This window comes from Lysobacter sp. Soil_N_51 (genome assembly GCF_057655755.1).
The window spans coordinates 1-230686 of record NZ_JBDGLR010000006.1; the positions used below are offsets into that span (position 1 = coordinate 1).

Here is a 230686-nt window from a genome sequence, read left to right on the forward strand (position 1 = left end):
GCCATGCAAGAGTAGGTCATCGCCAGGGGCTTTACCCTAAAACGCCGCAACCTTCTGGTTGCGGCGTTTTTCTTTGCCCGGAATAAAGTCACGCCAGGCCCTTGGTTCGACCACGGGTTAATCCGCTGATAATCGATCGGTGCGCCTGGGCTGATAATCAATGCCACCCCGCCATGCGCTCGCGCCGTATGTGCGGTGGCGCGGTCGCGGCTTGTGACCGAAGGAAATCCAGGAGCACGCCGATCCCGCATGGGTCTATCGACTGCAATTTGGCCTCGTTGTGCCGTACCCCAATTTCTGAAACCTGTCATGTCACATATTCCGTGCAGGACCTGAAGCTGTTTTAGATGTGATCCTTAACGATGCAATCAATGCGACAGCTCGATGGCAGAATCCAAACGGTGCTCAATCAGCTGTGCGACGCATTTTCGTTGCGCCACGCTTTGGATCGCCGTGTTTTTTGCAACGCTGCCGCAGCGAGGTCAGATGAAAGCACAAACAGGCATCCTGATTAAGCGATCTGAACCATTCCACATCGTCAACGAATACTACAAGGACAGCTAATGAAAAGACGTCAGTTCATCGCAGCTCCGCTGGCAGTAGCCTCTGCAACCGCGGTCGCGGGATTCGCTACCGCCGCCGATGCAGCTCAGCAGGCCACCACGGAACGGATTTCGGTACTGGACTTCATCCCGCCGGAACTGCACGCCTCTATCTTCGACGAATCCAATACTGTTGATCTCACGTCGTACATCCAGGCCGCGATCGACTCGCGTCCTGGGCGTTCCATAGACATCCGCTTTCCAAGCGGCACTTATCGCTTCAATGGAACCTTGCGCATTTCGCGCAGCCATCTGTGGTTGAGCGGCGATAACGCCACACTTCTCCATGGCGCCGAAAGCGATGCGATCGTGCTGGGCGATGGAACCGTGGCGCATCACCGGATTCAGATCGCTGGCTTCCTGATGGGCAAAACCCAGGTTTGCTATTCCGGCGCGATGATCCGTTCGCGACTGTGCAGCATCGTGACGATCAAGGATTGCTATTTCTACGGAGACGACAAGATCCACGACGTCATGGTGATCGAGCGCGGCTACCAGATCGACATCCACAACGTCGTATCGGAGAAATGCCGGAACAATCACGTCACGCTGAGCGGTTCCGGGCCGGGCGCCGATCGTCAGGTGGATGCGACGATCTATGACAACCGCTTCGATTACGGCGCTTCCGCGCTATCGGCAAACGGTTTCGTCGAGGGAATATTCTTTCGCCGGAATATCTGCCTGCGCCAGCGCAACATCATCGCTAGTCTCAACGGAACTCCCAGTTGGACTATCCCGTCGGTGAAGATCCAGGAAAACGACTTCGACGGTGGCGGTTCCCTCGGCCTGCAGATCAATCGTCTGTCCAATTTCCAGATCAACGATAACTGGTTCTCGAGCCTGCAGGACACCGCATTGCGAATCGACGAAAACGCGGGTGGCGGAACGCTCAGTGACAACCAGTTCTATGCCACTGAAGGCAGGACCGCGATCGAGATCAGTGGGCAAGGCATTGTTATTACCGGCAATACGATCTCAGGCGGACAGCAGGGAATGTATCTGCGCTCCACCAGCGGGAACATCGTATTCACCGGAAATATGGTGACCTATATGAAGGGTTTGGCCATCAACCTCTATGAGAATCCGTCGATGGTGACGATTGTGGGAAACAACTTCGTAAGCAACGCCGCAGCGGTGTCGTCAGGCGGCACTGCATTAAACATCGCCAGTAATCTCATTCGCTGAGGTGCGGCTGGAAAGCAAGAAATCGCCTGAAAATCAGCCGGCTTCTCGTTTTCCGAGGATGACGGATTTTCGGTAAACCCAGCGAGCTAAGAGGCCCGCGTAGCGCCTTAGGGAGCATCACTAGTTGACAGCGAATGCCGATCCGATGGGGTTCGTCGATGCGAATGGGGTGACCCGCATCGCCTATCGCGGCGGCGACAATATGCTGCATGAGTTGTTCTATAGCGGCGGTCAGTGGCTGCATCGCGATCTGTAAGCGCGTGGTTCGAAACGGAGAGCGGGCGCTTCGGCGTATGCCGTAGCGCCCGTGATGCGCAATATCGCGACGCCGCACCGACTTTAGGCGGATGCAACGAACGCGTGGCGCGGTTACACTCGTCCCTGGTCGTGCATCGCGACCCGCGCGGCCCGGCGATTGATCCCGGGCCGACCGATCCGAGATCGCAAGGAGAGGTCCAGATGAAGTTCACCACCATCGGCAAGGTTCAGCACTAAGTCCGATTCCGCGGTCCAGGGCGATGCCCGGGCCGTGTCAGGCAGGTCGTTCGTGCCTGGGGTCTGTCATGGCCCTGGATTGCGCGCGCTCGCCCGCCGCCTCTCTCTCCCGATTCGTTGATCCGGCGCACTGTGCGCCCGTTCGCTCTCGTGCGTCATCGCATGCGCCTTGCCGGCGCGGGCGGATGACGCGCGTCGCGGGAGTTTCCAAGTTCAAACAAGGCTGATCGCCATGATGATTTTTCGTTGGTTCGAATCGTTGATCGACCCGTTCCGGCCCGCGCCGGACACCATGCCGCCGCGTTCGGTGGCGGCGTTCTATTGGCATTTCATCCGCCAGGCGTGGCCGGTGTTCGTGGTCCTGACCGTGGTCGGGTTCTTCGTCGCCATCGTCGAGGTGGTGATGTTCGACTACCTGGGCAAGGTCGTGGATCTGGTCAACACCACGCCGGCCGAGTCGCTGTTCGCCCAGCACGGTGGCGAACTGCTGTGGATGGCGGCGGTAATGCTGATCGCGCGTCCGATCTGCCTGGGATTGCACGACCTGCTGCTCAATCAGGCCGTGCATCCCAGCATGACCAATCTGGTGCGCTGGCAGACGCATCGCTACATGCTCAAGCAGAGCCTGAGCTTTTTCCAGAACGATTTCGCCGGCCGGGTCGCGAACCGGATCATGCAGACCGGTCCGTCGTTGCGCGAATCCACGACCCAGGCGTTCGACGCGATCTGGTACGTGATCGTGTACTCGGCGTCGGCGGTCTATCTGTTCGCCCAGGCCGACGCCTGGCTGGTGGTGCCGTTGCTGGTGTGGATCGTGTTGTTCATCGGTTTGATGCGTTACTTCGTGCCGCGGGTGAAAGAACGTTCGTGGCGGGCATCGGATGCGCGTTCGAAACTGATGGGGCGGATCGTCGACGGTTACAGCAACATCACCACGCTGAAACTGTTCGCGCACTCGCGGCGCGAACAGGAATACGTGGCCGAGGCGATGGTCGAACAGACCCAACGTTCGCGCGACATGACCCGCATGACCACGTTGATGGGTGTGAGCATCAGCGTGCTCAACGGCTTGTTGATCGCCGGCACCTGCGGCCTGTCGCTGTGGCTGTGGCATCGCGGCGCGATCACGGTCGGCGCGATCGCATTGGCGACCGGTCTGGTGATCCGCATCCACAACATGTCGGGTTGGATCATGTGGACGGTGAACGGCATCTTCGAGGACATCGGCACGGTGCAGGACGGCATCGAGACGATTTCGCGGCCGTTGACCGTGACCGATCGCGTCGACGCGCAGCCGTTGCAGGTCGAGCACGGTGGCGTGCGTTTCGAGAACGTGCATTTCCATTACGGCCAGGACAGCGGCCTGATCGCGGATCTGGATCTGGAAGTGAAACCGGGCGAGAAGATCGGCCTGGTCGGGCCGTCGGGCGCGGGCAAGTCGACGCTGATGAACATTCTGCTGCGGCTGTACGATCTGGAAGGCGGACGCATTCTGGTCGACGGGCAGGACATCGCCGGCGTGACTCAGGAAAGCCTGCGTTCGCAGATCGGCGTGGTCACGCAGGACACCTCGCTGTTGCACCGCTCGATCCGCGACAACCTGCTGTACGGTCGGCCGGACGCCAGTGATGCGGAGATGTTCGAGGCCGTGCGCAAGGCGCGCGCGGAGGAGTTCATTCCGCGTCTGGTCGATGGCGAGGGGCGGGTGGGCTATGACGCGCTGGTCGGCGAACGCGGGGTCAAGTTGTCGGGCGGTCAGCGTCAGCGCATCGCGATCGCGCGGGTGCTGTTGAAGAATGCGCCGATTCTGATCCTGGATGAGGCGACCTCGGCGCTGGATTCGGAAGCCGAGGCGGCGATCCAGGAAAGTCTGGAGACGCTGATGGCCGGCAAGACGGTCATCGCGATCGCGCACCGCTTGTCGACCATCGCTCGGATGGATCGATTGGTGGTGATGGATCGCGGTCACATCATCGAGACCGGGACGCATGAGCAACTGATTGCGCGCGATGGGTTGTATGCGCGGTTGTGGAGGCGGCAGACCGGGGGATTCGTGGCGGTGGATGCGTAAGCGTTGGTGTTGAGAAAGACGGGCGGGGCTTCGGCCTCGCCCGTTTTTCTTGGCGAGTTGTGCGATTGCGGTCGTGACGAAGTGGCGATGGCCGGGTTACGTCGTTGGTCTGGGTTCGCGGTCGCGGCTCACGCCGCTCCTACAGGGGGCGAACGTGGCTCGCGCCGTTGATCTAGAACAATGAGCCGGTAGTGCCGCGGCCGCCGGGTTCGCCTTGGTCGCGGCGTTTGCGCACCCAGCCGCCTACGCCGGAAGGTTGATGCGACGCAGTCGCCGGCTTGGGTTTCGGCGTGTTGCGTTCGCGCGCCTGACGATGCGCGGTTTCCGCCATCGCCTTGAACTGGCGTTCGCGCTGCAGCCACAGCTCGTCCATGCTCGGGTCGGCGTGCGTGGGGTCGCCGACGTCGGCTTCGGTGGCTTGATCGGGAATGTGCTGGAACGGAATGCGCATCGGCGCGGCGCCTTGCTCCAGCGCGTGCTGCATGGTGCCGAAGTACAGGCGGTTGTGGCCGTAGCGTTGATTGACCTGGTCGAGCACGCGGGTCAAGGCCTGATTGCGATGGCGATCGGGAAACAGCGACGCGGTGTCGGCGGTGCTCGGTTGCAGATCGGTCAGCGACACGGCCACCGACAACGGCGGGTAGCGTTGCACGTTCCAGCGCCCATCGGCGGCGCGCATCAAGGGTTCGATCGCGTCGGCCATCAGTTGCAACAAGGTCGGGGTGTCGTCGAGCGGCGCGAACGACAGGTCGCGGCTGAAGCGTTGCTCCTTGCCGACGAAACGGATGTGCAGGCTCATGCCGCGCGCCTGGCAATGCTCACCGCGCAGCCGCATCGCGGCCTTGGCGAGCAGTTTGAACATCACCGAACGCATGCCTTGCGCGCTGCGCATCTGCGGGTCGAGCACGTGCGAATGGCCGACCGAGGCGACGGTCTTGCGCTGTCGCGACGGCGGCTCGATGCCGCGCAATTGCGCCCAGAAACGCTCGCCTTCGATGCCGCCCCAGATCGCGCGCAGATGCTCGCGCGGCGCGGCGGTCAGTTTCGCGACCGTATCGATGCCGGCGTCGATCAATCGTTGCAGCATCGACGGGCCGATCCCGCACAAGTCGTGCAATTGCAGGCCATGCAGCGCATGCGGCAGGTCGGAAAGTTCGATCACGGTCAGGCCGTCGACTTTCTGGATGTCGGACGCGGTCTTGGCCAGGAAGGTGTTGGGCGCGATGCCGATCGAACACAGGATCGGGCTGAGCTCGCGATCGATCAGGGTCTGCTTGATCTTGTGCGCGATCGCGATGGCCTGATCGCGCTGGCGTTCGCGGCCGATCAGACGGCAGGCGACTTCGTCGATAGAGAGCGGCTTGCCGTCGATCGGGATGCAGTCTTCGATCGCGGCGATCAGCCGGTGGTGCAGTTCGACGTAACGCGCCGGGCGCGCCTGCACGATCATGATGTCGGGGCAGCGCTCCAGCGCTTCGTGCACCGGCGTGCCGGTCTTGACGCCGACGCGCTTGGCCTCGGGGCTCGCGGCGATGCAGCAGGTGGTCGCCGCCATCACCGGCACCACGCCGACCGGCCGGCCGCGCAACTCCTTGTGATCGAATTGCTCGACCGAGGCGAAGTAGGAGTTGAAGTCGACGAACAGGCAGCGCAGGGTCACGGCGGCGGGCCACGCATGGGGACTCAGTATCGCGCCGCGCGAGCGCGGGCGGGTGAATCGGCGCCTGAACAGAGCCCGGTGCTGAGCCTGGAACCGATCCGCCGAGCCTGCCGGCGGATCGTCGCGTCGACTGAGATCGCTTGTTGCGTCAGTCGCTTACAGCACGATCGGCGGTTCGCCGCCGACGATCACGATGTCGGCCGGGCGGCGCGCGAACAGGCCGACGCTGACCACGCCGGGGATCTGGTTGATCGCCGATTCCATCGTCACCGGGTCGACGATGGCGAGGTTGTGGATGTCGAGGATGTAATTGCCATTGTCGGTGACCACGCCGACGCCGTTGGCGTCCTGGCGCCAGACCGGCTGGCCGCGGGTCATGCCGAGAATTTCGCGCGCGACCAGGCTGCGCGCCATCGGCACGACTTCCACCGGCAACGGGAACTTGCCGAGCACGTCGACGCGCTTGGCCGGATCGACGATGCATACGAACTTGGCGCTGGCCTCGGCGATGATCTTCTCGCGGGTCAGCGCGGCGCCGCCGCCCTTGATCAGGCGCTTGTGCGGATCGCATTCGTCGGCACCGTCCACGTACAACGACAGCGGGCCGGTGGCGTTGAGATCCAGCACTTCGATGCCGAGCGCCTGCAGGCGCGCGCTGCTCTGTTCGGAGCTGGACACCGCGCCCTTGATGCGATGCTTCACCCGGCCCAGGGCCTCGATGAAGAACGCGACGGTGGAACCGGTACCGACACCGACGATCATGCCGTCTTCGATGTAGTCGATGGCTTTTTCGCCGGCCAGGCGTTTGGCTTCAGACATGGGATTTGGGATTCGTGATTCGGGATTAGAAAGAGCGAAAGCAGCCAGCGCGGGATTGGGTGAGAAGGGCGAGGACGCGCTTTCGCGAATCCCGAATCTCCAATCCCGAATCCCGGCTCTACTACTCCATCGCCAACAACAACTTCCACTGCGCCGCCGACACCGGCAGCACCGACAGGCGGTTGCCGCGGCGGGTCAGGGCGAAGTCTTCGCCGAGCTGTTCGGCGCGCGCCTTGATCTCGTCGAGCGAAATCGTGCGCTTGAGTTTGCGTTCGAAGGCGACGTCGACCAGCAGCCAGCGCGGTTCTTCTCGGCTGCTCTTGGGGTCGTGGTAGTCGGACTTGGGATCGAACTGGGTCGGGTCGGGATAGGCTTCGCTGGAAATCCTGGCGATGCCGACGATGCCGGGCACGGCGGTGTTGGAGTGATAGAACAGAACGCCGTCGCCGGTCTTCATGCCGTCGCGCATGTAGTTGCGCGCCTGGTAGTTGCGCACGCCGTTCCACGGCTCGACGCCGACGCGCTGCAGGTCGTCGATGGAGAAGGTGTCCGGTTCGGACTTCATCAGCCAGTAGCGGCGGCGTGCGGTCATGCGGGGCTCTGTGTGGACGTGGAGAGGGATCAGGCGAAGACGGCGGAGCGGCAGTCCAGGGTGTCGGCCTCGGTGCAGACCGCGTCCAGGGCGACGTCCCAGTCGGCGGCGTCGAGGCGATCGACGCGCTGGGTCTCGAACCCGGCGCCGACCAGCCACGGCGGCGCGGCGCGCTGCTGGCGGAATGCGAAGCTGCGATCGTACCAGCCGCCGCCCATGCCGAGCCGGTGGCCGCGGGGGTCGAAGCCAACCAACGGCAGCACGATCAGGCTCAGCTGCTCGGGCAGAAGCAGCGATGTCTCAGCCAATGCAGGCTCTGGAATACCGAATTTATTGGGCACCAGCGCATCGCCCGGACGCCACGGCGCGAATCGCAGCCGCTGGTCTTCGTGCAGCACCGGCAGGCAGTAGATGCAGTTCTTGGGCAGGCGCAATTGCCAGGCGTGCAAGGCGATTTCGCCGTCCATCGCCCAGTAACCGGCCACGTAGCCCTCGCTCGGCGCGAACGGCAGCGCCAGCAGGCGCGCGGCGATGGCCTCGGCGCCGGCGATCCGCGCGGGCGCGCCGAGATTGCGGCGGCGGGCGCGCAGTTCGCGGCGCAGCGTCTTGCGATCGTCGGTCATGGGCGGGTCCTGAGAGGCGGATCGGGGAGGGCCGGGTTTGGCTGAGCTGGGTCGGCGATGCGTGCCGCCGTTCGGCGCCGGTGTTCTGCGTCGACGTTTTGGCTGGTGAGAGCGGCCTGCGCCGATTTTACCGGGATCCGTGCGTGGTCGACGTCGACGGAGCGCGCGGGCCTGTCGCGCGGGCATAAGGAAACGGGCGCGAGTTCACCTGCGGTGATCTCGCGCCCGTTTCGGGAAAAGTAGTCCTCCGCCAATGACGATGCCTGCGAAACGACCTTGAACCCTGGGTTCAAGTGGGAACGCTTGGGGATCTTCGGGCTTCCCGCTACGAGGCGGACTTGCACTCCGGATTCCGGTTGCGTCCCCGGTGTCGTTATTAAGGGACAAGGCGAATGTTTGGCAGGCCGTCGCGCACAGCAGAGGACGTGGGCGGGAGTATAGCGCCTGCGTTCGCGCAGGTCAGTCCGCTCGTCGGCGATGCAGCGTTGCGGTTCATGCGCTTGTGTTGCGCGGATCGGCATGAACGGGGACTTGCGTGATCGCGGTCGCGCGCAGTCGCAACGAGGGGGACGATGCGGTGGCATGCGCGGGTGTGTGTGTTGGTTGCGCGGTGCCGTGTACGCCGAGGTGTGGCGATGTCGTTGCGGCTTGATGATGGTTCTCGGCGATGCGCGGTTTGCGTGCGGGGAACTGGCGGATTCGTCGCGATGGAGCCCTGGATCCCCGCCTTCGCGGGGATGATGGTCTGGGAGTGGCGGGGGTTGTCGGGCCGATCGTTGCGGGCGCGGCCGCAAACTTGGTCTGCAGTCTGCAGTCTGCAGTCCGTGGTCAACAGTCTGCGGTCAACGGTCTGCGGTCAGAAATCGGCGATGCGCCGATGCGCCGTAGGCGCGTCGGCGGATGACCGCGTGCGTTCAGCGAATCGCGGCGTCGAACAGGCTGTCGAGCTTGCGGTGCAATTCGTCGAGGGTGCGCGAGAGTTCGCGGTCGCGGCTGTTGCCGTCGCCGCGCAGTTGCTGCAGTTCGTGGGCGAAATTGAGCGCGGCCAGCACGGCGACGCGGTCGAGCGCGGCCATGCGGTTGCTGCCGCGGATTTCGCGCATCTTGCTGTCGAGCATGCGCGCGGCGGCGAGCAGGTCGTCGCGCTCGTTGGGCTCGCAGCCGACGGTGTATTCGCGGTCGAGCAGGCTGATGCTGACGGCTTCGCTGGTCATGCGCTCAGGCTCATCCGAACGGGTTCATCGAAAGGGGGATCACGTGTGCTGCTCCAGCGACTTGAGTCGCGCGATCATGGCCTCGACGCGGGTGCGCGCCTGCTCGTTCTTGGCCAGCAGGGCCGAGCGTTCGCCGACCAGTTGTTCCTGCTGTTGGCGCAGGCTGCGGTTCTCGTCGCTGAGTTTGCGCACGCGGTCGCCGAGCTCGTCGACGCGGGCAAGCAGCGACTGCAATTCGGCGAGAAGTTCGGCGCGTTCCATCCCGGCACGATGGCAGGCCGGGGCGGGGGCGGTCAAGGTGGGGTGTGGGGTGGGTGGCGCGGTTGCGGTATTTGAAGACTCGCCATCAGGCTGGCGCGGTGATCGCAAAGGACGCGGTCGCGGCTTACGCCGCTCCTACAGGCGGGACATCGGACCGCACGGCGAGACAATTCCCGATTCCCGATTCCCGATTCCCGATTCCCGATTCCCGATTCCCCATTCCCCATTCCCCATTCCCCATTCCCCATTCCCCATTCCCCGGCCTCAAACCGCCGGACGCAGGCTCTCCGGCGGCTGCCATTCCTGGATGAACTTCAGGCAGACGTCGGCCTCGAGCGGGCGGGCCAGCCAGTAGCCCTGGATTTCGTCGCAGCCGTGCGCGCGCAGGAATTCCATCTGCTCTTCCAGTTCCACGCCCTCGGCGACCACGTTCAGACCCAGCGAATGGGCCATGGTGATCACGGTGCTGGTGATCGCTTCGTCGTCGGGGTCGCGGGTCAGGTCGCTGATGAATTCCTTGTCGATCTTGAGCGTGTTGATCGGCAGGCGCTTGAGATAGGCCAGCGAGGAATAACCGGTGCCGAAATCGTCGACCGCCAGCGCCACGCCGAGTTCGCGCAGCGCCTGCATGGTGTTGGAGGTGTGCGCGGCGTTGGACATGACCACGCTCTCGGTCAGCTCCAGTTCCAGCCGCCACGGCGGGATGCCGCTTTCGCTGAGCGCGCGGGCGACCATCTTGGGCAGGTCGCCGCGCAGCAACTGGATCGCCGACACGTTGACCGACACCGAGAGCTGATCGAGCCCCTGCTGGCGCCAATGGCGCAGGCGGTTGCAGGCCTCGCGCATCGCCCATTCGCCGATTTCCAGGATCAGCCCGCTTTCCTCGGCCAGCGGGATGAATTCCGACGGCGGGATGTTGCCGTGCTCCGGGCTGTTCCAGCGCAGCAGCGCTTCCACGCCGTTGATGCGCGCTTCCGGCAGTGACAGGCGCGGCTGATAGACCAGGCGCAGTTCGCCGCGATCGAGCACCTTGCGCAGCGCGGCGGAGATGGTCGCGCGCTGGCGGATCTCCACGTCCATCGCCTCGGTGTAGCGCATGAAGGTGCGCCGGCCGGCGGCCTTGGCCTGATACATCGCGGTGTCGGCGTGCTTGAGCAGGTCGGTCGGCACCTGGGCGTGGTCGGGGTAGACGCTGATGCCGATCGACGGCGAGATCGCCACGTCGTGGCGTTCGTCGAAATCCAGCGGCGCTTCGAACGCCTTGATCAGGCGCCGCGCGACATCCTCGGCCTGTTCGGGCGTGTCGAGGTTTTCCAGCACCACGGTGAATTCGTCGCCGCCCAGGCGGGCGACGGTGTGCTCGGCGCCGACGGTTTCCTGCAGGCGCACCGCGGCGGCGCGCAGGATGCGGTCGCCGGCGGCGTGGCCGAGCGAGTCGTTGATGTCCTTGAACCGGTCAAGATCGAGGAACAGCAACGCGATGCGATGGCCATGGCGGCGCGCGCGCACGATCGCCCGCGACAAGCGCTCCGACAGCAGCGTGCGGTTGGGCAGGCTGGTCAGGGTGTCGTAGTTGGCGAGGTAACGCAGTTCCTGTTCGGCGCGTTTCTGATCGGTGATGTCGGTCAGCACCGCGACGTAGTGGCCGCGCTGGCCGCTGCTGTCGAGCACGATCGAGGCCTGCAGCCAGCACAGGAATTCGTTGCCGTCCTTGCGCTGCTGCCAGATCTCGCCGGACCAGCGGCCGCTGCGCTGCAGTTCGGCGCGCATGTCGGAATAGAACTCCGGGTCGTGCTGGCGGCTGTCGAGCAGGCCGGTGGTCTGGCCGATGACTTCGTTCTCGGGGTAACCGGTCATGCGCGAGAACGCCGGGTTGATCGAGACGAACACGAAGTCGCGGTCGAACACCGCGACCGCTTCGGCCATCGAGCGCAGCACTTCGCTGGAAATGCGCCGTTCGCGTTCGGCGCTGCGGATCGCGGTGACGTCGCGGCCGGTGCCGGCCACGCGCACCGGATGACCTTCGGCGTCGCGCTCGACCACCCGGCCGCGGGCGCGCACCCAGCCCCACTCGCCCTTGGGCGTGCGCATGCGGTGCTCGGACAGGAACAGCGCGGCGTCGCCCTTGAGGTGCTTGCGCAGCAGTTCGGTGACCCGCGACAGGTCGTCGGGATGGATCTCGTGATCGTCGGCGATGTCGGCCTGCACACCGATGTCGGGCGACTGCGGGTTGTGATCGTCGACGCGCATGCGGTGCAGTTCGCGCCGTTGCAGGTCGTAGTCCCAGAATTGTTCGCCCGAGGCCCACAACGCCAGTTTCAGGCGTTCTTCGCGTTCGCGGATCTGGGTGAAATAGCCGCGCTCGCGCTGGCGGGCGACGTGCCAGCGCCAGCCGAAACTCAGCAGCAGGCCCAGCGCGGCCAGGGCCGCGGCGGCGATCGCCAGCGGATGCCGCCACAGCGGCGGATCGACGCTGACCGGGATGCGCAGTTCCTGGGTGTTCCACACCCCGTCGCGGTTGGTCGACTGGGCGCGGAACAGGTAGCGGCCGGGCGGCAGGCGGGTGTAGGTGATGTCCTGGCGCGGGCCGTTGTCGATCCAGTCGCGGTCGAACCCGTCCATGCGGTAGCGATAACGGATGCCGCTGTTGGGGCCGAAATCCAGCGCGCCGATGCGCAGGCGCAGGATGCCGGCGCCGTCGGGCACCTCGAGCTTGGCCGACTGCCACAGCGCGCTGGCGCCGGCGCTGGTGTCCGAGCCGATCCAGGCGCCGAGCAGGCGCACCGGCGGGGTGTAGCGCGAATCGGCGATGCGGGTGGGATCGAACAGGTTCAGCCCGCGCACGCCGCCGAACGCGAGCCGGCCGTCGGCCAGGGTGGCGACCGCGCCGGAATTGAATTCCAGGTCCTGCAGACCGTCGGCCAAGCCGTAGCGGCGCACCAGCGAGGCGCCCGAATCGAAGCGCAGGATGCCGGCGTCGGTGCCCAGCCACAGCCGCCCGGCCGGACGCTCGGCGATGGTGAACACCACCGGTACCGGATGGTCGCCCAGCACCTGGGCGAGCGGGTGTTCGAAACGGATGCGGCCGTCGCCGAATTCGATCACCCGGCTCAGGCCTGCCTGGGTGCCGACCCAGATCGTGCCGTCGGCGGCCTGATGCAGGGCCAGCACCAGATTGCCCGGCAGGCTGTCGGCCTGATCGGTGACATGGCGGTAATGGCGCAGGTAGCCGGTGTCCGGATCGAGCAGGTCCAGGCCGTCGCCGGTGCCGAGCCAGATCCGGCCCTTGCGGTCTTCCAGGATCGCGTTGACGCGCGGATGGCTCAGACCCTTGGGATCGCCTTCGCGGTAGGCGTAACGCACCAGCGCCCCGGAGTCGGGCAGGTAGTGCAGCGCGCCGATGTCTTCGCCGCCGAGCCACAGGCTGCCGTCGCGGGCGAATCGCAGGGTGCGTAAGGCGGCGTCGCGGTAGCCGCGCAGGTCGATGGTCTCGACCCGCTGGATGCCCGGTTCCAGCCGCAACAGACCGGCGCGGGTCGCCAGCCACAGGCGGCCGGGCGTGGGTTTGTGCGGGGAGCGGGCTTCGGCGGCGGTGGTGCCGGGCGCGGCGGCGACGTCGGGTTCGCGCGCGATCGCGCCGATCGGGCCTTGCCGCGCCGCCGCCGGCAACAGGCCGGTCAGGTCCTGGAACCGATCGCCGGACAGGTCGTAGCGGCGCAGGCGCGCGCTGTCGGTGCCGATCCAGATCGCGCCGCTGTCGTCCTGGGCCAGGCTGCGCACGCTGGCGTCGGAGGCCGCGCCGCGGCCGTGGTCGTCGTCCAGGTCGAGCACATAGCTGAAACGGGTGCCGCGCGGATCGGCGACGGCGGCGCCGCGGAACTGGCCGCCGGCCCACAGCAGGCCGCCGTGATCGACCATCAGGGCGTTGATGGTGTCTTCCGGCAAGGTCGCCTCGACCCCGGATTGCGCGTGCACGCGCTGGGTGTGGCCGCTGTCGGGATCGTGCCGGTACAGGCCGTTGCCGTAACCGGAAATCCAGATCCGCCGGTCCGGCGCTTCCACGATCGCGCGCGCGTCGCGCAGCGCCGACAGGGCCTCGTCTTCGACCTTGACCAGGATGCCGGTGCGGCCGTCGAGCCGGTACAGACCATCGGCGCCGCCGGCCCAGAGCCGGCCGCGGCGGTCGATCATCACGCTGCGCAGGGCGATCGCCGCGCCGATCCGTTCGACCTTGCCGCTGGGCAAAATGCGATGCAGGCCGGCGGCGCTGGCCAGCCAGGCGCTGCCGTCGCGGGCCTGGGTCAGCGCCTGCCACGGCGACTGCCGGCTGGCGTTGCCGGGCAGCGCCAGCAGCAGTTCGCGCGTGCCGGTCTGCGGGTCCAGCCGTTCCAGGCCGGCGAGGGTGCCGATCAACAGCGATTCGCGCCACGGCATCAGCGCGACGACTTGACGCCCGGCCTGCGAATCGGGCGCGCCGTAGCGATGGATGCTGCCGCTGGCCAGGTCCAGGCGCGCCAGGTACTCGGAATGGGTGCCGATCCACAACGCGCGCTGGCCGTCGAGCGCGAGCGCGGTGACGTAGCTGTCGGGCAGGCTGGCGGGGTCGCGCGGATCGTGGCGATACGGCAGGTAGCGCTGGCCGTCGTAACGGTGCAGGCCGCCCTGGGTGCCGACCCAGACGAAGCCGTGCACGTCCTGGGTGAAGGCGGTGACCGAGTTCTGGCTGAGCCCTTGTTCGCTGCCCAGGCGCGAGAAATAGAAGTCGCGTGTCGCCGCCTCGGAACGCTGCGGCCACGCCGTCGCCCACAGCAGCAAAGCGGTGAGACCGGCGGTCAGCAGGGCGGCGGGGGATAAGGAACGCACGGACACCGTGGCGCAAGGCACAAGAGCCGCAGTGTAGGCAAGCGGTCGTGGCAGCAACAAGCTCTGAAGCTATCTTTTCCGGCACGTCGAGGGGGCGAGCGGGTTTCGCCGTCGCGGCGCGCTTGCGGTGTGCCGCATCGCCGCCGCCGCGAACGCCACGGATGTCCGCAGGGCGGACTTCCCGCACAGGCCGCAATGCGCCGCGCATTGCTAAACTGCCCCATCCCCCTCGATCCCATGCCTGTGGCCGCGACCGAATTGCCCTTGTTGTCCGATGTCGATGCCGAGAGCCGCAGCCTCTCGCTCGGTGCTTCGCCTTCCGAATTGCACGGTGCGTTGTGCGGCTGGCTCGCCGGTGGCGGCGCGTCGGTCAGCGACTGGCCGGCGCGCGTGCTCGCCGATTCCGGCATCGCGACCCCGGCCGCCGACGGCGCGCTGGATCGCCTGCGCCTGACCAGCGCCGCGCAACTGGCCGATCGCAGCTTCGGCTTCGACCTGCTGCTGCCCGACGCCGACGCCTCGCTGAGCGAGCGCAGCGGCGCCCTGTTCGACTGGTGCCGCGGCTTCCTCGGCGGCTTCGGCCTGGCCGCGGGCGCCGCGCCGAACCTGTCGGAGGAAAGCAGCGAGGCGCTCGGCGATCTCGCCCGCCTGGCCGCGGCCGCGCCGCAGGACGATGGCGACGAGGAGGACGAAGAGGCCTTCACCGAAATCGAGGAATTCGTCCGCATCGTCGCCCTGTTGCTGCACGGCGACGTGGCGATGGCGGCGCAGCACAGGCAGCGGCTGAACTGACATGCACACCGCGCTGACCATGCCGGCCAAGGCCTACGCGCGCCGGCGCAAGCAGCTGATGGACATGGCCGGCGGCGACGCGATCGTGATCGTGCCCTCGGCGCACGAGCTGATCCGCAGCCGCGACACCCATTACCCGTTCCGCCAGGACTCGGACCTGAGTTACCTGACCGGTTTCCCCGAGCCCGACTCGGTGCTGGTGCTGGTGCCGGGCCGCAAGCATGGCGAGACCCTGCTGTTCTGCCGCGAGCGCGACGCCGAGCGCGAGGCTTGGGACGGTCCGCGTTACGGACCGGAAAGCGCGGTCGATGCGTTCGGCTTGGACGATGCGTATCCGATCACCGATCTGGACGACATCCTGCCGGGCCTGCTCGAAGGCCGTACTCGGGTGTACTACCACTTCGGCCGCGACACCGACTTCGATCTCAAGCTGATCGGCTGGGTCAACCGGGTGCGCGAGATGGTCCGCCAGGGCGCGCAGCCGCCGCACGAGTTCCTGGTGCTCGGCCATCTGCTCGACGAACTGCGCTTGTTCAAGGACCGCGACGAACTGCGCTTCATGCAGCGCGCCGCCGACATCAGCGTGCTCGCCCACGAAGCGGCGATGCGCGCGGCGCGGCCGGGCATGCGCGAGTACGAACTGCAGGCCGAGGTCGAGGCGGTATTCCGCCGTTTCGATGCCGAGCCCGCCTACGGCAGCATCGTCGGCGCCGGCAGCAATGCCTGCGTGCTGCATTACCGCGCCAACAACGCCGCCTCGCGCGACGGCGATCTGGTCCTGATCGACGCCGGCGCCGAATACCGCGGCTACGCCGCCGACATCACCCGCACCTTCCCGGTCAACGGCCGTTTCAGCCCGGCGCAGCGCGCGCTGCACGATCTGGTCGGCGCCGCCCAGGCCGCGGCCTTGGCGCAGGCGCGGCCGGGGCTGCCGTACGAAGCCGGGCATCTGGCCGCGGTGGAAACCCTGACCGAAGGTTTGCTGCGGTTGGGCCTGCTCAAGGGCAAGCTCGAACGCAACCTCGCCGACGGCAGCTACCGCCGGTTCTATCGGCACAAGACCGGGCACTGGCTCGGCCTGGACGTTCACGACGTCGGCGAATACCGCATCGACGGCGAATCGCGACTGCTCGAACCGGGCATGGTGTTCACCATCGAACCGGGGCTGTACGTGTCCAGCGACGACACTACGGTCGAACCGAAATGGCGCGGCATCGGTATTCGCACCGAGGACGATGTGGTGATCGGCAAGGACGGTTGCGAGGTGTTGACCGACAAGCTGGCGCGCAGCGCGGATGAGATCGAAGCGTTGATGGGGCAGCGGCGGGCGGCTTGAGGCCTTTGCTTCCCCCCCTTTTGCAAAGGGAGGAACCCTTCGTTGCGAGGGTGTGGTGACTGCAGATGCTGGGCCGATGACTTGCGTCAAAGGCGCAGCGGTGCGAATGCACGAAAGGCCTAAGTAAAAACCCAACTCTGCATCTGATTCAAGGCCACTCGCGTCGCTGGCCTACTCAACGTTTTAGCCCCCACTCTCCGGCCCCATCCGCTCCAACACCAACTCCACAAACCGGCTGAGCTTGGGCAACGGTTGCCGATCGCGCGGATACAGCAGATGCACCGGCCGCGGCGGGGGCAACTCGTGTTCGAACAGCGCGACCAGACGGCCCGCGGCGATGTCCTGCGCCAGCAGCACTTCGGGTTGCAGCACGATGCCGCAACCGGCCAGCGCCGCGCGCCGCAAGGCTTCGCCATGGTTGGATGCGAAGCGTCCGCTCACGCGCAGCGGCTCGGCCGAGAGCGAATCGAAACGCCAGCCGGCGTCGCGATTCCACAGCAGATGACTCAGGCAGCTGTGATCGACCAGTTCGCGCGGATCGGTCGGGGTGCCGCGCGTGCGCAGGTACTCGGGCGAGGCGGCGACGATCATGCGGTAGGGTCGCAGCGGCCGCGCCACCAGATGATCGGAATCGGCGAGCGGGCCGATCCGGATCGCCGCATCGAAGGCTTCGGCGATCACGTCGGACATGCGGTCGGACAGCACCAGATCGACCGAGACCTCGGCATGGCGCTGCAGGAATTCGGCCACCACGTCCGCCACCGCGCTGCCGCCCAGCGTGAACGGCGCGGTCACTCGCAAACGCCCGCGCGGCCGGTCGTCGTCGCGCATGCGCTCGGCGACCGATTCGGCGTGGCGGACCTGATCGAGGATGCGCCGGCAATCGTCGACAAACGCGGCGCCGACTTCGGTCAGGTGTTGCTTGCGCGTGTCCCGCTGAAGCAGGCGCGCGCCCAGGTGCTGTTCCAGTTGCTTGATGTGCTTGCCGACCATCACTGCCGACAGGTTTTCGGCCTGGGCCGCGGCGGCGAAACTGCCGGTCTCGGCCACCGCCACGAACACGGCCATGCTGCGCAGCTTGTCCATGGGCTAACCGCCGGTTAGGGGAGCGCGAAATCCTAGCGCATTCACCGTCGACGCCATGGCGCGCAGACTGGCGTCCTGTCTCCCCATCCGGAATGCCTGTCATGAAGATCCTGCTCGTCGGCGCCAGCGGCACCCTCGGCCGCGCCATCGCCGACACCCTCAAGCATCATGAGATCCTCGCCGCCGGCCGCAGCAGCGCCGACTACCCGGTCGACATCACCGACGACGCCAGCGTCGAGGCCCTGTTCGCGCGCACCGGCAAGCTCGACGCGATCGTGTCGGCGGCCGGCGTGCTGCATTTCGGCCCGCTGGAATCGATGAAGCCGTCGGACTTCGCGATCGGCCTCAACGACAAGCTGCTCGGGCAGGTGCGGTTGGCCTTGCTCGGCCAGCATCATCTCAACGACGGCGGCTCGATCACCTTGACCACCGGCATCGTTTCGGAAGAACCGATCAAGGCCGGCGCCAACGCCAGCGCGGTCAATCGCGCGATCGAGGGCTTCGTCCAGGGCGCCGCGTTCGAACTCAAGCGCGGGCTGCGCATCAATGCGGTCAGCCCGAACGTGCTGAGCGAATCGTGGGCGGATTACGGCCCGTTCTTCCCGGGCTTCGAACCGGTTACCGCGGCGCGCGCGGCATTGGGCTATCAGCGCAGCGTCGAAGGCATCCAGAGCGGACTGGTGTTCAAAGTCTGGTGATGGTGTGCGGCGCGCCGATCACAGATGCCGCGGTACCCGCGCCTGCAACAGCGCCACCAATGCTGGCGCCATGTAGTCGTAGTCGTCGGGAATATCCAGGCAGACCACGCGCTTGCCGCGCAGCTGCGGCCGGAACTTGTGTTGCAGTTTGCTGCGCTGGGCTTTTTCCATCACGAAGATCAGCTGCGCCCATTCGACCAATTCGGCGCCGAGCGGTTGCTCGGCGTCGTGATTGAGCCCGGCGGAGGCGACTTCCAGATCGTCGCGGCCGCCGAACACCTGCTCGGCGGTCGGGCTGCGCAGCTTGTTCTGGCTGCAGACGAACAAGATGCGCTGCATGCGCGGCTCAGGCGCTCGCGGCGAATTCGTCGCGGGTCAGGTTGAGCGGCGCGGCGTCGGTGCAGACCACGTCGTCCTCGATGCGGATGCCGCCGAACGGGCGGAATTGGTCGATGCGGTTCCAGTCGACGCTGTCGGCGTGCTCGCCCTTGCGCAAACCCTCCAGCAGCAAATCGACGAAATACAGCCCCGGCTCAATGGTCACCGCCATGCCCGGTTCCAGCACCCGGGTCAGGCGCAGATACGGATGACCGGCGGGCTTGTCGATGCGGCCGCCGCGATCGGACGCGGCGAAACCGGCGACTTCGTGCACCTGCAGGCCGATGCCGTGGCCGATGCCGTGCGGGAAGAACACCCCGCTCACGCCGGTTTCCACCGCCGCTTCCGCGCTGGTCTTGAGCACGCCGAAATCCTTGAGGATGCCGGCCAGGGCCAGATGCGCGCCGAGGTGGATGCGCTTGTAGTCGGTGCCGGCGCGGACCTGATCGCACATGACCAATTGCGCGGCGTCGACCGCATCGATCAGCGCCTGGAACTCGCTGCCGGCGTCGCTGGCGTAGCTGCGGGTGATGTCGCAGGCATAGCCGTGATGGCTGGCGCCGGCATCGATCAGGAAGCTGCGCGACTGCGCCGGCGCCTCGCGATCGAGTTCCATGTAGTGCAGCACCGCGCCGTTCTGGTTCAGGGCGACGATGTTGCCGTACGGCAGTTCGTTGCTGTCCTGGCGCGCGGCGGCGCAGTAGGCCAGGTGGATGTCGAACTCGCTGCGGCCGGCGCGGAACGCGGCTTCGGCGGCGCGGTGCGCGCGCACGCCCTTGCGGGTCGCTTCGCGCATCATCGCCACTTCGTACGGGGTCTTAGACGCGCGGTGGTATTCGAGATAGTCGATCACCGGCTGCGGGTTGTTCGGCGCGAACTCGCCGAGCGTGCTGAGCGGCTCGCCGAGGATGGCGCAGCGCGCCGGGTCCTTGGGCAGATGGGGAAGCGCTTCCTCGGGCGTGCGGATCACGATCACGTCGAAATGCTCGACCCACCAGCCGCTGGGCGCCTGCGGCACGACATGCCAGTAGTCGAAGGGCTGCAGGTAGATCAGCTTGGGCGTCTGCCCGGGCGTGGCGACCAGCCAGCTGCCCGGATTGCGGGTCAGCGGCACCCAGGCCTTGAACTGCGGGTTCGCCGCGTACGGATAGTCGCGGTCGTCGAACACCTGGTAATGCAGGGTGCCGCTGGGGACGACCAGATGATCGAACCCGCCGCGCGCCAGTGCCTGTTCGGTGCGGCGTTGCAGTTCGGCAAAATGCTGCGCGTATAGCTCGGCGATGGCGCGGGAGGCGGACGGATCGGCGGTGCGGGCGGGGGCGGTCATTGCGGGGCTTCGGCTGGGGAAACGCGGCTATTTTGGAGCAAAAATGGCAGAAATGAGTTCAGAGGAGTGAGGAGTGAGTAAAAGCTGCTCCTACTCACTGCTCACTCCTCTGAACTCGTTCCTGCTCCACCGCTTCACTCGTAACTGGCGCTAGGTGAATCCAGCCACTGGGGGACGCCGACTTCGATCGGCAAGGCGCTTGGGAACCGCGGTTATTTTGGAGCGGAAATGGCAGAAATGAGTTCAGAGGAGTGAGGAGTGAGTAAGAGCCGCTCCTACTCACTGCTCACTCCTCTGAACTCGTTCCTGCTCCACCGCTTCACTCGTAACTCGCGCCTGGCGAATCCAGCCACTGGCGCAAATGCTGCATGCCGTCTTCCGGCATGGCGATGAAGCGAAAGCCGGTCCAGGTCTGGCCCGGGACGCTCGCGCGGTCCTGCCACAGCAGGTGGGCGCCGACTTCGATCGGCGAGGCGTGCTGCGGCGCGTCGCGCAGGTTGAAGCGCAGTTGGTACAGCGCGTCGTCGACCAGCGGCGCGCTGGCGATCAGCATCATCCCGGTCTCGGACAGGTTGCCCAGATGGCCGATCACGGTCTCGGTCATGGTGTCGACCACCTGCACCGTCTCGACGATGCGGCGGCGGCGGGTGCGGCGGTATTCCTCGTTCATGCGCCGGCCTCATCGGCTGCCGGCGCGCGACCGCCGCCGAAGCCGCGCAGCACGTCCAGCGCCGCGTGCCAGGCGCGATCGACCAGGCGGCTGCGCTCCTCGACCACGATCCGCACCTGCCCGCGCGCGAGCATCCGCGCCAGGCTGTCGAGCGATTGCTCACCCACGCGCTGGCCGCGCTGATTGACGAACAAGGCGTTGTCGGTAATCGGGCTGAACCACGACAGGCGCCGGCGTACCGCGTCGCCCTGCTGGTTCTGCACGAATTCGAACCAGGTGCCGAACGGCAACGCGCGGATCTGTTCCCAGCAGGCCTGTTCGCGCTCGTCGCGCGGCGACAGCGATGAGCGCGTGGCCGGCGCGTGGCCTTCTTCGCCCAGGCGCACGCGCGAACGCAGCTTCACCGCCAGTTCGGTGCGTGAGGCGGCTTCGTCGGTCAGCGCCGGGCCGATGGTGAGCTGGCGCGAGATCGCGCCGGCATCGTCGGCGTGGTAGCCGACCAGGGTCAGGGCATGTTCGATATCGGCGTCGAGCCCGCACGGCGCGGTCGCGCCGACGCCGGTCAGGTTGGCGGCGACGATCTGTTCGGTGATCGCGAGCTGGCGCCGCCAAGCGTCGGATTCCTCGCCGTGGCGCAGCAGGGTCAGGGTCAACACGTCGGCCCAGGCCTGGCTCAGCAGGGTCTGGACGAAGCGCGGCAGGCGTTGGTCGACGGTGCTGGCTTCGATCGCCTGATTGGCGCGGCGCTTGGCCAGTTCGAGTTTTTCCTTGCCGCGCGCGGCCTCGACGTGGCGCCGCTCGCTGACTTCGGCCTTGCGCGCCATGCCCTGCAGATGCTCCTGCAGGCGCTGGTTGGCGGTGTCGAAGGCGCCGGGCGCGACCTTGTAATGCTCGATCACATGATCGACCGCCTGGCGCAGCGGCTCGTGCAACTGCGGGTCGACTTCCTCGGTCGGGGTCCAGCGCGCGCCGGCCTCGGCGACGGTGTTGAGCAACTGCCGCGCCGGATGCCCGCTGTGTTCGAGCAGCGAGCGGTCCTGCAGCGCCGCGTGCAGCAACGGCGCCTGCAGGCGGTTAAGCAGGGTCGAGATCATCGCGTCGCCGCGCAGGCGTTGTTCGATCTCGCCGTAGAGCAGATCGAGCAGGTCGAACACGTCGCCGTCGTCGCGCGACAGCGCGGTCGGCCGCTCGCCATCCGCGCCGGCGTTGCTGTCGTTGCGTTCGTTGCGCTCATGCGCCGCCAACAGCGACTGGCGCAGCTCGGCGACCTTGCGCAGCGGTTGCGGGCCGCGCGGCAGTTCGTCCTTGAGTTGATTGAGCGCGTCCAGCAGGTCGGCGGTGTTCAGCGCGGTCGCCGGCGCCGACGGCTGCGCGCGCGGGCGCAGCTTGTCGACCAGTTCGCGGCGTTCGCCGAGCCATTGCTGCAGGGTCGCGAAGTCGACCGCGTCGGCGGACGTGGCGGTGGCGGGCTGGCCCGGCCAGGCGGTGTGCGGACGCGGTTGATCGTTCGCGCGAACGGGTCTGGCGGCGGGTTCGTGGGCCGGTCCGGCGTTCACGCCGGTGCGTGGGCCGGCGTTGAGTTCGCCGCCGGCGCCGCGCGTCGGGTCATTGCGGCGTTCGCCGGCGGGATCGCTGGCGGAGGCACGACGCAGCGGTTCGGCCGCGAGCGCGGCCAGGCCATCGGCGGCCGGGTTCTGCGCGCTCGGACGGGTCCGCAGCGGCACGAACGACAGGCTCGGCAGCACGTTCTCGCGCGCCAGCAGGGCGTTCATCGACTCGACCATCGCCGCGTAGCCCAGCATCACCTGCTGGTCGAACACCCGGTACAGGTCCAGCCGCGATTCCAGGCTGATCTGCAGCGGCTGGCAGGCTTCGGCGAAGCTGCGGATCAGCCGTTGCGGACCGACCGGCAGGCGCTCGCTGTCGAACGCGGGCGCGCCGGCGAGCACGCCGAAGCGCTGGCCGAGCAGCAGCAGGCCCAGCCCGGCGCGCGACTCGTGGCGGCTGGCCACCGCGCGCAGCACGGTGTTTTCGTCGACTTCGCTGTCTTCGACCAACCGAAGCTCGCGAAAATGAGGCGCTGAATTAGTCACTGGACGCGCAGCCCCAGCCGCGCCCTCCCTCAACCGAGTAAGCGCCGTCTCCAGCCCAAGCAAATACCGAGGAATCAAATCCGCCCGCCGCAACCGCACCAGCCGCAGCGTCTCCAGATACCCCGACTGCAGACTGGGATTGCGAGCCTGATCGGCCTGACGAAACAACTGCTGCTCGTACTCGGCGAGCATGCGTTCCAGCAGCGGCGCGATCTCGTCGCTGACCAGCGCATACAACTGCTCGAGCAGCCGGCGCACGCGGCGAGGCAAGGCGGCGGTGGCCAAGGTGGCCCGCGGCGAGGCGTCCAGAGGGTCGAACGTGGCGGACATGGGCTTTGGGTACTGACGACCGCGAGATATAACCACGCCTCCCGGGCCACAAGCCAGCCCGAACCGGTGCGGGCGTAGCATGCAGCCGACAGGAGGCGACCATTGGCACAAACGCACTAGCTGTTGCGTAGCGGCCAATATCGAGTGTGTCGCGATTGCGGTGGTGACGCTGTGAGGTGGCGTCCAGGCCGGCCGAGCCACCGAACTGGCGACCCACCGCGCCGGCCGGCACCGCGCGGCGCGATCATTCGGGCAGGAACAGCGCGACCACGTCGTTGGTGAAACGCCGGCCCAACTCGGTCGGCTGAACCCGGTCGCCGTCGCGCTGCAGCCAGCCGGCGGCGTAGCCGGCCTGCAACTGCGGCTCGATCGCCGCGCGCTCCAGCCCGGTGCAGGATTCGAACGAACTCAGCGAAAAGCCCTCGACCAACCGCAGCAGATTGAGCATGTATTCGAACGGCCGCCGCGCCGGCGCGATCCGGTCGTCGCCGCCGATCGCCGCGGCGCTGCCGGCAGCGGCCAGGTACTGGGTCGGGTGCTTGAGCTTCCAGCGCCGCAGGATGTCCTGTTCGGCGCCCAGGGTGATCTTGCCGTGGGCGCCGGCGCCGATCCCGAGGTAATCGCCGTAGCGCCAGTAATTGAGGTTGTGCTGGCAGCGCCGGCCTTCGCGGGCGTAGGCGCTGACTTCGTACTGGATATAGCCGTGTTCGGCCAGCAACGCCTGGCAGTGCTCCTGGATGTCCCAGGTGCCGTCTTCGTCGGGAATGCCCTGCGGGGGGCGCGCGGCGAACACGGTGTTGGGTTCCAGGGTCAGCTGGTAATGCGAGATGTGCGCCGGGTCGAGCGCGAACGCGCGCTGCAGGTCGTGTTCGGCCATGGCCAGGGTCTGACCGGGCAGGGCGTACATCAGGTCGAGATTGAGGTTGTCGAAGCCGGCGTCCTGGGCCAGCTTCACCGCCGCCTCGGCCTCACCGCTGTCGTGGATGCGGCCCAGGCGCTTGAGGCAGCCGTCGTCGAAGCTCTGGATGCCGAAGCTCAGCCGGTTGACCCCGGCCGCCTGGTACAGCTCGAAACGGCCGTGCTCGGCCGTGCCCGGGTTGGTTTCCAGGGTGATCTCGGCCCCAGGCGCGAAGCGCAGGCGCGCGCTGGCGGCCTGCAGGAAGCGGTCGATGAATTCCGGCGGGAACAGGCTTGGGGTGCCGCCGCCGAAGAACACGCTGTGCACGGTCCGGCCCCAGACCAGCGGCAGGTCGTGTTCCAGGTCGGCGATCAGGGCCTCGACGTAGGCGTCGAACGGCAGCGCGCCGCGGCCTTCGTGCGAATTGAAGTCGCAGTACGGGCATTTGCGCACGCACCAGGGCAGGTGGACGTACAGCGACAGCGGCGGAGTGGTCAGGGCAGGAGTCAACAGCGCGGGCCGGGCGCCAGGGCCCGGTATCGGTCGGAGGGGAACCGATAGCTTACCGGTCGGGCGTCGTGCCGTAGCGGCGGGTCGCCAACAGGGCGCGCAGATTGGCGTCCAGTTGCACGTCCGGCCGGGCCTGGACGACCAGATGCATGATCGTCGCCAGCGGCTCGGCGTGGCCGTCGCCGGACATTTCGCCGTCGAACACGGTCACCGTGTCCCAGGCGCGGTGCGGGGCCGGGGCCAGGCGCAGTTCCAGGGTCGAGGTCAGGCGCATGCGCCCGTCCTTGGCCCGGTGCAGCGACATCGCGACCACTTCGCGCGGTTCGAACACCCGGCTGCGGTGGCCGCTGGTGATGTTGGCGCAGCGGATCGTGCCGCCGACCGCCGGGCGGCCGAGCGCGGCGTCCAGGCTCACCCGCTGGACCGCGGCCAGGGCGACCAGCCCGACCAGGCCGGCCAGCAGCCACAGCGCCAGTTCGATCTCGCTGCCGAAGCTGGGGGCGCCGGCGCGCAGGCCGTCCTGGCGGATCCAGATCGCGATCGGCATTGCCAGCAGGTACAGCACCGCCACCGACAGCACGGTATGGCCGCCGGTGCGGAAGGCGCGGCGCTGCGGGGCATCGGCGCGCAGCATCCGGTTCATGCGGTCAGCTCCGCGAGGCGCTCGCGCAGGATCGCCAGCGCGCGGGCGCGATGGCTGACTTTGTTCTTGATCGCATCGTCGATCTCGCCGGCCGACACGTTGTACTGGGTGTCGAAGAACACCGGCTGATAACCGAAGCCGCGCTCGCCCTGACGTTGGTGGGCGATGCGGCCGTGCCACACGCCTTCAGCGATGATCGGACGCGGATCGCCGGCATGGCGCAGCAGCACGATCACCGCATAGAAATGCGCACCGCGCTGCTCGTCCGGGACGTCCTTGAGCGCGGCCAGCAGTTTGTCGATGTTGCCCTGGGCATCGCCGTGGCGGTGATAGCGCGCCGAGTACAGGCCGGGGGCGCCGCCGAGCGCGTCGACGCAGATGCCCGAGTCGTCGGCCAAGGCCGGCAGGCCGGTGACCTGACAGGCATGACGCGCCTTCAGCAACGCGTTCTCGACGAACGTGCTGCCGGTTTCCTCCACGTCCTCGACCCCCAAGTCGGATTGCGCCACCAGGTCGACGCCGGTGTCGCGCAGCAGGTCGCGCAGCTCCACCAGCTTTCCGGCGTTGCTGCTGGCCAGCACTAATCTCATGCCTTCAATTCCAGCAAATCCCAGCGATTACCGTACAGGTCTTCAAAAACGGCGACCGTGCCGTAGGTCTCGACGCGCGGAGATTCCAGGAAGCGCACCCCGCGTTCGAGCATCGCCGCGTGGTCGCGATGGAAGTCGTCGGTGTGCAGAAAGAAGCCGACCCGGCCGCCGGTCTGGTCGCCGACGCGCGCGCGCTGTTCGTCGTTCGCGGCCTGCGCGAGCAGCAGCGCGGTCTGCGCGCCCTGCGCCGGCGCGACCCGCACCCAGCGCTTGCCGCCGCCCTGGTTGATGTCTTCGAGCAGGCTGAAACCCAGGGATTTTGTGTAGTACGCGATGGCCTCGTCGTAATCGGCGACGACCAGGGTGATGCTGCCGATGCTGCGGTTCATGCGTGTCCTCGTGCGGGGGCGTGGTGTGGCGGGCCGCGATTGCCCGGCGGAATCGACCGGCGAAATCGTTCGCCAAAATAGGCCGCGGCGACGGCCTGTCGGCGGCTGGCGACAATGATCGCGGATGCGCGGTGAAGTTCAGCGCGGGCGGCGAAATTTGAGACTTGGTGCGCGGATGTGTTCACGCGCTGTGTGGGACGGCGTCGTGGCGGGCGCGGTGTCCAGTCGGAACTGGAGGCCATCGCACAAGAAACTCGCGATTGGAGCGGGCTGAAGTGTCTTGGCGACAATCACGGCGCGTGTTGCTGTTCGCTGCGGCTACCGCTCAACGCCCGATCGATCCGACGTAGCCGTCAGCACGCGGCCACGAAACATTCGACATGGACAAGATGCGAGGGGGTTTTTTTGCTCGTCATTCCCGCCTTCGCGGGAATGACGGTAGGAGAGAGCGCGGTCACCGGGCATGACGGCAGAAGCGCGCGCGGCCATTGGACAAGCTTCGAACGCCTTTGCTCGTCATTCCCGCGAACGCGGGAATGACAGAAGGAGAGGACGCGTTCACCGGGCAATGACGACGGAGAAGGCGCGGTCACTGGATGAGCCGTCCCGCGCCTAACCAGCAAAAACTCACCCCGCCAACGCCTCACGCTGCTTGAGCACCAACTCGGCGATCCCCGCCTCGGCCAACGCCAGCAAGCCATCGAGTTCCGAGCGCCGAAACGCATGCCCCTCGGCCGTGCCCTGCAGCTCGATGAAGCCGCCGCCATCGTTCATCACGACATTCATGTCGGTATCGCAGTCGCTGTCCTCGGCATAGTCCAGGTCCAGCACCGGCACGCCGCGGTACACGCCGACCGAGACCGCCGCGACCGCGCCGAAGATCGGGTCGCGGGTGATCTCGCGCCGCGCCTGCAGCCAGCGGATCGCGTCGACCAGGGCCACGTAGGCGCCGGTGATCGCCGCGGTGCGGGTGCCGCCGTCGGCCTGCAGCACGTCGCAGTCCAGGGTGATGGTGCGTTCGCCCAGCGCCTTGCGGTCGACGCAGGCGCGCAGGGCGCGGCCGATCAGACGCTGGATTTCCAGGGTCCGCCCGCCCTGCTTGCCGCGCGCGGCCTCGCGGTCGCTGCGGGTGTGGGTGGCGCGCGGCAGCATGCCGTACTCGGCGGTGACCCAGCCCTCGCCCTTGCCGCGCAGGAAACCGGGCACCTTGTTGTCGACGCTGGCGGTGCACAGCACCCGAGTCTGGCCGAAGCTGACCAGCACCGAGCCTTCGGCGTGAGCGGTGTAGCCGCGCTCGATCCGGACCTCGCGCATCTGCTCCGCGGTGCGGCCGCTGGGGCGGACGAGCGGGCCGGCCGGGGCCTGGGCGGGAGCGGCGTTGGGACCGGTCATGAGGCGGATTTACCGTTTGAGGGCCGGCGAGTTTACCATTCGCTCCCTGTAGGCTCGGGATTTCCGAATGATTCGCAGCATGACCGCCTTCGCCAGCGGCGAACGCGTGACACCCTGGGGCACGCTCGGTTGCGAGCTGCGCTCGGTCAACCACCGCTTCCTCGAACTCGGCGTGCGCCTGGCCGACGAGCTGCGCGTGCTGGAACCGGCGCTGCGCGAGCGCGTGGGTTCGCGGATCAGCCGCGGCAAGATCGACCTGAGTTTGCGCCTGCGCGCGCCCGAAGGCGGCGATGCGCTGCAACTCAATCCGACCCGGCTGCGCGAACTGAGCGATCTGGCGATCGACCTGTCGGCGCGCTTCCCGGCGCTGCGCACCGACTTCACCGACCTGCTGCAATTCCCCGGCGTGCTGCAGGCGCCGAGCACCGACCCGGCCGCGTTGCAAGCCGAAGCGCTGAGCCTGCTCGACAGCGTGCTGGACGAATTCGTCGCCTCGCGCGAACGCGAAGGCGGCAAGCTGGCGACGGTGATCGGCGAACGCATCGACGGCATCGCCCGGATCGCCGCCGACGTGCGCGCGATGATGCCGGCGATCCGCACCGGCCAGCGCGCCAAGCTCGAAGCGCGCCTGGCCGACCTGGCCCAGCCGGCCGACAACGGCCGCGTGGAGCAGGAACTGGTGCTGTGGCTGCAGAAGCTCGACGTCGACGAAGAACTCGACCGGCTCGATTCGCACGTGTCCGAAGCGCGGCGCGTGCTCAAGCTGCGCGAAGCGGTCGGCCGCCGCCTGGACTTCCTGCTGCAGGAATTCAATCGCGAAGCCAACACCCTGGGTTCCAAATCGGTCGACGCGCGCAGCTCGGCGGCGGCGGTGGAGCTCAAGGTGCTGATCGATCAGGTGCGCGAGCAGATTCAGAACATCGAGTGAAGCCGGGATTGGGGATTCGGGATTCGGGATTGGCCAAAGCCAGTGCGAATCGCGGATTTCCCGATCTCGTTGCTTTTCGTTTTTACCAATCCCAAATCCCGAATCTCGAATCCCAGCCCAATGCGCGGAACCCTCTACATCGTCGCCGCCCCCTCCGGGGCCGGAAAATCCAGCATCGTCAACGCGGTGCTCGCGCGCGATCCGAACATCCGCCTGTCGATCTCGTTCACCTCGCGCCAGCCGCGTCCGGGCGAGCGTCACGCCGAGCACTACCACTTCGTCAGCGCGCAGGAATTCGAGGCGATGGTCGAGGCCGGCGACTTCTTCGAATACGCCCGCGTCCACGGCGACTGGAAGGGCTCGGCGCGGCAGTCGGTCGAACCGTTCCTGTCGGCCGGCAAGGACGTGCTGCTGGAAATCGACTGGCAGGGCGCGCGCCAGGTGCGCGCCAAGGTGCCCGACGCGGTCAGCGTGTTCATCCTGCCGCCGTCGCGCGATGCGCTGGAGTCGCGCATGCGTTCGCGCGGGCAGGACAGCGAGCAGGTGATCGGCCAGCGCCTGGCCGCCGCGCGCGAGGAAATGTCGCACTACGGCGAATTCGACTACGTCATCGTCAACGAGATCTTCGACACCGCCGTGGACGAGATGTGCGCGATCTTCCTGGCCAGCCGGCTGCGCCGCGAACCGCAGGTCGCGCGGCATTCGCGCCTGATCACGGCGTTGCTGGCGGATTGATCGACGGCCGGGAATTGGGAATGGGGAATCGAGAATCGGATAAGCCGCGTGGCGAGGTCCGACTGTAGGAGCGGCGCAAGCCGCGACCGCGCCAACTGGCCGGTTGCGCCCCCTCGAGGCCGAATCCGCCCTCCAACCGCCGCTCGAACCCACCCGCGCGGTGCCCAGTCCGGCCTTATCTGATTGATTCACAAGGCCCCGACCAGCAAAACCTTGCTCCAGCCGGGCACAGCGACTAGACTTCCCGGTCCCCATCCGCATTACAAAGACGGCCGCACCGGCCGCAGGAGCCCCATGGCCCGCATCACCGTCGAAGATTGCCTGGAAGTGGTCGATAACCGCTTCGAACTCGTCATGCTGGCCGCCAAGCGCGCCCGCCAGCTGGCCAACGGCGTCGAGCCGCAGCTGGACAACAGCGAAGCCAACGACAAGCCGACCGTGCTGGCGCTGCGCGAAATCGCCGCGCGCCAGGTCAACCCGGAATACATCGACGCGGTCGAGAAGGCCGAGCGCGAGCGCAAGGAACGCGAAGCCCTGGAATGGGCCGCCGCCGAAGTGGTCGCCGACGACGACCTGTCCAAGGGCGACGACTGATCCAACCGGCTCCGCGCCCGCGCGCGGGCGATCCGGTCGAAAAACGGCTCCGCCTCGGCGGGGCCGTTTTCGTTTGTGGCCCGGCGCCGGGTCCGCGCGGGAAGCAGAAGAAGCCCGCTGGGCGCGCCTTTGCGGAGGCGATAAGCCCACTAGGTAGGTACGCTCGCTTGCGCGCGAGCCGGTTTTCGTGCGCGGCGCCTCGGCCCCGAGGCTGCCCGCGCCGCTCGCGGTGATGCTTCAAGACAACCTCGCGAACGGCGTTGGCGCTGACGCCGCCGTCGCGAAGACTTCGGCCGAACGCCGCCAAACGGTCGGCTTCAGCTGACAAACCCGAAGACCGGATCGGGCCGCGACGGCCTAACTAAACCGGTCGCACGCCGCAGCGGAATCGCCCGACAGCCAAGCCCAGCCTGAACCGAACCGCCCGCCAACTGCGCAAGCCGTGACCGTGTGCTTGCGCAGAATCGAGCCGTCGCCACATTCAAAGTACGTAATGCGTTGCGCCATGCGCTCCCGCCCGCGTAAATTTCCGTTATGACCCCTGCCGAGCCCGCGCTGAAAACTTATCCTGCCGCTGCCGAGGACACGGAGCTGCCGGACTACGTGCGCGAGCTCGAGCTCGCCGCGCACTACCTGCCCGAAGCGCAGCGCCATCAGCTGCGCCGCGCCTGGGCGGTCGGCGCGGCCGCGCATGCCGGACAGACCCGCAAGTCCGGCGAGCCTTACATCACCCATCCGGTCGCGGTCGCCAAGGTGCTGGCCGAACAGGGGCTGGACGTCGAGACCCTGGTCGCGGCGATCCTGCACGACACCATCGAAGACACCCCGCTCACCCGCGAATGCCTGGCGACCGAGTTCGGTCCGACCGTGGCCGAACTGGTCGACGGCGTCACCAAGCTCGACAAGCTGCAGTTCCGCGATCGCCAGGAAGCGGCGGCCGAGAGCTTCCGCAAGATGCTGCTGGCGATGGCGCGCGACCTGCGGGTGATCCTGATCAAGCTCGCCGACCGCCTGCACAACATGCGCACCCTCGGCGCGCAGAGCGCCGAAGCGCGCGAACGCATCGCCCGCGAAACGCTGGAAATCTACGCGCCGATCGCCCAGCGCCTGGGCATGAACCTGATCAAGGCCGAGCTGCAGGACCTGGGTTTCCGCGCGCTGCATCCGTGGCGTCACGCCGTGGTCGAAAAGCGCATCCGCACCCAGCCGGTGGTACGGCGCGAGTCATTGGTGCAGATCGAAGCGCATCTGGCCCAGCGGCTGGCGAAGGAGAAGCTTCAACACCGCCTGATCAGCCGGGTGAAATCGCCGTGGAGCATCTACACCAAGATGCATCACGAGCATAAGAGCTTCACCCAGGTCATGGACGTGTTCGGTTTCCGCATCGTGGTCAAGAGCGTGCCGGACTGTTATCACGCGCTCGGCGTCGCCCATTCGGCGTACAAGCCGCTGGATTCGCGCTTCCGCGATTTCATCGCGATCCCGAAGGCCAACGGCTACCAATCGCTGCACACGGTGTTGTTCGGCCCTTACGGTTCGCCGGTGGAAGTGCAGATCCGCACCGAGGACATGGACCTGATCGCCGAACGCGGCATCGCCGCGCATTGGTCGTACAAGCACGGCGGCGAAGGTCCCAACAGCGCGCAATCGCGCGCGCACAGCTGGATCGCCAGTCTGGTCGAATCGCAGCGTTCGACCGGTTCGTCGCTGGAGTTCCTCGAAAACGTCAAGGTCGACCTGTTCCCGGACGAGGTCTACCTGTTCACGCCCAAGGGCGACATCCTGTCGTTGCCGCGCAATTCCACCGCGCTCGATTTCGCTTACGCGGTGCATACCGACGTCGGCAACCGCGCGGTCGCCGCGCGCGTCGACGGCAAGCTGGTGCCGCTGCGGACCAAGCTCGCCAGCGGCCAGCGGGTCGAGATCATCACCGCCAAGTCGTCCACGCCCAAGCCGCAGTGGCTGGAGTTCGTGGTCTCGGGCAAGGCGCGCACCTCGATCCGGCAACAGCTCAAGCAGCTCGAACACGAAGACGCGGTGCAGCTCGGCCATCGCATGCTCGACCGCGCGCTGGAAGTGCTGGAGACCTCGCTCGACCGCACCCCGGCGCAGCGGCTCGACGCGTATCTGGCGGAAAATCGTTATCCGCGCCTGGAAGCGCTGCTGGCCGACATCGCGCTCGGCAATCGCATGCCCAACCAGGTCGCGCTGGCGCTCGCGCGCGAGGCGCCGGGCAAGGTGCGCGGCCGCTCGATCGACCGCCCGCGTCTGCCCGAGGACAAGATCCTGATCACCGGCGCCGAGCGCGGCGTGATCAGTTTCGCCAACTGTTGCCTGCCGTTGCCGGGCGACGACATCATGGGCTACCACACCGCCGGCAAGGGCATCGTGGTGCATCGCCTGGATTGCCCGAACGTCGCCGAATACCGCAAGTCGCCCGATCGCTGGGTCGCGATCGGCTGGGACCGTCAGGTCTCCGGCGACTTCGCCGCCGCGCTGCGGATCGAAGTCGACAACCGTCCCGGTTCGCTGGCCCAGGTCGCGGCCGCGATTGCAGAAGCCGAGTCCAACATCGACCGGGTCGAATATCTCGAACGCGATTCCAACATCGCGATCATGCGCTTCGCGATCGAAGTGCACGACCGCAAGCATCTGGCCGACGTGATGCGGCGGGTGCGCCGCTTGGCGGTGGTGTTGGGTGTGCAGCGGATGTGAGGAGCCGGGATTTGGGATTTGGGATTTGAGATTGGCAAAGGCGCGGCTGACCGGATTGGCCGCTATCGATCCCGGCTTCGGGCTTTTGCCTTACGATTCCCCAATCCCTAATCCCTAATCCCCAATCCCGGCCTCTAAAATGTCCCGCGAAATCATCCAGACCGACCAAGCTCCGGCCGCGATCGGCCCGTACTCGCAAGCCGTGCGCGTCGGCGACACCGTGTATCTGTCCGGCCAGATTCCGCTGGATCCGTCCAGTGGCTTGGTGATCGAAGGCGATATCGAAGCGCAGGCGCATCGCGCGTTCCGCAATCTGCAGGCGGTGTGCGAAGCCGCCGGCGGTTCGCTGGCCGATATCGCGCGGCTGGGCCTGTACCTCACCGATCTGAGCGCGTTCGGCAAGGTCAATGCGGTGATGGGCGAGTATTTCAACGCTCCGTTCCCGGCGCGGTCGACCGTCGAAGTGTCGGCGTTGCCGCGCGGGGTCGCGTTCGAGGTCGATGCGATCATGGTGTTGCGCTGAGTCGACCGACCGCGTCGCAGCTTCACTGCATCGTGTAGGAGCGGCGTGAGCCGCGACCGTGATGTTGCCGATGGCCGCGTCAGCCGGTGCGGGCGCGGCGGTTGAAGCGCGGTTGTCGTCGCGCCGACGTGGCGCGGCGGTGTCGCCGTGATCGGGGTTTCGCGGTCGCGGCTTGCGCCGCAAATACAGTTTGGTACACGGCTGCGCTATCTGCGCTCGCCGGCCATCTCGGTCAGCAGATGCTCGCGCAGCGCGCGCGGCGTCTGCCCGGTCAGACGCTTGAACGCGCGGCGGAAATCGCGCGGGTCCTTGTAGCCGATCGCCGCGCCGACGCTGGCGATGGTCAGGTTGCGCTCGCGCAGCAGGGCGTAGGCGCGGTCGATGCGCAGGCGGTCGTGGATGTCGTGGAAGCTGGTGCCTTCGTTGGTCAACTGACGACGCAGGGTGCGTTCGCTGACGTGCAATTGCGCGGCGATGCCGGCCAGCTTCGGGTCCTGCGGCAGTTGCGCGCGCAGCAGGCGCTCGACCGCGGCGGTGACTTCGCCGGGCACCGCGGTGTCGGGCATCTGCGCTTCGCACAACGCCAGTACCTGACGCGAGGCGATCGGGTTGTGGGTCGGCAGCGGCACCGCCAGCCAGTTCGCGTCCAGCACCAGCCGGTCCTGTGGTTGTTCGAATGCGACCGGGCAATCGAATACGTTGTCGTAGTGCTCGCGATACGCTGGCGCCGGATAACTGAACTCGATCCGCAGCGGCCGCAAGGTATTGCCGACCAGCCCGCGCGCGAGCGCCAGGCAACTGCTGAAGAATTCCTCGGCGACGAAACGGTGGATGCTCGGGTAAGCCAGGGTCATCTGCCCGGCCAGCGCCAGGGTGCCGCTCTCCGAGGCGCTTTCGACGAAACGCATCAGGCTGCCGACCACCGGCGTGAAGCGCAGGCCGATCTGCAGCGCTTCGCCGAACGTCGCCGCGGTGGTCATCGCCAGCCCGAGCAGGCCGAAATTGCCGACGTGCTGATCGCGGCCGAGGTCCAGGCCGATGGTCGGCGGCAACACCTTCAAGGCGCGCTCGACCACCAACGCGGTCGGCCGATCCGGCAGGCGCACGCCGGGGTCGCTGACCTGCGCGCGGCTCAGGCCGGTGCCGGCGAACCAGTCGTCGCTGGGCGCGCCGATCCGGTCCGCGGTCTCGAGCAGACCCCACAGCAGGTTCGGCGACATCAAAGCGATATCGGGCCGGGCCTTGTCCTGATCGGATGACTGACGCATCGCCTCTCACTGTTGATCGCGGGCGTGTCGTGAACTTGACCGCGAATGCCCCCTTAGTGTGCCGCATTCGCCCTCACGCGCGCTCACACCGGCGGCGGAGACTCGACGCTTAGCCGTCACGGGGTCCGTTCTCGCCAACGGCGCGAACCCGCCCCGGTCGCCAACGATCACGGGGATCATCATGAAACAGCCCATTCGCGCGTCCGTCCTCGCCCTGGCCGTGGCCGCGCTGACCGCCGCCTGCGGCCCCGAACAAGCCCAGCACACGCCGACCGCGCAGGTCGCCGCGGGCGATGCGAGTTTCGCCGACACCTTCCGCACCCGCCTGCTCGACGCCAAGGACGGCGATGTGATCGAGGTGCCGGCCGGCCGCTACACCTTCGATCGCAGCCTGACCTTGCGCGTGGACGGCGTGACCATCCGCGGCGCCGGTCCGGACAAGTCGGTGCTGAGTTTCAAGGGCCAGAAGGCCGGCGCCGAAGGCCTACTGGTCAACGCCAGCCGCTTCACCCTGGAAAACATCGCGATCGAGGACAGCAAGGGCGACGGCCTCAAGGTCAACGAAGGCGAGCACATCACCATCCGCAACGTGCGGGTGGAATGGACCGGCGGGCCGAGCACCAAGAACGGCGCCTACGGTCTGTACCCGGTCAAGACCCGCAACGTGCTGATCGAGAATTCGGTGGCGATCGGCGCGTCCGACGCCGGCATCTACGTCGGCCAGTCGCGCGACGTGATCGTGCGCAACAGCCGCGCCGAGTTCAACGTCGCCGGCATCGAGATCGAAAACACCGTCAACGCCGACGTCTACGACAACGTCGCCACCAACAACACCGGCGGCATCCTGGTGTTCAACATGCCGGCGCTGTCGCAGCAGGGCGGCGCGATCCGGGTGTTCAAGAACAAGGTGTTCAAGAACAACACCGCCAACTTCGGCGCCAAGGGCACGCCGGTGGCCAGCGTGCCGGCCGGCAGCGGCATGGTGGTGAATTCCAACGACGACGTGGAAATCTTCGACAACGACATCAGCGACAACGCCACCACCAACATCATCGTCTCCAGCGTCTATTCCACCGGTTACAAGGACGACAAGGCGGCCAAGGATTTCGATCCGTATCCCGAGCGCATCTCGATCTACGGCAATCGTTTGTCCGGCGGCGGCGATTCGCCCGATGGCCTGGATTTGAAGGCGCTCAAGACCGCGATCTACGGGTTGAGCGGACACTTCCCCGATGTGTTGTGGGACGGCTACGCCAACAAGGAACGCAAGGAAGGCCCGCAGATCTGCATTCGCGACGTGTCCGGCGTGGTCAACGCCGACGGCCCAGGCAGCTACAAGAATCCGAGCCAGGACACCAAGCCCTACGAGTGCGACCTGCCGAAGTTGCCGGCGATCGACCTCAAGCGCGGTTGATCGATGCGCCGTACTTGGATGGCTCGTGCTTCGATGAGTAGTGCTCCGATGCGTTACGCGGTCGCCGTGGTGATGTCGTTGCTGGTCGCGGGGTGCGGAAAGCCGAGTGCGGACGTCGCGCCGCAAGCGTCGTCGCAATCAGCGCCGAAGACAGTGAACATCTCGGCGGATTCGCCGTGGCCAGCGGTGCATTTCTTCGCCGACGGCCAGCCGGCCGACCTGGCCGAATGGAATGTGCTGCGGGTCGCCGATGGGCGTCTGCGTCTGAACCGCGACGTGCTGCCGTACGACCTCAATACCGCGCTGTTTTCCGACTACGCGCACAAGCTGCGCACGGTGTGGATGCCGAAGGGCCAGGCGGCGCAGTTCGACGCGCAACGCGAATTCGATTTCCCGGTCGGCACCATCTTCAGCAAGACCTTCTATTACCCGCGCGGCGAAGGCGATGCGGTGTTGCGCAGCGCCGACGACGGCCCGGACCTGGCCGGCGGCGGCCTGCAGCTGAGCAAGGTGCGCTTGATCGAAACCCGGCTGCTGGTGCGGCGGCAGGACGGCTGGATCGCGCTGCCGTACGTGTGGAACGCCGAGCAGACCCAGGCCAAGCTGATGCGCGGCGGCGAACTGGTGTCGCTGCAATTGGTCGCGAGCGACGGCAGCCGCGAAGAAGCGCAATACACCGTGCCCGATCAGAACCAATGCGCGGGTTGCCACGGCACCGACATGAAGAGCAAGGCGCTGCATCCGCTCGGGCCGCGCGCGCGCCATCTCAATCGCGATTTCGCTTACGACGACGGCGTCGCCAATCAGCTCGCGCATTGGACGAAGGTGGGTTATCTGCACGGCGCGCCCGAGCCGGCGTACGCGCCGCGCGATGCGAACTGGCGCGATCCGGACGCGCCGCTGGAGGCGCGCGCGCGCGCCTATCTCGATATCAACTGCGGTCACTGTCACAGCCCGACCGGGCCGGGCAATACCTCGGGCCTGTGGCTCGATGCGGCGACCCAGGAACCGCTGCGACTGGGCCGGTGCAAACTGCCGATCGCGGCCGGCAAGGGCACCGGCGACCGGCGTCACGATATCGTGCCCGGCAAGCCCGACGAATCGATCCTGACTTATCGCATGGTCAGCGACGATCCGTCGGTGATGATGCCGGAACTGGGCCGCAGCGTGGTCCACGCAGAAGGAGTACAACTGATCCGCGATTGGATCGCCGCGCAACAGGGGACGTGCGGTTGATCGCCATCGCGCGGAAAACTCGCGAGGTCTTTTGTGGGAGGGGCTTCAGCCCCGACGCTCTTCGACCCGATCGCTTGTGGCTCCGGGGCAGCTGATAGAAAAGCATCGGGGCTGAAGCCGCTGCCACGAGACTTCGAACATCCGCATGTGGAACACGATTCGAAACATCGTCTGATGGAATACAGACCATAAGAACGCAACCGCCGCACGCGTTCGAACTAACGACAACGAGAGGGGAGCTTGAGATGTCGCTGCGTAAACACCGTTTGGTCACCGCGACCGCCACCGCCATCGCCGCATTGTGCGGCGGCGGACTCGTACTGGCCGCGCCGGCCGCCTTCGCCCAGACCGCCGCGCCGAACCAGGCGTCGGCGCCGAAAGAACTGGACAAGATCACCGTCACCGCGCAGAGCCGCGAGCAGGAACTGCAGGACGTGCCGATCGCGCTGCAGGTGGTGACCGATCAATTGATCGACGATACCGCCGCGCAGGATCTGGGCGACCTCGACAGTTTCGTGCCTGGGTTGGTGGTCGACAGCCAGCAGCCGACCCAGCCCGGGTTCGAACTGCGCGGCATCAGCACCGACGATTTCGGCATCGGCACCGATCCCGCGGTCGGCGTCTACGTCGACGGCGTGTATGCGGGCCGCGGCGGCGGCGTGCTGCTGCCGTTCACCGACGTGGAGCGCATCGAAGTGCTCAAGGGCCCGCAGGGTACCTTGTTCGGCCGCAACACCGCGGCCGGCGCGATCTCGATCATCACCCGCAAGCCCGACGCCAGCGCAACCGAAGTCAGGACCAAGCTGCGCATCGGCAACTACGGCAAGCAATACCTCGAGGGCATGCTCAACCTGCCGACCGGGGACGATTCGGCGTTCCGTTTCAACGCGCTGGTCAATCACGCCGACGGCTGGATTCAGGACGCCGCGACCGGCCGCGATCTCAATCCGGAAAACAACTGGGCCACGCGCGCCGCGTTCAAGACCCGCTTCGGCGAACGCACCAGCGCCCTGATCAGTTGGGATCACGAAAGCCTGGATCAGCTGGGCCAGGCCACCACCGGCATCATCGCGCTGCCGCCGGCGCCGGGCCTGGCGCCGTTGCCGGTGGACGAGTCGGCCTATCTCGACCCGCGCAAGATCCCGACCATGAGCGACGCCGAGGGCAACGAAGAGTCGCGGCGCTTCGATGGCGTGACCCTGATCGTCGATCACGGTTTCGACTGGGGCGGTTTCACCTCGACGACGTCGTGGCGCGATTACGACTCGGTCAACCGGGTCGAGGAAGACGGCACCAATCGCAACTATCTGTACGTCGACTCGACCAACACCGAAAGCAATCGCAGCTATTACCAGGAGTTCAAGTTCAGCGGCAGCACCGACAAGCTGGACTGGATCGCCGGCGCGAGCTATTTCAAGGAAGACGCGCGGCAGACCAGCGAGGTCAATGCGCTGACCGATTCGGTCGACACCATCGTGCATAACCTGGGCTTGGCGCCGACGCCCAACGGCTACCTGTTCGGCTACGTCGATCAGCAACTCGACGCCTTGGGCATCCCGATCCATCTGCTCGGCCATCGCTGGAACGAAACCTTCCGCAACACCCTGGATACCAAGGCCTACGCGGTGTTCGGCGACGTGATCTGGCACGCCACCGACAAGCTCAACCTGACCGTCGGCCTGCGCTACACCCGCGACGAGAAGAACTTCAGCTGGCATAACGACCCGCGTTACGCGCCGGGCCTGGATGCGGCGCTGGATCAACTCGAAAGGCTGGGCTTCTTCGACCTGGCCGGCATCCCGCGCGAGTTCTTCGTGTTCGACATCGCCTTCATCGATCCGCCGGCGATGCTAAACAAGGGCCTGACCAACCGCGACAAGCGCTCGTGGAGCGATTTCAGCCCGCGCTTCGTCGCCGACTACCACATCAACGACGACACCATGGTGTTCGCGTCCCTGGCCAAGGGCTACAAGGCCGGCGGTTTCAACTCGCTGCAGATCGGCAGCAGCTTCGAGAACGAGGACGTGTGGAACTTCGAGACCGGCATCAAGAAGTCGTTCCCGGATCAACGCCTGCAGCTCAACGCGTCGGCGTTCTACTACGTCTACGACAACCGCCAGGCGGTGCGGCTCGACAGCAGCACCAGCATCCCGCGTTTCGTCGTCGATACCTCCGACCTGGAAGCCTATGGCCTGGACTTCGACATGCGCTGGCAGGCGACCGATAACTTCGGCCTGGACTTCAACGCCAGCTTCATCGATTCGACCTACAAGAACTACGTCACCTCCGACGGCATCGACGCCAGCGGCGACCCGACCGGGCTGCCGTACTGGTCGGCCGCGGGCGGCGCGTATTACGTGGTGAACATGGCCGATCACGGCGACCTGCGTTTCTCGCTGCGTCACTCGTATCGCGGCAAGGTGCGGTGCAGCGCCGAGTCGCAGGCGCAGAACCGCTGCGGGGTGAGCCCGGCGCTGGACCTGGGCGAGGCGCAGAACCGCACCGACCTGCGCATCGGCTGGACCTCGCCGCAGGGCCGCTGGGGCCTGGCCGCGTACGGCAACAACCTGTTCGACAACCAGTACATCAACTCGCTGGGCACCTACGGCAAGAACGTGCTCGGCACGGTCGGCGCGCGGGTCAGCGAGCCGCGTACGTTCGGGGTGGAGTTCAGCGCGAAGTATTGAGAGCCGGGATTCGGGATTCGGGATTTGGGATTCGTGGGGGCGGGGCCGTCGCGCCTTGGCTTTTGCGAATCTCGAATCCCTAATCACCAATCCCTTATCCTTATGCAATGCCGAGCCGTAAGGACGGGCCCTCCGTCGATCTCCACACGCAGCCGATGCCCCGCATGCCCGGGGTCGGGCCGCGCGTGGCCGAAAAACTCGCCGCGCGCGGTCTGACTACGCTGCAGGATTTCTGGCTGCAATTGCCGCGGCAGTACGAAGACCGCACCCAGATCACCCCGATCCGGCTGTTGCAGCCCGGGGTCGCGGCTCAGGTCGAAGGCCGGGTCGAAGGGGTCGAACGCGGGTTTCGCTACAAGCCGATGCTGCGGGTCGCGATCGGCGACGATTCGCGCGCGACCGTGGTGCTGCGGTTCTTCCATTTTCGCGCGGCTCAGGTCGCGCAGTTCCAGGTTGGCGCGCGGGTGCGGCTGTACGGCACGCCCAAGCCGGGTCAGCACGGCCTGGAGATCGTCCATCCCAGCTACCGAGTGTTCGACGACGACAGCGACGAGGTCGCGCTGGGCGAACAGCTCGATCCGGTGTATCCGGCGATCGAAGGCATCGGCCCGGCCACCTTGCGCCGTTTGATCGGCTACGCGCTCGATCGGCTGCCCGACGACGGTTCGTTGGAACTGATCCCGCAGGAACTGCGCGAACGCCTGCAATTGCCGACCCTGCGCGAGGCCTTGCTGACCGTGCACCGGCCCGCGGTCGATGCCGATGTCGCGGCGCTGATCGCCGGCCGCCATCCGGCGCAGCGGCGGCTTGCGCTGGAAGAATTGCTAGCCCATCACCTGAGCCTGCGCCGTCAGCGCATCAGCCAGCAGGCGCACAAGGCGCGGCCGCTCAAGCAGATGCCGTTGGCCGAACGCTTGCGCAAATCGCTGCCGTTCAAGCTGACCGGCGCGCAGAAGCGGGTGTTCGACGAGATTCGCGTCGACCTGGCCAAGCCCTCGCCGATGCTGCGCCTGGTCCAGGGCGATGTCGGCAGCGGCAAGACCGTGGTGGCCGCGCTCGCGGCGATGATCGCGGTGCAGCACGGCCGTCAGGCTGCGCTGATGGCGCCGATCGAGCTGCTGGCCGAGCAGCACCTCAACAACCTGCGTCGATGGCTGGAACCGCTGGGCGTGCGGGTGGCGTGGCTGGCCGGCAAGGTCACCGGCCGCGCGCGCAAGGCGGTGCTCGAACAAGTCGCCAGCGGCGAGGCGCAGATGGTGGTCGGCACCCATGCGTTGATGCAGGAAGGCGTGGCCTTCGCTGATCTGGCGCTGGCGATCGTCGACGAGCAGCATCGCTTCGGCGTGCATCAACGGCTGGCGCTGCGCGACAAGGGCGCCGGCGGCGCGGTCGGCAAGGACGCGATCGTGCCGCACCAATTAGTCATGACCGCGACCCCGATCCCGCGTACTCTGGCGATGACCGCGTACGCCGACCTGGACGTGTCGGCGATCGATGAACTGCCGCCGGGCCGCACTCCGGTGCAGACCGTCGCGCTCAGCGAGGAGCGTCGGCCCGAACTGGTGCAACGCATTCGCGGCGCCTGCGCGGAAGGGCGGCAGGCGTATTGGGTCTGCACCTTGATCGACGATTCCGACGAGGTGATTGCGCAGGCCGCGCAGACCACCTTCGAGGAGTTGTCGGTGCAGCTCGCGCCGCTGCGCGTGGGCCTGGTGCATGGGCGCATGAAGCCGAAGGAAAAGCAGGAGACGATGCGTGCGTTCAAGGACGGCGAACTCGATCTGCTGGTGGCGACCACGGTGATCGAAGTCGGCGTCGACGTGCCCAACGCTTCGTTGATGATCATCGAGAACGCCGAGCGCTTGGGCCTGGCGCAGTTGCATCAGCTGCGCGGCCGCGTCGGCCGCGGCAGCGCCGCGTCGAGCTGCGTGCTGCTGTATCGCTCGCCGTTGTCGGGACTGGCGCGGCAGCGCCTGGAAACCATGCGCCAGACCGTGGATGGTTTCGTCATCGCCGAAAAAGACCTGGAATTGCGCGGCCCCGGCGAATTGCTCGGCACCCGCCAGACCGGCCTGGCCGGTTTCCGCGTCGCCGATCTCGCTCGCGATGCCGACCTGTTGCCGCTGGTGCAGGAGCTTGGCGAGAGCATGCTCAAGACTTCGCCGGAACTGGCCGAGCGCATCGTTTCGCGCTGGGTGGGTGGTGCGGTGCGCTACGCATCCGCTTGAGCCTTGAAGATCGTGGCGACGTGGACGATGGGCTTCGCGCCGTCGCAGCGTCCGCGATCCGCTTCGGGTCCAATGGCGGAGCCGCGGTGCTGAAGGACGGCGGCGTCCGCCGCCGGAGCACCGGGCCATCGACAGGAGTCTTGCATGCCCATCGCGTTCGATCAGCCGCCCACCGCCGGCGGCGCCACCGTTCACTCACCCGCGCAGACGCGGTCCATCGCCGATTTCACCTGGAGTCCGGCGACGCGCGCGGCCAACGCGCGGCTGCGGCGCAACGTGCCCGGCCTGTTTTCGACCGTCACCGGCACCGCCGGCGACGATGTGCTGTACGGCAGCCATCAGGCCGACCTCATCGAAGGGCTCGACGGCGCCGACACCTTGTACGGCCTGGGCGGCGACGATGCCTTGTACGGCGGCAGCGGCGACAACGTTCTGCTCGGCGGCAGCGGCGACGACCAGTTGTACGGCGGCGAAGGCAACGATTTCTACTACTTCAACATCGGCGACGGCCAGGATCGGGTCTACAGCGCCGACAGCCTGGGCCAATTCATCGAGGTCGTGCATTTCGGCGCGGGGATCGATCCGGCGCTGGTGACGCTGGCGCGCGTGGGCGCCGATCTGGTCGTGAACTACGGCAACGGCGATGCGGTGACGGTGGTCGGCTTCTTTCCCGGTGGTGAAGACCCGTGGCCGCGCGGCGTCGATGAAATCTGGTTCCACGAAGGCGCGACCTGGGACGTGGCGGAAATTCTCGCGCGCCTGCCGCCGGGGCAGGGCCTCTGATCGAATCGAGCCGATCCGCGCGCGCCCGGATGCCGCGCGCGCGGATCGGACGGTCGTCGCGGCCGACGGCGCTTCGCGACGTCGGTTTCGGTATCGACGGCTCCGACTCACGCGGCCGCTCTCGAGTCGCCGCGTACTGCGTGCCGGCCGTGAAACGGTCCGCTGGCGCCGATTACCACAGCGCCCCGATATTTGGCATAGTGGCCCGCCAGCTGGAGCGCCCCACCCGGATGCCGGGAGCCCTTCAAAACGCAGCTACGCAATGGTTCGGACCGGCTTTCGACCGGCTGCACCCCTTGCTGCAGGCGCTGCATCGCAGCGGCGGCACCCTGGGCGGGGAGATCGCCATCTCCACTGGAACCGGAACGGCCGGACGCATCGGCCGCCGACTGGCGCGCAAATTCGGCATCCCGATCGATCGCCCGCGCCGCAGGTTCCGGGTCGACATCGTCCACGATCAACAGCAGATGCAGTGGCGCCGCCGCTTCGACGACGGCAGCGAACTGATCTCGATTTTCCGGCCGGTAGGCCGTTATCCCGACGGCTATTGGCTGGAGTCCACCGGCCCGGCGCGCATGCGGCTCGGCGTGGATCTCGACGGCGGCGGCTGGCGCTGGCGTCTGCGCGGCGTCGATGTGCGCGGCCTGCGCCTGCCGCTGCTTCTGTTTCCGCATACCGATGCCTATAAGCGCATCGAACCGGGCGGCGAGGGCGAACGCTATCGTTTCGCTGTCGTCTTCTCGCTGTTTCCCTTCGGCGAACTGCTGCGCTACGAAGGCGCGCTGCACGCCATCCCGGCCGTTACGGCCTCCGCGGCCGATCCGGCCGGCGCAGCGGTCGCCGCTGCGCACAGTTCCGCAGAACGAGTGATTCCATGACTGATCGTATTCCCTTGCTTATCGACACCGACCCCGGCGTGGACGACGCGCTGGCCCTGCTGATGGCGTTCAACGATGCGCGCCATGAAGTGGTCGGTCTGACCATCGCCGCCGGCAACGTCGGCTTGAAGCACACCGTCGCCAACGCGCTCAAGCTGTGCGAAGTGGCCGGCGTCGACGTGCCGGTGTTCGCCGGCACCGCCGCGCCGCTGCTGCATCCTTCGCCCGATGCGGGCTATGTGCATGGTCAGGACGGTTTCGGCGATGTCGGTTACGAGCCCGCCAAGCGTCAGGTTGAAGCCGAACATGCGGCGCTGGCGATCCTGCGTTTATCGCATGAGCACGCCGGCAAACTGCTGCTGGTCGCGCTCGGCCCGCTGACCAATGTCGCGCTCGCGCTCAAGCTCGATCCGACCCTGCCGCAACGCATCGCGCGCCTGGTGGTGATGGGCGGCGCGGTCACCTGCCAGGGCAACATCACCCCGGCGGCCGAGTTCAACATCTATTTCGATCCGGAAGCCGCGCACATCGTGTTCGAAGCGTTCGAGCACATCGACCTGGCCGATTGGGAAGCCGTGGTCGCGCACGGCCTGCATCACGATCGCGTGGTCGAGTGGCTCAAGGCCGGTTCGACCCGCGGCCAGTTCTACGAACGCATTTCCGAGAAGACCCGGCTGTGGTCGATCGATCGCCGCGGCGATCACTGGCATGCTGCCGACGCGCTGGCGATGGCGTTCGCGCTGGAACCCGACGGCGCGCTCGACGTGCAGGCGCGGCCGGTTTCGATCGAGTTGGAGGGCACCCACAGCCGCGGCGCGACCATCGTCGATTGGCGGCGTCAGGAAGGGCGGGAGGATCGGGTGGCTATTTTGATGAAGTACGATCAAAAGCGATTCGAACACCTGATCCGGGACGCTCTCGCCGCGTCCCCTGCGTAGTCAGTCGGACTACGACGCAAGGCGCCGAAGCGACCCACTAGGTCGCCAAGGCGCCGCCGTTCGGCGGCGTACACACAGACAGTTTGGATAGCGGATCAAAGGGCGCGAAGCGGCCAGCTTGGGCCGCATCCGCGCGCGCCCTCAGGCAAGCACGGATTTCCCTGAATCGCCCGAAGCCCAGTCGCGCCGGCGAGGCCCGATACCACCCTCGATCAGCCCTCAAGCCCCGCCAAACCCAGACAGGACAGCCTCCAAGCAGTTTTGACTTTTCCTGCCCGCGAGACTTGCGCCACCCGCCAGGTGGCCGCTATACTGCCCGACTTTCCCGCACATACTAAGGTTGAGTGCCATGAAGGCAGGCATCCATCCCGAATACCGCAGTGTCGTCTTTCAGGACGTCACCACCGATTTCCAGATCGTGACCCGTTCGACCCTGTCGAGCAAGGAAACGATCAAGGTCGATGGCACCGAGTATCCGTTGATCAAGGTCGATATCTCGTCGGCTTCGCACCCGTTCTATACGGGCAAGCACAAGATCATGGACACCAGCGGTCGCGTCGACAAGTTCCGTAAGCGTTACGCGCAGAAGTAATTCTGACCGGAGCGATCCGGACGCGACATCGCTGTACGCATAACGGCTGCCCGCAAGGGCGGCCGTTTGCGTTTGCGTTTGCGCGCCGGGTCGCTGATAGACGCCGTCGGCCGCGGTGGCCGGCGCGAGCATGGCGCGAGCTGCGATCGGATGGTTGTGGGGCGCCGGTAAGTGAACTTGTGCGTGCGGCGTCGCGAGTTGCAGCGGGTGGCGCCGTGGCTGTGGATTCGTGGTCGCGGCTTGCGCCGCTCCTACAGGGGCGGTCGGGCGACGTTCGTGGCCGGGGGACGGCCTCGCTTGGCAGTGGACATGTCCGCCGACGCAGGCCCCCGGCTTTGCCGCATCGGGCCGCGTGCCTGGGCCGGTGCGGCGGTTCGCCCGGTTCGACGCAAGGCTGGAACGCAGCAAGGTTCCAGCGGGGGCGCCCCGACCAAAGTCCGAGCTTGGGCTCAGGAAGCGTTGTGCGATAATTCAGCATCGCAACGCAATGCGACCCCCCGTTCCCCTCCTGTCGCGGCCCTCCCTGCGGCAGGCAGACTGAGGAGTGTTTCGTGTCTGAAGATTCCAGCAAAACCCGCCTCGATCAGGTCACCGTGACCGCCGGCGACAAGAACTTCGCCCTGCCGGTGCAGCATCCGGTGCTCGGCGCTCCCTGCGTCGACATCGCCAAGCTGCCGAAAGAAACCGGGATGTTCACCTACGACCCGGGCTTCACCGCGACCGCGAGCTGCAAGTCGGCGATCACCTACATCGATGGCGACGCGGGCGTGCTGCTGTACCGCGGCTACCCGATCGAACAGCTCGCGGAGAAGTCGAACTTCCTCGAAGTCGCCTATCTGCTGATGAACGGCGAACTGCCGACGCAGACCGAGTTCTCCAAGTTCGAACACGAAGTCACGCATCACACGATGATGCATGAGGCGTTCCGCACCTTCCTGTACGGCTTCCGCCACGACGCGCATCCGATGGCGATGCTGGTCGGCATGCTCGGTTCGATGGCGAGCTTCTATCACAACGAACTCGACCTGGAAGATCCCGAACAGCGCCGCCTCGCCGCGATCCGCCTGATCGCCAAGGTGCCGACGATCGCCGCCGCCTGCCATCGCTATTCGATCGGCTGGCCGATCCGCTATCCGAAGAACAGCCTCGACTACACCACGCGCTTCCTGCACATGCTGTTCGAAGTGCCGAGCGAGCCGCTGGAACTCAGCCCGGTCGCGGCCAAGGCGATGGACCTGTTGTTCATCCTGCACGCCGACCACGAGCAGAACGCGTCGACCTCGACCGTGCGTCTGGTCGGTTCCACCGGCGCCAACCCGTACGTCAGCGTCGCCTCGGGCGTCGCCGCGTTGTGGGGACCGGCGCACGGCGGCGCCAACGAAGCCGTGCTCAAGATGCTCAACGAGATCGGCCGTCCGGAAAACGTCAAGAGCGCGATCGACAAGGCCAAGGACAAGGAATCGGGCTTCCGCCTGATGGGCTTCGGCCACCGCGTCTACAAGAACTACGATCCGCGCGCCGCGCTGGTGCGCAAGATGACCCACGACGTGCTCGGCGAACTCGGCGTCAACGATCCGCTGCTGGAAGTGGCGATGAAGCTGGAAGAGGCGGCGCTGAAGGACGATTACTTCGTGCAGCGCAAGCTCTACCCGAACGTCGACTTCTACTCGGGCATCATCTACAAGGCGCTCGGCATCCCGGTGGAAATGTTCACGGTGATGTTCGCCATCGCGCGTACCGCCGGCTGGGTGTCGCATTGGCTGGAACAGCAGAACGATCCCGAGAACAAGATCGGCCGTCCGCGCCAGATCTACACCGGCCACGGCGTGCGCGACTACGTCGGCGCCGACAAGCGCTGAGTTACCGCGTCGTCCGCTGAATACGAAACGCCCCGCATCCGCGGGGCGTTTTCGTTTGCGCCGAGAGACGAAGGCCGCCTTAGACTCCCTCTCCCGCTTGCGGGAGAGGGCCGGGGTGAGGGCCTGACAGGTGCGCCAGTGACGCCGTTATCGGCACAGCGCCGCTACGCCGATAAGCGCGCCGCCAAGCGATTTACTCGACCGTGCAGTCCTTCAAACTCAGATAATCTGTGCCGCTGGTGAAACCGACCGTGCAGGTCGCGGTGAACTTGGCGCCGATCTTGAGCGCGCCGAGCTTCTTGCTCTGCGCTTCGTCCTCGCCCATCAGGCGGGCGTATTCGGCTTCTTCGCCGGCCTCGGTGGCCTGCAGGATCGGCGTGTCGTCCATCGAGGTGGTCTGGTCGAGCACCACCGCGCTGAAACGCACGCGGGTGTCGTACTCGGCCATCGACAGCGCGCTGTTGCCTGCGTTTTCGTAGCTCTGGTACAGCTTGGTCAGGCTGGTCGCGGCCGGCTTGTCGGCGGCGACGGCGGCCGACGAAAGGGTCAGCAGACACAGCAGCGCGGGTCCATGGAATCGCATGAGACGTCCTTGATTGGGTACGAAAGGATCGCCATTGTGCCGTCGGTCCGTGTCGGCGTCTCGCTCATAATCGGCCATGTTTCGCGTAAGTCTCGCCGGATCGGGATGAGCCTGGGCGAAGTCCTGTCGGGGTTGCGTGGTCCCTGGTTGCTTAGAGCCTTAGCGCGACCTTCCTGCCGCTATTCCCGCGAAGGCGGGCTCCGCTTTTACCGCGCTCAGCGAACCCAGCGCGATCGCCAAAGGATAAACACGGACGGCCTGGGCGTTGGATCATGTGCGGCGCTTCCTGCGACGGATCGATGAAGATTCATGCAGGATTTCGCCTGCGCGAATTTAGCGACGGCCGCTGCTACTCGGTCCGCGCGCTAGTCCGCAGATCGCGGATGAAATGCGCGTAGGCGTTACGGTCGTCCGTGGCGCCGGCGGCGATGCGGTCGAGCTGCGCTTGCGCCTGGCGCACGGCCTGAGCGGTATCGAGACTGCCGTCGAGCACGCCGTCGCGCAGTTGCCGCATGCGTTGCAGGCTCAGGCCCGAAGCGCGCGCGTACTTGTCGTTCTGGGCGAGGAAGAAAGCGACCAGCGCCGGTGGCAGGCGCGCGTCGTCGGCGATATCGCGACGGCCGTATTCGTAGATCTTCGCCTGCTTCCACGGGTCGAAGCCGCGGGTGCCGAAGCTGTCGGACTGGCTCAGGAAGATCTGCGTGGTCGGCACCACGATGCGGGTTTCGCGCGGGCTCGAGGCGACACGCCAGACCGCGACGGTGTGATTGGAGGTCGGCCAGAACAGGCCGACGTTACGCACGCCGCCGCGGCGGGCGAGGAAGGCGTACAGCGCGGACAGCTCGTCGCATTCGGCGGTAGCGGTGATGCCGCTCGGCGTCGCGCCACGCAGCGATCGCCACTGCGTCCAGATCGCATCGGAGTTGGGTTCGCGATCGGTGATCGCCCAATGCAGATTCCAATAACCGCCGTCGCGGGTGGCTTCGAACAACAGGCGCAGATAGGCGTAGTCGGCGTAGGGCAGTTGCGCGGCGCTCACGCGCTGGTCGGCGAGCAGGGCGTCGTAGTCGGCGCGTACGGCTGGGCTGGATTGCGACGCGGCGGCTTGGGTGCGCAGGCGCGCGACCAGGCCGGCGACGGTGTTTGCTTCGGCCGCCGGGGTTGTGTTGTTGGAAGTGGCGCGCGGGGCGGGCGGTGTCGCGGTTGCGATGAACGACATGGTCGACAGGAGCAGGGCGCCGAGCAGTTGCCGAGCGCTCGATGCGATGGTCCGCTTGGCCGAGTCGGTGCGCTGGCGTTGTTTTCGCATGGGTTCGGTCCTTCGAACGGTTGTGTTGTTCTGACGTTGTTGCGGTTTCGCGCGTATGCGAAAGGTAGTCAGTCCATAGTCCGGGGTTGCCACCCTACTCGCTGTTGTCGCCGTCATCCCCGCCTTCGCGGGGATGACGGCCTGGAGGTGTCGCGAGGTTTTTGAAGTGCGCGATGGCGATTGGGTCGCCATCACGCGTTGGCGTTTTCTTGAGCCGAGGAATGTCAAATATGTTTCAGCCGGAATCGGCCTGCATCGCTTCGGCTTGCATCGCTTTGCATCTAGACCGGTCGACCGACTGCCGGCATAAGCCTCACCACCCGCGCCAACACACCCAACTATCCCCGCTCGAACTCCGAAATCTCCTCATCCGCCAACAGCTGCCGCACTTGATTGGCGGCCGCGCGTTTCATCGGTTTTTCGTCGACCTGCGACAGCGGCGCCTGGCGCAGCACGTCCAGCGGCAGCACGGTCAGGTCGAAGGTCAGCTCTTCGGCGCTGAACACCCACACCGGGAAATCGTCGCTGCGTTCGCGATCCAGGCGCAGGCGACGTTCGCGCGCTTCGGCTGGGATCAAGTGATGGTCGAGAAACATCGACACCGCGTCGGGGTCGTCGCTGTACAGGTGCAGGGCGACCGGGCTGCGCGCGTCGGCGGTGCCGTCGAGCACCGGGCCGACCAGGCGCGGTTCGAACGGGGCGAAGAACTCCAGCGCGCGCAACGCGGCCTCGCGGCGTTGGCGCAGGCCGTCGAGGTTGTCGCGCTGGAACAGGCGCTGGTATTCGCGCAACGCGTCCTCGATCTCGCGGTTACGCGGCAGCGAGGCATCGTCGAAGATGCCGAGTCGTTCGGCCGCCTTGAGCTTGGCCTGGTGATAGTCGCGGATACCGCTTTCGGCGATCAGCCGGGCGGCTTCGTGGGCGAGGCGATGACGGCGCTCGCGAATGCGCGTCTGCGCATGCTGATGTGCGTGCTGTCGGGCCTGGTGCATCTCGACCTCCGCGGCGGGCACTCACGGCGAGGGCGCTCGCCGCGGCCGGTGGGCGCCGGCAAGAGCAAAGCTAGCACGTTCGTCTATCACGGCAATGTCCACGTGGATGCGCCGCTTTCAGCCGCCAGACAGGGCAAGTGCGACGGCAGGCGAACAACGCGGCGGACAAAGAAAAAGGCCGCACGCATCGCGTACGGCCTTCGCCTCGGTCCGGGTCGCGCGATCCGCGCGCCGTCGTGGTGTACCCGCGATCAGAAGATATCGAACGATTCTTCCGACGGCGCGGCGTCTTCGCTGCCGTAGTCGGTGTAGGTCTGCATGCGCTCGAGGTCTTCGGCCTTGACCCATTCGATCACGCCGCCGGCGCCGTCGGGAATCAGCGCGCCGTTGCCGGCCACCGACACCTTGACCATGCCTTGCGGCGGCTCGTTGGGCTGGATCGGCTTGTCCTTGAGCGCCACGCGCATGTAGTCGATCCAGATCGGCAACGCGGCCTTGCCGCCGTACTCGCGGTAGCCCAACGACTTGTAGTTGTCGCGGCCGACCCAGACCGTGGTGACGTACGGGCCGCCGAAGCCGGAGAACCAGGCGTCGCGGTGGTCGTTGGTCGAACCGGTCTTGCCGCCGACGTCCTCGCGGCCGAGCACCTTGGCTGCGGTGCCGGTGCCGCGTTTGACCACGTCGCGCAGCATCGACACGATCTGGTAGGCGATGCGATCGTCGATCGCGCGCGGCGCCAGGTTCAAGGCCGCCATTTCGGCCGGGGTGAGCGGCTTCTTTTCCGGTTCGGCGGGTTTCTTGTCCTTCGGATCAGGCTTCTTGGCCGCGCTGTCGGTGCCGGGCGCGGGGCCCAGGTCGAAGCCGTCGACCACGTTGCTGACCGGCAACGCCGCCGACGAGGTGCCGCCGCGACCACCGCACTGCGGACAGGCGGTGGCCGGCTTTTCCTTGAACACCACCGCGCCGGCGCGATCCTTGACCTCGTCGATGAACCACGGGGTGATGCGGAAGCCGCCGTTGGCGAACACCGAATAGCCGCGCGCGACCGACAGCGGGGTCAGCGAGGCGGTGCCCAGCGACATCGACAGGTTCGGCGGCAGTTGTTCCGGATCGAAGCCGAAATGGCTGATGTACTTGCGCGCGAAGTCGACGCTGATGGCGTCGAGCAGACGCACCGAGACCAGGTTGCGAGACTGCACCATCGCCTCGCGCACGCGCATCGGCCCGGCGAAGTTGCCGCCGTCGTTCTGCGGGCGCCACAGGTGGCCGCGGCGGTCCTTGAACACCACCGGGGCGTCGAGCACGATCGAGGCCGGGTTGTAGCCGCGTTCGAACGCGGCCGCGTAGACGAACGGCTTGAAGCTCGAGCCGGGCTGGCGGCGCGCCTGGGTGGCGCGGTTGAACTTGGCGCCGGCGAAGCTGTAACCGCCCGACAACGCGCGCAACGCGCCGTCGGAAGGCTCCAGCGAGACCAGCGCGGCCTGCGCCTGCGGCAGCTGATCGAGACGGTAGGTCACGATCGGCGGCTCGGCCGGAACGGCGGGCGCCGCCGGGGCGGTTTCGCCTGGCTTGGGTTCCGCCGCCGGCTTGGCCGGGGTTTCCAGGCGCGCGACCCGGACCAGGTCGCCGCGGGTCAGCAGGCTGCCGGGGCTGCGGCCGCCGAAGCCCTGCTTGTCGGTGAGGGTCAGCTCGGTGCCGTCGGCGAGCGCGACCGTGGCCTGCGCGCCGCTGGTCGCCAGGACCACCGCGGGCAGCAGGTTGGCCTGGGCCGGAATGCCGCGCAGGCGCACTCGCGCGGCCGCCGCGTCTTCGCCGGCGGCGAGGTCGAAGTGCTGCTCGACGCCGTGCCAGCCGTGGCGGCGGTCGTACACCGACAGGCCGTCGCGGATCGCCTTATCGGCGGCGACCTGCAGGGTCGGGTCGATGGTGGTGGTGACGTGGTAGCCCTTGGTCAGCGCCTCGGCGCCGTAGCGGGCGACCATTTCCTGGCGGACCATCTCGGCCACGTACGGCGCGTACACCTCGACCGGCCGCTCGTGCGGGGTCGCGTGCATCGGCACCGCCTTGGCCTGGGCGGCTTCCTCGGCGCTGATGAAACGCTGCTCGGCCATGCGGTCGAGGATGTAGTCGCGACGGATCTTGGCGCGCTCGGGATTGCTGAGCGGGTTGCCGCTGGACGGGAACTTCGGAATGCCGGCCAGCGAGGCCATTTCGTCGAGCGACAGCTCGCTCATCTTCTTGCCGTAATAGAACTCGGCCGCCGCGCCCACGCCGTAGGCGCGGTTGCCGAAGAAGCTCTTGTTCAAGTACAGCTCGAAGATCTCGTCCTTGCTCAGCTCCTGCTCCATGCGCATGGCCAGCAGCATTTCGCCGAGCTTGCGCTTGTAGCTGTATTCCGAACTCAGGAAGAACTGGCGCGCGACCTGCTGGGTGATGGTCGATCCGCCCGGCACGCGCTTGTCGTCGGTGGTCGCCAGCAGCCAGATCGCGCGGCCGATGCCTTTGTAGTCGATGCCGTGGTGCTGGTAGAAGCGCGAGTCCTCGATCGCGATGAACGCCTGCTTCTGGCGCTCGGGCACGTCTTCGATCGCGATCGGGTAGCGCCGGGTCTCGCCGAACATCGCCATCAGGCGGCCGTCGCGGGCGTAGACGTACATCGGTTCCTGCAGCTCGATGGTGCGCAGGGTTTCGACGTCGGGCAGTTTGGGGACGATCAGGTAGTACAAGGTGCCGAGCGCGATGGCGCCCAGCAGGGCCACGCCGATGAACGCGTAAAGCGCCCAGCGCAGCCAACGGCGTATACGGGACATCGAAGCGGGTTCCGGGGTCGGTGGTCGTAGCGGGGAAGTATAGAGGAGCGCGGATCGCGACCCGGGTCCCGGTTTGCCGCTCGGATGCGGGTGGTGCTTGCGGGTTCGCGGCGGGTCAGTGCCGGGGTAGGGCGGTCCGGTTTCGCGCAATTGGCGGCCGGAGCGGGGGTTTCGCCAACCGATCCGCGCCGTCGCAAAGGCCGAAATGCCGGCGCCGGCACGGATCGCGCCCCGGCTCTGGCGGCAGGATCGGCAAAGCGTCCTGCGCCGCCGGGCGTTTTACGATTCGGCCGGCGCACAGGCGTGCGCGCGCGGTTTCGCGCCAGGACGTCCGACAAGTGGACTGACGGTGGCGGTCACGTGACGTTGAGGGTCAAAAAAGCACGACTTGGTTGGCATTCACGAAAGAAGTGGTTGCCAGCCTGTGAAAAGTCCGTTATCTAATCCGGGGCCACACGAAGTGCGCGTAAGCGCTTGTGGCATGGGGAGATAACTGTGGGACTCATCACAAAAAGCCAGCCGGCCTTGGTCGGCGTGGACATCAGCTCGACCGCGGTAAAGCTGTTGCAGCTCTCAAGAGTCGGCAACCGCTACCGGGTTGAGCACTATGCTGTCGAACCGCTGCCGCCCAACGCGGTGGTGGAAAAGAACATCGTCGAGGTCGAAGCGGTAGGCGAGGCGATCAAACGCGCCGTTGCCCGCTCGGGGACCCGCGTGAAGCATGCCGCCGCCGCGGTCGCCGGTTCCTCGGTGATCACCCGGGTCATCGGCATGCCGAACGATCTCGACGAAGACGAGATGGAGTCGCAGATCGAGCTGGAGGCGGCCAATTACGTGCCGTATCCGATCGACGAGGTGAACCACGACTTCGAGGTCCTCGGGCCGATGCCGGGCGCTTCGGACATGGTCCAGGTGCTGCTCGCGGCCTCGCGATCGGAGAATGTCGAGGTGCGCGCCTCGGCGCTCGAGCTCGGCGGGCTGACCCCCCGGGTCATGGACGTGGAGGCGTTCGCGATCGAAAACGCGTTCGCGCTGCTCGCCGACACCCTCAGCGGGCCGCGCGACGGTCTGGTCGCCCTGGTCGATTCCGGCGCGACGATGACCACGCTCAACGTCTTGCGCAACGGCCGCAGCCTGTACCACCGCGAACAAGTGTTCGGCGGCAAGCAGCTGACCGACGAGGTCATGCGCCGCTACGGTCTGAGCTACGAGGAAGCCGGTCTGGCCAAGCGCCAGGGCGGGTTGCCGGAGAGCTATCAGGCCGAAGTGCTGGAGCCGTTCAAGGAAGCGATGGTCCAGCAGGTCAGTCGCCTGCTGCAGTTCTTCTACGCCGGCAGCGAGTTCAACCGCGTCGATCAGATCGTGCTGGCCGGCGGCGGCGCCTCGATTCCGCGCATCGCCGAGATGGTCGAGGAGCAACTCGGCGTCCCGACCACCGTGGCCAATCCGCTCGCGCACATGACCCTGGGCCCGCGCGTCCAGGCGCATGCCCTGGCGCAGGACGCGCCCGCGCTGATGATCGCCTGCGGCCTGGCCCTGAGGAGCTTCGACTGATGGCACGCATCAACCTGCTCCCTTGGCGCGCAGAGCGCCGAAAGGCCCGACAGAAGGAATTCGGCGCGATCATGCTGCTGTCGATCCTGGCCGCGCTGGCGCTGTCGGTCCTGATCGTCTTCTACTACAGCAGCGAAATCAGCGGTCAGCGCAAGCGCAATGCGTTCCTCGACACGCAGATCGCCGAAGTCGAGAAGAAGATCACCGAGATCGAAGAGCTCGACAAGAAGAAGTCCAAGCTGCTCGCGCGCAAGGAAGTGATCGAGAAGCTGCAGTCCAACCGTTCGCAGATGGTGCACCTGTTCGATTCGCTGGTGCGCACGATTCCCGACGGCGCGGTGCTGACCGCGATCAAGCAGGACGCGGAAACGCTGACCCTGGAAGGTCGCGCGCAGTCCAACGCCCGGGTCAGTACCTACATGCGCAACCTCGAAGTGTCCGGCTGGATGACCAAGCCCGACCTGAGCATCATCGAGGCCAAGGGCAACGAGAAGGGCCTGCCGTACGAGTTCAAGCTGCAGGTCAAGCTGGCCAACCCGAACGCGCCCAAGGACGAGGACGGCGACGGCTTCCCGGATGCGCCGGCGCCCGCCGACGCGACCGCGGCGCCTGCCGACGGTACGGCTCCGCCTGCGGGCACGACGGCTCCGGCCGGTACCGCCCCCGTCGCTCCGGCTGACGCCAAGCCCGGCGCCGCGCCGGCCACGACGCCCGCCAAAACCGCGCCTGCTCCCGCCCAGCCTGCCGCCGCGCCGGTCAAGCCCGCGCCCGCCGCCCCCACCAAGACAGGAGCCGCGTCGTGAGCAAGAAGGCTTCTATGAAGAACCTCGATTTCAACAATATCGGCGGTTGGCCGCGTAAGGCGCAGATCGTGTTCTGCGCGGCGGTCGGCCTGATCATTGTCGGTCTGGCCTGGTGGTTTTTTGTCAGCGGCAAGCGCGAGGAGTTGCAGGGCCTGGAGCGGAAGGAGGCCGATCTGCGTCAGACCTTCGAGACCAAGCAAGGTCGCGCCGCGAACCTGGAACCGCTCAAGCAGCAACTCACGCAGATGGAGCAGCAGTTGCAGCAGATGCTGCGACAGCTGCCGAGCAAGACCGAAATGCCCGACCTGATCGTCGACATCTCGCAGACCGCCCTGGCCACCGGCATCTCCAACGAGCTGTTCCAGCCCGGCGCGGAAGTGCCCAAGGAGTTCTACGCCGAGAAGCCGATCGCGCTGCGCATGGTGGGCACCTACCACCAGTTCGGCGCCTTCGTCAGCGGCGTGGCCTCGCTGCCGCGCGTGGTCATCATGACCATGCACGACATCTCGCTGAAGCCCAAGGGCAAGAACAACAAGGACGCGGTCGGCGGCATCACCCCGAACAGTCCGTTGGAGCTGGCCGGTACGGTCAAGACTTACCGCTATCTGGATGAAGACGAGATGGCCGCGCAAGCGCAAACCGCCGATGCCGCCGCGGGCGGCAACAAGGGCGGCGGCAAGGACAAGAAAAAGCCCGACGACAAGAAGGGGGCTGACTGAGATGGCCAATAGCCTCGCTTTCAATCGCTCCTGGACCAGCGGCCTGTTCGCGGTCGCCCTGCTGCTCGTTTCCACCGGTTGCTTCCGCAGCATCACCAGCACGCCTGGCGATGCGCCCAACCTGGAGAAGTGGGTGGCCGAGGTCAAGGCCAAGCCGGCGCCGCCGCTGGACCCGCTGCCGGTCATGCAGCAGTTCGAGACTTTCGAATACACCGCGCAGGACATGCGCGATCCGTTCAGCACCGCTTTCACCGATCAGGACAACGGCTCCGGCCCGCGCCCCGAGAAGGAGCGACGCAAGCAGCCGCTGGAACAGTTCCCGCTCGACGGTCTCGACATGGTCGGGACGCTCGGACGCGGCAGCGGTATCGTGGCGCTGGTCATGGCGCCCGACAAAGTGACTTATCGTGTTCGACCGGGTGCGTACATGGGGCAGAACGATGGTCGCGTGACCAGTGTTTCTGAGGAGCGCATCGACTTGGTGGAACTGGTGCCGGATGGCGCAGGCGGTTGGCTGGAACGTCCGGCTTCCGTGGCGCTGGAAGATCAATGATTAGGGGATAGCATGATGATCGTATTCAACGCCAAATCCATGCCGTCGGCCCGACGCCCCATGGCCTCCGGCGCCCGCATGGCCGGGCTCGTGGTCGGCGTGCTCGCCGGCATCAGCGCTGTCCATGCGGCCCCGCCGGCCGCCGCCGCGGCTCCCGTCGTCCAGCCGCAGGCCCAGTTGCCCGCCGCCGCGACGGTGGCGCCGACGCCGAGCAACGACCCGTCCAAGCAATTGCCGGGCACGATTTCGGTCGCCAACATCGACTTCAAGCGCGGCGACGGCGGCTCCGGCAAGCTGATCGTGCGCTTCAGCGGCGACGGCGCGATGCCGGACATGCGCAACCAGGGCTCGGAAGTGCTGGTCAACGTCGGCAATGCGCAATTGCCGGCGTCGCTGCAGCGCCAGCTCAACGTGGTCGACTTCGCCACGCCGGTGCAGCGCATCGACGCGCGCGTGAGCGGTACCGGTACCCAACTGGTGCTCAACACCAGCGGCGCGTTCGACACCATGGCCTACCAGACCGGTCGCGACTACATCGTCGAAGTCGTGCCGCGCACGGCGCAGGCTGGTAATCGCGCGGTGGGCGCGGCCGCGGGCGCCAAGTCGTCCGGCAATGCCGCGCCGACTTCGGGCACGATTTCGCAGGCGCCGGCCGGCGTGATCCGCAGCTACTCGGGCCGCCCGGTGACCTTCAACTTCCAGGACGTGCCGGTGCGCACCGTGCTGCAGTTGGTCGCCGAGGAATCCAACCTCAACATCGTCGCGGCCGACACGGTCCAGGGCAATGTCACCCTGCGGCTGGTCAACGTGCCGTGGGATCAGGCGCTGGACATCGTCCTGCAGGCCAAGGGCCTGGACAAGCGCCGCAGCGGCAACGTGGTGTGGGTTGCGCCGCAGGCCGAAGTGGCCAAGTACGAACAGGATCGCGAAGACGCGCGCATCGCGCTCGACAACCGCGTCGACCTGACCACCGAATACATCCAGATCAACTACCACAATGCCGCGCAGATCTATAAGGCGCTGACCGAGGCCAAGGGCATCGGCGGTAGCGGTGGCGGTGGTAGTGGTGAGGGTTCACAAAACGAGAACGGCTTCCTGTCGCCGCGCGGTCGTCTGGTCGCCGACGAGCGCACCAACACCCTGATGATCAGCGACATCCCGAAGAAAGTGACCCAGATGAAGGAGCTGATCCGGGTCATCGACCGCCCGGTCGATCAGGTCCTGATCGAGGCGCGCATCGTGATCGCGACCGAAAGCTTCGCCCGCGACTTGGGCGCGCGTTTCGGCGTGTCGGGTCAGAAGGGCGATGTGATCACCAGCGGTACGCTGGAGAGCATCAACAACTATCGCAACACCGCCGCCAAGAACCAGCTCATCTCCGCGCAGGCGAATAAGCTGACGGACGACGCGAGCCTGTTCGACGGCATTGATGACGCCAAAGCCAATGCCTTGCGCGATCAGGCCCGTTCGCTGCTGCAGACCATCACCAACCCGGCGTTCCTGTTCCCGGCCAGCCTCAACAGCAACGTCGGCGTCATCAACCCGGCCGGCGCGCTGGCGTTCACCATCCTCGGCAAGTGGGTGAACCTGGACATGGAGTTCTCCGCGATGCAGACCGAAGGTCGCGGCGAAGTGGTGTCCAACCCGCGCGTGGTCACCAGCAACCAGCGTGAAGCGGTGATCAGCCAGGGCCAGGAAGTCGGCTACGTGACGATTTCGCCGCAGCAGGGCGGCAACAGCATTCCGATCCCGAACGTCCAGTTCAAGGACGTGCTGATGGAGATGAAGGTCAATCCGACCATCACCAACGACGGCCGCGTGTTCCTGAACATGAGCGTCAAGAAGGACGAGGTCGAAGGCTTCGTCGACACCTCGATCGGTCAGGTGCCGCAGATCAACAAGCGCAACATCAATACCGCGGTGCTGGTCGAGGACGGTCAGACTGTCGTGATCGGCGGCGTCTACGAGTTCCGCGATCGCACCGATCTGTCCAAGGTGCCGTTCCTGGCCGACATCCCGTTCCTCGGCAATCTGTTCAAGAAGAAGAGCCGCAGCAAGGAAAAAGCCGAGCTGCTGATCTTCGTGACGCCGAAGGTGATGCAGGTGACGCAGCGCTGAGTCGCGGCATCGGTAAACAGCGAAGAGGGCCTACGGGCCCTCTTTGCGTTTGCGGGGTCCTGACTTCGCTATCGGCCTTGGCGACCCGGCTGAACAGCCGCGCGCACCGATGCGTCGCCGCGCCCGGCCCAGCGAGGCAGACGATCCATGCCCTACCTTCGGCACTTCCCCGCGATCTCCGCGCGCTGCGGAATGAGCCCCGTGATCGCCGAAATAGAACGACGTTTTGAACCTTGACGGCGAACTTCGGTCAAAATCGGCCCAAACCCCCGCCTCGCCCCGCGCTTGCCCGGCGCGTCACCTGGATACCGGATGGACAACGCATCAACCCTTGCCCGCGAGCCCGCCATCGCCTCCGGCGCCGAAACCGCGCGCCTGCACGACGCCTTCCGCGCGCTGCGCGATGCGCTGGCGCTGGAAATCGTCGGCCAGGCCGAGCTGATCGAGCGGCTGCTGATCGCGCTGCTGGCCGACGGCCATCTGCTGGTCGAAGGCGCGCCCGGCCTGGCCAAGACCAGCGCGGTGCGCGCGCTCGCATCGCGCCTGGAAGCCGAGTTCGCGCGCGTGCAGTTCACCCCCGACCTGCTGCCGGCCGATCTGACCGGCACCGAGGTGTGGCGCCAGCAGGAGGGCCGTTTTGAATTCCAGCCCGGGCCGATCTTCCATCCGATCCTGCTCGCCGACGAAATCAATCGCGCGCCGGCCAAGGTGCAATCGGCGCTGCTCGAAGCGATGGGCGAGCGCCAGGTCACCGTCGGCCGCGCGACCTATGCCCTGCCGCAGTTGTTCCTGGTCATGGCGACCCAGAACCCGATCGAGCAGGAAGGCACCTTCCCGCTGCCCGAGGCGCAGCTCGACCGGTTCCTGATGCATGTGCGCATCGGCTATCCGGAAGCGGCGGCCGAAACCGAGATCCTGCGGCTGGCCCGCGAGCGCGCGCGGCAGACGCTCAAGACCGCGCCGGCGCCGGTGGCCAAGATGCCGCTGGCCGACGTGTTCGCGGCGCGCGAGTCGGTGCTGGACCTGCATGTCGCGCCGTCGGTGGAACGGTATCTGGTCGAGATCGTGTTGGCCTCGCGCGACGCCGCCCGCTACGACCCCGCGCTCGCGCGGCGCATCGCCTGGGGCGCGAGCCCGCGCGGCTCGATCGCGCTGGAGCGCTGCGCGCGCGCGCATGCCTGGCTGGCAGGTCGCGACTTCGTGACCCCCGACGACGTGCGCGCGATCGCGCCGGAAGTGCTGCGTCATCGCATCCTGCCGAGCTACGAAGCCACCGCCGAAGGCTGGGACGGCGATCGCCTGCTCGGCGAATTGCTCAAGAAGGTGCCGTTGCCTTGAGGGCCGGGATTCGGGATTTGGAATTCGGGATTCGTAACAGCGGCGTTCGTGATGGTGGATGGATCGATGAGCGACCGTGATGTCGAGTCTGGAATTCTTGGCGGTTTGGGCGGCAACGGAATCGTTTGATGAGTGATGGCGTCGTTCCAAGCTTGGCCGAGTTAGTCGCACTGCGCGCCGCCGTCAGCGGCCGTCGCAGTGCGCGCCTGGGCCGCCACGGCGTCAGCGGACAGGCGCTGTCGCCGCTGCGTGGGCGCGGCATGGAGTACGCCGAGTCGCGCGAGTATTCGCTCGGCGACGACGCGCGCCATATCGACTGGCGCCTGACCGCTCGCACCGGCCGCGCGCATACCAAGTTGTTCCAGGCCGAACGCGAACGATTGACTTTGATCGTCGCCGACACCGCGCCGTCGTTGTATTTCGGCACCCGGGTGCGCTTCAAGTCGGTGCAGGCCGCGCGTGCCGGCGCGGTCGCGGCCTGGGCCGCGGCGCGCGACGGCGACCGCATCGCCGCGTTGCGCGGCAGCCTGCGCGAAGCACCGGTGACGCCGGCCTCCGGCCCGCGCGGCGCCCTGCGCGTGCTCGACGCGATGGTGCGCTGGTACAGCCAGCCGCCGGCCGAGGACGCCGGGCTCGGGGTCGCGCTCGATCATGCAGCGCGTCTGCTGCGTCCGGGTTCGCGCCTGATCGTGCTGGCCGATCCGGCCAGCATCGCCGCCTTGCCGCAGCGCCGCTGGGCGGTGCTCGCCCAGCATCACGAAGTGATCGTGCTGCTGCTGACCGATCCGATCGAAACCCAGCCGCCGTTGTCGGCGTTGCCGTTCAGTCGCGATGGCCAGCGCATCGAGCTCGATCTGGGCGTGGACGCGCAACGCAAACGCTGGCACGACAGCTTCGTCGCGCCGGTCGAAGTCGCATTGGACAAACTGCCGTTGCGCGGTGTGCGTGTGCAGGCGCTGTCGACCGACGCGGCGAGCGAATCCTGGCTGCCGTTGCTGGGCCGCGCGCGGCCGCTGGTGGCCTGATGTCGGCGCCGCTGGCTCTGCGCGATGTGCATAACACCCTGGCGCCGTCGTGGTGGCCGTTGGCGCCGGGCTGGTGGATGGTGATCGGCGCGCTCGCATTGATCGCGCTGGCGCTGTATGCGCTGCGGCGCTGGCGCGAACGCCGCCGTCGCCGCATGAACGAAGTGTTCGATCGCGCGCTCGCCGCCGCCGAGACGCCCGCGGCCGAAGTGGCGGCGATGTCCGAATTGCTGCGCCGCGCCGCGCGCCGCCGCGATCGCGACGCCGATCGCCTGCAAGGCGAGCAGTGGCTGGAGTTTCTCGATCGCGGCAGCAAACGCCGCGATTTCGCCGACGGCGTCGGCCGGCTACTGCTTGACGGCGGCTATCGTCGTGAGGTCGATCGCGAACAGGCCTCTGCGTTGCGCGAACTCGCGCGCCAGCGTTTCCTGCGTTGGATGGGCGTGTCCTGATGCCGTGGTGGAACAGCCTGATAAGCGATGCGCGCGAGTTATTCGCGTGGCCGTGGTATCTGGCCGCGTTGCCGCTGCCGTTGCTGGTGCGCTGGCTGTTGCCGGCGGCGCGCGATGGTTCGGCCGCGCTCAAGGTGCCATTCGGCGAACGCCTGGATGCGGTCGCCGCGGCCGGTGGCCGCAGCCTGCGCGGCGGCGGAGCTGGCGTACTTGCGTGGCTGGCCTGGGCGCTGCTGTGCATCGCCGCGGCGCGGCCGCAGGAACTCGGCGACGCGGTGCAGCCGCCGCAGGTCGGTCGCGACATGATGCTCGCGCTGGATCTGTCCGGCAGCATGAGCGAGCCCGACATGACCCTGGGCTCATCGCCGGTCGATCGTCTGACCGCGGCCAAGGCGGTGCTCGCGGATTTTCTCGATCGTCGCGCCGGCGATCGTATCGGCCTGCTGGTGTTCGGTCGCCGCGCCTACGTGCTCACGCCGCTGACCCTCGATCGCGACACCGTGCGCGATCAGCTCAAGGACAGCGTGGTCGGCCTGGCCGGACAGGAAACCGCGATCGGCGATGCGATCGGCCTGGCGGTCAAGCGCCTGCGCGAACAACCGGCCGGTCAGCGCGTGCTGATCCTGCTCACCGACGGCGTCAACACGCCCGGCACCGCCGATCCGCAGCGCGCCGCGCAGATCGCCCGCGACGACGGCGTGCGCATCCACACCATCGCCTTCGGCGGCGACGGTTCGATGTCGCTGTTCGGTTTCAAGATCGCGATTCCCGGCGGCGAGGCCGAGATCGACGAAGACGCCTTGCGCAAGATCGCTGGCCTCACCGGCGGGCAATTCTTCCGCGCGCGCGATACCGCCGAACTGGTCGGCATCTATGCGCAGATCGATCGGCTGGAACCGGTGAAACGCCCGGGCAAGGCGGTGCGTCCGCGTATCGAACGCTATGCCTGGCCGCTGGCCGGCGCGTTCGCGTTGGGCTTGCTGGCGTTCGTGTTGCCGCGACGGAGGCGGGCATGAATCCGCTGCCGTGGTTCGGCGATGCGAGCCTGGTCTTCCTGCGCCCGCATTGGCTGTGGGCGCTGCTGGCGTTGCCGCTGCTGGGCTGGCTGTGGCGCAGCCGGCGCAAGCGCAGCAGCGTCTGGCGCGGCGCGGTCGATGCGCATCTGCTGCCGCATCTGCTCGAGTCGGGTGGCGGGCGGCGTTCGCGTTTCGCGGTCATCGCCGCCGTGCTCGCTTACCTGATCGCCGTCGTCGCGCTCAGCGGTCCGAGCTGGCGTCAGAGCGAACAACCGCTGTGGCAAGGGAAAACGCCGCTGGTGATCGCGCTGGACTTGTCCAGCCGCATGCTCGCCAGCGATCTGCCGCCAAGCCGTCTTGCCCAGGCGCGGGCCAAGCTGGCGTCGTTGCTGCGCCAGCGCAGCGGCGGCCAGATCGGTCTGGTGGTGTATGCCGATGACGCCTACACCGTCGCGCCGATGACCGACGACCCGCGCAATCTCGCGGTGTTTCTCGACGCGCTCGCGCCCGACGTGATGCCCGGCGACGGCCAGCGCGCGGACCGGGCGATCGAATGGTCGGTCAAACTGTTGCGTCAGGCCGGTTTCGAACGCGGGCAGATCTTGATCCTGAGCGATCGCGCCGACGGCAGCGAACGCCGCGCCGCGGCCAAGGCCGCCGCCGCCGGCTACACGGTGTCGGCGCTCGGCCTGGGCACCGCCGCGGGCGCGGCGTTCCAGCGCCCCGACGGACGCATCGTGATGGCGCGCATGGACGTCGATTCGCTGCGCGGCCTGGCCGCCGACGGCGGTGGCCGCTACGCCGCGATCACTAACGACGACAGCGATCTGCGCAGCTTGCGCATTCTCGCGCCGGGCGCGGCCGACGCCGGCACCGCGCAGGGCGAGAAGACGTTGACCCGCGAAGACAACGGCTATTGGCTGCTGCCGGCGCTGATGCTGCTGGCCTTGCTCGCGTTCCGCCGTCGCAGCGGCGTGGCCGCTGTGCTGCTGCTGTGCCTGTGGCTGCCGACGGCGCCCGGTCATGCGCAGGGCCTGTGGAAACGTCCCGATCAGGTCGAACACGAACGCATGGAGCAGGGCACCCAAGCCTATCGCAAGGGCGAATTCGAACGCGCCGCGCAGCTGTACCAGCGCAGCCAGGGCGCCGATGCGCACTACAACCTCGGCAACGCGCTGGCGCGCCAGGGTCGCTACGAAGAGGCGATCAAGGCCTACGACAGCGCCCTGAAGCTGCAGCCGGGCATGGCCGACGCGATCGCCAACAAGCGCGCGGTCGAGGCGGCGATGAAGCGCAAGCCGCCGCCGAAGAACGGCGACAAGGGCGATTCGAAATCGCAGCCCAAGGACGGCAAGGACAACCAGGACGACAAGGGCAAGGGCGACTCGCCGCCGCGGGGCGACCCGTCGCAACAGCCGCCCAAGCCGTCCAAGCCCGACGATGGGAAACAATCCAAGCCCGAGCAGCCGCCCAAGGACCCCGAAGCGCAGCGCAAGGCCGACGCCGCGCAGCGCGAGAAGATCCAGCGCGAACTCGAACGCCAGGCCAAACAGCCCGGGCAGAAGACCGCCGCGACCGAACAAGCCAAACCGCTCACCCCCGAACAGCGCGAGCGCCGCGTCGCCAACGACGCCTGGCTCAAGCGCGTGCCCGACGATCCGGGCAGCCTGCTGCGGGAAAAATTCAAGATCGAATACGAGCGGCGCCAGAATCAGGCGTTGCGGGGAGATTGAGGCCGATGTCGCGATTGCTGGTCAAACTCGGGTTGTGCCTGGCGCTGATGACGTTCAGCGCCGGCGCCTTCGCGCAGGTGCGCGCGTGGCTCGATCGCGATCGCATCAACGCCGACGAAAGCCTGGTGCTGAGCATCCAGCTTGAAGGCGTGGCCGGCAGCGGTCCGAACTACGGGCCGTTGCTCGGCGACTTCAAGCTGATCGCGAGCAATGCCGGCACCAGCCTGGAACCCGGGCGCGGCGGCATGGTGATGCGCACCTTGTTCCTGGCTTCGCTGCGGCCGTTGCGCAGCGGGCTGCTGACGATTCCGTCGCTACAGGTCAACGGCATGAGCACGCGGCCGCTGAGCGTGATGGTCGTCGCCACCGCGCCCGAGCCGCCGCCGCCGCAAGCGCAACCGGTGGCGACCGGCGCGGACGTGTTCATGGAAACGCTGGTCGACGATGACAGTCCGTATGTGCAGCAGGCGGTGGGTTTGACCGTGCGGCTGTATTCGGCGCTGACCCTGGTCGGCGGCAAGCTCGATCAACCCACGCCGCAGGGCGCGTCCCTGACCCGGGTCGGCGACGACAACCAATACGAGCGCGACATCAGCGGGCGTCGCTACACCATCGTCGAGCGCCGCTTCCTGCTGGTGCCCGAGCGCAGCGGGCCGATGGCGCTGCCGCAGGCACGGTTCGACGGACGCAGCGCGCCGGGTCTGTTCGATCAGCTCACCGGCAGCGGCGGCGACGATCAACACGCGCGTTCGCGGCCGCGCACCCTCAACGTGTTGGCCGCGCCGGCGAATGCGCCGCAGCCGTGGTTGCCGCTGCGCAGCGTGACCCTGCGGTACCGCAGCACGCCGCAAGGCCTGCGGGTGGGCAGCGCGGCGTCGGTGGTGGTCGAAGCCACCATCGACGGCGCCAACGCCGCGCAATTGCCCGAACTGCTGCTGCCGCCGATCGACGGCGTGCAGGTGTTCCCCGAACCGGTGCAGGCCGACGAGGGCTTCAACGAAGGCCGGCCGCGGGTGCGGCTGACCCGCAAATTCTCGCTGGTGCCGTCGCGTCCGGGTCCGGTGCGGGTGGACGGTCTGCGCATGGACTGGTGGGACGTGGTTGGCGGCGCGGCGCGCAGCACGACCTTGCCGCCGTTGAACCTGACCGTCACCGGTGTCGGCGGTGCCGCGGCTGCGGCGCCCAATCCCGGCGGCGCGCAGGCGCCCGACGCGACCAACACCGGCGCGGCGATCGGCACCGATGCGACGGCTGCATCCGCATCGCCGTTCGGCAACGCGGCGTGGGCGGGCGCGGCGCTGCTGTTCGCGGTGCTGTGGTTGATCACCCTGTTCTGGGCGCTGCATCTGCGCGGCCAGCCTTCGCGCGCTCCGAACGTGGGCGCGGCGACGGGCACCGCGCCGGTCGCGACCGGCGCCCGTTCGCTGGCCTTGAACCTGCCGGCGCTCAAGCAATTGATCGATGTCGGCGATTTCGAACAGATCGCCACGGTATTGCGTTCGCTCGCGCGTCCGCCCGCGGCCGACGACGACGAACTGGTCGAGCGTCTTGCCGATCTGGAGCAACGCGAGGCGGTGCAAGCGCTGCGGCGCGCGCGCTGGGGCGGTGGCGACGGCGTCGCCGCGCGCAATCTGCTGCGCGCGGCGTTCGCACGTCCGCCGCAGTGGCGCGAGGTCGCGGTCGAAGCGCCTTCGCCGTTGCCGCCGTTGTATCCGCCTCGGGGTTGATGGCGGGGTTGAGTGACAGCGAGGCGAAGTGGCGCAGAGCAACAGCAGAGCAGAGCACAGCAGAGCAAAAGCGAATCCCCCCTGGCCCCCCTTTTGCAAAGGGGGGAACCCCTTTGGGATGGTGCGGGGCGTGGTGGTGGCTAGTGGGCTTGGATTGCCCTCGCACGTGCTCTCGCATTTGCTATCGGCATCGGCATCGGCATCGGCATCGGTATCGCCTCGCGACGCCATCGCCATGGCCATCAAACTCGAGTTTGCTTTCGGCTTCTCGGCCTCGGCCTCGGCCTCGGCTTCGGCTTCGGCGTCGGCGTCGACCCTGGCTCTGGCCGTGCTGTGACCGTGGCATAGCGACGAACATCTAAACGGCCGCCGCTCCTCCCCCAAGCAACCCGTGCTTTTCCCCCCTTTGCAAAAGGGGGGCAGGGGGATTCGCTTTTCGCTTTTGCTTCCAGCCAGCGATCACCCCGCGCCGACCCCAGCGTCGCATCCCCCAGTCAAGCCCAAAACCCCCTGGTGTATCCTGCCGATTGTTTTGGCCAGGCCCCTTTAGGAGCGCGACTATGAGCAAAACCATGAGCGCAGCCCGATGAGCGACACCGCATCCGCGCGCAAGCCGCTGCCGCTGCACTGGAAGATGGCGATCGGCTTCCTGACCGGTCTGGTGCTGGGCCTGATCGTCTACGCCGCCGGCATCGGCAGCGCCACCTGGGCGCAACTGGCCGGCGACGCCTGCCCGGCCGCCGCGGCCGGTAGCGACGTCGCCTGGCAGTGCCGGCCGTTGCTGAAGCTGTTCAGCGAGACCGTCACCGGCCCGGCCGGCGAGATCTTCCTGCGCCTGATCTTCATGCTGGTGATCCCGCTGCTGTTCTCGGCCCTGGTCATGGGCGTGAGCGAGATGGGCGACATCCGCGCGTTCGGGCGGGTCGGCTGGCGCACGCTGGGCCTGACCGTGGCGATGTCGGCGATCGCGGTCGTGCTCGGCCTGGTCATGGTCAACGTGTTCAAGCCCGGTGCGGGCGTCGACCCGACCACGGCTCAGCAGATGATGAGCGAGAACGCCGAGCGCGCGCAGAGCATCGTCCAGGGCAGCGCCGACGCGCCCAAGGGACTGCAGATGCTGATCTCGATCGTCCCCAACAACGTGATCAAGGCCGCCGCCGACGACGCCATCCTGGCGGTGATGTTCTTCGCCTTGATGATCGGCATCGGCATGGTGCTGACCAAGTCCAAGGCGGTCGACACCCTGCGCGACGGCATCCAGGGCCTGTTCGATATTTCGATGACCCTGATCGGCCTGGTCATCAAGCTGGCGCCGTACGCGGTGTTCTGCTTCATGTTCAACCTGGCCTCGCAGTTCGGCTGGGACTTGTTGTTCAAGCTGGCCAAGTACGTCGCCGTGGTCGTCGCCGCGCTGGCGATCCACTTGTTCGTGGTGTACTCGCTGGCGCTGAAATTCGTCGGTGGGCGCTCGCCGATCGAATTCTTCCGCGCCGTGCAGGAAGCGATGGTGCTGGCGTTCTCGACCGCGTCGAGCAACGCCACCCTGCCGACCGCGTTGCGCGTGGCCGAGGACGAACTCAAGCTGCCGCGGCGCGTGTCGCGCTTTGTGCTGACCGTCGGCGCGACCGCCAACCAGAACGGCACCGCCCTGTTCGAAGGCGTCACGGTGATCTTCCTGGCCCAGTTCTTCGGCGTCGACCTGACCCTGGGCCAGCAGGTGATGGTGATGCTGGTGTGCATCCTGGGCGGCATCGGCACCGCCGGCGTCCCCTCGGGTTCGCTGCCGGTGGTGGCGATGATCTGCGCGATGGTCAACGTGCCGCCGCAGGGCATCGGCCTGATCCTCGGCGTCAATCACTTCCTCGACATGTGCCGGACCACGCTCAACGTCACCGGCGACATCGCGATCGCGGCAATGGTCTCGCGTGGGGTCGAGGACCCGCCGGCGGAGCGGATGGAGGACTGAGGTCCGCTCCGCGCGACGCAATCCGAAGGCCCGCCGCGATGGCGGGCCTTTTGTTTGGGTCGCCATCGATGCGGCCGCGCGCTGGCCGCGAAGTTCTTCCGCCGGGGCGAGCCCGACAGCCCGGGTTCGTCAATTCGCCGCCGCGGCGGTCCGCGAAGCCGCGCCCACCCCGACCATGCCGATCCTGTCCGCAACCCAGGCCCGGCGTGGCCCGCGCGCCGCCGCGGGCGCCCGGCCGGACACGCTCCATACGCTCGCGCGCGACAGCGCCGGCCAGGGGTGGGACAATGGCGGCTCTTCGCCGGCTCCGCCCCAGATCGCCCGCGCTCTGGCCCGGACCCGGCTTTCAAGACCGGCCTTTCAGCCCTCAGACCGCAGACCCTCATGACGACGCCCAGCCGCCGCGACCTCGCCAACGCCATCCGATTCCTCGCCATCGACGCGGTGCAGGCCGCCAACTCCGGTCATCCGGGCATGCCGATGGGCATGGCCGACATCGCCGAGGTGCTGTGGAACGACTACCTGACCCACAACCCCGGCAACCCGAAGTGGTTCAACCGCGACCGCTTCATCCTCTCCAACGGCCACGGCTCGATGCTGCAGTACGCGCTGCTGCACCTGTCGGGCTATCCGTTGCCGATCGAGGAACTCAAGCGCTTCCGCCAGCTGGGTTCGATGACCCCGGGCCATCCGGAAAACTTCGAAACCCCCGGCATCGAAACCACCACCGGCCCGCTCGGCCAGGGCTTCGCCAACGCGGTCGGCATGGCGCTGGGCGAGAAGCTGCTGGCGCAGCGCTTCAACCGTCCCGAGCACGAGATCGTCGACCACCGCACCTGGGTGTTCATGGGCGACGGCTGCCTGATGGAGGGCATCTCGCATGAAGCCGCGTCGCTGGCCGGCACCTGGGGCCTGCACAAGCTGGTCGCGTTCTGGGACGACAACAAGATCTCGATCGACGGCAACACCGACGGCTGGTTCACCGACGACACCCCGGCGCGGTTCGAGGCCTACGGCTGGCGCGTGATCCGCAACGTCGACGGCCAGGACGCGGTCGAGATCAAGACCGCGATCGACACCGCGCTCAAGCACAGCGACAAGCCGACCCTGATCTGCTGCCGCACCGCGATCGGTTTCGGTTCGCCGAACAAGGCCGGCAAGGAGTCCTCGCACGGCGCGCCGCTGGGCAAGGACGAAATCGTCGCGACCCGCGCCGCGTTGAACTGGCCCTACGCCGAATTCGAAATCCCGCAGGAAATCTACGACGGCTGGCGCTCGCACAGCACCGGCGCGGTGCGCGAGGATCAGTGGAACCGTCTGTTCGACGCGTACGCCGCGCAGTATCCGGCCGAAGCCGCTGAGCTGACCCGCCGCTCGCACGCCGAGCTGCCGGCCGATTTCCTCAGCCAGGCCGACGCCTACATCGCCAAGCTGCAGGCCGAAGGCCTGACCATCGCCTCGCGCAAGGCCTCGCAGATGGCGATCGAAGCCTTCGCGCCGCTGCTGCCGGAACTGATCGGCGGCTCGGCCGACCTGGCGCATTCCAACCTGACCTTGTGGAAGGCCAGCAAGTCGGTCGCCAGCAGCGATCCGAACGCCAACTACGTGTATTACGGCGTGCGCGAATTCGCCATGACCGCGATCAGCAACGGCCTGCAGCTGCACGGCGGCTTCATTCCGTTCGACGCGACCTTCCTGGTGTTCAGCGACTACGCGCGCAACGCGGTGCGCATGAGCGCGCTGATGGGCGCGCATGCGATCCACGTCTATACCCACGATTCGATCGGTCTGGGCGAAGACGGCCCGACCCACCAGCCGATCGAGCACCTGGCCTCGCTGCGCTACATCCCGCACAACGACGTGTGGCGTCCGTGCGACGCGGTCGAATCGGTGGTGTCGTGGAAGGCCGCGATCGCGCGCAAGGACGGCCCGAGCTGTCTGGTGTTCTCGCGCCAGAACCTGATCCACCAGCCGCGCGACGCGCAGCAGGTCGCGCAGATCGAACAAGGCGGCTACGTGCTGCGCGACAGCGAAGGCACGCCGGACGTGATTTTGATCGCGACCGGTTCGGAAGTCGGCCTGGCCACCCAGGCCGCCGACGTGCTGAGCGGCGAAGGCGTCAAGGTACGGGTGGTGTCGATGCCGTCGAGCGACGTATTCGACCGCCAGCCGCTGGAGTACCGCCAGTCGGTGCTGCCCAACGCGGTGCGCAAGCGCGTCGCCATCGAAGCCGGCGTCACCGATTTCTGGCGCAAGTATGTCGGCCTGGACGGCGACGTGGTCGGCATCGATACCTTCGGCGCCTCGGCCCCGGCCGAAGCCCTGTTCCCGCATTTCGGCTTCACCGTCGAGCATGTGGTCGCGGCGGTGAAGGCGCTGGGCTGACCGCCGCATATGTCAGGTTTTGCTGATACCTAGTTGCACGCTTTCAACCTGGGAAAGCTTGGCAGTACTGCCAAGCTTTCTTTTTGCTATCAGTTTTGTGTTTCTGTATCGACTATAGAAACACGTAGCCGAGAACGCCTTCTGACTGCGCTTGCGCATTGCCATCACAATTCGCGCTTAAGGTGTCGAAATGATGGGGGTGGCCTGGTGTAAACAAGTTGCACCTGTAAAGCGGGGCGGTGCCTTCGATTTGCATGTTGCTGATATAACCGGTGAATCCATGCTGCCTGTTGGGCATCTGGCCCTCGCAATTTGCATCCAGAGATGTGAATGGGCTTGGATTCTTCCCTGGGACTTCTACGAGACAATTATAAATTGGCCTGGAATTGGCGAAGGATGTTTTCGACACGAAGCCGAGCGAGCCCTCTAGCCTATATCGGGTTTCCCAGTCGCGAGGAAGGAACCAGCCACTGAAGTGATAACCCGATGTGCCGTTCTGTCTCCAGAAGTAACGATGCAGTTCTTGCAGTTCGACCCCGGCGGGCAAAGCTGTCAAAGCACTGCTCTTTGTGGTGTCCGGGGGCGTCGCGAAGCCAGCTAAGCTTGCAGTGACGAGGCTTGCCAATAGCGCCAAGGCACTAAAGATTTTAGTTTTTCGCATTGATAATCTCCATTTATTTAAAATTATCCTTTGCCGAGCGGTGGCTCGCAAGAAATGGCGCGATGATGTTTAATCGTTTCAATCTTGCCGGCGTGTCCGGCAGTTAAAGAATATCGAGAACTGCTAATTTTATCTAGGTGGATATTCTGATGAAAATTAGAGTTATTTCTGTGGCTCGACTCGACTCGATCTGACTGGCTGGCTTGACTTGTAGTCGATGTTGTCAGGCATATGTTTTTTGTGCCTGCAGCTCCGGTCGAGACGAAAAAACATTGAGAGTTATGACGGATTTCGCTCATAATATTTAATCAAGTTGTATTCTTGTCGATGGTTGCTGGTTCATGATTCCCGTGTCGCGCTTGGCATTCACGGGGGCCAAAAATTATTTCAGTGCTCTTTTGCCGGTCGGAGTCGGTGCGGATGTCGAAAGACTATTCAGGTGAGTTAACTCAGCGTCTGCCTCAACTCGACGCCCTGCGCGGCATCGCAGCGCTGTACGTGGTGATCTACCACGTCATGGCGATGCCCGACCCGGATCTGTCGGTGCCGGCCTGGGCGCTACCGATCGTCGGCATGGGCGGCAGCGGCGTGGTGCTGTTCTTCGTAATGAGCGCGTTCTCGCTGTGCCTGACCTGGCCGCGTCATGCCGCATCCGGGTTGCCGCTACGCAGTTTCTATCTCAGCCGCCTGGCTCGGATCGCACCGTTGATGCTGGCCTTGCTAAGCGTGATGGTGTTCAAGGACCAGTTCCGCGCCGTGCCCTTGCGTGGATACGACGAAGTGGCCTGGAACTACTCGCTGCTGTTCGGCCTGTCGCCGCAATGGCAGCAGGGCATCGTCATGGGCAGTTGGACGATCGGCGTGGAGATGCTGTTCTACGCGATCTTCCCGTTGATCGCCCTGTACGTGCGAGGCCTATGGGCGCAACTCGCGCTACTGGTGTTGAGTTATCTGCTGGCCTTGTGGGCCAAGACCGGATTGCCGGCCGGCTGGGCGCATTTCGGCGGGCACGTCGGCCTGCTGCGGCAATTGCCGGTGTTCGCGTTGGGCTGCGTATTGTTCGAAGTGTGGCGGCGCTTGCGCGAATTGCCGCAGCGGCGCAAACACATCCTCGGCGTGAGTCTGCTGTTGCTGGGCGTGCTGGCGCAGTGCTTGTTGTTCTACGGCCGCCTGCCGCCGATTCCGGGGATTGTCGACAGCTGGTACCTGTCGGCGCTGTTCTACGGCCTGATGCTGCTCGGCCTGCTGTTGGCGAGCAACCGCGTGCTGGTCAATCGCGCGACCTGTTTTCTCGGCACGATCAGCTATTCCTTGTACCTGGTGCATCCGTTCGTGGTGTCGCGATCGTACGGCGTGTTCGCGAAGTTCTATGCGGCGCTGCCGGAGGGCACCGCGTACTTCGCCTGCCTCGGCTTGAGTCTGGCGCTGGTCGTTCCGGCCTCGTGGCTGACCTATCGCTTTATCGAGAAGCCAGGCATTCGGCTGGGGCATCGGTTGTTTGCGTGGGTGCGGGCGCGGCGGGCGCCGGTTGCGGACGAACGTGGGGCGAGCGGGCTGGCGTCTTGAGTTCGTGGTCGCTTCGGATCGTTTGGTTTCTTTTGTGTGGGTTCCGAGGCGGCTGAGCGGAAAGCGTCGGTTTCGAAGTCCGTCCCACAAGATCCTATAGATGCGTGGCGGTCCGCCGCTGCGTGGCTGGGTCATGCTTGTGTGTCGATCGTACTTGCCACGCACAACGCCACGTGAAAGACCATGGCGATGCCAATAGCGCCAACCGCATCAATCGCGAAGCTGCGAAGTCTTTTGTGGGTGGGGCTTCAGCTCCGACGTTTTTCGCTCAGACGCATCGCACGCTCCATGCCAGACGCGCTTAGGGATTTTCCGATCCGGCAGCGCAATCAAGCCTGATAGAAAGTAGATGCGTGCGGGCCAATCATGCCTGCATGAACTCACCCGATCCTCAGCCAGGCTATCGAGCGATCCGACGCGGCCGCTGGTCCGAACAACAACGCATCTACCTGGTCACGACCGTCTGTATCCGCCGCCGTCGCATCTTCGCCAGCGACCACTGTGCCGACATCGCCGCGCGCGCCATCGCCGATCCCGAGAAATGGCTGGGAGCGAGCTTGCTGTGCTGGGTGCTGATGCCCGATCACTGGCATGGCCTGATCGAACTGAGCAGCGACATTCGTCTGCAAAGCGTGGTCGCCTCATTGAAAGGCCGAGCCGCGCGAGCGGTCAATCGCAGTCTGCACCGCAAGGGAATGGTGTGGGCGCCGGGTTTCCACGATCATGCCTTGCGCGAAGACGAAGATGTGTTGCAGGCGGCGCGCTACATCGTCGCCAATCCGAAGCGGGCTGGTTTGGTGCAGCGGATCGGAGACTATCCGTATTGGGATGCGGTGTGGCTGGAACAAAAGCGTCGGGGCTGAAGCCCCTCCCACAAAAATCCTGCTGATTCGGGATGGTAGGCTGCTTCATCGCTCCTGCGAATTGCATGCGTCAGTCGCACCAACCGCATCGCTTCGAGGTTTTCTGTGGGAGGGGCTTCAGCCCCGACGCTCTTCGATCAGTGCGCCGCGCTGTCGCGCAAACCCAGCGCAACCAGCTTGGCTTCGACACGCTCGCCCAGGCCGGACGGTTGCTCCAGGCCCATGCGCTGCAAGGCCTCGTGGTCCTTGCTTGACGGCGCGAACAGCGCACGCAGCACGGTTTTCATCTTCGCGCCCTTTGTTGCCGTGTTGGCCTTCAACCAGCCCAGCGCCTTGATCAGCCGTTGCTCGACCGCGTCGAAGTCGCTGCCGAGCGGGTAGTCGGGCAGGGTGCCGTCGCGGCGGAACGGCGCCAGCGTTTCGCGCAGGCGCTCGGGGTTGTTGTGGGTGCTTACGCGCGGCACGAACCGCGGCAGTTTGCCGCTGTCCATCGCGGTCGACAGCAGGCCGGCGACGAAGCGCGACTCGGCGACGGCGGCCATCGCGCGGATGCAGTCTTCGTCGGTCTTGCCGCGCAGGTCGGCGATGCCGTACTCGGTGATGTAGATATCGCGCAGATGACGCGGGATGGTGGTCTGGGCGTAGTTCCAGACCACGTTCGAACGCAGCTCGCCGCCGCTCTCGCGGCTGGCGCGCAGCATAAGCACCGAGCGCGCGTTGGGCAGCGCGTGGGCCATCGCGACGAAGTTGTATTGCCCGCCGACGCCCGACACCACCCGGCCGTCGTCGAGCGTATCCGACACCGCCGCGCCGAGCGCGGTGGCCATCATGCAACTGTTGAAGAAGCGCGCGTCGCGGCGTTGCAGACGTTCCAGGGTTTCGTTGCCGCCGTACAGTTCGTTGACCTCGCTGATCCGGCGCATGCTGATGCCGCGGCGCTGGTCCTCGGGCAGATGCCGCAGCCACTCGTAGAAATCCGGCGAGCCCAGGTAGAAGCCGCCTTGCAGGAATTCGCCTTCGCGCTCAAGCCGGGCTAGGTCTTCGGAACTGGCGTTGTCGTCGTGCACGCGGCGCATCAGCTCCAGATCGTCGACGACCTTGCGCTTGATCACGCCGACTTCGACCAATCGCCGGAAGCCTTCGTTGATCATTTCGGAACAGCCAAAAAGCCCGATGCTGAACGGTCCGAGCGGCGCAACCGGCGCCTTCGCGTTACGGTCTGCGACCAGGTCAACCTCGCTCGAAGCGGTTTGACCGAGCGGCGCGGCTTCCGCCGTCGCCCCAACCCCCAACGCCGCAATCACCCGCAGATACGCCGCATTGTCGGTATGCCGCAGCGCCAGCGCATGACACAGCGCATCGGCCAGCGTGCCGATGCCGATCTGCAAGGTGCCGCCGTCGCGCACCAGGGTGCTGGCATAGAAACCGATGGCGTAATCGGCATCGCTGACCGGTTGCCGCGGCAGGCCGAACAGTTTCGGATACGGTCCCGGCGGCGTCACCACCGCATCGAAGAAATCCGCTTCGACCGCGGCGCTGCCGTCGAGCCACGGCAACTGCGGGTCGACCTCGGCGATCAATACCGGCCGCGGCAGGCCGCGCGCGACGATCGCGTCGACCGCATCGAAGGTCAGGTCGGTATTGCACGACAGCGACAGGCGCGTCCCGCCGTTCGGATCGGCGGCGACTTTCTGCACGATCGCGTTGACCCCGCGATCGGCCAATGCGCGCGCGACGTGGGTGTAGTTCAGGCTGGCGTAACGGCGCTGGGTCGCGCTGGCGTTGAGCAGCGCGCCCGATTGCAGGTAGAACTCTTCGATCTCGACATGCGCCGGCAAGCTGTTGCGCTTGAGCGCCTGCACATAGCGCAGGCGCGGGAAGTCGTCGCCGAAATGGCGTTGCGCGAACGGCCCGATGAAACGTCCTTCCAGCCCCTTGCCCGCGCCCGGCGGATCCAGCGACAGCGCGGTGTACAGATGCAACGCCCGCGTGCTGTCGCCTTCGGCGCGCTCGTACAGGGCATTGAGCAGCCGGTGCGGCTTGCCCAGGCCGAGTGGCGCGCCGACATGCAGCGGGCCGGGCAGGCGCTGGTAGAGGAAGTCGACGGCGTCGGTCAGGGAATCGAAATGCAGGGGCGTATTCATACGGGCCAGTATGGCACCGGCTCCGCAAGCGCGACGCAATCACGGGGCGGGGCGTGGGCCTAGGTGCGCGCGGGCGCCACGCCCGCTCAACGCAGCGGCGGGTCCGGAGGCCGCAGTGGAGACCGGTAGGCGGCCGGGGCACTTGCATTAAACGATTACGCGTGTAATCTGGAAAGAAATTACAGGTGTAAACAATGCAGATCAGCGAAGCCGAATCGGCGGTGATGCAGGTGCTGTGGAGCCGACATCCGCTCAGCGCAGAGGAGGTGGTCGCCGCGCTGGCCGACCAGCAGTCCTGGCAGGAAGCCACGATCAAGACCTTGCTCAATCGATTGTTGAACAAGGGCGCGATCCAGGCCGAAAAGGACGGGCGGCGCTATCTGTATGCGCCGGTGCTGCAACGCGAGGACTGGATGCTGGGCGAAAGCCAGGGGCTGCTCGAACGTTTATTCGGCGGGCGGGTCGCGCCGCTGGTCGCGCACTTCAGTGCGCATCGCAAGCTCAGCCGCAAGGACATCGCCGAATTGCGCAAGCTGCTCGAGGAACTCGACGATGAGCAGCGCTGAACTGATCGGAGGCTTGTTCGAGGTCAGCGTCGCGATGAGCGCCGCGATCGCGCTGGTGTTGGTGGTGCGCACGCCGATGCGGCATTGGCTCGGCGCGGACGTGGCCTACGCGTCGTGGCTGATCGTGCCGCTGACGACGATCGCGGTGATGCTGCCCGCCGCGCCGGAACCCTCGGTGCCGATGCGATGGAGCGCGATTGCCGCGCCGCCGGCGGTCTTCGATCAAGCCTTGTCGCGATCCGCCGACGAAACCCTGTGGCTGTGGCTCGGCCTGATCTGGGCGCTCGGCGCAGTGGCCATGAGCCTGCGCACGATAACGCAGCAGCGTCGTTTCGAACGTGGTCTGGGCGCTCTGCGCCGCCGCGAGGATGGGTTGTACGAGGCGTGCAGCGACCATGGCCTGCCGGCCGCATTCGGCCTGATCCGTCCGAAGGTCGTGGTGCCCGAGGATTTCGATCGGCGCTTCGATCCCGAGCAGCGCGCATTGGTCGTCATGCACGAGCGTGGCCATATCGCGCGCGGCGACCTGCTGATCAATGCGCTGGTTGCCGCGTGGTCGTGCCTGTGCTGGTTCAACCCCTTGCTGCACTACGCCCTGCGCCCTTTTCGCGCGGACCAGGAGATGGCTTGCGACCTGCACGTACTGCGTCGCCGGCCGAACGCGAGGCGCAGTTATGCCGAGGCCATGTTCAAAAGCGCATTGCGCGGCGGTCCGCTGCCGCTGGCCTGCTCGTGGGCGAGCGCCCACCCCATCACCGAGAGGATCGTCATGCTTAAGAAGCCATTGCCCGCCTTGGCGCGGACTCGTTTGGGAGTCGTCGTGTTGGTCTCGATCGGCGGCGCCGCGGCCTTCGGAGCCTGGGCCGCGCAGCCGCCCACCGCATCCGCCGATCGGCTGGTCACGGTGCAGACTTACCCCGGCACCATAACCGCGCGCGAGATGGCGGTGCAGGCCGCGACTCAGGCCGGATTGGTGCTCGTGAATCCCGAGGCGCTCGACAACAGCCGAAGAACCATCATTGCCAGCCTGACCCACGTCGAGGCCCGCACGATATTCGGGATCGTGGAAGAAGAGTCCGGAATGCGGGCGCAGTACGACGGCGATCGGGTCAAATTCATCCCCGATGCTCGGCCGCGTACGCGCCGCTAGATGCAGCCGGCAAGGTCGGTACGTTCGCCGTTGCGATCCCGAGTGCGGCCCGTGCCGGTGGCGCGCTCAATCCAGTGCGTGGACCTCGTCGGCGATACGCCGCACCTCGTCGGGGTAATGGCTGACGTAGATCATCGGCAACGAGGTCTCGTCGCGCACGCGTTGCAGGTACGGCAGCAATTCGTCGCGGCGGTTCATGTCCAGCATCGACAGCGGTTCGTCCAGCAGCAGGATGCGCGGCTGCGAGAGCAGGGCGCGGCCGAGCGCGACGCGCTGCATTTCGCCGCCCGACAGGCCGGCGGTGCCGCGTTGCAGCAGCGGGCCGATGCCGAGCAGTTCGACGATCGCGTCGAGTTCGAAGCGCGGCGCGCGTTTCGCCTCGCCTCGTAATCCGTAAAGCAGGTTGCGGCGCACGTCCAGGTGCGGAAACAGGCGCGCGTCCTGGAACACATAGCCGATATGACGACGATGCGCCGGCAGATCGATGCGCGCGGCGCTGTCGTACAGACAGCGGCCGGCGATTTCGATGCGCCCGCGCTGCGGCCGCAACAGGCCGGCGATCGCATGCAGCAACGAGGTCTTGCCGGCGCCGGAATCACCGACCACCGCGATCACGCGCTGCTCGCTGCGGATCGCGAACGAGCGGGTAAAGCCGCCGCGGCGTAGTTCGACGTCGATCAGGAAGCTTGCGGCGTTCATCATCGCGTTCATCGCTGTGCACTCGCGCGCTGGCGTTGCACCAGCCATTCCGACACCAGCACCGCGGCGAACGAAATCGCCACCGCTACCACCGCTAGCCGCAGCACGCCCGACTCGCCGCCGGGCACCTGCATCAGGCCGTAGATCGCCGACGACAGGGTCTGGGTTTCGCCGGGGATGTTCGACACGAAGGTGATGGTCGCGCCGAATTCGCCCAATGCCTTGGCGAACGACAACACTGCGCCGGCCATCAGCCCCGGCCATGCCAATGGCAGAGTCACGCCGAAGACCACCCGCCAGCGGTTGGCGCCGAGGGTCGAGGCGGCTTGTTCGAGACGCTGATCGACCGCTTCGATCGACAGCCGGATCGCGCGCACCATCAGCGGAAAGCCCATGATCGCGCTGGCCAGCGCGGCGCCGGTCCAGCGGAACGCGAAACTGATATGCAGATACTCGGCGAGGAAGCGGCCGATCGGCCCTTGCGAGCCGAACGCGATCAGCAGGGCGTAACCGGTGACCACCGGCGGCAGCACCAGCGGCAGATACAGCAAGGTGTCGAACAGCAGCTTGCCGGGAAAGCGCGTGCGCGCCAGCAGCCAGCCGAGCGCGACGCCGAACGGCAGGCTGCACACGGTGGCGACCGTGGCGACCTTCAGGCTCAACGCGATCGCGGTGAGTTCGGCCGGGCTGAAGTCGAACATCGAGGCGCGGTCAGTTGAGTGTGGCGAAGCCGTGGCGGCGGAAGATCGCGCTCGCGGCCGGCGACTTGAGCCATTTCACGAATGCGGCCGCGTTGGGCTGCTTGCTCGCGTTCAATCGCGCGATCGGATAGAGGATCGGCGGATGGCTGTTGGAAGGAAACGTCGCCAGCACGCGCACGTTCGGCTCGGCCTTGGCGTCGCTGCCGTAGACCACGCCGAGCGGGGCTTCGCCGCGCGCGACCAGCATCAGCGCGGCGCGCACGTTCTCGGCTTCGGCGACCTTGGGCTGCAGTTGATCCCACATGCCCAGCGAGATGAAGGCCGCGCGCGCGTACTTGCCGGCCGGCACGCTCGCGGTCAGCGCCAGGGCGATGCGGCCGTCGCCGAGCAGCGGCAGCAGCTTGACGCCGGGTTTGAGCACGACGGCCTTGGCTTTGCTGGTCTTCGGCGCGATCAACACCAGGGTGTTGCCGAGCAGATTGCGCCGGCTGCCGTTGTCGATCAGCTTGCGTTCGCGCAGATAGTCCATCCAGTCCAGATCGGCGGAGACGAACACGTCGGCCGGCGCGCCCTGTTCGATCTGACGGGCGAGCGCGGAGCTGGCGGCGTACGACACCCGTACCGGTTGCGCGCTGGCTTTCTGGTAAGCGGCCGCGGCTTCGTCGAAGGATTCCTTGAGGCTGGCGGCGGCGAACACGGTGATCGGTGCCGCCGTGCCCGGCGCCGCGGCGGCCGGCGTCTGCGCGGCGGCGAAACCTGCGGCGAGCAGCCAGGCCATGGAGCACAGGGTTTGCAGCCAACGACGACGAATCGGGTTCATGACGAGCCTGTTCGATGGGGGTGCAGGAAGAGTACCGCCCGCAGGTGAGGGTGGGATGCGCGTCGGTCAGCGCGCCTGGATCATCCGGATCGATTCGACCTGGCGCACCCGGCGCGCCGGCCGCGCTTGGCCCGGCGCGATCAGCCGCCAGCGGCCCGCGCGAGCTACGCCGCGAGCGCGCCGCGCGAACGTGGTTCAAAACTGATCGAGCGGCAGTTTCAGATAGCGTACGCCGTTGCCCTCGGGCTCGGGCAGCGCGCCGCCGCGCAGATTGACCTGCAAGGCCGGCAGAATCAGCGCCGGCACCGCCAGGGTCGCGTCGCGCGCTTCGCGCAGGGCGACGAATTCGGCCTCGGCGGTGTCGGCGCGGACGTGGATATTGCTGCGTTTCTGTTCGCCGATCGTGGTTTCGCAGGCGACCTCGCGGCCGCCGGCGCCGTAGTCGTGGCAGACGAATACGCGGGTGGCGTCGGGCAATCGGTACAGGCGCTGGATCGACTGATACAGCATCGCCGCGTCGCCGCCGGGAAAGTCGCAGCGCGCGGTGCCGCTGTCGGGCAGGAACAGCGAGTCGCCGGTGAACAAGGCATCGCCGATCAGATACGCGAGGCTGTCCTGGGTGTGGCCGGGCACCGGAATCGCCTGCGCCGGCAGGTCGCCCACGGCAAACGTGTCGTCGTCGTCGAACAATCGATCGAAACCGGACGCCTCGGTTTCGGCCAGGCCGAACACCGGCGCGAAGAAACGCCGCACCTCGCCGATGCGGCGGCCGATCGCCAGTTGCGGCGCGTGTCCGCCATCGGCCTGCAGGCGCTGGCGCAAGGCGTGCGCGGCGCTGAGGTGATCGGCGTGGGCGTGGGTTTCCAGCAACCAGTCGATTCGCCATCCGCGCTCGCGCGCTTCGCTCAGCAGCCGTTGCGCGCTGTCGGCCGCGGTGCGGCCGGCGCGCGGGTCGAAGTCGAGCACCGGATCGATGATCGCCGCCGCGCCGCTGACCGGATCGGCCACGAGGTAGGACCAGGTGCCGGTATCGGCGTGGTGGAACGGCACGACCTGCGGCGACATGCGGATCTCCTGGACGAACGACGGGCGCGGCTGGCAAGCGTATGGGTAGCAACGCGGCGCGGGCAGATCAGGGGACGCGCTGCATCCCCGGTTGCGGCTCAGCGCGGCTTGGCGAACGCCGCGTTGAGCACTTCGGCCAGATGCTCGCCGCCCATACGCAACTGGGTTTCGGCGACCGGGCGCCAGGTGGTGACGTAGTCGGCCGGCAATTTATGCGCGGGCTTGCCCGACGGCGTGAGCGGATAGAACCCCGGCTGCAGCACCAGCTTGCACGAGCTTTCGGCCCAGCCCGACGAATCCGGCGGCAGACCGGCGCCGCTGATCCGCGGTACTTCGATCTTGCGCAGGCGCTCGAGGTAGGCGTCGTCCTTGAGCTTGTTCATCGACAACATGGTGCTGTCCCACAGCGAATGCAGATTGGCGCCGTAGCCGTCCGGGCGCGCGGGCTGGCCCGGGATCGACAGCTGGAAATCGTTGCCGCCCTTGTCGTGGGCGAACCCGGCGTGCAGCGGTTGATGCACATCGCCGACGAAATGGACCACGAACTTCAGCGCCTGTACGCGCTCGGCCTGCGACTTGCTGCGATCGGCCAGGATCGCGGCCTGGGCGCGGATCGCCTCGACCACGCAGTTGCCGCCCGGGCAGTGGCGGGTGGCGTCGTAATGGCAGTCGTCCTCGGCGATGTTGACGTAATGCCACTTGCCGCTGCGCCGGCCGAGGTCGGGGTCGTTGGCGCGCAGCTCGTCGGCCCAGTTGGCGATGGCGGGCAGCGGATCGTCGCTCGACGCCGCATCGGGTTCGCCGGCCAGCAGTTGCTGGATCTGGCTGCGTACGTCGGGACGCAAGTCGTCCCAGGCCAGCGCGGCGACCAGGCGATGGCCCTGCGGCCCCCAGGCGAGGGCGTTGAGCGGCAGCAGGAGCAGCAGCGCGGCGAACCGCCGCAGGCGATGGCGGGCAGGACGCGAGGCGTCGATCGGCATGTTTTTCATGGCCGCCACTTTACCGGAGCGGCCGCGGCGGCCGCTGTCCGAACGTGGCGGTGCGAGCAACGGCGGCGAGCCCGCCGTGCTTTTCCCCCCTTTGCAAAAGGGGGGGGCAGGGGGGATTCGCTTTTGCCTTTGATTTTCCGGCCGCAAGCAAAAGCAAAAGCAAATCCCCCCGCGATCGCTACGCGATCCCGGCCCCCTTTTTCAAAGGGGGCGAATCACAAAGGCCACGAAAGGCGACGGCATGAATTCGTACAGTCACGCGGCCGCGAAGCCGCATCAACCGCCGCCCGACCCGCTCAGAACTTCATCACGTACGCCAGACCGAACACGGCCGGATCGATATCCGCCTTGCCGATCTTCTCGCCGTTGAGTTCGACGTCGCTCTCGATGTCGATCCAGCGCGCATCCACCCGGATCGAGCTGCGCTCGGTGAGGATGAAGTCGATGCCCAGGTGCGCGGCGACGCCGACCGAATCGTCCAGCTTGAGGTCGTTGCCGCGCAGCGGGCCGCTGGTCTTCTCGCTGAAGAAGGTCGTGTAGTTGATGCCCACGCCGACGAACGGCGAGACCGTGCCGCGGCTGTTCCAGTGGTACTGCAGCGAGATCACCGGCGGCAGGTGCTTGGTCGAGCCGACCTTGCCCAGGCCCTTGATCTCGATGTCGTGCTTGAACGGCGTGGCTGCCAGCACTTCGATGCCGAGGTTCTCGCGGATGAAGTATTCGAAGGTGATGGTCGGCTGGACGTCGTCGCCGATTTCCAATTGCGCGGTGCCCCCGAGCAGGCTGCCGTTGTCGGACTTGGGCGTGACCTGGTGGGCGCCGATGCCCAGGGTGTAAGTGCCGGCCTGCTGGGCCAGGGCGGGCTGGGCCGCGCAGGCGAGGGCCGCGGCGACGGCGGCGCCGATCAGTCGATGGTTCATTCCTTGAGTCCCCTAGGTTCGTCGGTGAGTGCCGGAATTGTAATCTTGCTGAACAGGCCTTGGCCTGTTTGGCACTCTAAATATGCATTAGAACGGCAAACCTTGATTCTCGTCTCAGTCTCGCGCGCGCTCACGCTGGCTCTCGCCAGGGCAGCGGCCGGACTGCGACGCCGGCCACGCCTTGCTAGAATGGCGGTTTCCCCACTTCGAACCGCACGCGCGGCCGCAGGAGTTAGCTCAATGACGATCAAGGTAGGCATCAACGGCTTCGGCCGCATCGGACGCAACGTCCTGCGCGCTGCCGTGCAGAACTTCGGCAGCGAGATCGAGATCGTCGCCATCAACGACCTGCTCGAGCCGGATTACCTGGCCTACATGCTGCAGTACGACTCCGTCCACGGCCGTTTCAAGGGCGAGGTCAAGGTCGAAGGCAACACCCTGATCGTCAACGGCAAGCCGATCCGCCTGACCCAGGAACGCGATCCGGCCAACCTGAAGTGGGACGAAGTGGGCGCGGAAGTGGTGATCGAGTCGACCGGCCTGTTCCTCGACAAGGTCACCGCGCAGAAGCACCTCGACGCGGGCGCCAAGAAGGTCGTGCTGTCGGCGCCGTCGAAGGACGACACCCCGATGTTCGTGTTCGGCGTCAACGACAAGACCTACAAGGGCGAGGCGATCGTCTCCAACGCCTCGTGCACCACCAACTGCCTGGCGCCGCTGGCCAAGGTCATCAACGACAAGTGGGGCATCAAGCGCGGCCTGATGACCACCGTGCATGCCGCCACCGCGACCCAGAAGACCGTCGACGGCCCGAGCAACAAGGACTGGCGCGGCGGCCGCGGCATCCTGGAAAACATCATCCCGTCGAGCACCGGCGCGGCCAAGGCCGTCGGCGTGGTGATCCCGGAGCTCAACAAGAAGCTCACCGGCATGTCGTTCCGCGTGCCGACCTCGGACGTGTCGGTGGTCGACCTGACCGTCGAGCTCAACAGCGAAGCCACCTACGCCGAGATCTGCGCGGAAATGAAGGCACAGAGCGAAGGCGCGCTGAAGGGCGTGCTGGGCTACACCGAGGACAAGGTCGTGGCGACCGACTTCCGCGGCGACGCGCGCACCTCGATCTTCGACGCCGAAGCCGGCATCGCGCTCGACGGCACCTTCGTCAAGCTGGTGAGCTGGTACGACAACGAGTGGGGCTATTCGAACAAGTGCCTGGAAATGGTCAAGGTCGTCGCGGGCAAGTAAGCCGCGAAGATCGCGCCGGCGGTTATCGCGGCGATCGACGAAAAGCCCCGCGATTGCGGGGCTTTTTGTTTGTGGCGGGTCGTTTGCGCGGGGGATTCGCTGTCCGCTTGGGGACGCGCGCTGACGATGCCTGCCAGCGACAACAAATCCTTGTTTGTCCGTCGCCAAACGAGGGCGTCCGCACCGCGCTGTGGCGACCGACGTGCCGCGTCGGCACGAAAAGGTAGAAAAAATATGTCTTTTCGGACGGGTCCCAATTCCTTGCACACCGAAGTGGCTGAGTATCGGCAGCGACATCGCCCGTCGGAGCGCCCGTGCGCTCCGGTCGCGGCCGATACCCCTTCAACCTCCGCCGTTCCGCACGGATCGTGGCGGACATCGAGGCGATATGAGCAAGCTGGTCCTGGACGGCGTCTTCAAGTATTACTGGAACAAGCCGGTTCTCAATAACGTGAGCTGCAGCTTCGCGCCCGGTCTGACCCTGCTGGTCGGGCCCAGCGGCGCGGGCAAGTCGACCTTGCTGCGGCTGATCGCGACCGCGGAGAAGCCGAGCAGCGGTCGCGTCGTCTGGAACGACGAGCCGCTGCCGGGCGCGCGCGACAAATTGCGGCAGACGCTGGGTTACGCGCCGCAGGCCGTGGAACTGCCCGACGACCTCAGCGCGCGCGAATTCGCCATGCACATGGCGGCGTTGAAGGGGCTCGACCTGAGCGCCGCGGATCTGCAGTTCGGCGCGATCGCCGAGCGCATCGGCCTGCATGCCGACATCAACCGTCCCATCGCGACCTTCTCCGGCGGGATGCGGCGACGGCTGATCTTCGCCCAGGCCATGCTCGGCGCGCCGCGGGTGATCGCGCTCGACGAGCCGACCGCGGAACTCGACCGCGACACCGCGCAACGGGTCGGCGCGCTGATTCTCGAACGCGCCGCCGAGGCGATCGTGGTGATGACCACCCACCTCGCCGACGAACTCGCGCCGCGGGCGGTGGATGTGCTGCGGATCGAAGCCGGCGTGCTCGGCTCCGCCCGTGCGAGCGGCGAGCAGGAGGTCGCTTGAGCGCGCTCGCGGTCGCGCGTTCCTCGTTCGCGACCTCGCTGGCGCGCTACCGCCGCAGTTGGGGGTTGTGGCTGCTGTTGCTGGTCGCGCCGGTCAGCGCGCGCTACTGGATCGCCGGCCAGGACGCGGCGAGCGCGGCGATCGTCGTCAACGGCAAGGCGCCGGTGCTGACCTCGGCGGTGGTCGGTTTGTCGCTCGGCGTCATCCTCTCCACCGTGCTGCTTCCGGTGGTTTTCATTTACCTGCGTTCCAACACCACGCGGCGTCAGCCTTGGCAGATCGAGGAAACGACCGCGGCATCGCGGGTCGCGATCGGCTTCGGGCGCTTCGGCGCCGATAGCGCCGTGCTCGCGGCGGTGCTGGCGGCGCTGACGCTGGCCGGTTGTCTGCTGGCCTGGGTGGTCGGCGCGGTCGACGGAGTACGTCCGCTCGACATCGCCCTGAGTCTTTGCCTGATCGCGGCGCCCGCGCTGATGGGCGTGGCGGCGGTGCGCGCCGTGTGCGATAGCCTGCCGCTCACTCGCGGCGCGCTCGGCGAGGTCGGATTTCTGATTCTGTGGATCGTCTCGATCACCGTGTCGGCGCTCAGCTCGATGCTGGATCGCGGCTTCATCGCCGCCATGCTCGATTTTTCCGGGTTCGTGCGCCCGATCGTCCACACCCTGCCGGACGATGCGCTGCAGATCATCACGATCGGCAGATCGCCGGTGACGGCGGATCGGATCGCCATCGACGTCAACAGCGGCCTGCTGTCGGCGAGCTATGTCGCGTCGCGGCTGCTGTGGGCGGGATGGGCGTTGGCGTTGGTCGCGCTCGCCGGCGTCGTGTACCGGCCGCATCGGCCGGGCAAGCGTTGGAGCGTGCGCGACCGGATCGCCGCGCGGTTCGCGGCCGGGCCGCCGCCGCCGGCGCAAGCAGATGCTGCGCCCGCCCGCGCGGCATCGATGCCTTGGCTCGGCGTGCTGGTCGCGGAGTTCCGCTTGATCGGGCGCGGACGGGCCTGGCGGTTGCTGGCTTTGGTCGTCGCGTTGGCCGGGGTGGTCGGCGATTTCTCTCGTGTGATCGCTCCGGCCCTGGTCTTGCTGCTGATTTTCGGCGCGTGTGCGCAGGCCGGACGCAGCGAACCGCGCGCGCTGCTGGCATTGACCCGGACCCTGCCGTGTCCGCCGATGCTGCGGCGTCTCGCTTTCGTCGTGGCCGGGATCGCGTGGTCGTTGACGATGGCGTTGCCGGCGATCGTCAAGGCGATGGTGGCGGGCAGCTTCGTGCCCTTGGCGGTCGCCTCGGCGGTCGGCGCGATCGTCGCCACCGTCGCCATCACGCTGAGTACCTGGGCGCGTTCGGCGGTCGCCGCGCGGCTGATCCTGCTGATCGCCTGGTACGCCTGGATAACCGCTTCGTAGTGGCCGCGCCGCGCGGCAGCCGCACCCGCCGCGGCCGTGGACGATTCAAGCGGCTTGACGTTCGCGAATCCGGACGCGCCGCGTCTCCTGCGCGGCGCGTCCGGTGTGCTCAAGACCCGCGTCTCAGGCCGTCGCCAGCGCCGCTTCGCGCAGCCCCTGCGCCGCCCGCACCATCGCCTGCAACGCCGCGCGCACTTCCGGCCAGCCGCGGGTCTTCAATCCGCAGTCCGGATTGACCCACAACTGCGCGGGATCGAGCACCTCCAGCGCCTTGTCGAGCAACTCGCGCATCTCGGTTTCGCTAGGTACGCGCGGGGAGTGGATGTCGTACACGCCCGGGCCGATGCCGTTGGGATAGCGATAACGCGCGAACGCATCGAGCAGTTCCATGCGCGAACGCGAGGTCTCGATCGAGATCACGTCCGCGTCCAGCGCCGCGACCGCTTCGATGATGTCGTTGAACTCGGCGTAACACATGTGGGTGTGGATCTGGGTCGCATCGCCGACGCCGCTGGCGGCCAGGCGGAACGATTCGCCGGCCCAGGCCAAGTACGCCGGCCAGTCGGCGCGGCGCAGCGGCAGGCCTTCGCGCAGCGCCGGTTCGTCGATCTGGATCACCGCGATGCCGGCCGCTTCCAGGTCCAGCACTTCCTCGCGCAAAGCCAGTGCGATCTGCCGGCAACTGTCGGCGCGCGGCTGATCGTCGCGCACGAACGACCATTGCAGGATCGTCACCGGCCCGGTCAGCATGCCCTTGACCGGACGCGCGGTCAGCGATTGCGCGTAACGCGTCCATGCCACCGTCATCGCGCGCGGCCGCGCCACGTCGCCGAACAGCACCGGCGGCTTCACGCAACGCGAGCCGTAGCTCTGCACCCAGCCGTGCGCGGTGAAGGCGAAACCGTCGAGTTGCTCGCCGAAGTATTCGACCATGTCGTTGCGTTCGAACTCGCCATGCACCAGCACGTCGATGCCGAGCGCTTCCTGCTCGCGCAGGCAGTGCGCGGTTTCGTTTTCCAGAAACGCCTGATACGCCGCGTCGTCGAGCTTGCCGGCCTTGTGCTCGGCGCGCGCGCGCCGCACCTGCGCGGTCTGTGGGAACGAGCCGATGGTGGTGGTCGGGAACAGCGGCAGGTTCAGGCGTTCTTGTTGCAGTTGCGCGCGCTTGGCGTACGGCGACACGCGCCGGGCCATCGCCGGTTCGACCGCGGCCAGCCGCTTGCGCACCTGCGCATTGCGCAGCAGCGGCGAGGCCAGACGCGCGGCGCGCGCGCTGGCGGCGGAGGCGAGATCGCGCGCGGCCTCGGCATCGCCGCCGAGCACGCCGGCGAGCAGATGCAGTTCTTCGATCTTCTGCTTGGCGTAGGCCATCCAGTGGCGCAGCGGCGTGGGCAGTTTGCGTTCCAGTTCGATATCGGTCGGCACGTGCAGCAGCGAGCACGACGGCGCCAGCCATGTGGCCCGCGGGCCGGCGCGACGGGCGAGGCTCAGCGCGGCGTCGAGATCGGCGCGCCAGATGTTGCGGCCGTCGACCACGCCCAGGCTCAGCGCGCGTTGTTCCGGCAGTAGCGGCAGCAGGCTTTCGAGTTGCTGTGGTGCGCGCACCAGATCGACATGCAGACCTTCCACCGGCAGTTGCGCGGCGAGGGTGGCGTTGTCGCCGAGCGCGCCGAAGTACGTGGTCAGCAGGCGCCGCGGCGCATCGACTTCGGCCAGCGCGGCATAGGCGCGACGGAACGCGGCGCGGTCGGCGTCGTCCAGGTCCAGGGTCAGCGTCGGTTCGTCCAACTGCACCCACTGCGCGCCGGCCGCCTTGAGCTTGGCCAGCAGTTCGGCGTAGGCCGGCAGCAGGGCGTCGAGCAACTCGCGCGGGTCGCCGCCGTCGTTGCGCTTGCCGAGCTTGAGGAACGACACCGGGCCGAGCAGCACCGGCCGCGCGTCGAGTCCCAACGCCTGCGCCTGCGCCAGTTCGGCCAGCGGCTTGTCGCCGCGCAGGGCGAAGCGCTGGCCGGGTTCGAACTGCGGCACCAGATAGTGGTAGTTGGTGTCGAACCACTTGGTCATTTCCAGCGCGCGCAGATCGCGGCGGCCGTTCTGCACGCCGCGGGCGAGGGCGAAATAGCCGCCCAGCGGATCTTCTTCGAACGCCGCGCGGTGCGAGGCCGGAATGGCGTCGAACAACACCGCGTTGTCGAGCACGTGGTCGTAGAGTGAGAAATCGTTGCACGGCACGACGTGCGCGCCGGCGTCGTGGGCGAGGCGCCAATGGCGTTCGCGCAGCGAGGCGGCGGTGGCGTGCAGCGACTGGGCAGGCGTGTCGCCTTTCCAGAACGATTCCAGGGCCAGCTTGAGCTCGCGCCGCGCGCCGATGCGCGGGAAGCCGAGGTGGGTAACGCTGATCATGATGAGTACCTGCGATGCGTGGGCATGACGCAGGGCAACGAAGGAAACCACGGCCACGCCGGCCCGGCGCGATCAGCGCCCGGCTTCGCCGCGAACCTTGGCTTCGACCTTCGCCCCCGCGGGCGAACCGGCACCTGTCGCGCCGCGTGCGGGCACGAGGCGGTCGGATACCGGAGTCGGACGGAAGGCGAACCCTCCGGTCGCGGCAGGTCTTCGGGCTCGGGACTGGAAGCGAGAAGTAGAGTGCAGAAAAGTGAGAAACGAGTAGAAACCTAGCTCTTACTCGTTTCTCACTGCTCTGAACTCTACCCTCGCCCTTTGCCTAGTAGGGCCGCTTCCCAGGCGTACCGCCCAGTGCCAAGACCCGTTCGTTTCCCATACCGCTGCGGGGCAGCTCCGGATTCGCACCGGATTCCCTCTGGCCGGCCGCGGCGGTTGCCTTGGTCGGCGTGTCCCATCGCTTTATCTTTATGAAGCGATGTTCACCGTAACGGCGCCAAGGTACGCAGCGGGACCGGTGAAGTCAACGGGACCGGTTGAATCACTCGGCGCGGCGCGATCGTGGGATGCGGTTCGCGGGGTCGCCGCAGTCGCGCAGGCCGCCGCGGGTTTGCGCGTCATGGCCCCTGCGCGAGAACGCGCGAATCGGCCGGTTTTCTGCGGCTGGCGTTCATGCGCGGCCGCCGATGATGAAGGCCGTCTGTCGCCTGGTTGCGCGCACGCCGTCGTTGAGCTTGGCGATGGCTGCCGCTAACGTTTGCATTGGCGCAAGATGCGTGGCGCGGGCCAGGACGGTCCCGCGTGATCCCGACTCCCATGGGTGGAACATGCTTTTCAGATGGACGTTGCTGTGGCTGCTATGCGTGCTCGGGCTGACCGCCTGCGGCAAGGACGCCGTGCCGCCGCCGGGCGCGGCCGAGCCGATGACGCTCGGCAGCCAGAACGAGACCCCGAAGGTCGCGCCGGCGCCGCCGAGCGAGGCCGAAATCCTGCGCGGCACCTACTGGCCGCCGGCCAAACTCGACGGCGGCGTCGCCCGGATCAGCTGCGAATACGACTACCCCAGTTTCGGCGAAGGCGAGCGTTTGACCTCGCTGGATTTCTTCAGCCTGGTCGACGCGCTGTCGCCGTGCCAGGCGCGCGGCGTGGTGCGATTGCGCTATCAGGGCAAGATCGGCGCGGGCTTCACCGCGCTGGTGCAGCGGGTCGCGGCGATGGCCACGCGCATGGAGATCCAGACCCGCATTCTCGACATCGATTCCAGCGGCGGCCACGTCGAGGAAGCGATCCGCGCCGGCGATTCGATCGCCGAATCGGGCTGGGCGATCTGGGTGCGCGACAGTTCGGTCTGCCATAGCGCCTGCGTGCTGGTGCTGGCGGCCGGCGATACCCGCTCGGTCGAAGGCAAGGTCGGTATCCATCGATTGATGCGCGACCGCTCCACCGCGACCTCGCGCGCCGAACTCAGCCGCGAACTGCGTTCGATCAACCAGCAGGTGCGCGATTACCTCGAGCGCAACGGCGTGGCCACCAGCGTGTCGGACCTGATGATGACCGTGGCCAATCGCGACCTGCGCATCCTCACGCCGGACGAGCTCAAGCTGTTCGGCCTGGACGGCACCAACGCGGCCCAGGACGATCTCGACCGGATTCGGTTGACCCGCAAATGCGGCGACGATTTCGTCCGCCGCCGCGAAGCCTTCCGCCGCGCCTTCGACGCCCAGTGCATGGCCACCGGCAAGAATTTCGAATCCATGCCCGAATGCGCCAAGGCGCTGCAGGGCGAATACGGTTTCCCGGACAAGGCCTGCCCGTCCGACAGTCCGGCCGATCTGTATGCGCGCGATCTGCCCAACCTGCTGCCGTTCGAGGAAGAGGCGGTGAGCGACGAGGCCAAGGCTGCTGGCGATGGCGCGAAGGGCGCGGCGAAGAAGTCGGCGCCCAGGCAGGTCGAGTAGAACCGGCCTGATCACCGGGCTGATGCGCATCCGGCGGCGGCCGCTGGCTGGTGCCGGAGGTGATGTTTTTCGCGATCGCGACGAAAAGCGTCGGGCCGAACTCCCTCACAACAGACCCGTTGCCCGCGTTGCGGTGGAGCCATCGCGCTTGCGATGACGGGCCGGACTCTTCCGAGGGAAGGGCTTCAGCCCGGACGCGAGGGCGCCGGCGCGACGCCGAGCCGAACCCCGTCGCTCATCGCGCCAGCGGCGGCACCGGCGTGGGCTTGCCGTCGATGCCGAGCGCGATCATGGTGAAACGGCCGCGCGTGGCGAGTTGGGAATCGCCGGTGAGCAAGTCTTCCTTGTGCATCTCGACCTCGACCTGCATCGAGGTGCGGCCGGTTTCGATCACCCGCGCGACCAGTTCGACCAGCGCGCCCTTCGGCACCGCGGTGTGGAAATCGATCTGTTCCGAGCGCGCGGTGACCACGACCGTGCGCGCGTAGCGCGTGGCGGCGATGAAGGCGGCCTTGTCCATCCACGCCAGCGCCTGTCCGCCGAACAGCGTGCCCAGATGGTTGGTGTGATCGGGGAACACGATCTCGGTCATGCGGGCTTCGGGCATAAGGCTAGGAGTGAGTTTAGAGGAGTGAGGAGTGAGTGGGGGCGGCGAGAATCGGGCGGACGAGGCGAGGGCGAGGAGAGCGCTTTTTCGCCTCTACTCAGGCTAGGAGTGAGTGCAGAGAAGTGAGGAGTGAGTGGGGAAAGGCGAAAGCCGACGAAATAGAACGAGGAGCAAGTAGACGCCCTTGTTTTTACTCACTCCTCACTCTTCTCAACTAATTTTTGACTTTAAAACGCTTCGTCAAACGCCACTTCGCCCTGCACGCCGACCTGATACGCCGAGACCCGGCGTTCGAAGAAGTTGGTCACTTCCTGCACGTCCTGCAGGTCCATGAACGCGAACGGGTTGGTCGAGCCGAAATGCTTCGGCATGCCGAGCTGGGCCATGCGCTGGTCGGCGCAGTATTCCAGGTACTGGCGCATGTCCTTCAACGACAGGCCGACCACGCCGCCCGACAGCACGTCCTGGGCGAACTGGTATTCGCAATCCACCGCGTCCTCGAACATCTTCACCACCTGCGCGCGCAGGTCGGCGTCGAACAGGTCGGGCTCTTCCTCGCGCGTGGTGCGGATCACTTCGAACGCGAACGCCATGTGGCAGCTTTCGTCGCGGAACACCCAGTTGGTGCCCGAGGCCAGGCCGTTGAGCAGGCCGCGCGAACGCAGGTAGTACACGTAGGCGAACGCGGCGAAGAAGAACAGGCCTTCGATGCAGCCGGCGAAGCAGATCAGGTTGAGCAGGAACTGGCGGCGCTGCTCGCGCGTCTCGATGCGCTGCAGACCCTGGATCGAATCCATCCAGCGGAAGCAGAACTCGGCCTTGGCCCGGATCGAGGCGATGTTCTCGACCGCGTCGAAGGCCTTGGCGCGCTCGTTCGGATCGGGCAGGTAGGTGTCGAGCAGGGTCAGGTAGAACTGCACGTGCAGCGCTTCTTCGTACAGCTGCCGCGACAGGTACATGCGCGCTTCGGGCGCGTTGATGTGCTGATACAGGTTCAGCACCAGATTGTTCGACACGATGCTGTCGCCGGTGGCGAAGAACGCGACCAGGCGCTCGACCAGATGCCGCTCGGCCGGGCCGAACTTGTGCTTGAGGTCGTTGACGTCCTGGGAGAAATCCACTTCCTCGACGGTCCAGGTGTTGCGGATCGCGTCGCGGTACATCTCGTAGAAGTGCGGGTAGCGCATCGGCCGCAAGGTGAGGTCGAAGCCTGGGTCCAGAAGCTTGGTATCGAGTGCAGAAGAGTGAGGAGTGAGTGGGGAAGTCGCTGACATGGACATAAGGGGTTTTCCGATTTTAGGTATGCGGCGGATGCGTCAACCTCGGTTATGAGGGAGGAGCCGGTGCACTACCAGGTAACTACGATTTGGGGCAAGTCCATGAGGCTGGCGGAACGGGTTTGCGTCGTTTCGACGCAACTCCCCGCGATGGAGCGATATGGAATTCGGTTGCAGCTGACGCGATCTGCGGTGTCGGTGCCTAGCAACATCGCGGAGGGCTGGACACGGGAGTCGAAGAAGGAGAAGGCGCAGTTCCTGGCGATCGCACACGGTTCGCTGTCGGAGCTTCACACCCAACTGCTGATCTGCGAGCGAGTGGGCTGGTTGTTTCCGGCCAATCTCGTCGAAATAAAATCTCTCATCGACGAGATCAGCCGGATGCTTACCGTCCTGCGAAGAGCCTCAAGAACCGGCAAGCCGCCCTGACTCACTCCTCACTCCTCTCAACTCACTCCTACCTCACTGACAGGCTTCGCAGGACTCGGGGTTTTCCAGCGAGCAGGCGATCGCCTCGCTCGGCGTGAATTCCTGGATCGGCGCGGGCGCCGCCACCGGCGCGCTGACCGTGGTCTTGGCGATCTTGGTGGCCGGACGCGAACGCAGGTAGTACGTCGTCTTCAGGCCCTTCTTCCAGGCGTACATGTACATCGAGCTGAGCTGGCCGATGTTCGGGCTTTCGATGAACAAGTTGAGCGACTGGCTCTGGTCGATATACGCACCGCGCTCGGCGGCCATGTCGATCAGCGAACGCATCGGCAGCTCCCACGCGGTGCGGTAGACCTGACGCAAGGCCTCGGGCACTTCGGTCACCGACTGGATCGAACCTTCGGCCATCTTGATCCGGTCGCGCATCTCGGCGGTCCACATGCCGAGCTTCTTGAGTTCTTCGACCAGGTACTTGTTGACCACCAGGAAGTCGCCCGACAGCGTCTCGCGCTTGAACAGGTTCGACACCTGCGGCTCGATGCACTCGTAGCAACCGGCGATGGAGGCGATGGTCGCGGTCGGCGCGATCGCGATCAGCAGCGAATTGCGCAGGCCGTGTTCGGCGATGCGCTTGCGCAGTTCGTCCCAGCGCTCGGGCTGCGACGGGGTCACGCCCCAGGCTTCGAACTGCAGTTCGCCGACGCTGGCGCGGGTGTCGTCGAACGACGGGTGCTTGCCGTGTTCCATCGCCAGTTCGTTCGACGCCGACAGGGCGTGGAAATAGATGGCTTCGGCGATTTCCATCGCCAGCTTGCGCGCAGGTTCCGAGTCGAACGGCAGGCGCAGTTTGAAGAACACATCCTGCAGGCCCATCGAACCCAGGCCGACCGGACGCCATTTCAGATTGGCGCGGCGCGCGGTTTCGATCGGGTAGAAGTTCAGATCGATGACGCGATCGAGCTGACGCACCGCAAGGCGCACGGTCTCGGCGAGCTTGTCGAAATCGAACGCGCCCTTGCCGTCGTCATACATCTCGACGTGATGCGAGAGGTTGATCGAACCCAGGTTGCACACCGCGGTTTCGTCCTGCGAAGTGACTTCCAGGATCTCGGTGCACAGGTTCGACAGATGGATGACGTTGCCGTCGCGCAGGGTCTGGTTGGACGCGCGGTTGGACTTGTCCTTGAAGTTCATCCAGCCGTTGCCGGTCTGCGCCAGGGTGCGCATCATCCGGCCGTAGATGTCGCGCGCCTTGACCTTCTTGGCGGCCAGGCCGGCGGCTTCGGCGGCGTGGTAGGCGCGGTCGAAGGCTTCGCCCCACAGGTCGGTCAGCTGCGGCACCTTGGACGGGTCGAACAGCGACCAGTCGGCATCGGCCTCGACCCGGCGCATGAATTCGTCCGGAATCCAGTTGGCCAGGTTGAGGTTGTGGGTGCGGCGCGCTTCGTCGCCGGTGTTGTCGCGCAGTTCCAGGAATTCTTCGACGTCGGCGTGCCACGGCTCCAGGTACACGCAGGCCGCGCCCTTGCGCTTGCCGCCCTGGTTGACCGCCGCGACGGAGGCGTCGAGGGTCTTCAGCCACGGCACGATGCCGTTGCTCAAGCCATTGGTCGAACGGATCAGCGAGCCGCGCGAACGGATGCGCGTATAGCTCAAGCCGATGCCGCCGCTGAACTTGCTGAGCTTGGCCACGTCCATGTAGCGCTTGTAGATGCTTTCCAGCGAATCGTCGGGCGAATCGAGCAGGAAGCAGCTCGACAGCTGTTCGTGGGTGGTGCCGGCGTTGAACAGGGTCGGCGAGGACGGGATGTAGTCGAGCTGGGCCATGCGGCGGTACAGCGCGAGCGCGTCGCTGACGTCTTCGCTCAGCGCGCAGGCGATGCGCAGGAAGAACTGCTGCGGTGTCTCGATGACGGTGCGCGCGGTGGGATGGCGCAGCAGGTAGCGGTCGTACAGGGTGCGCAGGCCGAAGTAATCGAACTTGGCGTCGAGGCTGCGGTCGATCGCGTCGTTGAGCTTGCGTGCGTTGGCCTGGACGAAGGTCACCAGGCGCTCGTTGATCAGGCCCAGTTCGTGGCCGCGCTGGATCGACTGCGAGAACGCGTGGATCTCGATGCCGGCGACTTCCTTCTCGATCACGCCGGCGAGCAGGCGCGCGGCGAGACGGCCGTATTCGGGTTCTTCGGCGGTCAGCAGGGCGGCGGTGCGGATCGACAGTTCGTCGAGTTCCTGGGTGGTCGCGCCGTCGTACAGGCCGGAGATGGTGCGGGTCGCCACGCGCATCGGGTCGATCGAATACAGGTTCTCGCCGCTGCGGGTCACCGCGCGCACGATCTTGTTGAGGTCGACCGGTTCGCGACGACCGTTGCGCTTGGTCACGCTCATGGTCAGGTTGGCGGCGGGCGGGGTCAGGGCGAAACCGGGCGCGGCGTCGTGCGCATCGCGGGCAACGGGTTTGGCGGGGGCGGCGGGGATGTCCGCGACGGGGGCGGCGGACGGATCGGTTGCGAGCGTGGTCATGAGCGTTACTCCGGGGCGTGGATGCACGGTGCGGAGACGCCGACGCACCACCGACGACGAACCGCGCGCGCGGCGTCACCGATGGCACGGCCGTGCCCCCGCGGGCGGGAATCTCGGAGCTTGCTGGCTGGGTGTCGCGCGGCCCGAGACGCGAGGTCCGGGACGGCCGCTCCGCGCATCGCGCCGGAACGGACGGGCGCGACGGTGGACCGTCGTGCCGCGACACCGGCCGTCTTCCTCCGAAGACTCCTTAGGGCCGGGACCGCGCGGTGTGCGACGCGCGGCTGTCGGCAGGTCTTCGGGCTCGGGACCCGGAGCGAGAAACGGGCAAAGAGAAGTGAGCGACGAGGGGTGACCCGTATCTCACTTTTCTTTGCCCGTGTCCCGTTCCTCCTACCAGGATCGCTTCCCAGGCGTACCGCCCAGTGCCATGACCCGTTCGTTTCCCATACCGCTGCGGGGCAGCGCCGGCTTCGAAGCGCGCGTGAGCGCGATTCCTACCGGCTTCCCTTTTCAGCCGACCTCGCGATCGGCACCGACGAGCACAACATAGTGTGGTTGCGCGATTTCGTCAACGCGATATGTGGTGGGAGAATCGTGTATATAAGGAGTGAAGGCGATGCTTCCCTCCACCGCGCATCGGTGTAACCTGCCCGCCATAAGGACTGGGGAACTGTGATGGAAGCACTGCTTGTGTTGTTGGGACTGGGTTTGCTGCTGGTCCCGGTTCTGCTCATCGTCGCGCTGGTCCAGGTGTCCGGACTCAAATCGCGGGTGAGCGAACTCGAACGCCGACTCAACCAGGCCGCGCCGGCCCCGTCGGCCCGTCCGGCCCCGGTCGCGCGCAGCCTCGATGACGAGACCCTGGCCGAGCGCATGGCGCGCGAAGCGCCGCCGCCGCGACCGCAGGCGACCGTCCCCGAGGCCGCCGTCCCGCCGCCCGCGCGCGTGGCGCCCGAAGCGCCGCTGGCCGCCGCGACCGCGTCGTCGCCGCCGCCGTTGCCGCCCACGCCCCCGACAGCCGCGCCCCCGACGGCTCCGCCGCCGCCGCGCCCGATCCCGCCGCGTCGGCCGGCCACGCCGGTCGAACCCGACGTGTTCACCCTCGGCGTGCGCTGGGTGCGGCGCTGGTTCACCGAGGGCAACGTGCCGGTCAAGGTCGGCATGCTGGTGTTGCTGGCCGGCGTCGCGGCGTTGCTCAAGTACGCCAGCGATCAGGGCTGGATGCGGGTGCCGATGGAGTTCCGTCTGGCCGGCATCGCGATCGCGGCGATGGCCGGGCTGGTGTTCGGCTGGCGCCAGCGCGAACGCAAGCGCATTTTCGGCCTGAGCCTGCAGGGCGGCGCGATCGGCGTGTTGCTGCTGGTGGTGTTCGCCGCGTTCAAGCTGTACGGCATGATCCCGGCCGGCGCGGCGTTCGCGATCAGCGTGGTGCTGGTCGCCGGCGCCGGGGTGCTGGCGGTGAAACAGAACGCGCTGGCTTTGGCGGTGTTCGCGATACTCGCCGGTTTCCTCGCGCCGATCTGGCTGTCGACCGGCTCGGGCAATCACGTCGCCTTGTTCGGCTACTACGCCGTGCTCAACGCCGGCATCTTCGCGATCGCCTGGTGGCGCGCGTGGCGCATCCTCAATCTGCTCGGCTTCGTCTTCACCTGGGGCATCGGCAGCCTGTGGGGCGTGCTCAAGTACCGGCCGGAACATTTCTCCACCACCGAGCCGTTCCTGCTGCTGTTCTTCGCGTTCTACCTGCTGATTCCGGTGCTGTACGCGCGCCGCCGCGCGGCCGGACGCAAGGATCTGATCGACGGCTGTCTGTTGTTCGGCACGCCGCTGATCGCGTTCACCCTGCAGGCCGGGCTGCTCGAAGGCGACCGCATGCCGCTGGCGTTCTGCGCGCTCGGCCTGGGCGCGATCTACGCCGCGCTGGCGTGGTGGCTGCGTCGCGATCAACGCTTCGTCGCGCTGGCGACGCCGTATGCGTTGTTGGCGGTGGGGTTCGCGACGTTGGCGGTGCCGCTTGCGCTGGCCGCCGAAGCGACCGCCTGCGTGTTTGCATTGGAAGGCGCGGCGCTGATCTGGCTGGGCCTGCGCCAGCAGCGCTGGTTGCCGCAGATGACCGGCATGGGCTTGCAAGTGGCCGCGGCGCTCGCCTTCATCATCGGCGCCAGCGATTCGGTCTGGGACGGCGACACGCCGCTGCTCAACGCCGACTTCGCCGGCGCGCTGCTGATCTCGCTGGCCGGTTTCGCCAGCGCCTGGAGCTACCGGCGCAGCGCCGACCGCACCCCGGCCGCGCTGTTCTACCTGTGGAGCATGGCCTGGTGGCTGGCGGCGACCGGCAGCGAGATCGCCGACTTCGTCGCCGACCGCAACAGCGCCGATGCGGTGCTGATGCTGACCGCGTTCACCGGCTGGATCGCGTCGGAAGTGTTCCGTCGCCATGATTGGCGCGCGCTGTCGGCGACCAGCACGTTGGCGATGCTCAGCGGTCTGCCGCTGCTGTTCATCCAGATCGACCAACATCAGCAGCCGTTCGCGGCGCTGGGCTGGCTGGCCTGGGCGTTGTACGCGCTGTTCGGCGCGCGCAGCCTGCTCAACCTGCGCGAACGCGCCGGCGGCGAGCTCGCGGTCGCGCATCTGGGCTGGTTGTGGTCGTGGGCGCTGGTGCTCGGCCTGAGCCTGTTCCGCCTGCTGCGGATGTCGGTGGACGACGGCGTGGCCAACTTCGGTTCGGGCTGGACCGCCTCGGCGCTGCTGCTGCCGATAGTGATCATGGCCGCGCTGACCTTGTGGCGTCCGAACCTGATCGCACAGCCGCTGGCCGCGCGCTTCGCGCAATGGCGCTCGGTCGCGATGACGTTGTTCGTCGCCGCCCTGATCGCGGTGATCGCGCTGGCCTTGACCACGCCGGCCAATCCGCATCCGGTGATGTGGCTGCCGGTGCTCAATCCGCTGAGCCTGCTGCAACTGGCGACGCTGGTGCTGGTCGGTGCGTGGTTGGCATCGCCGATGATCGACCCGGCGGTGCGCGCGCGCCGCGTGCCGTTGCTGGCGTTGGCCGGCTTCGTGCTGATCACCGTCGAGGTGTTGCGCACCGCGCACTTCTGGGGAGGGGTGGCGTGGGATGCGTCGATGTTCTCGACCAGCCTGGTGCAGACCAGCCTGACCGTGGTCTGGAGCGTGCTCGGCGTGGCCGGCTGGATCGCCGGTTCGCGCCGCGGCCAGCGCATCCTGTGGATGGCCGGCGCGGTGCTGATGGCGGTGGTGTTGGTCAAGCTGGTGTGGATCGATCGCGGTCACCTGGGCAATCTGCTCGGCATCGCTTCGTTCATCGCCTACGGCCTGTTGTGCATGTTGGTCGGTTACTTCGCGCCGGCGCCGCCGAGCAAGCCCGACGATTCCGCCGCTCGCCCGGATGGCGAAGACGATTCACGAGAGGTCCAGGCATGAAGCGCTGTGTCCGCAACGGTGTGTTGATCGCAGTCGCCGTGCCGCTGCTGGCGCTGGCCGGCGCGCGCGAGGACTACGCCCGGCAATGGCCGTTGAGCCTGGGCCGCGACGATGCCGGCGCGTATCGGGTGGTGCTCGACGACAGCGTGTACCGGCAAACGCACAACGCGCAGTTGCGCGATATCGACGTGCTCGACGGCAGCGGCGTGCCGGTGCCGACGGCGGTGTTCACCCCCGAACAGCCGTTGGCGCGCGCGCCGCAACGCGTGCAGCTGCCGTGGTTCGCGCTGCCGGCGTCGCCGTCGGGTTCGAGCACGCAAGGTTGGGAACTGGTCAGCGAGATCGAAACCGACGGCCGCCTGCGCCGGGTCGAAGCGCGCAGCACCGGCAGCGACACCAGCAAGCTGCCGCAAACCTCGCTGTTGCTCGACGCCAGCAAGCTGCGTGCGCCGATCCTCGCGCTGGAACTGGAGTGGGCGCCCGGCGCCGCGCTGGACGCGGCGTACACGGTCGAAGGCAGCGACAACCTCGATCAATGGCGCACCTTCGCCAGCAGCGGCCGCCTGGTCGATCTGCAACGCGGCGGCCAGCGTCTGGTGCAGCGGCGGATCGTGTTCGACTCGATGGGAGAACAAGCGCGTTATCTGCGCCTGACCCCGCAGGACCCGAAGTCGGCCGCGCAGATCAGTGAGGTCAGCGCGGAACTGGCTACGACCGCGGCCAGTGCGCCGCTGCAATGGCGCGAGTTGAAAGGCAAGCGCATCGAACAGCGCGACGGCAGCGTCGCGTTCGAATACCAGCTCGACGGCCGCTTCCCGATCCAGCAGGCCGACGTGGCCTTGCCCGGCAATCACGCGCTGGAATGGCGCCTGGACAGCCGCGACGACGCCGAGCAGGGCTGGCGCCCGCAGGCCGGGCCGTGGATGGCGTATCAGGTCGGCGGGCAGGGCAAGGGCGACCGTTCCGCCGCGCGTCAACTGAGCGACACCACCCGCGACCGACTGTGGCGTTTGCGCGCGAACGGCGCGGTGCCGGGCGAACCGGTGTTGCGTCTGGGCTACCGGCCCGAAGTCGTGGTGTTCCTCGCCCAGGGCGCGCCGCCGTACGCCTTGGTCGCGGGCAGCGGCCGCGCCGCGCGCGCGGAGTCGCCGCTGGCGCATTTGATCGATGCCTTGCGCAAGAGCCGCGGCCAGGACTGGCAACCGTCCGACGCGAGCCTCGGCGCGAGCGCGGTGCTGGCCGGCGATGCGGCCTTGGCGGCGCCCGAGCCCAAGCGCAATTGGCATTCGTGGGTGCTGTGGGCGGTGCTGGTGGTCGGTGCGTTGTTGGTGGCGGGGTTTGCGTTCACTGTGTTGCGTACGAGCAAGCCGCCGGCGGATTGATGGGTTGGTGGCGAGGATTTCGTCTGGAATGAAGCAAACGGCGCATCCGCATGCGCCGTTTTCTTTTGCTGGCGAGGAATCATCTTCGCGCTTCTTCCGAACAAGTTGTGTGTTCTTGCTCAGCGTGAAGCTGCGATGTCTCCTGTGGAGTTTCAGCCTCGACGCTTTATTTCTGGTCGCGAGGTACCTTCGCCCGTTTGTTTTGAGCACGGCGTTCACTCGGCCTTGGCGCATGGTTTGCAGCACCCCTGTAGGAGCGGCGCGAGCCGCGACCGCGCCATTACACCGACGTCGTAACCTGCGTCGTAGTTGCATTCCCGCGGTCGCGACTTGCCTCGCTCCTACAGGTAGGCCATGCAGCTTTTTGCTTGAAGCCGCGCAGTTCATCCAGCGCTGCGAAGCCACGCACTCGCGTTAGCAAACGCACACCCGAAGGCAGGCGTGCATCTTGCGCGTCGCCCTTCGGGCCTGCTATTGCATAGCGAGTGACAGGCCGCGCCGGGCCCAAAGCCAAGTCAAAGCTCAAGATCAAAGGCAAAGGCAAGAGCACGCGGATAGCCCGCCAGCTCAGTACATCCCCGACCTGCGCACCCGAATGCCAACCCAGTTGTGTTGGACGGGACCGCCATTCAGCCCCGAGGTTTATTTCAACCTCCCACGCCGCGACAATACCCACCCCGACCCGCCGGTCCGCCACCCGGACCCGCGCCGCTCCCATCCCCAAGCCCCAGGAGTCCCCGTGTCCATCGTCCGCATGACCGATCTCGATCTCGCCGGCAAACGCGTGCTGATCCGCGAAGATCTCAACGTCCCCATCGACGACGGCCGCATCACCTCCGAGCAGCGCATCACCGCCGCGTTGCCGACCCTCAAGCTCGCGCTGGAGAAGGGCGCCGCGGTCATGGTCACCTCGCACCTCGGCCGGCCGAAGGAAGGCCAGTGGAGCGAGGCCGATTCGCTGGCGCCGGTCGCCAGGCGCCTGTCCGAATTGCTCGGCATCGAGGTGCCGCTGGTCAAGGATTGGGTCGACGGCGTCGAAGTGCAGCCTGGTCAGCTGGTGCTGCTGGAGAATTGCCGCATGAACGTCGGCGAGGGCAAGGACGATGAGGCGCTGTCGAAGCAGTACGCCGCGTTGTGCGACGTGTTCGTCATGGACGCGTTCGGCACCGCGCACCGCGCGCAGGCGTCCACCCACGGCGTGATCCGTCAGGCCAAGGTCGCCGCGGGCGGCCCGCTGCTGATGGCCGAACTCGACGCGCTGGCCAAGGCGCTGGATAACCCGGCGCGGCCGTTGCTCGCGATCGTCGCGGGTTCCAAGGTCTCGACCAAGCTGGAACTGCTGGCGTCGCTGGTCAGCAAGGTCGATCAGCTGATCGTCGGCGGTGGCATCGCCAACACCTTCATCGCCGCGATGGGCCACAGCGTGGGCAAGTCGTTGGTCGAAACCGATCTGATCGACACCGCGAAAAAGATCATGGCCGACGCCAAGGCGCGCGGCGCGGATATTCCGGTGCCGACCGACGTGGTGGTCGCGCCGGCGTTCGCCGCGGATGCGCCGGCCACGGTCAAGGCGGTCGATGCGGTCGGCGCCGACGACATGATCCTCGACATCGGTCCGGACACCGCCGCGCGTTACGCCGAGCTGATCAAGAGCGCGGGCACCGTGGTCTGGAACGGCCCGGTCGGCGTGTTCGAATTCGATGCGTTCGGCAAGGGCACCGAAACGCTGGCGCGCGCGATCGCCGCGTCCAAGGCGTTCTCGATCGCCGGCGGCGGCGACACCCTGGCCGCGGTCGACAAGTACGACATCGCCGATGAGGTCAGCTACATCTCCACCGGCGGTGGCGCCTTCCTCGAATTCCTCGAGGGCAAGGAACTGCCGGCCGTGGCCGCGCTCAAGCAGCGCGCGGGCTGAGCCGTGACGGTGAAGACCACGCTGTTGTTCGATCTCGACGGCACCCTGATCGATTCCTCCGTCGGCATCACCCGTTCCATCGCCTATGCGCTGGAGCGGCTGGATCATCCGGTGCCGGACGCCGACGCGCTGCGCGGCTGGATCGGTCCGGCGCTGCGCACCAGTTTTCAGCCGCTGCTCGGCGATGAGGCGAAGATCGAACAGGCGGTGGCGTTCTACCTGGAACGCTACAGCCGCGAAGGCTGGACCGAGCACCACGTCTACGACGGCGTGGCGCAGATGCTCGACGCGGTCCACGCCGCCGGCCACCGGTTGGCGGTGGTGACCGCGAAGAACGAAAACAACGCGCGCAAGATCCTCGCCCATCTGCCGTTCGGCGATCGCTTCGAGGACGTGATCGGCTCGACCGACGACGGTCGCTTGACCCACAAGGTCGACCTGATCGAAGAGGCGATGCGGCGTTTGCAGTTGGATGCGGCGCAGTGCCTGATGATCGGCGACCGGCGCATGGACATCGAAGGCGCGGTCCAGCACGGCATGGGCAATATCGGCGTGTTGTGGGGCTTCGGCAGCGAAGACGAATTGCGCGAAGCCGGCGCGCACCGGCTCGCCGCGGCGCCGTCGCAGTTGCCGGTGTTGCTCGCGGCTTGAAGGCTTCCGTGGCTGGAAGCCGGGGTGTCGAGACGCCGGGGTGTCGAGACGAAGGGCGCTCTCGGGCGCCCTTCGTCGTATTCGCCGCCGTCCTGCCGCGAAGCTTGGTTACGCGCGCAGATGAGGCGCCGCGGAGCCTGATTCGCGATCTTCGTCACGGACTCGGGTTTCCCTGGCCGTCTGGCGTCCGGGGCGCGCGCGGGCTGCGCTAGTGTCCCGCACGCGGCCAAGGAGGCCGCGTTCACACATGGAGTCATGCATGAGCCGTCTGTTAAAGATCAGCCTGTTGGGCCTGATGATCGCGCTCGCGTCGACCAGCGCGGTGTCGGTTCCCAGCTATCCGCCGCTGGCGCCGGGGTATCAGCGCGATTTCTTCGACGATCAGGGGCATCTGGTCGGTCGCTGGGTCAACGACTGCGACAACGTGCATTTCTCGCAATGGGGCGTGCGCACCGACCGCTATACCGATTCGCCGACCGTCTGCCTGTAATCGGCCGCAACCCCGGGCACGGTCGCCGGCGCATCGCGTCCGGCGGCCGTTGCCGTCCTGGTCGGCGCACTCGCCGATAGCATGGCCGCCGCGCGATCAGGCTGCGGAATCGTCCAGTCCAAAAAAGCCAAAAGCCAACTCAATCACGAATACACAAAGTCGTGACAGTGCTTAACGCGCATTTCATGCCTGCGCATGACAAGTCTGGGATACGGTGCGCGAGCGGCGAATGGGTGCCGCACACTCGGGAGAGATATCGCATGCGTCGTATCGGATTGTTTTCCGCCGTATTGGCCGTAGCCTTGGCCGGTGGCATGTCGTTCAGCGCCATGGCCAACTGGCAGGGCACTTGGTACTACTACAACGCTGAAGGCGCGCAGATCGGCAAGTGGACCGGGGGCTGCGGCGCGGCCGACGGCCGTTGGGGCGACACCACCCACAGCAACACTAACAAGCGCTTCGTGCAGGGCTGTCAGTCCGAGAGCTGATCCGGCCGCTCGGTCTTGCCGTCTTCGCCCGCGGCCGCGACGAGGCCGCGAGCCAAGCGCGGCGCGCACTGGCGACGGTGATCGGCCCGGCGCTGTTCGCATCGCGTCCGATGCGATGATTTCGCCTGCTGCGCGCCGTTCGAAAAGCTCCGTTCGCTCCGGAGCTTTTCGTTTTAATGCGTGTGCCGTCGTTGCCGCACCGATGCCGGCCAGCGCGATCATCGACGAATTCTTCGGCTGTATTCCTTCGCTTACAGGAGAGACATGCCATGCGTTATATCGCCATCGCAAGCTTGACCGCGGTACTCGCCGCCGCCGCGACGATCGGCAGCGCCAGCGCCGCGCCGCCGTGGCAGGGATATTCGATCACCTATTTCGATTCGGCCGGCGAAGTGGTCGGCGGCGCCACCGCGAACTGCGGCGGGCAATACCTGTCGTGGGGCGAACAGACGCAAGTGTTCGAAAAGCGCACCTGGATTTGCGATTGATCTGATTCGATCTCGCCGCATCGAGTCCGCGGGTTCGATGCGGCGAGCCGGTCGCGCCGTTGTTGCGGTGTCGCGGCCGCGGCTTGCGCCGCTCCTGCAGGCAGCGAACGCCACAACGCAGCGACCGCGAACCTGCGACTACGGCGTCACTGTGTTATTTCGCGCATATCCCGATGCGCGACCGCGGCCCGCCTTACCGCGCGCTACGCCAATCGCTTGCGAGCAACCCCAGCAACTCGCTGTCGGTGACCCGGTCGCCGACGAAGAAACTTTCCCGCTGCCGGCCTTCGGTCACGAACCCCAGGCGATGCAGCAGCGCGCGCGAAGCCTGGTTGTCCGGATCGATGCCCGCATCGCAACGATGCAGGCCGAGGTGATCGAAGGCCCAGTTCAGCGCCAGCGTGGCGGCTTCGCGCGCGATCCCGCGACCCCACTGGGACGGATGCAGCGCATAACCGAGTTCGGCGCGGCGATGGGCGGCGCTGAAGGCGAACAGGGTGCAACTGCCGATCAGCGTGTCGTCGCCGTCGGCGATGACCCAATTGATCAACCGGCGTTCCTGCATCGACTTGTGGATGTCGGCGATCAGCGCCTGCGCCTCGGTCACCTCGCGCATCGGCGGACGGCTCCAGTAATGCGTCACCTGCGCGTCGCCGAACAGGGCGAACAGCGCCGGCGCATCGTCGTCGCGCGGCCCGCGCAGGCGTACGCGCGGGCCTTGCAGCAGCGGGAAATCCTCAAGCGCGGCGAGCTTGGCCGCGATCGCTTCACTGGTGGGGGACAGGGTCATATGAGTCTCGGGCGACGTATTGGGGCGTGTGCTCGGCCGGCGCGGTTCGAAGCGCACACAAGCTGTGCTAGCTTGGCCGACAGTCCAGAGAGTCTGCCATGTCCATCACCCCACGACGCACCAAGATCCTTGCCACCCTCGGCCCGGCCACCGATCCGCCGGGCGTGCTCGATGCCTTGCTCACGGCTGGCGTCGATGTGGTCCGCCTCAATTTCTCGCACGGCGATCCGTCCTCGCAGATCGCGCGCGCCAACGCGGTGCGCGAAGCCGCGCTGCGGGTCGGAGTCGAGGTCGGCATCCTCGCCGACCTGCCCGGTCCGAAGATCCGCATCGAACGCTTCGCCGAGGGCAAGGTATTGCTCAAGGCCGGCGACCGCTTCGACCTGATCGCCGCGGAAAATCCGCCGCCGGGCAATCTGCGCGAAGTCGGCGTGAGCTACCTCGGCCTGCCCGGCGACGTCAACCCCGGCGACGTGCTGCTGCTCGACGACGGCCTGCTGCAGTTGCGGGTCGGCGCGATCGACGGCGAACGCATCATCACCACCGTGCTCAACGACGGCACCTTGTCCGATCGCAAGGGGCTCAACAAACTCGGCGGCGGCCTGTCGCTGGGCGCGCTGACCGAGCGCGACAAGGAGCTGATCCTGGTCGCGGCCGAATTGAACGCCGACTTCATCGCGGTGTCGTTCTGCCGCAACGCCGAGGACATGAACGAAGCGCGCCGGATCGCCCGCGCCGCCGGCAGCGATGCCGCGCTGGTGTCGAAGATCGAGCGCGCCGAGGCGATCGAGAATCTGGCCGAGATCGTCGAGGCCAGCGACGTGGTCATGGTCGCGCGCGGCGATCTGGGCGTGGAGATCGGCGACGCCGAATTGCCTGGCCTGCAGAAGAAGATCATCCGCGAATCGCTGCTGCGCAACCGGGTGGTGATCACCGCCACGCAGATGATGCAGTCGATGGTCGACAACCCGATCCCGACCCGCGCCGAAGTGCTCGACGTCGCCAACGCGGTGATCGACGGCACCGACGCGGTGATGCTGTCGCAGGAATCGGCCGCCGGCCGCTATCCGATCAAGGCGGTCGAGGCGATGGCGCGTATCTGCCTGGGCGCCGAGCGCCAGTTCAACCACGACACCGATTTCGAAGCCGCGCCGCGCAACCTCGAACGCGCCGACCAGGCGATCGCGATGGCGGCGATGTTCCTGTCCGAACACATCGGCGTGCGCGCGATCGTCGCGATGACCGAATCCGGCGGCACCGCGCGGTTCCTGTCGCGGTTCCGTTCCAACGCGCCGATCTATGCGTTCTCGCGCCACGACGGCGCGCGCCGGCGCATGGCGATGATGCGCGACGTCTACCCGATCGATTTCGACAGCCGCGGCCAAGCCTCGCGCGACGCCGCGCGCAACGTGGTCAAGCAGTTGTTCGATTGCGGCAAGCTGGCCCAGGGCGAGCGGGTGATCTTCACCAGCGGCGACACCATGGAGCAGCACGGCGCGACCAATACCCTGCGTCTGCTGCAGGTGGGCGAGGGCGGCAGCGCCGAGGGTCTGGGCGAGTTGTAAACCGGCGGCATCGCGTCCGCTCGCTGCATGGGAGGTCGTCGACCTCCCATGCCCGGCGCGAGCCTTCGTGGTCTCGATACAGCGGGGCGATCACGCCCCGACGTAGCCGCCCTTGAATACCGGCTTCCACTGGCCCGACTTGCGCGTCCAGATCTGGTATTCCACGCCTTCGTACTGGCCCAACTGGAAAATCAATTCCGGCTCGCCGTCGCCGTCGAGGTCCAGGCGGTCGAAGTAACGATGCGTTTCCACGATATCGCCGCCGGTCACCTGGACCAGCCGGCCGGCGGTCTTGTAGCCGCCCTTGCCGTCGGATTCCAGGATCAGCACCGCATCGACGCTCGTTTCAACGGCGTTTTCGCTCTTGGGCGGCAAGTCCCAGACCAGACTTGCGACATGCACGGTGCCGAGCTTGCCGGCATCGAAGGCATGGATCTGCACGCCGCCGCGTTGCTCGGCGCCAGGACGCGCCTTGAGCGCCTTGTCGATCTGGCCGCGATCGATCTTCTCGCGCTGCAGGGCCGTGCGCAGTTCGCTCTCGATGGCCTTGCGCGCGCTTGCCGACACCGCGGCATCGGCGCGCGCGGCTTGCGCGGTCGCGGGGAAGTTGGTCGCCAGACCGGCGACCTCGTCGCTGCGCGCGGTCATCGGCGCGAGCCGCACCTGCGCTTCCAGGCCCACACCCGCGCTTTCGCGCGATTCCAGCACCTGCACCACGCCGTCGGCGCCGCCGCGGCGATAGAAATGCAGGCCGCGCCGGACCGGGTAATAGCTCGCCTGCGCCTGTAGATCGGTTTCCAGGTAACGGCCGCCGTCCTCGACCCGCGCGAGCGCGACCGCCCAGCCGCGATCCACCGCGAACAACAGCTTCGGCTCGCCGCTCAGACGCTCGGCCTTGGGGTTGAGCAACTGATCGCGGACCAGACCGGCCTGGCGCGCGCCTTCGCTGTCGCCGGCGGCTTGCAGCGCGTCGATCAGCATCTGATGGCTGCGCGCCTGATATGGCGACAAGGCCACCGCGCGTTCGGCCCAGGTCTTGCGCTGATCCGGCGTGGCCGCCGCGTAGCCCGACGCGATCGATTCCGCCGTCGGCGCCTTGGCCTGCAGCAGGTCGGCGCGAATCCAGCCCACCGACGGCGAATCGCCGTCGGTATGTCCGCGCACCCAGCCGTTGAGTTCGCATTCGATTTCCACCGCCGTGGCGATCGGCACCCGGCTGACCAGGCCCGCCTCGCTGCGCGGCACCGGCCGCATCAGCGCCGCGGTGACCGAGACGTAGCGCGTGCCGCTCTTGGGCGCGGCCTTGCATGAGGCGACGGCGGATTGGTATTCGTCGTCGATCGCGGCGGCGTGGGCGGAGGCGGTCGCGGTCAGCATCAGCGCCGCGGCCAGGACGATGCGGTGGCGGTGCAGGCTGAGATTCGTGGTCGACCGGTGAGCGTGTTGCGGCATGATCGCTGTCCTTTGCGGTGAATGCGGATGCGAAGGCTAGGGCTTGACGATGACGTGTGCAATCGACGTTCGGCGCGAGCGATTGCCAACGTGAGGTGTCGATGGGGACCCTGTGGTCCGCGCGCCACACAATTTCGTTCTTGCTTGGCACTCAATGCACGGTGACAGCAGCCGTCGCGGCGGCTTCGATAGTGCGTCGTATGCGAGGTGGCGCGGTCGCGGCTTGCGCCGCTCCTACAGGGGGCAATGCTGCATTCGGCGCGATCGGGCCGGGTGCGTGACATCGGTGTCGGCCGTCGCGCTGAAAACGGTTACCGCCCAAACTGAGCGCAAGTGCCTGATTCGACAGGGCGGGCTCAGGGGCAAGGTTCACCGTCAGCGGCTATAATCGCGGGCTTCCCACCGCTGCCGCAGGATCTCCATGAGCATCGAACAGCTTGCCGAAACCGCCCTGGCCATGGTTGCCCCGGGCAAGGGCATCATCGCGATCGACGAGTCGACCGCCACCATCGCCAAGCGCTTCGCCGGCGTCGGTATCGAGAACACGGAAGAGAATCGCCGCGCCTACCGCGAGCTGTTGCTGACCACGCCGAAGCTGAGCGACTACATCTCCGGTGCGATCCTGTACGACGAAACCCTGCGCCAGTCGACCAAGGCCGGCGTGCCGTTCGCCAAGCACATGGCCGAGCACGGCATCATCCCGGGCATCAAGGTCGACAAGGGCCCGGCGCCGCTGGCCGGCTTCCCGGGCGAAGTGGTGACCGAGGGCCTCGACGGCCTGCGCGCGCGCCTTGAGGAGTACTACAAGCTCGGCGCCCGCTTCGCCAAGTGGCGCGCGGTCATCAACATCAGCGAAGACATCCCGTCGGGCACCTGCATCGAGGCCAACAGCCACGCGCTCGCGCGCTACGCGGCGCTGTGCCAGGAGCAGGGCTTGGTGCCGATGGTCGAGCCCGAAGTCATCATGGACGGCAGCCACGACATCGACACCTGCTTCGAGGTCACCGAAGTCACCCTGCGTTCGCTGTTCGGTTCGCTGTACGAGCACAGCGTGGTGCTCGAGGGCACGATCCTGAAGGCGTCGATGGTCCTGCCGGGCAGCACCTGCCCCGATCAGGTCGGCGTCGAGGAAGTCGCCGCGGCCACCTTGCAGTGCCTGAAGTCGACCGTGCCGGCGACCCTGCCGGGCATCGTGTTCCTGTCCGGCGGTCAGTCCGACGAGGCCGCTACCGCGCACCTCAACGCGATGAACCAGATGGGCCCGAACCCGTGGCCGCTGTCGTTCTCCTACGGCCGCGCCATGCAGTCGGCGGCGCTGAAGCTGTGGTCGCAGGATCTGGTCGCCAACCTGGCCAAGGCCCAGCAGACCGTGTACGAGCGCGCCAAGGCCAACGGCCAGGCCGCGCTGGGCGAGTGGAAGCCGGCTGCCTGAGTCCGGGGTAGTTCGAACTGCTGGCTTCATCGAAACGTCTGCTTCATGGAACAGGAAACGCCGGCCTCGCGCCGGCGTTTTTCGTTATGCGGTCACGGCCGCCCGCCGCCGGTCGTTCCGCCCGATCCGGCGCGTTCTCGCGCCGGGGCTTTTGCTGCAAGATGCGATCCGGGCGGCATTCGGGCCGTCGGCTTTCACTGACCGCAGGGGCATGCGATGGAAACCCAATGGCTGGCGTTCGCGTTCGCGGCGTTGATGGTCACGCTCGCGCCCGGGCCGGACACCTTCCTGGTGATCGGCAACGCGCTCAGCGGCGGCGTGCGTCGCGGCCTGGCGACGGTCGCCGGCATTCTTACCGGCGGCCTGTTCCATGTCGCCTTGTTCGCGTTCGGCGTGGCGCGGTTGCTGATGTATTCCGAACGCGCGTTCTGGACGATCAAGATGCTCGGCGCCGGTTATCTGGCTTGGCTCGGGGTCAAGGCGCTGCGGTCGGCGTTCGCCGCGCGCGTCCAGGCCGATCCGGCCGCCGCGATCGAATCCTCGGCGCGGTCATCGCTGTGGCGCAGTTATGCGCAGGGCGTGCTGACCAACGCGCTCAATCCCAAGATCGCGATCTTCTACCTGGCGTTCCTGCCGCAGTTCCTCGCGCCCGGCCCGGACATGGCGATGCAGTCGATCGCGATGATCGCGATGCACTACGCGATTGGCACCGTGTGGCTGAGCCTGCTGGTGATCGGCGCCTCGCGCATGGCCGGCGCGGTGCGCAGCACGCGGGTGGCGCGCACGCTCGACGGGGTGATCGGCGCGATGATGCTGGGCTTCGGCGCGAAACTGGCGTGGTCGTCGCGCTGAACGGCGGCGCCGCGCGCGGCTGTTAGGCTGGGCGCAGTTCGCACTCAGGCCGGCCCTCATGTCGAATTCCGCAACCCCGTTCATTCCGCCGCAGGTGGCGACCTTGCTCGCCGCCAATCGCAAGATCGAGGCGATCAAGCTGGTGCTCGACAGCAATCCCGGCCTGGGGCTGCGCGCGGCCAAGGACGCGGTGGAGGCGTACCAGCGCCATGGGCCGTCGGCGGCGGTCGGGTCGAGCGCCGGGAACGCCGCGGCGAAGCCGTCGTCCGGGGCGGGACAGGTCGGCGATTTTCCCCAGGCCGCGCGCCAGGCCATCGCCGCGGGCAATCGGATACTGGCGATCAAGATCGTGCGCGAGGCTTACGGGCTGGACCTGCGCTCGGCGATGCAGCGGGTCGACGCCTACAGCGAAGGGCATGCGCCCGACGTGGCTGACCGCGCGGGCGCTGGCCGCAACGGCGCCGCGGCGAATCTGCCGGCCGAAGTGGTGGCGTTGATCCTCGGCGGCCATCGCGAGCGCGCCTCGCAGTTGCTGCAAGCCATGCACGGCCATTCGCCACGCGATGCAATGACCGCCATCGTCGCCTGCGAACTCTCGCGCAAGCGTCGCGGCGTCGGCGCGACCGGCGGCGACACGGTGCGCAGCGGCGACAACAACGGCAAACTGTTCGCGATTGCCGCGCTGATCGCGATCGTCGCGGTAGTGGCGTGGTATTTCATCGCCGCCTGATCGTTGCACGCCGGTACGAGTTGTCACCCACCCACCGAATCGAAGGATCGAACATGAGCGCGCAGCACTTCGCGATTTACTTCAGCGACCCAGCCTTCCGCCTGAGCGAGGGCGAAGACGCCTTGGGCGAAATCGGTGTCGACGTGGCGCGCGACGGCGAGATCCTGCGGCTGTCCGGCGAGGACCTGCCGCGTTTCGCGGTGCGCTTGCTCGCGGGCGATGCGGTCGCGGCGCAGGCGCGAAAGCTGGCCGAAGGCGTCGGTCGCGCGAGTCCCGAAGGCGAAGCGCTGTCGCGCTGCGATCGTTGTTTCGTTGTGGACATCGAGGATTTCGACGAAGCGCTGGACGAGATCAATACGATGATGGAAGTGCAGGCGGCGTTGCAGGATGCGACCGGCGGGGTGCTGTTCCTGTCGTGGAACGGGCATTTGTCGCTGCCTTACGCGGGATGAGCGTCGCGTGCTTTCGCCACGTCATTGCGGTTGCGGTGTAGTCGAGAATTCGCGGTCGCAGCTCACGCAGCTCCTACAGTCGCTTCGTGTAGGAGCTGCGTGAGCTGCGACCGCGAAACTAAATCTACGGCGTAGCTTTCGGTGGACGCGCGATGCGCCGGCGTATCACCCCAACGTTGCCAGCCACTCTTCGTCGCTGCCCTCGTTGACGCCCTCGAACAGGAACGTACTCAGATAGCGCTCGCCGGTATCGGGCAGCATCGCCAGAATCACCGCGCCGGGTTCGGCCTGGGCCGCGACCTGCAGCGCCGCGGCCATGGTGGCGCCGGCGGAAATGCCGACGAACAGGCCTTCCTCGGCCGCCAGCCGACGCGCGGTGTCGCGCGCGAGCACGTCGTCGACCGGCACGATCGCGTGCGCGGCGCCGCGGTCGAGCACGGCCGGGACGAAGTCCGGGGTCCAGCCCTGGATCTTGTGCGGCTGCCAGTCCTTACCGCTCAGCAGCGAGGCGCCGGCCGGTTCGCAGGCGGTCACGCGCACCTCGGGCCGCGCCACGCGCAGCACGTCGGCGACCCCGGTCAGGGTGCCGCCGGTGCCCCAGCCGGTGACGAAATGATCGAGCCGGCGGCCGGCGAAGTCCTGCACGATCTCGGCCGCGGTGGTGCTGCGGTGATAGGCCGGATTGGCCGGATTCTCGAACTGGCGGGCCAGGAACCAGCCGTGCTTCTGCGCCAGTTCGGCGGCGCGGCGCACCATGCCGCTGCCGCGCTCGGCGGCCGGGGTCAGGATCACCTTGGCGCCGTACGCGCGCATCAGCTTGCGACGCTCGATCGAGAAGGTCTCGCTCATCGTCGCCACGAACTTGTAGCCGCGCGCCGCGCAGACCATCGCCAGGGCCACGCCGGTGTTGCCCGAAGTCGCCTCGATCACGGTGTCGCCGGGCTTGAGCTGGCCGCGCGCCTCGGCGTCGAGAATGATCGCCAGCGCCAGCCGGTCCTTGACCGAACCGCCGGGATTGAACGATTCGACCTTCGCGTACACGGCCGCGTGCTCGGGGGCCAGGCGGTGCAGGCGCACGATCGGGGTGCGGCCGATGGTGTCGAGAATGCTGTCGTGGATCATGGACGCGGGCTCCTTGGGGGACGTCCGGAGTATGAACCGCGTTGCCCGCGCGCGGCGTCATGGCGGCGGTTGCAGTGCCGCAACCTGCGAAGGTGAGCGCAATGTCAGCGCGCTGTCAGCGCAGTGTCAGCAAGGCTGCTGCATCTGTACGGCTCCCTTGGCACGCATACATCGCGAGTACGACTTTGCGTATACGGTGGTCAACCAATGGCCCACGCGAGCGTTGACCTCGGACCGCTAGACTCACGCCGGTTTCGGAGCCGCCCACGGTCGGGACCGTGTCGCTCCACCGCCGTGCCAGCGTCGTTCGCGCGAATCGCCTGGTCGGTCCGTATCACCCGTCCGATCCTCACCCGCCCGATCCGCGCCACCGCCCTCACGGGTCCCCGTTCAGAGAACCGCATGCGATCACGTTCCGGATTGACCACCTGTTGCGCCTTTGCCCTCGTCGTCGCCTTGACCGCCTGCGGCAAGAGCGGCAAAGCGCAAGGCGGTCCGGGAGGTCCGGGCGCGGGGCAGGGCGACAGGCCCACCCCGGTCACCGCCGAGCAGGTTCATCTGCGGCCCTGGAACGACACCGTTCAGGCGCTCGGCAACGTCAAGGCGCGCGAGTCGATCACCGTCTCGGCCAAGGTCAGTGAGATCGTCCAGGCGGTGCATTTCGACAGCGGCGATCACGTCGCCGCCGGCGCTTCGCTGATCACCCTGAGCGGCAAGGCCCAGCTGGCCGCGCTGGCTCAGGCCGAGGCCACCGCCAAGGAGGCCGAGCAGTTGTTCAAGCGCCAGACCGAACTGGCCGCGCAGCAGCTGATCGCGCGTTCCGCGCTCGACACCCAGCGCGCCACCCGCGACGCGACCCGCGCGCGGGTCGAGCAGATGAAGGCCGATATCGGCGACCGCGAGATCCGCGCGCCGTTCGCCGGCGTGCTCGGCATCCGCCAGGTCAGCCCGGGCTCGCTGATCACCCCGGGCACGCCGATCGCGACGCTCGACGACACGCAGCGCGTCTATATCGATTTCCCGTTGCCCGAGCCCCTGCTCGCGCGCGTGGCCAAGGGCCAGAGGGTGACCGGCACCAGCGCGGCCTATGCGGGCAAGCGTTTCGAAGGCGAGGTCAGCACGGTCGACGCGCGCATCGATCCGGCCACCCGCGCGGTCACCGTGCGCGCCGACTTCCCTAATCCCGATCATCTGCTGCGCCCGGGCATGCTGGTGCAGGTGACCTTGCTGCAGCCGCAGCGGCAGGCGTTGCTGATTCCGGAAATTTCGGTGGTGCAGGTCGGTACCGATTCCTATGTGTTCCGGATCAAGCCGGACAACACGGTCGAACGCGCGGATGTCGAAGTCGGTACGCGGCGCGAGGGTTTGGCCGAGATTGTTGAAGGCTTGAAGGTCGGCGATCGGGTGGTGGTCGATGGTACCGGCAAGTTGCGTGTCGGCGGCAAGGTGCAGGTGACGGCGGCTGCGGCGGTGCCTGCGCCCGCGCAGACACGCGAGGCTGAGGCAGATGCATCCGCGCCGGTGCCCGCGGTGCAAACGCCGGCCGCGCCGGCGACCAATGGACCCGCGCAAGCGCCGGCTGCCGATGCGCCGACGCAGAAGAACGCCGCGGCTGGTAAGGGCAATGCCAATGGCTGAGTCCCAGGGTTTCCTCGAGCGACTGCGTTCTCTCATTTCGTCATTCCCGCGCACGCGGGAATCCAGCGACTTTCGTGCGGCTACGTCAAAGTCACTGGATGCTCGGCGTTCGCCGAGTGAAAGCGGAGCCCGCGTTCGCGGGAATGACGAGCAAGAGCAAGCCACCCCCGTCTACATCGCCGCCAAGCGCGGCGAACCCAAACGCCGCAACGGCGCGGGTGACGGCCGATGATGCTCTCCGACGTCTCCATCCGCCGTCCGGTCTTCGCCACCGTGATGAGCCTGCTGCTGATCACCCTGGGCGTCATGGCGTTTTCGCGCCTGACCCTGCGCGAACTGCCGGCGATCGACCCGCCGGTGGTCTCGGTCGACGTGTCCTACCCCGGTGCCTCGGCGGCGGTGGTCGAAACCCGCATCACCCAGGTGCTCGAAGACGCGCTGGCCGGCATCGAAGGCATCGAGACCATCGAATCGCGCAGCGTCAACGGCCGCGCCTCGATCAGCATCGAATTCACCCTGCAGCGCGAGATCGAAGCCGCCGCCAACGACGTGCGCGACGCGGTCAGCCGCGTGGCCGACCGCATGCCCGAGGAAGCCGATCCGCCGGAAATCGAGAAAGTCGAAAGCGACGCCGACCCCATCATGTGGCTCAACATGAGCTCCAAGCAGATGGACACGCTGCAGCTGTCCGACTACGCCGAGCGTTACGTGGTCGATCGGCTGTCTTCGGTCGACGGCGTCGCCCAGGTGCGCATCGGCGGCCAGCAGCGCTACGCGATGCGGATCTGGCTCGACCAGGACGCGCTGGCCGCGCGCGACATCACCGTCAACGAAGTCGAAGCCGCGCTCGGCGCGGAGAACGTCGAACTGCCGGCCGGACGTATCGAATCGGAATCGCGCGACTTCACCCTGCGGGTTGCGCGCAGCTATCAAAAACCCGCCGATTTCGCCCAGATCCCGCTGAAGAAGGGCGCCGACGGTTATGTCGTGCGGCTGGGCGATGTCGCCAAGATCCAGCTCGATTCGGCCGAACGCCGCGCCTATTACCGCAGCAACGGCGAGCAGAACATCGGCCTGGGCGTCGTCAAGACCTCGACCGCGAACAGCCTGGACGTGGCGCGCGCGGTGCGCGAAGCGGCCGACCAGATCCGTCCGGGCCTGCCGCAGGGCACGGACATCTTCGTCGCCTTCGACACCACCGTGTTCATCGAATCGGCGGTCGAGCGCGTGTACCACACCTTGGTCGAAGCGATCGTGCTGGTGCTGATCGTGATCTGGCTGTTCCTCGGCAGCTTCCGCGCCGCGCTGATTCCGGCGGTGACGGTGCCGGTGTGCCTGATCGCCGCGTTCATTCCGCTGTACATGTTCGACTTCTCGATCAACCTGCTGACCTTGCTGGCGCTGGTGCTGTGCATTGGCCTGGTGGTCGACGACGCGATCGTGGTGATGGAGAACATCCAGCGCCGCGCCGACCTGGGCGAACCGAGCCTGGTGGCGGCCGCGCGCGGCACCAAGCAGGTCGCGTTCGCGGTGATCGCGACCACCGCGGTCTTGGTCGCGGTGTTCCTGCCGGTCGGCTTCATGGAAGGCAACACCGGACGCTTGTTCCGCGAGTTGTCGGTGGCCCTGGCCGGTGCGGTCGCATTGTCGGCCTTCGTCGCGCTGACCCTGACCCCGATGATGTCGTCCAAGTTCGTGCGTCCGCACAGCGAGGAGAAGTCGAACTTCATCAATCGCTGGATGAACGCGCGCCTGGACGGGGTGAGCCGGCGCTACAAGGGGCTGCTCGACCGCACCGTCGAGCGGCCGTGGCTGTTCGGCGTGTTGATGCTGATCGCGATGGCGGTGAGCTTCGTGCTGTTCAAGGTCGTGCCGTCGGAACTGGCGCCGCAGGAAGACCGCGGCTCGTTCCAGATCTCGATCCTCGGCCCGGAGGGCGCCGGTTACGACTACACGGTCAAGCAGGTGCAGCAGGTCGAGAAGATCATCGCCTCGCACACCGGCCCGGACAAAACCATCCAACGCTACAACCCGCGCGTGCCCGGCGGTTTCGGCGCCAGCGAGGAAATGCATACCGGCCGCATCGCGGTGTTCCTGCAGGACTGGGACAAGCGCGATGTGAGCACCGCCGACGTCGCCAACGGTCTGCGCGGCGAACTGAGCCAGCTCACCGGCGTGCGCGCGTTGCCGCAGGTCGGCGGCGGTCTGGTGCGTACCCGCGGCCAGCCGATCCAGATCGTGCTCGGCGGCCCGGAATACGCCGAACTGGCGCAATGGCGCGACCGTCTGCTGGCGCGCATCGATCAGAACAAGGGCCTGTTCTCGGCCGACTCGGACTACAAGGAAACCCGGCCGCAGATGCGCGTGGAGATCGACCGCCAGCGCGCGGCCGACCTGGGCGTGAGCGTCACCGACATCGGCCACGCGCTGGAAACCATGATGGGCTCGCGCCGCGTCACCACCTTCGTGCAGAACGGCGAGGAGTACGACGTGATCGTGCAGGCCAATCGCGAACTGCGCACTTCGCCGGCGGACCTGTCGGCGATCCAGGTGCGCGCGCGCGACGGCGCTCTGATCCCGCTGTCGAATCTGGTCACCCTCAGCGAACTGGCCGAGCCCGGCAGCCTCAACCGCTTCAACCGCCTGCGCGCGATCACCATCAGCGCCGGTCTCGCTCCCGGTTACACCATGGGCGAGGCGGTCGCGTGGTTGAATCAGGTCGTCGCCGAGGAACTGCCCGATCAGGCCCAGATCGACTGGAAGGGCGAATCGCGCGAATACCAGAAGGCCGGCGGCGCGGTGCTGATGACCTTCACCCTGGCGTTGCTGGTGGTGTACCTGGTGCTGGCGGCGCAGTTCGAAAGCTTCATCCACCCGTTCGTGATCATGCTGACCGTGCCGCTGGGCGTGCTCGGCGCCTTGCTGGGGCTATGGATGACCGGCGGGACGCTCAACCTGTTCAGTCAGATCGGCATCGTCATGCTGGTCGGACTGGCGGCGAAGAACGGCATCCTGATCGTCGAGTTCGCCAATCAGCTGCGCGACGAGGGACGAAGTATCCATGAGGCCATCGTCGAGTCCTCGGCGGTGCGTCTGCGTCCAATCCTGATGACCTCGATCGCGACCGTGGTCGGCGCGGTGCCGCTGGTGCTGGCCGGCGGCCCGGGTTCGGCCAGCCGCGCCACGATCGGCATCGTGGTGATCTTCGGCGTGTCGTTCTCGACCCTGCTGTCGCTGTTCATCGTGCCGGCGTTCTACGTGCTGCTCGCGCGCTTCACCAAGTCGCCCGAAGCGGTCGCGCACGAGTTGGACAAGCTGGAGAAGGAAACGCCGCAGGTGGACGGGCACGCTTGATCGCAGTCGCGTCCCAGGAGATTCGCGTAGGTACCGCCCTGTAGGAGCGGCGTGAGCCGCGACCGCGACATCGCGCTTGCCTCGTCAATGGATGTCGCGGTCGCGGCTCACGCCGCTCCTACAAGGGGGCATGCGCTCGCGCGGCCGGCGTTAGCCATGTCAGGCCAATTCGATGACCCGGCCGCATTCGTACCCGCGCATCCGCTCCAGCATCCGCAACGCCTCGGCTTTACCCGCCAGCGGCTCAGGCCACTGAAGGCTCACGGAGTCGCCGAATTCCAGATCCCTGAGCCCGGCGGCGTTGAACGCCACATCGATGGATTGCGCGCCGACCCCGATGCGCTGCGCCCCGCCATAGCCGCCGCGGCTCTGGTCGTCGCGCTCCAGATAGATCGCGTCCATGCCGCCGTCGCGATCCTGCGGCTCGATCTCGCAGGAGCAGACGATATGCAGCACGTCCAAGGGGTTTTCGGCCGAGGCGAAGCCCAGGCTGACCCAGAGGTACTCGCCCTCTTCCTCGCCCGACTGGGCTTCCTCGATCAGATAGGTCTTCATCTTTCCTCTCCTGCCGGTCGCGTCCCGGTTCGGTATTTGCAGCGCGGCAGCCACGTAATTAGGCTAATCCTATGAACCTTCCCCCCTCAGCCGCCAGCCCGCCGCCGCGGGGCGACGGTTTCGTGCTGCGCCCGTGGCGCCTGGACGACCTCGACAGCCTGGTCTTGCACGCCAACGACGAGCAGGTATCGCGCGGCCTGGCCGATCGCTTTCCCTATCCCTACACCCGCGAGGACGGCGAGCGGTTCCTGTCCGGCGGCGTCATCGACATGGCCGAGCCGGTGTTCGCGATCGAAGTCGACGGCCGCGCCTGCGGCGGGATCGGCGCGCATCCGGGCAAGGGCGAGCGCGCGCATTCGGCCGAGTTCGGTTATTGGCTCGGGCGTTCGCTGTGGGGCGCCGGGCTGATGACGCGCGTTGTCGCGGCGTTCGCGCCATGGGCGATGAACGAACTGGCGCTGTACCGGTTGTATGCGACCGTGTTCGATCACAATCCCGCTTCGGCGCGGGTGCTGCTGAAGAACGATTTCACCGAAGAAGGCGCGCAACGTTGCGCGGTGGTCAAGCGCGGGCAACTGCACGACCTGCGGGTGTTCGCGAAAGTACGAAGGAGTTTGAACGATGCAACGTGACGATCCGCCGCGCGGTCCGCGCAAGCCTTACAGCGGCCAGGGCCCGCGTAAAGACACCGGTGCCGGTACTACCGGCCAGGGCGCAGGGCAGGGTGCGGGCCAAGCTGCGGGCCAAGGCCCGTGGCGCAGCGGTCCGCGCCGCGACGACGCGCCGCGGCCGCCGCGTCAGGGCCCCGCGCCGCCGCGCGCGCCCGATGCGTCCGGCCCGTATCGCGCCGCGCCGCGTCCGCCGGCCGGCGACAGCCCGTATCGCAACAGCGGCGAGCGCCGCGCGCGCGAGCCCGCGGCGATGGACCCGGCGGCGGTGCCGCACCGCAGCGGCCACGCCCATCCGCACGACCGTTCCGAGCGTCGCGACCAGCGTCATCGCCATGGCGACGACGCTCGCGAACCGCATGCGCGCGAACGCCATGCGCGCGCCGAGCGGCCGTATCGCGAACGCGACGACGAGATCGACGGCGATCTCGGCGACGACGGTTTCGGATCGCCTTCGCCGCAACGCGCGCGCCGCGATGCCGAACTGCGCCTGTATGGGCTCAATGCGATCCGCGCGGTGTTCGCGCGCCGGCCGCAGGCGATCCGCAAGCTGTATCTGGATTCGAACCGGATTCCGCAGTTGCAGCCGTTGCTGGCGTGGTGCGTGGCCAATAAGGTCGGCTACCGGGTGGTCGAGCAGACCGACCTGGACAAGCTCGCCGCGAGCAGCCATCACGAAGGCGTGGTCGCCGACGTGCTGCGCGAGGAGCCGGTGTCGCTGTCGGAATGGCTGCGCGAACTCGCGCCGGGGCCGCAGTTGGCGATCTGGCTCGACGGCGTCGGCAATCCGCACAACCTCGGCGCGATCCTGCGCTCGGCCGCGCATTTCGGCGTGAGCGCGGTGCTGTTGCCGAAGGACGCGACGCTGGCCTTGTCGGGCGCGGCCGCGCGCGTGGCCGAGGGCGGCGCCGAGGTCGTGCCGATGGTGCGCATGGGCCGCAGCGACAACGCGCTGGCGCAGTTGCGTGGCTCGGGCTTCAGCCTGGCCGCGACCGTGGTCAGCGGCGGCGACGACGTATTCGCCGCGTCCTTGCCCGAGCGTCTGATCTACGTGCTCGGCGCCGAAGGCGAGGGCATGGACCGCGACCTGGCCGCGGCCTGCGACCGGCGTCTGTCGATTCCCGGCAGCGGCCAGGTCGAAAGCCTCAACGTCGCCGCGGCGACGGCGGTGCTGCTGGCGGCGTGGCGCGCGCGGCGTTGAACCGCGGCGCTTGATCGCGCACGACCCGGCGCGGCACTCGCCGCGAATGTGGGCCGCCCCTGTAGGAGCGGCGTAAGCCGCGACCGCGAAATCCACATGCGAGGTATGCATGGGCTTGTCCGATCCGCCCGAATCACCAGACCTCATACCGGCGCGGTGGGTGAGGTTTCTCGGTCGCGGCTCACGCCGCTCCTACAGGGAGCGGGCGAACGGACATCGCAGCGGTGAAGCCGGCGCGTGTCTGGAATCGCGACGCTGCATGCGCCGCGATTCCAACCCGCTGAGCGCCTCAACCCAACTGCTTGATCGCCTCCAGCACCACCGCGTACTCCTCGGCGCGGTCCGGTGATTTCAGCATCGCGTCCAGGCAGATCGTGGTCGCGGCGAGCTGCACGGCCTGCATCTGCTGCCGGTACTCCGCGGCGCTGACCTTTTCGAGCCCATCGACGAAGGCTTCGATGCTGACGCGATGGGCGTAGGCGAATGCGCCGGCGGCGCCGAGGGTGTACTGCTGGCTGGCACTGACCGCATCGAGGATTTGCGAATTCACCGAGCTGCGGGTCCTCGCCAGTTGCTTGAGCTTGCTCGCGGTTTCTTGCACGTCGGCCTCCAGAGCCTTTGGATCGGGAACGGTGGTTTGTGCATCGGACGCGATGCCGCCGGTTTCGATGCCGGCCGCGGCCGGTCCGCCGGGCCGGAACGTCGCGCTGGCTTGCGAAAACAGCGTCATCGCGCCCTGTGTGGCCGCCGACGAATTGATGATGCATTGCTGCTGCTGCGCGTTGACCGCGTTCTCGACCATGATCCCGGTGGCATGGCCGATGCTCTCGTAGATCCGCGCGATGGCCATGGCCGGCGCTTCGGCGACGAGTTTGACGTTGGTCTGGGTGACCGCATCGGTGATCTGCGAATTCACGGTGCCGGAAACGGAAGCTGCCTCATCCATGGAGAGTGTCCTGTGCGGGAAGGGATGCAGGCGCGGCGGGGTTGCCGGCCTTCGTTGCGGTTACAACGCAATTCGGCGGGCAGACCGGGCGCCACTCGCGACGCGGAGGCGGTTTTGCGATGGGCATCGCACCGGGGCTGTCGGTGATGGTTGAGAGCGGTCCGATGCCGCGTGCCGCGATCCGGCGATCTGAAAAAAAAGCGTCGGGGCTGAAGCCCCTCCCACAAAAGACCTCGGTGGTTTCGTAGCGGGTTAATCCGGCGTCGGCGCTGTTCATCCGTGTCCTGACGAATCGGCGAGGTCTTTTGTGGGAGGGGCTTCAGCCCCGACGCCTTTCGTTCCGGTGCGACATTGCACGAGCAAAGTGCTGAAGCTGAAACCACGATCCCAAAAAAAAGCCGCCCTTCCCGATCGGGAGAGGGCGGCCCTGTCAGCCATTACTCGCCGCGCTCACTCCTCCGGCGGAACGACCTTCTTCGGCGCGCTGCCGAAATCGCCGTCGGCCGATGCGGCCAGATACGCGAACACCGCATACGCCGCGACATTCTGCGCCAGCGCCTTCGGGTCGATCTTGTCGAGCGTGTCGTCGGGCGTGTGGTGGTAATCGAAGTAGTCGGTACCGTCCTGCGCCAGACGCGCCCAGGCCAGGCCGCCGGCGGCGAACGGCGAGATGTCCGGGCCGGGGCCGCCCTGGCCCGGGGTGTGCTCGATGCCCAGCGGCGCCAGCGCCTGCGCGATCTGCGCGTCGGCGGTCTTGGCGTAGTCCGGCGCCGAACTCGAATAGGCGTAGATACGGCCCGCGCCGAAGTCGCTTTCGGCGCCGATCTGATGCTTGCTCACGTCGGCCGCGTGCTTGGCCGCATAGGCCTTGCCGCCGTGCAGACCCTGTTCTTCGTTGGCGAAGGCGATCACCCGGATGGTGCGCGCCGGGCGCAGCTTGGTCTGGCCGATCAGCTTGGCCGCGGCCATGGTCAGGCCGACGCCGGCGCCGTCGTCGATCGCGCCGGTGCCCAGGTCCCACGAGTCCAGATGGCCGCCGATGATCACCACTTCGTCGGGCTTGCTCTTGCCGCGGATCTCGCCGATCACGTTGTGCGAGGTCGCTTCGCCATCCCAGCCGCAATCCAGCGCCACGCGCACGCGGGTCGGGCCGAGCGCGGCCAGCCGCGACAACTGCGCCGCGTCCGGCGCCGACAAGGCCGCCGACGGAATCGGCTTGAGCCCGTCGTCGAAGCGGGTGATGCCGGTGTGCGGCATGCGGTGCGAATCGGTACCGGCCGAACGCATCAGGAAACCGACGGCGCCGGCGCGGATCGCCGCGGACGGACCGCGGCTGCGCACGCGTCCGCCGGGGCCGTAACCGGCGCCGTCTTTCGCGCGCGTCATGGCGAAGTCGACGAAGGCGATCTTGCCGGCCAGCGAACCGGCCGGCGCCGCTTCCAGCGCGGCCAGGTCGGCGAAGCGCGCGACCTCGCCTTCGACCGTGCCGGCCGGGCTGCCGCCGAGCGCGGTCAGGGTCAACGGCTGCGCATTCGCGCCGAGCACTTGCGCGTGTTCGCTGCGACGTTCCCATTTCGGAAACGTCACCGGCTCCAGCCACACCTTGTCGAAGCCCAGTTCGCGGAACTTCGCCTGCGCCCACGCAACCGCGCGTGCATCGGCTTCGCTGCCGGCCAGGCGCGGGCCGACTTCGGTGGTGAGCGATTCGGTGATCTTGTAGCCCAGGTCGCTGGCGAGCGCGCGTTCGCGCAGTTCCGCGGCGGCGTCGACCGCGGCCTGGGGTATGCGCGTTTCGCGCGGAGCGGCCACGGCAGAGCCTACGAACAGTACAGCAGCCATCGCTGCCCACAACGGTGCGCGCATCCCCAATCTCCTGAGCTGGCCCTGTCGTCCGGAAGGTCGGGCGGCACGGGCGAAACACCGAGCTTAGCAATCCGCGCGGCGGTCGCTATCTGAGGAAAGTCACCCCGCGGCTTGAGCGTTTTTTGTCGCTGGCTATCGCGAGGCTTGAGGCGGGTCGCGTCGGTGCGGCTGACTTTGCCGTTCTTGTGGTTTCGCCCGGCGGTCGGCGAATCAACGAGGTCTTTTGTGGGAGGGGCTTCAGCCCCGACGCTCTTCGCTCAGTTCGCGATGACCTGAAAGAAAAGCATCGGGGCTGAAGCCCCTTCCACAAAAGACTTCGAAGTCGCGCGGCGACCCGTGGCGAGCGCAAAGCGAAACGGCCGCGCGAGGCGGCCGTTTCGAATGCGACGCGAATGAATCGAGAGAACTCAGAGCGTGGTCTTGCCCTGCAGCGAATCGCGGATCTCGCGCAGCAGCAACACGTCTTCCGGGGTCGCCGCGACCGGCGCTTCGACCGGCTTGCGCACCTTGTTGTAAGCCTTGAGCACGATGAAGATCACGAACGCGATCAGGATGAAGTCGATCGCGGTCTGCAGGAACATGCCGTACTTGACCGCGACCTCGGCCGCGACTTCCTTGCCGGCCGCGTCGAGCTGCGAAGGCTTGAGCACGTACTTCCAGTCGCTGACGCTGACGCCGCCGCTCAGGTAGCCGATGCAGGGCATGACGATGCCGTCGACCAGCGCGGTGACGATCTTGCCGAACGCCGCGCCGATCACCACGCCGACGGCCAGATCGACCACGTTGCCGCGCGCAATGAACTCTTTGAACTCGCTGATCATGCCCATCGCATGCTCTCCCTGGTTGCGGCTGGACCGTGACGGACCAGACGGTTGACGACTTCGAAAACGGCGCTCACTCGCCGCGGCGGGACTATACGGACGCTCAGGTGATGCGCCCGTGCAGTTCGGCCACGCCTTCGAGCACGGCGCGGTAGCGGTCGCCGCGTTGCAGCGGACCGACGCCCGACGGCGTGCCCATGTACACCAGGTCGCCGGCGCGCAATGCGTACAGGCGCGAGAGTTCGTGCAGGATCTCGGGCACGTTCCAGACCAGATCGTCGAGGGTGCCGCGCTGGCGCGGTTCGCCGTTGACTTCCAGGCTCAGGCTGCGCGCGCCGAGTTCGCCGACCTCGGCCGCCGGCACGATCGCGCTGATCGGCGCGGCATGGTCGAACGACTTGCCGGTGTCCCACGGCAGGCCCTTGGCCTTGGCCTGCGATTGCAGGTCGCGGCGGGTCAGGTCGAGGCCGACCGCGTAGCCGTAGACCAGGCTCGCGGCGTCGGCGACGGCGAGTTCGCCGGGCGGTGCGTCGCGGCCGATGGCGACGACCAGTTCGACTTCGTGATGCAGGTCGGTCGTGCCCGGCGGGTAGGGCACGCTGTCGCCGAGTTCCAGCGAATCATGCGGTTTCAAAAAGAACACCGGCTGGCCGCGATCGGCGGCCGAGGTCGGTACCGCGGCACCCATTTCGCGCGCGTGTTCGGCGAAATTGCGGCCGACGCAGTAGACGCGGCGGACCGGGAACGTGGCGTCGGCGGCGAGGCCCTGGCCGCGCACGGGAATGCGGGTAAGCGGCGGCGCCGCGATCACGTCGCTCATACGCTCAGCGCGCCGTGTTCGAGCGATGCTCGACCTGAGCCGGGTCGACGATGCGGAATTCGCCCTCGACCACCTCGTGCGCATGGCGCGGGCCGCGGCCGGCCATCGGCTTGCCGCGGCGCTGCCACAGCTTGTAGGTCAGGCCGGCGACGATCATCGCCGCGCCGACGAACACGCTGAAGAACACCAGCAAGGCCAGCAGGCCCAGTCCGACGACGCCGAGCACGAAACGCAGGAGGCGGTGACGCGGCTTGCGCGGCTCGAACGCCGTGCGCACGCGCGATTGGAATGCATTCCATTGCGGTCGTTGATCGAAAAAGCGGAAGGTCTGGGCAAACATTTCGGGTGTCGTGAGACAATGCGGCTTGGGCCGGACACTGGAGTATCGTTCCAGGCATGGATGAGGGTGTGAGAACTTCGTTAAATGCCGCGGGCGGCGCCGACCCGGCCGGTCAACCTTTGATCGAGCTGCAGCGCCTGGCCGACGGCGCGTTCGCCGAGGCCGAAGCGAGCATCGACGGCGACGCCGAATCGTTGCTGCTGTACCGCGACGGCGACGCCGTGCGCGCCTGGCTCAACATCTGCCCGCACGCCGGTCGCCGCCTGGACTGGGCGCCGGGCCAGTTCCTCAAGACCAAGGACGGCCTGCTGGTATGCGCCGCGCACGGCGCGAGCTTCGAACTGCTCGGCGGCGAATGCGTGGCGGGGCCTTGTCGGGGCGAATCCTTGCGCGCGATCGAGGTGGTGGTGCGCGATGGGGCGGTGTGGTTGGCCTGAGGCAGCGCCGCGACTGTGCGATAGCCCCCTGTACACGACGCACACTGCAATCGTCCTGACATTGCGCCTATGACGCGGTCGTTGCATCCCGCATCGAATGCGCGATTGCCCCCTGTAGGAGCGGCGTGAGCCGCGACCGCGAAATCGCACATACGACGCAAACGTCAAGGTGGCGGAGACCTCGCGCGGTCGACGTGGTTGTGATTTCGCGGTCGCGGCTCACGCCGCTCCTACAGGAGGCGGGCGTTACTTCGCTCAGGCGGAGGGATTCGGGTTTCTAAGCGGATCGTCGCGCTTGTTTTTTCTGCGACATTACTTGCCCCAAAACAACACATTCACCATCAACACCGTCACCACCGTATAGATCAACGACAACGGCCCGCCGATCCGCCACAGCTCCTTGCCGCTGTAACCGGCCGGGCCGGAGATCATCGAGATCACCGGGTTCGATGCGGTCATGAAATTGTTCGAGGCCGACAGCGCGACGATCAGCGCGAACGCGGTCGGGTTGCCGCCGGCGGCCAATGCGAGGTTGACCGCGAGCGGCACCACCACGATGGTCGCGCCGACATGGCTGATGACTAATGAGAACAGCGTCGTCAGCAGCCCGATCAATATCTCCAGCAGCCACACCGGCGTGCCGGTGGGCAGACGCTCGATCGTATGCCCGGCGATCCACGCCGCCGCGCCGCTGGAATCCATGGCCCAGCCCAGCGGAATCAGGCAGGCCATCAGGAACACGGTCTTCCAGTTGATCGCCGAATAGGCCTCGTCGATGTTGATCACCCCGGCGATCAACATGCCGGCCACGCCGGTCATCAGCGCGATCGACACCGGCAGGCGCGAGGACAGCGCCAGCAGCATCGCCACGGCGAAGATCGCCAGCGCGATCTTGAGCTTGTGCGGACGCTGCTCGCCCTTGGGGTAGTCGGTGACCACGACCAGGTCCTTGCTCGCCGCGGCGCTGGCCAGATCGGTCCAGATGCTGTGGAACACCAGCATGTCGCCGGCGCGCATCGGAACATTGCGCACGTTGTCGCGCAGCACGTCCTTGTCGCGGTTGATCGCCAGCAGGCTTAGACCCGACTGCTTGCGCAAGTGCAGGTCGCCGGCGGTTTTACCGATGTAACCGGAGGTCGCCGGCACCACCGCTTCGGAAATGCCGGCGCGCGAGGGATTGAACAGGTCGGCGAAATTGCGCAGGCGCGAGGACAGGCGCAGGAAGTGGTTCTGGGCGAAATCAGCGACCTGCTGCTTCGGCCCCATCGCGCCGAGCACGCTGCCGACCCAGATGCGGGTGTCGGCCGGCGGCGCCAGGCGCGAGTCGTTGTCGCTCTTGAGCGCCAGCAGCAGCGGCGCGTCGCGCAGGGTTTCGGCTTCGCCCAGCGACATGCCGACCAGGGGGCTGTCGGCGGTCACGGTGAGTTCGTAGACATCGCCCTCGATGCCGTAGGCCTTGGCGAAATAGCTCTGAGTGCGCGCCGGGGTCGCGCCTTTCTCGGTGTCGTCCTTGAGCAGCTTGTCGCCGAAGAAATGGAAATACGCCAGCGACGCGGCGAGCAGCGCGACACCGATCGGCAAAGGCGCGAACATCTTCAGCGGCTCGATCGTGGCCGCGCCCGAGGGCAGGTTGCTGTTGGCGTTGAGCAGCAAGTCGTTGAGCAGGATCAGCGGCGAATTGCCGACCATGGTCAGCGCGCCGCCCATGATGATCGCCGCGGCGATCGGCAACAGCAGCCGCGGCAGCGACAGGCCGGTGCGCGAGGACAGGCGCGCGGCGACCGGCATGTACAGCGCCATCACCGACGGGTTCTGCATGAAGGAGGAATTGAGGCCGGCCACCGCGGTGGTCAGCAGCAGCAGTCGTTGCTCGATGCCGTGCGCGCGCCGCAGCAGCCAGCCGGCGAGGCGGTTGAGCGCGCCGGTGCGGTCCAGGCCGGCGCCGAGGATCATCGTCGCGATGATGCTGATCACCGCGTTACCGGAAAAACCGTTGAACAGTTCGTCGGGCTCGACCAGGCCGGACAGGCCCAGCAGCACCAGCACGACGAGGGCGACCACGTCGGCGCGGATGCGTTCGAACAGGAACATCGCCATCGTGAACACCACCAGCCCGAGAACGAGCTTCATGTCGGTGGTCAGCGCGAGGGCGGTATCCATTTAGGGCCGGGAATCGGGATTGGGGATTCGGGAATCGGAACAGCAAGGGCAAGAGCAAGGCACCGCAGCACTACCGAATTCGGCACCGACAACCTGTCGCGAATGTCCGGTGGCTCGCATCCGATTCCCGACTCCCAATTCCCTATTCCCGGCTCTTGTCGTACAGCAGATCCCAGACGCCGTGGCCGAGCTTCTGGCCCCGGGTCTCGAAATGCGTCTGTGGGCGCCAATCCGGACGCGGCACGCTGCCGCGCTTGCCCGCGCGGTTGACGATGCCCCCAGTCGCATCCAGGACGTCCCACATCTGTTCGGCATAGTCCTGCCAATCGGTGGCGAGGTGCAAGCGTCCGTCGTCGGCGAGCTTGCGCACCAGCAATTCGGCGAACGCCGGCTGCACCAGCCTGCGCTTGTTGTGGCGTTTCTTATGCCACGGGTCCGGGAAATAAATCCGGACCTCGTCCAGCGAACCGTCGGCGACTTCGTTGTTGAGCACTTCGACCGCGTCGTGGTGATACAACCGCACGTGGTCGCTGCCGTCCTCGGCCAGGGCGTTCAACAGCCGGCCGACGCCGGGCGCATGGACTTCGATCCCGATCAGGTCGCGGTCTTTATCGTTATTGGCCGCGAAGCGAAGCGCGTCGCCGTTGCCGAAACCGATTTCAAGCACGCGCTTGGCGCTGCGTCCGAACACTGCGTCGAAGTCGCGCTGCGAGCCGTGGTAATCGATACCGAAGCGCGGCCACAGTTCGTCGAACGCGCGCTGCTGGGCCGGGGTGAAGCGGCCCTGGCGCAGCACGAAGCTGCGCACCTGGCGGCGGCCTTCCTCGACCGTGAACGGCTTGGGCGGGGACTTGGCGCCGTCGCTGGCGAACGGATCGGTCATATCAGCCGATCAAGCCATCGATGGGGCTCGACGCGCTGGCGAAACGCTTGCGCGGAATGCGCCCGGCCTTGAACGCGGCGCGGCCGGCCTCGATCGCCAGTTTCATCGCATGCGCCATCAGAATCGGGTCGCGCGCGCCGGCGATGGCGGTGTTCATCAGCACGCCGTCGCAGCCCAGTTCCATCGCGATCGCCGCGTCGGAGGCGGTGCCGACGCCGGCATCGACCAGGATCGGCACCTTGGCGTTCTCGATGATCTCGAGCAGGTTGTACTTGTTCTGCACGCCCAGGCCCGAGCCGATCGGCGCGGCCAGCGGCATCACCGCGACGCAGCCGATTTCTTCCAGGCGCTTGGCCAGGATCGGGTCGTCGGAGGTGTAGACCATCACGTCGAAGCCGTCCTTGACCAGGATTTCGGCCGCGGCCAGGGTCTGCACGACGTCGGGGAACAAGGTGCGCTGGTCGCCGAGCACTTCCAGCTTGACCAGTTTGTGGCCGTCGAGCAGCTCGCGCGCCAGGCGGCAGGTGCGCACCGCGTCGTCGGCGGTGTAGCAGCCGGCGGTGTTGGGCAGCAGGGTGTAGCGATCCGGCGGCAGCACGTCGAGCAGGTTCGGCTCGCCCGGGTTCTGGCCGATATTGGTGCGGCGGATCGCGACGGTGACGATTTGCGCGCCGGCGGCCTCGGTGGCCCGGCGGGTTTCGTCGAGGTCCTTGAACTTGCCGGTGCCGGTCAACAGGCGCGAGCGGTAGGTTTTGCCGGCGATGACCAGCGGATCGGAGAAGGCGGTGTCAGTCATCCGGCAATTATGGCTGATCGCCGGTGAACATGTCCGGGCCGGGACCGCTCCGGGCGGGGCTGTTTCTGCCTTTCCGCCATCGCGTTCTGCCCGGGCTCGCAGGCCCGACTTGGCCGAATCTGGCCGCAAAGTCCCGGCGCTTGTCACCGGGCTTTAAGCGTTCGCGCGCAGTATTCGCTGTGGCGGTCGGGATCTTGCCGGCCTTTTGAAAGAAGCCGGCAGGCCGCGGAACTCGCTTTCGGCCTTGTTGAGAACGCCGAAGCCTCGCGTCGCGGTTGCGTCGGCCGGGCCGGTCGACCGGCCTCATCCGCGTACCGAGTTGGCATGGTCCGGCCATTGCGGCCACGACGCGCCGAGGTTGCAAGCCTGCGCGTATCGTTCGTTTCTTTGCCGATGGGTCTTATGCGAATGTCCAGACGGAATCGGGTGCGCGGCGCGTGGGCGACGGTGCTGCTGTTGACGAGTCTGCTGTCGGCCGGTCTGGCGACGGCGGGCACCGTGCCGGATGGGTCCGCGCAAACGCCGGCCCCAACCCAGGCCGCCGGCTGCAGCCTCGACGCCGCCGACGCGGCCCAGGCCGGTCCCGACTGCGCCGCGGCCTGGATCGACCGCAACCTGCGGCTCAACGATGTGCAGGCGATCGGCACCCACAACAGCTACAAGCTCGCGATCGCGCCGGACGAGCTCGCGGCCCTGCGCGCGCGCGACCCGGCCGGCGCCGATGCGCTGGACTACGCGCATGCCCCGCTGCACGAGCAACTCGAACTGGGCATGCGCAGCCTGGAGCTAGACGTGTACTACGACCCGAAAGGCGGCCGCTACGCGCATCCGCGCGGCGCGACGGGCCAGGGTTACGGCGACGCCGGGCCCTGGAGCCACGAGACGGCGGCGCGGATGCAGCGGCCCGGGTTCAAGGTCATGCATCTGGCCGATGGCGATTTCCGCAGTCAGTGCACGGTGTTCGTGCAATGCCTGGAGCAGATCCGGGCGTGGTCGCGGACGCATCGCGATCACACGCCGATCCTGATCTTGATCAATGCGAAGGATGGCAAGGGCGGGGCGGATTCGACCTCGTCGCTGCCGTTCGACAGCCGCGCCTTCGATGCGCTCGACGCGGAAATCCGCTCGGTGTTCGCCGCCGACGAACTGATCACGCCGGACCGCGTGCGCGGCAATGCGGCTAACTTGCGCGCGGCGGTGCTGGCCGGGCGATGGCCGAGCCTGGTCGAGTCGCGCGGCAAGGTCCTGTTCGCGCTCGATGAAGATGCGCGCAAGGTCGCGCTGTACCGCGGCAAGCGCCGCTCGCTGGAAGGCCGCGCGATGTTCGTCAGCGGCGATGAAAACGCGAGCGACGCGGCCTACCTGACCCTCAACGATCCGATCGCGCAGGGCGAGCGGATCGCGCGCGCGGTCGCCGCCGGCTTGCTGGTGCGCACGCGCGCCGACGCCGACACCGCCGAGGCCCGGCGCAACGACCCGCGCCGCCGCGAAGCCGCGTTCGCCAGCGGCGCGCAGTACATCTCCACCGATTACCCGAAACCCGACCTGCGCCTGAGCCGCTACCGGGTGACCTTCCCGCGCAGCGAGGTGGTGCGTTGCAACCCGCGCCGCGCGCCGGAGCGCTGCGCCCAGCGGGCGATCGAAGCCGCCGAGAAACACGATTGAGGACGCTCGGCGAAGCGATTTCGTCGCCCGGTTGATCGGCGCCGCGCGAGGCCGGTCCGTGCTTGTGCAGGACGCCAGCGCGGCATCGGCGCGCTTGAGTCGATACGCCGATGCGCATGCGTATGCATCCCGTGTTTCGCGCATTCGCGTCGATGAGGGGCGCGCTCGCATGCGTTTCTTCGCGAATCGCATGCGACCTTGGTCGCGAATCGGATGAAAGTTTGATTAAAAGATTTGATCGAATCGATAGGCGCAAGCTTTGCGTACGCTCGATCGCAGCTTGCGCGGCTGCGGATAAATGCTGTTTTTCGCATGATATTTATCGACTCTTAGGCACATGATCGCACCCGCGCCGCGAAGTGCCTGATTCGAAGTCGGCAAATGGATGGCGACATCGCTGTTCGCGACCTAGACGGCGGCGCCCGGTTTTCGATAATCGGCTTGTAAGCGGCTTCGCGCGCGATCGCGTCGTCGCCATCGCCAATGCCGCGCGCCGCGCGAACCGAAAGCGCGCGCCGCATAAAAGATGTGTCAACGAAACACCACGGCACGGATCGAAGCGTGTTCCATGGCGACAGAAAATACGGGGTTGCGCTCTCGGCCAGTTCGCCGCGCACGGCATCGAGGTTCGCGTGGTTTTTCGCGTTCAACGCGCTCGCGCACGCCGAATTGCCTGCAAATGAAACTTTTTTCGCATGCTGTAATCCGCTCCGCTTTCGTTCTCGGGTTCGAGATCGATCGCGAACCGGCCGATATCGGCCGGCTCCCCCGAAAATCCTAAAGGAGCGTTTTCATGCGTATTTCACTTCGTGCGGCGGCTTTGTCTCTTGCGAGCGTGTGCCTGATCGCGGCGGGCACGGCCGCGGCGGCCGATTCCTACAAGATCAACCTGGGCACCTTCCAGGGCGATTTCGATGAAGACGCCATCGCCCTGGCGAACAGCGAATTGACCAATGCCTGCGTGGCCAATGGCGATACGCCCGGCCCGATCACCATTCACAGCGTCAGCCGCGACGGCTGCAATCTGGTGAGCTTCGTGGACGCCAGCATCACCTGCCATCGCAGGTAAGCCGCAGGCGTCGAGGGATTCCCGTCGCCGGAACATCGGCGACGGGAAAGTAGTGCGCGGCGCGCGGTTGAATGCGAGCCGTATGCCGCCTGCCTTGCGGCGGTCGGCGCGCAAGATTCAATTCGGGGTGCGGCATGGACGGCATCGCGCGCGGCGCGTTGCGCATCCACCGCTCGATCGGGTCGGGTGCGCGAAGTTTCGTGCAAGGGCTCTCAGACTCGACGGCGTTCGCTCGGCAGTCGCAACAGTACGGCGAGGCTTGGGCGTTTCTCGCAATGCATTGAACCCAAGCCAGGCATCGGCATTCGCGTACCGCGACAGCCGCGGGCCCTGCGCTTATCGCAAGATCCCGACGTGGCCCGACTCAACCACCGCCCAGGGCATGCACGATCTCGACTTTGTCGCCTTCGTTCAAGGCCGTGTCGGCGTGGCGCCCGCGCGGCACGATCTCGCCGTTGATCTCGACCGCGACCCGGCGTTCGCCGAGGCCTTCCTCGCGCAGCAGGTCGACCAGCTTGATGGGCGCGGCGAGCACGCGCGGTTCGCCATTGAGCAGAATATTCATGCCGATATTGTTGCGTGTACGTCGCGCGGCGGCCAGCCTTTGCCGCAGCGGGCGGTTCGCTGATCGCCGCGCGGGCCACCGGCCCGATGCTGGCGCGTTGCCGACGCGGCGCGGACACGGTGTCATCGACTGTCTGTGACCTCTGGCCCCGGCGCGCGGCGTCCACGAGGACCATAATCGCGCCGCCGGCTCCGATCGCGGCGCCTCCGGCCGGCCGCGGTCGCGCGCCGCCGTTCCGCAACCGGCGCCCCGAATCGGCACCCCGAATCGGCACGTTTGCCGCGCTGCGCCTTGCTTTGCTCGCGTGGCACATGTTTCGATTCAGCCATCCGGCGGCGTATGTCGCGCCGCGCGGAGCCTCATCCGGCGCCCGATCGTCCTCGTCAGGATCGGTCGAACGCCACCACCGCTACTTATCAATGCAGGGAAGTTAATGATGAAACCCGTTCGCACCGCGCTGGCCGCCGCCCTCGTGCTGGCCGCCGCCCCGGCCTTCGCCCAGACCTATTCGCAGACCGTCTTCATCGGCGACAGCCTGACCGACTCGGGCCACTTCCGCCCGGCGCTGATCCAGGCGGTCGGCCCCAACGGCGCGCTGCTCGGCCGCTTCACCACCAACCCGGGCCTGGTCTGGGCCGAGTACGTCGCCGACTACTACGGCACCAACGCCAACAGCGACAACCAGGGCGGCACCAACTACGCCGTCGGCGGCGCCCGCACCGGCGTCAACACTTCCGGCGCGCTCGGCCCGATCCCGTCGTTGACCACCCAGACCACCAATTACCTCGTCGCCAACGGCGGCCGCGCCGATCCCAACGCGCTGTACACCGTGTGGGGCGGCGCCAACGACCTGTTCGCGGTCGCGGGCGGCGCACCGGCGCAGGCGACCATCACCAACGCGGTCACCGCGCAGATCGGCGTGATCGGCGCGCTGCGCAACGCCGGCGCCGAATACATCCTGGTGCCGACCATTCCCGACCTCGGCGTGACCCCGCAGTTCCGCGCCGGCGGCGCGGCTCAGCAGGCCGCGGGTACCCAGCTGGCGACCACCTACAACACCGCGCTGTACGGCGGCCTGGCCGCGACCGGCCTGCGGGTGATCCCGCTCGACACCTTCAACCTGCTGCGCGAGATCACCTCCAACCCGGCGCCGTACGGCATCACCAATGTCACCGGCACCGCGTGCAACCCGCAGATCACCGCGTCGTCGGTCACCTGCAGCCCGCTCAACTACGCCGCGCCCGGCGCGCCCGACAGCTATGCCTTCGCCGACGGCGTGCATCCGTCGAACGCGTCGCACAAGATCCTCGCCGACTACGCCTTGTCGGTGCTCGAAGCGCCGCGTTTCATCGCCGTGCTGCCGAATTCGGCGGCGACCACCGGCCGCGCCCGCGCCGACCAGGTGACCAACCACGTCGCCGGCGTCCAGGACGGCGACGGCATGCGTTGGTGGGGCAGCGTGCGCGGTGACTTCCAGCGCTACCGCGACGGCGACCTGTACGACGGCGCCGGTCCGGCGCTGACCGGCGGCGTCGACTGGACCCGCGGCAAGCTGGTGTTCGGCGGCTTCCTCGGTTACGGCCAGCAGAAGCAGGACTTCGGCCTGCGCAACGGCGATTTCGACCAGAAGGAAATCAGCATCGGCGGCTTCATCGGCTGGTATGGCGAGCGCGCCTGGATCAACGGCCAGCTGAGCTACACCAAGCTGGACTTCGACATCGACCGCAACGCCAACCTTGGCCCGGCGACCCGCGTGCATCACGGCTCGGCCGACGGCAAGAACGTCACCGCCGCGCTCAACGGCGGTTACGAATTCGGCGAAACCGTGCGTCACGGCCCGGTGATCGGGATCGTGGCCCAGCGCATCGACATCGACGGCTTCGCCGAAAGCGATCCGAACCTGGCGACCTCGCTGGCGTACCCGGACCAGTCCTTCGACTCGCTGATCGGCAGCGTCGGCTGGCAGATCAATTACACCCACAGCGAAAGCTTCCGTCCGTACGCGCGCCTGACCGTCGACCGCGAGTTCGAAGACGCGCCGAAGAACGCCTACGCGCGTCTGCAGACCGTGCCGGGCCTGGGCAACTACGCGGTCAAGGGCCGCGAGTTCGACCAGGACTACGGCACCTTGCTGTTCGGCGCGCGCACCAAACTGTTCGGCCTGGACGCCAACCTCGGCGCCAGCGTCACCGTCGGCCAGCAAGGCGGCAACAACGCCACCGTGTTCGCGCAGATCGGCAGCGGGTTCTGATTGCGGCGCGGTCGCTTTAGCGATCGCGTTTGCTTAGAGGTTTGCGTTGTAGTCGAAGAAACCGGGCTGAAAGGCCCGGTTTTTTATGAGCGGCGATCCGGTTGGTTGTGCGTGGCGATCGGCTTGCGGGCATGCAGTGGCGAGTTGCGATCGGGCGAGGATCGAAAGCGGCGAGGCGATAAGTCGCGGGTCGATCGCGGATCGGTAGTTTTGGCGTGGATGTTCTAGGTGGGGCTTCGGTCGCGACGCTGCGCGGCCCGGGTAGTTATGTTCGCAAGCGATAACCGCTAAAAGCATCTAAGCGGGAGGTGCGCCTCAAGATGAGATCTCCGGGTCGGTTTCGATCCGATCAAAGGGCGTCGGAGCTGAAGCCCGCCCGTCAGCCTTCGTAGGCCCGCGACATCTGGGCCGCAAGGAAGGGAAGTCGCGAGGAAAGGGAATCGCGACGCCGGCCATCGCCATGCGCCCGGGAACGTCTCATCCGCCCTGGCCGCGCCGAACAACGCGCCCCGGTATCCGCATCGCCGCACCACATTGCCACCCGCGTTCGGGCCGAATAGACTGGTCCGCAAGCGGGTGTAGTTCAATGGTAGAACTGCAGCTTCCCAAGCTGCTAGCGTGGGTTCGATTCCCATCACCCGCTCCACTTCAACCCCATCGCGCGCAAAGCGCTGACCCACAAGGGGTTTTCCAAACGACGAGCCCGAAGCGATGCCCTCACCGAGGTATCGTTTGAGGTATCGTTTTCATGCCCAAGCCCTGTTTCTTGACCCGAGACAGCGGTCTGTATGTTCGCTTCCGCGTGCCTGATGACGTGCGTTCACAAGTTCGGTCACGCTTCTTGGTTCGCTCGCTGGGCGGGTTGCGTGGAGATGACGCACGGCTCTCCGCGGCGCTCTGGGGTGTGGCACTCTTGGCCGTGTTCCATCGCCTACGGAAGGGGGATGACGTCGCCGGATTCGATCCGAAGAAGTTCGTCGACATCGCCCAGCGGGCGACGGCACGCTTCGCCAGTGGACGGCGACCGGAGTGAGGATCGGCGGGATCGACTTCGCCACGCAGGGCCTGATCGACGGATGGTGGCGGAATGATCTGCCGCGGTAATAAATAAGAACACCCGCGTCACTATCCTCGACCAAGCAAGCGAGAGGCTCGGCCTTGCGGCGCTGTCTTGTTTTTATTTGTACGCACAGCCGTGGCCAGTGATGTTGACAAGTTGGCATGCTCTACATTGAGCATCTTGGTGTTCGCAGTCGCCGACGCTGAGATGCTGGATGCTCAGGATTAGCTCCCTCAAGCCGCAAAGGACGTGCTGGCAACTTCCCCACGAAAGACGCAGATGTTTCATAGGAAACGGATGTCTCCACGCGCCATGATGGCGGTGGTGGCTTCTGTCGACGGGCACCTGATTGCCCCCCAAGGAGATCGACGATGTCTAGAAGAAATGGAGTTCCATCCGCCGGGCTCGACCGGCATCCCCTCGTAGCCGTGCTGGCCCTTTCCATCGGCGCGGCGCTATGCACAAGCGCCCAGGCCCAAGAGGCAGGCAAGCTCTGGATCAGCAACGCCATTCCAACCCAACCTCAGCGTACCGAGGCGGGCATCCAGCAAGAGATCAAGACCTTTCTCTCCAATTTCCCCGGAGGATCAGCATCAAAGCTGCTCGTCACGGGTAATGTCGTCTTCGGCAACAAAGCGGTCTACAACTACGATTTCGAGCCGCTACCGCCGATCATCGAGGCGTGGCGTTACAGCGAAACCAGCAGTTCCGCCGGCCCCGAGGTTGGTTCGATCGAAGCGCTCAAGGCTCAACTCATCCAGCGCTTCAATCAGGAGAGCGTCAACGAGGGGTGCCCGGCCGCGACAACGATCCAAATTGCTCCCGACTGGAGTGAGGACGTTCTATGGGACGATGGCCAGTCTTCCACTCTAGGGTTCGGCGACTACGACGGCACGCGATCGGCCTGGACCGGAAGTCAGTGCGATACGGTCAACCTCAGCGGTTCCACAAAGCGTGAGCGCGATATCGCGTGTCCGAACGATGCTTTGCTGTCTTGGCGGGAAGACCTACAGGCTTGCGGCGGTCCTCCGTTCCAGATCAGCTACGAAACCGCGCCGTTGCCCAAGAACGAATGTCCGGTCGGCAACCCGTGCGATCCCACCACCGGCGACAAGTCCGAGCCGGCGCCTGATTTCGATCTGGGCTGGATCGCGTTCGACCGGCATTACCACTCGATGGCCTCGGCCGGGCGAAGTGGTTTCGGCGATGGCTGGACCCACTCGCACAACATCCAGTTGGCCATGGGCACCGACCCCATGGACCCGAACCAAACCCTGCAAATGGGGTTGGTCGAAGCCGACGGGGCGCAAATCTCGTTCACCGCCGTTGGTTCCGCGTATGAGGCCGACGACGGCAGCGGCGATCGGGTCGTCGCCGACGGCACGGACTGGCTGCTGTACCGACCGGACCGGGTGCTGCGTTTCAACGTCAAAGGGCGCCTGATTGAGCAACGTTTCGAAGATGGCACCTCGTTGGGCTACACGTACGACGCGTCGCGGCGCTTGACGACGATCACCCACAGCAGTGGTCGAAGCTTGGGGTTCGAGTACAGCGCCGTAGGAGACAACGCGCCCATCATAGCGATCCGCTCTGCCGGTGTTGCGCTCGCCAGCTACACCTACACCGCCGGCGGCCAAGTCGAAACCGTCACCTACGCAGGCGGTGGAATCCGCACCTACCATTACGAGGACACGCGCTTTCCGCGCTTCCTGACTGGCGTGACCCGCGAGGATGGGCAGCGCTACAGCACCTTCGCCTACGACGACAAGGCGCGGGTGGTGTCGAGCACCCATGCCGGCGGCGCGGACGCAGTGACCTTGACCTACCCCGCCGCGGGCGGATCGATCGTGACCGACGCGCTGGGTCAGACCACCACGTACGGCGTGTTGCCGGCTGGAAACGACGGCCTGTCGCGCAAGCCCACCACGTTCACCGACACGCGCGGAAGCGTCACCCGCACGTATCTGGACGCGGGCTCCGATTTCCGGCGTCGCTTGAGCACGGTCGAGGACCGGCGCAATGTAAACACCAATCACAGCTACACCGAAGCAAATGACGCTGTGACGGGCCAGCCGGCGCGCACCCACGCGGTCACAGAAGCGGTGGGCCTGGATGAGGAGCGCACCAGCCAGGTGCGTACCGATATCGCCAGCAACAGAGTGTTGATGACGGTGGTTGGGAACCGTGAAACCCGCATCACGCGCAACGCCCGGCTGCAGCCGGTCACCGTGGCGGTGCGCGACACCACCACCAACAATGTCCGCACGACCACCTACGCCTACTGCGAATCGGGGGATGTGTCGGCACCCAACAGCACCTGCCCAACCTTGGGTCTGCTGAAATCGGTGGACGGTCCGCGAACCGATGTCAGCGACATCACGACGTTTGAGTATTTCGGCAGTGACGACAGCACTTGTGCCACCACGCCGGAACTATGCACCTACCGCAAGGGTGACGTGCATAAGACGATCGATGCGCTCGGCCGTGCAACGCAGGTGCTGGGCTACGATCCGCAAGGTCGACCGTTGTCCGTGCTCGATCCCAACGGCGTGGTCACCGATTACGAATACAACGCGCGCGGCTGGCTGACGGTCACGAAGGTGCGTGGGGCCAACAACGCGGTGGAGACCGACGACCGCATCACCCGAATCGAGCACGAGCCCACCGGTCTGGTCAAGAAGGTGACTCTGCCCGACGGCGTCTACACCCGCTACACCTACGACGCGGCCCACCGCTTGACCGACGTCTTCGACAACGCAGGCAACACGATTCATTACACGCTCGACCTGGCCGGCAACCGCAAGCAGGAAGACACCAAGACCGCTGGCGGAACGCTTCGGCAAACCCTGTCGCGCGTGTTCAATACGCTGGGGCAGCTGGAAGCGCTCAAGGATGCATCGCAGAACGCCACGGGCTTCCACTACGACGCCAACGGCAACCCGGACCTGATCACCGATGCCTTGTCGCGCAGCAGCACCCGGACTGCCGACCCTCTCAACCGCTTGAGCATCAGCGTGCAGGATGCCGGGGCTGGCGGCTTGGCCGCTGAAACCAAGTTCAAATACAACGCGTTCGACCAGATCACCCAGGTCACCGATCCCAACGCGCTCAACACGGTCTACGCTTACAACGGCTTCGGGGATCGGACCAAGCTGACCAGTCCGGATACGGGCGTCACCGACTTCACCTACAACAGCGCGGGTCTGTTGGCGACGAAGAAGGACGCCAATGACGCCGTGGCGCATCGCTACACCTACGATGTGCTCGGTCGGCCGAAGGCGGTCTTCTACACGGCCGCAGGTCCGGCGGATGTCGAATACGATTACGACACCGTCAACGCCGAATGCACCGCGGGTCAGGGCTTTGCGACGGGACGGCTTACTGCGTCGCGGACCGAAGGCAATGAGCTGAAGTATTGCTACGACCGCTTCGGCCAAGTTGTACGCAAGGTGCAGATCGTTGCGGGCAAGAGTTTCACCCTGAGCTATGCCTATACCCTTGCGGGAAACCTCGACAGCCTGACCTATCCCGACGGCACCACCGTGGACTATGTCCGCGATTCGCAAGCGCGAATCACCGAAGTCGGCGTTCGTCCGAACGGTGGCAGCCGCACGGTGCTGCTGAACAACGCGACCTACGAGCCGTTTGGTCCGGTGAAAGGGTGGACCTACGGCAACGGCCGGACGCTGGCCCGCACGTACGATCTGGATTACCGCCCCAAGACCATTCTTGACAGCGCCAGTGGCGGCTTGTCGCTCGGCTACGGTTACAACAGCGTTGGCGAGCTGACGGAGTTGAAGGACGGTCTGCAAAGCGCTTTTCAGGCGAAGTACGCCTACGACACGCTGGGCCGCTTGACCGTCACCCAGGACCCCAACGCCAACCCACTGGAAACCTACACCTATGACAAGACCGGAAACCGGAAAAGTCTGACGGACGGTGGTGGCCTGCAAGCCTATGGGTACAACAGCGCCGGAACCCATCGCTTGACCGACGTGGCCGGCGTGGCACGTGGCTACGACGCGGCCGGCAACACCACCAGCATCGGCGGCACCACGAAGGAGTTCGTTTACAGCCCGGGCGATCGATTGAGCCAGTTCAAGCAGGCCGGAGTCATCAGGGCGAGTTATCGCTACAACACCCGCGGCGAGCGGGTGGCCACGACGGGGGCCACAACCACGGCGATCGACACCTACACGCTGTATGACGAGGCGGGCAACTGGATCGGCGATTACGGCGCCACGGGAGCTCCAAAGCAGCAGGCGGTTTGGTTCGGCGACGCCCCGGTGGGCTTAGTGGTGGGCAGCGGAGTGGCCCAGACACTTGCCTATGTCGAGCCGGATCATTTGGGCACGCCACGTGCCGTCATAGACCCTGCTCGTAACGTCGCCATTTGGGCGTGGGACGCCAAGAGCGAAGCATTTGGTAGTAGCCCGCCGAATCAGGATCCGGACCTGGATGGCACCGCGTTCGTGTTTAACATGAGGTTCCCGGGGCAGCGATATGACGCTGCCACTGGGCTGGTCTATAACTATTTTCGTGACTACGACCCTGGAACCGGTCGCTACGGGCAGAGCGATCCGATTGGGCTGGACGGGGGCATCAGTACTTATGCATATGTGGGCTCTTCTCCCCTCAGAAAGAAGGACTTCTATGGCTTGCGAGATCCCTTCCTAAAGGTATACGCCCCGCATGATTACACTGAATGCGAAACGCAAGAGTTTCTGGATGAGGCAAGAAAAGATGTCACCGAAGTTACTATGCCATGGCGGGCAGTCCGAATGTTCCAAAATCACACTGGGAAGTTTGATTTTAAGTATACGCGTAAGCTTTCTACGTTTATTGTAGATGGGAAAATTCTGTCAAGTGCGGCGTTCGGAAATTATTTGGCGGGATATGCTGGCCAATACTATTACCCCGGCGGATATATAGATATTCGTTTGGCTGGGCTTGTTTTTGACTACATAGATGGCGCAAAAAATTGGGATTTAGATAGCATACCGGACATAGATGCAGGTGCCGCACGTGCAGATGCAGAACGTGCGGGTAGCGTTTCCTTAGATCCATGTGGATGCCACAAAAAATGAATATTCCTTTGTTTGTCGTTATAAGCATAGGCGTTGCCGCCCTGATCGCCTGCCTGACCTCCAACCGGAGAGCCGTTCTCGCGGTTGGGCTGTTGGTGTTGTGGCTGTGCGTTTGCTACATGCTCCTGATTCCTTTTGTTGGTGCCGTGCGAATCGCCTTGGCACCGGTGGACGCCACTTCTTCTGCCTATATCGTGGTGGGGGAGGCGTTAAATGTTGTTCTTCAGGAGCTAACTCCTGCAAGATTGGCGGTCGCAGGATTCTCGCTGGCCATTGCGGCGATAGCGTTCGTGAGATCCAACAAGAAGGTTAGTTGAAACTAAGGCAGGGGTCAGGGTGAGCTAATGTGTCCGATACAACGGGAACCATTTAGCCGGTGTCGTTGGAGTTTAGTTTTGCCGGCTCATTTCTGGCCCCTGCCGCAGTCACATTTTTTTTGCCGAAAGTAATCGAAAAACCCAACTGCCCGACCCGGCGATCGGGCCGCGGCCGAAAATGTGATCAAAGATATGAACAATGCCCTCGGAGGAAAATAGTCATGGGCCGTGAAGTTTTTTTGGGCTCGTTGATTGACGCTTCCAGTGGAATACGGGCTGCATATCAGGAAGTTCAGGACGAGTGGTTACCAGAGGAACCGCCAATCACTCGGCTGTATGCCGCTCTTGGCTATCAGATTGCCGAGGAATTTTCTAGCGCCGACGCTGCCACCAATCGCCATATTTTCTCATTGATTGAGGAGGCCATGGAGAAAGGTGACAGAAATTTGATGGTGGCGGTCGCAACGGGTCTTATCGAGGCATTAGCGACTCGAGCGAGCCAAGTCGAAAATTTATGGGAACAGATAGAGCCGCACCTGGGGCCGCGATCACTGCGGCACGCCGAGGCTTGGCTAGCCCCATGACCCTGTAATCCGCCTTTTAGCTGCAGGGCTGGAGTAGCGGTTCGATTCCCATCACCCGCTCCAGATTCGCCAGGCATCGACATTGAGTCAATGACGCGGCACGCCACGACGGCTCGATCCCATGGATCGGGCCGTCGTTGTTTCCGGGATTTCGATGCGTGCGACTAAGGTGGCGGCGATGCTTGCCATCGCCGCACTATTGGATGGGTGGCGCGTTTGAGCCGCTTCAACGCGCTTGCACCAGGGCGCTACGTTTTCGCTCACGTCGTGCCAAGACGGTCGTGCGATCCGCACGGCGCAATCGCCGGCATGCACCCGATCGACTCTTACAGACCGCGACTACTCGGCCTTAGCCGGCAAGCGATGCCACCCGCGCTCGTAGGCCAGCGTCCCCCACAAGGCCTGCAGATGCGCCGTATTCGCCAGCGCCGGGTCGACCGACGCCGCGGGCGTCATGCGCTCGCCGGGGGTATAGGTAAATTGCCTGGGCGGCTGGCCGGGCTGCAGCACGATGACGTCCTTGCCGGTCATCCAGGCGAAGTTCTTGTCGTATTGCATCATCGCGCGGCCGGGCTGGAATCGATCGCGTTGGTTGAGGTCGTGACCGCTCATCGGCGTCGGCGTATCGATTCCGATCAGCGATAGCAAGGTCGGGGGCAGATCGATCTGGCTGACGATGCGCTTGTCTCGCGCCGGCGCGACCGCGCCGCCCAGGATCACGCCGGGGATATGGAAATTGTCGATCGGCACCAGGTCGCGCCCGAATGCTCTTGAATCGTGATCGGCGACGATCAGGAAAATAGTGTCGTTCCAATAGTCGGACGCCATCGCCTTGCGGAAAAATTCGCCCACCGCGTAATCGGCGTACTTGGCCGCGTTGTTGCGCGTGGCCTGCGGTTGCTCGTAGAGCTCGATGCGGTCGCTGGGAAATTCGAACGGGTCGTGGTTGCTCGAACTGAATACGAAACCGAAGAAGGGTTTGCCCGCTTGATGCATGCGCGCGAATTCCTGGTGCGCGCGATCGAACAGGTCTTCGTCGGACACGCCCCAGGAACCGGTGAACGCGGGGTGCGGATAGTCCTTCTGCTCGATCACCCGCTGAAACCCGTTCGACAGGAAAAATCCGCGCATGTTGTCGAAGTGGCTTTCGCCGCCGTAGTAGAAAGTGGTGTCGTAGCCACGACGGCGCAGCACTTCGGCCAGGGTGAAAAAATTCTGCTGGCTGAGCGGTTGCTTGACCACCGCCTGCGACGGCGTCGGCGTGAAACCGGTCAGCACCGCTTCGATGCCGCGGACCGAGCGCGTGCCGGTCGCGTACAGGCGCTCGAATGCCCAGCCTTGCGTGGACAGCCGATCGATGTTTGGGGTCAACGGTCGTCCGCCGAGGTTGCCCACGAACTGCGCGCCCAGGCTTTCTTCGAGCACGATCACCAGATTTCGCGGCTTGCCGGTGTAGGCGGGCGGGCGACGGGCGAGGCTCGGCAGTTTCGGATCGACGAAGGCGTCATGCGGAAGCTGCATGCCGTCGGTGACGGCCTTGACGACTTCGGCATCGGCCGCGCCGCCGTAGATTCGCGCGCCCGGATCGTGGCGCAGCCAGTCGCGCACCGCGAATGCCAGCGAATAGAAAGAGTTCAACGGCAAGGTATTGACCGTTGCGTTACTGGAAAAAGCCATCATCGCCGGGTTCATCGGACGATGACCGAGGGTCGAGCGGATGCCGAGCGCCACCAGGCAGATCAGCAACACGGCGAACGGCAGGCGCGCGCTCCAGTGAGCGTTCGACTGCGCGCTCGCATGCAACTGGCGATTGGCGAAGCGCCAGACCAGCCAGCCGGTGGCCGCGCTCAGCAGCAACGCCAACGCGGCGCTGACGAGGTGGCCTTTGGCCAGGGTGGAGCCGACCTCGCGCGGATAGATGAGGTATTCCAGGAACAAGCGGTTGGGACGTAAGCCGTATTCCTGCATGAACGTCGGCGTGGCCAGTTCCAGCACGACCAGCACGGTCAGCGACAACGCAAGCCAGGCCGCCATGCCGGCCCGCACCAGCGCGTGGCGCGCGATCCGCGCCGGCAGCAGCAGGTACAGCGCGGTGACGATACCGAGCAACATGCACAATGCCGCGATGTCGACGCGGACGCCTTGCAACAGGACGCGCGACCAGGCGTTGGCGTCGTTGACGGCGTCGGCTTGCCACAACGCCAGTCCCAGGCGGGACAGCGAGAGCACGGCGAGGCCGATGCCGAAGCAACACAGAAAGGGAACCACCCGCGCCAGGCAGTCCTTGATCACACGCACAAGCATCGCGACTCCCGTAGCTCTGCTCCGGGCCGCGGGCGCCGGCCGCGCGCGACGCAAAGCAGATTCTTGGAAAAATGGTCGAGCAAGGTCTGTCGGAGAAAGGTCGGAAGGGTGGCCGTGGCCCGCCAACACCGGGCGGATCAAGGGGCGGGACACGGACGTGGTGTGCGACGGAAACGCCGATATCGGGGTGTTGCGCGAAACAGGCCGCGGTTGCCGGATGCGGTGCGGCGTGAGGGCTCCATGGTCCGAGTGCCAGCCCAATGGGTTTTGTTCATCGCGCTTGATGGATCCGGATAAACCGGTCGTGGCCGATGTTGGGCGGCGTTTGTCGGGATGCCGGCCGCGGCGCAGGGCGAATCGCCGGTTCCAACGAAATAGCGCCGCGACGCTCCGCGGCCCGTCGCCGCTTGCGCGCCTGCGCTGCGCGCGTTGCTAACAATTCGTTAGCGCGAGTGCCGACGCCTAAACCGCAAGCAACTGCGAAAGTTGACAGGCTGCGCAACCGACGTGGTTGTGGGCACACTCCGATGCGATCGACAGACGAACGGATGCGGACGATGGGGCAGGGATGCGATGCGCTTGCGCGCGATGATGTGTCGACGCATCGCGCTTGGCGACATGACGGCGAGTAAGCGCGACGCCGCGCGCACCGAGCGCGCGTGTGCGTGGGGCGTGGTGGCCCTGGTCCATGCCGGTTTCATCTGGGTCGCCATGCAATGGCGCATGCCGGCCGATGCGGTCGAGGACGATTCGGTATTGGCGCTGATCTTTATCGCCGCGCCGTCGCGTCCGCCCGCGCGAACGCCGCAGCTTCCGCAGCCGGCACAACCGCCCGAACGACGCGATCGCGTTACTTCAGCGCCACGCAAACCGCCACCGCGCGAACGCGTCGATACGACCACTGCCTCGTCGCCGGCCGTCGATCCCGCGCCGCAAGATCAGCCCAGCGGCCTGAGCGCCATGCAGATCGATCCACGCGTGACCGATCCCGCGCGCGCCACGCGCGCGCCCTGGGACGCGCCCGCGGCCGATCTGCTCGAGCGACGCGCGCCGAGTCTGCCGGGACACGCAACGCAGCGTTTCAAAATGCAGCCGCAGCGTTCGCTCGCCACCGCGGTCGAGCGCTTCGGGCAGATGTTCGGCGGACGCGGCGAAGACCCGTGCAAGCGCACCCGCGCCAACATCGACGGGCTCGCATCGCAGGGCGATTCGGCGGATTTGCAGCGCGAACTGGAGTACGAAAGACGCTATTGCCGACCCTGAAGGGTTCAGTGGATCGGTGCCCGGCGATGTAAAAAAATCATTGCATCGTCACCATGCACAATCCGATGCTCACGGCCGACGCGATCGCAATCGACGCTGCATCGTCGGCGCGCTATGCTTCGCGCCCGGTCCCGAGTGGGGCGCCGCGCATCGCACCGTCGCCTTGGGCCTGGACGATCCGCGCCCACTTCGGTCCGATACGTACGGCGGCCGCGAGGTCGCCGTTTTTTGTCGCTGCGACGCGAGTGGAACCCAACGACGGTACATCGTCGCGGTCCAAGCCGAAGCGGTCGTCCTAACCCCATTTGCAATCGCCACAGCGGAGGTGCGATGTCGTCCAAGATCGTCCTCGGTTGGCGCGAGGTCGCCGCCTTGCCCGTGCTGGGCATCGCCGCGGTGCGCGCCAAGATCGATACCGGCGCGCGCAGTTCGGCCTTGCATGTCGACGCGCAGTGGCGTTACGTCGACGGCGGCCAGCCCTGGGTCGGGTTCCGGCTCAGTCCGGGCGTGGTCGGCGCCGACGTGATCGAAGCGGCCGCGCCGGTGTTCGACGAACGTTTCGTCACCGACTCCGGCGGTCATCGCACCAGCCGCGTCTTCGTCCAGACCGTGCTGAGTCTGGCCGGTACGCAACGCGAAATTGAAATAAACCTGTCGGATCGTCGCGGTATGCGCTTTCCGATGTTGCTTGGCCGCACCGCGGTGACGCATTTGTTCACGGTCGACCCGTCGCGCTCGTTCCTGCATGGGCGCGCGCGGCGCCGGGTCAGCCGCACCTGAGCCGCGCGCCCGACGCGCGCCGTCCTTCCCCATTCACATGACTCCTGCCGATGAAGCTCGCGATCCTGTCGCGTAACACCAAGCTCTATTCGACGCGCCGTCTGGTCGAAGCCGCGCGCGAGCACGGCCACAGCGTGCGCGTGCTCGATCCGTTGCGTTGCTACATGCGCATCGCCTCGGACGGGTTCCAGATGCATTACAAGGGCCGCGAGATCGCCGGTTACCACGCGGTGATCCCGCGCATCGGCGCTTCGGTCACGCGTTACGGCTCGGCGGTGCTGCGTCAGTTCGAACTGATGGAGACCTACACGCCCAACACCTCCGACGCGATCCTGCGCGCGCGCGACAAGCTGCGCAGCCATCAGCTGCTGGCCGCGCAGCGCATCGGCCTGCCGGCGACGGTGTTCGGCGACAACCCCGACGACACCGCCGACCTGCTGTCGATGCTCGGCCCGCCGCCGCACGTGATCAAGCTCAACGAGGGCACCCAGGGCGCGGGCGTGATGCTGACCGAGAAGCTGTCGGCGTCCAAGGGCGTGATCGAGGCGCTGCGCGGCCTGTACGCGAATTTCCTGGTGCAGGAGTTCGTCGCCGAAGCCAAGGGCGCGGATCTGCGCTGTTTCGTGGTCGGCGGCAAGGTGGTCGCGGCGATGAAGCGGCAAGCCCCCAAGGGCGACTTTCGCTCCAACCTGCACCGCGGCGGCACCGCCAAGGGCGTGCGCGCCAGCGCGGCCGAGCAGGAGGTCGCGGTGCGGGCGGCCCAGGTCCTGGGCCTGGGCGTGGCCGGCGTCGACCTGATCCGCTCCGACCGCGGTCCGCTGGTGCTGGAGGTCAACGCCTCGCCCGGCCTGGAGGGCATCGAGGAGGCCAGCGGGGTCGACGTGGCCAGTGAAATCATCCAGTACGTGGCCGGCCGGATCCAGCTCAAGACCCCCCGACGTGCCGGCGGAAAACGCTGAACGGGGCTCGCCGGAGCGGTCGGGCTTGCCCGATCCTGTGGAATGGCAAGCCTGGCAGGTCATCTGCCGGCGACCCGCCGAACGGCAGGTCCCCGGCCCGGAAGGCGCGGGCCGCCAGGAGCGCAACTTCGGGTTGCGAATAACTTTTATTTAACACTGCTTTTAACGGCGGTTTAATCGAAATCCGCGTAGCGTTACCGGACCGCAGCACTGCAGCTCCTCCAAGTCGCGCTCCTCGTCAGAACGTTACGGATAGGGATCTGGTCGAAGCAGGTTACGGTAATCGGGGCAATACCCTTTTGGCCCAGGCGCGGTGGCCCCGCGTCTGGGCTTTTTATTTTTGCCGCGGTTTTCAGGGGCAAATCGATTGGGTTGCGATGCCGCAGCGACCCATGACCTTCGGCCTATGCCGCCGACCCGCCGCTTGAACGGCAGCCCTCGGCCCCGTTCACCTTTCCGTTCACTTTACATTCGCTCTGGCAGAATCCTCGGCTTGCCGCCGCTGCGCATCGTGCAGCGGCCCGAATGACGGAACCCCGGGCGTCGCCGCACGGTCGAACGCCAACCCACTGGGAAGAGCACATGCGCATACTCGTGATCGAAGACAACCAAGACATCGCCGCCAACCTCGGCGACTTTCTTGAAGACCGCGGCCACACGGTGGATTTCGCCGCCGACGGCATCACCGGATTGCACCTGGCGGTCGTGCACGACTTCGACGCCATCGTTCTCGATCTGAACCTGCCGGGCCTCGACGGCCTGGAGGTCTGCCGCAAGTTGCGCAACGAAGCGCGCAAGCAGACGCCGGTGCTGATGCTGACCGCGCGCGACAGCCTCGACAACAAACTCGCCGGCTTCGATTCGGGCGCCGACGATTACCTGATCAAGCCGTTCGCGCTGCAGGAAGTCGAAGTCCGCCTCAATGCGCTGTCGCGTCGCGGCCGCGGCGTGCAGACGCGGGTGCTCAACGCCGCCGATCTGGAATACAACCTCGACACCCTGGAAGTGCGCCGCCAGGGCAAGCTGCTGCAGCTCAACCCGACCGCGCTGAAGATCCTGCAGGCATTGATGGAAGCCTCGCCGGCGGTGGTCACGCGACAGGAACTGGAGACCCGCGTGTGGGGCGAGGAACTGCCCGACTCCGACAGCCTGCGCGTGCACATCCACGGCCTGCGCGCGGTGGTCGACAAGCCGTTCGACACGCCGCTGATCCAGACCCGTCACGGCATCGGTTATCGCATCGCAGCGCCCGAAAGCAACGGTTGATCGCGTGGCCTCAGGGGACCCGTCCGCATCGCGGCTGCAAAAGAAGAAGCGCTTCCGGCGACGGTTGCGCAGTCGCATCATCCTGTCTTTCGTATTGCTGGGCTTCGGCCTGACCGCGATGTTCGCGTTCGCGACCAACTGGACGCGCACGCGGGTCGAGAATCAGCTCGTCGAAGACGTGATGAATCGCAACATCGCCAATGCTGCGCGGCAGTTCGAGCTCGATCCGAGCAATCCGCAGATCGCGTTCGACCAAGTGCGCGCGTTCGTCTACACGCCGGATAAATTCGATTCGGTGCGGCTCAACCGGCCGGAGTGGTACGACCTCAAGGACGGCATCGTCGGCATGACCGGCATCGGCGAAGACGGCAAGCCGTTCGCCTACAAGCTGGCGGTGCGCAAGACCCCGGGTGCGTGGTTCTTCCTGGCCTACGACATGACCCAGTCGGCGCGCAGCGAAAGCCAGTTCAACCGCGCGCTGTATCTGTCGGTGCTGGTGTTCACCCTGTTCTCGCTGCTGGTCGGCTGGTGGGCGGCGTCGCGGGTCATGAGCCCGGTGTCGGAGCTGGCCAACCGGCTCAAGCGCTCAGGCCGCAGTTCGCAGTCCGAGGCGCTGGCCGCGCACTTCCCGGACGACGAAGTCGGCCAGCTGGCCGAGGCGCTAGACGATTACGCCGAGCGCCTGACCAACGTGGTCCAGCGTGATCGCGAGTTCAACGCCGACGTCAGCCATGAACTGCGCACGCCGCTGGCGGTGATCAAGGGCGCGGTCGAACTGCTGCTGTCGCGGCCGGACATCGAGGACAAGACGCGCAACCGGTTGTTGCGTATCCAGCGCGCCGAGCAGCAATGCACCGACCTGATCAGCGCGCTGCTGCTGTTGTCGCGCAACGAGCGCGGCCATGGCGCGACCGATATCGCCAAGCTGTCCGAGCAGCTGCTCGAAGCGCATCGCGCCCAACTCGGCGGCAAGGCGCTGGCGTTGCGGGTCGAAGGCGAACGCGGGCTGGTGGTCGACGCGCCGGAAGCCGCGGTCGCGGTGGCGCTGGGCAACCTGATCGGCAACGCGGTCAAGTACACCACCCAGGGCGAGGTCGTGGTGCGATTGCATCCGCGCTCGGTCGAGGTGATCGATTCGGGTCCGGGCCTGAGCGCCGAGGACGCGGCCAAGTTGTTCGAACGCGGTTATCGCGGTACCCACGCCGGCCATTCGCAGGGCGGCGGCATCGGTCTGTCGATCGTGCGCCGGCTGTGCGAGCTGTATGGCTGGGACGTGCGGGTGAAGCCGGGCGAGACGGTCGGGGTGGTGGCTACGTTGAAGTTTGAGCGGGTGGATTGAAGCCCGGGGGCGCGTGGCCCTGTCTGCGTCGATCAATCGATGAATGGGTCGGTTGATGGTTGCGACGACGCAAGGTCTTGCGATGCGGCGGAATCGCTCAACGCTGACGATATGTCCGATGCACAACTGCGCGGCTGCGTCGTAGCCTGCAGTCCTGCGCATCGTGCCGCGTATCGATGCGCCCCCTTTGAAAAAGGGGGCTGCGCCTTACGCAATTACGATGGGTGTACATGAAGCGTGGCGCGGGGGATTTGCTTGTGCTGTTGCTGTTGTGTCTTAGACAAAGCACAAGCAAAGCAAAAGCGAATCCCCCCTGGCCCCCCTTTTGCAAAGGCTCTGTTCGCACTAAGTAGTGACGTCTCATCCTCTGCGCTGCGGCTACGCCAGATTGTCCCGAAAGCCCGTTGGTCGGGCCTTGGGAGACCGTCATGCGCACGCGCGAACTCAATCGTTGGAAGGCCCAGGCGGCCCAGTTGACGCCCCACCAGCGTGAACAAGCCTTGCTATGGCTGCGCGAATGCAGCCACGTGGATGCGGTGACGGCCGTGCTGGAATCCAAGCCAGCGCATTGCCCGCACTGTCCCGCCAGCCGGGTGGTCCGCAATGGCCAAGCCGATGGATTGCAGCGCTTCAAATGCCGCCAGTGCGGGACCAGCTTCAACGCCCTGACGGGCACGCCCTTGGCGCGATTGCGCCATCGCGCCAAATGGCTGCAGCAAGCCCAGGCGATGGCCGAAGGACTGAGCGTGCGCAACGCCGCCGCCCAGATGGACGTGCATCGTACGACCGCGTTCCGTTGGCGCCATCGCTTCCTGGAGGTCGCTTGTCAGCGCAAGGAGCAGCACCAGCAGGGCGTCGTCGAAGCCGATGAAACCTATGTCCTGCGCTCCTATAAAGGCCAGCCCCGGCGGCTGCGGTCCCAGGGATCGCGGCCGCCGCGGCACCGGGGCGGCCCGGCCGCCAAACGCGGCTTGTCCCACGAGCAGGTGCCGATCCTGGTGGTGCGCAACCGTTCGGCACACACCAGCGATTACGTTCTGCAAGCAGGCGATACCCGCAGTTTGCTGGCGGTGTTGCCGATCGCGGTAGCGCCCGATGCGGTCCTGTGCACCGACGGCAGCGCCATGCTGGCTCGGGCGGCGGCCAAGTTGGGGATCGAGCACCACGGGGTGAATGTCCTGCGCGGCGAACGCACCCGCGGGGCTTGGCACATCCAGAACGTCAACGCCTACCACAGCCGATTCAAAGGCTGGCTACGCCGGTTCAAAGGCGTAGCCACCTCCTATTTGCCCAACTATTTGGGATGGTTCAGAGCGTTGGAGCGGAACGCACGAGCGAGCGCGGGAGCCACCGCGTTATTGGCTCTGGCGATTGCGGCGTGAGGTGTCATTACCTAACGCAGACAGAGCCTTTGCAAAGGGGGGGAACAGCTAAGCGCATTAGCGCTTACTTGCCGTTTCGAATTACTCGCCGTCTGGAATTACTTGACCGCTTCCAGCCAACCGTACTTGTCCGCGGTCTTGCCGTTGAACAGACCGAAGAACAGCTCCTGGATGCGCTCGGTCACCGGGCCGCGACGGCCCGTGCCGACCTGACGGCCGTCGACCGAACGGATCGGGGTGATCTCGGCGGCGGTGCCGCACATGAACAACTCGTCGCACAGGTACAGGTACTCGCGCGGCAGGTCGCGTTCGACTACTTCGATGCCGACGTCGCGCGCCAGGGTGATGATGGTGTTGCGGGTCAGGCCGTTGAGCAGCGCGGCGCTGACCGGGGTGGTGTGCAGCGCGCCGTTGAAGACCAGGAACAGGTTCTCGCCGGCGCCTTCCGACAGCAGGCCGGTCGAGGCCAGGGCGATGCCTTCGCCGAAGCCCAGGCGACGCGCTTCGCGCGCGACCAACTGGCCCGACAGGTAATTGCCGCCGGCCTTGGCGCCGGCCGGGATGGTGTTCGGCGCGAACCGCTGCCAGCTCGACACGCAGGCGTCGATGCCTTCCTCGAGCACGCTGGCGCCGAGGTACTGGCCCATCTTCCAGGTCGCCACGGCGACGTCGGTCGGGGTGTCGGCCGACAGGCCGAAGCCGCCCAGGCCGCGGTAGGCGACCGGACGCAGGTAATCGGTGGTGTTGCCGTTGGCCTTGATGACTTCATGGCAGGCGGCGTTGATCTGCTCGACCGAATACGGAATGCCCATGTCGTAGATCTTCGCCGAGGCGAACAGACGCGTGTTGTGGTCGTTCAAACGGAAGATGATCGGGCCGTTCGGCGTGTCGTACGTGCGGATGCCCTCGAACACCGACGAGCCGTAATGCAGCGCGTGCGACATGACGTGGGTGGTCGCTTCGGCCCAGCGCTTGATCGCACCGTTGTGCCAGATCCATTCGGGGTATTGCATCGTCGGCTTCCGTGGTGGGGAGGGGAAACCGCTATTGTGCCCTGCGCCCGGGGGCCGACCCAAGCCGATGCCTCGCCGGTGCGTTGCCGCGCTGTGGCGGCACGCCTGTTCAGCCTTTGATCCACCAGCAGCCGTAGTGGCGGGTCAGGCCGAACACGGTGCGCGATGGAGTGACGCCGTTGCCGAGGGTCTGTTCCAGACGCAGCGCGACCGGCGCGCGCCGATGCGGCACCGGCGCGGGCGCCGCGGCGGCCTGCGTGGCGGTGTCGCCGGCGGGAGTGGCTTGCGCCGTCTGGTTGCCGCTCATACCGGCCGGACGGCCCAGCCCCGCGGGCGCCGACGGCGTGATCGGCGGCAGCGGCGCAAGCGCGGCGTTCGGCGCGGCCGGCGGCAAGGTGGTCCAGGCGCCGGGCACGGCTTCGGGTTCGGGCACGGACGGCATCACCGGCGCGATGTCGAGCAACGGCCGTTGCGCGATCGCATCCAGACGCTGGATCACCGCATAGGCGCGATCGTCGGACATGCCGGCCCAGTGATACACCGAGGCGAGCTTGTTGCCGTCGTGGGCGTCGATCGCGCTGGTGATCTGTCCGACCAGGTCGCGCAGATTGCGCGCGCAACCGCCGGTGTACGGCGTTTGCTGCGCGTTCGCGGGCGCGGCGCCGCGCGGCAGGCGGTCGACGCCGCCGACGCTGGCGCAGTCGCGGTCGGTGTAGACCGAATTGCCGTGCGTATCCGTGCAGCGGCGGATCTGCGCTTGCGCCGGGCTGGAATGCAGCAGCAACGCGGCGGGGGCGGCGGTCAGCAACAGCAGCAGACGAAGTCGGGCGGGCACGGGCATCAGCGAAGACTAGCGCCGGTGGCGGGTTGTGCCCAGTGCGTACGCGTGAAATCGCGTTGCCCAAAGCCCCTCTCCCGTTCACGGGAGAGGGGTTGGGGTGAGGGTAAGCCCGAATTGCGTCGTCGTTCGATGCCTCGCGCGCCCTCATCCGGTCCTTCGGACCCCCTTCTCCCGTGAGCGGGAGAAGGGGAGAGCGCGATCAGTTGCGGAAAGCCGCCACCGTCGCCGCGCGTTCGTTCAACACGCGCGCGTTGTTGCTCTTGGCCGCGGTGCCCATCGGCGAACCGTTGTAGGTGATGTTCGGGTTCGACCAGTAGTTCAGGCGCGGACAGTTGCTGCCGCAGTTGTAGGCCATGATCGTGCGCCACGCATTGCCCGGGCCCCAGTAGCCGTGACCGTAGGGATATACGGTGTTGGTGCCGTTGTTGGGATCGTGGTGCGCGCCGAAGTTGTGGCCGATCTCGTGGGCGAAGCTGTAATAGCCGGTCATGCAACTGGCGCCGACCACGCTGAAGGCGCTGGCCGCGTTCGAGTTCAGATAGCCCAGGCCGCAGTACGCCGGATCGGTGATGACCAGCACATTGACGTCGGCTTTGATCGTGTTGCGGGTGGTGTGGTAGCTGTCGAGGTAGCCGTCGCTGGTGCCGGAGAAACGGCTCAGGTCGGTGTTGAAACCGGCGGTGACATAGCTGTTGGTGTACTGGCCGGCGAGTTCGAAACGCACGTTGACCGCGCTGTTGGCGAAGCTCTGGTTGCTCTCGGTGATCGCCAGGTTGGCCTTGGTCAAGGTGTTGCCGACCGCGTTGGCGGCGGCCTGGGTGTAGACCACCATCACCCGCACCACCGCCGGCGCTTTCTCGACGGCCGCGGCTTCGTCGAACTTGGGATCGTTGAGGAACGGGACGATCGGCTTGGCGCTGTAGGCCGCGGCCGGGTGATCGGGCGGCATCAACGCTTCGTTGATCAGGCTGACGGTGTGGCCGCCGTTCTTGAGCGGATCGATGCGATACAGCTTGCCGCCGGTGCGCACGGTGCCGGACATCTGATCGCCCTGGCGCACGATGATGGCCGACTCTTCCGGATTGTCGATCAGCTCGGCGCCGGTGAATTTATTGATGCGCTTGAGCTGGGTGTTCGGATCGCCGACCAGGCCCTGCCAGATCACGATGCCGTCGGCCTTGCGTTGCGCCTGCAACTTGTGCGCCTTGAGATTGACGCCGGGCGCGAGGTTGAGCAGCAGTTCTTCCTGGGTTTCGTTGATCTGCGCGGCGTCGGCGCGGACCAGGTCGATCTTGACCGCGGCGCGATCGGACTTGATCGCCCGATAGGCCAGATCGCTGTTGAGACTGCGCGCGACGCTGGCGGCGGGGGTGGAGAACAGCGGAGCCGGTTCGGCGGCCGAGGCGGCGCCGGCCAGGCCCAGCGACAGGGCGATGGCGAAATTCAAAGGCAATAGTGCGTGGCGTGCGGACATGATGCTCACTCTCCATTGAGGACCGCTGCGCGTCGCGCACCCGTGGCCTGGGTGCGCGACGGCGGTCGCGAGGGCATCGCTCGTCGCGGCGATGCATCCTGGAGTCAGTGGGCTACCGTCACGTCGCAAGGCTCAAGACCGAATTTGTCGCAGGACAAGCGCAGGCTGAGAACTCGCTTAGCAATTCGCCTTTGGTGCTAGGCACCAAAGGCGATTTTTGTGACGCGAACGAGATGTCTTAATGTGTCTGAATATCGCGGCGCGAACGCGCTTGCGGCCGAGCGCTTACGACCGGTGGATGCGGGTATCGCGCGATCAGGCGATGCGCGACAGCACGGTCAACGTGGGCTTGGACAGATTGAGCGTGTAGAAGTGCAGGCCCGGCGCACCGCCTTCGATCAAGCGGCTGCACAGGCGCGCGACCACGTCGGCACCGAATTCGCGGATGCTGTCGACGTCGTCGCCATAGGCCTGCATGCGCTGCGCGACCCAGCGCGGAATCTCCGCGCCGCACAGGTCGGAGAAACGGCGCAGTTGGCTGAAATTGGAGATCGGCATGATGCCCGGCACGATCGGGATGTCGATGCCGGCCGCGCGCACGTCGTCGACGAAACGGAAATACGCATCGGCGTTGTAGAAATACTGGGTGATCGCGCCGTCCGCGCCGGCGCGGACCTTGCGCTTGAAATTCTCCAGGTCCGAATGCGCGTCGCGCGCCTGCGGATGGGTTTCCGGATAGGCCGCCACTTCGATATGGAAATGGTCGCCGGTTTCGGCGCGGATGAATTCGACCAGTTCGTTGGCGTAGCGCAGGTCGCCGGCGCTGGCCATGCCCGAGGGCAGATCGCCGCGCAGCGTGACCAGGCGCCTGCAGCCGATCTCGCGATACAACTGCAGCAGTTCGCGGATTTCGGCGCGGGTGCCGCCGACGCAGGACAGATGCGGCGCAGCGTCGAGCTGGTGCTTGGCGCGCAGCCGGCGAATGGTCTCGGGCGTGTAGTTCAGGGTCGAGCCGCCGGCGCCGAAGGTGCAAGACACATAGCTCGGTGCGTAGGGCTTGAGCTTGATCGCGGTCTTGTCGAGCTGACCGCGTTGTTCGTCGGTCTTGGGGGGATAGAACTCGAAGCTGATCGGCAGCATGGGCGGGGCCGCGGCGGTGGGAAGATTCGATAATATCGCTTTATCGCGATGAATGGTATCGCAGGCGGCGACGGGTTGGCGGCGGCAGGTGGGTAGCGGAGCGGCGGCCCCGCCGACAGCGCGCGCATCGTCGAACTCGACCCGAGCCATCGCGACGACGTACTCGCGCTGACCGCGCTGGTCTACCCGCGCTACTTCCGCCCGCACACCATGCAACGGGGCCGCTACTTCGGCATCTACCACCAAGGTCGCCTCGCCGCGATGGCCGGCGAGCGCATGGGCACCGACGACTACACCGAACTGAGCGCCATCTGCACCCATCCCGACTTCCTCGGCCGCGGCCACGCGCGCCGCTTGCTGATCTTCCTGTCCAACGACAACCACGCGCGCGGCCGCATCCCGTGTCTGCACGTGAGCCACGAGAACCCGCGCGCGATCGGGTTGTATGAGCGCAATGGCTATCGGGTGCGAAGGGATATTGCGTTTTGGTCGTTGCGGCGAATGGCTGAGTGATTTCGCCGTCTGGAGCGGAAAGTCGCGATCAGGCCTGCATCGATGCAGTGCAGTCAGGGTGCGCGTTGTCTTTACGATAAGTCCCACCGCGCGTCGAAAAGTCATCGTGGATCACGCGGCTTTTCAATTCTCGTAAGGGCGAGTGAATTATCCTGATGGAATTGATGCTGGCGAGAATGGCCACAGTGTCGCGGCCGAGAATGGCGGCGCAGTTTGAGGGGGTGATGTTTCTATGTATGAATACAGGCCGGGGTGGAAATGAAGACGTTTGTTGTCCTCCTCGCATGCTTTGCTTGCGCTATGTCGGGTTGCTCGGATGTGACAGTGAGCAGCTACGATAATTATCGTGAGTTGGCTGCGAGTGGCGCCATGGATCGCGGCTGGGTCCCTGAGTTTATTCCGGTCAGCGCGCACGATATAACCGAAGGTCATTCAGTGGAAATCAGTGCGCTGAGTGTCGGCTTCTCTTTCGGTGCGGATTTTCAGCCCGGTAAGAACTCGGATTTTGTGCTGCTGCGCGGAGACAAGCGAGAGACCGTTGTTGACGATGTCGAGTTTCCGCACTGGGCTAAAATTACAAGGAGCGAATCCTTGGAGGTCTTCTCGATTTGTGCCGATTCTCAGTCGGGTGTGCTTTTCATGGATTCGGTGGCGTCAAGGGGGTTTTACGTTCAGCCAGCGGGTGAGGCCAAGTGCGATTGAATTTTGACCTGGTCATGAGGGGCGCAGGATGATTCGATTGATCGCGTGCCTGCCGTTGCTGGAATAGCATGCAGTGAATTTAATTGCGCCATCAGCGATGACAGACCGGGCTGTCTTTGTCCCTGTGCGCGGGTAGGCCATCGTCCAATCGATACCTGTAGTTGATCCAACTCCGAAGGATGTTCTGTGCTCATGACGGTGGGCCATGGCCTAGGCTGCCATTGCCATGGTGCATCCGACCCACGCGACCGCATCCGTGCGATGCAGTAGCTACGCCGCCCGCCGTTCCTCCAGCCCCCAAGCCGCTCGCCAGCCGCCGCGGCCGCTCGTCATTTATCCGCCTAGGCGGCGCGGGGAACCGGGCAAGGTGCGTCCACCACCCAGGCTCTGGAGCCCTTCGATGAATCCGCTATCCCGTTCGCGTTTGCTGCGTCGTATCGCGTTGGCCGCCGCTGTGTTGATCGCGGCCGGCACCGCTCAGGCCAAGACCGTGCAGTTCCAGGACTTGTCGGTCGAGGTCGTCGGCGAGGGCCGGCCGGTGCTGATGATTCCGGGGCTCAACAGCGCCGGCGAGACCTGGCGCGAGACCTGCGCGGCCCTGCAGGCGGACCGTGTGCAATGCCACATCGTGCAGTTGCCCGGTTTCGCCGGCGCGCCGGCGGTCAAGACCGATCGTTTCGCCGATTCGATGCGCGATCGTCTGCTGGCCTACATCAAGGACCGCAAGCTGACCAAGCCGGTGGTGATGGGGCATAGCCTGGGCGGGTTCATCGCGTTGGAGATGGCGATCGAGCAGCCCAAGGCGATCGATCGTCTGGTGATCGTCGACTCGCTGGCGTTCCTGGGCGCGCTGCAGAACCCGGCCGCGACCGCCGAGTCGGTCAAGCCGATGGCCGAGGCGATGCGCAAGCGGATGACCGAGCAGGATGCCGACACCTATCGTCTCGGTGTCGCCAACGCGGTCAAGGGCATGAGCCTGGACGAAAAGCGCGTGGCCACCCTGGTCCAATGGGGCGAGGCCAGCGACCGTGCCACCACCGCCCAGGCGATGTACGAAATGATGGTCACCGACCTGCGCCCGCAGTTGGCGAAGATCAAGACGCCGACCCTGCTGCTCGGCTCGTGGGCGGCGTACGGGACGTACGGCGCGACCAAGGAGTCGACGACCGCGATCTTCAAGGCCCAGTACGCCACCCTGGACGGGGTGCGTATCGAACTGAGCCAGGCCGGTTACCATTTCCTGATGTGGGACGACCCGAAGTGGCTGCAGGATCAGGTGCGCGGTTTCATCGATGCCGGCGCCAGCCACGGCGGCTGATCGCGCCCCTGGTGTGATGCTTCAGCACGGCCGCGGTTCGCCGCGGCCGTATTTTGTCTTATCGACATTGTATTTTTTTCGACGGAAACCGCCGCATGTCGCGAACGCAACTGCGTACCGCCCTGGCCGATGCCGCGTTCTGGACCGGGCTGGCGGTGTTCAACCTGACCTTGGCGAGCGTGTTCGGCGGGCTGAGCTCGGGCGCGACCCTGATCAGTGTGCTGCTGTCGCTGGAGCTGTGGGCGGTCGGCGGGGCGATGCGGCGGATCGCGTTGCGGCGGCATTGGTTCGAACGCGGGCCGGTCCGGCTGGCGTTGCGCTTGTTGCTGTGCATCCTGCTCGGCGCGACCTTGGCGCAACTGCTGTTGATCCCCGCGTTGCGGCTGGCGCTGACCCAGGGTTGGGTGTCGTTGTCGCAATCGACCGGCTTCCGCCCGGCGATGCTGTTCGTGTACTGGGCCAATACCGCGTTCATGCTGGGCCTGTGGGCCGCGTTGTGGAGCTGGACCATGGCGATGCAGCGTTATCGCGAAGGCGAGATCGCCCGGCTCAATGCCGAGTCGTTGCGCAACGCGTTCGAACTCGATGCATTGCGCGCGCGCCTGAACCCGCATTTCGTGTTCAACGCGCTCAACAACCTGCGCGCGCTGATCAACGAGGACACCGAGCGCGCGCGCGAACTGGTCACGCGGCTATCCAATACCCTGCGTCACGCCCTGGATCACAGCCAGCGCGAGCAGGCCAGCCTGGCCGAGGAATTGGCGGTGGTCGAGGATTACCTTGCGGTCGAAGCGGTGCATTACGAGGATCGGCTGCGCGTGCAGCGCGACATCGATGCCGGTGCGCTCAGTGCGCGATTGCCGCCGATGGCGCTGCAACTCTTGGTCGAGAACGCGGTCAAGCACGGCATTGCGTGTACGCCCGGTGGCGGCGAGCTCAGCATGCGTGCGCATTGCGAAAACGGAACGCTGCACATCGAAGTCGGCAATCCCGGCCGCATCGACCCCGAGCCGGCGCGACGCGGGGTCGGTCTGGCCTATCTGCGCACGCGCCTGGCCCACGGCGGCAACGCCGGGCGTTTCGAACTCAAGCAACGCGGCAACCGGGTGATCGCGCAGTTGGAGATACCGCAATGAACGCTCGCCCGTTGCGCGTGCTGATCGTCGACGACACCCGTCTGGCGCGGCAGGAACTGCGCACCTTGCTCGCCGAGCTGCCGGACATCGAACTGCTCGGCGAAGCCGACGACGTGCCCGCGGCGCAGGCGGCGATCGCGCGCCTGCGTCCGGATCTGGTGCTGCTGGACATCCAGATGCCGTCGGGCACCGGCTTCGACGTGATCGATGGGCTCGACAGTGCGCCGCTGGTGGTGTTCACCACCGCCTACGACCAGTACGCGGTGCGCGCGTTCGAAGCCAATGCGCTGGACTATCTGGTCAAGCCGGTCGACGCCTTGCGTCTGGCCGCGGCGCTGCAGCGCGCGCGTGCGCGCTTGCCGGAAGCGCCGTGGCTTGGCGCCGCGCCGCGTGGCCTGTTGGGCGCGGACGATCAGGTGTTCCTGCGCGAAGGCGAACGCTGCTGGTTCGTGGCGCTGCGCGAAATCAGCCGGATCGTGGTCGACGGCAATTACGCGCGGGTCTGGTTCCGCAACGAATGCGCGCTGCTCGCGCGCAGCCTGAGCGCGCTGGAAGCGAGGCTGGACCCGGCGCTGTTCTTTCGCGCCAACCGCAACACCTTGGTGAATCTGCGCGCGGTCAAGGCGATTGACCTCGCCGTCAACGACGGTTTCGAACTGGAGCTCAAGGACGGCAGCCGGATCGAAGTCTCGCGGCGGCAGTCGCGCGAGTTGCGCGAGCGCTTGGCGTTGTAGCGATAATGGCCCAGATTGAGTTTGGCAGTCCTGGAGGGCTAGATCGCATGAAGACTTCATTCGCCGATTCGGTCATCGTTTCGATAGTCGTCAGCGCGGTTGGGTTGGCGGTGACGCTATTGATCGTGGTTTTCGAGCTATCACTGATTTGGTCGCCCCTGATTCTGGTTGCATCAATCGGCGCGTTCTTGATACTTGACAAGATCAGCAAGAGACCTTGAAGCCCATCGTCCGAGATCGACGTGGCTTGCAATAGGCCGCGGCGCGGACTGATGGCCTCCTGAAGAAATCCGGTCGATGCCAACGAAAACGGGCGCCCGAAGGCGCCCGTTCTCTTGTCGCTCATCGCCCGAAGGCGAGCGATCAGTAGCGGTAATGATCCGGCTTGTACGGGCCGTCCACCGACACGCCCAGGTACTTGGCCTGGTCGTCGGTCAACGTGGTCAGCTTCACGCCGATCTTTTCCAGGTGCAGGCGCGCGACTTCTTCGTCGAGCTTCTTCGGCAGGATGTAGACCTTGGCCTCGTAGCTGTCCTTGTTCGCCCACAGGTCGATCTGGGCGAGGGTCTGGTTCGAGAACGAATTCGACATCACGAAGCTCGGGTGGCCGGTGGCGCAGCCCAGGTTGACCAGGCGGCCTTCGGCCAGCAGGAAGATCGAGTTGCCGCCGGCGAAGGTGTACTTGTCGACCTGCGGCTTGATGTTGAGGTGCTTGGCGCCGGAAGCGACCAGCGCGTCGACCTGGATCTCGTTGTCGAAGTGGCCGATGTTGCAGACGATCGCCTGGTCCTTCATGCCCTGCATGTGGGCCAGGGTCAGCACGTCCTTGTTGCCGGTGGTGGTGACGTAGATGTCGCCGCGGCCGAGAGTGCTCTCCACCGTGTTGACTTCGAAGCCTTCCATCGCCGCCTGCAGGGCGTTGATCGGGTCGATTTCGGTGACCACGACGCGGGCGCCGTACGCGCGCAGCGAGTGGGCCGAACCCTTGCCGACGTCGCCGTAACCGCACACGACCGCGACCTTGCCGGCCAGCATCACGTCCATCGCGCGCTTAAGGCCGTCGGCCAGCGACTCGCGGCAGCCGTACAGATTGTCGAACTTCGACTTGGTGACCGAGTCGTTGACGTTGATCGCCGGCACCAGCAGGCTGCCGGCTTCGGCCAGCTGATACAGGCGATGCACGCCGGTGGTGGTCTCTTCCGACACGCCCTTCCAGTCGCGCACGACGGTGTGCCAGAAGCCCGGACGCTCGGCGTGCACGCGCTTGAGCAGGTTCTTGATCACCTGTTCTTCGTGGTTGCCCGACGGGGTGTTGACCCAGCCGTCGCCGTTCTCGAGTTCATAGCCCTTGTGGATCAGCAGGGTGACGTCGCCGCCGTCGTCGACGACGAGCTGCGGGCCGAGGTGTTTGTCGGTGCCGTTGCCCGGGAAGGTCAGCGCTTCCAAGGTGCAGTCCCAATACTCTTCCAGCGACTCGCCCTTCCAGGCGAACACCGGGGTGCCGCTGGCGGCGATCGCGGCGGCGGCGTGGTCCTGGGTCGAGAAGATGTTGCACGAGGCCCAGCGCACGTCGGCGCCGAGGTCGCGCAGGGTCTCGATCAACACCGCGGTCTGGATGGTCATGTGCAGCGAGCCGGTCACGCGCACGCCCTTGAGCGATTGGGCGACGGCGTACTTCTTGCGGATCGACATCAGGCCCGGCATTTCGTGCTCGGCGATGTCGATTTCCTTGCGGCCCCAGTCGGCCAGGGTGATGTCGGCGACCTTGTAATCGCCTTCGGTCGAGAAGGTCTTGAGTGCTGCGTTCATTGGATGTCGCTCCAGTTCTTTGGGGAGCCGGCGGATGCCGGGGTCCGGCGAGTCGTTGGACTCAAACCGGGCGCCGTTGGGACCTGCGCCTCGCCGAGCCTGGCCGTGGCGTTCACGGTCGCAGCGCCCCTCGGCGGGCTGAGCGCGGAGTATATCGCGGCGCCGATGACAGCCGCACGGTACGCCGTCGCGTCGCGCGGGGCCGGCCTATGTCGGCCTGAACCGGCGTTCATCGCGCGCGCCGGACCGCGCCGGCACGGCCATCGGCCCGAATGGCATAAGCCGCCCGCGGCGCGTGCGGGCTAAGCTCGGGCGGGGGAGCGCCGGGCCGGCCCCGTTGGCGTCAGCGCCGGTCCCGCGACTCCGACGTTCATTTCCCTGAGGACCGCATTCGATGACATCCCTCGCGACGACCCGTCACGCGACCCGCCGCACGCCGCAACGCAGCCACCGCCTGCTCGTGCTGGGCCTGCTGCTGGCCCTGGGCCTGACCCCGCCGGCCATGGCCGCGCAAAAAGCCAGGAACGCCGCGCCGGCCGCGGCCAAGCCGCTCGCCGACGGCTACCAGCTGCCGCCCAAGGCCCTGCAGGCCATCGTCGATGCGCCGCGCCCGCCGCAGATGTTCCTGAGCCCGCGCCGCGACCGGGTGGCGCTGGTGCAGACGCCGTCGCTTCCGGGCATTGCCGTGGTCGCGCAACCGGAATTGAAACTCGCCGGCCTGCGCATCCATCCGCGGGTCCGCGCGCAGAGCCGCTTCAGCTTCGGCAGCCAGTTGAGCCTGCTCGACACCGGCACCGGCACCGGCAAGCGCATCGATATTCAAGGCCTGCCGTCGCCGTTGTCGCTGGCGACCTTGCAGTGGTCGCCCGACCAGCGCTGGATCGCGTTCAACCGCATCGACACGGCCAGCGCGGCCAACGAGCTGTGGTTGATCGAACTGGAGACGCGCCACGCGCGCAAGCTGGTGTCCGGCCTCAACACGGTCGGCGCCGGTTACCAGTGGATGCCCGACAGCCGCCGTCTGCTGGTGCAGTTGCAGCCCGAAGGGCAGGGCGAGGCGCCGCCGAGCGACGCCACCCCGACCGGTCCGGCCGCGCAGGAAACCCAGGCCAGCGCCACCGTGCGCCAGATCCGCACTTACCAGGACCTGCTGCGCAACGAGAACGACGCGCGCCTGTTCGAGTACTACCTGCGCTCGCAACTGGCCACGGTCGATCTGACCGGCCAAGTGAGCAAGGCCGGATTGCCGGCGTTGTACGTCGAGGTCGAGCCGTCGCCGGACGGCCGCCATCTGTTGGCGACGACGCTGGAGCGTCCGTTCTCGTATCAGGTGCCGGCGTCGCGATTCGCGCATCGCATCGATGTGCTGACGCCCGACGGCAAGTTCGAACACGAAGTCGCGCGGCTGCCCTTGGTCGAAGGCCTGCCGACCGGCAACGACGCGGTGCCGACCGGCGTGCGCGACATCGCCTGGCGCAGCGACGTGCCGGCGACCCTGGTCTGGGCCGAAGCGCAGGACGGCGGCGATCCGGCCCGCGCGGCCGAGATCCGCGACGCGGTGTTGATGCAGGCGGCGCCGTTCGACAAGCCGCCGCAGACTTTGGCGCGCCTGTCCTCGCGCTTCGAGGGCGCGCGCTGGGGCCGCGACGATCTGGCCCTGATCGACGAGTCGTGGTGGAAGACGCGTCAGGTCCGGCAATGGCGCATCGCGCCCGATCACGGCGATCGCGCGCCTGAGCTGATCTTCGAGGGCAGCAGCGAAGATCGCTACAACGATCCGGGTGAACCGCTGATGCAGCGCGACGCCAACGGCCGCGAGCGCCTGCTGACCTCCACCGACGGCGCCAGCCTGTACTACAGCGGCGAAGGCGCCTCGGCCGAAGGTGACCGTCCGTTCCTCGACCGCTTCGATCTGGCCGACAAGAAGCGCACGCGTGTGTTCCATTCGCAGGCGCCGCATTACGAAAAACCGCTCGCCTTGCTCGATGCCGACGCCAAGCGTCTGCTGACCACGCGCGAATCGCCGACCGAGCCGAGCAATCTGACCCTGCGCGACCTGTCCACGGCCGACGCCGCGCCGCAGGCGCTCACCCATTTCCCGCACCCGACCCCGCAACTCAAGGACATCAAGAAAGAACAGATCCGTTACAAGCGGGCCGACGGCGTCGAGCTGACCGCGAGCCTGTATCTGCCGGCCGGTTATGACGCCAAGCGCGACGGGCCGCTGCCGATGCTGATGTACGCGTACCCGGCCGAATTCAAATCCGCCAGCGCGGCCAGCCAGGTCAACGACTCGCCGTACCGCTTCAACGCGGTGAGCTATTGGGGCCCGCTGCCGTATCTGGCGATGGGTTATGCGGTGCTCGACAACCCGTCGATGCCGATCGTCGGCGAAGGCGATCACGAGCCCAACGACAGCTACATCCAGCAGCTCACCGCCAGCGCGCAGGCCGCGGTCGACGAAGTGGTACGGCGCGGCGTCGCCGATCGTAACCGTATCGCGATCAGCGGCCATTCTTACGGCGCGTTCATGACCGCGAACCTGCTCGCTCACACCCGCTTGTTCAAGGCCGGCATCGCCCGCAGCGGCGCCTACAACCGCACCCTGACCCCGTTCGGTTTCCAGGCCGAGGAGCGCAACTACTGGCAGGCGCAGTCCACCTACGAGGCCATGTCGCCGTTCAATTTCGCCGACAAGATCAAGGACCCGCTGCTGCTGATCCACGGCGAGCAGGACAACAACTCCGGCACCTTCCCGATCCAGAGCGAACGCATGTACGCCGCGATCAAGGGCCTGGGCGGCCACGCCCGGCTGGTGATGCTGCCGAACGAAAGCCACGCCTACCGCGCGCGCGAATCGATCCTGCAGATGATGGCCGAGACCAATCGGTGGTTGGAGTTGTATGTGAAGAATGCGAAGCCGGAGGCGAAGTCCGCCGAATCCGTTGGCCACGGCGAGAAGGTTCGGGCCGGCAAATAAGCACGCCGGTCGCGAAGCAATGAAGCAGGGCGCCGTGGCGCCCTGCTTTTTTCGATGGTTATCGATTTCCCGCGAGGATCCGCCGCGAGTTGCGCATAATTGCGCCATTACCGGGGGGAATCCAATGCGACTTGTTTGTCTGAGTGCCGGCCTGCTGTGGGCCGCGTCGGTGTGGGCGGCCAAGCCGGTCCCGCAACTGCCGGCCCAATTGGCCGCGACGCATGGCTATGTTTACGTCAACTATCCCAAGGGCTCCGGCACACGGCCCGGCGTCGCCGTGAGGACGAGCGTGAAGTCGACCGCGGCTGGAGCGCGCGAGGAGTTGCTCGATGAGCGCAGCGACAAGGGTAAGAACGCTTACGGCCGCTGGCTCGCTCCGGGCCAGTACCGCATCGCCCGTTGGGACCGGTACGAGTGGGGCGAATACACCGCCTTCGAGGTCCAGGCCGGCCGCGTGACCGATCTGGGCAGTCTGGTGCCGATCAATATCGGCGGCTATGAAGTGGTGGTGCTGCCGCTGCGGCCGGCCGAGAACGCGCATGACATCGACGTGGCGCTGACCGAGTTCAAGCCCTATCTGACCTCGACAGAACCGCTGCGCTGGCAGCCGCAGACCCCGCCCAAGCCATTCGAGCTGGTCATGCCTGGTACGGGTCAGGGCCTGGTCGTCAACTTGATGATGGCCTACGACCGCAAGGTCAACAAACCTTCGGTGATCGGCAAGCTCAAGGCGGCGCAGAGCAATGAGGAATTCCTGCGCCTGGTGCGTTCAGTGACACCGCCATTGGCGGACGAAGCCGCGCTGGGCGAGGATTCGACGCTGTATTTCGGCGCCGACCTGGGCCAGATCCGGGTGCGCCACGCCGACGGCCAATGGGGCGGTGTCGGCATCGATACGCTGCGCAAGATTTCCGCGGTCGAACGCATGGATGAAAGTCTGTTGGCCGGTTCGGAAGACGGTGTACTGCGCCGCAGCGACGATCAGGGCGTTACCTGGTCGGTGCTCAAAACCTTCGGTAGCGATGAGGCGGTGATCGATATCGATCGGCAGTCGTCGCACTGGCTGGTTACCACCGGGCGGCAGGTGCCTTTTTTGCCGGGATGGCCGCCTGCGTTCAATCGGATCACGGTGTATGTCGCGCGCCGAGACGATCTGGCGGATTTGAGCGTTGCCGGCGAATTTCCGATCGATCTCAAGAAAGGTATCTATTGGCCCGGCCCGATGCCGCAGTCGTGGGGCGGTTCTTACTACCTGGGACTGGTCAACGAAATGCGCAGGTTGGATCTGCAATCGATGCAATGGAGGACGATCAGTGCGCCCCGTGTCTTCCACGCGTTCCGGATCGACGCGAAAACCGGCACGATCGCCATGCTGTCGGGAGGCGGCGCCTACACGAAGATCTTCGTTTCCAGCGACCTCGGCGAGCACTGGAAACAAGTAGGCCGCCCACCGTATACGGTTACCGACGTGCAGTTCGATACCGCCGACAGTGGCTACGCGAGCCGTTGGAACATGAATGCCTTTAGCGGTGTATGGGAGTTGTACGGCTTCGATCCAAAGATCGACGACTGGCACAAAGTCTCCGAGGCGCCGTTCAACTGCACGCCTCGGCGCGTGTCGCCGCAGTTCCCGCTGTTGTGCGTTGCCAGCGACGGTAGCGTGCTCAGTCAGCAGGGTGCGCAATGGGTGGTCGAAGCTTCGGCGCAGTGATTGCCGCTTCGCCGATAGGGTTGCATCGGTGAGGGCGACCACCTCATCACAGGCAAAAAGCCGTCTTCAAGAGCGTGCAAAGCTGACGTCGAAATACGTCGGCTATCGCGATCAGTCACTGGGGCGCAAGCGCCCTGGTGTTACTTTCGACGCGTGCGCTTGGGCGATGCAGGATGCGGCCTAAGGCAATTCTGTCGAATTAGCTTTTACTGTGCGCTCGCCCACGCAATCCCTGGTGGATGGCCGCGACGACTCCCGCCGCGGCGCCGCCGACGATCAACAGCCAGCCGATCGGTATCAGTCCGAACGGTTCGTGCAGCATCCCTTGCGCATCGATCGTCGAACCGATCAGGTTGAAGGCAAACAGGCAGGCGCCGCCCAGAGCGATCAGGGCGAGCGACAAAATAGTCAGTGGATTGATTTTGCTCATGGTCTCTCGGTATCGGCTCGAGTATTGCGGTCGGACGCAGAGTGATCGGCGCATGTGGGCTGGCGATGAAGCGGATGTGAGGCGGAGTCACGCGCTGGCAGCTCGTCGACGCGGATCAAGTGCGCGACCGCGTTCGCAGGTACGCGGTCCGCCGGTCGCACCTGTCGTGGCCGCGATGCTATAAACGCCGCCGACAACCAACGGAGTGGACCATGTCGCATGCAGTGCCCTTGAGACTTCTGACCCTCGCCGCGATCGTCGCCGCCGTATGCGCGTGCGAACGCGGCGACGGCGCATCGGCTTCGGCCGATTCCGACGATACCGCTGGCGCCGCGTCGGCTCCGGCCGAGGTGGCAAAAACCGCGACCAACGCGCCAACGCCAACCGCCAACACCGCACCACTGACCGCCGGCGATCGCGAGTTCCCGGTCATCCCGACCATCGTCGTGCCCGACATCCTCGGCGTGACGCCGGCGCAGCGTGCGCTGGAAAGCTCGATGCAGGAGCTGATCAATCCGATCGAGGGCGTCACGATCAAGCCGGCCCGCTGCGGCGACGACGGCGCGCTGGTCAACGACGCGGGCCTCACCCATCTCGACGCCCAGGGCAATCTGGCCCGCAACGACGGCAAGGGCACTTTTAATGTCAGCGCCGACGGCAGCGGTTCGGCCAATTACCAAGGCGGGTTGATCACGGTCAACGCCGACGGTTCGGGTTCGATCAACACCGGCGGCGGTGGGGACGACGATGAGGACGAAGGCAAGGCCACCATCAGCGTCAATGCCGACGGCTCGGGCAGCTACAACGGGCGTGGCGACACCATCCACCTGGACGGCAAGGGCGGCGGCAGCTGGAACGGCGAGATGGGCCTGATCACCTACAACGGCGACGGCTCGGGCAGTTGGAACGGGCCGCAGGGCCTGATCACCATCAACGCCGACGGCTCGGGCACCTGGAACGGGCCCGATGGGCTGGTGCGCAACGACGGCAAGGGCCGCGGCACGGTCGGCACGCCGCCGCGCGAAATGGCGATGGCGCCGATTCCGAAGCTCGCGCCGGCCGGGCGTTTCCCGCTGTTGAACAAGTTCGTGGTGCCGGGCGCGCCGTGCGGCGTGTTGATTACGCTCAACGACAAGGTGCTGTTCGATTTCGACAAGTCCGACATCCGCCCGGACGCGGCCGAAGTGCTCGACACGCTGGCCGAAGCACTGGCCAAGATCGAGGCCAAGGGCATGCAGATCCGCGGCCATACAGACGCCAAGGGCAGCGACGACTACAACCTGTCCTTGTCCGATCGCCGCGCGCAATCGGTGGTGGCGGCGTTGCGGCAACGCGGCGCGGCGAAGGACGCCGACGCGCGCGGGTTCGGCGAGTCGCAGCCGGTCGCGCCGAACGAGGTCGACGGCCACGACAATCCATCCGGCCGCCAACTCAATCGCCGGGTCGAGATCTACGTCAAGACCTGAGCGCTTGGCCGCGCCGACGGATGCCGGCGATGCGACGAAAAAAAACGGAGCGCCGAGGCGCTCCGTTTTTCGTTGTCGCAATGTCGAGCGCGTTCGCGGGCGACTTACTTCTTCAGCCCGGCGTCCTTGCGCAGATCGTCGGCCTTGTCGGTCTTTTCCCACGAGAACGCGGTGGCGGTGTGCTTCTTGCCGGCGCCGTCGACGTAGGTCACTTCCTTCGGCTTGCGGCCGAAGTGGCCGTAGGCCGCGGTCAGCTGGTACACCGGGTGGATCAGGTCGAGCATCTTGACGATGCCGTACGGGCGCAGGTCGAAGTGCTTGCGGATCAGCTTCTCGATCTTGTCGTCGCTGATCTTGCCGGTGCCGAAGGTGGTGACCGAGATCGAGGTCGGCTCGGCCACGCCGATCGCGTAGGAGACCTGCACTTCGCAGCGGTCGGCCAGGCCGGCGGCGACGATGTTCTTGGCCACGTAGCGCGCGGCGTAAGCGGCCGAACGGTCGACCTTGGACGGGTCCTTGCCGGAGAACGCGCCGCCGCCGTGACGGGCCATGCCGCCGTAGCTGTCGACGATGATCTTGCGGCCGGTCAGGCCGCAGTCGCCGACCGGGCCGCCGATCACGAAGATGCCGGTCGGGTTGATGTGGACCTTGTTCTTCGGCAGCTTTTCCAGCCACGCCTTCGGCAGCACCGGCTTGAGGATGTGCTCGTACACGCCTTCGATCAGGTCTTTCTGCTTGATGCCCGGGTCGTGCTGGGTCGACAGCACCACCGCGTCCAGGCCCAGCACCTTGTGCTCGTTGTCGTAGCGCAGGGTGACCTGCGACTTGGCGTCCGGACGCAGCCACGGCAGCTTGGAATTCTTCTGCTTGCGGATCTTGGCCTGCTGCTCGACCAGACGGTGCGAGTAGTAGATCGGCGCCGGCATGTATTCCGGGGCTTCGTTGCAGGCGTAGCCGAACATCAGGCCCTGGTCGCCCGCGCCTTGTTCTTCCGGCTTCTTGCGGTCGACGCCGGCGGCGATGTCGGGCGACTGCTTGCCGAGCATGTTGATGATCGCGCAGGTGTGGCCGTCGAAGCCGACATTCGAATTGTTGTAGCCGATGTCGTTGATGACCTTGCGCGCCAGGCTCTCGATATCGACCCAGGCGCTGGTGGTCACTTCGCCGGCGACGATCGCCGCGCCGGTCTTGACCAGGGTTTCGCAGGCCACGCGCGCGCGCTTGTCCTGAGCGAGGATGGCGTCCAGCACCGCATCGGAAATCTGGTCGGCGATCTTGTCCGGATGACCTTCGGACACGGACTCGGAAGTGAACAGGTAGCTCGACATCGGGCGGATATCCTTCGATTCGGATAAAAAGATGGCCGCATAGGATACAGCCTCGGCCGCGAGCGCGCATTGTGCCGTGCCCCGGGGTTGTCCGGGCGTTAAGCGGCCCCTGAACGTCTGTCGTCAGCCCGGTCTTTGGGCGGGCGCGGGCCCGCGGCGAGCGTGGGACCCTGTCCGGGCATGCCAGGACGGCGCGGATTTCATGTCGTTCGGGCACGCGAAGCACAGTCGTGGAGCCGCCCAGGAAGGCGCTGTCATGCGACTGACCCGAAACCGCCATGTGGCTGTCGCCGCGCCGGCCCAGGCTGCGCGGCATACCGCCGCCCTCAGATGCGACGATTCCCGATGCTGCAATTCGAACGCCGACTGGAAGAACGTTTTCCGCAATGGTTCCGCGGCCGCCGCGCCGCGCTGGCCCGGCCGTTGATCCGGACCATCGGGCGCTGGTCGAAATTCGACCACATCGACCAGTTCCTGGCCGAAACCAGCCACCTGCGCGATTTCGATTTCGTCAGCGCGTCGCTGGACTTCGTCCAGGCGCGCTACCTGCTCGATGCGGCCGAACTGCAGCGGATTCCGCGCAGCGGTCGGTTGCTGATCGTGGCCAACCATCCCTCCGGCGCGGTCGACGCGCTGGCCCTGCTCGACGCGGTCGGGCGGGTGCGGCGCGACGTCAAGATCATCGCCAACGACCTGCTGCTGGCCCTGGACGGGCTGAGCGGGCTGCTGCTGCCGATCCGCATCCTCGGCGGCCGGCCGAGCGCGGAGAGCCTGCACGCGATCGAGGCGGCGTTGAACGAGGAGCAATGCGTGATCGTGTTCCCGGCCGGCGAAGTCGCCCGCCTGGGCCTGCGCGGAGTCACCGACGGGCGCTGGCAGCGCGGCTTCCTGCGCTTCGCCCGCCGCACCAACGCGCCGGTGCTGCCGGTGCGGATCGAGGCGCGCAATTCGGCGCTGTTCTACGGCGCCTCGGCGCTGTTCAAGCCGGCCGGCACTGCCTTGCTGGCGCGCGAGATGTTCGCCCGCCGCGCGCGCCGCATCGCCTTGCGTATCGGCCGCCCGCTGCATCTGCCGGCCGACGGCAACCCGAACCAGTTGCTGCGCGAGGTGCGACGCGAACTGCACGCGATCGGCACCGCGCGCGAACGCGCCGCGCCGATCGGGCCGGAGACCTTGATCGACCCGGTCGATCCGGCCCTGGTGCGCGCGGGCGTGGACGCGCTGGAATCGCTGGGCCAGACCCTCGACGGCAAGCAGATCCGGGTCGGCACCTTGCGTCCGGGCTCGCCGCTGCTGCGCGAAATCGGCCGCCTGCGCGAGCTGACCTTCCGCGCGGTCGGCGAGGGCACCGGCCAGCGCCTGGACGTGGACATCTACGACAGCTGGTACGAACACATCGTGCTGTGGGACGAGGCCGAGGCGAAGATCGCCGGCGCCTACCGCATCGCGCGCGGCAGCCGGGTGCTGGCCGAACGCGGCCTGGCCGGTTTGTACACCGCGTCCCTGTTCCGTTACGCCGACGACGCGGTGCCGCGCCTGGCCCAGGGCATGGAACTGGGCCGCAGCTTCGTCGCGCCCGAGTACTGGAACAGCCGCAGCATCGATTACCTGTGGCAGGGCATCGGCGCCTATCTGATGCGCCATCCGGGCGTGCGTTACCTGTTCGGACCGGTGTCGATCAGCGCCGCGCTGCCGCCGGACGCGCGCGAGCAAATCGTTGCTTATTACGCGCGCTACTACGGCCAGCTGGAATCCGAAGCGTTCTCCAAGCAGCCGTTCGTGTATCGCCAGGCGCCGCCGCAGTTCGACGAACTCGATGCGGCGACCGCGTTCCGCGTGCTCAAGAACAACCTCGACGCGCTCGGCACCAGCGTGCCGATGCTCTACAAGCAGTACACCGACCTGTGCGAACCCGGCGGCGCGCGCTTCCTCGCGTTCGGCGTCGATCCGGCGTTCAGCGATTCGGTCGATGGCCTGATCGAAGTCGACCTGCAGCGCCTGCGCCCGAAGAAGCGCGAACGCTACCTCGGCGCATCGCCGTCGCGCGCCGAGGCGGGCGCGGCGAACCAAGCGGACGCCGCCCCCGACACCTGACCCCGTCGCCAGCGAGAACGTGTCATGAGCCCAGCATCGATCACGCCCTTGCCGATACGCCGCCGCGCCGTATTCGTGTCCGATGTGCATCTCGGGGCCAAGCACTGCCATGCGGCGGAACTGGCCGATTTTCTGGGTAATCTGCGCTGCGATCGGCTGTACCTGGTCGGCGACATCGTCGACCTGTGGTGGATGTCGCAGCGGCGCGCGACCTGGGGCGCGGCGCAGTACCGGGTGGTCGAGGCGCTGCATGCGCTGGCGCGCGCCGGTACCGAACTGATCTACGTGCCCGGCAATCACGACCGTTCGGTGCGCCGCTTCTGCGGCCTGGCGCTGCCGCGCATGCAGGTGCGCCGGCGCGCGATCCACCTGACCGCCGACGGCCGCCGCCTGCTGGTCACGCACGGCGACGACTACGACAGCGTGACCCAATTCGGCGGCATGCAGGAGAAATTCGGCGACTGGCTGTACGAGCGCATCCTCACCGGCAATCAGCTCACCAACCGGGTGCGGCGCCGCTTCGGCTTGCGCTACTGGTCGCTGGCGGATTTCCTCAAGCGCCGCAGCGGCGCGGCCGAGCGCTACATCTCGCGTTTCGTCCAGGCCGGCCTGAACGACGCGCGCCAGCGCGGGCTGGACGGCATCGTCTGCGGGCATATCCATCGCGCGGCGTTGTTCGAGCGCGACGGCTGCATCTACGCCAACGACGGCGACTGGGTCGAGAGCCTGACCGCGCTGGCCGAGGACCCCGACGGCACGTTGCGCTTGCTGGCGCATACCGGCGAGACCTTGGCGATGCTGCCGGCGCGGGCGATGCGATTGGCGGTACACGAAGAGTTGCCGCACGCCGCTTGAGGCGGGCCGGGCCGCCCTCATCCGCCCTGTCGGGCACCTTCTCCCGCAAGCGGGAGAAGGGAGCGGCGAGGTTTCTGACACTTTCTCCCGCTTACGGATTTGCCCCCTTCTTCCGTTTAAGGCGGCAGGGAACAGAGCTGCTTCTAACTCCCTCTCCCGCTTGCGGGAGAGGGCTGGGGTGAGGGCGCTTGGTCATTCGTCGCAATCACCCTCCAGTCATAGCCCGCCGCAATGCCGCCCGCGCCAACAACCGCGTCGAATCCAACGTAGGCAACGCCGAATTCGCATCGTCGATGATCAGCGGAATCTCGGTGCACCCCAGCACCACCGCGTCGCAGCCCTGCGCCTTGAGCCCCTCGATGACCTGCTGGAAATACGCCACCGTCGACGGCTTGAACACCCCGTACACCAGCTCGTCCATGATCAACCGGCCGATCGCCGCGCGCTGCTGCGCATCGGGCCGCACGAACTCCAGCCCCAGCGCGCCGAGCTTGTCGGGATAGACCTCGCTTTCGACCAGCCACTGCGTCCCGGTCAGGCCGATCCGGCGGAAGCCGCGTTCGGCCGCGCTGCGCGCGACCACTTCGGCGATGTGCAGCCACGGCAGCGGCGAACGCGGCAGCACGTAGTCCATCGCCTGATGGATGGTGTTGTCGGGACAGATCAGGAACTGAGCGCCGGCCTTGGCGAGCTTGTGCGCCGAGGACAGCATCAACTCGCCGACGCCGTCGATATCGCCGCGATCCAGGCACACCACGTAGTCGGCCAGCGAATGGGTATGCAGCGCGATCTGTGGATGCGCATGTGGGCCGAGCAGGGCCGCGCCTTCGCTGCAGATCGTGCGATAGCACAGCGCGGCGCCTTCGGCCGAACAGGCGACGATGCCGATGGACGCGGGGTGGGGCATGGACAACTCCCGAGCGAACGTGTTGGGTATCGCTATTGTGCCGAAGCCGCTGTAGGAGCGGCGCGAGCCGCGACCGCGACATCGTGCCAACGACGTAAGCCGGATGCCGCGGTCGCGGCTCGCGCCGCTCCTGCAGGGAGCTGCCAGCTTCCGACAATCAGCTTGGGAAAACGAAAAACAAACGCCCGCGTTGTGCTGTATCGGTAGCATTCGCGGATGGATTCACTGACCCAGATCGTGCTCGGCGCCGCGCTGAGCGCCGCCATCGCCCCTGCCAAACACCGCCGCGCGGCGTTGCTCGCCGGCGCGGCCCTGGGCACCTTGCCCGACCTCGACGTCATCCCGGTTAACCTGCTCACCGACGATCCGGTCGCGCGCATGACCTGGCATCGCAGCCTCAGCCATTCGCTGCTGGTGCTGCCGTTCGTGGCCTGGGCGATCTGGGGCTGGTGCCGCGCGCGCGGCGGCCGCGTGGCCGCCTCGCCGAAGCGCTGGTTCTGGGCGATGCAGGCGGCGCTGCTCACCCATCCGCTGCTCGACGCGTTCACCGTCTACGGCACCCAGTTGTTGTGGCCGCTGCCGATGAAACCGGTGATGTGGTCGAGCGTGTTCATCATCGATCCGCTGTACACGATCTGGCTGCTGATCGCCTGCGCGATCGCCTGGTTATGGCACGAACGCCGACTGGCGCAGCCGGCCTTGCTGGTCGGGCTGGGCCTGAGTTCGCTGTACCTCGGCGGTTCGCTGTGGGCCAAGCACCGAGTCGAACAGGACGCCGCGCCGGCGCTGGCCAAGCTCGGCCTGGAAAACGCGCCGCGCTTCTCGGTGCCGACGCCGTTCAACACGTTGCTGTGGCGGGTGGTGGCGATGACGCCCGACGGTTTCGTCGAGGGCGAGCGCTCGCTGGCCGCCGATCGCGGGCCGATGCAGTTCCGGCACTACCGTTCCGACATTCCCGCCTTCACCCAGGTCAACGGCTATCCGGCGGTGCATCGCCTGCAGTGGTTCAACCACGGCTTCATGAAGGCCGAACAGCAGGACGGCCGCCTGCTGCTGAGCGACCTGCGCATGGGCGCCGAACCCGATTACACCTTCCGTTTCGCCGTGGCCGAGCGCGACGGCGAGAACTGGCGCGAGATCGAACCCGAACAGCTGAAGTGGTCGGCGGACGCGAAGCAGGCGTTGTCGGCGATGTGGGCGCGGATCTGGAACGAGCCGGCGATCGTCGCCGATGCCGATGCGGACGTGCGTTCGCTGCAAGGGGCGACGGCGATGCGGGCTCGGGTCCATAGCGACACGCTGAAGTAATCGCCGCACCGCCATGCACCGGATCCGGTCGCTTCGGGCGGAAGCGACAACCGCTCAGGCCGCCGCCGAAAGCTCCGGCGCCACGCCGGCGATCAGCGCATCGAAGTAATCGCGCGTTAGCCGCAACTGCAACTCCGCCGAATCGGCGCGGTTGACCACCGCGCGGAATGCGGTGTTCTCCGGGCGATCCTTCGCGTACCAGCCCAGATGCTTGCGTGCGATGCGCACCCCGGCGACTTCGCCGTAGAACGCGTGCAGGTGTTCGAGATGGCCGAGCAGAATGTCGCGCACCTCGCGCAGCGACGGCGGCGGCAGTTCCTCGCCGTGTTCGAGGAAATAGGCGATCTCGCGGAAGATCCACGGCCGGCCCTGCGCGGCGCGGCCGACCATGACCGCGTCGCAGCCGGTCTGCGCGAGCACGAACGCGGCCTTGCGCGGCGAATCGATATCGCCGTTGGCGATCACCGGGATCGACAACTCGGCCTTGATCGCGGCGATGGTGTCGTATTCGGCATGGCCGGTGTATTGCTGGTCGCGGGTGCGGCCATGCACCGCGAGCGAGGCGATGCCGGCGTACTGGGCGATGCGCGCGATGTTCGGCGCATTGCGCTGGTCGTGGTCCCAGCCGGTGCGGATCTTGAGCGTGACCGGCACGTCGACCGCCTTGACCACCGCCTCGACGATGCGCGCGACCAGGCTTTCGTCGCGCATCAGCGCCGAACCGGCCCAGGCGTTGCAGACCTTCTTGGCCGGGCAGCCCATGTTGATGTCGATCAGCTGGGCGCCGTGGTCGACGTTGTAGCGCGCCGCCTCGGCCATGATCTGCGGCACGGTGCCGGCGATCTGCACGCTGATCGGGTCGGGCTCGCCGTCGTGGTCCATGCGGTGGCGCGACTTGGCGGTGTTCCAAAAACGCGGGTCGCTGGTGGTCATCTCCGACACGCACAGGCCCGCGCCCAGGCGCTTGGCCAGCACGCGGAACGGTTTGTCGGTGACCCCGGCCATGGGCGCGAGGATCACGCGCGGGGCGATGGAGTGGGGGCCGATGCGCATGGCGGCATTGTAAGCCACGCGGCGCAAGGTGCCCGGCAAATGGGGCACGGGACGCACGAGTCGGCCGTCGGGTTCGCGACCGCGGGTTCTCGAGGCGGCGGATTCGATGCGGCGCAATCAGGCGGGCTTGGCGAACGCCTGGTTCGGTTCTGGCCCCATCCAAGCGAACGTGGCCGCACATTCAGCTGCGGCCACGCTCAGGCCGGCCCTTGCGGACCGGCCCGTGTCGGTCGGCTCAGCCGCCGCTGTTGTCTTCGACCGTGGCCGTCGGGCCGTTGTGCTTGACCGCGTCGATGCCGTTCTCGCGCGCCGCGTCGCTGTTGTACATCTCGCTGGCGCCGATGACCTCGTGGTTGCCGGCCTTGAGCACGAAATACGGTTTGTTGTTGGACGACAGCTTGCGCTCGTAGCGCGCATCGATCGGGCTGTTGGTGCGCACCGACGCGATGCCCTTTTCGCAGGATGCGTGAGTGGTATAGCTTTCGCTGCTCAGAATGGTTTCGCCGTTGCCGGCCTTGAGCACGAAGTGGTACTGACCGTTGCTCTGCTTGCTGATGACGTACTTGCCTGACATGTTCGTTCCCTCGTTGAGCCGCCCGTGGCGGACGTGTGACTTCCGGTTACACGTGCATACAACGCTGTTGTGAAGCCGGACCGGTCGGACGGGGATGTTTCAGGAATGAACGGTTTGCCGGTCAGCGCTGATTGCGAGGGTCGGTGTGCTTGCGAATCGCTGGAAGCCGCGAGGTCGTTTGTGGTTGGGGCTCTAGCCCCGACGCTTGGTCTGAGTTCGAGGCATCGCCGCGGAGGCTTTTCGCTACTGAAAGGAACGCGTCGCAGCTGATGCCCTTCCCACAAAAGATCTTTCAGCCTCGGCATCGATGGCCGCGCTCAACGCCCGCGCCGTCGCCGCCAGAACAGGAAGCCGGTGATCAACAGGAACGCCGGCACCAGCCCGGTCAACGCGATCAGGCTTTGCCACATCCTTCCGCCGACGAAGCCGCCGTGCAGCGGATAGATCGCATCGAAGCTGCGCGAGCCGCGGCCCTGCGCGGTCGCGTCCTGGGCGCCGATCACCGCGCCGCGATACGGATCGATCCAGACCTGGCTGCGTCCGACCGGATGCCATTCGGCCGGCATGCGCGCGCGGATCGAAACCAGGCCGCTGCCGGTCTTGGGCAGGCCGATCCGGCGCAACTGCGCGCCGGCCAAGGCGCCGCCCGGCGCGACCGCGGCATCGGCCGCGCGCAGCACCCCGTCCCAGTCGGCCGGCTGATCGCTGGCGGCGAGTTTCGGCGGTTTGGGCGGTTTGCCGTCGCCGAAAGCCGCGCGCAATGCGTCGCGCGCGACTTCGTCGTAGACCATCGAGGTGCCGGTCAGCGCCGCGAGCAAGGTCAGCGGCAGCAGCCACAGCCCCAGGCCGCGATGCCAGCTGAGCCAGCGCCGCGTCGGCGGCCCGCGATACCACTTCAGGCTCGCCGCCAGCGCCGACCAGCGCGGCCACCACAAATACAAACCGCTGAGCAGCATGAACACTGCGACGATGCCGACCACGCCGAGCACCTGCTCGCCGGTCTTGCCCGACAGCAGATGCGTATGCAGATCGCGCAGCCACAGCACCGCGTCGTTGCCGGTGTTGCGGGTCAGCAGCAGTTCGCCGCTGGCCGGATCGAAGTAACGCCGCTCGTTGTCGGGAAAATAGCCCTGCCACACCGGCAATTGCGGCGTCGGCAGGTCGAGCGACGTCATGCCCTGCGTCTGCCACTGCCCGACGATGCGTTGCAACGCCTGGCTGCGCTGCTGCGGAGTGATCGCCGCGTCGCGTTGCAGTTGCGGATACGCCCACAGCGCGAGCTCGCGCTGGAACGCGAGCACCGTGCCCGACAACGCCACCAACGCGAACGCCGTGCCCAGGCTCAGGCCGAGCCACAGGTGCAGCCACTGCAGCACCGCGCGCGATCGCGAGCGTGTGCGCGGCGGTGAATCTGCGGGGGCCTGGCGGTCGGTCATGGCTGGGCGTGGGTCGCGGTCGGTTTCGGAACGTTCGGTTTAGAGACGGTCGGTTTAGAAACGATGCGACCAGCTTGCGCTGAACACCCGGCCGCGTCCGGACACGTAGGTGTCGTTGCGCGGCGTGCTCTGCGAGTAGTAGGTGATGTACTGCTCGTCGAACAGATTCTCCACGCCCAGGTTCAACTGGCCCAGCGGCAGCTTGAAGCGCGCCTGCAGGTCGACGGTGGTGTAGCCGTCGGTGCTGGCCACGCGCACGCCCTTGAGGTCGAAGTCGCGGTCGAGCGCGCGACTGCCCTGCAGGCGGGTCGACACGGTGTCGCTCCAGGTCTGGTCCCAGAACGCGGTGATGCGATCGGGGCTGATGTTGATGCCGGGCAGGTCGCTGTCGACGCGGTTGTCGCCGTCGCTGTCGTAGCGGCCGTTGGCCTGCGCGTAACCCAGACCGACCCGGCCGGCGTCGGAGAACTGGAACGCGACATTGCCTTCGATGCCGCGGATTTCGGTGCGTTCGCGCACGACGAAATAACTCTGGGTGTTGCGATCGAACGCCAGGCGCGAGCCCAGGTCGGAATCCGACCAGTACGCCGCAAGGTGCGCGAGCCAGCGGCCGTTGTCGAAGTCCACGCCGATCTCGCGGTTGTCCGACACCACCGGCGACAGATCGACCAGTTGATCGACGCGCTGATTCGGCGTGGTGATGCCGCGCAGCACCCGGCCGATATCGGCGACGGTGTAGCCCTCCGAGTACGAGGCATAGAACTTCAGCGCGTCGGTGGCTTCGAACACGATGCCGTAGTTCGGCAGGGTTTCGCGGGTCTTGGGCGAGCCGCCTTCGACGAAACGGCTGCCGCCGGCGTTGGCCGGGATGGTGGTGAAATCGCCGACCTTCAGCGTGCCGCGCTCATGCCGCACGCCCGCGGTCAGCATCACCTTGTCGGCGACCCACCACTCGGCCTGCAGAAACGGCGACCACGATTCGTACTGGGTTTGCGGCACCCACTTGAGGCCGGAGACCACCAGTTCCTGATAGGTTTTGTCGCGGTTCCAGTCCAGGCCGCCGGTCACCCGCAGGCGCTGGTCGAACAGGTTGTCGCGCGACCAGCTGAACTTGCCGCCGGTCTTCTCCGACACGTTCTGCGACTGATCCCACCAGTGCAGGTCGCGGCCGTCGCGCCAGAAATCCTCCCAGTCGGTGGCGCCGTACAGGCCCTTGAAGTCGACCCAGAACAACTGTGCGTTGAAGAAACCGCCGGCCAGTTGCTTGTCGGTGTAGTCCAGCACCAGCGAGGTCGAGCGATTGCGCGCGCCTTCGCCTTCGCGGCTGCCGCGCGCGGAGGTCGCCAGCTTGCCGGTGCGGATGTCGCCGTTGACGGTGATGTAGTCGTTGTTGCCCTGCAGTTCGTAGCGGTTGGCGGTGAGCTGCAGGCGGCGGCGATCGTCGATGTTCCAGCCGGCCTTGGCGAAGAAGTTGTGGGTGTGCGCGTCCATCAGGTCGCCTTGCACGTCGTTGACCGCGATCGCATCGCCGTTGCCATCGTAGTACAGGCCCTCGCTGGCGTAGGACGCGCCGCCGACGAAGTCGAACGCGCCGCGGCGGGTGCCGAACAGGTAGGACGCGCGATATCCGCTGCTGTCGCTCTGGCTCGGCAGCGCGGTGCTGGCGCCGAGGCTGAGGTCCTGGAAGGTCTCGCCGTCCTGGCGTGGCGCGCGCTTGGTGATGATGTTGATGATGCCGCCCGAGGCGCCCAGGCCTTGCAGCGCGTTGGCGCCGTGGATGACTTCGATGCGTTCGATCATCGCCGGGTCGACGGTGTGGCCGTCGCGGCCGCCTTCGCGCAGCGGCGTGGACTGCGGCACGCCGTCGACCAGGTACAGCGGCTTGCGCCCGCGCAGGGTCTCGCCGCCGTTGGTGAGCTTCTGCCGCGAAGGCGAGAACGAGGGAATCAGGTTGGCCAGCACCTGCGAGATGTCCTGGGTCACCGCGAGCTGCTGGTTGAGCTGCTCCTGATCGATCACCGTGATCGTATTGGCCAGCGCGGCCTCGGAATTAGGCGTGCGGCTGGTGCTGGCCGAGACGGTGACGCGGTCGATGTCCTTGGCGTCGGCTTCGGCGGCCTGGGCGACGGGCACGGCCAGCGCGGCCAGCAGGGCGCTGGCGAGGAGGGTAAGGCGGGGCATGGGGGCGGGGACCTGAAAACTGCGACAGGGTTGGCATGCTAATGCGAACCATTCTCAATTTAAAGGGCGGGTGGATGGGTGGAGGGCGTGTTGGGAGTCGGGGTGGGGCCTGCGGGATGGCAGTACGCAGTGGCGGAAAACCTGGTGCGCACCGCCCGAATCCTTCTCCCGCATGCGGGAGAAGGTGGTCCGCAGGACCGGATGAGGGTGCTTGGCCCGCCGCGGTTGCCCTCACCCCAACCCCTCTCCCGCGCGCGGGAGAGGGGCTTAGGAGCGGAGGCTCGCCTGAACCCTTCTCCCGCATGCGGGAGAAGGTGGTCCGCAGGACCGGATGAGGGCGCTTGGACCGCCGTGGTTGCCCTCACCCCAACCCCTCTCCCGCACGCGGGAGAGGGGCTTAAGAGCGGAGGCTCGCCCGCACGCGCGGAAGAAGAAGCTCAGTCGGGAAAGCGCGCCCGCAGGTCGGCGTCGTTGGGCATCGCCGCCGCCGTGCCGGCGCGCTCGGTCGACAGGCCGGCATAGCGGTTGGCATAGGCGACATGTTCGCCGAAGGGTCGCGCGCCCGCGCGCGCCAACGACGCGGCCAGGGCGCCGTTGAAGGCATCGCCCGCGCCGGTGGTATCGACCGCCCGCACCGCCGCGGCCGCGACCCGATAGCAGGCCTGCGCGTCGCCGCGCAACGCGCCATCGGCGTGCGAGACGAAGCAGCCGGATTTGCCGAGGGTCACGATCACGCTGCCGTGCGGCAACAGTGCGCGGCAATGCGTGTGCAACTGCGCATCGTCCAGCGCGGCCAGGGTGTCGGGATCGAGTTCGCTGCCGGTGTGCCGGCGCAGTTGCGCGCAGAACTCGGTTTCGTTAGGGGTGATCGCATCGCTCAGCGCCCACAGCTCGGCGCTGACGAGCGCATCGGCCGGGGCAGGATTGAGCAGAGTCAGCGCACCGGCCGCGCGCGCCAGCGCGAACGCGGCGGCGGCCGACTCGACCGGCGTTTCCAGCTGGGTCAGCACCACGTTCGCGGCACCGAACGCCGTGCGGTGTTCGTCGATGAACGCAGGCGACAGCTGCGCGTTCGCCCCGGGGCCGATCACGATGCTGTTGCGGCCGTCGGCGTCGACGTAGATGCCGGCGGTGCCGGTCGGCGCGTCGCTGCGCAGATCGCGCAGGTCGATGCCGTCGGCGCCGGCCAACGCACGCGCCAGCTGACCGCCGGCGTCGTCGCCCAGCGCGCACACGAACGCGGTCCGCGCACCCGCGCGCGCCGCCGCGGTGGCCTGGTTGAAACCCTTGCCACCGGGACCGGTGTGGTAGGTGCCGGCGAGGGTTTCGCCGGGACGTGGCAGCACCGGCAAGGCCCAGACGTGATCGACGTTGAACGAGCCGACCACGACGACGTGGCCGTTAGGCAGGTCGGTCATGAACTTAAGCGGCGAAGTGGGTCAGCACGCCCGCGATGGTCGCGGTCATGAAAGTGGCGATCGAACCGCCGAGCACCGCGCGCAGGCCGAATCGGGCCAGGTCCTGGCGACGTTCCGGAGCCAGCCCGCCGATACCGCCGATCTGGATCGCGATCGAGCTGAAGTTGGCGAAGCCGCACAGCGCATAGGTCGCGATCAGGCGGCCTTCGTCGCTCAGCGAAATGCCCGCGACCTTGCCGTTGACGATGTCGGCCAGGTGCGTATACGCCACGAATTCGTTGAGCACGACCTTCTCGCCGATCAAACCGCCGACCACGGTCGCGTCGGCCCACGGCGTGCCGATGACCCAGGCGATCGGCGCCAGCACGAAGCCGAGCAGGGTCGACAGGTCGGTCGGACGGCCGATCGCGGCGGCCAGGCCGGTCTGCTCGCCCAGCCAGGTCAGCGGCGCGTTGACCAGCGCGATCAGGGCGATGAAGGCCAGCAGCATCGCGCCGATGTTCAGCGCCAGGCGCAGGCCGTCGCCGGCGCCGGCCGCGGCCGCGTCGATGACGTTGGCGGTGGTCTTCTCGATTTCCATCTTGACCGTGCCGCGGGTCAGCGGATCGCCGGTCTCGGGCACCAGGATCTTGGCGATCACCAGGGTCGCCGGCGCGGCCATGATCGACGCGGCCAGCAGATGCTTGGCGTAGAACGCCTGCTGCACCGGGTCGCCGGCGCCGAGCATGCCGACATAGGCCGCGAGCACGCCGCCGGCGATGTGGGCCATGCCGCCGATCATCATCGTGATCAGCTCGGACTCGGTCATCTTGCTGATGTACGGGCGCACGGTCAGCGGCGCCTCGGTCTGGCCGATGAACACGCTGGCGCACACGCTGGTGGTTTCCGCGCCGGACACGCGCATGACCTTGGTGATCGCCCAGGCCATCGCGCGCACGATCGCCTGCATCACGCCCAGGTGATACAGCACGCCCATCAGGGCCGAGAAGAAGATGATCGTCGGCAGCACCTGGAAGGCGAAGATGAAGCCGAATTTGCTGACGTCCATCAGGTCGCCGAAGATGAACTTCGAGCCGGCGCCGACGAATTCGAGCACGTGGACGAAGCCCTTGCCGATCGAGTCGAACACGTCCTTGCCGCCGGGCACCAGCAGCACCACCGCGGCGAAGGCGATCTGCAGCGAAATGCCGATGCCGACCAGTTTCCAGTCGACCGCGCGACGCTTGACCGAGAACACCCACGCAATGCCTACGAGCACCGCCAAACCGAACAGGCCGAAGGCCACGCGCGAAATCGAATCCACTCCACTCTCCCCGGCGCCGGGGCTCCGGCGGCTTTTTGACGTCTAATTAGTCGGCGCAGCCTAGTGGCTGGCCGCCTCAGCGGCAAGCCGCGGCGCAGCGCAAACGCGTTTTAAGCGTTGAAAAGACGCTCGGGCGGTTTTTTGTATGGACGCCGCGGCGGCGATCGCGGCGTTTTTTGCGGGGCGCGCTGGTCTACAGGTCCCGCGCCACCACCCGGTTGCGCCCGGACTGCTTGGCCCGCTGCAGGCGCAGGTCGGCCCGCCGCAGCAGCCGCGACAGGTCGCCGCCCTCCTGCGGGAAGGTGACCAGGCCGGCGCTGAAACTCAACCACAGCGGCTCGGCGCCGCGGCCGGGTTCGAACGGGCGCTCGGCGACCGCGCGCCGGATCGCGTCGACTTCCTCGAACGCGGTGCCCAGCGGCTTGCGCATCACCAGCAGGAACTCGCCGCCGCTCAGCCGCACCAGCCATTCGCTGGGCTCGGACTGCTCGCGCAGCACCGTGACCAGATGGCGCAGGCTGCGGTCGCCGAGGCGGTGGCCGTAGTCGTCGTTGATGCGCTTGAAGTGGTCCAGATCTATCAGGGCCAGGGTCAGGCTGCCGCCGTCGCGGCGCACCGCGTCGAACAGGCGCGGGATGCGATGAGTCAGCCAGGTCCGGTTCGGCAGCCGGGTCAGGCCGTCGGTGCCCGACATCTCGATCAGGCGCTGCATCCGGTAGACGATCATCGACGTCGCCACGGTCATCATCGCCAGCAGCACCAGACGCTGGGTCTGGCTGCCGACGGTGACCGCGCCGTAATCGCTGGACATCAGATCCTCCGGCGAGCCGGCCGTGGCGAATACCCACAGCACCAGCAGGCCGTACTGGACCAGCGCGAGCGTGCCGGCGAACAAGGTCACTCGGCCGTCGCTGCGCAACGCGGTCAGCAGGATCGCCAGCAGATAGCCGCACCACACGATCAGGCTGTTGAGCCCGGCCGGCAGGTGCTGCGCGGCCAGCATCGCCAGCACCAGGGTGGTCGCAGTGACGTCGAATCCGGCGGTGCAGAACGGCAGCCAGCGATACCGGCGCTGCCGCCGTGCCAGCGCCAGCCACAGCTGCGAGAACACGTTGACGAAGATCGCCCCGCCCAGGCCGATCATGGTTTCCTTGACGCTGCCGCCGCCGATCGCGTTGAGCAGCGGCAACAGCAGCAGCATCGCCGCGAGCACCGCGCGCAGGCGCGCCACCAGCAGTTCGCCGCCAGCGCCGATCTCGAGCATGATTTCGTCCGGCCGCAACAGCAGCGCCACGAGCACGCTGCGTATCCGACCGCCCACGCCTTGGTACATCCCGGTTCCCGTTTACGGCCAAGCGCGGCCCGCGGCGAGCATAGCGCGACCGCGCGCGGACGAACGTGCCGGCGAATCGTCCCGACACTGGGAACGGGCCGTTCGCGACGCGCCGGTGGTTGCGGTCAGGCGACGACGGCGCGGTTGCGGGCGCCGTCTCGGCCGGACGCGGTTGGCGCGAACCGGCCGGCGATCAGCCGATGCCGCGCACCGCCACCCACAGCGCCAGCACCGCGAACACCGCCGCGGCCACATAGCGCGCGGTCTTCAGCGGCAGGCGATCGGCGAAGCGGCTGCCGAGCAGGGCGACCGGCACATTGGCCAGCAGCATGCCGATGGTGGTGCCGAAGATCACCGCCCACAGCGGCTCGTAGCGGGTCGCCAGCAGCACGGTCGCGACCTGGGTCTTGTCGCCGATCTCGGCGAAGAAGAACGCGATGGTGGTGGCGATGAAGGCGCCGCGCGCGGAGAACTGGGTTTCTGCTTCGTCCAGTTGATCGGGCTTGAGGGTCCACAGCGCGACCGCGAAGAAGCTCGCGGCGACCACCCAGCGCAGGATCTCAGGCCTCAGCCACTGCGCGACCAAGGTGCCGAACCAGGCGGCGAGGGCGTGGTTGAGCAAGGTGGCGAGCAGGATGCCGGCGATGATCGGCAACGGCTTGCGGAAGCGCGCGGCGAGCAGCAGGGCGAGCAACTGGGTCTTGTCGCCGATTTCGGCGAGCGCGACGGTGCCGGTCGACACCGCGGTGGTGACGACCGAGGCCGGCAGGTAGGACAGATCCATGACAACTCCAGGGTCGGGCATTCGCGTGGACGCGAAGGCGGACGCCGCGTGGCCCGACCCGGGTTGCACGCTACGCCTGCCTTCGGTCTTGCCCGTGGTCGCTGCATGGTCGGTCGCCAGGCCTGGGCCGTGGCTCGATCGCACGCTGGCTGCCGTACATGCGCCATGGCCTGTGGGCCAAGTGTGTTGACGCATGCCCCCGCGAACCTGTTCGGTGTGCGGGTGGGCTACTCCCCGGAGGAGGAAAGTGCGCGGATTGTAGCGGTATTCGGTGGGGTGCGCAGCAAATGAGAAGCTTTCGCTTTGGTGCGTTCTTTTATCGTCGGGAAGCAAGGGGCGAGGCTTCGACGGGTGTTCCGCGATGCGACGCAATCGGTGTTCTTGCTTTGCCGAGTTCGGTCTGGAGTGCGGTGTTTGGCGTGATGCGTGTCGCGCACATCGTTCAAGCACGAGGCGACGTCGCAGCCCTGTAGGAGCGGCGCAAGCCGCGACCGGGTCACCGCGGCGATGTCGAGATCTACATCGTAGTTGCGTTGGCGTGGTCGCGGCTTACGCCGCTCCTACAGGTAGGCCATCCAGCTTTTGCTAACGTGAGTTACATGCTTCGCAGCGCTGGATGAACTGCAAGGCTTCAGGCCCGAGCCAAAGCCAAGCCAGGGCCGCGTGGCCTCCCTGTAGGAGCGGCGTAAGCCGCGACTGCGTCACCACGATAACGTCGCGACCTATGCCATAGCCGCGACAATCGTTGCCGCTTACGCCAACCGCCCGATCGAAGCCTTCGCCACAAGCGAACCTCGACTCACTGCGTACACGCCGGCTCATTGTTCTCATCGGCATACAACGAAGCGAACCCCGCCGGCATCAGCCGCGGCATCTTCTGCAACGGCGGCTTCACCGTCGGAAAATAATCGCGCTGCCACTGCGACGCCAACGCCGTCGCGGCCGGTTCCAGGCTCGCGTAGCGCGACTCGGGCCGGTCCGCCGGTTTGCCGGCCAAGCGCGAAATCAACAAACGCATCGCCCGCGCCTTGGTCGGGTCGTTCGCGATCAACCCCGTCAGCGGCGACGAATTGTCGCTGTAGCCGACCATCAGATCGAACACCGACGGCAGATAGCCGGCCTCGAACGACAGCTGCAGCATGTTGCCGGCCTCGGCGCGCCAGCGGTCGAACTCGGGCGAGTTCAGATGGGTGTAATCGACCAGGACCGAATCGCCGCGCGCGTAGCGGTACATGGCCTCGGGCTCGCCGGCGAGCGCGGCCTGGCGCAGGTAGTGGTTGCCCTGTTTCCACGCATCGGCCGGCGCGTTGCGGCATTCGTTGATCATCTGGCGCGCGCGGTCCTCCAGCTTGGTCATGTAGGCGCGCTGTTCTGGCGGCAGATCCGGACGCGAATTCTCCTCGGCCGAGGCCAGCACCTGCTCGGCCGGCGATACGTCGGTGCAGCGCAGCAGTTCCATGCCGAGTTGGCAGGAGGCGCGGCTGTCGCCGGCGTCGGCGCGGCTCTTGAGTTCGGCCAACTGGGGATTGCGATAGTTGGAGCGGATCGGTTCGATCTTGCCCACTGTGTCCGCGGGTTTTGCCGGCGCGGCCGGTGGTTCTGGCGCTGCGGCGTCGCTCTGGCCGAGCGCGGTGGGCGCGGCCGCTACCGGCGCGCGCGAACGCCACAGCTGCCAGCCCAGCAAGGCCACGGCGATCGCGATCAGGCTCACGATCAGGCCTCGGGTCTTCACCGCCATCCGCGCATTCCGCCCTGGGTCTTGAGGCTCATCGGCGTAGCATGCGTGCAGTCAATGATCCGATGGGAGCGTGTCCATGCAATACCGTCGCCTGGGTTCATCCGGCCTCCAACTGTCGGCGCTGTCGTTCGGCGCCTGGGTTACCTTCGGTGCGCAGATCGGCCGCGAGATCGCGCGCGAGCTGATCGCGACGGCGTGGGATCACGGCATCAACTTTTTCGACAACGCCGAAGGGTATGCCAACGGCGAGGCCGAGCGGGTGATGGGCGAGGTTATCGCCGAGCTGCGCTTGCCGCGCGACGGTTACTGCGTGTCCAGCAAGGTCTTCTTCGGCTCGGTCGAGGAGCCGGCTCCGACCCAGAAGGGTTTGTCGCGCAAGCACGTCACCGAAGCCTGCCACGATGCGCTGCGCCGGCTGCGTGTCGAGCATCTCGATCTGTACTACTGCCATCGTCCCGATCCGGACACGCCGATCGAGGAAACCGTGTGTGCGATGGACGCGCTGATCCGCCAGGGCAAGGTGCTGTATTGGGGTACGTCGGAATGGCCGGCCGGGTTGATCCGCGAGGCGCACAAGATCGCGCGCGCCCATCATCTGCATGCGCCGAGCATGGAGCAGCCGCAGTACAACCTGCTGCATCGCGATCGGGTCGAGCTGGAATACGCGCCGCTGTACGCCGAGCTGGGACTGGGCACCACGATCTGGTCGCCGCTGGCTTCCGGGCTGCTGACCGGCAAGTACGGCGCGCTGTCGGCGCACGGCGACGGTGAGAACGGCGTCGAGCGCGGCCGGCTGGAGCATGCCGACAAGGACTGGCTGCGCCGGATCGCGGTCGGCAGTTCCGATCAGCGCCGGATCGAACGGGTGGCCGCGTTCGGCGCGGTCGCGCGCGAGCTCGGGGTCGAACAGGCGCCGCTGGCGATCGCCTGGTGCCTGCGTAACCCGCATGTGTCGAGCGTGATCCTCGGCGCCAGCCGCAGCGAACAGCTGCTGCAGAACCTGCAGGCGCTGGAGTTGCTCGAGAAAGTCGACGAGGCCGGCTGGCAGCGGGTCGAGAACGCCTTTGCCTGAACAGGGGCCTGGACGTCTTCTGCATGACTGCAGTCGCAGATTTGTGTGTTTGCGTGTTGACTGGCAAATGAGAATCATTATCATCATTCGGGAGCCCACCCCCGAACGAGTCACCGCCATGTCTCTGCGCAACCCGGTGCTTCAGCTGAAACCCCGTACCGATCGTCCCCTGTCCGCCGTCGCGACCCCCGCCGTCGATGCCACCGCGCCGACCGCCATGGCCTCGGCCGTGGTCGCCGCTGCCCAGGGCGTGCTGGTCGAAAGCACCGCGCTGCTGCGCGGCGCGCGCGAAGTGCTGATCCGTCACGGCGGCGAGGTCTATCGCCTGCGTCATACCCGTAACGACAAACTGATCCTGACCAAGTAACCCCGCGACCGGCGCGCACCCAGCCAAGCACCCCTCAGCAACATCCAACCCACAAGCCCGAGTTCGACCCGACCGCCAAAGGCCCCGGACTAAAACGTCCAAAGCCCAACCGCAGCCACCCGACCCCGAGCCCGCTGAGCCCAACGCTGCAAGCCCGCCCCAGCGCCCGCGTCACCGCCGCACCGCGTCCTCATTCCCGTCCCGGGATCGACGCGGCGCGGCGCGTCGGTACGCCGACCCGCCAGCACCCTCTCTCTCCCAGGCTGCCAGCCCTGTCCTGCAACGAAGTCTTTGCATCGGACGCCAGCCCGCCTCGGTCCAAAACCCATACAACCGAGTCCGACTGCATGTCCCGCGTCCTGAGTGTTGCCGCGCGTCCGCGCGTTTTCCCTGTCGTCCCCGCGCGTTCCGCGCTGGCCCTGGCGTTGCTGCTCGCGCTGCCGGTCGCCGCGCTCGCCGCCGATGCGCCCGCGCCCGACGGTGCCGACGTCAACGAACTCCAGCGCGTGGTGGTAAGCGCCACGCGCACCGAGCGCGCGGTGCAGGACGTGCCGGCCACGGTCAGTGCGATCGACCGCGAGCGCATGGACAACGAGCTGACCCGCAACATCAAGGACCTGTTCCGCTACGAGCCCGGCATCGTCGTGGGTTCCAACCGCGAACGCTTCGGCCTGGGCGACATCCGCATCCGCGGCCTCGGCGGCAATCGCGTGCGCGTGCTGGTCGACGGCATCTCGGTCTCCGACAGCTTCAGCATCGGCAGCTTCTCCAACGCCGGGCGCAATTTCGTCGATCTGGACACGGTCAAGGAAGTCGAGATCGTGCGTGGCCCCAGCAGCGCGCTGCATGGCTCCGATGCGCTCGGCGGCGTGGTTTCGTTCGTGACCAAGGACCCGGAGGACTACCTCAAGGACGGCGCCAACACCTACTTCGGCCTCAAGCTCGGCGTCGAAAGCCAGAACGACGGCCTGTACGGCGGCGCCACCGCGGCGTTCGGCGGCGAGCGCTGGTCGGGCCTGGTCGTGGTCAATCACCATCAGGGCCAGGAAACCGAGAACCAAGGCAAGCGCAACAGCCTCGACGCCAGCCGCACCACGCCCAACCCGCAGGACAGCGACGGCCGCAGTCTGCTGACCAAGCTGGTGTACGCGCCCAGCGACAACCAGCGTTTCCGCCTGACCGTGGAAGGCAGCGAAGACCAGACCGACACCGACGTGTTCACCGCGCGCGGCACCGCGCTGTCGATGCCGGGCGCGCCGGCGGTGCGGGTGTTGTCGCAGACCGGCAACGACCACCAGACCCGCGCGCGGGTCGCGTTCGCGCATGAAATCGATGCGCTGGACAGCGCCTTCGCCGATTCGCTGCGCTGGCAGATCTACCGCCAGGACAGCGAGACCACCCAGCGCACCCGCGAGCAGCGAGTGAGCGTGGTCGGCGGCCGCGAGATCAGCCCGACCCTGCGCCTGCGCGAATTCAACTTCGACCAGCGCGTGTACGGCGCCGAAGCCACCGCGCACAAGGGCTTCGCCACCGGTTCGGTCGAGCACACCCTGACCTACGGTTTCGAATACGAAAACACCGAGTTCCGCCAGAAGCGCGACGGCCGCGCGATCAACCTGACCACCGGCGCGAGCACCAACGTGATCTCGCCCGATACCTTCCCGGTGCGCGATTTCCCGGTCAGCAAGACCCAGAGCGCCGGTGTGTTCGTGCAGGACGAAATCCAGTTCGCCGACGGCGCGTTCCGGCTGGTGCCGGCGGTGCGCGTGGACCGTTACGAACTGCGTCCGCAACGCGATGCGATCTTCACCGCCGATAACCCCGGCGTGGTCGTCAGCGACCTGAGCAAGACCAGCGTGTCGCCCAAGCTCGGCGCGGTCTGGCACTTCTCGCAGGACTGGTCGGTGTACGGCGGCTACCAGCGCGGCTTCCGCGCGCCGCCCTACAGCGACGTCAACCTGGGCTTCACCAATCTGCAGTTCGGCTACACCGCGATTCCGAATCCGAACCTCAAGCCCGAGACCAGCGACGGCTACGAACTGGGCCTGCGCTTCAGCGGCAAGGCCGTGTATGCGCAGCTGTCGGCGTACTACAACGACTATAAGGACTTCATCGAGTCCAACCGTCAGGTCAGCGCGCCGCCGCAGACGCCGTTGATCGTGTTCCAGTCGCAGAACGTGGCCAAGGCGCGCATCCGCGGCGTGGAACTGCGCGGCGGCGTCGACTTCGGCGAGTTGTCGCCGGCCTGGGCCGGTTGGTCGCTGCGCGGCGCGGCGGCGTACAGCAAGGGCGAGGACAAGACCGCCGATCGTCCGCTGGAATCGATCGCGCCGTTGACCGCGACCCTGGGCCTGGCCTACGACCGCGACGAGTGGGGCGTGGAACTGGCCGGCCGCTTCGCCAAGCGCAAGAACGATCTGCCGGCGCCGAACCGCTTCGCCGCGCCGGGCTACGGCGTGCTCGATCTGCTTGCGCACTGGAATTTCGCGCCGGGCGCCAAGGTCAACGTCGGCGTGTTCAATCTGGGCGACAAGACCTATTGGGACGCCGGCGACCTTCCGGGCATCGCCGCGACCAGCACCGTGATCGACCGCTACAGCGCGCCGGGCCGCAACGTCGGCGCCAGCGTGTCGGTGAGCTGGTAAGCATGCGCGCGCCGTCGTCGATCGCGAACCCGCCCGAACGCGCCGGCCTGCCGGCGCCGGAACGGCTGGCCGCGGTCGCGACGGTGTTGTGCCTGTACCCGCGCCGTCATCGCGACGCGCTCGACGGCTGGCTGCAGGCGGCCAGCACCGAGCGCATGACCCGCCTCGACGGCGAGTCCTCGTGCGAAGCGCTGGTGTTCCGCAACGCCGCCGGTCGCGTGTGCTGGCGGTTGTATCTATTGCCCGACAGCGATTTCCTGGCCTGGGACGACGCCGCGGCGAAGTTGCCGATGGTCCAGGGCGCGGACGCCCGCGGCGGCGCCTGGGCCGGACTGCGCCGGCGCTGGCTGCGTCGCCTGCGCGGGCGCTGGCAGGCCGAAGTGCTGCGCTTGCACGTGCTGCGCGACGACGCCGGGCATTGCATCCTCGTCGCCGACACCGCCGAACTGTCGCCGCTGGGACAAGCGCATGCGCGTCGCATCGCCGGCGGCGAAGGCGCGCGCCTGCAGACCCAGGCCCACGTGTGCTGCTGCATGGCCTCGCGCCTGAGCGACGAGGCGCGACCGGCGCAATTCGCCTGATCCCCGATCCCCTCCTTTCCTTTTATATAGCCAACCGAGAAGCATCGAGTTCAGCCATGACCCAACCCGTAATCCGCGCCAGCGTGCTGGCCCTTTGTCTGTGCGCCAGCCCGATCGCGCTGGCCCTGTCTCCCGTCAACGCCGCTGTCTCGACCGAGCGCGACCGCGCTTCGATCCTGGCCATGCAGGGCGAGTACATCGTCGATTTCGCTTTCGACGAAACCGTGCTGCTCAAGCCGAACTACGAACGCGCCCCGGCGATGCGCAGCGGCGGCAACGAGACCGTGATCGTGGTCGAGGACAGTCCGCGCCGGATCGTCCTGCAGCACATCCTGGTCGACGGCAAGAGCGGCCACGTCACCAAGCACTGGCGTCAGGACTGGGTGTTCGAAGCGCCGCAGCGTTTCGAATTCAGCGCCGACCAGACCTGGCACGTGCGCAAAATCCCGGCCGAGCTCAATCGCGGCGCCTGGACCCAGTGCGTGTATGAAGTCAGCGATGCGCCACGTTACTGCGGCACCGGCCGCTGGGATTACCGCAACAACGTCGCCACCTGGACCAGCGATCCGAGCTGGCGTCCGCTGCCGCGGCGCGAGTACACCAAGCGCAGCGACTACAACGCGGTCGCGGCGATCAACCGCCACACCCTGACCCCGAACGGCTGGACCCACGAGCAGTACAACACCAAGGTGCTGCGCAAGCCCGACGGCACCCAGGAAGAACTGGCGCGCGAGTTCGGCTTCAACGATTACGTCAAGACCAAGGACGTCGACTTCAAGCCGGCGTACAAATACTGGGCCGCGACCAAGGATTACTGGGCCAAGGTGCGCGCGCACTGGAACGTGTATCTGGACCAGGCGCCGGGCGTGCAGCTCAAGACCAAGGTCGATGGCATGGCGATGATCATCCCGCTGTTCGAACAGGCCGGAAAGTTGGAAGAAGGCAAGCCGGTGGCCGACAACGAGATCGACGCGGTGTTCGCCAAGTGGGTGGTCAAGGCGCCGGCGGATTCGGCGGGTCCGGAGCAGTCGCCGCCGGCCAAGTGAGTCGTGGAGGTTGCCGTAGTTGCCGTGGTCCGAGTAGCGATCGAGGCTGCGATTACGTCGCTGACCTATTGCGATCTTGGTGTTGTGCGTGTCTCGACGCATGGCGCCTGAGGTCGTATTCGAGCTGATAAAAAAGGCCGGGCAGCGATGCCCGGCCTTTTAATTGCGTTGACGTAGATTGTGTTGGCGTTCTTACAGACGAGTGGTGTGCGGTAACGCGCGCAATCCAGTTTCGCCGACACGGGTCGATTCGCGGTCGCGGCTTGCGCCGCTCCTACAGTCTGGAATGGTAATCGCGCCGTAGGCCGACTGTAGGAGCGGCGCAAGCCGCGACCGCGACACCCGCTTACGACGCAACTTCACCGACGCGTCCGGCCATCATTCGCTCGCCAATCACTCGCTCCGACAGCGTCCGCTTCAATCGACGCGAGTCGCCCCGGCCTGTCCGGTCGACGCCCACACCGGCGCCGCAGGTGCGACCGGTGCCGCGCCCGGCGCGGGCAACAGCAAGCCGTGCGGAGGTGCCGGCGGCGGCGGCGGCGCGGGAGGAGCCGGCGGAACCGGCGCGTCAGGCGCAGCCACCGGCGCGGGCGGCGCGGGTGGCACCGGCGCCCTCGGCGGCCTCGGCGGAGCGGGAGGAGCCGGCGGCGGCGGTGGTGGGGCCCAGGCGATCGCCTTGGGCACCTTGATCGTGCTCTTGGCCTTGGCGCGATCGCGCAGATACGCCACTTCGACCTGACCGCCGTCGGGTTTGCCGCGCAGGGCCGCCATCGCTTCGCGCGGGCTGTCGACTTGGCGGCCGTCGATGCTCTGGATCACGTCGCCGGCTTCCAGGCCCTTGAGCTCGGGACCGGCGCTGAGCACCAGCACGCCGCGCTGCGCGCCGAAGTAGCGGCCGAGCTTGGCGTCGACCGAGGCCAGGTTGAGGCCGTTCCAGCGCAGCGCCTCGCTGATCGACGGCAGCGGGCAGGGTTTGTTCTTGCAATCCGCGTTCAGACGGATGATCTCGCTGTGCATGCGCGGCGCCATCATCGGCTCGGCCGCGATGTATTCGATGCTGTCGGCGGAGATTTCCGAGCCGCCATCGCGCCGGCGCCGGACCACGAGTTCGCCGTTGGTCACGAACTGCGAGCCGTCGTCGTTCTCGAACACCATGACCCGCTCGCCGAGCTGCGGCGTCGCGGTCAGGCTGGCCGGCTTGCCGTCGCGCTGATAGCGGATGCGCACCGGCTTGCCCGGTTCGAGCACGCCGAGCAGCGCGCGCGCATTCGCCAGCCGGGCCGGGCCGTCGGCGCCGGCGATGCTCTTGTCGCCCACGCCGAGCAGCGAATCGCCGCTACGCAGGCCGGCCTTGGCGGCGGCGCTGTCGGGCGTGACCGCGACGATGCGCACGCCGGCTTTTGCGTCCGGCGCGAGGATCACGCCAAGTTGCGGCCCGCGCACGTCATCGCGGATCAGGGTCGGTTTGGTCACCGGATCGGGCAGCGCGCCCGGTTCGCTGCGTTGGCGCGGATAGGTCTGGGTGAACTGGCGTGCCTGGGCGAACTGGCGCGATGCGGCCGCATCGCCGCGGCTCACGAAGTAGTAGCTGTGCACCCGGGTCGGGGCGGCTGTGGCGGTCGGCGGCGCGGCGTCGATGGCGCCGGCGTTGTTCGGATTGTCGTGCGCGAGCGCGCTGCCGATTGCCGCGGCCAGCAGCAGCGGAAGCGTACGGCGCAAGTGGGTGATGGCGCGGGCCATGTCGTTCTCCGGTACGGCGGTGAAGAGGAATCAGTCGACGCGCACCAGCGCGTCGTCGTAGCGTTCGCCTTGCGCGGCGAACCAGCGTTGCGTGCTTTCCACCCCGGCCAGCGCGCGCAGCGTGCCGACGCGCTGTTGCCACAGCGACAGGCGTTGCGACGCCGGCAGCGGCGCGGAAATCAGGGTGGCATCGATCAGGCCCAGGCGCTGGTCGAGTTCGGAACTCATGACCGCCGCGGTGGCGCTGGCCACGCGGTCGTCGCGACTGGCGGCGATCAGCGCTTCCAACTGCGCCGACTGCGCCTGCAGTTCGCCGATGCGTTGAGCGATCGCGTCGCTGTCGTTGTTCGCGAGCGCTTGCGGCGTCGGCGCGGTTTCGTTCGCGGCCAGACGCGTCGGCGCTTGGCGTTCGCGGGTTCCGGGCGATGCGTCGGGTTGCGGTTTGGCGGTACGCGGTGCGGGCTTGTAAGCGTTGTTCGATGGGTTCGGCGTGGTGGCGATCTCGCGATCGGTCGCGCGGTCGGTTGCGTGGTCGGCCACGCGATCGGTGTTGCGCTCGCCGAGGTCGGCCAACGTGCCAGCATCGGGCGACGCTTGCGTCGACGGCGGCGGCTGCGCAATCACCTGATCGGGCGACGGGTTCTGGCTGTGCGCGACCTGCGCCGGCTGCGTCGCCGGCGTGATCGGATCGGCGCCGCGCTGGCTCAGCCACCACGCCAGCGGCAGCGCCGCGGCGAGCATCGCCGCCATCGCCCAGCGGCGGCGGTGCGGTACGTGGCGACGCGTGACCGTCATGCGACCGGTCGCGGGCAATGCGGTCGATGCCGTGTCGCCGGCCGGCGGCGCGGCGTTCGCCGCGGACGCCAGGCGCGCGGCGACCTGCGCCCAGCCGTCGGCCGGCGGCGTTTCCGCCGGCAACTGCGCGAATGCGGTCGGCCAGTCCCGCGGCGCGGCGCCGCGCGGGTCGGGAAGGTTTCGATCAGGCATGGGCCTGCTCCGGTTCCAGCAACAGGCGCAGGCGGCGCGAGCCGCGCGCGAGTTGCGATTTGGAGAAGCTCGGCGTGCGTTGCATCAACGTCGCGATCTCCTCATGGGTATAGCCCTCGGCGTGGTACAGCCACAGCACGCTGCGGGTCGGCGCCGGCAACTGGGCCAGGGCGCGGCCGAGCGCGGCGGCGTCGGCGGCGGCCGGTGGCGGCGGCAGGCGGTCGTCGGCCAGGTGTTCGTCGTTGGGTTCGACCGCATGCTCGTGGCGGCGCTGACTGCGCAGCCGCATCAGCGCCTCGTTGACCGCGATCTGGCGCAACCAGCCCCAGAACGGCGTGCCGCTGCCGTCGAGGTGGCCGCGGAAGTCGCCGATCCGCGTGAGCACTTTCAACATGGTCTCCTGCAGCACGTCGGTGGCCTCGTCGCGATCGCCGGCGATCCGCATCGCCAGGGTGAACACCGGCCGTTCGAACCAGCGGTAGATCTGCTCGAACGCCGCGCCCTCGCCGTTGCGCGCGCGTGCCAGCAACGTCTCCGGGACGTCGATGGCGAAGCTCGACAGCGGCCGCCCCGATGAGGGGGCGGGCAGCGGAGCGGGCGGGGGCGCTGGGGTGGTTTCGGCTGGCATTCGAATACAAGGATGCGCCAAGGGCGTGAAGGGTCGCAGGCACCCGCACGGCCTATACTGACGGCCTCGGACGAGGCATGGAGGGGGAGTTCATGGGAACGTTTCTGGCGATGGTGGTGGTGTTCGCGGGCGTGATCCTGCTGTTCAAGACGGTGCGCATGGTGCCGCAGGGTTATCAGTGGACCGTCGAGCGCTTCGGCCGCTACACCCACACCATGGACCCGGGTCTGCATTTCCTGATGCCGGTGATCTACGGCGTCGGCCGCAAGATCAACATGATGGAGCAGGTGCTGGAAGTCCCCAGCCAGGACGTGATCACCAAGGACAACGCGGTGGTCAAGGTCGACGGCATCGTGTTCTTCCAGGTGCAGGACGCGGCCAAGGCGGCGTATGAAGTCGCCACCTTGGAAATCGCGATCCTCAACTTGGTCATGACCAACATCCGCACCGCGATCGGTTCGATGGACCTGGACGAGTCGCTGTCCAAGCGCGACGAGATCAACACCAAGGTGCTCAACGCGGTCGATCAGGCGACCCATCCGTGGGGCCTGAAGGTCAACCGCATCGAATTGAAGGACATCCAGCCGCCGCGCGATCTGGTCGACTCGATGGCGCGGCAGATGAAGGCCGAGCGCGAGAAGCGCGCGAATATTCTCGAAGCCGAGGGTTTCCGTCAGGCCGCGATCCTCAAGGCCGAGGGCGAGAAGCAGTCGGTGATCCTGGAAGCCGAGGGCGAGAAGGAAGCCGCGTTCCGTCAGGCCGAGGCGCGCGAGCGCCTGGCCCAGGCCGAAGCCAAGGCCACCGAGGTGGTGTCCAACGCGATCGCCTCGGGCAATGTGCAGGCGATCAACTACTTCATCGCGCAGAAATACATCGAGGCGTTCAAGTCGCTGGCCGAAGCGCCGAACCAGAAGTTCGTGATGATGCCGATGGAATCGGCCGGCATCATCGGCTCGCTCGCCGGCATCGGCGAACTGGCCAAGGAAGCGCTCGAGCGCCAGCCCAGTCGCGCGGCCGGCGCGCCGCCGCCGTTGCGCAGCGGAGGCTGACATGGCCTGGACCTGGCAGACCGTAAGCTGGGCCGCGATCGCGATGCTGCTGTTCGCGGCTGAGGCGCTGGCGCCCGGCGCATTCATGCTCTGGCTCGGCTTTGCCGCCGCGGCGGTGTTCGCGCTGTCGATGGTGTTCCCGGGCCTGACCGTGCTGGCGCAGGTCGCGGCCTTCATCGTGTTGAGCTTCGCCTCGATCCAGGTCTACCGCACCTGGTTCCGCGGCCGCGAGCGCAAGAGCGACCAGCCCTTGTTGAACCGTCGCGCCGAGCAGTTGATCGGCCGCGTGGTGGTGCTCGAACGCGGCATCGTGCAGGGCCGCGGCCGGGTCCAGATCGCCGATGCGTTCTGGGACGTGACCGGGCCGGAGTTGGCCACCGGCACCGCGGTGCGGGTGATCGGTACCGACGGCATGACCTTGCAGGTCGAACTGGCGGGCTGACCCATGACGACCGTGCGCGCCGTGACAACGAGCTTGCGCGCATCGGCGATGGTGTTCGCAATGCTGCTGGGGGTCGCGCCGGCTTCGGCCGGCGGCCCGCAACGCGGCGACGACTGGATCGGCAAGGTCGTGCCGCCGTTTCCGGACGGTTTCAAATCCAACACCGGCGGCTGCGTCGGCACCGGCCGCAGCGCCGAGCAGATCTGCGCGCGCAGCATCGGCACGATCGACGACCACGAGGACCGCTCGCTGAAGTTCTACGCCGCCGAACTGGTCGGCCGGATCGGCAACGAAGCGCGCTGGAAGATCACCGACGTAGTGCCGTACCCCAAGCTGCTGCGCGGCGAGCGGGTGTCGATTTCGACCTGCATGATCGACGGCATCAGCGACCCGGGCGTGATCGCGATCATCGACACCCTGGTCGAAGGCGCGGCCGCGCGCGAACGCTTCGACGCCTCGCGCTGGGCGGTGCGGCTGGACCGGCGCAAGGGCCGTTTCGTCGAGGTCAAGCCAACCGAAGTAAGCTGTTACAACGAAGGCGCCGAAGAAGAATAGAGTCGGCCGCGCCAAAGCGCCCACCGCGAATGCCCGAAGCCTCGTTGCTCCGGCAGACCTTTTGTGGGGAGCTTGAGCCCCGACGCTTTTCTTTCAGCACAACAAGCACCTTCAAGACAGCGCCGCGACCTGAGCGAAAAGCGTCGGGGCTGAAGCTCCCACCCACAAAAGACCTCGCAGCTGCGCGGCGCCACCATTCGCCCGCGTACCGAACCCCAGTAAATACGCGCGCAGCGCGCTTCTGGAATAATCACCGGCTCAAACCCCCACGAGCAGGCAGCGCCCCATGAGCCAGAAGACCATCCTCAACGACGCCCACCGCGCACTCGGCGCCAAGATGGTGGATTTCGGCGGCTGGGACATGCCGATCAACTACGGCTCGCAGATCGAAGAGCACCATCAGGTGCGCCGCGACGCCGGCATGTTCGACGTCAGCCACATGACCGTGGTCGACCTGCGCGGCGCGCGCGTGCGCGAGTTCCTGCGCCGCCTGGTCGCCAACTCGGTCGACAAGCTGCAGAAGTCGGGCAAGGCGCTGTACACCTGCATGCTCAACCCGCAGGGCGGGGTGATCGACGACCTGATCGTGTACTTCCTCGACGAAAGCTATTTCCGCCTGGTGGTCAACGCGGCCACCCGCGAAAAGGATCTGGCGTGGATCGGCGAGCAGGCCAAGGCGTTCGACGTGTCGGTGAGCGAGCGTCCGGAGCTGGCGATGATCGCGGTGCAGGGCCCGAACGCGCGCGACAAGGTGGTCGGCCTGCTGCGCGAGGAGGATCGCGCGCGGATCGGCAAGCTTGGCAAGTTCGTCGCCGGTGATGCGCAAACCACCGACGGCATCGCGCTGTTCATCGCCCGCACCGGTTACACCGGCGAAGACGGTTTCGAAGTGGTGGTGCCCGAAGACCGCGCGGTCGCGCTGTGGGACGCGCTGCTCGCCGCGGGCGTCAAGCCGGCCGGTCTGGGCGCGCGCGATACCCTGCGCCTGGAAGCGGGCATGAATCTGTACGGCCAGGACATGGACGACACGGTTTCGCCGTACGAGGCCGCGCTGGCCTGGACCATCGCCCTCGACAGCGGCGCCGACGGCGCGCCGCGCGACTTCATCGGCCGCGGCCCGCTGGAACAACTCAAGGCCACCGGCGCCGCGCGCCAGATGATCGCGCTGGTGATGGACGACAAGGGCGTGCTGCGTCACGGCCAGAAGGTGCTGACCGCGCATGGCGAAGGCGAGATCCTGTCGGGCACGTTCTCGCCGACGCTGAACAAGTCGATCGCGTTCGCGCGCGTGCCGGCCGGCGAGATCGCGCTGGGCGCCGGCGGCAACGTGCGGGTCGACATTCGCGGCAAGGAAGTGCCGGTGCGGGTGGTCAAGTTCCCGTTCGTGCGCGACGGCCAGGCCCAGGACGGCGTACTCGTCTGAGGCCGCGCGCATGCCCCGCATCGATTACTACTTCAGCCTGATCTCGCCGTACGCCTACCTCGGCCACGCGCCGCTGCTCGCGGCCGCGCGCGAGGCCGGCGCGACCCTGGTCTACAAGCCGGTGCGGATCTTCGAACTGTTCGAGGCCAACGGCGGCCTGCCGCTGGGCCAGCGCGCGCCGGCGCGCCAGCGCTATCGCCTGATCGAGTTGCAGCGCGCGCGCCAGCAACGCGGCGTGCCGTTGAACCTCGCGCCGAAGTTCTTTCCGGTCGACCCGAGCCTGGCCGACCGCTGCGCGATCGCGCTCGATCGGCAGGGCCGCGATCCGTCCGCTTACATGGATGCCGGGTTCCGCGCGGTCTGGGCGCACGACCGCGACCTCGCCGATCGCGACACCGTCGCGGGGCTGTTGCGCGATGCCGGTCACGATGCCGATGCGACGCTCGCCACCGCCGACGGCGAGGAGGTCGCCGCGATCTATCGCGGCAACACCCGCGCCGCGATCGCCGCCGATCTGCCGGGCCTGCCTGGCTATGTACTCGACGGCGAACCGTTCTGGGGTCAGGACCGGGTCGAAGCGCTGCGCGAGGCGCTGCTCACCGGCCGCGAACCGTTCACGGCGGATGCCGGTTGAACGTTTCGCCGTTCGCTCCCGGACGTGTTGCGGCGCGAGGTAAAGTTCCGGCGCGACGCCGTCTTGCGTCGCTTACTTGCGGCCCTTCCTCAAATCCCGCAACCCGATTCGCGCTTTGTGCTCCCGCTTTTGCGTTTACCCCTCCCACAGCGGCCCGGCATCGTTAAACTACGCGCCATTACCCGCCGCTCCCGCAACGTTCGAGGCCAGCCATGAGTGAAATCCCCGGCGATCTGAAGTTCATGAAATCCCACGAGTGGGCCCGCGTCGAAGGCGACGGCAAAGTCACCGTCGGCATCTCCGACCACGCCCAGGGCTTGCTCGGCGACTTGGTCTACGTCGAACTGCCCAACGTCGGCGACCGCGTCGAAGCGGGCAACGCCAGCGCCGTGGTCGAGTCGGTCAAGGCCGCCTCCGACGTCTACGCGCCGGTCTCCGGCACCGTGACCGCGGTCAACGCCGCGCTGGCGGACAAGCCGGAAACGATCAACGAAGACGCCTACGGCGAAGGCTGGATCTACACCGTCGAGATCGACGAACCCGACCAGCTCAACGAACTGCTCGCGCCCGACGACTACGCCGAGCTGCTCGAAGAAGACGACCACTGAGTCACCCACCGCGGCCGGCAACGGCCGCGGTCCACGGGGAGCGCAGGACCGGCCCGCGATCGCGGTGCCCGGGACTCGCTCCCCGTTTCGTTTGTGGCGACGCGCTTGCCGACGCGGCCGACACGACCTCGATCGCGCCGCGCCGGTCGACACGAAGCCCGATCGCGAAGTGCGAATCCGAAGTGGCATCGCCGCGCGCCGCGGCCGGACGCGACCACGGCGACGAACATTCGGGCGCCGCGCCGGTCCGCCCATGCGCGCGGCGAGCGGCGGTCGAAGCGGCGTCCGCGATGTGCCGGCGGCGCGCGGTTGCGATCGTCTCGATGAGGATCCGATCGGGCGTTTGCGCCTCGTGCCGGCTCGGCGCAAGCCATCGACAACGCATCGCGCATGCATTCGACGAGGCATGCGCGTTCGCGCGAATCGCGAAAAACTCCGGTGATTTTCATCGCGATGGTTTGGCCTGTGGCGCTCGTCGCACGATCGCTGCCGCGTTGCACGCGATCTCGTCGCGCGCGCCGCGAACGGCCGACCCAGCCCAGCCGATCCCGACGACGCGATCGCGACGAGCATCGATCCGGCAGTGCGCGATCGCCGCCTGCAGGCGTGCAGGTCTGGTGAAGGACGACGCTACGTGCCGAGCCGACGCACCGCCACGCGATTTATCGCGGCGCCACTTTCGCGTGGCGCTTGCCGCGATGCGAGCGCGGCGGTGCGGCGACTCGGCGCAAACGCACGCGCGCGCGGCGGACGGTTCGGCGAACGCGCCTCGCCTTTGTCCGCCCTCACCGGAGTTTTCGCCGACAGGTAAAAACGTTTCCAGCGCGCGCTCGTCCGAGTACGAACGCGATGTGCGCGGGAGGCACGCGTCGGCGTTCGAGACCGACGAACGGTCGTGTCGGCTGCGCCGCGAGCGCTCGCGCATCGTCGCGTCGCGGTCGGCGCGTTCGCTCGCCTTCGTCGTGTCGCGAACGGCGCGCTCGCCCGCGTCGACGACCGTCGCGGCGGTCGCGAGCGCCGCTCGCGGCGGAAAAAAGTTCGCGCACTTTCGCGCAGTCGGGCTTGTGCGACGCGAAATCGGCGGCCGTCGCGGACAGGAATTTTTTCTTCCGGTACAGGTCGTCGGAATCGTTCGCGACGCGCTTCGCGCGCGACGCGCGCGTGTTGGAAAAACCGCGAACAAAAAACGCGAGCGCGCTGAAAGCCGCGCCACGCTTGGGTTTCAGCGACGTCGAACGAAACACGCATCGAACGCGTCGATGCGCGCGCGCGTTTTCGAAACGCGCGCGCGGCGTCGTCGGCGCGGCGTTCCGGGCGAGCGGCCGGAAAAAAAAATAGGCCGGGTTGTTGACAGTCATAAAAAGCGTGATTAGGTTTCGCCCAGCAGACGTTTCCTGCAGACGAGAGTGAGAAAACCAAGCGCGACAACACGCAGCACAAAACGGACCTCCGCCTGGACAGTCAAAACGGTGGACGTTGGGTTCGCTTCCTCTGCAGAAATGTTGGCCACGCTCTCTCCGCCGATGACATCCAAAACCTTGATGACATCGCTGACGACCTGCTTCTTGCAACCCGGTTCGCGTTCGGCGCCCCGGGTTTTTGTTTGGCCGCCCCTTTCCGCGGCCTGCTCCGTCCGCCTTTCCGGCGGACGCGCCATCGGTCCCGCCGCGCTTGCGGCCGGGCGCGATCCCCGATCCGTTCCGGCGCGCCCAGCGCGTCGGCGGTTGCACGCGGGTCCGACTCCCGCGGCTCTGCCAACACAGAGTTCCTTTGAACTGGGCTTACCGCACTACCACTGATCATTCCTGATCATCACTGACGAGGAGCCATCACATGGCCGTTAAGAAAGCTGCTAAGAAGTCCGCCGCCAAGAAAGCGACGAAAAAGGTCGCCAAGAAGGCCGGCGCTAAGAAGGTCGCCAAGAAGGCCACCAAGAAGGCCGCCAAGAAGACCGTGAAGAAGGCTGCCAAGAAGGCCGTCCGCAAGACCGCCAAGAAGGCCGCGAAGAAGGCGACCAAGAAGACCGCCAAGAAGACTGCTAAGAAGGCGACCAAGAAGACCGCCAAGAAGGCTGCTAAGAAGGCGACCAAGAAGACCGCCAAGAAGGCTGCCAAGAAGGCGACTAAGAAGACCGCCAAGAAGGCCGCCAAGAAGACCGTGAAGAAGGCAGCCAAGAAGACTGCCAAGAAGACCGCGAAGAAGGCCGCCAAGAAGGCCCCGAAGAAGGCCGCCAAGAAGGCCCGCAAGCCGAAGGCTACCGCAGCGCTCCCGGCGACCCCGGCTCCGCTGATCTAATAAGAAACACCCGATTGCCGTAATCCAGCTCTCCTCCCGCAGCCCAGGCGGGAGGAGAGTTTTTTATTTGTGGCGGGTCGCGGGGCTTTCGAGCCGCAGGCTCGCGCCGCGATGAGCGTCCGGCGATTGGCCTTGGTCGGGCTCGCTCTGGGTGGGTGTCGAGCGCGCAGTGTTCATATCCTGCCGCACGGCCGCGATGTCATGTCGTCCGTCGCTCTCTAAATATCCTCCGGTCCGTGGCGCGCCCGCGTGGTCTCGGCTGCCGCGTTGCGGCGTCCATGGGGCCTGGTCGGATGACGCTGAAGTCTCTGGATCCCCGCCTGCGCGGGGATGACGGAGTGGGGGAGGCTTCGTTGCTGACCTGTCGGCGCTTCGTTGCGGGTTTCCCAAAGTCGCTGGATCCCCGCGTTCGCGGGGATGACGGGTGGGCGAGGGTTTCGTGGTTGGTGTGTCGGCGCTTCGTTGCGGGGGAGCGGACTCGCCGCATCGTTCACCCAAACTCACCGGCCCGTGACTTCGGTCGCCTGCCTCTCGTCGGCAAGTCGGGGCGTGCACGCTCGCGTCGCGGCGGCCGGCGGTAGGATCGGCGCAAAGCTGGTCGCAGCCGATCATCCAACCGCATCCAACTCGCACCTGCCATCGGGGGAACACCATGAAAGGTTTGTTCAAGGGACTGCTTTATCTGGTCGTGCTGCTCGCGGCGGTGTTCGTGGTCGGCGGTTTCCTGTTGCCGGCGAGTACGCATGTCGAGCGGTCGATCTCGATCGCGCGGCCTCCGGGCGAGGTGCATGCCTTGCTCGATTCCTACAAGCGCTTCAACGAGTGGTCGCCGTGGTTCGAGCTGGAGCCGAGCGCGAAGTACAGCTACAGCGGGCCGGAGTCGGGCGTGGGCGCGGCGATGGCCTGGGAGGGCGACAAGGTCGGCAAGGGCGCGCAGCGCATCACCGAGTCGGTGCCGCAGCACAAGATCGTCAACGCGCTCGACTTCGACGGCACCCAGGCCACCGGCACCTTCACCTTGAAAGGCGAAGGCGACGGCACCCGCGTGACCTGGGCGCTGGACAGCGAGCACGGCAACAACCTGGTCTCGCGCTGGTTCGGCCTGCTGCTCGACCGCATGGTCGGCAAGGATTACGACAAGGGGTTGGCGAAGCTCAAGCAGGTGGCTGAGAGCGGGGATTCGTGATTGGGGATTCGGGATTCGAAACCGCAAAAAAGCAAAGGCCCGCGATCAGCGGGCCTTTGTTGTTAGATCAGGCATCGAGACGCCTGCTTCTGCTTTGCCAATCTCGAAATCCCGACTCTCGAATCCCGGCTTCACCGCGGCGCCGCGGTCGCCTTCTGCGCATTGCTGCCACTGACCTCGCGGCTCGGGGTCACGCCTTCGGAGGCGTACAGGCTCGGGTCGTCGAAGCCGTCGACGTCGAGCCAGCGCTGGGTCGGCAGGCCGATCGCGCGGTCGAGCAGGGTCGGCAGCATGCCGGTCGGCAGGCCGCTTTCGCTGTTCCACAACACCGCGATACCCAGGTCGCGCTCGGGCAGCAGCGCGACCATGCCGCGATAGCCCTGCACCGCGCCGGCATGGAACACCACGCGGTGGCCGGCGTAATCGAACACGCGCCAGCCCAGCGCATAACCGGCCGTGCTCAGGCGCTGGCGGCGCCAGCTCGAGCCACGGATTTCGGTCGGCGTATCGACCAGCGGTTGATGCAGGGTCGCGAGCAGCGGCAGCGGCAGCACGTCGGTGCGATGGCCGGTCTGGGCGATCAGCCACTGCGCCATGTCGCTGGCGCTGGCATTGATGCCGGCGGCCGGCGGCAATTGGTAATAGGTCGGCTTCGGCGTCACCGAGGCCCAGCCGCCGCGCGCGCGCACGTGCGGCTTGGCCCAGCGCGCGCTGGCGGTGATGCCTTCCAGGCCCAGGCTCGCATCGTTCATGCCGAGCGGCTTGAACAAACGGCGCTGGACCTCTTGGCTGTAGAAATCGCCAGTGGCGGCGAACACCACGTCGCCGATCAGGCTGAAGGCGATGTTCTGGTAGCCGTAGCAGGTGCCGGGCTGGCAGGCCATCGGCGCGTACGCGAGTTTCTGGGTCAGCACGCGATAGTCGGCGTAGTTTTCCAGGTCGCGGTCGTAGGTGTTGTGGGTCAGGCCGACCCGGTGGCTGAGCACGTCGGCGACGGTGAGGCTGCGCGCGGCGGTGGGATCGACCAACTGGAAGCCCGGCATGTAGTCGACGACCTTGCTGTCCCAACGCAGGGTGCCGTCGTTGACCAGCAGGCCGGTCAGGGTGCCGGCGAAGCTCTTCGACAGCGAGGCCAGGCGGAACACGGTGTGGGCGTCGATCGGCTCGGCGTTGCGTACGTCGGTGATGCCGTAGCCGCGCGCGCTGAGCACCTGGCCGTTGTGGACGATGGCCATCGCCATGCCCGGAATGCGTTGCTCGGCGACCAGGGCTTGCGCCATGGCTTCGAATTGACGGACGTCGAAATCGGTCGACAGCGGCTGCACCTGCGGATTGAGGTGCTGCGGCGCGGCGCTCAGGCCCGGCAGGGCGGTGCCGTCGTAGCCCTGCGCGCGCGCGACCGGCTGGGACGGTGCCGGCGTTTGCCAACGTAGCGAGGTCTGCGCGGTCGAACCCAGGGTCATGGTCAGCAGGGCCGCGAGCGTGCCCAGGCGCCAGGGGTTGAGTGAGCGTCGGGAAGAGGTGCGTTTCATCGCTCGCAGCGCCTGGTTAGCCGGGGTCGATCCGATTCTAGCGCCGATCTCAGGGAGTTGTGCAACAACCGCATTCAGGATTCTGATTTTGCAGGGATTAATGGGTGGGGCGGGAATCGGGAATCGGGAATTGGGAGCTGTAAAAGCCACACCGTTGGCGCGTCATTTCAGCCCTTTGGCGGGAATCGGGAATCGGGAATCGGGAATCGGGAATCGGAAAAGCAGCGCCACGCGCATGCTGCGGCTCTTGCCCTTCCGATTCCCCATTCCCCATTCCCGATTCCCGGCTTCACCGCCCGCGAATCAGATCCGAAGCGCGCTCGGCGATCATGATGGTCGGCGCGTTGGTGTTGCCGCCGATCAGGCTCGGCATCACCGAGGCGTCGACCACGCGCAGGCCCTGGACGCCGCGCACGCGCAGTTGCGAGTCGACCACCGACGCCTCGTCGTCGCCCATCCGGCAGGTGCCGACCGGGTGATACACCGACTCGGCTTTGGCGCGCACGAATTCGATCAGCTCGGCGTCGCTCAGGTCGCTGCGGGCCGGGAAGATCGGCGCGCCGCGGTAGGGGTCGAAGGCTTTCTGCGCGAACAACGTGCGCGAGAGCTTGGCGCACTCGAGCATCATCTTCAGATCGAAGCCTTCCGGGTCGCTGAGATAGTTGGCGTGGATGCGCACCTTGTCGCCGGCGCTGGCGCTGGCCAGATCGAGGTGGCCGCGGCTGCGCGGACGCAGGAAGCAGGCGTGCGCGGTGTAGCCGTCGCCGGCCAGGCGGTGGCGGCCATGGTCGTCGAGCATCGCCGGCACGAAATGCAGTTGGATGTCGGCGCGGTCGTCCGGCGCGAGCGCCGAACGCACGAAGCCGCCGGCCTCGGCGAGGTTGCTGCTGCCGGGGCCGCTGTGCCCGCGCAGGTAGTAGTCGAAGGCGACGCGCAGGTCGCCGGTGCGGTCGTAGGTGATCCGCTGGGTCGAGTGCTGCAGGGTGCACACGTCGAGATGATCCTGCAGGTTGCGGCCGACCTGCGGCGCATCGTGCAGCACCTCGATGTCGTGCCTGCGCAATTCATCGGCCGGGCCGATGCCCGACAGCATCAGCAACTGCGGCGAATTGAGCGCGCCGCCGCTGAGCAGCACCTCGCGCACCGCGCGCTGGTGATACGAACGCCCGCCGCTGCTGTAGACCACGCCGGTGGCGCGGCCGTTGTCGATGCTGATGCGGGTGACCAGCGCGCCGGTGACCACGTGCAGGTTGTGCCGCTCGCGCGCCGGGTCGAGATAAGCGACCGCGCTGGAGCAGCGCGCGCCGTTTTTCTGGGTGACCTGGTAGAAGCCGAAGCCTTGTTGCTGCGGTCCATTGAAGTCGGTGTTGCGAGCGAAACCGGCCTGTTGTCCGGCCTCGATGAACACGCCCGACAGCGGGTTGGTGTAGCGCAGATCGGACACGTACAGCGGACCCATGCTGCCGTGCAGCGCGTCGTCGCCGCGGCTGTTGCGTTCGCTGCGGCGGAAGTAGGGCAGCACGCCGTTCCAGTCCCAGCCGCTGGCGCCGGCCGCGGCCCAGTCGTCGTAGTCGCCGGGCACGCCGCGGATGTAGCACATCGCGTTGATCGAGCTCGAACCGCCGAGCACGCGGCCGCGCGGCCACCACAGGGTGCGGTTGTCGAGCTGCGGTTCCGGCGCGGTGTCGTAGTCCCAGTTCACGCCTTTCTTGTTGACCAGCTTGGCCAGGCCGGCGGGCATGTGGATGAACGGGTGCAGGTCGCGCGGGCCGGCTTCGATCAGCAGCACGCGCGCGTCGGGATCTTCGCTCAGGCGGTTGGCGAGCACGCAACCGGCCGAGCCGGCGCCGATGATGATGTAGTCGAACTCGGTGGGCACTGGCGATTCCCGCAGGCGCGCGGCGTGTGTCGTCGCGCTGACGGGGCGACCGTAAGCGCCAAAACTAGAGCAAATGCTCCCAACATCCCGGTCGGCGGGAATCCCGCCCGATGCCGTGGTGGCGATATGCGACGCCTTGGGCTACCGTGCCGGCAACCCGCATGGCCGCATTGTTGGCGCCGCGGGCGGCGAGCGGTTCGATGCGGTCACGCGCATCGCGCCGCGCCGCCATCGACAGGCAATACCCGCGCGACCCGCCTTACCCAGCACGACCGCACAGCACGACCCCCGCAAAGCCGGCGGCCCGCCGGCGCTGTACTCACGGAGCGACGGAATGTCGGCAGTTCAAGGCGCCAGCCTGCCCTCCGGGCGAGTGCATAGCGGAGAGTGGCGCGCGGTTGCGTTCTCGGTGGGCTATTTCTTCTGCGTGCTGACCGCGTACTACGTGATCCGGCCGTTGCGCGACCAACTCAGCGGCGCGGTCGGCTCGACCCAGTTGCCGTGGTTCTACCTGGCCACCTTCATCGCCACCCTGGCGCTGACGCCGGTGTTCTCCGGTCTGGTCTCGCGTTATCCGCGAAGGGTGGTGGTGCCGCTGGTGTACGGCTTCTTCATCGTCTGCCTGCTCGCGTTCATGCCCTTGTTCGGCGAACACGGGCCGCTGAGCGCGCGCGCATTGGGCACGGTGTTCTTCGTCTGGATCAGCGTGTTCAACCTGTTCGTGGTGTCGGTGTTCTGGAGCTTCATGACCGACATCTGGAGCGAGGGCCAGGCGCGGCGATTGTTTCCGGTGATCGCGGTCGGCGGCACGGTCGGTTCGCTCGCCGGTCCGGTGCTGACCCGGGTGCTGGTCGACCGGATCGGGGTGGCGCCACTGCTGATGGTGTCGGCGGGGCTGCTCGGCCTGGCGCTGGTGTTCGTGACCTTGCTCGGGCAGTGGTCGCGCGTGCACGGCACGCGTCGGCACGAGGCCTCGCACGAGGCGGCGATCGGCGGCGGCATGCTCGACGGGCTCAAGCAGATCTTCTCCAATCCGTTCATGGCCTCGATGGCCTTGCTGCTGTTGCTCGGCGACTGGATCGGCACGGTCAATTACGGTCTGGTCGTGGATTATTCCAAGGCGACCTTCACCGACGCGGTGGCGCGCACGCGCTTCGCCGCCGATCTGGACCTGATGACCAACCTCGTCGCCCTGACCATGCAGGTGTTGATCACGCCGTGGCTGTTGTCGCGGCGCGGCGCGGCGTCGGTGATCGGGGTGTGGTCGGTGGTGACGGCGGCGTTTTTGACCTTGACCGCGATCGTCGCCGACGCGCACGCGCCGCTGACCGAATTGTTTCCCGCCTATGGCGCCTTGATCGCGATGCTGCCGGCCGGGATGGCGGCGACGATCGCGCCGATGCCGGCGGTGGCGATCACCTTGGTGATCAGCCGTGGGCTGGCCTATGGCATGGTCAACCCGGCGCGCGAAAGCCTGTTCACCAGCGCCGCGCGGACCCTGCGCTACAAGGGCAAGAACGCGGTCGATACCGCGTTTTGGCGGTTCGGCGACGTGACCGTGGCGACCACCGTGGTCGCGTTGCGCAGCGTCGGTGTCGGCGTGGCCGGGCTGGCCGGCATCAGCGCGGCGGCGGCGGCGGGCGCGGGCGTGATCGGTTGGCGGGTCGCGCGCTGGGTCCAGCGCAACAACGCGGCGGAGCGTCGCGAGAGCACGGCGGCATGAGGCGCGATTGGCGGCCGTGGCCGCGCCAGCAATGGCTGCAACGGGTGCTGGTCACGCTGGTGCTGTGCGCGGTCGCGTGCCTGGCCTGGGGATTCTTCTGGGAACCGCGGCAGTTGATCGAGCGCGACTACGAATTCGCCCTGCCGCATTGGTCGCAAGGATGCGAAGGCCTGCGCGTGGACGTGATTGCCGATGTGCATACCGGTTCGCCGCACAACGGCCTGGACAAGCTCGATGAGATCGTCGCCAGACTGGTCAAAAGCGACGCGCAGGCGGTGCTGATGGCCGGCGACTACGTGATTTTGAGCGTATTGGGCGGTACCTATATCTCCGCCGACCAGATGGCGCCGCACCTGCGCCCGCTGACCGCGCGCAAGCCGGTGTATGCGGTGCTCGGCAATCACGATTGGTGGAAGGACGGCCACAAGGTGCGCGCGGCGCTGGAAGCGGCCGGGGTGATCGTGCTCGAAGACCAGGCCGTGCAGACCCGGCTGGGCCACTGCCGCGTGTGGATGGTCGGCATCGGCGACAAGTGGGAAACCTCGCACGATATCGGCAAGGCCTTCGCCGGCGTTGTCGACGACGCGCCGGTGATCGCGCTGACCCACAACCCGGACCTGTTCCCGGACATTCCGGCGCGCGCGTCGTTGACGATCGCCGGCCACACCCATGGCGGCCAAGTGAAACTGCCGTGGATCGGCACGCCGGTGCTGCCGGCCGACCAGCGCTACGCCGGCGGCTATCTGATCGAACACGGCAAACACCTGTTCGTCTCCACCGGCATCGGCACCAGCATCCTGCCGGTGCGGTTCGGGGTGCCGCCGGAGATTTCGCGGTTGCGGTTGAAGGCGGCGAGCCGGTCGGTTCGTGAGCGCGAAGCCGCGCAGGGTTCGATTCGCTGAGGCGAGCTGCGTACGGTGGGACTGATTTGGCCGCTGTGGCGGCCGGCGCAGGACGCGGCCGCTGCCGATCCAGCTGATCGGCGGCGTATCTCTCAGTTCGTCATTCCCGCGAAAGCCCACTTTCGCGGGAACGACGATAGGGAAAGTCGGCGCTACTTGCGACAGCGGGGCGACGACGGCAACCGCGTGACGCAAGACAGTCGAGAGCGCACCGCACCGCCAGGTAAGACAAGTGTGAGCGATCCGCACGGCCATGCCACGCGAAGCCCGAGCGACTGCAACCCCGCTCACCCCCCATGCCGAAGGTTGGGATGACCATCCGCAGAGGTCGGCGCCGGGCGACGGCGCTAGTTTGGGTGGGGCAACGGGAGCGGCATGATGCGCGAGCCATGCGGGCAGGGCGGGGAGGCGGACACTGACGTCGCGGGCGATGCGCGGCGAATCTCGTGCGCGTGCTGTCGGGTTGCCGCATGAGCCGCGTGAACGCCGCGCACGACCACGACGCCGCGCCCGCATCCAACGCGCCGCTGTGGTGGTCGCTGCTGTACTTCTTCTGCCTGCTGTGCGGCTACTACGTGCTGCGTCCGGTCCGCGACGCGATGGGCGCGTCCAACGATGCCGCGACGGTGTTTCCGCACCCGATGATCGCCTGGGCGCAGTCGCACGGCTGGCAGCTCAAGGACTTCGTGCTGCAGGTGCTGTTCACCGCCACCTTCGTCAGCATGGTGCTGCTGCAGCCGGTGTACGGCGCGCTGGTCGCGCGGTTTCCGCGGCGGGTGTTCCTGCCGGTGGTGTACGTGGTGTTCATCGCCTGCCTGTTCGGTTTTCACTGGGCCTTCGACAGCGCGGTGCCGGGACGCGGCATGGTGTTCTTCGTCTGGATCGCGCTGTTCAATCTGTTCGCGGTGACGGTGTTCTGGAGTTACATGGCCGATGTGTTCGACGACGCGCAGGCGCGGCGGGTGTACGGCTATATCGGCGCGGGCGGCACCGCCGGCGCGGTGATCGGGCCGGTGCTCACCCAGAAGCTGGTGCAGCCGTTGGGGGTCGCGAATCTGCTGCTGGTTTCGATCGCGTTCCTGGCGGTATGCGTGCTGTGCATCGTGCAACTGCGGCCGTGGGCGATGGCGCGCGAACGCCGGCAGGGGCAGACCAGTGGCGAAGCCGCGATGGGCGGTTCGGTCTGGGCCGGGCTCAAGCTGGTATGGCAGCGGCCGGTGCTGCGCGCGATGGCGGTGACCTTGTTCTTCAGCGTCGGCGCGGCGACCTTGCTCTACAACCAGCAGGCGGCGATCGCGCGCGAGTTCTACCCCAGCGCGGTGGCGGCGACCGCGTACTTCGCCCGCATCGACAGCGCGGTCAACGTGCTCGCGATCCTGACCCAACTGCTGCTCACGCGCTGGCTGCTGAACCGTCACGGCGTCGCGCCGGCCTTGCTGATGCCCGGCTTGACCTTGCTGCTCGGTTTCGGCGTGTTGCTGGCTTCGCCGGTGCCGGTGATGGTCGCGATCGTGCAGGTCCTGCAGCGCGGCAGCGAATTCGCCTTGGCCAAGCCCGCGCGCGAAACCTTGTACACGCGCATGGATCGGCCGTCGCGCTACAAGGGCAAGGCGGTGATCGACACCGCGGTGTTCCGCGGCACCGACCTGGCCTTCGCCTGGGTGCACAAGGGCGTGGCCCTGTTCGGCACCCAGGCGGTGTTCGCCGCCGGCCTGCTCGCCGCGCTCGGCATGACCGCGGGCGCGTGGAGCATCGTGCGCGCGCAGCGCCGGCTGCCGGGCGCGCGGCCGTCTTCCGAATTTCCGTCTTCCGACCCTTCTTCCGAACAACCACCTGCACGAGGTGAATCATGAGCATCAGTCGCCGCGAGTTCCTCGCCGCCGCCGGCGCCGGCGCGGGCCTGCTCGCGCTGCCGTCGTCCGCGCGCACCATCCTGCAACCCAAGCCGCGCAAGCTGCTGGTGCTCGGCGGCACCGGTTTTCTCGGCCCGCACTTCGTCGAGATCGCGCGCAAGCACGGCCACACCCTGACCTTGTTCAACCGCGGCAAGACCAATCCGGATAAATTCTCCGGCGAGCAGTTCGCCGACATCGAGCAATTGCATGGCGATCGCAAGAGCGACATGAAGGCGCTGGAAGGCGATCGGCAATGGGACGCGGTGCTGGACACTTCGGCGTACCTGCCCGCGGACGTGACCCGTTCGGCCAAGCTGCTGGCGTCGCGGGTCAAGCAGTATCTGATCGTATCGACGATTTCGGTCTACGCCAACAACGATGCGCCGAACGACGAAACCTCGCCGCTGGCGGTGCTCGCCAACCCGAGCGTCACCGAAGTGACCGGCGAAACCTACGGCGGGCTCAAGGCGTTGTGCGAGCAGGCGGCCGAACGCGAATTGCCGGGGCGCACGACCGTGGTGCGTCCCGGCCTGATCGTCGGCCCCGGCGACAACAGCGACCGTTTCACGTATTGGCCCGCGCGCGCCGATCGCGGCGGCGAGATCCTCGCCCCCGGCAGCGCCGCCGACCCGACCCAGTTCATCGACGTGCGCGATCTGGCCGCGTTCCTGCTGGCGACGATGGAACACGACCGTTTCGGTATCTACAACGCCGACGGCGCGCCCGGTTCGCTGACCATGGGCGCGTTGCTGAGCGAATGCCAGCGCGCCGCCAAGGTCAAGTCGAGCGTGACCTGGGTGCCGGCGGATTTCCTAGAAGCGCAGAAAGTATCGGCGTGGCAGGACATGCCGGCGTGGATTCCCGCGCGCGGCGAGTACGCCGGATTCGGCCGCACCTCGGTGGCCAAGGCGCGCGCCGCGGGCCTGCAACAGCGCCCGCTGCGCGAGACCGTGCGCGCCACCCTGGACTGGTGGCGCGCCCTGCCCGAAGAACGCCGCGCAAAGCCGAAAGCCGGCATCGCCGCCGTGCGTGAAACCGAAGTCCTGAAGGCCTGGCACGACAGCAAAAAAGCCAAGACCTAAGCGAAGTCACGTATCCCACTGTAGGAGCGGCGTGAGCCGCGACCACGCCACCGCACAACCCGGCGCTACCACCACGAGGCCGACATCGTTCCGATATCGGCCTCACCTCACACATCGTCCAGCAACGTCCCGAACCCCCGCCACCGCCCCATCCAAACCCGTATGCTTGCGCGAATCCACTCGCGCAAGGAACCCGACCGATGCATTGGCTCACCATCGTCCTGATCGCTTTGGTCGCGTTGCTGCACCTGTACTTCCTGGTCCTGGAGATGTTCCTGTGGACCAAGCCGCTGGGCATGAAGGTGTTCCGCAACACCCCGGAAAAAGCCGAAATCACCCGCGTGCTCGCGGCCAATCAAGGCCTGTACAACGGCTTCCTGGTTGCCGGCCTGGTGTGGGGCTTGGTCTGCGCGCGAATCGATGTGGCGACCTTCTTCCTGGCCTGCGTGGTGGTCGCCGGCGCGTACGGCGCGGCCACGGTCAGCCGCCGAATTTTTTATGTGCAGGCGGTTCCGGCGCTGGCCGCGCTCGCGGCGTTGTGGTGGTTGTGATTCGCGGCGCCGACAGACACCGCTGAAGCCGTCGCCCGATCCTCTTGTTCGGATCCCGCCACTCGATCTTGTTTCGCGTACGGCGTCACGAAACGACATGCACAACGGCTAAACTGGTCCGATCCACGCGGGCGATCGGCGCCAAGGGCGTGGCCGACAAGGAGTGGCGATGCGTCGTTTCGAGTATGTGGAAGGCAGTTCGAGTAAGTTTTGGGAAGCCGAGCAGGACGGTAGCGATCTCAATATCCGCTGGGGCCGCATCGGCACCGCCGGACAGAGCCAGACCAAGGCCTTCGCCGATGCGAACAAGGCCGCCGCGGCGCTGATCAAGCTGATCGACGAGAAGACCGGCAAGGGGTACGTGGAAGCCGTCGCTGCCGTAGGCGCGAGCATCGGCAAGACCGCCGAAAAACCAAAGCCCGACAAACCCAAGCCCGAAGCGGCGGCCGAGACGGTCGCGACATCGCCCGCATCGCCGAACGCAGCCGCGCAAGTCGCAGCACCCGAGCCCGCACCTGTCGCCGCGCCGAATGCCGCCGCAACGAACAACGCTACCGAAGCCGCTAGCGCGCCCGCCGCCGCATCCGACACACCGCCGTGGCTCAACGATGGCGTGCCGCTCGACATCGGCCCGGACCTGATCAAGCTCGCCCTGGCGACCCGGCGACATCCCAAGCCGATCGCCGACACCGATCCGCTCAAGCTGTGGCTGGCCGCGCGCGAGATCCTGCTCAACGGCAACCGGATCGAACTGAGCAAGACCGATCCGGCCTGGCAGGCGGCCTTGGCCGAGGCCGGCGAACGCCTGCAATCGCGCCGGCCCGACGGCTCGGACGCGTCCACCGCCGCGTTGCTCGCGCTGACCATGGGTTATGGCGATCGCGACGCCGGCGCGCCGTTCGTGGGCTTTCTGGTCGCGCGCCATGGCTTGCTCAAGGCGGTCGAACATTTGCTGGACGCGCAGCGCTCGCTGGTCGTCGGCACCGATTGGGACCGCGCGACCCAGACCCACGAGCGTTTTCTCACCGCCCAGCCCGACCGTCCGCTCGGCTCAAGCTGGCACGGCCCGCTCAGCAACGGCGAACTCGCGTTTCGCGAGCATCTGGCCGCCGCGCCGCAGGACGTGTACGACGAGTGCGTGCGGCGGATCGTCGAGGTGCTGCCGCAATTGCACCCCTCGCGTCAGATCAGCATGGCGTTGCTGTTGCCCGACCGCCCCGAACTTTCGAACGAACTCGCTCATCGCTACGGCGGCAGCGGCGCACCGGCGCAGTTGCACTGGCTGCAGCTCAGCGCGACCGATCCGGCCGCGATCGCGATCGCGCGCAAGGCCAAGATCGACGGCTATACGCCGTTCTTCGGTCACGAGGACATGATCGCCACGGTGCTGATCGAGCACGGCGTGGAGGCGCTGGACCGGCTCGCCCCCGGTGCCGGCTACGATGCCGCCGGCGAGGCGCTGGTCGCGATCGGCACGCCCGACGCGATCGAGGCGCTGGCGGCCGCGGCCAGTCTGAGCAAGAACACGCTGGCGCGTCTGACCCGCGCGGTGAATCGTTGGCCGAGCGCGGCGATGGTCGGGCTGGCGCGGGTCATCGCCAACGGCGGCAAGGACGCGGTGCTGCTCGGACCGAGCCTGACCGCGCTGCTGCGCGCGCGCGCGGACCAGGTGCCGGCGCTGCGGCCGTGGCTGAGTCCGGCCGCGGCGCAGACCATCGACAAACTGCTGGCCCAGCTCAGCGGACCGGCCGAAACCGCCGCGCCCGACGAACTGCCGCCGGTGCTGGCGGCGCCGCCGTGGCTGGGCACGCGGCCGAAGGTGTTGACGGTGGCCGGTCTGGAGCCGCTGCCGCTGACCGCGGTCGAACATTGGACGCCGGCCGAACGCGAGGCCGCGCAGGATGTGGGGCAGTGGAAGCGCGAGCGTTTCGGCAAGCTCGGCAACGACGCACTGGCGATGGCCGGGCTGCTAGGTTTGAACGGTCGCGACGTCAAGGACAAGTCGATCCTCGAGGACGCCGCCAAGGCGATCCGCACGCGCGACTGCCAGACCCTGGTTGACGCGTGGCAGCGCTACAAGGCCGTGCGCAAGACCACGGGCTGGAGCTGGATGCCGATCGACGGCACCGAAGTGGGGCAACTGCCCGAGGAACTGGCGGTGCCGGTGTGGAATGCGCTGGCCGGCGAAGGCGACAGCGACTACGGCGTGGAGTACATGCTCGCGCGCTTCGGCCTGGCGGCATTGCCCGGCGTGAGCGCGGCGGTGCGGCGGCGCCCGAGCGAACATCTGCAAGTGGCGCTGCACGTGGGCACGGTCGAGTTCGCGCCGCTGATGGCGCGCGCGTTCGCAAAGCTCAAGAGCGTGCGCGATATCGGCCGTCGCTGGCTGCTGGCCAATCCCGAATACGCGGCATGCGGTCTGATCGCGCCGGCGATCGGTAAGGCCGGCGAAGCGCGCGATTGCGCCGCCGCCGGCTTGCGCCTGCTCGACGAGCAAGGCCACGGCGCGCTGCTGCGCGAGGTCGCCACGCGCTATCAACGCGAGGACGTGAGCGCTGCGCTGGAAGCGATGCTGATCGAGAATCCGCTCGACCGTTATCCGAGCAAACGCGCGCCGTTGCCGGCGTTCTGGCAGCCGCGCGGTTGGCGCCGGCCGCTGCTGCGCAACGGCAAGGCGCTGCCGGATCAGGCGCTGGACCACGTCGGCACGATGTTCGCGTTTCCGACCAACGAAGGCGTGTACCCCGGCATCGAGCAACTGCGCGAAGCCTGCATCGCCCAATCGCTGGCCGATTTCGGCTGGGACGCGTTCGGCGCCTGGCTCTACGCCGGCGCGCCGTCCAAGGACAGCTGGGCGATGAGCGTGCTGGCGCTGATCGGCAACGACGACACCGCGCGCCGGCTCACACCGTACATCCGCGCCTGGCCCGGTGAGGCCGCGCATGCGCGCGCGGTCGCCGGCCTCGACGTGCTCGCCGGGATCGGCAGCGACGTGGCCTTGATGCTGCTCAACGGCATCGCCCAGAAGGTCAAGTTCAAGGGCCTGCAGGACAAGGCGCGCGAGAAGATCGAAGAGATCGCGCAGGCGCGCGGGCTCAGCGCGGAAGAACTGGAAGATCGGTTGGCGCCCGACCTGGGCCTGGACGAACACGGCACGATGCTGCTGGATTTCGGCACGCGTCAGTTCCGGGTCGGCTTCGACGAGGCGCTCAAACCGTACGTGCGCGACAGCGACGGCGCGCGCCTGGCCGATCTGCCCAAGCCGAAGAAGAGCGACGACGCGGAGTTGTCAAAACAGGCCACCGAACGCTTCAAGTTGCTCAAGAAGGACGTTCGCACCATCGCCAGCCAGCAGGTGCTGCGGCTGGAAGTGGCGATGTGCAGCCGGTGCCGCTGGACGGTGGAGGTGTTCGAGCAATTCCTCGCCGGCCATCCGTTGCTGCGCCATCTGGTCCAGCGCCTGGTCTGGGGCGTGTACGAGGCCGATGCCGACGATGCCGGTTACGGCGGCCGCCTGCAGGCCTGTTTCCGCGTCGCCGAAGATGCCAGTTACACCACCGCCGGCGACGATGGCTTCGAGTTGCCGCGCGGCGACACGGTGCGCATCGGCCTGCCGCATGCGCTGGAATTGCCGGCCGCCGACGCGGCCGCGTTCGGCCAGCTGTTCGCCGATTACGAACTGCTGCAGCCGTTCGCGCAGATGGGCCGCGATGTGCACGCGCTGGACCCGGCCGAACGAGAACAGGACAAGCTGCTGCGCTGGAAGGGCGTGGTGGTGCCGACCGGGCGCGTGCTCGGCCTGGTCAACAAGGGCTGGCGGCGCGGCACCGCGCAGGACGGCGGCGGCATCTGGTACTTCAGCAAGCCGCTCGGCCGCGACTGGGTGATCGAGCTGACCCTCGACCCGGGCATCATCGTCGGCCTGGTCGACGAGTACCCGGAGCAGACCTTGCAGGAAGTGCAGATCGGCAAGCCGTCGAGCTGGGGCAACATGCAGACCGCCGAGCGCTTGTCCGGGCTCGATCCGATCTCGGCCAGCGAGTTGATCCGCGACCTCGAAGCGCTGCGCGCCTGAGTTTTCAACCAACCCGTCAGCGCTGATCGACCTCGCCGCTTTCATGGAACACGACTAACCGACATGGCCAAAACTCCGACCGTTGCTCCCGCATCCACGTCGTCGCATCTGCAACGCCCGCCGGCCGAACTGCTGCACGCCGACGAACTCGCGCGCCTGGCCGCGAACGACCGCGACCCGCGACCGCCCGGCTGGGCTTTGAGCCTGAAGGCCGCGCGCGCGTTCGTGCTCGGCGACGATAGCCTGGGCATCGAGCGCAAGATCGTCGCGCCGGTCGCGTCGATCGAACGCATGCTGGTGACCCTGGCCACCGGCCGCGGCCTGATGCTGGTCGGCGAGCCGGGCACGGCGAAATCGCTGCTGTCGGAACTGCTGGCGACCGCGATCAGCGGTGTGTCGACCCTGACCATCCAGGGCGGCGCCTCGATCACTGAGGATCAGATCAAGTACTCGTGGAACTACGCCTTGCTGATCAACGAAGGCCCCAGCCCGCGCGCGCTGGTGCCGGCGCCGTTGTACCAGGGCATGCGCGAGGGCCGCATCGTGCGTTTCGAGGAAATCACCCGCGCGCCGCAGGAAGTGCAGGACTGCCTGCTGGGCATGCTGTCGGACCGGGTCATGGCGGTGCCGGAACTGTCCGGCGAGGACGGCATGCTGTACGCACGCGACGGCTTCAACATCATCGCCACCGCCAACACCCGCGACCGCGGCGTCAACGAGATGAGCGCCGCGCTCAAGCGCCGTTTCGATTTCGAGACGGTGTTTCCGATCCTCGATTTCGAACGCGAACTGGCCCTGGTCGAACAGGCCTCGGCGCGGCTGCTCGCGCGCAGCGGCATTCCGAAATCGGTGCCGACCCAGGTGCTGGAACTGCTGGTGGAAACCTTCCGCGACCTGCGCGGCAAGGACAGCGGCGCGGCCCGCAGCGACGGCGCGATGGACCGGCTCAACGCGGTGATGTCCACCGCCGAAGCGGTCAACGTCGCCCATGCGGTCGGCGTGCGCGCGTGGTTCCTGGAACAGCGCGAAGGCTCGCCGGCCGATCTGGTCGACTGCATCGCCGGCACCGTGGTCAAGGACGATGCCGACGATCGCGCCAAGCTGCGGCGTTATTTCGAACAGAAAGTGGCCAAGAAAGGCGGCAGTCATTGGCGCGCCTATTACGAGGCGCGGCACCGCCTGCCGTGAGTGCGTCGGCGATGCCGTCCGCGCGCGCGCCGGTGGTGATCGGCGTACGCCACCACAGCCCGGCCTGCGCCCGGCTGGTGGCCGCGCGCATCCGCGCCTTGCGTCCGCGCCACGTGCTGATCGAAGGCCCGGCCGACTTCAACCCGCGCATCGACGAACTGCATCTGCCGCACCGTCTGCCGCTGGCGATCTACAGCTATCTGTCGCATGGCCCGCTGCATCGCGGCTCGTGGTCGCCGTTCGCCGAGCATTCGCCCGAATGGCAGGCGCTCAGCGTCGCCCGCGAAGTCGGCGCGCAGGCGCGTTTCATCGATCTTCCGGCCTGGCACGAGGCCTTCGCCGAATTGCCCAACCGCTACGCCGACGAAGCCGATGCGCAGGCGCACGATCGCGCCGAGGCGTACGAGGACGAATTGTCGCGACGGCTGTCGATCGACGGCCGCGACGCTTTATGGGATCACCTGTTCGAGGATGCGCCGCACGATCTCGACGGGCCTGATGAAGCCTTGGCGCAGCGGCTGCACATGTACTTCGAACATCTGCGTCACGACGACCCGGGTTCGCCCGGCAACGCCGCGCGCGAAGAGATGATGGCGCGCTGGATCGCCTGGGCGATGGCGCGCGACGACGGCCCGGTGCTGGTGGTATGCGGCGGTTATCACGCGCCGGCGCTGGCGCGGATGTGGCGTGAGGTCGACGTCGATGCGTTCGGTCGCGACGACGATGGCTTGCGTTGCCCGGCCACGCCGATGCCAGAAGTGGATTTCGCTGGCGACACGCAGGATCAAGCCGCGTCCGCGCAGGCGCCGCCATTGCGCTACGGCTCGTTCCTGGTGCCTTACGGTTTCAAGCGCCTGGATGCATTCACCGGGTATGCGTCTGGCATGTCGTCGCCCGCGTTCTATCAATGGGTGTGGGAATCGGGCATGGCCCAGGCCGGCCTGCGCATGCTGCAACGCGTATTGGCGCGCTTGCGCGGCAAGCACCTGCCGGCCTCGACCGCGGATTTCGTCGCCGTGCATACCCATGCGCAGGCATTGGCGCGTCTGCGCGGGCATGCCGATCCGCTGCGTTCGGACTGGCTCGACGCGATCGCCGGCGCGCTGGTCAAGGACGCGCTCGACGCGCCCTTGCCGTGGAGTTATCGCGGGCCGATCCGCGCCGGTACCGATCCGGTGCTGATGCAGGTCATGGACGTGATCGCCGGCGATGCGGTCGGCTTGCTCGCGCCCGGCACGCCGCAGCCGCCTTTGCTGGCCTCGGTGCAGGCCGAATTGACTGCGCACGGTCTGGCATTCGACGGCGAACGTCGATTGGATCTGCTCGACCGCGCCGATCGCGCGCGCAGTCGCGTGCTGCATCGTTTGTTGCTGTTGCAGATTCCCGGTATCGAGCGTCGCCAGGGCCCGCGGCTGTCGATGTCGGGCGAACGCCGCGAGTTGTGGCAGCTGCGCGCACCGTTGGAGCAGCAGGCGGCCTTGATCGAAGCCGGCGCGTACGGCGCGAGCTTGCTCGATGCGGCGCGCGCGCGCCTGGAAGAACGGTTGCGCGCGGCGCAGGGTCGGGTCGAACCGCTGGCGCAGGCGTTGGATGCGGCCGCATTCGCCGGCTTGGCCGAGGTCAGCGACGGCTTGCTGCGCGATTTGCGCGCGGCGATCGGCGCCGAGCCGCGGCTGGAAGCGATCGGCGCGGCCCTGGAGTTGATCCATGCGCTGTGGCGGCATGGCGAACTGCTCGACATCAGCGGCGCGCCGGTATTGGCGGCGACGATCGAAGCCGGCTTCGATCGCGCGCTGTGGTTGCTGGAGCCGGCCGCGAGCATCGCCGCGACCGACGCCGGCCCGCATCTGCGCACCGTCGCGGTGCTGCGCGACATCGTGCGCGACGCGCTGGCCGATGCTGATATCGGCAGCGACACGGACACGAAGCCGCGCGGACCGCGCTTGCAGATCGAACCGGCGCGCGCGCTGGCGGTGCTGCGGCGCAAGGCGTTGGACCCGCAGGCCGATCCGCTCGGACGCGGCGCCGCGCTGGGCGCCTTGTTCGATCTGCATGCCGGCCGCGGCGGACAGGAATCCGACGATATCGCGCAGGCGCTGCATCTGCTCGGCGGGCTCGCGCCAGCGCGGCTCGGCGATGCGCTGACCGGACTGGTGTCGCTGGCGCGCGAGCGGCTGACCCAGGAGAGCGAATTCGTGAGCGGGCTCGACCGTCTGGTCGGCGCGCTCGACGACGCCGACTTCGTACTCGCGCTGCCGGCGATGCGCGGCGCATTCGCCTGGCTGCCACCGCGCGAGCGCGGCGAACTGGCGCACAGCGTGCTTCGCCTGCACGGCGCCGATCATCTGTCGCAGCGCGCGCTGACCGCCACGCTCGCCGCCGATCCGGCCCAGGTCGCCGCGGCCGCGCGGATAGAAGCGCAGGTGCTGCAACGTCTGCGCGAGTGGGGCTTGGACGCGCTCGCCGACGAGGAGGCCGCGCAATGAGCCTGGACTTGCCCGATCCGCTGCAACGTTGGCGCCTGCTATTGGGCGAAGCCGCCGACCCGAGCCTGGGCGCACCGCAAGGCGAACTCGCCGCCGCCGACGCCGCATTGGAATGGCTGTACGGCCGCGATCCCGAACGCGGCGAACGCGGTGAGCGCGGCGGGCTGGGGCCGTCGGCGCTGAGCGTGCCGGACTGGATCAACACCGTGCATTCGCTGTTTCCGCAGGAGGTGATCGAACGCCTGGAGCGCGACGCGGTCGAGCGCTACGGCATCGACGAAATCGTCACCAGCCTGGACGTGCTCGAACGCATCGAACCGTCCGAATCGCTACTGCGCGCGGTCCTGCACACCAAGCACTTGATGAACCCGCAAGTGCTGGCGGCGGCGCGCAAGCTGGTCGCCGAAGTGGTGCGGCGGATCATGGAGAAACTGCAGACCCAGGTGCGACAATCGTTTTCCGGCACCCGCGATCGCCGTCGCCGCTCCTCGCAGCGAATCGCGCGCAATTTCGATTTTCGCCGCACCGTGCGCGAAAACCTGCACCGCTGGGACCCGCAGCGCCGCCGTCTGTTCCTGGATAAACCGGCGTTCGTCAGCCGCAGCCGTCGCCACAGCGAACGCTGGGAGATCGTGCTGCTGATCGACCAGAGCGGTTCGATGGTCGATTCGGTGATCCACTCGGCGGTGATGGCCGCCTGCCTGTGGAACCTGCCGGGCATGAGCACGCGCCTGGTCGCGTTCGATACCGCGGTGGTCGATCTGACCGCGGATGTGGCCGATCCGGTCGAACTGCTGATGAAGGTGCAGCTCGGCGGCGGCACCGATATCGCCAAGGCGGTGGCTTATGCGCAGTCGCGGATTTCCAATCCGGCGCGCTCCATCGTGGTGCTCGTCAGCGATTTCTTCGAAGGCGGCAGCGAGTACGAACTGGTGCGGCGGGTCAAGGCGCTGGTCGAGTCCGGAGTCAAGGTGCTCGGCCTGGCCGCGCTCGATCCGCAGGCGCGGCCCGCGTTCGATCGCGACATGGCCGCGCGTCTGGTCGCCGCCGGCGCGCATGTCGGCGCGATGACGCCGGGCGAACTGGCGGCGTGGCTGGCCGAGAAGGTGCGCGCATGAGCCTGCGCCGTCCCGACTTGCTTGAACTGTCCACCGACGCGCTGATCGCGCTGGCCAACGCCGGTTTCGTCAAGCGCGCATTGAAGGAACTCGACGAAGGCCGGATGCCGCGGGTAGAGGAACTTGACGACGGCGCGGTGCGCGCGCATTACGACGACGGCCAGCACGCGACTTTGGCGGCGGGCCGGTCCTTGCGCGAGGCGGTGTGCAGTTGTCCGGCCAGCGGACTGTGCCGGCATCGGGTGACGCTGGTGTTGGCGTATCAGCGTTGGGTGCGCGATGCGGCGGGTGCGGATGCGGCCGATGCGCCAGTGCCGGACGCGAACGATACGGTTGACGATCCATCGGGCGATATCACACCCCAGATCGCCGCCGCGCCGCAGCGTTGGACCCCGGCCGACTTCGACGATGCCGCCATTGCCTCCGCTTTCCCCGCAGCGACCCTCGACATCGCCACGCGCCTTGCCGCCGCGCGGCCGGTGATCGCATTGCAGGCCGGGCTCGGCGACAACGCGCCGAACGCGCGCCTGCCGATGTGTACGGTGCGGTTCTTTTCGCGCAGCAGTCTGCTGCACGCGCGTTGCGATTGTCGCCAGGGCAGCGGTTGCGAACACGTGGTGCTGGCGGTGTGGGCGTTCCGTCAGTGGCAGACGAGCCAGGACGAGGGCGCCGAGGCGACCATCGAACTGCAACCGCGTCAGCACGGCGAACGCGCCGATGCCGTCGGTTTCGACGCGCAGGCGCAAGCGCTGCGCGACGAACTCGGCCGACTATGCCTGCGCCTGTGGATGGACGGGTCGAGCCAATCGCCGCTGCTGCTGGAGGCGCCGTTCGAAAGCCTGCGCCAGCGCTGCGCGCAACTGGGCTGGAGCTGGGTGCTGGCGTCGCTGCAGCGTCTGCAGGATCTGTTGATCGCCCAGCACGCGCGCTCGACCCGCTTCGATCCTCTGCAGTTGCTCGACGCAGTCGCCGAATGCACCGCGCGCGTCGATGCCGCGCGCCAGGCCGGACGCACGCGCGCCGACGGCGGCATCGCGCCGCTGCCGGCGAGCCAGATTCTCGGGATCGGGGTCAAGGGCGAAGTCGCGCTGGATCATCTGCGCCTGGTGTCGCTGGGTGCGCAATGCTGGCAAGACCAGGAGGCGGAAGGCGTGCGGGTGTTGTTCGCCGATCCCGATACCCAAAGCGTGACCGTGCTGGAACGGCAGTGGCCGCGCGCCGACGCGAGTGTGGCTGCGACTTCGAGCGCGGCGCCGACCGCACTGATGGCGCGGCGTATCGCAGGGCAGACACTGCGTCAGTTCGCCAGCGGACAAGTGGTCACGCGCGGCGCGAAACGCCGCGCCAACGGCGTGATCGATATCGCCGCCGGCGCGCGCCAGACCAATGTGCTGCCGCTCGCGCCGCAGTCCTGGGAGCAACTGCGCGCGCCGTTGCGCCAGCCCGGTGCGCGCGCGTTGAGCGCGCATCTGCGCCGCGCCTTGCCGGATTTTGTACGCCCGCCGCAGGCGATCGAACACCTGCATGTGCTGCCGGTCGACGCGGTGCTCGATTGGGGCTGGGACGCGGCCGAACAGGCCTTGCGCGCGCATCTGCGCAGCGGCGGCGAAGAAGGCGCGAGCGAGATCGATCCGGCCGACTGCCTGCGACTGGCCTTGCCGCATTCGGCCTCGGCGGTCGGCGCGGTCGATGTGCTGGCGCGCGCCTTGAGCGGCGAATGGGGCCCGCCGCGAGCGGTCGCCGGCCTCGCGCGCCTGCAGGCCGGGCATCTGCAATTGCTGCCGTTGGCGCTGATCACCGAGCAACGCGCGCTGGTGCTACAGGCCGAATCGGCACCGGCGCAAGCCTTGCCGATGCAGACGCTCAATTACGCCGGCGGCGCCCTCGTGCATCAGGTCGAGCAGACCCGCCAGCAATTGGCGGCGTGGCTGCGGCAGGGACTGCGTCATCAGAACGCAGCCGCGCGCGAACGCATGCGCGCATTGGCGACCGGCCTGGAAAACGCCGGCCTGCGCCGCATCGCCGGCCTGCTCGGCGATGCTATCGATGCGGCGGGCGCGGTCGATCCGGCGCGTTTGCCCGAGCGGATGGCGCTGCTGGTGTTGGCGCTCGATGGCGTGTATCGCGATGCGGTCGAGCCGGTTTGAGCGGGTCGGTTTCAGCCAAGCCGGCTTGAAGTGAGTTGAAGCGACTCAGTTGAAGCGAGTCAGTCGACTCAAGCCAGTTAAACGAGCCTGTTGATCGAGCCTGTTGAGCGAGCCTGTTGAGCGAGGAACGGGGCGAACATCGCCCCGTCCAATTCGCGACCGGCCTCAGCCGTGCAGTTTCTTCGCCGTCTCGGCGACCTCGCGGCCCTGATAACGCGCCGCATCCAGCTCGTTCTGGGTAGGCTGACGCGAGCCGTCGCCGCCGGTGATCGTGGTCGTGCCGTAGGGCGAGCCGCCGGTTACCTCGTCCAGGCGCATCTGCCCGGCATAGCCGTAGTTGAGCCCGACGATCACCATGCCGAAGTGGAGCAGGTTGGTGATGATCGAGAACAAGGTGGTTTCCTGGCCGCCGTGCTGGGTCGCGGTCGAAGTGAACGCGGCGCCGACCTTGCCGTGCAGCGCGCCCTTGGCCCACAGACCGCCGGCCTGATCGAGGAAATTGGCCATCTGCGAACTCATGCGGCCAAAGCGCGTGCCGGTGCCGATCACGATTGCGTCGTACTGCTCCAGGTCGGCGATCTGCGCGATCGGCGCGGCTTGGTCGAGCTTGTAATGCGACTTGCGCGCGACGTCTTCGGGCACCAGCTCGGGAACGCGCTTGATATCGACCTGCGCGCCAGCCCCGCGCGCGCCTTCGGCCACGGCTTCGGCCATTTTTTCGCAGTGGCCGTAAGCGGAGTAATACAGCACCAGGACTTTCGCCATGATCGTCGCCTCGGTTGGGGATCAACCACCAAGGCTAGGCCGGCTCGCTTGCAAATGATGTGACGACAGGCCGGGAAGCGAGACGGTCGTTCGTGGCGAGGCCCCGGCGGACACCGCGCGATTCAAGCGCCGTGGCGCGATCGTGCCCCGAACGGTGCTCGCTGCCGCGTTACCAGAACTTCAGCGACAAGATGAAGAGATTGGCCGCCAGAATAATGGCCGACAAGAGCCACAGCCGTTCGCGCAAGAGCAATGAAACGACCGCGAGGATAGCGCCCGCGATCGACAGTTCGTCGTAGAGACTCGGACCGAAGAACGGGCCGTTCCAGAGTTTCGCGATTCTTTGCAGAAACATCATCGACACCGCGGCCAGAAAAAAGTAGGGGATGCGTTCCGGTCTGGCCGGAGGGCGCGGTTCGTCTGGCTGGGACACGTCCATGCTTCCTTGTGTGTTGCGAATGACCGCCGACATGCTTATGACGCAATCTTGCGTCCCATGCACGGATAATCTTTGTCTTGGGTATTCTCTTGCAGCGGCCGCGGTCCATGCCCCGGCTGCGATGCTTTCTGCGATCTTCGCGCCAAGGATCGGGTGGGTGTGGTTTCAGGCAATCGACGTCTGCTCATATATCACCGATCCATGGCGGTGATGAGTACGGCCGATATTTTTCCCCGATTGTATTGCCTCGGCGACGCAAGCGATAAGCCCGTCCTTCGGGATTTACAGTCCCGATCCGCGATGATTCCGCCAAGCCCACGATCGCCAAGGCCTGCGCGCATCGTCCTTCGTCCAGAACAATGCGAACAACGCGGTGCGGTTTATCGGCGCGCCGCCGTTTCCTAAAGTGGGTCCATGCGCCGGCACGCGGCGCGTCTTCGACCTTCTGCGTTCTTCCTTCCCCCGAACCTCGTTCCGGCCCGGCCTTCGCCCGGCCGCGGCGATCCCATCTGCGGAGTGTCCCGTGCTGTTGCCCATCATCCTGCTGTCGGCGGCCGGTTTCACCGTGCTGACGACCGAATTCATTCTCGTGGGCCTGCTGCCCTCGCTCGCGCGCGATCTGAACGTGAGCGTGTCGCAGGCCGGTCTGCTGGTGACCTTGTTCGCGTTCGCGGTCGCCGCCAGCGGCCCGTTTTTGACCGCGTATTTTTCCCGCTTCGAACGCAAGCGCTTGTTCATCGTGGTGCTGCTGTTGTTCGCCGCGTCCAATCTGATCGCGGCGATCGCGCCGAACCTGGGCGTGCTCGCGTTCGCGCGGCTGATTCCGGCGCTCGGCGTGCCGGTGTTCTGGGCGCTGGCCAGCGAAACCGCGGTCGATCTGGTCGGCCAGGAACGCGCCGGCCGCGCGATCTCGGTGATCTCGTTCGGCGTGATCTGCGCGACCGTGATCGGCGTTCCGACCGGAACCCTGATCGCCGATGCGTTCGGCTGGCGCGCGGCCTTCGTCGCGCTGGCGATCGCGTCCTTGCTCAAGGCCACCTTGCTGTTCGTGTTTCTGCCCGACAGCCGCGCCGACAAGCCGCAGATGAAATTGTTGGAGCAGTTCCAGGTGCTGCGCGATCCGCGCGTGAGCGGTCACGTGTTGCTGTCGATCCTGCTGTTCACCGGCATGTTCACCGCTTACACCTATCTGGCCGACTTGTTCGAACGGTTGGCCGGGTTCGACGGCTCGGTGGTCGGCTGGGCGCTGATGGCGTTCGGCGCGGTCGGCCTGATCGGCAACACCCTCGGCGGCCGCATCGTCGATCGCAACCCGCTCGCCGCCTCGCTGATCTTCAGCGTGCCGATGGCGCTGGGCCTGGTGCTGGTGGTGCCGGCGATTCAGTCGCTGCCGCTGTTCGCGCTGACCCTGGCGTTGTGGGGCATCACCCAGGCCGCGCTGTTTCCGGTCAGCCACGTGCGGGTGATGAAGTCGGCCCCGCAGGCGCCGGCCTTCGCCGCGTCGTTGAACATTTCCGGCGCCAACCTCGGCATCGGCGTGGGTGCGATGGTCGGCGGACGGGTGATCGACGCGATCGGCATCGGCGCAGTGGGCTATGTCGCCGCGGGCATCGTGGCGGCGTCGGTGCTGCTGGGGTTCGTGCTGATGTCGGCCGGCGAGCGGGCCGAGGCCGAGGTCGCCTGAACGGCTCGATCTGCTCCTGAGTACCCAGTTCAGAAAAACACAGCCGCTGTGCCCTAAACAATCTCTCGCCATGCCGGATTAGTGGTCATAGAGCGGTCGCCCGAAGCCGGGCGGCCCGATCACTCGGGAGCGCGGGCAATGGCGGCAGTAATTTCAGGGAATGGTCTGGGGCTGTTCAACAGCTCGGCGAGTCAGATCGGAATGGGGCTGGGCGGCGGAGCCCGCCTGGGCCAGGGTCAGGACAATCAGTTCGTCAATGTCGCCACCGGCAATCTGCTGCTGCAGAGCCAGGACGATCAGGTCCTGTTCCGCGGCATGCTGGTCGGCTTCAATCGGACCTACAACAGCCGCGGGCAGTTGTCGCAAGTCGGTGCCGATGCCTGGCTGACCGGGTTCGAACGCCGGGTCGAATTGCTCTCGGGCACGTTCAACACCGCCGGCAGCGTGATGCGTCGGCATACCGGCGACGGTTCGTACCAGGACTTCACCTTCGTCAGCGCGGGCGTATACAGCTCGAGCACCGGCGAGGGCGCGCATGACAGCCTGAGTTGGGACGCCGGCAGTTCGGCCTGGAGTTATGTCGAAGGCAGCACGCGCCAGGAAGAGCGCTACGCCGACCATGCCAGCGCGACCTTGAAGGGGCGGCTGACCCAGTTGCGCGATCTGCGCACCGACGGGGCGCAGCCCTTGGCATGGGACGTGAGCTACGACGCCAACGGGCGCGTGTCCAGCGTCGCCACGGCGGTGGTCGATTACGACCGCCGCTTTGTATTCGCTTACGACGCGCAAGGCCGCCTGAGCGGCGTGACCAGCAAGCTCAACAACACCACGATCGGCCAGACCTGGTACGACTACGACGCCGCCGGCCGGCTCGCCTCGGTGCTCGTCGACCTGACTCCGGGCGTAGTGGCCACGGGCGGGTCGACGCCGGATCACGATCAATGGACCGCCGCGGCGGGCTCCAACGACGGCTATCTGTTCAAGACCACCTATACCTATACCGATGCGACCAGCCTGCTGATCTCGCGGGTCGAGCAAAGCGACGGCAGCGTCACCAGTTACACCTACGACGCCCAGAACCGGGTCAAGACCGTCACCCGCGGCGATACCAACAACAACGACGGCGACGGCCTTGGCCAGACCCTGACTTTCAGCTACGACAGCGCTACCACCACCAGCGTGATCGATTCCGCCGGTCGCATGTGGACGTATATCTACGACGCGTCGGGGCAGTTGACCGAAGTGCGCCAGCCCGCGGTAGACGGCCTGCGCGAGACGACCACGTATGCCTACGATGCCGCCGGCAATGTCACTCGGGTCTCGACCCAGAACGGCGGCGTCGTTCTATCCCAGACCGACTATGCCTACGACGCCAACGGCAACGTCACCTGGCAATGGGAGCGGGTGCAGGCCGGCAGCAATGCAAGCGCCCGCGCAGTGCAGCGCACCTACACCGGCAACAACCAACTGGCCAGCGAGACCGTCTACACCGGGCTCGACAGCGACGGCGCCGCCGCCGGCGCGATGCCGAGCGGCGGCCTGACCACGCGCTATCTCTACGATGCCCAGGACCGGCTGCGTTTCGTGATCGATGCCGCCGGCGCGGTGCGCGAGGTCGAGTATTACACCAGCGGTATCGGCATCGGCCGGATGTCGAAGTCGCGTCAGTACCTCGGCGACGCGTATTCGGGCGCCTACACCACCGCCGATCTCGCCACCTGGGCGACCATCGCGCGCAAGGCCAACAGCACGCTCACCGATTACAGCTATTTCAGCGTGGAGGCCCGTGGCGACCGCAGTTACGCCAGCGTGGATGCGAACGGCAACGGCATCGAAAGCGACGCCGATGTGATCGAGGGCTATCGTTACGATGAACGCGGCCGGGTTTTCATCAAGAACCATACCAGTCCGGAAGGCGGCTATCAGACTTGGTATCGCTACGACGGCCTCGGGCGCATGGTGTCTGAGACGGTCTACGAAAAAGGCACGGCGATCCAGGTACGCACCTGGGTCTATCAGGATTCGCAGCGCCTGTCGCACACGATCATCGAAGGCGGCGTGGTCGGCGACAACGACCAGAGCAACGACCGCATCCGCACGGAGCGGCGCGACGCGGCCGGGCGTTTGATTTACGTCAAGGAAAGCGCGCTGTCGGGCACCGCGGGCGGCGTGCGCGAGTCTCGCAACTACTACGACAGCACCGGCCGCCTGCGCGCCTCCGAGAACAGCGGCGGCGCGCGGACCTATTTCTTTTACGACGCCGAAGGGCAGCTGTCCGGTCAGGTTGACGAGACCGGCGCGGTGACCGAGTACACGCGCGATGTGATGGGGCGCATCATCGCGACCAAGCGCTACGCGACGCGGGTGAATCCGTCGTTCTGGCAGGCGGGAGAACCGCCCGAAGAATATCCGGTGGATCCGGGCCCGGGCGATCCCGGACCGGGCGATCCGGGCGGCGGCCCCATATTGATGCGCACGCAAAGCGCGGGCGACATTCGCACCGGCTGGCTGGTCGGCAACATCTTCGTCTACGACTTGATCGAAGACGCACGCCCGGTCGACTCCACCGACGATCGCATCACCTCGACCAGCTACGACGCTCTGGGCCGCGTCATCACCCAGACCGACGCCGAAGGCGCGATCACCAACTTCACCTACGACGGCGCCAACCGCCTGCTGCAGACGCGAACCACGGACGCCGCCGGCACCGCTGCGACCGCGCGGGTCACCCGTTATTTCTACGATGCGCAAGGCCGCGAGACCGGGCGTCTGGACTCCGAAGGCTATCTGGTCGAGCACAGCTACGACCTGGCGGGGCGGCGCATTCGCAGCCTCGCCTATGCCACGGTCACCCCGGCCGCGCAGCATGCCAGCGGCGCATTGAACGACCTGCGTCCTGCGACTTCAGGCAACGATCAGACCACGCGCTGGTTCTACGACGGCCGCGGCAATCTCGTGGCGACCTTGAACGCGGAAGGCTATCTGACCGAGTTCGTGCATGACGCACGCCGCCTGCAGGTCTCGACCAAGGCGTACGCACACAAGCTCGTTGGCCTGAGCGGCAATGAAGCCTTGGCCACGCTGCGCGCTTCGGCCGCGGCCGGCGCGGTACGTGAATCGCGCCGCAGCTTCGACAGCCTGGGCCGTGTCATCGCCGAACAAAATCCGGAAGGCACCGTCACCCGCTACACCTACGACGCACAGGGCAACCTGATCCGCAGCGAAGTCGCCGCCGACACCACGGAAGTGCGCGAAGGCCGCATGCGTTACAACGTGTTCGGCGAACTGATCGGCGAACTGCATGGCGAAGGCGCCGCGCGAATCTTGCCGGGCATGAGCGAAGCCCAGCTCGATGCGTTGTTCGCCCAGTACGGCGTTCGCCACAGCTACAACAACCTCGGCCAGCGCAGCGAAAGCATCGACGCGGCCGGCAACAAGACCTGGTATTTCTACGACGCCAGCGGCCGCCCGACCTTCGTGGTCAAGGGCATCGCCGACGCCAGCGGCGTGGCCAACGCGCAGGGCGAAGTCGTCGAGACCCGCTACAACGCCTTCGGCGAAGCGATCGAGACCACCGCCTACACCGGCCGTATCACCGTGGCCACCGCCGGCAGCCGCGACAGCGTCGCCACCGCCATCACCACCTTGGCGTATGTCGCCGCCAGCGACAGCCGGCGTAGCGTCAGTTACAACCATCGCGGCCAGGTCGTCGGTCTCGTCAATGCCGAGA

General features: G+C 66.8%; 183 protein-coding genes, 1 tRNA gene, 1 other RNA gene, 1 pseudogene and 4 riboswitches (1 of these 190 cut by a window edge). Of the genes and pseudogenes, 111 read left to right on the forward strand and 75 right to left on the reverse strand.

Features of this window, described 5'->3' with window-relative positions; genetic code table 11:
* Positions 1 to 563: 563 nt before the first annotated feature.
* The 3 genes from AC3A4T_RS12025 to AC3A4T_RS12035 all read left to right on the forward strand — a co-directional run bounded on the left by AC3A4T_RS12025 (position 564) and on the right by AC3A4T_RS12035 (position 4353).
* On the forward strand, positions 564 to 1787 hold the full coding sequence (locus AC3A4T_RS12025) for a right-handed parallel beta-helix repeat-containing protein (RefSeq protein WP_487675606.1): 1224 nt from the start codon (positions 564 to 566) through the stop codon (positions 1785 to 1787).
* A gap of 124 nt (positions 1788 to 1911) precedes the next feature.
* Positions 1912 to 2043, forward strand: coding sequence for a hypothetical protein (locus tag AC3A4T_RS12030; protein ID WP_487675607.1), 132 nt, complete (start codon positions 1912 to 1914; stop codon positions 2041 to 2043).
* Positions 2044 to 2520: 477 nt separating this feature from the next.
* Positions 2521 to 4353: an ABC transporter ATP-binding protein gene (locus AC3A4T_RS12035; RefSeq protein WP_487675948.1), complete on the forward strand. Its 1833-nt coding sequence runs from the start codon at positions 2521 to 2523 to the stop codon at positions 4351 to 4353.
* A gap of 172 nt (positions 4354 to 4525) precedes the next feature.
* Here the strand turns inward: AC3A4T_RS12035 and AC3A4T_RS12040 are convergent, their stop codons facing one another.
* From AC3A4T_RS12040 to AC3A4T_RS12075, 8 genes are all read right to left on the reverse strand, one after another.
* Entirely contained in the window at positions 4526 to 6013 is a 1488-nt protein-coding gene (locus tag AC3A4T_RS12040; RefSeq protein WP_487675608.1) for a DNA polymerase Y family protein, read from the reverse strand.
* A gap of 156 nt (positions 6014 to 6169) precedes the next feature.
* Positions 6170 to 6832, reverse strand: coding sequence for a ribose-5-phosphate isomerase RpiA (gene rpiA, locus AC3A4T_RS12045; RefSeq protein WP_487675609.1), 663 nt, complete (start codon positions 6830 to 6832; stop codon positions 6170 to 6172).
* Positions 6833 to 6953: 121 nt separating this feature from the next.
* Positions 6954 to 7424 carry an EVE domain-containing protein gene (locus AC3A4T_RS12050; RefSeq protein ID WP_487675610.1) on the reverse strand — a complete coding sequence of 157 codons (471 nt, stop codon included), beginning with the start codon at positions 7422 to 7424 and terminating at the stop codon, positions 6954 to 6956.
* A 29-nt stretch (positions 7425 to 7453) separates the two neighbouring features.
* Complete coding sequence (locus AC3A4T_RS12055) at positions 7454 to 8047, reverse strand: 5-formyltetrahydrofolate cyclo-ligase (RefSeq protein WP_487675611.1); 594 nt, start codon at positions 8045 to 8047, stop codon at positions 7454 to 7456.
* Between the two features lie 240 nt (positions 8048 to 8287).
* Positions 8288 to 8473: non-coding RNA, 6S RNA (gene ssrS, locus AC3A4T_RS12060), on the reverse strand.
* A gap of 488 nt (positions 8474 to 8961) precedes the next feature.
* On the reverse strand, positions 8962 to 9261 hold the full coding sequence (locus AC3A4T_RS12065; protein WP_036108786.1) for a cell division protein ZapA: 300 nt from the start codon (positions 9259 to 9261) through the stop codon (positions 8962 to 8964).
* Positions 9262 to 9300: 39 nt separating this feature from the next.
* The gene (locus AC3A4T_RS12070; protein ID WP_036108784.1) at positions 9301 to 9522 is read right to left on the reverse strand and encodes a TIGR02449 family protein; all 222 of its coding nucleotides are present in this window, start codon (positions 9520 to 9522) and stop codon (positions 9301 to 9303) included.
* Between the two features lie 264 nt (positions 9523 to 9786).
* Positions 9787 to 14385 (reverse strand): EAL domain-containing protein, encoded by a 4599-nt coding sequence (locus AC3A4T_RS12075; RefSeq protein WP_487675612.1) that lies wholly within the window; start codon positions 14383 to 14385, stop codon positions 9787 to 9789.
* 237 nt (positions 14386 to 14622) lie between these two features.
* On the opposite strand from AC3A4T_RS12075, the gene AC3A4T_RS12080 reads away from it, so the two are divergent.
* Both AC3A4T_RS12080 and AC3A4T_RS12085 read left to right on the forward strand, forming a co-directional pair.
* Positions 14623 to 15177, forward strand: a complete 555-nt coding sequence (locus tag AC3A4T_RS12080) for a UPF0149 family protein (RefSeq protein ID WP_487675613.1) — start codon at positions 14623 to 14625, stop codon at positions 15175 to 15177.
* Between the two features lies 1 nt (position 15178).
* Complete coding sequence (locus tag AC3A4T_RS12085; protein WP_487675614.1) at positions 15179 to 16513, forward strand: aminopeptidase P N-terminal domain-containing protein; 1335 nt, start codon at positions 15179 to 15181, stop codon at positions 16511 to 16513.
* 183 nt (positions 16514 to 16696) lie between these two features.
* On the opposite strand, the gene AC3A4T_RS12090 is transcribed toward AC3A4T_RS12085, so the two are convergent.
* Positions 16697 to 17599: a LysR family transcriptional regulator gene (locus AC3A4T_RS12090; RefSeq protein WP_487675615.1), complete on the reverse strand. Its 903-nt coding sequence runs from the start codon at positions 17597 to 17599 to the stop codon at positions 16697 to 16699.
* Between the two features lie 101 nt (positions 17600 to 17700).
* Here AC3A4T_RS12090 and AC3A4T_RS12095 point away from each other — a divergent pair, with 101 nt between their 5' ends.
* Complete coding sequence (locus AC3A4T_RS12095; RefSeq protein ID WP_487675616.1) at positions 17701 to 18297, forward strand: short chain dehydrogenase; 597 nt, start codon at positions 17701 to 17703, stop codon at positions 18295 to 18297.
* A gap of 18 nt (positions 18298 to 18315) precedes the next feature.
* Here AC3A4T_RS12095 and AC3A4T_RS12100 read toward each other — a convergent pair whose 3' ends face one another.
* The 9 genes from AC3A4T_RS12100 to rph form a co-directional block, all read right to left on the reverse strand.
* Entirely contained in the window at positions 18316 to 18636 is a 321-nt protein-coding gene (locus AC3A4T_RS12100) for a low molecular weight protein tyrosine phosphatase family protein (RefSeq protein WP_487675617.1), read from the reverse strand.
* 7 nt (positions 18637 to 18643) lie between these two features.
* Positions 18644 to 20002, reverse strand: coding sequence for a Xaa-Pro dipeptidase (pepQ, locus tag AC3A4T_RS12105; protein WP_487675618.1), 1359 nt, complete (start codon positions 20000 to 20002; stop codon positions 18644 to 18646).
* Between the two features lie 319 nt (positions 20003 to 20321).
* Entirely contained in the window at positions 20322 to 20672 is a 351-nt protein-coding gene (locus tag AC3A4T_RS12110) for a PilZ domain-containing protein (RefSeq protein WP_046655526.1), read from the reverse strand.
* Positions 20669 to 23095 carry a DUF1631 family protein gene (locus AC3A4T_RS12115; RefSeq protein WP_487675619.1) on the reverse strand — a complete coding sequence of 809 codons (2427 nt, stop codon included), beginning with the start codon at positions 23093 to 23095 and terminating at the stop codon, positions 20669 to 20671. Before AC3A4T_RS12115 ends, AC3A4T_RS12110 begins: the two co-directional genes overlap by 4 nt.
* A 244-nt stretch (positions 23096 to 23339) precedes the next feature.
* Positions 23340 to 24503 carry a radical SAM family heme chaperone HemW gene (gene hemW, locus AC3A4T_RS12120; RefSeq protein ID WP_487675620.1) on the reverse strand — a complete coding sequence of 388 codons (1164 nt, stop codon included), beginning with the start codon at positions 24501 to 24503 and terminating at the stop codon, positions 23340 to 23342.
* Positions 24504 to 24555: 52 nt separating this feature from the next.
* Positions 24556 to 25146 (reverse strand): hypothetical protein, encoded by a 591-nt coding sequence (locus AC3A4T_RS12125; protein ID WP_487675621.1) that lies wholly within the window; start codon positions 25144 to 25146, stop codon positions 24556 to 24558.
* Positions 25143 to 25736 carry an RdgB/HAM1 family non-canonical purine NTP pyrophosphatase gene (gene rdgB / locus AC3A4T_RS12130; RefSeq protein ID WP_487675622.1) on the reverse strand — a complete coding sequence of 198 codons (594 nt, stop codon included), beginning with the start codon at positions 25734 to 25736 and terminating at the stop codon, positions 25143 to 25145. The genes AC3A4T_RS12125 and rdgB overlap by 4 nt, the downstream gene beginning before the upstream one ends.
* Positions 25733 to 26125, reverse strand: coding sequence for a VOC family protein (locus tag AC3A4T_RS12135; protein WP_487675623.1), 393 nt, complete (start codon positions 26123 to 26125; stop codon positions 25733 to 25735). The genes rdgB and AC3A4T_RS12135 overlap by 4 nt, the downstream gene beginning before the upstream one ends.
* Positions 26126 to 26752: 627 nt before the next feature.
* Positions 26753 to 27517 carry a ribonuclease PH gene (gene rph / locus AC3A4T_RS12140; protein ID WP_046655534.1) on the reverse strand — a complete coding sequence of 255 codons (765 nt, stop codon included), beginning with the start codon at positions 27515 to 27517 and terminating at the stop codon, positions 26753 to 26755.
* A gap of 67 nt (positions 27518 to 27584) precedes the next feature.
* On the opposite strand from rph, the gene AC3A4T_RS12145 reads away from it, so the two are divergent.
* The 5 genes from AC3A4T_RS12145 (at position 27585) to AC3A4T_RS12165 (ending at position 33012) form a co-directional block, all read left to right on the forward strand.
* The gene (locus tag AC3A4T_RS12145; RefSeq protein ID WP_487675624.1) at positions 27585 to 28445 is read left to right on the forward strand and encodes a YicC/YloC family endoribonuclease; all 861 of its coding nucleotides are present in this window, start codon (positions 27585 to 27587) and stop codon (positions 28443 to 28445) included.
* 120 nt (positions 28446 to 28565) lie between these two features.
* Positions 28566 to 29180, forward strand: coding sequence for a guanylate kinase (gene gmk, locus AC3A4T_RS12150; protein ID WP_036108758.1), 615 nt, complete (start codon positions 28566 to 28568; stop codon positions 29178 to 29180).
* A 294-nt stretch (positions 29181 to 29474) separates the two neighbouring features.
* Positions 29475 to 29774 carry a DNA-directed RNA polymerase subunit omega gene (gene rpoZ, locus AC3A4T_RS12155; protein WP_036108756.1) on the forward strand — a complete coding sequence of 100 codons (300 nt, stop codon included), beginning with the start codon at positions 29475 to 29477 and terminating at the stop codon, positions 29772 to 29774.
* A gap of 534 nt (positions 29775 to 30308) precedes the next feature.
* Complete coding sequence (locus tag AC3A4T_RS12160) at positions 30309 to 32489, forward strand: RelA/SpoT family protein (protein ID WP_487675625.1); 2181 nt, start codon at positions 30309 to 30311, stop codon at positions 32487 to 32489.
* A 139-nt stretch (positions 32490 to 32628) separates the two neighbouring features.
* Positions 32629 to 33012: a RidA family protein gene (locus AC3A4T_RS12165; protein ID WP_036108751.1), complete on the forward strand. Its 384-nt coding sequence runs from the start codon at positions 32629 to 32631 to the stop codon at positions 33010 to 33012.
* 206 nt (positions 33013 to 33218) lie between these two features.
* Here the strand turns inward: AC3A4T_RS12165 and AC3A4T_RS12170 are convergent, their stop codons facing one another.
* Entirely contained in the window at positions 33219 to 34280 is a 1062-nt protein-coding gene (locus AC3A4T_RS12170) for an AraC family transcriptional regulator (protein ID WP_487675626.1), read from the reverse strand.
* A 181-nt stretch (positions 34281 to 34461) separates the two neighbouring features.
* On the opposite strand from AC3A4T_RS12170, the gene AC3A4T_RS12175 reads away from it, so the two are divergent.
* The 9 genes from AC3A4T_RS12175 to AC3A4T_RS12215 all read left to right on the forward strand — a co-directional run bounded on the left by AC3A4T_RS12175 (position 34462) and on the right by AC3A4T_RS12215 (position 46895).
* Entirely contained in the window at positions 34462 to 35694 is a 1233-nt protein-coding gene (locus tag AC3A4T_RS12175) for a parallel beta-helix domain-containing protein (RefSeq protein ID WP_487675627.1), read from the forward strand.
* A 153-nt stretch (positions 35695 to 35847) separates the two neighbouring features.
* Complete coding sequence (locus AC3A4T_RS12180) at positions 35848 to 36930, forward strand: SO2930 family diheme c-type cytochrome (RefSeq protein ID WP_487675628.1); 1083 nt, start codon at positions 35848 to 35850, stop codon at positions 36928 to 36930.
* A gap of 245 nt (positions 36931 to 37175) precedes the next feature.
* Positions 37176 to 39617 carry a TonB-dependent receptor gene (locus AC3A4T_RS12185; RefSeq protein ID WP_487675629.1) on the forward strand — a complete coding sequence of 814 codons (2442 nt, stop codon included), beginning with the start codon at positions 37176 to 37178 and terminating at the stop codon, positions 39615 to 39617.
* Between the two features lie 107 nt (positions 39618 to 39724).
* On the forward strand, positions 39725 to 41845 hold the full coding sequence (recG, locus tag AC3A4T_RS12190) for an ATP-dependent DNA helicase RecG (RefSeq protein ID WP_487675630.1): 2121 nt from the start codon (positions 39725 to 39727) through the stop codon (positions 41843 to 41845).
* Between the two features lie 144 nt (positions 41846 to 41989).
* The gene (locus tag AC3A4T_RS12195; RefSeq protein ID WP_487675631.1) at positions 41990 to 42628 is read left to right on the forward strand and encodes a calcium-binding protein; all 639 of its coding nucleotides are present in this window, start codon (positions 41990 to 41992) and stop codon (positions 42626 to 42628) included.
* A 200-nt stretch (positions 42629 to 42828) separates the two neighbouring features.
* The gene (locus AC3A4T_RS12200) at positions 42829 to 43506 is read left to right on the forward strand and encodes a DUF4166 domain-containing protein (protein ID WP_487675632.1); all 678 of its coding nucleotides are present in this window, start codon (positions 42829 to 42831) and stop codon (positions 43504 to 43506) included.
* Positions 43503 to 44444: a nucleoside hydrolase gene (locus tag AC3A4T_RS12205; protein WP_487675633.1), complete on the forward strand. Its 942-nt coding sequence runs from the start codon at positions 43503 to 43505 to the stop codon at positions 44442 to 44444. Before AC3A4T_RS12200 ends, AC3A4T_RS12205 begins: the two co-directional genes overlap by 4 nt.
* Positions 44445 to 44793: 349 nt before the next feature.
* Entirely contained in the window at positions 44794 to 45036 is a 243-nt protein-coding gene (locus AC3A4T_RS12210) for a type B 50S ribosomal protein L31 (RefSeq protein WP_056107261.1), read from the forward strand.
* 551 nt (positions 45037 to 45587) lie between these two features.
* Positions 45588 to 46895: a citrate synthase gene (locus AC3A4T_RS12215; RefSeq protein WP_487675634.1), complete on the forward strand. Its 1308-nt coding sequence runs from the start codon at positions 45588 to 45590 to the stop codon at positions 46893 to 46895.
* Positions 46896 to 47088: 193 nt separating this feature from the next.
* Here AC3A4T_RS12215 and AC3A4T_RS12220 read toward each other — a convergent pair whose 3' ends face one another.
* The 4 genes from AC3A4T_RS12220 to AC3A4T_RS12235 all read right to left on the reverse strand — a co-directional run bounded on the left by AC3A4T_RS12220 (position 47089) and on the right by AC3A4T_RS12235 (position 52589).
* Positions 47089 to 47478 carry a hypothetical protein gene (locus AC3A4T_RS12220; RefSeq protein ID WP_487675635.1) on the reverse strand — a complete coding sequence of 130 codons (390 nt, stop codon included), beginning with the start codon at positions 47476 to 47478 and terminating at the stop codon, positions 47089 to 47091.
* Between the two features lie 349 nt (positions 47479 to 47827).
* Positions 47828 to 48787 (reverse strand): hypothetical protein, encoded by a 960-nt coding sequence (locus AC3A4T_RS12225; protein WP_487675636.1) that lies wholly within the window; start codon positions 48785 to 48787, stop codon positions 47828 to 47830.
* Positions 48788 to 49125: 338 nt separating this feature from the next.
* On the reverse strand, positions 49126 to 49779 hold the full coding sequence (locus AC3A4T_RS12230; RefSeq protein WP_487675637.1) for a La RNA-binding domain-containing protein: 654 nt from the start codon (positions 49777 to 49779) through the stop codon (positions 49126 to 49128).
* 251 nt (positions 49780 to 50030) lie between these two features.
* Positions 50031 to 52589, reverse strand: coding sequence for a penicillin-binding protein 1A (locus AC3A4T_RS12235; RefSeq protein WP_487675638.1), 2559 nt, complete (start codon positions 52587 to 52589; stop codon positions 50031 to 50033).
* A 495-nt stretch (positions 52590 to 53084) separates the two neighbouring features.
* Here AC3A4T_RS12235 and AC3A4T_RS12240 point away from each other — a divergent pair, with 495 nt between their 5' ends.
* From AC3A4T_RS12240 to tkt, 13 genes are all read left to right on the forward strand, one after another.
* The gene (locus tag AC3A4T_RS12240) at positions 53085 to 54143 is read left to right on the forward strand and encodes a pilus assembly protein PilM (protein WP_046655550.1); all 1059 of its coding nucleotides are present in this window, start codon (positions 53085 to 53087) and stop codon (positions 54141 to 54143) included.
* Positions 54143 to 54946 carry a PilN domain-containing protein gene (locus AC3A4T_RS12245; RefSeq protein WP_487675639.1) on the forward strand — a complete coding sequence of 268 codons (804 nt, stop codon included), beginning with the start codon at positions 54143 to 54145 and terminating at the stop codon, positions 54944 to 54946. The genes AC3A4T_RS12240 and AC3A4T_RS12245 overlap by 1 nt, the downstream gene beginning before the upstream one ends.
* On the forward strand, positions 54943 to 55665 hold the full coding sequence (locus AC3A4T_RS12250) for a type IV pilus inner membrane component PilO (RefSeq protein WP_487675640.1): 723 nt from the start codon (positions 54943 to 54945) through the stop codon (positions 55663 to 55665). Before AC3A4T_RS12245 ends, AC3A4T_RS12250 begins: the two co-directional genes overlap by 4 nt.
* A 1-nt stretch (position 55666) precedes the next feature.
* Positions 55667 to 56218 (forward strand): pilus assembly protein PilP, encoded by a 552-nt coding sequence (locus AC3A4T_RS12255; RefSeq protein ID WP_057920795.1) that lies wholly within the window; start codon positions 55667 to 55669, stop codon positions 56216 to 56218.
* A gap of 60 nt (positions 56219 to 56278) precedes the next feature.
* Positions 56279 to 58336 carry a type IV pilus secretin PilQ gene (locus AC3A4T_RS12260; RefSeq protein WP_487675641.1) on the forward strand — a complete coding sequence of 686 codons (2058 nt, stop codon included), beginning with the start codon at positions 56279 to 56281 and terminating at the stop codon, positions 58334 to 58336.
* Positions 58337 to 58648: 312 nt separating this feature from the next.
* Positions 58649 to 59674: an AAA family ATPase gene (locus AC3A4T_RS12265; RefSeq protein WP_487675642.1), complete on the forward strand. Its 1026-nt coding sequence runs from the start codon at positions 58649 to 58651 to the stop codon at positions 59672 to 59674.
* A 128-nt stretch (positions 59675 to 59802) separates the two neighbouring features.
* Positions 59803 to 60699 carry a DUF58 domain-containing protein gene (locus AC3A4T_RS12270; RefSeq protein ID WP_487675643.1) on the forward strand — a complete coding sequence of 299 codons (897 nt, stop codon included), beginning with the start codon at positions 59803 to 59805 and terminating at the stop codon, positions 60697 to 60699.
* The gene (locus AC3A4T_RS12275) at positions 60699 to 61151 is read left to right on the forward strand and encodes a DUF4381 family protein (RefSeq protein WP_487675644.1); all 453 of its coding nucleotides are present in this window, start codon (positions 60699 to 60701) and stop codon (positions 61149 to 61151) included. Before AC3A4T_RS12270 ends, AC3A4T_RS12275 begins: the two co-directional genes overlap by 1 nt.
* Complete coding sequence (locus tag AC3A4T_RS12280; RefSeq protein ID WP_487675645.1) at positions 61151 to 62167, forward strand: vWA domain-containing protein; 1017 nt, start codon at positions 61151 to 61153, stop codon at positions 62165 to 62167. Before AC3A4T_RS12275 ends, AC3A4T_RS12280 begins: the two co-directional genes overlap by 1 nt.
* The gene (locus AC3A4T_RS12285) at positions 62164 to 63900 is read left to right on the forward strand and encodes a VWA domain-containing protein (protein WP_487675646.1); all 1737 of its coding nucleotides are present in this window, start codon (positions 62164 to 62166) and stop codon (positions 63898 to 63900) included. The genes AC3A4T_RS12280 and AC3A4T_RS12285 overlap by 4 nt, the downstream gene beginning before the upstream one ends.
* 5 nt (positions 63901 to 63905) lie before the next feature.
* Positions 63906 to 65627 carry a BatD family protein gene (locus AC3A4T_RS12290; RefSeq protein WP_487675647.1) on the forward strand — a complete coding sequence of 574 codons (1722 nt, stop codon included), beginning with the start codon at positions 63906 to 63908 and terminating at the stop codon, positions 65625 to 65627.
* 586 nt (positions 65628 to 66213) lie between these two features.
* Positions 66214 to 67593, forward strand: coding sequence for a dicarboxylate/amino acid:cation symporter (locus tag AC3A4T_RS12295; protein ID WP_487675648.1), 1380 nt, complete (start codon positions 66214 to 66216; stop codon positions 67591 to 67593).
* 384 nt (positions 67594 to 67977) lie between these two features.
* Complete coding sequence (tkt, locus tag AC3A4T_RS12300) at positions 67978 to 69978, forward strand: transketolase (RefSeq protein ID WP_487675649.1); 2001 nt, start codon at positions 67978 to 67980, stop codon at positions 69976 to 69978.
* Positions 69979 to 70090: 112 nt separating this feature from the next.
* On the opposite strand, the gene AC3A4T_RS12305 is transcribed toward tkt, so the two are convergent.
* Positions 70091 to 70639, reverse strand: coding sequence for a hypothetical protein (locus AC3A4T_RS12305; RefSeq protein ID WP_487675650.1), 549 nt, complete (start codon positions 70637 to 70639; stop codon positions 70091 to 70093).
* A 420-nt stretch (positions 70640 to 71059) separates the two neighbouring features.
* On the opposite strand from AC3A4T_RS12305, the gene AC3A4T_RS12310 reads away from it, so the two are divergent.
* Positions 71060 to 72205 carry an acyltransferase family protein gene (locus tag AC3A4T_RS12310; protein ID WP_487675651.1) on the forward strand — a complete coding sequence of 382 codons (1146 nt, stop codon included), beginning with the start codon at positions 71060 to 71062 and terminating at the stop codon, positions 72203 to 72205.
* A 374-nt stretch (positions 72206 to 72579) separates the two neighbouring features.
* Entirely contained in the window at positions 72580 to 73068 is a 489-nt protein-coding gene (locus tag AC3A4T_RS12315; protein ID WP_487675652.1) for an REP-associated tyrosine transposase, read from the forward strand.
* A 137-nt stretch (positions 73069 to 73205) separates the two neighbouring features.
* Here AC3A4T_RS12315 and AC3A4T_RS12320 read toward each other — a convergent pair whose 3' ends face one another.
* A complete protein-coding gene (locus tag AC3A4T_RS12320; protein ID WP_487675653.1) occupies positions 73206 to 75212 on the reverse strand; it encodes an acetyl-CoA hydrolase/transferase C-terminal domain-containing protein in 2007 nt (668 codons plus the stop codon).
* A 194-nt stretch (positions 75213 to 75406) separates the two neighbouring features.
* Between AC3A4T_RS12320 and AC3A4T_RS12325 the strand changes: the two genes are divergently transcribed.
* On the forward strand, positions 75407 to 75778 hold the full coding sequence (locus tag AC3A4T_RS12325) for a BlaI/MecI/CopY family transcriptional regulator (RefSeq protein WP_487675654.1): 372 nt from the start codon (positions 75407 to 75409) through the stop codon (positions 75776 to 75778).
* A gap of 13 nt (positions 75779 to 75791) precedes the next feature.
* Positions 75792 to 76928, forward strand: a complete 1137-nt coding sequence (locus AC3A4T_RS12330; RefSeq protein ID WP_487675655.1) for a M56 family metallopeptidase — start codon at positions 75792 to 75794, stop codon at positions 76926 to 76928.
* A 66-nt stretch (positions 76929 to 76994) separates the two neighbouring features.
* On the opposite strand, the gene AC3A4T_RS12335 is transcribed toward AC3A4T_RS12330, so the two are convergent.
* The 6 genes from AC3A4T_RS12335 to AC3A4T_RS12360 all read right to left on the reverse strand — a co-directional run bounded on the left by AC3A4T_RS12335 (position 76995) and on the right by AC3A4T_RS12360 (position 82122).
* Positions 76995 to 77627, reverse strand: coding sequence for a molybdenum ABC transporter ATP-binding protein (locus AC3A4T_RS12335; protein WP_487675656.1), 633 nt, complete (start codon positions 77625 to 77627; stop codon positions 76995 to 76997).
* Between the two features lie 8 nt (positions 77628 to 77635).
* Positions 77636 to 78328: a molybdate ABC transporter permease subunit gene (modB, locus tag AC3A4T_RS12340; protein WP_487675657.1), complete on the reverse strand. Its 693-nt coding sequence runs from the start codon at positions 78326 to 78328 to the stop codon at positions 77636 to 77638.
* Between the two features lie 10 nt (positions 78329 to 78338).
* Positions 78339 to 79106, reverse strand: a complete 768-nt coding sequence (gene modA / locus AC3A4T_RS12345; protein ID WP_487675949.1) for a molybdate ABC transporter substrate-binding protein — start codon at positions 79104 to 79106, stop codon at positions 78339 to 78341.
* A 237-nt stretch (positions 79107 to 79343) separates the two neighbouring features.
* Positions 79344 to 80213, reverse strand: coding sequence for an MBL fold metallo-hydrolase (locus AC3A4T_RS12350; RefSeq protein WP_487675658.1), 870 nt, complete (start codon positions 80211 to 80213; stop codon positions 79344 to 79346).
* 98 nt (positions 80214 to 80311) lie between these two features.
* Positions 80312 to 81202, reverse strand: coding sequence for a S1/P1 nuclease (locus AC3A4T_RS12355; RefSeq protein ID WP_487675659.1), 891 nt, complete (start codon positions 81200 to 81202; stop codon positions 80312 to 80314).
* A gap of 296 nt (positions 81203 to 81498) precedes the next feature.
* Positions 81499 to 82122, reverse strand: a complete 624-nt coding sequence (locus tag AC3A4T_RS12360) for an OmpW/AlkL family protein (protein WP_487675660.1) — start codon at positions 82120 to 82122, stop codon at positions 81499 to 81501.
* Between the two features lie 240 nt (positions 82123 to 82362).
* Between AC3A4T_RS12360 and gap the strand changes: the two genes are divergently transcribed.
* From gap to AC3A4T_RS12375, 3 genes are all read left to right on the forward strand, one after another.
* Positions 82363 to 83367, forward strand: coding sequence for a type I glyceraldehyde-3-phosphate dehydrogenase (gap, locus tag AC3A4T_RS12365; protein WP_487675661.1), 1005 nt, complete (start codon positions 82363 to 82365; stop codon positions 83365 to 83367).
* A 388-nt stretch (positions 83368 to 83755) separates the two neighbouring features.
* Positions 83756 to 84424, forward strand: a complete 669-nt coding sequence (locus AC3A4T_RS12370) for an ATP-binding cassette domain-containing protein (RefSeq protein ID WP_487675662.1) — start codon at positions 83756 to 83758, stop codon at positions 84422 to 84424.
* On the forward strand, positions 84421 to 85827 hold the full coding sequence (locus tag AC3A4T_RS12375) for a hypothetical protein (protein ID WP_487675663.1): 1407 nt from the start codon (positions 84421 to 84423) through the stop codon (positions 85825 to 85827). The genes AC3A4T_RS12370 and AC3A4T_RS12375 overlap by 4 nt, the downstream gene beginning before the upstream one ends.
* A 123-nt stretch (positions 85828 to 85950) precedes the next feature.
* On the opposite strand, the gene metE is transcribed toward AC3A4T_RS12375, so the two are convergent.
* A complete protein-coding gene (gene metE, locus AC3A4T_RS12380) occupies positions 85951 to 88230 on the reverse strand; it encodes a 5-methyltetrahydropteroyltriglutamate--homocysteine S-methyltransferase (RefSeq protein WP_487675664.1) in 2280 nt (759 codons plus the stop codon).
* 187 nt (positions 88231 to 88417) lie between these two features.
* A riboswitch (cobalamin riboswitch) is annotated at positions 88418 to 88676 on the reverse strand.
* Between the two features lie 381 nt (positions 88677 to 89057).
* On the opposite strand from metE, the gene AC3A4T_RS12385 reads away from it, so the two are divergent.
* A complete protein-coding gene (locus AC3A4T_RS12385; RefSeq protein WP_487675665.1) occupies positions 89058 to 90188 on the forward strand; it encodes a COG3904 family protein in 1131 nt (376 codons plus the stop codon).
* Positions 90189 to 90423: 235 nt separating this feature from the next.
* Here the strand turns inward: AC3A4T_RS12385 and AC3A4T_RS12390 are convergent, their stop codons facing one another.
* Positions 90424 to 90780: an acyl-CoA thioesterase gene (locus tag AC3A4T_RS12390; RefSeq protein ID WP_487675666.1), complete on the reverse strand. Its 357-nt coding sequence runs from the start codon at positions 90778 to 90780 to the stop codon at positions 90424 to 90426.
* Positions 90781 to 91022: 242 nt separating this feature from the next.
* Positions 91023 to 92069: a ribonucleotide-diphosphate reductase subunit beta gene (locus AC3A4T_RS12395; protein ID WP_487675667.1), complete on the reverse strand. Its 1047-nt coding sequence runs from the start codon at positions 92067 to 92069 to the stop codon at positions 91023 to 91025.
* A 69-nt stretch (positions 92070 to 92138) separates the two neighbouring features.
* On the opposite strand from AC3A4T_RS12395, the gene AC3A4T_RS12400 reads away from it, so the two are divergent.
* Positions 92139 to 92501 carry a four helix bundle protein gene (locus AC3A4T_RS12400; RefSeq protein ID WP_487675668.1) on the forward strand — a complete coding sequence of 121 codons (363 nt, stop codon included), beginning with the start codon at positions 92139 to 92141 and terminating at the stop codon, positions 92499 to 92501.
* A gap of 33 nt (positions 92502 to 92534) precedes the next feature.
* Here the strand turns inward: AC3A4T_RS12400 and AC3A4T_RS12405 are convergent, their stop codons facing one another.
* Entirely contained in the window at positions 92535 to 94886 is a 2352-nt protein-coding gene (locus AC3A4T_RS12405) for a ribonucleoside-diphosphate reductase subunit alpha (protein WP_487675950.1), read from the reverse strand.
* Positions 94887 to 95293: 407 nt separating this feature from the next.
* A riboswitch (cobalamin riboswitch) is annotated at positions 95294 to 95576 on the reverse strand.
* A gap of 123 nt (positions 95577 to 95699) precedes the next feature.
* On the opposite strand from AC3A4T_RS12405, the gene AC3A4T_RS12410 reads away from it, so the two are divergent.
* The 7 genes from AC3A4T_RS12410 to AC3A4T_RS12440 all read left to right on the forward strand — a co-directional run bounded on the left by AC3A4T_RS12410 (position 95700) and on the right by AC3A4T_RS12440 (position 103885).
* On the forward strand, positions 95700 to 98471 hold the full coding sequence (locus AC3A4T_RS12410) for a DUF2339 domain-containing protein (protein WP_487675669.1): 2772 nt from the start codon (positions 95700 to 95702) through the stop codon (positions 98469 to 98471).
* Positions 98468 to 99853: a DUF3999 domain-containing protein gene (locus AC3A4T_RS12415; RefSeq protein WP_487675670.1), complete on the forward strand. Its 1386-nt coding sequence runs from the start codon at positions 98468 to 98470 to the stop codon at positions 99851 to 99853. Before AC3A4T_RS12410 ends, AC3A4T_RS12415 begins: the two co-directional genes overlap by 4 nt.
* A 739-nt stretch (positions 99854 to 100592) precedes the next feature.
* Entirely contained in the window at positions 100593 to 101768 is a 1176-nt protein-coding gene (locus AC3A4T_RS12420) for a phosphoglycerate kinase (protein WP_487675671.1), read from the forward strand.
* Between the two features lie 9 nt (positions 101769 to 101777).
* Positions 101778 to 102419 (forward strand): HAD hydrolase-like protein, encoded by a 642-nt coding sequence (locus AC3A4T_RS12425; RefSeq protein WP_487675672.1) that lies wholly within the window; start codon positions 101778 to 101780, stop codon positions 102417 to 102419.
* A gap of 259 nt (positions 102420 to 102678) precedes the next feature.
* Complete coding sequence (locus AC3A4T_RS12430) at positions 102679 to 102909, forward strand: DUF6289 family protein (RefSeq protein ID WP_487675673.1); 231 nt, start codon at positions 102679 to 102681, stop codon at positions 102907 to 102909.
* A 260-nt stretch (positions 102910 to 103169) separates the two neighbouring features.
* Positions 103170 to 103397, forward strand: a complete 228-nt coding sequence (locus AC3A4T_RS12435) for a DUF6289 family protein (protein WP_487675674.1) — start codon at positions 103170 to 103172, stop codon at positions 103395 to 103397.
* Positions 103398 to 103666: 269 nt separating this feature from the next.
* Complete coding sequence (locus AC3A4T_RS12440) at positions 103667 to 103885, forward strand: DUF6289 family protein (RefSeq protein ID WP_487675675.1); 219 nt, start codon at positions 103667 to 103669, stop codon at positions 103883 to 103885.
* A 193-nt stretch (positions 103886 to 104078) separates the two neighbouring features.
* Here AC3A4T_RS12440 and AC3A4T_RS12445 read toward each other — a convergent pair whose 3' ends face one another.
* Positions 104079 to 104675 carry a GNAT family N-acetyltransferase gene (locus tag AC3A4T_RS12445; RefSeq protein ID WP_487675676.1) on the reverse strand — a complete coding sequence of 199 codons (597 nt, stop codon included), beginning with the start codon at positions 104673 to 104675 and terminating at the stop codon, positions 104079 to 104081.
* A gap of 98 nt (positions 104676 to 104773) precedes the next feature.
* Between AC3A4T_RS12445 and pyk the strand changes: the two genes are divergently transcribed.
* Complete coding sequence (gene pyk, locus AC3A4T_RS12450) at positions 104774 to 106240, forward strand: pyruvate kinase (protein WP_487675677.1); 1467 nt, start codon at positions 104774 to 104776, stop codon at positions 106238 to 106240.
* A 90-nt stretch (positions 106241 to 106330) separates the two neighbouring features.
* Here the strand turns inward: pyk and AC3A4T_RS12455 are convergent, their stop codons facing one another.
* Entirely contained in the window at positions 106331 to 107692 is a 1362-nt protein-coding gene (locus AC3A4T_RS12455; protein WP_487675678.1) for a hypothetical protein, read from the reverse strand.
* Between the two features lie 421 nt (positions 107693 to 108113).
* Between AC3A4T_RS12455 and AC3A4T_RS12460 the strand changes: the two genes are divergently transcribed.
* The 4 genes from AC3A4T_RS12460 to AC3A4T_RS12475 all read left to right on the forward strand — a co-directional run bounded on the left by AC3A4T_RS12460 (position 108114) and on the right by AC3A4T_RS12475 (position 111158).
* Positions 108114 to 109124, forward strand: a complete 1011-nt coding sequence (locus AC3A4T_RS12460; protein WP_056107388.1) for a class I fructose-bisphosphate aldolase — start codon at positions 108114 to 108116, stop codon at positions 109122 to 109124.
* A gap of 216 nt (positions 109125 to 109340) precedes the next feature.
* Positions 109341 to 109976, forward strand: coding sequence for a LysE family translocator (locus AC3A4T_RS12465; RefSeq protein WP_487675679.1), 636 nt, complete (start codon positions 109341 to 109343; stop codon positions 109974 to 109976).
* A gap of 58 nt (positions 109977 to 110034) precedes the next feature.
* Positions 110035 to 110706 carry a hypothetical protein gene (locus AC3A4T_RS12470; RefSeq protein WP_487675680.1) on the forward strand — a complete coding sequence of 224 codons (672 nt, stop codon included), beginning with the start codon at positions 110035 to 110037 and terminating at the stop codon, positions 110704 to 110706.
* 53 nt (positions 110707 to 110759) lie between these two features.
* Positions 110760 to 111158: a hypothetical protein gene (locus AC3A4T_RS12475; protein ID WP_487675681.1), complete on the forward strand. Its 399-nt coding sequence runs from the start codon at positions 110760 to 110762 to the stop codon at positions 111156 to 111158.
* 165 nt (positions 111159 to 111323) lie between these two features.
* Here AC3A4T_RS12475 and cysK read toward each other — a convergent pair whose 3' ends face one another.
* Entirely contained in the window at positions 111324 to 112280 is a 957-nt protein-coding gene (gene cysK, locus AC3A4T_RS12480) for a cysteine synthase A (RefSeq protein WP_487675682.1), read from the reverse strand.
* A gap of 402 nt (positions 112281 to 112682) precedes the next feature.
* On the opposite strand from cysK, the gene AC3A4T_RS12485 reads away from it, so the two are divergent.
* Both AC3A4T_RS12485 and AC3A4T_RS12490 read left to right on the forward strand, forming a co-directional pair.
* Entirely contained in the window at positions 112683 to 113918 is a 1236-nt protein-coding gene (locus tag AC3A4T_RS12485) for an efflux RND transporter periplasmic adaptor subunit (RefSeq protein ID WP_487675683.1), read from the forward strand.
* 228 nt (positions 113919 to 114146) lie between these two features.
* The gene (locus AC3A4T_RS12490) at positions 114147 to 117272 is read left to right on the forward strand and encodes an efflux RND transporter permease subunit (protein ID WP_487675684.1); all 3126 of its coding nucleotides are present in this window, start codon (positions 114147 to 114149) and stop codon (positions 117270 to 117272) included.
* 159 nt (positions 117273 to 117431) lie between these two features.
* Here AC3A4T_RS12490 and AC3A4T_RS12495 read toward each other — a convergent pair whose 3' ends face one another.
* Complete coding sequence (locus tag AC3A4T_RS12495; RefSeq protein WP_487675685.1) at positions 117432 to 117827, reverse strand: Imm10 family immunity protein; 396 nt, start codon at positions 117825 to 117827, stop codon at positions 117432 to 117434.
* A 71-nt stretch (positions 117828 to 117898) separates the two neighbouring features.
* Here AC3A4T_RS12495 and AC3A4T_RS12500 point away from each other — a divergent pair, with 71 nt between their 5' ends.
* Both AC3A4T_RS12500 and AC3A4T_RS12505 read left to right on the forward strand, forming a co-directional pair.
* Entirely contained in the window at positions 117899 to 118459 is a 561-nt protein-coding gene (locus AC3A4T_RS12500) for a GNAT family N-acetyltransferase (protein ID WP_487675686.1), read from the forward strand.
* 451 nt (positions 118460 to 118910) lie between these two features.
* Complete coding sequence (locus AC3A4T_RS12505; RefSeq protein WP_487675951.1) at positions 118911 to 119696, forward strand: TrmH family RNA methyltransferase; 786 nt, start codon at positions 118911 to 118913, stop codon at positions 119694 to 119696.
* A 289-nt stretch (positions 119697 to 119985) separates the two neighbouring features.
* On the opposite strand, the gene AC3A4T_RS12510 is transcribed toward AC3A4T_RS12505, so the two are convergent.
* The 5 genes from AC3A4T_RS12510 to AC3A4T_RS12530 form a co-directional block, all read right to left on the reverse strand.
* Entirely contained in the window at positions 119986 to 120642 is a 657-nt protein-coding gene (locus AC3A4T_RS12510) for a RebB family R body protein (RefSeq protein WP_487675687.1), read from the reverse strand.
* Positions 120643 to 121092: 450 nt separating this feature from the next.
* A complete protein-coding gene (locus tag AC3A4T_RS12515; protein ID WP_487675688.1) occupies positions 121093 to 122505 on the reverse strand; it encodes a M28 family peptidase in 1413 nt (470 codons plus the stop codon).
* Positions 122506 to 122912: 407 nt separating this feature from the next.
* Positions 122913 to 123332, reverse strand: a complete 420-nt coding sequence (gene mscL / locus AC3A4T_RS12520; RefSeq protein ID WP_487675689.1) for a large-conductance mechanosensitive channel protein MscL — start codon at positions 123330 to 123332, stop codon at positions 122913 to 122915.
* Positions 123333 to 123429: 97 nt separating this feature from the next.
* Entirely contained in the window at positions 123430 to 124146 is a 717-nt protein-coding gene (locus AC3A4T_RS12525; protein WP_487675690.1) for a fumarylacetoacetate hydrolase family protein, read from the reverse strand.
* Between the two features lie 4 nt (positions 124147 to 124150).
* On the reverse strand, positions 124151 to 124486 hold the full coding sequence (locus AC3A4T_RS12530; RefSeq protein ID WP_487675691.1) for a hypothetical protein: 336 nt from the start codon (positions 124484 to 124486) through the stop codon (positions 124151 to 124153).
* A gap of 119 nt (positions 124487 to 124605) precedes the next feature.
* Here AC3A4T_RS12530 and AC3A4T_RS12535 point away from each other — a divergent pair, with 119 nt between their 5' ends.
* Positions 124606 to 124923, forward strand: coding sequence for a Rieske (2Fe-2S) protein (locus AC3A4T_RS12535; RefSeq protein WP_487675952.1), 318 nt, complete (start codon positions 124606 to 124608; stop codon positions 124921 to 124923).
* A gap of 312 nt (positions 124924 to 125235) precedes the next feature.
* Here the strand turns inward: AC3A4T_RS12535 and AC3A4T_RS12540 are convergent, their stop codons facing one another.
* The 3 genes and pseudogenes from AC3A4T_RS12540 to AC3A4T_RS12550 form a co-directional block, all read right to left on the reverse strand.
* Positions 125236 to 127083, reverse strand: coding sequence for an SLC13 family permease (locus tag AC3A4T_RS12540; RefSeq protein ID WP_487675692.1), 1848 nt, complete (start codon positions 127081 to 127083; stop codon positions 125236 to 125238).
* A gap of 154 nt (positions 127084 to 127237) precedes the next feature.
* Positions 127238 to 127966, reverse strand: a pseudogene (trmB, locus tag AC3A4T_RS12545) (tRNA (guanosine(46)-N7)-methyltransferase TrmB); the annotation flags it as partial.
* 1 nt (position 127967) lies between these two features.
* The gene (locus tag AC3A4T_RS12550; protein ID WP_036106745.1) at positions 127968 to 128762 is read right to left on the reverse strand and encodes a thiazole synthase; all 795 of its coding nucleotides are present in this window, start codon (positions 128760 to 128762) and stop codon (positions 127968 to 127970) included.
* A 408-nt stretch (positions 128763 to 129170) separates the two neighbouring features.
* Between AC3A4T_RS12550 and AC3A4T_RS12555 the strand changes: the two genes are divergently transcribed.
* Positions 129171 to 130427 carry a phosphatidylinositol-specific phospholipase C1-like protein gene (locus AC3A4T_RS12555; RefSeq protein WP_487675693.1) on the forward strand — a complete coding sequence of 419 codons (1257 nt, stop codon included), beginning with the start codon at positions 129171 to 129173 and terminating at the stop codon, positions 130425 to 130427.
* A gap of 329 nt (positions 130428 to 130756) precedes the next feature.
* Here AC3A4T_RS12555 and AC3A4T_RS12560 read toward each other — a convergent pair whose 3' ends face one another.
* Positions 130757 to 131077, reverse strand: coding sequence for a hypothetical protein (locus AC3A4T_RS12560; protein ID WP_487675694.1), 321 nt, complete (start codon positions 131075 to 131077; stop codon positions 130757 to 130759).
* A 143-nt stretch (positions 131078 to 131220) separates the two neighbouring features.
* On the opposite strand from AC3A4T_RS12560, the gene AC3A4T_RS12565 reads away from it, so the two are divergent.
* Positions 131221 to 131496 (forward strand): hypothetical protein, encoded by a 276-nt coding sequence (locus tag AC3A4T_RS12565; protein WP_487675695.1) that lies wholly within the window; start codon positions 131221 to 131223, stop codon positions 131494 to 131496.
* 364 nt (positions 131497 to 131860) lie between these two features.
* Here the strand turns inward: AC3A4T_RS12565 and thiS are convergent, their stop codons facing one another.
* A complete protein-coding gene (gene thiS / locus AC3A4T_RS12570; protein ID WP_487675696.1) occupies positions 131861 to 132061 on the reverse strand; it encodes a sulfur carrier protein ThiS in 201 nt (66 codons plus the stop codon).
* Between the two features lie 457 nt (positions 132062 to 132518).
* Here thiS and AC3A4T_RS12575 point away from each other — a divergent pair, with 457 nt between their 5' ends.
* From AC3A4T_RS12575 to AC3A4T_RS12600, 6 genes are all read left to right on the forward strand, one after another.
* On the forward strand, positions 132519 to 134312 hold the full coding sequence (locus tag AC3A4T_RS12575; RefSeq protein ID WP_487675953.1) for an autotransporter outer membrane beta-barrel domain-containing protein: 1794 nt from the start codon (positions 132519 to 132521) through the stop codon (positions 134310 to 134312).
* A 572-nt stretch (positions 134313 to 134884) separates the two neighbouring features.
* Positions 134885 to 134958: transfer RNA gene (locus AC3A4T_RS12580), tRNA-Gly, on the forward strand.
* A gap of 102 nt (positions 134959 to 135060) precedes the next feature.
* Complete coding sequence (locus AC3A4T_RS12585; RefSeq protein WP_487675697.1) at positions 135061 to 135345, forward strand: DUF6538 domain-containing protein; 285 nt, start codon at positions 135061 to 135063, stop codon at positions 135343 to 135345.
* Between the two features lie 398 nt (positions 135346 to 135743).
* Entirely contained in the window at positions 135744 to 140459 is a 4716-nt protein-coding gene (locus AC3A4T_RS12590; RefSeq protein ID WP_487675698.1) for an RHS repeat-associated core domain-containing protein, read from the forward strand.
* Positions 140456 to 140776, forward strand: coding sequence for a hypothetical protein (locus AC3A4T_RS12595; RefSeq protein WP_487675699.1), 321 nt, complete (start codon positions 140456 to 140458; stop codon positions 140774 to 140776). Before AC3A4T_RS12590 ends, AC3A4T_RS12595 begins: the two co-directional genes overlap by 4 nt.
* Before the next feature lie 221 nt (positions 140777 to 140997).
* Positions 140998 to 141360: a DUF7674 family protein gene (locus AC3A4T_RS12600; protein ID WP_487675700.1), complete on the forward strand. Its 363-nt coding sequence runs from the start codon at positions 140998 to 141000 to the stop codon at positions 141358 to 141360.
* 339 nt (positions 141361 to 141699) lie between these two features.
* Here AC3A4T_RS12600 and AC3A4T_RS12605 read toward each other — a convergent pair whose 3' ends face one another.
* Positions 141700 to 143664, reverse strand: coding sequence for an LTA synthase family protein (locus tag AC3A4T_RS12605; protein ID WP_487675701.1), 1965 nt, complete (start codon positions 143662 to 143664; stop codon positions 141700 to 141702).
* Positions 143665 to 144282: 618 nt separating this feature from the next.
* On the opposite strand from AC3A4T_RS12605, the gene AC3A4T_RS12610 reads away from it, so the two are divergent.
* The 6 genes from AC3A4T_RS12610 (at position 144283) to AC3A4T_RS12635 (ending at position 150653) form a co-directional block, all read left to right on the forward strand.
* Positions 144283 to 144927, forward strand: coding sequence for a hypothetical protein (locus tag AC3A4T_RS12610; RefSeq protein ID WP_487675702.1), 645 nt, complete (start codon positions 144283 to 144285; stop codon positions 144925 to 144927).
* 330 nt (positions 144928 to 145257) lie between these two features.
* A complete protein-coding gene (locus AC3A4T_RS12615) occupies positions 145258 to 145707 on the forward strand; it encodes an ATP-dependent zinc protease family protein (protein WP_056107537.1) in 450 nt (149 codons plus the stop codon).
* Positions 145708 to 145757: 50 nt separating this feature from the next.
* The gene (gene rimK, locus AC3A4T_RS12620) at positions 145758 to 146666 is read left to right on the forward strand and encodes a 30S ribosomal protein S6--L-glutamate ligase (RefSeq protein WP_056107540.1); all 909 of its coding nucleotides are present in this window, start codon (positions 145758 to 145760) and stop codon (positions 146664 to 146666) included.
* A 582-nt stretch (positions 146667 to 147248) separates the two neighbouring features.
* The gene (locus AC3A4T_RS12625; RefSeq protein ID WP_036106879.1) at positions 147249 to 147932 is read left to right on the forward strand and encodes a response regulator transcription factor; all 684 of its coding nucleotides are present in this window, start codon (positions 147249 to 147251) and stop codon (positions 147930 to 147932) included.
* A gap of 4 nt (positions 147933 to 147936) precedes the next feature.
* Positions 147937 to 149271 carry a sensor histidine kinase gene (locus AC3A4T_RS12630; protein ID WP_487675703.1) on the forward strand — a complete coding sequence of 445 codons (1335 nt, stop codon included), beginning with the start codon at positions 147937 to 147939 and terminating at the stop codon, positions 149269 to 149271.
* Positions 149272 to 149699: 428 nt separating this feature from the next.
* Positions 149700 to 150653 (forward strand): IS1595 family transposase, encoded by a 954-nt coding sequence (locus AC3A4T_RS12635; protein ID WP_487675704.1) that lies wholly within the window; start codon positions 149700 to 149702, stop codon positions 150651 to 150653.
* Positions 150654 to 150751: 98 nt separating this feature from the next.
* Here the strand turns inward: AC3A4T_RS12635 and AC3A4T_RS12640 are convergent, their stop codons facing one another.
* The 4 genes from AC3A4T_RS12640 to metF all read right to left on the reverse strand — a co-directional run bounded on the left by AC3A4T_RS12640 (position 150752) and on the right by metF (position 155121).
* Positions 150752 to 151666 carry a branched-chain amino acid transaminase gene (locus AC3A4T_RS12640; RefSeq protein ID WP_487675705.1) on the reverse strand — a complete coding sequence of 305 codons (915 nt, stop codon included), beginning with the start codon at positions 151664 to 151666 and terminating at the stop codon, positions 150752 to 150754.
* Between the two features lie 109 nt (positions 151667 to 151775).
* Positions 151776 to 152501 (reverse strand): hypothetical protein, encoded by a 726-nt coding sequence (locus AC3A4T_RS12645; RefSeq protein ID WP_487675706.1) that lies wholly within the window; start codon positions 152499 to 152501, stop codon positions 151776 to 151778.
* Positions 152502 to 152706: 205 nt separating this feature from the next.
* Positions 152707 to 153981, reverse strand: a complete 1275-nt coding sequence (locus AC3A4T_RS12650) for a M12 family metallo-peptidase (protein ID WP_487675707.1) — start codon at positions 153979 to 153981, stop codon at positions 152707 to 152709.
* 315 nt (positions 153982 to 154296) lie between these two features.
* Positions 154297 to 155121, reverse strand: coding sequence for a methylenetetrahydrofolate reductase [NAD(P)H] (metF, locus tag AC3A4T_RS12655; protein ID WP_487675708.1), 825 nt, complete (start codon positions 155119 to 155121; stop codon positions 154297 to 154299).
* Between the two features lie 210 nt (positions 155122 to 155331).
* On the opposite strand from metF, the gene AC3A4T_RS12660 reads away from it, so the two are divergent.
* From AC3A4T_RS12660 to AC3A4T_RS12685, 6 genes are all read left to right on the forward strand, one after another.
* Positions 155332 to 155634: a GNAT family N-acetyltransferase gene (locus AC3A4T_RS12660; protein WP_487675709.1), complete on the forward strand. Its 303-nt coding sequence runs from the start codon at positions 155332 to 155334 to the stop codon at positions 155632 to 155634.
* A 324-nt stretch (positions 155635 to 155958) separates the two neighbouring features.
* Positions 155959 to 156336 carry a YbbD-related protein gene (locus AC3A4T_RS12665; RefSeq protein ID WP_487675710.1) on the forward strand — a complete coding sequence of 126 codons (378 nt, stop codon included), beginning with the start codon at positions 155959 to 155961 and terminating at the stop codon, positions 156334 to 156336.
* A gap of 400 nt (positions 156337 to 156736) precedes the next feature.
* Entirely contained in the window at positions 156737 to 157654 is a 918-nt protein-coding gene (locus AC3A4T_RS12670; RefSeq protein ID WP_487675711.1) for an alpha/beta fold hydrolase, read from the forward strand.
* 95 nt (positions 157655 to 157749) lie between these two features.
* Positions 157750 to 158790 (forward strand): sensor histidine kinase, encoded by a 1041-nt coding sequence (locus AC3A4T_RS12675; RefSeq protein WP_487675712.1) that lies wholly within the window; start codon positions 157750 to 157752, stop codon positions 158788 to 158790.
* Entirely contained in the window at positions 158787 to 159524 is a 738-nt protein-coding gene (locus AC3A4T_RS12680) for a LytR/AlgR family response regulator transcription factor (protein ID WP_487675713.1), read from the forward strand. The genes AC3A4T_RS12675 and AC3A4T_RS12680 overlap by 4 nt, the downstream gene beginning before the upstream one ends.
* 47 nt (positions 159525 to 159571) lie before the next feature.
* Positions 159572 to 159745, forward strand: a complete 174-nt coding sequence (locus tag AC3A4T_RS12685) for a hypothetical protein (RefSeq protein ID WP_487675714.1) — start codon at positions 159572 to 159574, stop codon at positions 159743 to 159745.
* A gap of 142 nt (positions 159746 to 159887) precedes the next feature.
* Here the strand turns inward: AC3A4T_RS12685 and ahcY are convergent, their stop codons facing one another.
* Positions 159888 to 161333: an adenosylhomocysteinase gene (gene ahcY, locus AC3A4T_RS12690; RefSeq protein WP_487675715.1), complete on the reverse strand. Its 1446-nt coding sequence runs from the start codon at positions 161331 to 161333 to the stop codon at positions 159888 to 159890.
* A 61-nt stretch (positions 161334 to 161394) separates the two neighbouring features.
* A riboswitch (S-adenosyl-L-homocysteine riboswitch) is annotated at positions 161395 to 161471 on the reverse strand.
* A gap of 331 nt (positions 161472 to 161802) precedes the next feature.
* On the opposite strand from ahcY, the gene AC3A4T_RS12695 reads away from it, so the two are divergent.
* On the forward strand, positions 161803 to 164313 hold the full coding sequence (locus tag AC3A4T_RS12695) for an alpha/beta hydrolase family protein (RefSeq protein WP_487675954.1): 2511 nt from the start codon (positions 161803 to 161805) through the stop codon (positions 164311 to 164313).
* 19 nt (positions 164314 to 164332) lie between these two features.
* Positions 164333 to 166024 (forward strand): hypothetical protein, encoded by a 1692-nt coding sequence (locus tag AC3A4T_RS12700; protein ID WP_487675716.1) that lies wholly within the window; start codon positions 164333 to 164335, stop codon positions 166022 to 166024.
* Positions 166025 to 166223: 199 nt separating this feature from the next.
* Here AC3A4T_RS12700 and AC3A4T_RS12705 read toward each other — a convergent pair whose 3' ends face one another.
* Positions 166224 to 166454, reverse strand: coding sequence for a DUF3955 domain-containing protein (locus AC3A4T_RS12705; RefSeq protein WP_487675717.1), 231 nt, complete (start codon positions 166452 to 166454; stop codon positions 166224 to 166226).
* A gap of 212 nt (positions 166455 to 166666) precedes the next feature.
* Here AC3A4T_RS12705 and AC3A4T_RS12710 point away from each other — a divergent pair, with 212 nt between their 5' ends.
* The gene (locus AC3A4T_RS12710; protein WP_487675718.1) at positions 166667 to 167920 is read left to right on the forward strand and encodes an OmpA family protein; all 1254 of its coding nucleotides are present in this window, start codon (positions 166667 to 166669) and stop codon (positions 167918 to 167920) included.
* A gap of 104 nt (positions 167921 to 168024) precedes the next feature.
* On the opposite strand, the gene metK is transcribed toward AC3A4T_RS12710, so the two are convergent.
* Positions 168025 to 169248 carry a methionine adenosyltransferase gene (gene metK, locus AC3A4T_RS12715; RefSeq protein WP_487675719.1) on the reverse strand — a complete coding sequence of 408 codons (1224 nt, stop codon included), beginning with the start codon at positions 169246 to 169248 and terminating at the stop codon, positions 168025 to 168027.
* Between the two features lie 345 nt (positions 169249 to 169593).
* Here metK and olsF point away from each other — a divergent pair, with 345 nt between their 5' ends.
* Positions 169594 to 171342 (forward strand): bifunctional ornithine lipid synthase OlsF, encoded by a 1749-nt coding sequence (gene olsF / locus AC3A4T_RS12720; RefSeq protein WP_487675720.1) that lies wholly within the window; start codon positions 169594 to 169596, stop codon positions 171340 to 171342.
* A gap of 24 nt (positions 171343 to 171366) precedes the next feature.
* Entirely contained in the window at positions 171367 to 172197 is an 831-nt protein-coding gene (locus AC3A4T_RS12725) for a UDP-2,3-diacylglucosamine diphosphatase (RefSeq protein ID WP_487675721.1), read from the forward strand.
* A gap of 205 nt (positions 172198 to 172402) precedes the next feature.
* Here AC3A4T_RS12725 and AC3A4T_RS12730 read toward each other — a convergent pair whose 3' ends face one another.
* Complete coding sequence (locus tag AC3A4T_RS12730) at positions 172403 to 173104, reverse strand: aspartate/glutamate racemase family protein (RefSeq protein WP_487675722.1); 702 nt, start codon at positions 173102 to 173104, stop codon at positions 172403 to 172405.
* Positions 173105 to 173320: 216 nt separating this feature from the next.
* Here AC3A4T_RS12730 and AC3A4T_RS12735 point away from each other — a divergent pair, with 216 nt between their 5' ends.
* Positions 173321 to 174412, forward strand: coding sequence for a metal-dependent hydrolase (locus tag AC3A4T_RS12735; protein ID WP_487675723.1), 1092 nt, complete (start codon positions 173321 to 173323; stop codon positions 174410 to 174412).
* 54 nt (positions 174413 to 174466) lie between these two features.
* Here AC3A4T_RS12735 and dusB read toward each other — a convergent pair whose 3' ends face one another.
* From dusB to AC3A4T_RS12780, 9 genes are all read right to left on the reverse strand, one after another.
* The gene (gene dusB, locus AC3A4T_RS12740) at positions 174467 to 175465 is read right to left on the reverse strand and encodes a tRNA dihydrouridine synthase DusB (protein WP_487675724.1); all 999 of its coding nucleotides are present in this window, start codon (positions 175463 to 175465) and stop codon (positions 174467 to 174469) included.
* A gap of 235 nt (positions 175466 to 175700) precedes the next feature.
* On the reverse strand, positions 175701 to 176039 hold the full coding sequence (locus AC3A4T_RS12745) for a YegP family protein (protein WP_487675725.1): 339 nt from the start codon (positions 176037 to 176039) through the stop codon (positions 175701 to 175703).
* Between the two features lie 317 nt (positions 176040 to 176356).
* A complete protein-coding gene (locus AC3A4T_RS12750) occupies positions 176357 to 177415 on the reverse strand; it encodes a PepSY-associated TM helix domain-containing protein (protein ID WP_487675726.1) in 1059 nt (352 codons plus the stop codon).
* Positions 177416 to 177529: 114 nt separating this feature from the next.
* Complete coding sequence (locus AC3A4T_RS12755) at positions 177530 to 179656, reverse strand: TonB-dependent receptor (RefSeq protein WP_487675727.1); 2127 nt, start codon at positions 179654 to 179656, stop codon at positions 177530 to 177532.
* 437 nt (positions 179657 to 180093) lie between these two features.
* The gene (locus tag AC3A4T_RS12760; RefSeq protein WP_487675728.1) at positions 180094 to 181074 is read right to left on the reverse strand and encodes a ribokinase; all 981 of its coding nucleotides are present in this window, start codon (positions 181072 to 181074) and stop codon (positions 180094 to 180096) included.
* Positions 181075 to 181078: 4 nt separating this feature from the next.
* Complete coding sequence (locus AC3A4T_RS12765; protein WP_487675729.1) at positions 181079 to 182377, reverse strand: NupC/NupG family nucleoside CNT transporter; 1299 nt, start codon at positions 182375 to 182377, stop codon at positions 181079 to 181081.
* Between the two features lie 193 nt (positions 182378 to 182570).
* On the reverse strand, positions 182571 to 183677 hold the full coding sequence (locus AC3A4T_RS12770; protein WP_487675730.1) for a GGDEF domain-containing protein: 1107 nt from the start codon (positions 183675 to 183677) through the stop codon (positions 182571 to 182573).
* Between the two features lie 226 nt (positions 183678 to 183903).
* Entirely contained in the window at positions 183904 to 184494 is a 591-nt protein-coding gene (locus AC3A4T_RS12775; protein ID WP_487675731.1) for a TMEM165/GDT1 family protein, read from the reverse strand.
* Between the two features lie 142 nt (positions 184495 to 184636).
* A riboswitch (yybP-ykoY riboswitch) is annotated at positions 184637 to 184735 on the reverse strand.
* A 558-nt stretch (positions 184736 to 185293) separates the two neighbouring features.
* Positions 185294 to 186232 (reverse strand): hypothetical protein, encoded by a 939-nt coding sequence (locus AC3A4T_RS12780; RefSeq protein ID WP_487675732.1) that lies wholly within the window; start codon positions 186230 to 186232, stop codon positions 185294 to 185296.
* Between the two features lie 76 nt (positions 186233 to 186308).
* On the opposite strand from AC3A4T_RS12780, the gene AC3A4T_RS12785 reads away from it, so the two are divergent.
* From AC3A4T_RS12785 to AC3A4T_RS12805, 5 genes are all read left to right on the forward strand, one after another.
* Entirely contained in the window at positions 186309 to 187304 is a 996-nt protein-coding gene (locus tag AC3A4T_RS12785) for an aldo/keto reductase (RefSeq protein ID WP_487675733.1), read from the forward strand.
* Between the two features lie 118 nt (positions 187305 to 187422).
* Positions 187423 to 187671: a hemin uptake protein HemP gene (locus AC3A4T_RS12790; protein ID WP_056117322.1), complete on the forward strand. Its 249-nt coding sequence runs from the start codon at positions 187423 to 187425 to the stop codon at positions 187669 to 187671.
* A gap of 347 nt (positions 187672 to 188018) precedes the next feature.
* Positions 188019 to 190316: a TonB-dependent hemoglobin/transferrin/lactoferrin family receptor gene (locus tag AC3A4T_RS12795; protein ID WP_487675734.1), complete on the forward strand. Its 2298-nt coding sequence runs from the start codon at positions 188019 to 188021 to the stop codon at positions 190314 to 190316.
* A 2-nt stretch (positions 190317 to 190318) separates the two neighbouring features.
* Positions 190319 to 190897 (forward strand): Hemin transport protein, encoded by a 579-nt coding sequence (locus tag AC3A4T_RS12800; RefSeq protein ID WP_487675735.1) that lies wholly within the window; start codon positions 190319 to 190321, stop codon positions 190895 to 190897.
* A gap of 56 nt (positions 190898 to 190953) precedes the next feature.
* A complete protein-coding gene (locus tag AC3A4T_RS12805) occupies positions 190954 to 191943 on the forward strand; it encodes a DUF6607 family protein (RefSeq protein ID WP_487675736.1) in 990 nt (329 codons plus the stop codon).
* Between the two features lie 417 nt (positions 191944 to 192360).
* Here AC3A4T_RS12805 and AC3A4T_RS12810 read toward each other — a convergent pair whose 3' ends face one another.
* From AC3A4T_RS12810 to AC3A4T_RS12820, 3 genes are read right to left on the reverse strand one after another with little or no spacing between them, the layout of a single operon-like run.
* A complete protein-coding gene (locus AC3A4T_RS12810) occupies positions 192361 to 193683 on the reverse strand; it encodes a PDZ domain-containing protein (protein WP_487675737.1) in 1323 nt (440 codons plus the stop codon).
* Between the two features lie 30 nt (positions 193684 to 193713).
* Positions 193714 to 194670 (reverse strand): hypothetical protein, encoded by a 957-nt coding sequence (locus AC3A4T_RS12815; RefSeq protein ID WP_487675738.1) that lies wholly within the window; start codon positions 194668 to 194670, stop codon positions 193714 to 193716.
* The gene (locus AC3A4T_RS12820) at positions 194663 to 195199 is read right to left on the reverse strand and encodes an RNA polymerase sigma factor (protein WP_487675739.1); all 537 of its coding nucleotides are present in this window, start codon (positions 195197 to 195199) and stop codon (positions 194663 to 194665) included. The genes AC3A4T_RS12815 and AC3A4T_RS12820 overlap by 8 nt, the downstream gene beginning before the upstream one ends.
* A 176-nt stretch (positions 195200 to 195375) precedes the next feature.
* Here AC3A4T_RS12820 and AC3A4T_RS12825 point away from each other — a divergent pair, with 176 nt between their 5' ends.
* From AC3A4T_RS12825 to AC3A4T_RS12855, 7 genes are all read left to right on the forward strand, one after another.
* Positions 195376 to 196347: an SPFH domain-containing protein gene (locus tag AC3A4T_RS12825; protein ID WP_425494661.1), complete on the forward strand. Its 972-nt coding sequence runs from the start codon at positions 195376 to 195378 to the stop codon at positions 196345 to 196347.
* Position 196348: 1 nt separating this feature from the next.
* Positions 196349 to 196789 carry an NfeD family protein gene (locus AC3A4T_RS12830; protein ID WP_036114547.1) on the forward strand — a complete coding sequence of 147 codons (441 nt, stop codon included), beginning with the start codon at positions 196349 to 196351 and terminating at the stop codon, positions 196787 to 196789.
* Between the two features lie 60 nt (positions 196790 to 196849).
* Positions 196850 to 197344 (forward strand): hypothetical protein, encoded by a 495-nt coding sequence (locus AC3A4T_RS12835; RefSeq protein WP_487675740.1) that lies wholly within the window; start codon positions 196850 to 196852, stop codon positions 197342 to 197344.
* A gap of 286 nt (positions 197345 to 197630) precedes the next feature.
* Positions 197631 to 198767 (forward strand): glycine cleavage system aminomethyltransferase GcvT, encoded by a 1137-nt coding sequence (gene gcvT, locus AC3A4T_RS12840; RefSeq protein WP_487675741.1) that lies wholly within the window; start codon positions 197631 to 197633, stop codon positions 198765 to 198767.
* Between the two features lie 10 nt (positions 198768 to 198777).
* On the forward strand, positions 198778 to 199401 hold the full coding sequence (locus AC3A4T_RS12845) for a DsbA family protein (RefSeq protein WP_487675742.1): 624 nt from the start codon (positions 198778 to 198780) through the stop codon (positions 199399 to 199401).
* Between the two features lie 212 nt (positions 199402 to 199613).
* Positions 199614 to 200009, forward strand: a complete 396-nt coding sequence (gcvH, locus tag AC3A4T_RS12850) for a glycine cleavage system protein GcvH (RefSeq protein ID WP_036114531.1) — start codon at positions 199614 to 199616, stop codon at positions 200007 to 200009.
* A gap of 182 nt (positions 200010 to 200191) precedes the next feature.
* The gene (locus tag AC3A4T_RS12855) at positions 200192 to 201382 is read left to right on the forward strand and encodes a hypothetical protein (RefSeq protein ID WP_487675743.1); all 1191 of its coding nucleotides are present in this window, start codon (positions 200192 to 200194) and stop codon (positions 201380 to 201382) included.
* On the opposite strand, the gene AC3A4T_RS12860 is transcribed toward AC3A4T_RS12855, so the two are convergent.
* Entirely contained in the window at positions 201379 to 201666 is a 288-nt protein-coding gene (locus AC3A4T_RS12860) for a hypothetical protein (protein WP_487675744.1), read from the reverse strand. The two genes, AC3A4T_RS12855 and AC3A4T_RS12860, sit on opposite strands and share 4 nt — an antisense overlap.
* Positions 201667 to 201842: 176 nt before the next feature.
* Between AC3A4T_RS12860 and AC3A4T_RS12865 the strand changes: the two genes are divergently transcribed.
* Positions 201843 to 202304, forward strand: a complete 462-nt coding sequence (locus AC3A4T_RS12865; protein ID WP_487675745.1) for a hypothetical protein — start codon at positions 201843 to 201845, stop codon at positions 202302 to 202304.
* 652 nt (positions 202305 to 202956) lie between these two features.
* Positions 202957 to 203490 carry an SRPBCC family protein gene (locus AC3A4T_RS12870; RefSeq protein ID WP_487675746.1) on the forward strand — a complete coding sequence of 178 codons (534 nt, stop codon included), beginning with the start codon at positions 202957 to 202959 and terminating at the stop codon, positions 203488 to 203490.
* Positions 203491 to 203621: 131 nt separating this feature from the next.
* On the opposite strand, the gene AC3A4T_RS12875 is transcribed toward AC3A4T_RS12870, so the two are convergent.
* Both AC3A4T_RS12875 and AC3A4T_RS12880 read right to left on the reverse strand, forming a co-directional pair.
* A complete protein-coding gene (locus AC3A4T_RS12875; RefSeq protein WP_487675747.1) occupies positions 203622 to 205022 on the reverse strand; it encodes a serine hydrolase domain-containing protein in 1401 nt (466 codons plus the stop codon).
* 289 nt (positions 205023 to 205311) lie between these two features.
* Positions 205312 to 206901 (reverse strand): GMC family oxidoreductase, encoded by a 1590-nt coding sequence (locus tag AC3A4T_RS12880; RefSeq protein WP_487675748.1) that lies wholly within the window; start codon positions 206899 to 206901, stop codon positions 205312 to 205314.
* A gap of 334 nt (positions 206902 to 207235) precedes the next feature.
* On the opposite strand from AC3A4T_RS12880, the gene AC3A4T_RS12885 reads away from it, so the two are divergent.
* The 10 genes from AC3A4T_RS12885 to AC3A4T_RS12930 all read left to right on the forward strand — a co-directional run bounded on the left by AC3A4T_RS12885 (position 207236) and on the right by AC3A4T_RS12930 (position 224068).
* Positions 207236 to 208624: an NTP/NDP exchange transporter gene (locus AC3A4T_RS12885; RefSeq protein WP_487675749.1), complete on the forward strand. Its 1389-nt coding sequence runs from the start codon at positions 207236 to 207238 to the stop codon at positions 208622 to 208624.
* Positions 208621 to 209526: a metallophosphoesterase gene (locus tag AC3A4T_RS12890; RefSeq protein ID WP_487675750.1), complete on the forward strand. Its 906-nt coding sequence runs from the start codon at positions 208621 to 208623 to the stop codon at positions 209524 to 209526. Before AC3A4T_RS12885 ends, AC3A4T_RS12890 begins: the two co-directional genes overlap by 4 nt.
* A 470-nt stretch (positions 209527 to 209996) precedes the next feature.
* Complete coding sequence (locus AC3A4T_RS12895; RefSeq protein WP_487675751.1) at positions 209997 to 211379, forward strand: NTP/NDP exchange transporter; 1383 nt, start codon at positions 209997 to 209999, stop codon at positions 211377 to 211379.
* Positions 211376 to 212503, forward strand: a complete 1128-nt coding sequence (locus AC3A4T_RS12900) for an SDR family oxidoreductase (RefSeq protein ID WP_487675752.1) — start codon at positions 211376 to 211378, stop codon at positions 212501 to 212503. Before AC3A4T_RS12895 ends, AC3A4T_RS12900 begins: the two co-directional genes overlap by 4 nt.
* A 200-nt stretch (positions 212504 to 212703) precedes the next feature.
* The gene (locus tag AC3A4T_RS12905; protein WP_056117278.1) at positions 212704 to 213054 is read left to right on the forward strand and encodes a DUF1304 domain-containing protein; all 351 of its coding nucleotides are present in this window, start codon (positions 212704 to 212706) and stop codon (positions 213052 to 213054) included.
* A 169-nt stretch (positions 213055 to 213223) separates the two neighbouring features.
* Entirely contained in the window at positions 213224 to 217129 is a 3906-nt protein-coding gene (locus AC3A4T_RS12910) for a WGR and DUF4132 domain-containing protein (RefSeq protein ID WP_487675753.1), read from the forward strand.
* Between the two features lie 63 nt (positions 217130 to 217192).
* Positions 217193 to 218317 carry an ATP-binding protein gene (locus AC3A4T_RS12915; RefSeq protein ID WP_487675754.1) on the forward strand — a complete coding sequence of 375 codons (1125 nt, stop codon included), beginning with the start codon at positions 217193 to 217195 and terminating at the stop codon, positions 218315 to 218317.
* Between the two features lie 11 nt (positions 218318 to 218328).
* Entirely contained in the window at positions 218329 to 220803 is a 2475-nt protein-coding gene (locus AC3A4T_RS12920; RefSeq protein WP_487675755.1) for a DUF5682 family protein, read from the forward strand.
* Positions 220800 to 221921 carry a VWA domain-containing protein gene (locus tag AC3A4T_RS12925; protein WP_487675756.1) on the forward strand — a complete coding sequence of 374 codons (1122 nt, stop codon included), beginning with the start codon at positions 220800 to 220802 and terminating at the stop codon, positions 221919 to 221921. The genes AC3A4T_RS12920 and AC3A4T_RS12925 overlap by 4 nt, the downstream gene beginning before the upstream one ends.
* Complete coding sequence (locus AC3A4T_RS12930; protein ID WP_487675757.1) at positions 221918 to 224068, forward strand: SWIM zinc finger family protein; 2151 nt, start codon at positions 221918 to 221920, stop codon at positions 224066 to 224068. Before AC3A4T_RS12925 ends, AC3A4T_RS12930 begins: the two co-directional genes overlap by 4 nt.
* A 165-nt stretch (positions 224069 to 224233) precedes the next feature.
* Here AC3A4T_RS12930 and wrbA read toward each other — a convergent pair whose 3' ends face one another.
* Together wrbA and AC3A4T_RS12940 are read right to left on the reverse strand one after the other, a co-directional pair.
* Positions 224234 to 224833 carry an NAD(P)H:quinone oxidoreductase gene (gene wrbA, locus AC3A4T_RS12935; RefSeq protein WP_487675758.1) on the reverse strand — a complete coding sequence of 200 codons (600 nt, stop codon included), beginning with the start codon at positions 224831 to 224833 and terminating at the stop codon, positions 224234 to 224236.
* 169 nt (positions 224834 to 225002) lie between these two features.
* Entirely contained in the window at positions 225003 to 225266 is a 264-nt protein-coding gene (locus AC3A4T_RS12940) for a hypothetical protein (protein WP_487675759.1), read from the reverse strand.
* A 529-nt stretch (positions 225267 to 225795) separates the two neighbouring features.
* Between AC3A4T_RS12940 and AC3A4T_RS12945 the strand changes: the two genes are divergently transcribed.
* Both AC3A4T_RS12945 and AC3A4T_RS12950 read left to right on the forward strand, forming a co-directional pair.
* Complete coding sequence (locus tag AC3A4T_RS12945) at positions 225796 to 226956, forward strand: MFS transporter (RefSeq protein WP_487675760.1); 1161 nt, start codon at positions 225796 to 225798, stop codon at positions 226954 to 226956.
* Between the two features lie 138 nt (positions 226957 to 227094).
* Positions 227095 to 230686 carry the 5' end (the start) of a putative Ig domain-containing protein gene (locus AC3A4T_RS12950; protein WP_487675761.1) on the forward strand. It continues 11420 nt past the right edge of the window, so the window shows 3592 of its 15012 coding nt (coding positions 1–3592); its start codon is at positions 227095 to 227097; its stop codon lies beyond the right edge, outside the window.

Coding starts and splice junctions, on each gene's coding strand:
- AC3A4T_RS12025 (WP_487675606.1), top strand. CDS start 564: ATGAAAAGACGTCAGTTCATCGCAGCTCCGCTGGCAGTAGCCTCTGCA.
- rpiA (WP_487675609.1), bottom strand. CDS start 6,832: ATGTCTGAAGCCAAACGCCTGGCCGGCGAAAAAGCCATCGACTACATC.
- AC3A4T_RS12050 (WP_487675610.1), bottom strand. CDS start 7,424: ATGACCGCACGCCGCCGCTACTGGCTGATGAAGTCCGAACCGGACACC.
- AC3A4T_RS12055 (WP_487675611.1), bottom strand. CDS start 8,047: ATGACCGACGATCGCAAGACGCTGCGCCGCGAACTGCGCGCCCGCCGC.
- AC3A4T_RS12065 (WP_036108786.1), bottom strand. CDS start 9,261: ATGACCAGCGAAGCCGTCAGCATCAGCCTGCTCGACCGCGAATACACC.
- AC3A4T_RS12070 (WP_036108784.1), bottom strand. CDS start 9,522: ATGGAACGCGCCGAACTTCTCGCCGAATTGCAGTCGCTGCTTGCCCGC.
- AC3A4T_RS12080 (WP_487675613.1), top strand. CDS start 14,623: ATGCCTGTGGCCGCGACCGAATTGCCCTTGTTGTCCGATGTCGATGCC.
- AC3A4T_RS12085 (WP_487675614.1), top strand. CDS start 15,179: ATGCACACCGCGCTGACCATGCCGGCCAAGGCCTACGCGCGCCGGCGC.
- AC3A4T_RS12090 (WP_487675615.1), bottom strand. CDS start 17,599: ATGGACAAGCTGCGCAGCATGGCCGTGTTCGTGGCGGTGGCCGAGACC.
- AC3A4T_RS12095 (WP_487675616.1), top strand. CDS start 17,701: ATGAAGATCCTGCTCGTCGGCGCCAGCGGCACCCTCGGCCGCGCCATC.
- AC3A4T_RS12100 (WP_487675617.1), bottom strand. CDS start 18,636: ATGCAGCGCATCTTGTTCGTCTGCAGCCAGAACAAGCTGCGCAGCCCG.
- pepQ (WP_487675618.1), bottom strand. CDS start 20,002: ATGACCGCCCCCGCCCGCACCGCCGATCCGTCCGCCTCCCGCGCCATC.
- AC3A4T_RS12110 (WP_046655526.1), bottom strand. CDS start 20,672: ATGAACGAGGAATACCGCCGCACCCGCCGCCGCCGCATCGTCGAGACG.
- AC3A4T_RS12115 (WP_487675619.1), bottom strand. CDS start 23,095: ATGTCCGCCACGTTCGACCCTCTGGACGCCTCGCCGCGGGCCACCTTG.
- AC3A4T_RS12125 (WP_487675621.1), bottom strand. CDS start 25,146: ATGAACCGGATGCTGCGCGCCGATGCCCCGCAGCGCCGCGCCTTCCGC.
- rdgB (WP_487675622.1), bottom strand. CDS start 25,736: ATGAGATTAGTGCTGGCCAGCAGCAACGCCGGAAAGCTGGTGGAGCTG.
- AC3A4T_RS12135 (WP_487675623.1), bottom strand. CDS start 26,125: ATGAACCGCAGCATCGGCAGCATCACCCTGGTCGTCGCCGATTACGAC.
- rph (WP_046655534.1), bottom strand. CDS start 27,517: ATGACCGGTCCCAACGCCGCTCCCGCCCAGGCCCCGGCCGGCCCGCTC.
- AC3A4T_RS12145 (WP_487675624.1), top strand. CDS start 27,585: ATGATTCGCAGCATGACCGCCTTCGCCAGCGGCGAACGCGTGACACCC.
- gmk (WP_036108758.1), top strand. CDS start 28,566: ATGCGCGGAACCCTCTACATCGTCGCCGCCCCCTCCGGGGCCGGAAAA.
- rpoZ (WP_036108756.1), top strand. CDS start 29,475: ATGGCCCGCATCACCGTCGAAGATTGCCTGGAAGTGGTCGATAACCGC.
- AC3A4T_RS12160 (WP_487675625.1), top strand. CDS start 30,309: ATGACCCCTGCCGAGCCCGCGCTGAAAACTTATCCTGCCGCTGCCGAG.
- AC3A4T_RS12165 (WP_036108751.1), top strand. CDS start 32,629: ATGTCCCGCGAAATCATCCAGACCGACCAAGCTCCGGCCGCGATCGGC.
- AC3A4T_RS12170 (WP_487675626.1), bottom strand. CDS start 34,280: ATGCGTCAGTCATCCGATCAGGACAAGGCCCGGCCCGATATCGCTTTG.
- AC3A4T_RS12175 (WP_487675627.1), top strand. CDS start 34,462: ATGAAACAGCCCATTCGCGCGTCCGTCCTCGCCCTGGCCGTGGCCGCG.
- AC3A4T_RS12185 (WP_487675629.1), top strand. CDS start 37,176: ATGTCGCTGCGTAAACACCGTTTGGTCACCGCGACCGCCACCGCCATC.
- recG (WP_487675630.1), top strand. CDS start 39,725: ATGCCGAGCCGTAAGGACGGGCCCTCCGTCGATCTCCACACGCAGCCG.
- AC3A4T_RS12195 (WP_487675631.1), top strand. CDS start 41,990: ATGCCCATCGCGTTCGATCAGCCGCCCACCGCCGGCGGCGCCACCGTT.
- AC3A4T_RS12205 (WP_487675633.1), top strand. CDS start 43,503: ATGACTGATCGTATTCCCTTGCTTATCGACACCGACCCCGGCGTGGAC.
- AC3A4T_RS12210 (WP_056107261.1), top strand. CDS start 44,794: ATGAAGGCAGGCATCCATCCCGAATACCGCAGTGTCGTCTTTCAGGAC.
- AC3A4T_RS12220 (WP_487675635.1), bottom strand. CDS start 47,478: ATGCGATTCCATGGACCCGCGCTGCTGTGTCTGCTGACCCTTTCGTCG.
- AC3A4T_RS12225 (WP_487675636.1), bottom strand. CDS start 48,787: ATGCGAAAACAACGCCAGCGCACCGACTCGGCCAAGCGGACCATCGCA.
- AC3A4T_RS12230 (WP_487675637.1), bottom strand. CDS start 49,779: ATGCACCAGGCCCGACAGCACGCACATCAGCATGCGCAGACGCGCATT.
- AC3A4T_RS12235 (WP_487675638.1), bottom strand. CDS start 52,589: ATGTCCCGTATACGCCGTTGGCTGCGCTGGGCGCTTTACGCGTTCATC.
- AC3A4T_RS12245 (WP_487675639.1), top strand. CDS start 54,143: ATGGCACGCATCAACCTGCTCCCTTGGCGCGCAGAGCGCCGAAAGGCC.
- AC3A4T_RS12255 (WP_057920795.1), top strand. CDS start 55,667: ATGGCCAATAGCCTCGCTTTCAATCGCTCCTGGACCAGCGGCCTGTTC.
- AC3A4T_RS12260 (WP_487675641.1), top strand. CDS start 56,279: ATGGCCTCCGGCGCCCGCATGGCCGGGCTCGTGGTCGGCGTGCTCGCC.
- AC3A4T_RS12265 (WP_487675642.1), top strand. CDS start 58,649: ATGGACAACGCATCAACCCTTGCCCGCGAGCCCGCCATCGCCTCCGGC.
- AC3A4T_RS12270 (WP_487675643.1), top strand. CDS start 59,803: ATGAGTGATGGCGTCGTTCCAAGCTTGGCCGAGTTAGTCGCACTGCGC.
- AC3A4T_RS12275 (WP_487675644.1), top strand. CDS start 60,699: ATGTCGGCGCCGCTGGCTCTGCGCGATGTGCATAACACCCTGGCGCCG.
- AC3A4T_RS12280 (WP_487675645.1), top strand. CDS start 61,151: ATGCCGTGGTGGAACAGCCTGATAAGCGATGCGCGCGAGTTATTCGCG.
- AC3A4T_RS12285 (WP_487675646.1), top strand. CDS start 62,164: ATGAATCCGCTGCCGTGGTTCGGCGATGCGAGCCTGGTCTTCCTGCGC.
- AC3A4T_RS12290 (WP_487675647.1), top strand. CDS start 63,906: ATGTCGCGATTGCTGGTCAAACTCGGGTTGTGCCTGGCGCTGATGACG.
- AC3A4T_RS12295 (WP_487675648.1), top strand. CDS start 66,214: ATGAGCGACACCGCATCCGCGCGCAAGCCGCTGCCGCTGCACTGGAAG.
- tkt (WP_487675649.1), top strand. CDS start 67,978: ATGACGACGCCCAGCCGCCGCGACCTCGCCAACGCCATCCGATTCCTC.
- AC3A4T_RS12305 (WP_487675650.1), bottom strand. CDS start 70,639: ATGCGAAAAACTAAAATCTTTAGTGCCTTGGCGCTATTGGCAAGCCTC.
- AC3A4T_RS12310 (WP_487675651.1), top strand. CDS start 71,060: ATGTCGAAAGACTATTCAGGTGAGTTAACTCAGCGTCTGCCTCAACTC.
- AC3A4T_RS12315 (WP_487675652.1), top strand. CDS start 72,580: ATGAACTCACCCGATCCTCAGCCAGGCTATCGAGCGATCCGACGCGGC.
- AC3A4T_RS12320 (WP_487675653.1), bottom strand. CDS start 75,212: ATGAATACGCCCCTGCATTTCGATTCCCTGACCGACGCCGTCGACTTC.
- AC3A4T_RS12325 (WP_487675654.1), top strand. CDS start 75,407: ATGCAGATCAGCGAAGCCGAATCGGCGGTGATGCAGGTGCTGTGGAGC.
- AC3A4T_RS12335 (WP_487675656.1), bottom strand. CDS start 77,627: ATGAACGCCGCAAGCTTCCTGATCGACGTCGAACTACGCCGCGGCGGC.
- modB (WP_487675657.1), bottom strand. CDS start 78,328: ATGTTCGACTTCAGCCCGGCCGAACTCACCGCGATCGCGTTGAGCCTG.
- modA (WP_487675949.1), bottom strand. CDS start 79,106: ATGGCCTGGCTGCTCGCCGCAGGTTTCGCCGCCGCGCAGACGCCGGCC.
- AC3A4T_RS12350 (WP_487675658.1), bottom strand. CDS start 80,213: ATGTCGCCGCAGGTCGTGCCGTTCCACCACGCCGATACCGGCACCTGG.
- AC3A4T_RS12355 (WP_487675659.1), bottom strand. CDS start 81,202: ATGAAAAACATGCCGATCGACGCCTCGCGTCCTGCCCGCCATCGCCTG.
- AC3A4T_RS12360 (WP_487675660.1), bottom strand. CDS start 82,122: ATGAACCATCGACTGATCGGCGCCGCCGTCGCCGCGGCCCTCGCCTGC.
- gap (WP_487675661.1), top strand. CDS start 82,363: ATGACGATCAAGGTAGGCATCAACGGCTTCGGCCGCATCGGACGCAAC.
- AC3A4T_RS12370 (WP_487675662.1), top strand. CDS start 83,756: ATGAGCAAGCTGGTCCTGGACGGCGTCTTCAAGTATTACTGGAACAAG.
- metE (WP_487675664.1), bottom strand. CDS start 88,230: ATGATCAGCGTTACCCACCTCGGCTTCCCGCGCATCGGCGCGCGGCGC.
- AC3A4T_RS12385 (WP_487675665.1), top strand. CDS start 89,058: ATGCTTTTCAGATGGACGTTGCTGTGGCTGCTATGCGTGCTCGGGCTG.
- AC3A4T_RS12390 (WP_487675666.1), bottom strand. CDS start 90,780: ATGACCGAGATCGTGTTCCCCGATCACACCAACCATCTGGGCACGCTG.
- AC3A4T_RS12395 (WP_487675667.1), bottom strand. CDS start 92,069: ATGTCAGCGACTTCCCCACTCACTCCTCACTCTTCTGCACTCGATACC.
- AC3A4T_RS12405 (WP_487675950.1), bottom strand. CDS start 94,886: ATGAGCGTGACCAAGCGCAACGGTCGTCGCGAACCGGTCGACCTCAAC.
- AC3A4T_RS12410 (WP_487675669.1), top strand. CDS start 95,700: ATGGAAGCACTGCTTGTGTTGTTGGGACTGGGTTTGCTGCTGGTCCCG.
- AC3A4T_RS12415 (WP_487675670.1), top strand. CDS start 98,468: ATGAAGCGCTGTGTCCGCAACGGTGTGTTGATCGCAGTCGCCGTGCCG.
- AC3A4T_RS12430 (WP_487675673.1), top strand. CDS start 102,679: ATGAGCCGTCTGTTAAAGATCAGCCTGTTGGGCCTGATGATCGCGCTC.
- AC3A4T_RS12435 (WP_487675674.1), top strand. CDS start 103,170: ATGCGTCGTATCGGATTGTTTTCCGCCGTATTGGCCGTAGCCTTGGCC.
- AC3A4T_RS12440 (WP_487675675.1), top strand. CDS start 103,667: ATGCGTTATATCGCCATCGCAAGCTTGACCGCGGTACTCGCCGCCGCC.
- AC3A4T_RS12445 (WP_487675676.1), bottom strand. CDS start 104,675: ATGACCCTGTCCCCCACCAGTGAAGCGATCGCGGCCAAGCTCGCCGCG.
- pyk (WP_487675677.1), top strand. CDS start 104,774: ATGTCCATCACCCCACGACGCACCAAGATCCTTGCCACCCTCGGCCCG.
- AC3A4T_RS12455 (WP_487675678.1), bottom strand. CDS start 107,692: ATGCCGCAACACGCTCACCGGTCGACCACGAATCTCAGCCTGCACCGC.
- AC3A4T_RS12460 (WP_056107388.1), top strand. CDS start 108,114: ATGAGCATCGAACAGCTTGCCGAAACCGCCCTGGCCATGGTTGCCCCG.
- AC3A4T_RS12465 (WP_487675679.1), top strand. CDS start 109,341: ATGGAAACCCAATGGCTGGCGTTCGCGTTCGCGGCGTTGATGGTCACG.
- AC3A4T_RS12470 (WP_487675680.1), top strand. CDS start 110,035: ATGTCGAATTCCGCAACCCCGTTCATTCCGCCGCAGGTGGCGACCTTG.
- AC3A4T_RS12475 (WP_487675681.1), top strand. CDS start 110,760: ATGAGCGCGCAGCACTTCGCGATTTACTTCAGCGACCCAGCCTTCCGC.
- cysK (WP_487675682.1), bottom strand. CDS start 112,280: ATGATCCACGACAGCATTCTCGACACCATCGGCCGCACCCCGATCGTG.
- AC3A4T_RS12485 (WP_487675683.1), top strand. CDS start 112,683: ATGCGATCACGTTCCGGATTGACCACCTGTTGCGCCTTTGCCCTCGTC.
- AC3A4T_RS12490 (WP_487675684.1), top strand. CDS start 114,147: ATGATGCTCTCCGACGTCTCCATCCGCCGTCCGGTCTTCGCCACCGTG.
- AC3A4T_RS12495 (WP_487675685.1), bottom strand. CDS start 117,827: ATGAAGACCTATCTGATCGAGGAAGCCCAGTCGGGCGAGGAAGAGGGC.
- AC3A4T_RS12500 (WP_487675686.1), top strand. CDS start 117,899: ATGAACCTTCCCCCCTCAGCCGCCAGCCCGCCGCCGCGGGGCGACGGT.
- AC3A4T_RS12510 (WP_487675687.1), bottom strand. CDS start 120,642: ATGGATGAGGCAGCTTCCGTTTCCGGCACCGTGAATTCGCAGATCACC.
- AC3A4T_RS12515 (WP_487675688.1), bottom strand. CDS start 122,505: ATGCGCGCACCGTTGTGGGCAGCGATGGCTGCTGTACTGTTCGTAGGC.
- mscL (WP_487675689.1), bottom strand. CDS start 123,332: ATGGGCATGATCAGCGAGTTCAAAGAGTTCATTGCGCGCGGCAACGTG.
- AC3A4T_RS12525 (WP_487675690.1), bottom strand. CDS start 124,146: ATGAGCGACGTGATCGCGGCGCCGCCGCTTACCCGCATTCCCGTGCGC.
- AC3A4T_RS12530 (WP_487675691.1), bottom strand. CDS start 124,486: ATGTTTGCCCAGACCTTCCGCTTTTTCGATCAACGACCGCAATGGAAT.
- AC3A4T_RS12540 (WP_487675692.1), bottom strand. CDS start 127,083: ATGGATACCGCCCTCGCGCTGACCACCGACATGAAGCTCGTTCTCGGG.
- AC3A4T_RS12550 (WP_036106745.1), bottom strand. CDS start 128,762: ATGACTGACACCGCCTTCTCCGATCCGCTGGTCATCGCCGGCAAAACC.
- AC3A4T_RS12555 (WP_487675693.1), top strand. CDS start 129,171: ATGTCCAGACGGAATCGGGTGCGCGGCGCGTGGGCGACGGTGCTGCTG.
- AC3A4T_RS12565 (WP_487675695.1), top strand. CDS start 131,221: ATGCGTATTTCACTTCGTGCGGCGGCTTTGTCTCTTGCGAGCGTGTGC.
- thiS (WP_487675696.1), bottom strand. CDS start 132,061: ATGAATATTCTGCTCAATGGCGAACCGCGCGTGCTCGCCGCGCCCATC.
- AC3A4T_RS12585 (WP_487675697.1), top strand. CDS start 135,061: ATGCCCAAGCCCTGTTTCTTGACCCGAGACAGCGGTCTGTATGTTCGC.
- AC3A4T_RS12590 (WP_487675698.1), top strand. CDS start 135,744: ATGTCTAGAAGAAATGGAGTTCCATCCGCCGGGCTCGACCGGCATCCC.
- AC3A4T_RS12595 (WP_487675699.1), top strand. CDS start 140,456: ATGAATATTCCTTTGTTTGTCGTTATAAGCATAGGCGTTGCCGCCCTG.
- AC3A4T_RS12600 (WP_487675700.1), top strand. CDS start 140,998: ATGGGCCGTGAAGTTTTTTTGGGCTCGTTGATTGACGCTTCCAGTGGA.
- AC3A4T_RS12605 (WP_487675701.1), bottom strand. CDS start 143,664: ATGCTTGTGCGTGTGATCAAGGACTGCCTGGCGCGGGTGGTTCCCTTT.
- AC3A4T_RS12610 (WP_487675702.1), top strand. CDS start 144,283: ATGACGGCGAGTAAGCGCGACGCCGCGCGCACCGAGCGCGCGTGTGCG.
- AC3A4T_RS12615 (WP_056107537.1), top strand. CDS start 145,258: ATGTCGTCCAAGATCGTCCTCGGTTGGCGCGAGGTCGCCGCCTTGCCC.
- rimK (WP_056107540.1), top strand. CDS start 145,758: ATGAAGCTCGCGATCCTGTCGCGTAACACCAAGCTCTATTCGACGCGC.
- AC3A4T_RS12625 (WP_036106879.1), top strand. CDS start 147,249: ATGCGCATACTCGTGATCGAAGACAACCAAGACATCGCCGCCAACCTC.
- AC3A4T_RS12635 (WP_487675704.1), top strand. CDS start 149,700: ATGCGCACGCGCGAACTCAATCGTTGGAAGGCCCAGGCGGCCCAGTTG.
- AC3A4T_RS12640 (WP_487675705.1), bottom strand. CDS start 151,666: ATGCAATACCCCGAATGGATCTGGCACAACGGTGCGATCAAGCGCTGG.
- AC3A4T_RS12650 (WP_487675707.1), bottom strand. CDS start 153,981: ATGTCCGCACGCCACGCACTATTGCCTTTGAATTTCGCCATCGCCCTG.
- metF (WP_487675708.1), bottom strand. CDS start 155,121: ATGCTGCCGATCAGCTTCGAGTTCTATCCCCCCAAGACCGACGAACAA.
- AC3A4T_RS12660 (WP_487675709.1), top strand. CDS start 155,332: ATGCAACGGGGCCGCTACTTCGGCATCTACCACCAAGGTCGCCTCGCC.
- AC3A4T_RS12670 (WP_487675711.1), top strand. CDS start 156,737: ATGAATCCGCTATCCCGTTCGCGTTTGCTGCGTCGTATCGCGTTGGCC.
- AC3A4T_RS12675 (WP_487675712.1), top strand. CDS start 157,750: ATGTCGCGAACGCAACTGCGTACCGCCCTGGCCGATGCCGCGTTCTGG.
- AC3A4T_RS12680 (WP_487675713.1), top strand. CDS start 158,787: ATGAACGCTCGCCCGTTGCGCGTGCTGATCGTCGACGACACCCGTCTG.
- AC3A4T_RS12685 (WP_487675714.1), top strand. CDS start 159,572: ATGAAGACTTCATTCGCCGATTCGGTCATCGTTTCGATAGTCGTCAGC.
- ahcY (WP_487675715.1), bottom strand. CDS start 161,333: ATGAACGCAGCACTCAAGACCTTCTCGACCGAAGGCGATTACAAGGTC.
- AC3A4T_RS12700 (WP_487675716.1), top strand. CDS start 164,333: ATGAAGCAGGGCGCCGTGGCGCCCTGCTTTTTTCGATGGTTATCGATT.
- AC3A4T_RS12705 (WP_487675717.1), bottom strand. CDS start 166,454: ATGAGCAAAATCAATCCACTGACTATTTTGTCGCTCGCCCTGATCGCT.
- AC3A4T_RS12710 (WP_487675718.1), top strand. CDS start 166,667: ATGTCGCATGCAGTGCCCTTGAGACTTCTGACCCTCGCCGCGATCGTC.
- metK (WP_487675719.1), bottom strand. CDS start 169,248: ATGTCGAGCTACCTGTTCACTTCCGAGTCCGTGTCCGAAGGTCATCCG.
- olsF (WP_487675720.1), top strand. CDS start 169,594: ATGCTGCAATTCGAACGCCGACTGGAAGAACGTTTTCCGCAATGGTTC.
- AC3A4T_RS12725 (WP_487675721.1), top strand. CDS start 171,367: ATGAGCCCAGCATCGATCACGCCCTTGCCGATACGCCGCCGCGCCGTA.
- AC3A4T_RS12730 (WP_487675722.1), bottom strand. CDS start 173,104: ATGCCCCACCCCGCGTCCATCGGCATCGTCGCCTGTTCGGCCGAAGGC.
- AC3A4T_RS12735 (WP_487675723.1), top strand. CDS start 173,321: ATGGATTCACTGACCCAGATCGTGCTCGGCGCCGCGCTGAGCGCCGCC.
- dusB (WP_487675724.1), bottom strand. CDS start 175,465: ATGCGCATCGGCCCCCACTCCATCGCCCCGCGCGTGATCCTCGCGCCC.
- AC3A4T_RS12745 (WP_487675725.1), bottom strand. CDS start 176,039: ATGTCAGGCAAGTACGTCATCAGCAAGCAGAGCAACGGTCAGTACCAC.
- AC3A4T_RS12755 (WP_487675727.1), bottom strand. CDS start 179,656: ATGCCCCGCCTTACCCTCCTCGCCAGCGCCCTGCTGGCCGCGCTGGCC.
- AC3A4T_RS12760 (WP_487675728.1), bottom strand. CDS start 181,074: ATGACCGACCTGCCTAACGGCCACGTCGTCGTGGTCGGCTCGTTCAAC.
- AC3A4T_RS12775 (WP_487675731.1), bottom strand. CDS start 184,494: ATGGATCTGTCCTACCTGCCGGCCTCGGTCGTCACCACCGCGGTGTCG.
- AC3A4T_RS12780 (WP_487675732.1), bottom strand. CDS start 186,232: ATGGCGGTGAAGACCCGAGGCCTGATCGTGAGCCTGATCGCGATCGCC.
- AC3A4T_RS12785 (WP_487675733.1), top strand. CDS start 186,309: ATGCAATACCGTCGCCTGGGTTCATCCGGCCTCCAACTGTCGGCGCTG.
- AC3A4T_RS12790 (WP_056117322.1), top strand. CDS start 187,423: ATGTCTCTGCGCAACCCGGTGCTTCAGCTGAAACCCCGTACCGATCGT.
- AC3A4T_RS12795 (WP_487675734.1), top strand. CDS start 188,019: ATGTCCCGCGTCCTGAGTGTTGCCGCGCGTCCGCGCGTTTTCCCTGTC.
- AC3A4T_RS12800 (WP_487675735.1), top strand. CDS start 190,319: ATGCGCGCGCCGTCGTCGATCGCGAACCCGCCCGAACGCGCCGGCCTG.
- AC3A4T_RS12805 (WP_487675736.1), top strand. CDS start 190,954: ATGACCCAACCCGTAATCCGCGCCAGCGTGCTGGCCCTTTGTCTGTGC.
- AC3A4T_RS12810 (WP_487675737.1), bottom strand. CDS start 193,683: ATGGCCCGCGCCATCACCCACTTGCGCCGTACGCTTCCGCTGCTGCTG.
- AC3A4T_RS12815 (WP_487675738.1), bottom strand. CDS start 194,670: ATGCCTGATCGAAACCTTCCCGACCCGCGCGGCGCCGCGCCGCGGGAC.
- AC3A4T_RS12825 (WP_425494661.1), top strand. CDS start 195,376: ATGGAGGGGGAGTTCATGGGAACGTTTCTGGCGATGGTGGTGGTGTTC.
- AC3A4T_RS12830 (WP_036114547.1), top strand. CDS start 196,349: ATGGCCTGGACCTGGCAGACCGTAAGCTGGGCCGCGATCGCGATGCTG.
- AC3A4T_RS12835 (WP_487675740.1), top strand. CDS start 196,850: ATGCTGCTGGGGGTCGCGCCGGCTTCGGCCGGCGGCCCGCAACGCGGC.
- gcvT (WP_487675741.1), top strand. CDS start 197,631: ATGAGCCAGAAGACCATCCTCAACGACGCCCACCGCGCACTCGGCGCC.
- AC3A4T_RS12845 (WP_487675742.1), top strand. CDS start 198,778: ATGCCCCGCATCGATTACTACTTCAGCCTGATCTCGCCGTACGCCTAC.
- gcvH (WP_036114531.1), top strand. CDS start 199,614: ATGAGTGAAATCCCCGGCGATCTGAAGTTCATGAAATCCCACGAGTGG.
- AC3A4T_RS12860 (WP_487675744.1), bottom strand. CDS start 201,666: ATGGCGCGTCCGCCGGAAAGGCGGACGGAGCAGGCCGCGGAAAGGGGC.
- AC3A4T_RS12865 (WP_487675745.1), top strand. CDS start 201,843: ATGGCCGTTAAGAAAGCTGCTAAGAAGTCCGCCGCCAAGAAAGCGACG.
- AC3A4T_RS12870 (WP_487675746.1), top strand. CDS start 202,957: ATGAAAGGTTTGTTCAAGGGACTGCTTTATCTGGTCGTGCTGCTCGCG.
- AC3A4T_RS12875 (WP_487675747.1), bottom strand. CDS start 205,022: ATGAAACGCACCTCTTCCCGACGCTCACTCAACCCCTGGCGCCTGGGC.
- AC3A4T_RS12885 (WP_487675749.1), top strand. CDS start 207,236: ATGTCGGCAGTTCAAGGCGCCAGCCTGCCCTCCGGGCGAGTGCATAGC.
- AC3A4T_RS12890 (WP_487675750.1), top strand. CDS start 208,621: ATGAGGCGCGATTGGCGGCCGTGGCCGCGCCAGCAATGGCTGCAACGG.
- AC3A4T_RS12895 (WP_487675751.1), top strand. CDS start 209,997: ATGAGCCGCGTGAACGCCGCGCACGACCACGACGCCGCGCCCGCATCC.
- AC3A4T_RS12900 (WP_487675752.1), top strand. CDS start 211,376: ATGAGCATCAGTCGCCGCGAGTTCCTCGCCGCCGCCGGCGCCGGCGCG.
- AC3A4T_RS12905 (WP_056117278.1), top strand. CDS start 212,704: ATGCATTGGCTCACCATCGTCCTGATCGCTTTGGTCGCGTTGCTGCAC.
- AC3A4T_RS12910 (WP_487675753.1), top strand. CDS start 213,224: ATGCGTCGTTTCGAGTATGTGGAAGGCAGTTCGAGTAAGTTTTGGGAA.
- AC3A4T_RS12915 (WP_487675754.1), top strand. CDS start 217,193: ATGGCCAAAACTCCGACCGTTGCTCCCGCATCCACGTCGTCGCATCTG.
- AC3A4T_RS12920 (WP_487675755.1), top strand. CDS start 218,329: ATGCCGTCCGCGCGCGCGCCGGTGGTGATCGGCGTACGCCACCACAGC.
- AC3A4T_RS12925 (WP_487675756.1), top strand. CDS start 220,800: ATGAGCCTGGACTTGCCCGATCCGCTGCAACGTTGGCGCCTGCTATTG.
- AC3A4T_RS12930 (WP_487675757.1), top strand. CDS start 221,918: ATGAGCCTGCGCCGTCCCGACTTGCTTGAACTGTCCACCGACGCGCTG.
- wrbA (WP_487675758.1), bottom strand. CDS start 224,833: ATGGCGAAAGTCCTGGTGCTGTATTACTCCGCTTACGGCCACTGCGAA.